This is a genomic window from Companilactobacillus metriopterae (assembly GCF_004117915.1).
In the GTDB taxonomy this organism is placed as follows: Bacteria; Bacillota; Bacilli; order Lactobacillales; family Lactobacillaceae; genus Companilactobacillus; species Companilactobacillus metriopterae.
Genome location: NZ_RSTD01000002.1, coordinates 57,672 through 262,476 on the forward strand (window position 1 = coordinate 57,672; position 204,805 = coordinate 262,476).

Annotated in this window: 217 protein-coding genes, 5 tRNA genes, 2 pseudogenes and 2 other annotated features (1 of these 226 running past the window's edge); of the genes and pseudogenes, 40 read left to right on the forward strand and 184 right to left on the reverse strand. The window is 33.9% G+C overall.

The window, feature by feature from the left end; translation table 11 throughout:
• The 16 genes from EKN01_RS05355 to EKN01_RS05430 all read right to left on the reverse strand — a co-directional run.
• Positions 1–366: the 5' portion of a nucleoside deaminase gene (locus tag EKN01_RS05355; RefSeq protein WP_241685258.1), read on the reverse strand. Its footprint begins 108 nt before the window's first position; only the first 366 of its 474 coding nucleotides appear in the window; it begins with the start codon at positions 364–366; the stop codon falls past the left edge of the window.
• A 3-nt stretch (positions 367–369) separates the two neighbouring features.
• Positions 370–966: a class I SAM-dependent methyltransferase gene (locus EKN01_RS05360; protein WP_129045315.1), complete on the reverse strand. Its 597-nt coding sequence runs from the start codon at positions 964–966 to the stop codon at positions 370–372.
• Positions 967–1,047: 81 nt separating this feature from the next.
• Positions 1,048–1,413 (reverse strand): 50S ribosomal protein L7/L12, encoded by a 366-nt coding sequence (gene rplL, locus EKN01_RS05365; RefSeq protein ID WP_099975143.1) that lies wholly within the window; start codon positions 1,411–1,413, stop codon positions 1,048–1,050.
• Between the two features lie 50 nt (positions 1,414–1,463).
• Positions 1,464–1,967 carry a 50S ribosomal protein L10 gene (rplJ, locus tag EKN01_RS05370; RefSeq protein WP_129045316.1) on the reverse strand — a complete coding sequence of 168 codons (504 nt, stop codon included), beginning with the start codon at positions 1,965–1,967 and terminating at the stop codon, positions 1,464–1,466.
• A gap of 47 nt (positions 1,968–2,014) precedes the next feature.
• Positions 2,015–2,131: a sequence feature (ribosomal protein L10 leader region), on the reverse strand.
• A 28-nt stretch (positions 2,132–2,159) separates the two neighbouring features.
• Positions 2,160–2,840, reverse strand: coding sequence for a 50S ribosomal protein L1 (gene rplA, locus EKN01_RS05375; protein ID WP_099975145.1), 681 nt, complete (start codon positions 2,838–2,840; stop codon positions 2,160–2,162).
• Between the two features lie 95 nt (positions 2,841–2,935).
• Positions 2,936–3,361 carry a 50S ribosomal protein L11 gene (rplK, locus tag EKN01_RS05380; protein WP_099975146.1) on the reverse strand — a complete coding sequence of 142 codons (426 nt, stop codon included), beginning with the start codon at positions 3,359–3,361 and terminating at the stop codon, positions 2,936–2,938.
• 121 nt (positions 3,362–3,482) lie between these two features.
• Complete coding sequence (gene nusG / locus EKN01_RS05385) at positions 3,483–4,022, reverse strand: transcription termination/antitermination protein NusG (protein ID WP_129045317.1); 540 nt, start codon at positions 4,020–4,022, stop codon at positions 3,483–3,485.
• A 103-nt stretch (positions 4,023–4,125) separates the two neighbouring features.
• Entirely contained in the window at positions 4,126–4,311 is a 186-nt protein-coding gene (secE, locus tag EKN01_RS05390) for a preprotein translocase subunit SecE (RefSeq protein WP_099975148.1), read from the reverse strand.
• 11 nt (positions 4,312–4,322) lie between these two features.
• Complete coding sequence (gene rpmG / locus EKN01_RS05395; protein ID WP_099975149.1) at positions 4,323–4,472, reverse strand: 50S ribosomal protein L33; 150 nt, start codon at positions 4,470–4,472, stop codon at positions 4,323–4,325.
• A gap of 78 nt (positions 4,473–4,550) precedes the next feature.
• Complete coding sequence (locus EKN01_RS05400; protein WP_129045318.1) at positions 4,551–5,120, reverse strand: sigma-70 family RNA polymerase sigma factor; 570 nt, start codon at positions 5,118–5,120, stop codon at positions 4,551–4,553.
• Between the two features lie 129 nt (positions 5,121–5,249).
• Entirely contained in the window at positions 5,250–6,011 is a 762-nt protein-coding gene (gene rlmB, locus EKN01_RS05405; protein ID WP_129045319.1) for a 23S rRNA (guanosine(2251)-2'-O)-methyltransferase RlmB, read from the reverse strand.
• Positions 6,001–6,405: a Mini-ribonuclease 3 gene (locus tag EKN01_RS05410; RefSeq protein WP_099975152.1), complete on the reverse strand. Its 405-nt coding sequence runs from the start codon at positions 6,403–6,405 to the stop codon at positions 6,001–6,003. Before EKN01_RS05410 ends, rlmB begins: the two co-directional genes overlap by 11 nt.
• The gene (gene cysS, locus EKN01_RS05415) at positions 6,398–7,801 is read right to left on the reverse strand and encodes a cysteine--tRNA ligase (RefSeq protein WP_129045320.1); all 1,404 of its coding nucleotides are present in this window, start codon (positions 7,799–7,801) and stop codon (positions 6,398–6,400) included. The genes EKN01_RS05410 and cysS overlap by 8 nt, the downstream gene beginning before the upstream one ends.
• A 50-nt stretch (positions 7,802–7,851) precedes the next feature.
• On the reverse strand, positions 7,852–9,348 hold the full coding sequence (gene gltX, locus EKN01_RS05420) for a glutamate--tRNA ligase (protein WP_129045321.1): 1,497 nt from the start codon (positions 9,346–9,348) through the stop codon (positions 7,852–7,854).
• A gap of 75 nt (positions 9,349–9,423) precedes the next feature.
• Positions 9,424–10,794, reverse strand: coding sequence for a DNA repair protein RadA (gene radA, locus EKN01_RS05425; protein WP_129045322.1), 1,371 nt, complete (start codon positions 10,792–10,794; stop codon positions 9,424–9,426).
• Between the two features lie 13 nt (positions 10,795–10,807).
• Complete coding sequence (locus tag EKN01_RS05430; RefSeq protein ID WP_241685259.1) at positions 10,808–11,344, reverse strand: dCTP deaminase/dUTPase family protein; 537 nt, start codon at positions 11,342–11,344, stop codon at positions 10,808–10,810.
• 129 nt (positions 11,345–11,473) lie between these two features.
• On the opposite strand from EKN01_RS05430, the gene EKN01_RS05435 reads away from it, so the two are divergent.
• From EKN01_RS05435 to arsC, 6 genes are all read left to right on the forward strand, one after another.
• Positions 11,474–11,776, forward strand: coding sequence for a GNAT family N-acetyltransferase (locus tag EKN01_RS05435; protein ID WP_099975157.1), 303 nt, complete (start codon positions 11,474–11,476; stop codon positions 11,774–11,776).
• A gap of 2 nt (positions 11,777–11,778) precedes the next feature.
• The gene (rpiA, locus tag EKN01_RS05440; RefSeq protein WP_129045323.1) at positions 11,779–12,468 is read left to right on the forward strand and encodes a ribose-5-phosphate isomerase RpiA; all 690 of its coding nucleotides are present in this window, start codon (positions 11,779–11,781) and stop codon (positions 12,466–12,468) included.
• A 10-nt stretch (positions 12,469–12,478) separates the two neighbouring features.
• A complete protein-coding gene (locus EKN01_RS05445; RefSeq protein WP_129045324.1) occupies positions 12,479–13,822 on the forward strand; it encodes a C1 family peptidase in 1,344 nt (447 codons plus the stop codon).
• Positions 13,823–13,886: 64 nt separating this feature from the next.
• The gene (locus EKN01_RS05450) at positions 13,887–16,286 is read left to right on the forward strand and encodes a Xaa-Pro dipeptidyl-peptidase (RefSeq protein WP_129045325.1); all 2,400 of its coding nucleotides are present in this window, start codon (positions 13,887–13,889) and stop codon (positions 16,284–16,286) included.
• Between the two features lie 110 nt (positions 16,287–16,396).
• Positions 16,397–18,484, forward strand: coding sequence for a KUP/HAK/KT family potassium transporter (locus EKN01_RS05455; RefSeq protein WP_129045326.1), 2,088 nt, complete (start codon positions 16,397–16,399; stop codon positions 18,482–18,484).
• A gap of 97 nt (positions 18,485–18,581) precedes the next feature.
• Complete coding sequence (gene arsC, locus EKN01_RS05460; protein WP_129045327.1) at positions 18,582–18,998, forward strand: arsenate reductase (thioredoxin); 417 nt, start codon at positions 18,582–18,584, stop codon at positions 18,996–18,998.
• A 42-nt stretch (positions 18,999–19,040) separates the two neighbouring features.
• Here the strand turns inward: arsC and EKN01_RS05465 are convergent, their stop codons facing one another.
• From EKN01_RS05465 to rpsL, 46 genes and pseudogenes are all read right to left on the reverse strand, one after another.
• Entirely contained in the window at positions 19,041–20,801 is a 1,761-nt protein-coding gene (locus EKN01_RS05465; RefSeq protein WP_129045328.1) for an ABC transporter ATP-binding protein, read from the reverse strand.
• Between the two features lie 19 nt (positions 20,802–20,820).
• The gene (locus EKN01_RS05470) at positions 20,821–21,456 is read right to left on the reverse strand and encodes a MarR family winged helix-turn-helix transcriptional regulator (RefSeq protein ID WP_129045329.1); all 636 of its coding nucleotides are present in this window, start codon (positions 21,454–21,456) and stop codon (positions 20,821–20,823) included.
• A 99-nt stretch (positions 21,457–21,555) separates the two neighbouring features.
• Positions 21,556–23,115 carry a YfcC family protein gene (locus tag EKN01_RS05475; RefSeq protein ID WP_129045330.1) on the reverse strand — a complete coding sequence of 520 codons (1,560 nt, stop codon included), beginning with the start codon at positions 23,113–23,115 and terminating at the stop codon, positions 21,556–21,558.
• A gap of 103 nt (positions 23,116–23,218) precedes the next feature.
• Positions 23,219–24,307 (reverse strand): lactate oxidase, encoded by a 1,089-nt coding sequence (locus EKN01_RS05480; protein WP_129045331.1) that lies wholly within the window; start codon positions 24,305–24,307, stop codon positions 23,219–23,221.
• Between the two features lie 202 nt (positions 24,308–24,509).
• Positions 24,510–25,277: a hypothetical protein gene (locus tag EKN01_RS05485; protein WP_129045332.1), complete on the reverse strand. Its 768-nt coding sequence runs from the start codon at positions 25,275–25,277 to the stop codon at positions 24,510–24,512.
• Between the two features lie 183 nt (positions 25,278–25,460).
• Positions 25,461–26,285 (reverse strand): DUF8370 family protein, encoded by an 825-nt coding sequence (locus EKN01_RS05490; RefSeq protein ID WP_129045333.1) that lies wholly within the window; start codon positions 26,283–26,285, stop codon positions 25,461–25,463.
• 279 nt (positions 26,286–26,564) lie between these two features.
• Positions 26,565–26,730 (reverse strand): annotated as a pseudogene (gene rpsI, locus EKN01_RS07915) (30S ribosomal protein S9); the annotation flags it as partial.
• 69 nt (positions 26,731–26,799) lie between these two features.
• Positions 26,800–27,648, reverse strand: coding sequence for a hypothetical protein (locus tag EKN01_RS05500; protein WP_164966374.1), 849 nt, complete (start codon positions 27,646–27,648; stop codon positions 26,800–26,802).
• A gap of 170 nt (positions 27,649–27,818) precedes the next feature.
• Complete coding sequence (gene rpsI / locus EKN01_RS05505; protein WP_099975180.1) at positions 27,819–28,211, reverse strand: 30S ribosomal protein S9; 393 nt, start codon at positions 28,209–28,211, stop codon at positions 27,819–27,821.
• A gap of 13 nt (positions 28,212–28,224) precedes the next feature.
• Positions 28,225–28,668, reverse strand: coding sequence for a 50S ribosomal protein L13 (rplM, locus tag EKN01_RS05510; RefSeq protein WP_099975181.1), 444 nt, complete (start codon positions 28,666–28,668; stop codon positions 28,225–28,227).
• Positions 28,669–28,792: 124 nt separating this feature from the next.
• Positions 28,793–29,536, reverse strand: coding sequence for a tRNA pseudouridine(38-40) synthase TruA (gene truA, locus EKN01_RS05515; RefSeq protein WP_129045335.1), 744 nt, complete (start codon positions 29,534–29,536; stop codon positions 28,793–28,795).
• The gene (locus EKN01_RS05520) at positions 29,537–30,337 is read right to left on the reverse strand and encodes an energy-coupling factor transporter transmembrane component T family protein (RefSeq protein ID WP_129045336.1); all 801 of its coding nucleotides are present in this window, start codon (positions 30,335–30,337) and stop codon (positions 29,537–29,539) included.
• Positions 30,327–31,184 (reverse strand): energy-coupling factor transporter ATPase, encoded by an 858-nt coding sequence (locus tag EKN01_RS05525; protein WP_129045337.1) that lies wholly within the window; start codon positions 31,182–31,184, stop codon positions 30,327–30,329. Before EKN01_RS05525 ends, EKN01_RS05520 begins: the two co-directional genes overlap by 11 nt.
• On the reverse strand, positions 31,169–31,978 hold the full coding sequence (locus EKN01_RS05530) for an energy-coupling factor transporter ATPase (protein ID WP_129045338.1): 810 nt from the start codon (positions 31,976–31,978) through the stop codon (positions 31,169–31,171). Before EKN01_RS05530 ends, EKN01_RS05525 begins: the two co-directional genes overlap by 16 nt.
• A 190-nt stretch (positions 31,979–32,168) precedes the next feature.
• On the reverse strand, positions 32,169–32,549 hold the full coding sequence (gene rplQ / locus EKN01_RS05535) for a 50S ribosomal protein L17 (RefSeq protein ID WP_129045339.1): 381 nt from the start codon (positions 32,547–32,549) through the stop codon (positions 32,169–32,171).
• A gap of 27 nt (positions 32,550–32,576) precedes the next feature.
• A complete protein-coding gene (locus EKN01_RS05540; protein ID WP_099975187.1) occupies positions 32,577–33,515 on the reverse strand; it encodes a DNA-directed RNA polymerase subunit alpha in 939 nt (312 codons plus the stop codon).
• Positions 33,516–33,580: 65 nt separating this feature from the next.
• Positions 33,581–33,967 (reverse strand): 30S ribosomal protein S11, encoded by a 387-nt coding sequence (gene rpsK, locus EKN01_RS05545; protein WP_099975188.1) that lies wholly within the window; start codon positions 33,965–33,967, stop codon positions 33,581–33,583.
• A gap of 25 nt (positions 33,968–33,992) precedes the next feature.
• Positions 33,993–34,358 carry a 30S ribosomal protein S13 gene (gene rpsM, locus EKN01_RS05550; RefSeq protein ID WP_099975189.1) on the reverse strand — a complete coding sequence of 122 codons (366 nt, stop codon included), beginning with the start codon at positions 34,356–34,358 and terminating at the stop codon, positions 33,993–33,995.
• A gap of 22 nt (positions 34,359–34,380) precedes the next feature.
• Positions 34,381–34,497, reverse strand: a complete 117-nt coding sequence (gene rpmJ / locus EKN01_RS05555; RefSeq protein ID WP_010018546.1) for a 50S ribosomal protein L36 — start codon at positions 34,495–34,497, stop codon at positions 34,381–34,383.
• A 30-nt stretch (positions 34,498–34,527) separates the two neighbouring features.
• On the reverse strand, positions 34,528–34,746 hold the full coding sequence (infA, locus tag EKN01_RS05560) for a translation initiation factor IF-1 (RefSeq protein ID WP_099975190.1): 219 nt from the start codon (positions 34,744–34,746) through the stop codon (positions 34,528–34,530).
• Between the two features lie 93 nt (positions 34,747–34,839).
• The gene (locus EKN01_RS05565; protein ID WP_129045340.1) at positions 34,840–35,493 is read right to left on the reverse strand and encodes an adenylate kinase; all 654 of its coding nucleotides are present in this window, start codon (positions 35,491–35,493) and stop codon (positions 34,840–34,842) included.
• A gap of 14 nt (positions 35,494–35,507) precedes the next feature.
• The gene (secY, locus tag EKN01_RS05570; protein ID WP_099975192.1) at positions 35,508–36,803 is read right to left on the reverse strand and encodes a preprotein translocase subunit SecY; all 1,296 of its coding nucleotides are present in this window, start codon (positions 36,801–36,803) and stop codon (positions 35,508–35,510) included.
• 1 nt (position 36,804) lies between these two features.
• Complete coding sequence (gene rplO, locus EKN01_RS05575; RefSeq protein ID WP_099975193.1) at positions 36,805–37,245, reverse strand: 50S ribosomal protein L15; 441 nt, start codon at positions 37,243–37,245, stop codon at positions 36,805–36,807.
• A gap of 27 nt (positions 37,246–37,272) precedes the next feature.
• Complete coding sequence (gene rpmD / locus EKN01_RS05580) at positions 37,273–37,458, reverse strand: 50S ribosomal protein L30 (protein WP_099975194.1); 186 nt, start codon at positions 37,456–37,458, stop codon at positions 37,273–37,275.
• A gap of 17 nt (positions 37,459–37,475) precedes the next feature.
• Positions 37,476–37,976: a 30S ribosomal protein S5 gene (rpsE, locus tag EKN01_RS05585; RefSeq protein WP_129045341.1), complete on the reverse strand. Its 501-nt coding sequence runs from the start codon at positions 37,974–37,976 to the stop codon at positions 37,476–37,478.
• Positions 37,977–37,994: 18 nt separating this feature from the next.
• Complete coding sequence (gene rplR / locus EKN01_RS05590) at positions 37,995–38,360, reverse strand: 50S ribosomal protein L18 (protein ID WP_277750447.1); 366 nt, start codon at positions 38,358–38,360, stop codon at positions 37,995–37,997.
• A 21-nt stretch (positions 38,361–38,381) separates the two neighbouring features.
• Positions 38,382–38,912, reverse strand: coding sequence for a 50S ribosomal protein L6 (gene rplF / locus EKN01_RS05595; protein WP_099975197.1), 531 nt, complete (start codon positions 38,910–38,912; stop codon positions 38,382–38,384).
• Positions 38,913–38,941: 29 nt separating this feature from the next.
• Positions 38,942–39,340 (reverse strand): 30S ribosomal protein S8, encoded by a 399-nt coding sequence (gene rpsH / locus EKN01_RS05600; RefSeq protein WP_099975198.1) that lies wholly within the window; start codon positions 39,338–39,340, stop codon positions 38,942–38,944.
• 29 nt (positions 39,341–39,369) lie between these two features.
• Positions 39,370–39,555: a type Z 30S ribosomal protein S14 gene (locus tag EKN01_RS05605; RefSeq protein ID WP_129045342.1), complete on the reverse strand. Its 186-nt coding sequence runs from the start codon at positions 39,553–39,555 to the stop codon at positions 39,370–39,372.
• 17 nt (positions 39,556–39,572) lie between these two features.
• Positions 39,573–40,115, reverse strand: coding sequence for a 50S ribosomal protein L5 (gene rplE / locus EKN01_RS05610; RefSeq protein ID WP_099975200.1), 543 nt, complete (start codon positions 40,113–40,115; stop codon positions 39,573–39,575).
• A gap of 17 nt (positions 40,116–40,132) precedes the next feature.
• Positions 40,133–40,390: a 50S ribosomal protein L24 gene (gene rplX / locus EKN01_RS05615; RefSeq protein WP_099975201.1), complete on the reverse strand. Its 258-nt coding sequence runs from the start codon at positions 40,388–40,390 to the stop codon at positions 40,133–40,135.
• Positions 40,391–40,418: 28 nt separating this feature from the next.
• Positions 40,419–40,787 (reverse strand): 50S ribosomal protein L14, encoded by a 369-nt coding sequence (gene rplN / locus EKN01_RS05620; RefSeq protein WP_099975202.1) that lies wholly within the window; start codon positions 40,785–40,787, stop codon positions 40,419–40,421.
• 32 nt (positions 40,788–40,819) lie between these two features.
• A complete protein-coding gene (rpsQ, locus tag EKN01_RS05625; protein WP_099975203.1) occupies positions 40,820–41,089 on the reverse strand; it encodes a 30S ribosomal protein S17 in 270 nt (89 codons plus the stop codon).
• Positions 41,090–41,112: 23 nt separating this feature from the next.
• Positions 41,113–41,307: a 50S ribosomal protein L29 gene (gene rpmC, locus EKN01_RS05630; RefSeq protein ID WP_099975204.1), complete on the reverse strand. Its 195-nt coding sequence runs from the start codon at positions 41,305–41,307 to the stop codon at positions 41,113–41,115.
• Positions 41,297–41,725 (reverse strand): 50S ribosomal protein L16, encoded by a 429-nt coding sequence (rplP, locus tag EKN01_RS05635; RefSeq protein ID WP_099975205.1) that lies wholly within the window; start codon positions 41,723–41,725, stop codon positions 41,297–41,299. The genes rpmC and rplP overlap by 11 nt, the downstream gene beginning before the upstream one ends.
• A 3-nt stretch (positions 41,726–41,728) precedes the next feature.
• Positions 41,729–42,400 (reverse strand): 30S ribosomal protein S3, encoded by a 672-nt coding sequence (gene rpsC, locus EKN01_RS05640; RefSeq protein ID WP_129045343.1) that lies wholly within the window; start codon positions 42,398–42,400, stop codon positions 41,729–41,731.
• An 18-nt stretch (positions 42,401–42,418) separates the two neighbouring features.
• Complete coding sequence (gene rplV / locus EKN01_RS05645; protein ID WP_099975207.1) at positions 42,419–42,766, reverse strand: 50S ribosomal protein L22; 348 nt, start codon at positions 42,764–42,766, stop codon at positions 42,419–42,421.
• A 19-nt stretch (positions 42,767–42,785) separates the two neighbouring features.
• Positions 42,786–43,061, reverse strand: a complete 276-nt coding sequence (gene rpsS, locus EKN01_RS05650; protein ID WP_099975208.1) for a 30S ribosomal protein S19 — start codon at positions 43,059–43,061, stop codon at positions 42,786–42,788.
• A gap of 35 nt (positions 43,062–43,096) precedes the next feature.
• Positions 43,097–43,930 carry a 50S ribosomal protein L2 gene (rplB, locus tag EKN01_RS05655; RefSeq protein WP_099975209.1) on the reverse strand — a complete coding sequence of 278 codons (834 nt, stop codon included), beginning with the start codon at positions 43,928–43,930 and terminating at the stop codon, positions 43,097–43,099.
• Between the two features lie 19 nt (positions 43,931–43,949).
• A complete protein-coding gene (rplW, locus tag EKN01_RS05660; protein ID WP_099975210.1) occupies positions 43,950–44,237 on the reverse strand; it encodes a 50S ribosomal protein L23 in 288 nt (95 codons plus the stop codon).
• The gene (gene rplD, locus EKN01_RS05665) at positions 44,237–44,860 is read right to left on the reverse strand and encodes a 50S ribosomal protein L4 (RefSeq protein WP_099975211.1); all 624 of its coding nucleotides are present in this window, start codon (positions 44,858–44,860) and stop codon (positions 44,237–44,239) included. Before rplD ends, rplW begins: the two co-directional genes overlap by 1 nt.
• A gap of 18 nt (positions 44,861–44,878) precedes the next feature.
• Positions 44,879–45,517 (reverse strand): 50S ribosomal protein L3, encoded by a 639-nt coding sequence (rplC, locus tag EKN01_RS05670; RefSeq protein WP_099975212.1) that lies wholly within the window; start codon positions 45,515–45,517, stop codon positions 44,879–44,881.
• Positions 45,518–45,554: 37 nt separating this feature from the next.
• A complete protein-coding gene (rpsJ, locus tag EKN01_RS05675; protein ID WP_099975213.1) occupies positions 45,555–45,863 on the reverse strand; it encodes a 30S ribosomal protein S10 in 309 nt (102 codons plus the stop codon).
• 281 nt (positions 45,864–46,144) lie between these two features.
• Positions 46,145–48,244, reverse strand: a complete 2,100-nt coding sequence (gene fusA / locus EKN01_RS05680) for an elongation factor G (RefSeq protein WP_129045344.1) — start codon at positions 48,242–48,244, stop codon at positions 46,145–46,147.
• A 35-nt stretch (positions 48,245–48,279) separates the two neighbouring features.
• Complete coding sequence (rpsG, locus tag EKN01_RS05685; RefSeq protein WP_099975215.1) at positions 48,280–48,750, reverse strand: 30S ribosomal protein S7; 471 nt, start codon at positions 48,748–48,750, stop codon at positions 48,280–48,282.
• Positions 48,751–48,815: 65 nt separating this feature from the next.
• Positions 48,816–49,226, reverse strand: a complete 411-nt coding sequence (rpsL, locus tag EKN01_RS05690) for a 30S ribosomal protein S12 (RefSeq protein ID WP_099975216.1) — start codon at positions 49,224–49,226, stop codon at positions 48,816–48,818.
• 247 nt (positions 49,227–49,473) lie between these two features.
• On the opposite strand from rpsL, the gene EKN01_RS08005 reads away from it, so the two are divergent.
• Complete coding sequence (locus tag EKN01_RS08005) at positions 49,474–50,136, forward strand: prepilin peptidase (protein ID WP_129045345.1); 663 nt, start codon at positions 49,474–49,476, stop codon at positions 50,134–50,136.
• Here the strand turns inward: EKN01_RS08005 and EKN01_RS05700 are convergent.
• Genes EKN01_RS05700 through EKN01_RS05720 form a run of 5 tightly spaced genes read right to left on the reverse strand, consistent with a single transcriptional unit; the run spans position 50,129 to position 55,200 of the window.
• Positions 50,129–50,959 (reverse strand): alpha/beta hydrolase, encoded by an 831-nt coding sequence (locus tag EKN01_RS05700; RefSeq protein ID WP_164966375.1) that lies wholly within the window; start codon positions 50,957–50,959, stop codon positions 50,129–50,131. The genes EKN01_RS08005 and EKN01_RS05700 overlap by 8 nt on opposite strands.
• Positions 50,943–51,575 (reverse strand): SGNH/GDSL hydrolase family protein, encoded by a 633-nt coding sequence (locus tag EKN01_RS05705; RefSeq protein WP_129045347.1) that lies wholly within the window; start codon positions 51,573–51,575, stop codon positions 50,943–50,945. The genes EKN01_RS05700 and EKN01_RS05705 overlap by 17 nt, the downstream gene beginning before the upstream one ends.
• Positions 51,568–52,053: a PTS sugar transporter subunit IIA gene (locus EKN01_RS05710; protein WP_129045348.1), complete on the reverse strand. Its 486-nt coding sequence runs from the start codon at positions 52,051–52,053 to the stop codon at positions 51,568–51,570. Before EKN01_RS05710 ends, EKN01_RS05705 begins: the two co-directional genes overlap by 8 nt.
• Before the next feature lie 17 nt (positions 52,054–52,070).
• Positions 52,071–53,717, reverse strand: coding sequence for an alpha,alpha-phosphotrehalase (locus EKN01_RS05715; protein WP_129045349.1), 1,647 nt, complete (start codon positions 53,715–53,717; stop codon positions 52,071–52,073).
• Positions 53,718–53,727: 10 nt separating this feature from the next.
• Positions 53,728–55,200, reverse strand: a complete 1,473-nt coding sequence (locus tag EKN01_RS05720) for a PTS transporter subunit EIIC (protein ID WP_129045350.1) — start codon at positions 55,198–55,200, stop codon at positions 53,728–53,730.
• A 162-nt stretch (positions 55,201–55,362) separates the two neighbouring features.
• On the opposite strand from EKN01_RS05720, the gene treR reads away from it, so the two are divergent.
• Positions 55,363–56,085 carry a trehalose operon repressor gene (gene treR / locus EKN01_RS05725; RefSeq protein WP_164966376.1) on the forward strand — a complete coding sequence of 241 codons (723 nt, stop codon included), beginning with the start codon at positions 55,363–55,365 and terminating at the stop codon, positions 56,083–56,085.
• Positions 56,086–56,123: 38 nt separating this feature from the next.
• Here the strand turns inward: treR and rpoC are convergent, their stop codons facing one another.
• The 18 genes from rpoC to pth all read right to left on the reverse strand — a co-directional run bounded on the left by rpoC (position 56,124) and on the right by pth (position 80,852).
• Entirely contained in the window at positions 56,124–59,807 is a 3,684-nt protein-coding gene (gene rpoC, locus EKN01_RS05730) for a DNA-directed RNA polymerase subunit beta' (RefSeq protein ID WP_099975223.1), read from the reverse strand.
• Positions 59,808–59,837: 30 nt separating this feature from the next.
• Positions 59,838–63,467, reverse strand: coding sequence for a DNA-directed RNA polymerase subunit beta (gene rpoB / locus EKN01_RS05735; RefSeq protein ID WP_129045352.1), 3,630 nt, complete (start codon positions 63,465–63,467; stop codon positions 59,838–59,840).
• Between the two features lie 250 nt (positions 63,468–63,717).
• Entirely contained in the window at positions 63,718–66,186 is a 2,469-nt protein-coding gene (locus EKN01_RS05740) for an ATP-dependent Clp protease ATP-binding subunit (RefSeq protein ID WP_129045353.1), read from the reverse strand.
• 191 nt (positions 66,187–66,377) lie between these two features.
• Positions 66,378–66,449 (reverse strand) — tRNA-Gly (locus EKN01_RS05745).
• 7 nt (positions 66,450–66,456) lie between these two features.
• A tRNA-Thr gene (locus EKN01_RS05750) sits at positions 66,457–66,529 on the reverse strand.
• Between the two features lie 28 nt (positions 66,530–66,557).
• Positions 66,558–66,640 (reverse strand) — tRNA-Leu (locus EKN01_RS05755).
• A 41-nt stretch (positions 66,641–66,681) separates the two neighbouring features.
• Positions 66,682–66,754 (reverse strand) — tRNA-Val (locus tag EKN01_RS05760).
• 68 nt (positions 66,755–66,822) lie between these two features.
• On the reverse strand, positions 66,823–68,301 hold the full coding sequence (lysS, locus tag EKN01_RS05765; protein WP_129045473.1) for a lysine--tRNA ligase: 1,479 nt from the start codon (positions 68,299–68,301) through the stop codon (positions 66,823–66,825).
• A 49-nt stretch (positions 68,302–68,350) separates the two neighbouring features.
• Complete coding sequence (gene dusB, locus EKN01_RS05770) at positions 68,351–69,355, reverse strand: tRNA dihydrouridine synthase DusB (RefSeq protein ID WP_129045354.1); 1,005 nt, start codon at positions 69,353–69,355, stop codon at positions 68,351–68,353.
• 68 nt (positions 69,356–69,423) lie between these two features.
• Positions 69,424–70,308, reverse strand: a complete 885-nt coding sequence (hslO, locus tag EKN01_RS05775) for an Hsp33 family molecular chaperone HslO (protein ID WP_099975227.1) — start codon at positions 70,306–70,308, stop codon at positions 69,424–69,426.
• A gap of 56 nt (positions 70,309–70,364) precedes the next feature.
• Entirely contained in the window at positions 70,365–72,464 is a 2,100-nt protein-coding gene (gene ftsH / locus EKN01_RS05780) for an ATP-dependent zinc metalloprotease FtsH (protein WP_129045355.1), read from the reverse strand.
• 89 nt (positions 72,465–72,553) lie between these two features.
• Positions 72,554–73,099 carry a hypoxanthine phosphoribosyltransferase gene (gene hpt / locus EKN01_RS05785; protein WP_129045356.1) on the reverse strand — a complete coding sequence of 182 codons (546 nt, stop codon included), beginning with the start codon at positions 73,097–73,099 and terminating at the stop codon, positions 72,554–72,556.
• Positions 73,092–74,435, reverse strand: coding sequence for a tRNA lysidine(34) synthetase TilS (gene tilS / locus EKN01_RS05790; RefSeq protein ID WP_129045357.1), 1,344 nt, complete (start codon positions 74,433–74,435; stop codon positions 73,092–73,094). Before tilS ends, hpt begins: the two co-directional genes overlap by 8 nt.
• A gap of 47 nt (positions 74,436–74,482) precedes the next feature.
• Positions 74,483–74,878, reverse strand: coding sequence for an FtsB family cell division protein (locus tag EKN01_RS05795; RefSeq protein ID WP_099975231.1), 396 nt, complete (start codon positions 74,876–74,878; stop codon positions 74,483–74,485).
• Between the two features lie 84 nt (positions 74,879–74,962).
• Positions 74,963–75,205 carry an RNA-binding S4 domain-containing protein gene (locus EKN01_RS05800; protein WP_099975232.1) on the reverse strand — a complete coding sequence of 81 codons (243 nt, stop codon included), beginning with the start codon at positions 75,203–75,205 and terminating at the stop codon, positions 74,963–74,965.
• Positions 75,206–76,771 (reverse strand): putative polysaccharide biosynthesis protein, encoded by a 1,566-nt coding sequence (locus EKN01_RS05805; RefSeq protein ID WP_129045358.1) that lies wholly within the window; start codon positions 76,769–76,771, stop codon positions 75,206–75,208.
• Positions 76,761–80,282, reverse strand: coding sequence for a transcription-repair coupling factor (gene mfd, locus EKN01_RS05810; RefSeq protein WP_129045359.1), 3,522 nt, complete (start codon positions 80,280–80,282; stop codon positions 76,761–76,763). Before mfd ends, EKN01_RS05805 begins: the two co-directional genes overlap by 11 nt.
• Before the next feature lie 12 nt (positions 80,283–80,294).
• Positions 80,295–80,852 (reverse strand): aminoacyl-tRNA hydrolase, encoded by a 558-nt coding sequence (gene pth, locus EKN01_RS05815; RefSeq protein ID WP_129045360.1) that lies wholly within the window; start codon positions 80,850–80,852, stop codon positions 80,295–80,297.
• Positions 80,853–81,016: 164 nt separating this feature from the next.
• Between pth and EKN01_RS05820 the strand changes: the two genes are divergently transcribed.
• Both EKN01_RS05820 and cbpA read left to right on the forward strand, forming a co-directional pair.
• Entirely contained in the window at positions 81,017–82,003 is a 987-nt protein-coding gene (locus tag EKN01_RS05820) for an L-lactate dehydrogenase (protein ID WP_099975236.1), read from the forward strand.
• Positions 82,004–82,187: 184 nt separating this feature from the next.
• On the forward strand, positions 82,188–82,850 hold the full coding sequence (gene cbpA / locus EKN01_RS05825) for a cyclic di-AMP binding protein CbpA (protein ID WP_129045361.1): 663 nt from the start codon (positions 82,188–82,190) through the stop codon (positions 82,848–82,850).
• A 41-nt stretch (positions 82,851–82,891) separates the two neighbouring features.
• Here the strand turns inward: cbpA and alr are convergent, their stop codons facing one another.
• The 4 genes from alr to EKN01_RS05845 all read right to left on the reverse strand — a co-directional run bounded on the left by alr (position 82,892) and on the right by EKN01_RS05845 (position 87,482).
• Positions 82,892–83,992: an alanine racemase gene (gene alr / locus EKN01_RS05830; protein WP_129045362.1), complete on the reverse strand. Its 1,101-nt coding sequence runs from the start codon at positions 83,990–83,992 to the stop codon at positions 82,892–82,894.
• On the reverse strand, positions 83,985–84,353 hold the full coding sequence (gene acpS, locus EKN01_RS05835; RefSeq protein ID WP_099975240.1) for a holo-ACP synthase: 369 nt from the start codon (positions 84,351–84,353) through the stop codon (positions 83,985–83,987). Before acpS ends, alr begins: the two co-directional genes overlap by 8 nt.
• 103 nt (positions 84,354–84,456) lie before the next feature.
• Positions 84,457–86,046, reverse strand: a complete 1,590-nt coding sequence (cshA, locus tag EKN01_RS05840) for a degradosome RNA helicase CshA (RefSeq protein WP_129045363.1) — start codon at positions 86,044–86,046, stop codon at positions 84,457–84,459.
• Between the two features lie 71 nt (positions 86,047–86,117).
• On the reverse strand, positions 86,118–87,482 hold the full coding sequence (locus tag EKN01_RS05845; RefSeq protein ID WP_129045364.1) for a UDP-N-acetylmuramoyl-tripeptide--D-alanyl-D-alanine ligase: 1,365 nt from the start codon (positions 87,480–87,482) through the stop codon (positions 86,118–86,120).
• Between the two features lie 90 nt (positions 87,483–87,572).
• Between EKN01_RS05845 and EKN01_RS05850 the strand changes: the two genes are divergently transcribed.
• A complete protein-coding gene (locus EKN01_RS05850) occupies positions 87,573–88,784 on the forward strand; it encodes a multidrug efflux MFS transporter (RefSeq protein ID WP_129045365.1) in 1,212 nt (403 codons plus the stop codon).
• 26 nt (positions 88,785–88,810) lie between these two features.
• Here the strand turns inward: EKN01_RS05850 and EKN01_RS05855 are convergent, their stop codons facing one another.
• From EKN01_RS05855 to EKN01_RS05880, 6 genes are all read right to left on the reverse strand, one after another.
• Positions 88,811–89,050 carry a type B 50S ribosomal protein L31 gene (locus EKN01_RS05855; protein ID WP_099975244.1) on the reverse strand — a complete coding sequence of 80 codons (240 nt, stop codon included), beginning with the start codon at positions 89,048–89,050 and terminating at the stop codon, positions 88,811–88,813.
• Between the two features lie 103 nt (positions 89,051–89,153).
• Entirely contained in the window at positions 89,154–90,644 is a 1,491-nt protein-coding gene (gene abc-f, locus EKN01_RS05860) for a ribosomal protection-like ABC-F family protein (protein WP_129045366.1), read from the reverse strand.
• 254 nt (positions 90,645–90,898) lie between these two features.
• Positions 90,899–92,182, reverse strand: a complete 1,284-nt coding sequence (gene murA / locus EKN01_RS05865; RefSeq protein WP_129045367.1) for a UDP-N-acetylglucosamine 1-carboxyvinyltransferase — start codon at positions 92,180–92,182, stop codon at positions 90,899–90,901.
• A gap of 37 nt (positions 92,183–92,219) precedes the next feature.
• Positions 92,220–93,833 carry a CTP synthase gene (gene pyrG / locus EKN01_RS05870; RefSeq protein WP_129045368.1) on the reverse strand — a complete coding sequence of 538 codons (1,614 nt, stop codon included), beginning with the start codon at positions 93,831–93,833 and terminating at the stop codon, positions 92,220–92,222.
• Between the two features lie 155 nt (positions 93,834–93,988).
• Positions 93,989–94,615: a DNA-directed RNA polymerase subunit delta gene (gene rpoE, locus EKN01_RS05875; protein ID WP_338323308.1), complete on the reverse strand. Its 627-nt coding sequence runs from the start codon at positions 94,613–94,615 to the stop codon at positions 93,989–93,991.
• 44 nt (positions 94,616–94,659) lie between these two features.
• Positions 94,660–95,097 (reverse strand): YwiB family protein, encoded by a 438-nt coding sequence (locus EKN01_RS05880; RefSeq protein WP_129045370.1) that lies wholly within the window; start codon positions 95,095–95,097, stop codon positions 94,660–94,662.
• 63 nt (positions 95,098–95,160) lie between these two features.
• Between EKN01_RS05880 and EKN01_RS05885 the strand changes: the two genes are divergently transcribed.
• From EKN01_RS05885 to mscL, 3 genes are all read left to right on the forward strand, one after another.
• Entirely contained in the window at positions 95,161–95,964 is an 804-nt protein-coding gene (locus EKN01_RS05885; RefSeq protein ID WP_129045371.1) for a lipoate--protein ligase family protein, read from the forward strand.
• 2 nt (positions 95,965–95,966) lie between these two features.
• Complete coding sequence (locus tag EKN01_RS05890) at positions 95,967–97,307, forward strand: HD domain-containing protein (RefSeq protein WP_129045372.1); 1,341 nt, start codon at positions 95,967–95,969, stop codon at positions 97,305–97,307.
• 65 nt (positions 97,308–97,372) lie between these two features.
• On the forward strand, positions 97,373–97,771 hold the full coding sequence (gene mscL / locus EKN01_RS05895) for a large conductance mechanosensitive channel protein MscL (RefSeq protein ID WP_129045373.1): 399 nt from the start codon (positions 97,373–97,375) through the stop codon (positions 97,769–97,771).
• Positions 97,772–97,805: 34 nt separating this feature from the next.
• Here the strand turns inward: mscL and EKN01_RS05900 are convergent, their stop codons facing one another.
• The 9 genes from EKN01_RS05900 to EKN01_RS05940 form a co-directional block, all read right to left on the reverse strand.
• Positions 97,806–98,786 (reverse strand): ribose-phosphate diphosphokinase, encoded by a 981-nt coding sequence (locus tag EKN01_RS05900; protein ID WP_099975253.1) that lies wholly within the window; start codon positions 98,784–98,786, stop codon positions 97,806–97,808.
• Between the two features lie 9 nt (positions 98,787–98,795).
• Complete coding sequence (glmU, locus tag EKN01_RS05905) at positions 98,796–100,184, reverse strand: bifunctional UDP-N-acetylglucosamine diphosphorylase/glucosamine-1-phosphate N-acetyltransferase GlmU (protein WP_129045374.1); 1,389 nt, start codon at positions 100,182–100,184, stop codon at positions 98,796–98,798.
• A 77-nt stretch (positions 100,185–100,261) separates the two neighbouring features.
• A complete protein-coding gene (purR, locus tag EKN01_RS05910; protein WP_129045375.1) occupies positions 100,262–101,107 on the reverse strand; it encodes a pur operon repressor in 846 nt (281 codons plus the stop codon).
• 153 nt (positions 101,108–101,260) lie between these two features.
• Positions 101,261–101,533 (reverse strand): Veg family protein, encoded by a 273-nt coding sequence (locus EKN01_RS05915; protein WP_129045376.1) that lies wholly within the window; start codon positions 101,531–101,533, stop codon positions 101,261–101,263.
• Positions 101,534–101,604: 71 nt separating this feature from the next.
• Positions 101,605–102,495, reverse strand: a complete 891-nt coding sequence (gene rsmA, locus EKN01_RS05920; RefSeq protein WP_099975257.1) for a 16S rRNA (adenine(1518)-N(6)/adenine(1519)-N(6))-dimethyltransferase RsmA — start codon at positions 102,493–102,495, stop codon at positions 101,605–101,607.
• On the reverse strand, positions 102,495–103,061 hold the full coding sequence (rnmV, locus tag EKN01_RS05925) for a ribonuclease M5 (RefSeq protein WP_129045377.1): 567 nt from the start codon (positions 103,059–103,061) through the stop codon (positions 102,495–102,497). The genes rsmA and rnmV overlap by 1 nt, the downstream gene beginning before the upstream one ends.
• A gap of 1 nt (position 103,062) precedes the next feature.
• On the reverse strand, positions 103,063–103,827 hold the full coding sequence (locus tag EKN01_RS05930; RefSeq protein ID WP_129045378.1) for a TatD family hydrolase: 765 nt from the start codon (positions 103,825–103,827) through the stop codon (positions 103,063–103,065).
• Positions 103,827–105,839 carry a methionine--tRNA ligase gene (metG, locus tag EKN01_RS05935; RefSeq protein ID WP_129045379.1) on the reverse strand — a complete coding sequence of 671 codons (2,013 nt, stop codon included), beginning with the start codon at positions 105,837–105,839 and terminating at the stop codon, positions 103,827–103,829. Before metG ends, EKN01_RS05930 begins: the two co-directional genes overlap by 1 nt.
• Positions 105,840–105,894: 55 nt before the next feature.
• A complete protein-coding gene (locus tag EKN01_RS05940) occupies positions 105,895–106,842 on the reverse strand; it encodes a hypothetical protein (RefSeq protein WP_241685260.1) in 948 nt (315 codons plus the stop codon).
• Between the two features lie 32 nt (positions 106,843–106,874).
• Here EKN01_RS05940 and EKN01_RS05945 point away from each other — a divergent pair, with 32 nt between their 5' ends.
• A complete protein-coding gene (locus tag EKN01_RS05945) occupies positions 106,875–107,375 on the forward strand; it encodes a YbhB/YbcL family Raf kinase inhibitor-like protein (protein WP_129045381.1) in 501 nt (166 codons plus the stop codon).
• Here the strand turns inward: EKN01_RS05945 and EKN01_RS05950 are convergent.
• The 7 genes from EKN01_RS05950 to trpS all read right to left on the reverse strand — a co-directional run bounded on the left by EKN01_RS05950 (position 107,372) and on the right by trpS (position 113,695).
• Positions 107,372–108,286 (reverse strand): Ppx/GppA phosphatase family protein, encoded by a 915-nt coding sequence (locus EKN01_RS05950; protein ID WP_099975263.1) that lies wholly within the window; start codon positions 108,284–108,286, stop codon positions 107,372–107,374. The genes EKN01_RS05945 and EKN01_RS05950 overlap by 4 nt on opposite strands.
• A 68-nt stretch (positions 108,287–108,354) precedes the next feature.
• Positions 108,355–109,131, reverse strand: a complete 777-nt coding sequence (locus tag EKN01_RS05955) for an ABC transporter permease (protein WP_129045382.1) — start codon at positions 109,129–109,131, stop codon at positions 108,355–108,357.
• Positions 109,124–109,768, reverse strand: a complete 645-nt coding sequence (locus tag EKN01_RS05960; protein ID WP_129045383.1) for an ABC transporter ATP-binding protein — start codon at positions 109,766–109,768, stop codon at positions 109,124–109,126. The genes EKN01_RS05955 and EKN01_RS05960 overlap by 8 nt, the downstream gene beginning before the upstream one ends.
• A gap of 77 nt (positions 109,769–109,845) precedes the next feature.
• The gene (locus EKN01_RS05965; protein ID WP_129045384.1) at positions 109,846–110,574 is read right to left on the reverse strand and encodes a DUF4811 domain-containing protein; all 729 of its coding nucleotides are present in this window, start codon (positions 110,572–110,574) and stop codon (positions 109,846–109,848) included.
• Positions 110,574–112,088, reverse strand: a complete 1,515-nt coding sequence (locus tag EKN01_RS05970; RefSeq protein WP_129045385.1) for an MDR family MFS transporter — start codon at positions 112,086–112,088, stop codon at positions 110,574–110,576. Before EKN01_RS05970 ends, EKN01_RS05965 begins: the two co-directional genes overlap by 1 nt.
• Positions 112,089–112,116: 28 nt before the next feature.
• Positions 112,117–112,560, reverse strand: a complete 444-nt coding sequence (locus EKN01_RS05975; protein WP_129045386.1) for a MarR family winged helix-turn-helix transcriptional regulator — start codon at positions 112,558–112,560, stop codon at positions 112,117–112,119.
• 118 nt (positions 112,561–112,678) lie between these two features.
• On the reverse strand, positions 112,679–113,695 hold the full coding sequence (trpS, locus tag EKN01_RS05980; protein WP_129045387.1) for a tryptophan--tRNA ligase: 1,017 nt from the start codon (positions 113,693–113,695) through the stop codon (positions 112,679–112,681).
• A gap of 286 nt (positions 113,696–113,981) precedes the next feature.
• Between trpS and helD the strand changes: the two genes are divergently transcribed.
• Positions 113,982–116,255, forward strand: a complete 2,274-nt coding sequence (gene helD / locus EKN01_RS05985; protein ID WP_129045388.1) for an RNA polymerase recycling motor HelD — start codon at positions 113,982–113,984, stop codon at positions 116,253–116,255.
• Between the two features lie 13 nt (positions 116,256–116,268).
• On the opposite strand, the gene EKN01_RS05990 is transcribed toward helD, so the two are convergent.
• The 5 genes from EKN01_RS05990 to EKN01_RS06010 form a co-directional block, all read right to left on the reverse strand.
• Positions 116,269–117,240: a sensor histidine kinase gene (locus EKN01_RS05990; RefSeq protein ID WP_129045389.1), complete on the reverse strand. Its 972-nt coding sequence runs from the start codon at positions 117,238–117,240 to the stop codon at positions 116,269–116,271.
• The gene (locus tag EKN01_RS05995) at positions 117,227–117,916 is read right to left on the reverse strand and encodes a response regulator transcription factor (RefSeq protein WP_129045390.1); all 690 of its coding nucleotides are present in this window, start codon (positions 117,914–117,916) and stop codon (positions 117,227–117,229) included. The genes EKN01_RS05990 and EKN01_RS05995 overlap by 14 nt, the downstream gene beginning before the upstream one ends.
• Positions 117,917–117,927: 11 nt before the next feature.
• The gene (locus tag EKN01_RS06000) at positions 117,928–119,883 is read right to left on the reverse strand and encodes an ABC transporter permease (protein WP_129045391.1); all 1,956 of its coding nucleotides are present in this window, start codon (positions 119,881–119,883) and stop codon (positions 117,928–117,930) included.
• Positions 119,884–119,895: 12 nt separating this feature from the next.
• Entirely contained in the window at positions 119,896–120,642 is a 747-nt protein-coding gene (locus EKN01_RS06005; protein ID WP_099975274.1) for an ABC transporter ATP-binding protein, read from the reverse strand.
• Between the two features lie 116 nt (positions 120,643–120,758).
• Positions 120,759–121,424 (reverse strand): CPBP family glutamic-type intramembrane protease, encoded by a 666-nt coding sequence (locus EKN01_RS06010; protein WP_129045392.1) that lies wholly within the window; start codon positions 121,422–121,424, stop codon positions 120,759–120,761.
• Positions 121,425–121,533: 109 nt separating this feature from the next.
• Between EKN01_RS06010 and EKN01_RS06015 the strand changes: the two genes are divergently transcribed.
• Positions 121,534–122,613 carry an acyltransferase gene (locus EKN01_RS06015; protein WP_129045393.1) on the forward strand — a complete coding sequence of 360 codons (1,080 nt, stop codon included), beginning with the start codon at positions 121,534–121,536 and terminating at the stop codon, positions 122,611–122,613.
• A gap of 73 nt (positions 122,614–122,686) precedes the next feature.
• Here EKN01_RS06015 and EKN01_RS06020 read toward each other — a convergent pair whose 3' ends face one another.
• From EKN01_RS06020 to EKN01_RS06065, 10 genes are all read right to left on the reverse strand, one after another.
• Positions 122,687–123,028, reverse strand: coding sequence for a hypothetical protein (locus EKN01_RS06020; protein WP_129045394.1), 342 nt, complete (start codon positions 123,026–123,028; stop codon positions 122,687–122,689).
• 144 nt (positions 123,029–123,172) lie between these two features.
• On the reverse strand, positions 123,173–124,126 hold the full coding sequence (locus EKN01_RS06025) for an ABC transporter substrate-binding protein (RefSeq protein ID WP_164966377.1): 954 nt from the start codon (positions 124,124–124,126) through the stop codon (positions 123,173–123,175).
• 146 nt (positions 124,127–124,272) lie between these two features.
• Positions 124,273–124,929 (reverse strand): ABC-2 transporter permease, encoded by a 657-nt coding sequence (locus EKN01_RS06030; protein WP_129045396.1) that lies wholly within the window; start codon positions 124,927–124,929, stop codon positions 124,273–124,275.
• On the reverse strand, positions 124,929–125,594 hold the full coding sequence (locus EKN01_RS06035) for an ATP-binding cassette domain-containing protein (RefSeq protein ID WP_129045397.1): 666 nt from the start codon (positions 125,592–125,594) through the stop codon (positions 124,929–124,931). Before EKN01_RS06035 ends, EKN01_RS06030 begins: the two co-directional genes overlap by 1 nt.
• Entirely contained in the window at positions 125,591–125,770 is a 180-nt protein-coding gene (locus EKN01_RS06040; protein ID WP_129045398.1) for a hypothetical protein, read from the reverse strand. The genes EKN01_RS06035 and EKN01_RS06040 overlap by 4 nt, the downstream gene beginning before the upstream one ends.
• Before the next feature lie 4 nt (positions 125,771–125,774).
• Positions 125,775–126,257: a stage II sporulation protein M gene (locus EKN01_RS06045; protein WP_129045399.1), complete on the reverse strand. Its 483-nt coding sequence runs from the start codon at positions 126,255–126,257 to the stop codon at positions 125,775–125,777.
• A 76-nt stretch (positions 126,258–126,333) separates the two neighbouring features.
• Positions 126,334–126,618 carry a class IIc cyclic bacteriocin gene (locus tag EKN01_RS06050; protein WP_129045400.1) on the reverse strand — a complete coding sequence of 95 codons (285 nt, stop codon included), beginning with the start codon at positions 126,616–126,618 and terminating at the stop codon, positions 126,334–126,336.
• 233 nt (positions 126,619–126,851) lie between these two features.
• Positions 126,852–127,415 carry a hypothetical protein gene (locus EKN01_RS06055; RefSeq protein WP_129045401.1) on the reverse strand — a complete coding sequence of 188 codons (564 nt, stop codon included), beginning with the start codon at positions 127,413–127,415 and terminating at the stop codon, positions 126,852–126,854.
• A 280-nt stretch (positions 127,416–127,695) separates the two neighbouring features.
• Positions 127,696–127,959 (reverse strand): hypothetical protein, encoded by a 264-nt coding sequence (locus EKN01_RS06060; RefSeq protein WP_129045402.1) that lies wholly within the window; start codon positions 127,957–127,959, stop codon positions 127,696–127,698.
• Between the two features lie 115 nt (positions 127,960–128,074).
• Positions 128,075–128,560 (reverse strand): isochorismatase family protein, encoded by a 486-nt coding sequence (locus tag EKN01_RS06065; RefSeq protein ID WP_241685261.1) that lies wholly within the window; start codon positions 128,558–128,560, stop codon positions 128,075–128,077.
• A 137-nt stretch (positions 128,561–128,697) separates the two neighbouring features.
• On the opposite strand from EKN01_RS06065, the gene EKN01_RS07870 reads away from it, so the two are divergent.
• Positions 128,698–129,339: a sunset domain-containing protein gene (locus tag EKN01_RS07870; RefSeq protein ID WP_129045403.1), complete on the forward strand. Its 642-nt coding sequence runs from the start codon at positions 128,698–128,700 to the stop codon at positions 129,337–129,339.
• A 53-nt stretch (positions 129,340–129,392) separates the two neighbouring features.
• On the opposite strand, the gene EKN01_RS06075 is transcribed toward EKN01_RS07870, so the two are convergent.
• Positions 129,393–129,893 (reverse strand): DoxX family protein, encoded by a 501-nt coding sequence (locus tag EKN01_RS06075; protein WP_129045404.1) that lies wholly within the window; start codon positions 129,891–129,893, stop codon positions 129,393–129,395.
• Between the two features lie 145 nt (positions 129,894–130,038).
• Here EKN01_RS06075 and EKN01_RS06080 point away from each other — a divergent pair, with 145 nt between their 5' ends.
• A complete protein-coding gene (locus EKN01_RS06080) occupies positions 130,039–130,989 on the forward strand; it encodes an Lreu_0056 family protein (protein WP_129045405.1) in 951 nt (316 codons plus the stop codon).
• A gap of 17 nt (positions 130,990–131,006) precedes the next feature.
• Positions 131,007–131,444 carry a hypothetical protein gene (locus EKN01_RS06085; protein WP_129045406.1) on the forward strand — a complete coding sequence of 146 codons (438 nt, stop codon included), beginning with the start codon at positions 131,007–131,009 and terminating at the stop codon, positions 131,442–131,444.
• Between the two features lie 42 nt (positions 131,445–131,486).
• Here the strand turns inward: EKN01_RS06085 and EKN01_RS06090 are convergent, their stop codons facing one another.
• From EKN01_RS06090 to EKN01_RS06105, 4 genes are all read right to left on the reverse strand, one after another.
• Positions 131,487–132,440 carry an alpha/beta hydrolase gene (locus EKN01_RS06090; RefSeq protein WP_129045407.1) on the reverse strand — a complete coding sequence of 318 codons (954 nt, stop codon included), beginning with the start codon at positions 132,438–132,440 and terminating at the stop codon, positions 131,487–131,489.
• Positions 132,441–132,745: 305 nt separating this feature from the next.
• Complete coding sequence (locus EKN01_RS06095) at positions 132,746–133,000, reverse strand: hypothetical protein (RefSeq protein ID WP_129045408.1); 255 nt, start codon at positions 132,998–133,000, stop codon at positions 132,746–132,748.
• A 471-nt stretch (positions 133,001–133,471) separates the two neighbouring features.
• Positions 133,472–133,545, reverse strand: a tRNA-Thr gene (locus EKN01_RS06100).
• A gap of 48 nt (positions 133,546–133,593) precedes the next feature.
• Positions 133,594–134,115: an HdeD family acid-resistance protein gene (locus EKN01_RS06105; protein WP_129045409.1), complete on the reverse strand. Its 522-nt coding sequence runs from the start codon at positions 134,113–134,115 to the stop codon at positions 133,594–133,596.
• Between the two features lie 115 nt (positions 134,116–134,230).
• Here EKN01_RS06105 and EKN01_RS06110 point away from each other — a divergent pair, with 115 nt between their 5' ends.
• Positions 134,231–134,881, forward strand: a complete 651-nt coding sequence (locus EKN01_RS06110; RefSeq protein WP_129045410.1) for a metal-dependent transcriptional regulator — start codon at positions 134,231–134,233, stop codon at positions 134,879–134,881.
• A gap of 36 nt (positions 134,882–134,917) precedes the next feature.
• Here EKN01_RS06110 and EKN01_RS06115 read toward each other — a convergent pair whose 3' ends face one another.
• Positions 134,918–135,682: a DUF975 family protein gene (locus tag EKN01_RS06115; protein ID WP_129045411.1), complete on the reverse strand. Its 765-nt coding sequence runs from the start codon at positions 135,680–135,682 to the stop codon at positions 134,918–134,920.
• Between the two features lie 117 nt (positions 135,683–135,799).
• Positions 135,800–136,020 (forward strand) — a binding site (T-box leader).
• 167 nt (positions 136,021–136,187) lie between these two features.
• On the opposite strand from EKN01_RS06115, the gene EKN01_RS06120 reads away from it, so the two are divergent.
• The 7 genes from EKN01_RS06120 (at position 136,188) to EKN01_RS06150 (ending at position 143,827) form a co-directional block, all read left to right on the forward strand.
• Positions 136,188–136,838: an amino acid ABC transporter permease gene (locus tag EKN01_RS06120; protein ID WP_129045412.1), complete on the forward strand. Its 651-nt coding sequence runs from the start codon at positions 136,188–136,190 to the stop codon at positions 136,836–136,838.
• A gap of 14 nt (positions 136,839–136,852) precedes the next feature.
• Entirely contained in the window at positions 136,853–137,488 is a 636-nt protein-coding gene (locus EKN01_RS06125) for an amino acid ABC transporter ATP-binding protein (RefSeq protein ID WP_129045413.1), read from the forward strand.
• Between the two features lie 15 nt (positions 137,489–137,503).
• Entirely contained in the window at positions 137,504–138,349 is an 846-nt protein-coding gene (locus EKN01_RS06130; RefSeq protein WP_129045414.1) for an amino acid ABC transporter substrate-binding protein, read from the forward strand.
• Positions 138,350–138,650: 301 nt separating this feature from the next.
• Complete coding sequence (locus EKN01_RS06135; RefSeq protein WP_129045415.1) at positions 138,651–139,124, forward strand: nucleoside 2-deoxyribosyltransferase; 474 nt, start codon at positions 138,651–138,653, stop codon at positions 139,122–139,124.
• A 10-nt stretch (positions 139,125–139,134) separates the two neighbouring features.
• On the forward strand, positions 139,135–139,689 hold the full coding sequence (locus EKN01_RS06140) for a TetR/AcrR family transcriptional regulator (RefSeq protein WP_129045416.1): 555 nt from the start codon (positions 139,135–139,137) through the stop codon (positions 139,687–139,689).
• A gap of 141 nt (positions 139,690–139,830) precedes the next feature.
• Positions 139,831–142,554 carry an efflux RND transporter permease subunit gene (locus EKN01_RS06145; RefSeq protein WP_129045417.1) on the forward strand — a complete coding sequence of 908 codons (2,724 nt, stop codon included), beginning with the start codon at positions 139,831–139,833 and terminating at the stop codon, positions 142,552–142,554.
• Positions 142,555–142,651: 97 nt separating this feature from the next.
• Entirely contained in the window at positions 142,652–143,827 is a 1,176-nt protein-coding gene (locus tag EKN01_RS06150; RefSeq protein WP_241685262.1) for an MFS transporter, read from the forward strand.
• 37 nt (positions 143,828–143,864) lie between these two features.
• Here the strand turns inward: EKN01_RS06150 and EKN01_RS06155 are convergent, their stop codons facing one another.
• From EKN01_RS06155 to EKN01_RS06190, 8 genes are all read right to left on the reverse strand, one after another.
• Positions 143,865–145,226, reverse strand: a complete 1,362-nt coding sequence (locus EKN01_RS06155) for an FAD-dependent oxidoreductase (RefSeq protein WP_129045418.1) — start codon at positions 145,224–145,226, stop codon at positions 143,865–143,867.
• 116 nt (positions 145,227–145,342) lie between these two features.
• Entirely contained in the window at positions 145,343–146,599 is a 1,257-nt protein-coding gene (gene dltD, locus EKN01_RS06160) for a D-alanyl-lipoteichoic acid biosynthesis protein DltD (protein WP_129045419.1), read from the reverse strand.
• A gap of 2 nt (positions 146,600–146,601) precedes the next feature.
• Positions 146,602–146,829 carry a D-alanine--poly(phosphoribitol) ligase subunit DltC gene (gene dltC, locus EKN01_RS06165; RefSeq protein WP_099975312.1) on the reverse strand — a complete coding sequence of 76 codons (228 nt, stop codon included), beginning with the start codon at positions 146,827–146,829 and terminating at the stop codon, positions 146,602–146,604.
• 21 nt (positions 146,830–146,850) lie between these two features.
• Positions 146,851–148,062, reverse strand: coding sequence for a D-alanyl-lipoteichoic acid biosynthesis protein DltB (dltB, locus tag EKN01_RS06170; protein WP_129045476.1), 1,212 nt, complete (start codon positions 148,060–148,062; stop codon positions 146,851–146,853).
• The gene (dltA, locus tag EKN01_RS06175) at positions 148,055–149,575 is read right to left on the reverse strand and encodes a D-alanine--poly(phosphoribitol) ligase subunit DltA (protein ID WP_129045420.1); all 1,521 of its coding nucleotides are present in this window, start codon (positions 149,573–149,575) and stop codon (positions 148,055–148,057) included. Before dltA ends, dltB begins: the two co-directional genes overlap by 8 nt.
• Before the next feature lie 22 nt (positions 149,576–149,597).
• The gene (locus EKN01_RS06180; protein ID WP_099973892.1) at positions 149,598–149,747 is read right to left on the reverse strand and encodes a teichoic acid D-Ala incorporation-associated protein DltX; all 150 of its coding nucleotides are present in this window, start codon (positions 149,745–149,747) and stop codon (positions 149,598–149,600) included.
• 166 nt (positions 149,748–149,913) lie between these two features.
• Positions 149,914–151,533, reverse strand: a complete 1,620-nt coding sequence (locus EKN01_RS06185; RefSeq protein WP_129045421.1) for an APC family permease — start codon at positions 151,531–151,533, stop codon at positions 149,914–149,916.
• A gap of 116 nt (positions 151,534–151,649) precedes the next feature.
• Entirely contained in the window at positions 151,650–152,288 is a 639-nt protein-coding gene (locus tag EKN01_RS06190; RefSeq protein WP_099973894.1) for an NAD(P)H-binding protein, read from the reverse strand.
• A gap of 127 nt (positions 152,289–152,415) precedes the next feature.
• On the opposite strand from EKN01_RS06190, the gene EKN01_RS06195 reads away from it, so the two are divergent.
• From EKN01_RS06195 to EKN01_RS06205, 5 genes are all read left to right on the forward strand, one after another.
• Complete coding sequence (locus tag EKN01_RS06195) at positions 152,416–154,005, forward strand: cation:proton antiporter (RefSeq protein WP_129045422.1); 1,590 nt, start codon at positions 152,416–152,418, stop codon at positions 154,003–154,005.
• A 120-nt stretch (positions 154,006–154,125) separates the two neighbouring features.
• Positions 154,126–154,503 (forward strand): hypothetical protein, encoded by a 378-nt coding sequence (locus tag EKN01_RS07875; protein ID WP_206731623.1) that lies wholly within the window; start codon positions 154,126–154,128, stop codon positions 154,501–154,503.
• 2 nt (positions 154,504–154,505) lie between these two features.
• On the forward strand, positions 154,506–155,054 hold the full coding sequence (locus EKN01_RS07880; RefSeq protein ID WP_206731624.1) for an alpha/beta hydrolase family protein: 549 nt from the start codon (positions 154,506–154,508) through the stop codon (positions 155,052–155,054).
• 234 nt (positions 155,055–155,288) lie between these two features.
• The gene (locus tag EKN01_RS07885) at positions 155,289–155,972 is read left to right on the forward strand and encodes a hypothetical protein (RefSeq protein ID WP_206731625.1); all 684 of its coding nucleotides are present in this window, start codon (positions 155,289–155,291) and stop codon (positions 155,970–155,972) included.
• Positions 155,973–156,061: 89 nt separating this feature from the next.
• Complete coding sequence (locus EKN01_RS06205) at positions 156,062–156,649, forward strand: uracil-DNA glycosylase family protein (RefSeq protein WP_129045423.1); 588 nt, start codon at positions 156,062–156,064, stop codon at positions 156,647–156,649.
• Between the two features lie 20 nt (positions 156,650–156,669).
• Here EKN01_RS06205 and EKN01_RS06210 read toward each other — a convergent pair whose 3' ends face one another.
• The 5 genes from EKN01_RS06210 to EKN01_RS06230 form a co-directional block, all read right to left on the reverse strand.
• Complete coding sequence (locus EKN01_RS06210; protein WP_129045424.1) at positions 156,670–157,467, reverse strand: aldo/keto reductase; 798 nt, start codon at positions 157,465–157,467, stop codon at positions 156,670–156,672.
• Positions 157,468–157,546: 79 nt separating this feature from the next.
• A complete protein-coding gene (locus EKN01_RS06215; protein ID WP_129045425.1) occupies positions 157,547–157,960 on the reverse strand; it encodes a phosphate-starvation-inducible PsiE family protein in 414 nt (137 codons plus the stop codon).
• A gap of 99 nt (positions 157,961–158,059) precedes the next feature.
• Complete coding sequence (locus EKN01_RS06220) at positions 158,060–159,013, reverse strand: alcohol dehydrogenase catalytic domain-containing protein (protein WP_129045426.1); 954 nt, start codon at positions 159,011–159,013, stop codon at positions 158,060–158,062.
• Positions 159,014–159,021: 8 nt separating this feature from the next.
• Positions 159,022–160,542 (reverse strand): ABC transporter permease/substrate-binding protein, encoded by a 1,521-nt coding sequence (locus tag EKN01_RS06225; RefSeq protein WP_129045427.1) that lies wholly within the window; start codon positions 160,540–160,542, stop codon positions 159,022–159,024.
• Positions 160,543–161,469, reverse strand: a complete 927-nt coding sequence (locus EKN01_RS06230) for an ABC transporter ATP-binding protein (RefSeq protein ID WP_129045428.1) — start codon at positions 161,467–161,469, stop codon at positions 160,543–160,545. It lies immediately after the preceding gene.
• 190 nt (positions 161,470–161,659) lie between these two features.
• On the opposite strand from EKN01_RS06230, the gene EKN01_RS06235 reads away from it, so the two are divergent.
• Positions 161,660–162,076: an Lrp/AsnC family transcriptional regulator gene (locus EKN01_RS06235; RefSeq protein WP_129045429.1), complete on the forward strand. Its 417-nt coding sequence runs from the start codon at positions 161,660–161,662 to the stop codon at positions 162,074–162,076.
• 39 nt (positions 162,077–162,115) lie between these two features.
• Here EKN01_RS06235 and EKN01_RS06240 read toward each other — a convergent pair whose 3' ends face one another.
• The 8 genes from EKN01_RS06240 to EKN01_RS06275 all read right to left on the reverse strand — a co-directional run bounded on the left by EKN01_RS06240 (position 162,116) and on the right by EKN01_RS06275 (position 169,599).
• Entirely contained in the window at positions 162,116–163,201 is a 1,086-nt protein-coding gene (locus EKN01_RS06240) for a glycosyltransferase (RefSeq protein ID WP_129045430.1), read from the reverse strand.
• A 129-nt stretch (positions 163,202–163,330) separates the two neighbouring features.
• Positions 163,331–164,497, reverse strand: a complete 1,167-nt coding sequence (locus EKN01_RS06245; protein ID WP_338323309.1) for a MalY/PatB family protein — start codon at positions 164,495–164,497, stop codon at positions 163,331–163,333.
• On the reverse strand, positions 164,481–165,341 hold the full coding sequence (locus tag EKN01_RS06250; protein WP_129045431.1) for a DUF3737 family protein: 861 nt from the start codon (positions 165,339–165,341) through the stop codon (positions 164,481–164,483). The genes EKN01_RS06245 and EKN01_RS06250 overlap by 17 nt, the downstream gene beginning before the upstream one ends.
• A 63-nt stretch (positions 165,342–165,404) precedes the next feature.
• Positions 165,405–166,367, reverse strand: coding sequence for an aldo/keto reductase (locus tag EKN01_RS06255; RefSeq protein ID WP_129045432.1), 963 nt, complete (start codon positions 166,365–166,367; stop codon positions 165,405–165,407).
• 2 nt (positions 166,368–166,369) lie between these two features.
• The gene (gene dmpI, locus EKN01_RS06260; RefSeq protein ID WP_129045433.1) at positions 166,370–166,576 is read right to left on the reverse strand and encodes a 4-oxalocrotonate tautomerase DmpI; all 207 of its coding nucleotides are present in this window, start codon (positions 166,574–166,576) and stop codon (positions 166,370–166,372) included.
• A gap of 156 nt (positions 166,577–166,732) precedes the next feature.
• Positions 166,733–167,875 (reverse strand): low temperature requirement protein A, encoded by a 1,143-nt coding sequence (locus EKN01_RS06265; protein WP_129045434.1) that lies wholly within the window; start codon positions 167,873–167,875, stop codon positions 166,733–166,735.
• Between the two features lie 102 nt (positions 167,876–167,977).
• Entirely contained in the window at positions 167,978–168,622 is a 645-nt protein-coding gene (locus EKN01_RS06270) for an SDR family oxidoreductase (RefSeq protein WP_129045435.1), read from the reverse strand.
• 98 nt (positions 168,623–168,720) lie between these two features.
• Entirely contained in the window at positions 168,721–169,599 is an 879-nt protein-coding gene (locus tag EKN01_RS06275; protein WP_129045436.1) for a LysR family transcriptional regulator, read from the reverse strand.
• A gap of 150 nt (positions 169,600–169,749) precedes the next feature.
• Here EKN01_RS06275 and EKN01_RS06280 point away from each other — a divergent pair, with 150 nt between their 5' ends.
• Complete coding sequence (locus EKN01_RS06280; RefSeq protein WP_129045437.1) at positions 169,750–170,289, forward strand: DapH/DapD/GlmU-related protein; 540 nt, start codon at positions 169,750–169,752, stop codon at positions 170,287–170,289.
• Positions 170,290–170,372: 83 nt separating this feature from the next.
• Here EKN01_RS06280 and EKN01_RS06285 read toward each other — a convergent pair.
• The 3 genes and pseudogenes from EKN01_RS06285 to EKN01_RS06295 form a co-directional block, all read right to left on the reverse strand.
• A pseudogene (locus EKN01_RS06285) lies at positions 170,373–171,232 on the reverse strand (GRP family sugar transporter).
• A 6-nt stretch (positions 171,233–171,238) separates the two neighbouring features.
• On the reverse strand, positions 171,239–172,027 hold the full coding sequence (locus EKN01_RS06290; protein WP_129045438.1) for a glucose-1-dehydrogenase: 789 nt from the start codon (positions 172,025–172,027) through the stop codon (positions 171,239–171,241).
• Positions 172,028–172,270: 243 nt separating this feature from the next.
• On the reverse strand, positions 172,271–172,567 hold the full coding sequence (locus tag EKN01_RS06295) for a flavodoxin (RefSeq protein ID WP_129045439.1): 297 nt from the start codon (positions 172,565–172,567) through the stop codon (positions 172,271–172,273).
• Positions 172,568–172,751: 184 nt separating this feature from the next.
• Between EKN01_RS06295 and EKN01_RS06300 the strand changes: the two genes are divergently transcribed.
• Positions 172,752–172,946: a hypothetical protein gene (locus tag EKN01_RS06300; RefSeq protein ID WP_129045440.1), complete on the forward strand. Its 195-nt coding sequence runs from the start codon at positions 172,752–172,754 to the stop codon at positions 172,944–172,946.
• Positions 172,947–172,982: 36 nt separating this feature from the next.
• Here the strand turns inward: EKN01_RS06300 and EKN01_RS06305 are convergent, their stop codons facing one another.
• Together EKN01_RS06305 and EKN01_RS06310 are read right to left on the reverse strand one after the other, a co-directional pair.
• On the reverse strand, positions 172,983–173,630 hold the full coding sequence (locus EKN01_RS06305) for an MFS transporter (protein ID WP_129045441.1): 648 nt from the start codon (positions 173,628–173,630) through the stop codon (positions 172,983–172,985).
• A gap of 36 nt (positions 173,631–173,666) precedes the next feature.
• Positions 173,667–174,164, reverse strand: coding sequence for a hypothetical protein (locus EKN01_RS06310; protein WP_129045442.1), 498 nt, complete (start codon positions 174,162–174,164; stop codon positions 173,667–173,669).
• A 171-nt stretch (positions 174,165–174,335) separates the two neighbouring features.
• Between EKN01_RS06310 and EKN01_RS06315 the strand changes: the two genes are divergently transcribed.
• Positions 174,336–175,253 (forward strand): prenyltransferase, encoded by a 918-nt coding sequence (locus tag EKN01_RS06315; RefSeq protein ID WP_241685263.1) that lies wholly within the window; start codon positions 174,336–174,338, stop codon positions 175,251–175,253.
• A gap of 39 nt (positions 175,254–175,292) precedes the next feature.
• Here the strand turns inward: EKN01_RS06315 and EKN01_RS06320 are convergent, their stop codons facing one another.
• On the reverse strand, positions 175,293–176,021 hold the full coding sequence (locus EKN01_RS06320) for an SDR family oxidoreductase (protein WP_129045443.1): 729 nt from the start codon (positions 176,019–176,021) through the stop codon (positions 175,293–175,295).
• Positions 176,022–176,119: 98 nt separating this feature from the next.
• On the opposite strand from EKN01_RS06320, the gene EKN01_RS06325 reads away from it, so the two are divergent.
• Together EKN01_RS06325 and EKN01_RS06330 are read left to right on the forward strand one after the other, a co-directional pair.
• Positions 176,120–176,461 carry a winged helix-turn-helix transcriptional regulator gene (locus EKN01_RS06325; RefSeq protein WP_129045444.1) on the forward strand — a complete coding sequence of 114 codons (342 nt, stop codon included), beginning with the start codon at positions 176,120–176,122 and terminating at the stop codon, positions 176,459–176,461.
• Positions 176,462–176,476: 15 nt separating this feature from the next.
• Positions 176,477–177,094, forward strand: coding sequence for an NAD(P)-dependent oxidoreductase (locus tag EKN01_RS06330; protein ID WP_129045445.1), 618 nt, complete (start codon positions 176,477–176,479; stop codon positions 177,092–177,094).
• A gap of 41 nt (positions 177,095–177,135) precedes the next feature.
• Here the strand turns inward: EKN01_RS06330 and EKN01_RS06335 are convergent, their stop codons facing one another.
• From EKN01_RS06335 to EKN01_RS06425, 19 genes are all read right to left on the reverse strand, one after another.
• Complete coding sequence (locus EKN01_RS06335; protein WP_129045446.1) at positions 177,136–178,125, reverse strand: carboxylesterase family protein; 990 nt, start codon at positions 178,123–178,125, stop codon at positions 177,136–177,138.
• A 163-nt stretch (positions 178,126–178,288) separates the two neighbouring features.
• Entirely contained in the window at positions 178,289–178,795 is a 507-nt protein-coding gene (locus EKN01_RS06340) for an SLAP domain-containing protein (protein ID WP_129045447.1), read from the reverse strand.
• Between the two features lie 157 nt (positions 178,796–178,952).
• Positions 178,953–179,468: a hypothetical protein gene (locus EKN01_RS06345; protein ID WP_129045448.1), complete on the reverse strand. Its 516-nt coding sequence runs from the start codon at positions 179,466–179,468 to the stop codon at positions 178,953–178,955.
• A 127-nt stretch (positions 179,469–179,595) separates the two neighbouring features.
• A complete protein-coding gene (locus tag EKN01_RS06350) occupies positions 179,596–180,105 on the reverse strand; it encodes an SLAP domain-containing protein (protein WP_129045449.1) in 510 nt (169 codons plus the stop codon).
• Between the two features lie 9 nt (positions 180,106–180,114).
• Complete coding sequence (locus EKN01_RS06355; protein ID WP_129045450.1) at positions 180,115–181,239, reverse strand: glycoside hydrolase family 73 protein; 1,125 nt, start codon at positions 181,237–181,239, stop codon at positions 180,115–180,117.
• 136 nt (positions 181,240–181,375) lie between these two features.
• Entirely contained in the window at positions 181,376–182,065 is a 690-nt protein-coding gene (locus EKN01_RS06360) for a 2,3-diphosphoglycerate-dependent phosphoglycerate mutase (RefSeq protein WP_099973926.1), read from the reverse strand.
• Between the two features lie 93 nt (positions 182,066–182,158).
• A complete protein-coding gene (locus tag EKN01_RS06365) occupies positions 182,159–183,487 on the reverse strand; it encodes a hypothetical protein (protein WP_129045451.1) in 1,329 nt (442 codons plus the stop codon).
• A 59-nt stretch (positions 183,488–183,546) separates the two neighbouring features.
• Positions 183,547–184,596 carry an AI-2E family transporter gene (locus EKN01_RS06370; RefSeq protein WP_129045452.1) on the reverse strand — a complete coding sequence of 350 codons (1,050 nt, stop codon included), beginning with the start codon at positions 184,594–184,596 and terminating at the stop codon, positions 183,547–183,549.
• 57 nt (positions 184,597–184,653) lie between these two features.
• Complete coding sequence (locus EKN01_RS06375) at positions 184,654–186,069, reverse strand: hypothetical protein (protein WP_129045453.1); 1,416 nt, start codon at positions 186,067–186,069, stop codon at positions 184,654–184,656.
• Between the two features lie 115 nt (positions 186,070–186,184).
• Positions 186,185–187,135, reverse strand: a complete 951-nt coding sequence (locus EKN01_RS06380; RefSeq protein WP_129045454.1) for a peptidoglycan recognition protein family protein — start codon at positions 187,133–187,135, stop codon at positions 186,185–186,187.
• Between the two features lie 126 nt (positions 187,136–187,261).
• The gene (locus EKN01_RS06385; protein WP_129045455.1) at positions 187,262–188,233 is read right to left on the reverse strand and encodes a peptidoglycan recognition protein family protein; all 972 of its coding nucleotides are present in this window, start codon (positions 188,231–188,233) and stop codon (positions 187,262–187,264) included.
• A gap of 81 nt (positions 188,234–188,314) precedes the next feature.
• Positions 188,315–188,803, reverse strand: coding sequence for a sigma-70 RNA polymerase sigma factor region 4 domain-containing protein (locus tag EKN01_RS06390; protein WP_129045456.1), 489 nt, complete (start codon positions 188,801–188,803; stop codon positions 188,315–188,317).
• Positions 188,804–188,958: 155 nt separating this feature from the next.
• On the reverse strand, positions 188,959–189,720 hold the full coding sequence (locus EKN01_RS06395; RefSeq protein ID WP_129045457.1) for a hypothetical protein: 762 nt from the start codon (positions 189,718–189,720) through the stop codon (positions 188,959–188,961).
• A 46-nt stretch (positions 189,721–189,766) separates the two neighbouring features.
• Positions 189,767–191,542: a glycoside hydrolase family 73 protein gene (locus EKN01_RS07975; protein ID WP_129045458.1), complete on the reverse strand. Its 1,776-nt coding sequence runs from the start codon at positions 191,540–191,542 to the stop codon at positions 189,767–189,769.
• A gap of 189 nt (positions 191,543–191,731) precedes the next feature.
• On the reverse strand, positions 191,732–191,965 hold the full coding sequence (locus EKN01_RS06405) for a hypothetical protein (RefSeq protein ID WP_099973935.1): 234 nt from the start codon (positions 191,963–191,965) through the stop codon (positions 191,732–191,734).
• Between the two features lie 98 nt (positions 191,966–192,063).
• A complete protein-coding gene (locus EKN01_RS06410) occupies positions 192,064–193,467 on the reverse strand; it encodes a hypothetical protein (RefSeq protein WP_129045459.1) in 1,404 nt (467 codons plus the stop codon).
• Positions 193,468–193,675: 208 nt separating this feature from the next.
• A complete protein-coding gene (locus tag EKN01_RS06415; RefSeq protein ID WP_129045460.1) occupies positions 193,676–195,421 on the reverse strand; it encodes a hypothetical protein in 1,746 nt (581 codons plus the stop codon).
• 406 nt (positions 195,422–195,827) lie between these two features.
• Positions 195,828–196,040 carry a DUF2922 domain-containing protein gene (locus EKN01_RS06420; protein ID WP_129045461.1) on the reverse strand — a complete coding sequence of 71 codons (213 nt, stop codon included), beginning with the start codon at positions 196,038–196,040 and terminating at the stop codon, positions 195,828–195,830.
• 13 nt (positions 196,041–196,053) lie between these two features.
• Positions 196,054–196,251 carry a hypothetical protein gene (locus EKN01_RS06425; protein WP_129045462.1) on the reverse strand — a complete coding sequence of 66 codons (198 nt, stop codon included), beginning with the start codon at positions 196,249–196,251 and terminating at the stop codon, positions 196,054–196,056.
• A 162-nt stretch (positions 196,252–196,413) separates the two neighbouring features.
• Here EKN01_RS06425 and EKN01_RS06430 point away from each other — a divergent pair, with 162 nt between their 5' ends.
• Entirely contained in the window at positions 196,414–197,217 is an 804-nt protein-coding gene (locus tag EKN01_RS06430) for a hypothetical protein (protein WP_129045463.1), read from the forward strand.
• A 46-nt stretch (positions 197,218–197,263) separates the two neighbouring features.
• Here the strand turns inward: EKN01_RS06430 and EKN01_RS06435 are convergent, their stop codons facing one another.
• From EKN01_RS06435 to EKN01_RS06460, 6 genes are all read right to left on the reverse strand, one after another.
• Positions 197,264–198,742 carry a hypothetical protein gene (locus tag EKN01_RS06435; protein ID WP_129045464.1) on the reverse strand — a complete coding sequence of 493 codons (1,479 nt, stop codon included), beginning with the start codon at positions 198,740–198,742 and terminating at the stop codon, positions 197,264–197,266.
• 145 nt (positions 198,743–198,887) lie between these two features.
• Complete coding sequence (locus tag EKN01_RS06440) at positions 198,888–200,015, reverse strand: hypothetical protein (protein ID WP_129045465.1); 1,128 nt, start codon at positions 200,013–200,015, stop codon at positions 198,888–198,890.
• A 5-nt stretch (positions 200,016–200,020) separates the two neighbouring features.
• Complete coding sequence (locus EKN01_RS06445; protein ID WP_129045466.1) at positions 200,021–200,332, reverse strand: hypothetical protein; 312 nt, start codon at positions 200,330–200,332, stop codon at positions 200,021–200,023.
• A 118-nt stretch (positions 200,333–200,450) separates the two neighbouring features.
• On the reverse strand, positions 200,451–202,061 hold the full coding sequence (locus EKN01_RS06450) for a hypothetical protein (RefSeq protein ID WP_129045467.1): 1,611 nt from the start codon (positions 202,059–202,061) through the stop codon (positions 200,451–200,453).
• Between the two features lie 193 nt (positions 202,062–202,254).
• A complete protein-coding gene (locus EKN01_RS06455; protein ID WP_129045468.1) occupies positions 202,255–203,748 on the reverse strand; it encodes an SLAP domain-containing protein in 1,494 nt (497 codons plus the stop codon).
• 394 nt (positions 203,749–204,142) lie between these two features.
• Positions 204,143–204,805 (reverse strand): SLAP domain-containing protein (locus EKN01_RS06460; RefSeq protein ID WP_206731626.1); only part of this gene is annotated, 663 nt, incomplete at its 5' end.

Here is a 204,805-nt window from a genome sequence, read left to right on the forward strand (position 1 = left end):
TAATAAATTATTGATTGTTCCTACTGATCCAGCTTTAGGATCACTTGCACCAAAAACTACATTTGGAATCCTACTATTGATTATAGCTCCAGCACACATTGGACAAGGTTCAAGTGTCACGTACAGAGTTGTATTTTCTAATCGCCAGTTTTTCTTTAACCTACAAGCATTCTCTATCGCAATTAGTTCTGCATGTTTGAGTGCATTTTGAGTTTCTTCTCTTTCGTTGTACCCAGTAGAAATAATCTCTTTACTGTTATTATCTATAATCACACAGCCGATAGGAACTTCTAATTTATCTTTTGCTTTATTTGCCTCATCAATTGCCAATTTCATGAACTGGATATTTTCTAATTCTGAAAACATGATCTATCTCACACTCCTAAGAATGTAGTATCCCTTATCCTTCTTGACAATCTCAACATTTCCATATGTTTCTTTCATCAACTTTTTAGCGGAAGGAGCACCTTGCTTCTTTTGAATAACTATGTACAAATGACCATTTTCTAAAAGATGATCTTTTGCACCAGAAATAATTTCAGAGACTATATTTTTCCCAGCTCTAATAGGTGGATTGGAAACCACAACAGCATAACTGCCAGTTATAGCATCATAGACGCTAGATTCAATGATTTCTATGTTGTTCACTTGGTTATCGTCTGCATTCTTCTGAGCAAGCTCCATAGCCCTTAGATTGACATCTGACATGACTACTTTACGATCAGTCTGATCTTTTGCCAAAGCTAACCCAATAGGTCCATATCCACAACCTACATCCAAGATATCTCCATCTGGCACTTCAGTAAAATCTATAGAATCTATCAATACTCTGGAACCATAATCAACTGTTTGTCGAGAGAATACACCACTATCAGAAGTGAACTTGAAGCTATTGCCTCTCAAATCAAAAGTAAATTCTTTATATTCATGCTCTAAATTGCTATTTTCAAAATATTGATTTGACATCTTGATCTCCCTTAAATAAGTCCCTTAATTATAACATTTAGGCAAAAAAAAAATCCTCTAAAAGAGGATTTTAAAAGGTAATTATTTAAGTGTTACAGTTGCGCCAACTTCTTCAAGCTTAGCTTTCATTTCGTCAGCAGCATCTTTAGCAACGCCTTCTTGGATTACACTAGGTGCACCATCAACAAGGTCTTTAGCGTCTTTTAGACCAAGACCTGTGATTCCACGAACTTCTTTGATAACCTTAACTTTTTCGCCACCTACTTCAGTAAGTTCAACATCAAATTCGTCCTTGTCTGCACCTGCATCAGCAGCAGCAGCACCTGCAGCAACTGGAGCAGCAGCAGTAACGTCAAATTCTTCTTCGATAGCCTTAACTAGATCGTTAAGTTCAAGGATTGTAGCTGTTTTTAAATCTTCGATAATTTTGTTTGTATCTAAAGCCATTATTTTGTCCTCCAAAATATTTAAAGTTTATTTTTTATAATTTTTGTTAATTAAGCAGCTGGTTCGTCGCCTTTTTCTGCAATGGCTTTAACAACCATAGCAAAGTCGCGAACTGGAGCTTGTAGTACAGACGCAAGCATAGACAATAGACCATCTTTGCTTGGTAGTGTTGCAAGAGCTTGAATTTCGTCAAGACCAGCAACTTTACCTTCGATAAGTCCACCCTTGATTTCAAGAGCTTCAACATCGTTGGCATACTTAGCAGATACTTTAGCTGGTGCAACTGCATCTTCTGAAGAAAATGCAATGGCTGTAGGTCCAACAAAGTGTTCTGAAAGACCTTCAATACCAGCTTTTTCAGCTGCTCTTATAAGAATAGTATTCTTTACAACAAGCATTGAAGAATCTGATTCGCGCAATTCAGCACGCATGTTAGTTACTTCTTCTACAGTAAGTCCAAGATAATCAACAATAATTAGTGACTTTGAACTTTTTAAGATTTCTGCAACTTCTTCAACTTGAGCTTGTTTCTTAGAAAGATTTGCTTCATTCATATTCAATTTTACCTCCATTATTATTTAGTCAATTCTACATTAAATGGGCGGAAAAAATAAAATCTCTGTGCCCAAAGACACAGAGATTAACTAATAATCTTCTGGCCTCGGCAGGATATTAAGACATAAGTCACCTGAGTCTTAGGTAGAAATTAACTATATAAATTTAACATTTTTGAAACTGTCCGTCAATTAGAAGTTTAATTTTAGACCAGGTCCAAATGTTGATGTCATTGATACACTTTCAATATATGTACCCTTCAATGAAGCTGGACGTGCTTTAAGCACTGCTTCATAGATAGCTGTGTAGTTTTCTGCTAGTTTAGCAGAATCAAATGAAATCTTACCAATAGGTGCATGAATTAATCCATTAGGATCTACACGGTAAGCAACTTGTCCAGCTTTGATGTCGTTAACAGCTTTTGTAACGTCCATTGTAACTGTACCAGTCTTAGGGTTAGGCATTAGTCCTTTAGGTCCAAGAACACGTCCTAAAGCACCAACTTTGGCCATCATTGGTGGTGTTGCAACAGCAACGTCAAAGTCTAGCCAACCATCTTTGATTCTGTCAACAAGGTCGTCAGAACCAACAACATCAGCACCAGCTGCTTCTGCAGCCTTAGCTTGGTCACCTTCAGCAAAAACAACAACACGAGAAGTTTTACCAGTACCATTTGGTAGTACGATAGCTCCACGAATTTGTTGGTCTGCTTGTTTTGGATCTACATCCAAGTTAATAGCAACTTCGACTGTTGCGTCGAATTTTGCGTAATCTACTTTTTTAAGTAAGTCAATTGCTTCAACAGTATCATAAGTTTTTGCCTTATCTACTTGTTTAAGCGCTTCATTATATTTTTTTCCATGCTTAGCCATGCTAAGTTCCTCCTTGCGTAGTGGTCCATTGGGTTTTACCCCTCCCACTTGTTAAGAATGCTTTCACATACTTTGTATCTGCGATTGTTTAAAGTCTAGCCTTCGACTTCGAAGCCCATACTTCTTGCAGTACCAGCGACCATACTCATAGCAGCTTCAACGCTACCTGCGTTTAGGTCTTTCATTTTGGTTTCGGCAATTTCGCGAACTTGGTCAGAAGTTACAGTAGCAACTTTCTTTGTGTTAGGTTCACCTGAACCACTTTGTACGCCAGCAGCTTTCTTCAATAGAACTGCAGCTGGTGGTGTCTTAGTAATGAAGTCAAATGAACGATCTTCATATACTGAGATAACAACTGGAATTAACATTCCATTTTGGTCTTGTGTACGTGCGTTGAAATCTTTTGTGAATTCAACAATATTAATACCAGCTTGACCTAGAGCTGGACCTACTGGTGGAGCTGGAGTAGCTTGTCCTGCAGGAATTTGTAATTTAACAACGTTAGCAACTTTTTTAGCCACGGTGCATACCTCCTTATTCCGTGATGTGGTTCCGATGAGGATAGAAATTTCCTCTCCCACATGTACAAAAAACATACCTGATAAGTTTATCATGGTATGTTTTTATTATCAATGCTATTTATTATTTTTCTACTGAATCAAAATCAACTTCAGCACTAGTCATACGTCCAAACATATCAACGTCAACTTTTAGCTTGCTGTGTTCTTGATCAACTTCTGTGATTTTACCAGACATGTTAGCAAATGCACCGTCTTTAATTGTGACAGTTTCGCCTTCTTCAAAGTCAGCGTTAGCTACTTTGTTTACGCCTAAGTCATTTAGAATGTGATCTACTTCTTCTGGAAGTAGTGGTGCTGGTTTACTACCTGATCCGTGGCTACCAACAAATCCAGTAACACCCGGTGTATTACGAACAACGAACCATGATTCATCTGACATAACCATTTCAACTAAAACATAACCGGGAAATGTTTTTTTCATTTCTGTTTTTGTTTTACCATTTTTTACTTCTGTCTCTTCCTCTTCAGGAACTGCTGTACGGAAGATGTAATCTTCCATACCCATTGATTGAGCACGAGACTCTAGATTTTCTTTAACTTTGTTTTCATATCCTGAATATGTATGAAGAACATACCAGTTTTTTGAAGCTGCATCTGACATAATTTTCCTCCGAAAAAATCAAAATAAAAAAACTTCGAATATATTCGAAGTTTTCTCGCTTGTTCTTTATAATAGCAAATTTTGCTAATCTTTTCAATTGTAATTATTTACCCATAATTAGGTGTTGAAGTACAAACAATAGTATCCAATCGATAATTGCAAAGAAAATTCCATACATAACAGATGTTGCGATAACTGTTGTTGTATCTCTTCTATTTTCTTTGTATGTTGGCCAAACAACCAACTTCATTTCATCTATTACACTTCCAAAAAACTTAAATAATCTCATGTGATCCTCCACTATCGTGTTTCTTTATGCAAAGTGTGCTTTCCACAATGTTTGCAAAACTTTTTAACTTCTAGCCTAGCAGTTCTATCCTTATTCTCAGTAATGGAATAATTTCTAGAGCCGCAGATGCTACATGCTAAAGCTACTTTTCTAAGTGACATCTTACTCTCCTGTATAGAACTGAAATATATCTTTTATATTGTAATTCGAATCGGCAAAAAAGTCTATCACAATCTTTATTATTTGTTATCAAATATCATATTTTTCAATTTGATTTGGCATCTATTTATTGCTCGGTGCATCTGATCCTCTGTGCAACGTGCCTTTTTACAAGCATCTTCAAAGGAAATATCACCTAGAAGATAGTTGAATGAGATCAATTCCACATCACTTAATTTTTCTAATGCTTTTTCAAACTGAGGTGTAAATCCTCTAGATTCTTCATGCGATACTCTGATAACTGGTGACGGAATATTATCTTCTGTCAGCATATCGTAAGATGATGTACCTTGATTAGCCACTCTCTTGTTAGCATTTTCTTTACGAATCATATCAATAATATGGTGCTTAAACTTCAATTTGAAGAAACTACCGAATTTAGAACCGTTGTCACCATTGAAACTAATGCATGTCTGATGACAAACTATAAAGGCCTCTTGGTACCAATCGTCTTTATCAAAACCATTAATATTATAACTCTGATACAAACTCTCGATCATTGGTTTGTATTTGCAAACCAGTTTTTCTAATGAACCCGAACAATTCCATTTTTTAACTGAATCTATTAAACATAATTCTTCTGTATTCATAAAAGTCCTTCTCTTTTATGAACAACTTATCTAAATTCAATTTATCATAATGAAATTATTATCCCTATCAAAAATCGTATATATAAAAAGATAGATACTATTTTATAGTATCTATCTTTGTAAACAGTTTTATGAATTACGTGAGGCAAACGCCTGATACAACAATACTCCTGTTGCTACTGAGGCATTCAAACTTTGAACATGTCCTACCATTGGAATACTCAAGGTCTGATCTACCTGTTTCAAAACAAGTGGAGAGATACCCTTACCCTCGTTACCAATGATCAGAGCAATGCCACCCTTCGCATTCCATTGACGGTAATTATCGCCTTCCATGGCTGTACCAAAAATCCAAATATTTTTCTTTTTCAAATCATTTATTGTGTTGACTAGATTAGTCACTCTGACAACCGGAACATGCTCAATAGCTCCTGTTGAGGTTTTTGCTACGACAGATGTTAAACCTGAAGAGCGATGTTTAGGAATGATTACCCCATGGACACCAACCGCATCAGCTGTACGCAAGATTGATCCTAAATTATGAGGATCTTCTATCTTATCTAGTATCAAAATAAATGGATCTTCTTTTTTGGATTCAGCTATTTTGAATATATCGTCTAATTCTGCATATTCATACGCCGCAACATAGGCAGCAATCCCTTGATGAATACCATTATCAGTAATCATGTCCAACTTGTTTTTAGGAACTTCTTGGACAATTAATTTACTTCTTTTGGCAAGTGCCTTAACTTCATTGATATTGTCACTAGAGAGATCCTTTTGAACCAATACTTTGTTTACACGTTGACTTGCTGTAGCTGCTTTTAATAACTCTACAACTGCATGATGTCCGAATATTAATTCTGTTTCATTGGTCTCGTTATTGTTCATCTGTTTCCCCTCCTTCAACTTTTTTTATACACCAGTTTGTTAATTCTTTAATACGATCTTTTTGTTCAGTAACATCCAAATACCCATAGACAGCTTCAAAACCCGTAGACATATGATAAGTTACTACACTTGTGTTTTTTGCTTTTGTATATTTTTTAGAATTGCGACCATTTTTATAAACACGCTCTTCTTCCTCGGTTAAAATACCTTCTTCTAACATCAAGTTTATTAATGATGCTTGAGCTTTAGCCGAAACAAAATGAGTAGCTTTCCTCTGCAAATCATTTACTTTTACAAAATTTTGACTAATTAGATACTCTCTAATTAAAACTTCGTAAACCGCGTCACCAAGGTATGCAAGAGTTACGCCATTTAACTGTTTAACATTAACCATCTATTCTCCACCGAGTTCCTTGTGGTGTATCTTCAAGAATTACACCCATATCCTTTAGTTTGTCTCGTAATAAATCACTTGTTGCAAAATCTTTATTTGCACGAGCTTCATCTCTTTGATCTACCATTGTCTGAATATCATCTGACAACGATTCTTCAGAATTTAACTTGATTCCAAAAATATTCATCATTTCTTGCATTAAATTCATTAAGTTTTCAATATCTGTTTTAGAAACTTCTGAGCCATCAAGATAATTATTTGAAATGGATACTAAGTCAAATATTGCTGTCAGAGCATTTTGAACATTAAAATCATCATTCATGGATTCCACGAATTTTGTTTTTACATCAAATAATTGTTGATCCAATTTTGCGGCAATGTCTTGAGATTTATCTAATCTAAACTTCAAATTACTGTATGAAGTCTTGATTTTATCCAAGTTATCACTTGCTTTTTCCAAGTTTGTTTTGGAATATTCCACTGGACGGCGATAATGTGTAGATGATAAGAAGAATCTCAAAACTTGTGGATCCATCTCCTGAACAAGATCATGAACAGTTACAAAGTTTCCTAATGACTTGCTCATTTTTTCGTTATTTTCAACCGTCACAAAACCATTGTGTAGCCAATAATTAACAAATTTTTGTCCTGTTAATGCCTCACTTTGAGCAATTTCATTCTCATGATGTGGAAACTCTAAATCTTGTCCGCCACCATGAATATCAAATGTTTTGCCTAGATATTTAGTAGACATTACTGAACATTCAATATGCCAACCTGGTCTACCATTTCCCCATGGAGATTCCCAACTGACTTCTCCATCTTTGGCACTTTTCCAAAGAGCAAAATCGATAGGATCTTCCTTCTTAGAAAATTCATCAGAAGAAATATGATCACTGGCACCTTGTTCTAATTCATCAATATTTTGATCAGAAAGCTGACCATAATTACTAAATTTTCTAGCACGATAAAAAACATCCCCATCAGAAACGTAGGCGTATTCTTTTTCAATCAATCCTTCAATGAAAGAAATAATATCTCCAATGTGCTCTGTCGCGCGTGGATTCATAGTGGCATGATCAACATTTATTGCGTCAATATCTTCATAAAATGCCTTGATGTATTTATCAGATAATTCTTGTGTAGTTATACCTTCAGAATTAGCAGCATTAATAATTTTGTCATCAACATCTGTAAAATTAGATACAAAGTTTACATCATAACCGATATATTCTAGATATTTTCTGATTGTATCAAAAGAAACTATCGAACGAGCATTTCCAATATGAATATAATTGTAAACTGTTGGTCCACAGACATACATACTGATTTTATTTTCTTCAATACTATGAAATTCTTCTTTTTCACGAGTTAGCGTATTATACATTTTTAGCATATCTTTTACCTATAAAAAAAGGTTTGAGGCAATTACCTCGAACCTTTTTCCTATTTCATTTGTTCAAGAGTCTTTTTAATATTCTTGAGTACTTGTTCTTTTCCAAATAATTCAATAGTTTCTCCAATAGCTGGACCATGCATTGTACGTGTAGCAGCTATTCTGGCAGGCATAAATAATTTACGTCCCTTAACACCAACATCTTCTTTAACAGAATTGATAGCTTTCATGATTTGAGTAGCAGTGAATCGATCTAACTCTTCTAACTTCTTAGCTAAATCTTCAATCACAGCTTTAGCATCATCATTTTGTAATTCAGCTTGTTCATCCTCTGTTAATTGTTCTGGTTGTTCAAAGAAGATATCGGAAAGTTCAACAATCTCTTGTGTGTAAGACATTTGAGGCATGTATAGCTCAACCATATGTCTAATCCATTGAATTGTTTCATTTGAAGGATTCTTTTCAACACGTCCAGCTTCAATAAGGTTTATTAAAACTAAATCAGTAATTTCACTTACGTCAGCAGTTTTAACGTATTGATTATTTACCCATTCTAATTTCTTTTGATCGAATTTAGCAGGTGATTTACTCAAACGTTTTTCATCAAATATCTTAATGAATTGTTTCTTATTGAAAATTTCTTCCTCACCAACTGGTGACCAACCTAGCAATGTAATGAAGTTGAACATTGCTTCTGGTAAGTAGCCTAATGAGCGATATTGTTCAATAAATTGAAGTATTGATTCATCACGTTTACTTAATTTTTTACCTGTTTCTGTGTTGATGATAAGTGTCATGTGTCCAAACTGAGGAGCTTCCCAACCAAGAGCTTCATAAATCATCAATTGTTTTGGTGTATTGGCTACATGATCATCACCACGAAGCACGTGACTGATTTCCATCAAATGATCATCAATTACTACTGCAAAATTATATGTTGGCATGCCGTCACGTTTTTGGATAACCCAATCTCCTCCGATAGTATCACCATCGATTGAAACCTCACCTTTTACGATGTCATCCCATACGTATGTCTTGCCTTCTGGTATGTGAATTCTTACTACAGGTTTGATGCCTGCTTCCTTAGCAGCTGCAATTTTAGCAGCTTTTTCATCTTCAGACATTCCTGCAAATTCATATTCATAATGTGGCATTTCTCCGCGAGATTCTTGATCTTCACGCATTTGAGCTAATTCTTCTTCAGATAGATATGATTCGTATGCTAGACCCTTGTCTAACAACTCTTGAATATATTTCTGGTAGATATCTTTTCTTTCTGATTGACGGTAGGGGCCAAAGTCACCACCCTTATCTGGACCTTCATCCCAATCAACGCCAAGCCACTTTAGATTATCTAGTTGACTCTCTTCTCCACCCTCAACATTACGCTTTGTATCTGTATCTTCGATACGAATAACAAATGTTCCTTTTAGGTGTCTTGCAAACAAGTAGTTAAAAATAGCAGTTCTAGCATTTCCAATATGTAAATGTCCTGTAGGACTTGGAGCATATCTTACTCGAACTTTATTATCTGAATTTGATGCCATTATATTTACCCCTTAATATCTTAAATTACAAACAATTACTGTAAATTATACTATTAATCATTAAATTTTATAGGATTAACCGAAAATTTTATTCATCGCATCTGATATTGTATCAACACCTATAACTTGAATACTATTTTCTGCAGTCCATTTGCCAATATTATTTTTTGGTACAAATATTCTCTTAAAGCCCAATTTTTCAGCTTCTTGAACTCGTTGTTGGATACGATCTACTCGGCGAATCTCTCCAGTTAAACCAACTTCACCAACAAAACAATCGTCTGGTTTAATTCCTTGATTCTTGTAGCTGGAAGCAATAGACATAGCCAATGCCAAGTCAATTGCTGGTTCGTCCAATCTCACACCACCGGTTGATTTTAGATATGCATCTTGATTTTGAAGCATCAAGTTTCCACGTTTTTCCAGAACTGCCATAATAACTGATACTCGATTATGATCTAATCCTGTTGCAGTTCGTTTAGCATTTCCAAAAATAGTTGGAGCAATCAAGGATTGAACTTCAACTAAAATAGGTCTAGTACCTTCCATAGAAACAACAACCGCTGAACCATTAGAATCTTTCAATCGTTCTTCTAAGAATATCTCTGAAGGATTAGATACTTCCTCTAAACCTTCATTTTGCATTTCAAAAATACCTATTTCATTTGTTGAACCAAAACGATTTTTGACTGATCTAAGTATTCTGTAACTATGGTGTGTGTCACCTTCAAAATACAAAACAGTATCAACCATATGCTCTAATACTTTAGGACCAGCGATAGCTCCACCTTTGGTAACGTGACCTACAACAAAAACTGTAATATTTTGTTGTTTAGCAATATTCATCAATTCTGCGGTAACTTCACGAATTTGTGACACTGATCCAACAGCTGATGATATTTCTGGTTCGTCCATAGTTTGAACTGAATCAATGATTAGATAATTGGGCTTGATTTCTTCTATTGTATTTCTAATGTAACTCATGTCAGTTTGAGGATAGATGTATAATTCATCGCCCTCGATACCTAATCTTGTAGCACGCATCTTAATTTGTGATGCACTTTCTTCACCAGATACGTATAATACTTTGCCGCCAGTCTTTTGGAGCTGTCCAGATACCTGCATAAGTAGTGTTGATTTTCCAATACCTGGATCTCCACCGATCAATACCAATGAACCTTGAACCACTCCACCACCTAGAACACGATTAAGCTCAGAGAGCTGTGTCTGTACTCTTGGTTCTTCTTCAAAACTGACATCATGTAGCTTGACAGCTTTTACTGATGTGTCACTTGTTCTTCTACTAGGAGTAGCACTAGAATCTACCGGTCTTTCGACCTCTTCAATCATTTGATTCCAAGCTCCACAATTAGGACATCTTCCCAAATACTTTGGAGAAACATATCCACAATTTTGACAAACAAATTTATTTTTTGCTTTTGCCATTCATTGATCCTTTCTAATTTAAACCGGATGAACCAAAACCACCAGTTCTATCGTCTCCATCATTTAAATCGTTATCTGTTTTTAAATACTTAATAAAAATACCTTGAGCAATACGTTCACCCTTTTTGATTGTTACATCTTTGGGGAAAAAGTTAATCAATTGTACAAAAATTTCACCTTCGTTGGATTCATTATTATAATAATCTGAATCAATCACACCAATACCATTTGGCAAGGATAGTCCTCTTTTCAACGGGTTACTTGAACGACAAGCTAGAATCAAAACTTCGTCTTCTTGCATATAAGATTTTAGTCCCGTGGGTACTAATACTGGTTTGATCGATTTTGCCAAATTATCTTCTTGAATTTCCTTTTTGTTTAAAAGAAGTTTGATGACGTTGAACACACCATTTTTCCAAATAGAAGGAACTACCGTATCTTTAGCACACTCAATATCATAACCAGCAGCATTCTTTGTTTGACGCTTTGGTAAATTTATATTCTGATCTTGAAACTTAGTTACAACTTCAAATCCACGTGTCTTAGACAAAGTACTCACCTCTATATTCATAATATTAAAATAATAGCATATTTAAACAGTTATAAAACTATTACATCCCCTGACTTTATTCTTATAATATTGTAATATATTGATATAAATAAAATATGGAGGTATTTCATGGAATTAAAACAAGATGAACTACGATACTTCTTTGAAGATGATGGTGAATTAATTGGTGAAATTGACTTTACATATGTCAATGATCATACAATTTCTATCAATCATACCGTTGTAGATCCAGCTTATCGTGGACAAGGATTAGCTATGCAATTATTGGATAAAGTTATTCAATTTTCTCGTGAAAATGATTTAAAAATCATTCCTATCTGTCCATTTGCTAAGAGAAAAATAAAAGAAGATCCAGAACTTCATGATGTTTTAACACCTGAATATCTTGAAAATTTGGAGAAGGAGAATTAATTATGAATCAAGATGAACTAAAGAAAGCAGTTGGTATTAAGTCAGTTGATTTCATCGAAAGTGACTCAATCGTCGGACTAGGTACTGGTTCTACTGTTTATTTCATGATTGAAGAACTAGGCCGACGTTATCAAAATGGAGAGATCAAAAATATCGTTGGTGTCTCTACTTCTTCCAGATCTTCAAAACAGGCAAAAGAACTAGGTATTCCTATGAAAGACTTGAACGATGTTGATCACATCGACGTAACTATCGACGGCGCTGATCAAATTGACAAAAACTTTCAAGGTATCAAAGGTGGCGGTGCCGCTCACTTACTAGAAAAAATGGTTGCTACTAACTCAACAAAAAACATCTGGATTGTTGATAAGTCAAAGATGGCAGATGAACTTGGTAGCTTCCCTCTTCCATTGGAAGTTATCCCATTTGGCTTTGAAAAAACTTTCCAAGATCTTGATAAAGAAAAACTAAAACCAAAATTTAGATTAGATGATGATGGCAACAAAGTTTTAACTCACAATAAAAACTACATCATAGATTTATATGTCGGTTCAATTCCACACCCTCATCTATTGGCTGATTGGTTGGATAAACAAGTCGGTATCGTTGCACACGGTCTATTCCTAGACATTGTTAATACTGTAGTAGTTGGTGAAGATGAAGGTCCTAAAGTAATAAATAATATTAGATAAGGAGTCTACTATGACAAAAGAAATAACAAATCAAGAATTAGCTCAATTTGAACAAAATTTTAAAGATACACCTGCATCAAGTGCAATCAAAAATGCTATTGCTACAAATGGTTTGTATAACGCTAGTAGAACAATGAATTCTCAAGTGGAAATGGATCAAACATTTTCAGTAGAAATTGAGACTGGTAAAGTTGCTGATCAAAAACAATCTGGTCTATGCTGGGTCTTTGCAGCACTGAATACAATGAGACACCCACTCCAAGATAAATTCAAAATAAAAGGTTTTGAATTATCACAAGGATATATGATGTTCTGGGATAAATTAGAAAAATCTAACTACTTCCTAGAAAATGCTATCAATACAGCCGCCCTACCTACTGGAGATCGTAAAGTAGACTTCCTAATGGCTACACCTCAACAAGATGGCGGCCAATGGGATATGATCATGGCACTTGTACAAAAATATGGTGTTGTTCCTAAGAGCGTGATGCCTGACACATTCAGTCGTACACAATCTGCACAATTAAACAAAGTTCTTAACGCAAAATTACGTAAAGATGCTATAGTACTTCGTGATTTAGTTGATCAAAACAAATCAGATGACGATATTCAACGTATTAAAAATGAAATGCTTAGTGAAATTTACAAGATTCTTGTTTATTCAGTTGGTGTTCCACCTACAAAATTTGATTGGTCATATCGTGACGATGATAAAAATTTCCACAAAGAAACTCAAATTACACCAAAAGAATTCTTTGATAAATATATCGGCTGGGATTTAGAAAACTATATCTCAACAATCAATGCTCCTACAAAAGACAAACCCTACAATGAAGTTTATACAGTTGAAATGTTAGGAAATGTTGTTGGCGGTCGCGAAGTTCGCCACTTGAACCTTGAAATTGAAGACTTCAAATCACTTGCAGTTAAACAATTACAAGCCGGCGAAGGTGTATGGTTTGGTAGTGATGTTGGACAAAGCTCAAACTCTAAACTAGGTATCATGGATACAAAACTTTATGATCTATCTGGTTTACTAGCTACTGATCTAACATTAACTAAGGCAGAAAGATTAGATTACATCGACAGTATGATGACACATGCTATGGTTATCACAGGTGTTGATCTAGATGACAATGGCAAACCTCTAAAATGGAAAGTTGAAAATTCATGGGGTGAAAAAGTTGGTTCTAAAGGATACTTTGTAATGAGTGATGAATGGTTTGACGAATTCGTTTATCAATTAGTTATCAGTAAAAAATACCTAACTGATACTCAAAAAGAAATCTTTGAAAATGGAGCAAAAAATCCTAAAGTTTTAGCTCCTTGGGATCCAATGGGTGCTTTAGCCTAATAAATATAAAAGCATTTCACTTAGTGGAATGCTTTTTTAGTAGACAATATCAAAGGAGTTCATTATGAAAATAAATCAATTTGCAACCATTCCCACTAATTTTGATCAGCAAGTAAAAGAACTAATCAATATCAGATTTATCGATGAAAATAGTTTGTCAGATAATCCTATCCAGTTATTCAGAAGACTTTTGCAAAAAACTTTTATAAATATGACTGGCGAATCTGATCTGAATGAAAAATTGTCAACATATCAAGCAAATCTAGAATCTGATTTAAAAACCTATCTAGATGAAAATTCAGAATTAGATATCAACGTTTTTTATAATGTTTCGTTGCAGTTATTAGAATTTAATCCTGATGTTGATTTTACATTTAGCAAACCACTGGAGGCTATGAAGACTATTCAACTAAAAATTGTAGATCACCAATCACAATATTTATCTACAAATGAATTAATCAGTGCTTGGTACTGGTTGCTAACTACTCACAATAAGTTTGGACAAATGTTTATTGATAAACTTGCTAGTCAGGGTTACTTTGTTCCGTTTTATAATCTGGACAACTATTTATATTTCAATGGAAAATCTATGCCAGTCTTCGATCCTAACGAAGCAATTCGTGAAATCGTTTATGTGGAATCAAACCAAGACAGTGATCTAGACGGAAAATTAGATTTATTAAAAGTGGAAATTATTCGTCCTAAAACTAGTCAAAAAGTCCCTACCCTATATACAGCTAGCCCATATAATCAGGGAACTAACGACGAAACTGGTGATAAATTGATGCACAACGTTAATATTCCGTTGGCTCACAAAGAACCAACAGAAACCAGCTACGAAGATATTGAATATAAAGTGACAGATGCAAAATTACCAGCTCCTCGTAAAATAAATGGTCAGACTGATATAGCTACTCAAACATTTTCACGTGAAAGTTCTTATACTATGAATGATTATTTCTTAGCACGTGGATTTGCCGTTGCTTACTCTGCCGGAATTGGAACTAAGGATTCTGACGGTTTCAGAACAACAGGAGATAAAGAGGAAACTATATCAACAATTGCTACTATTGAATGGTTAGCGGGTAACCGTGTAGCTTTTACCAATCGAACAGACAATATAGCAATAGAAGCTAATTGGTCAAATCACAAAGTAGCAATGACGGGTAGATCTTATTTGGGTACCTTAGCAACTGCTGCAGCTACTACAGGTGTTGAGGGTCTAGAAACTATCATCTCTGAGGCAGCTATCTCTAGTTGGTATGATTACTATCGTGAAAATGGTCTAGTGATTGCTCCCGGAGGTTTCCCTGGTGAAGATGCTGATGTTTTAGCAGAAGAAACTTTTAGTCGCAGACTACAACCTGGTGACTTCCTTAAAATAAAAAATAATTGGGAAAATCAATTACAAAGTATCACCGATGGACAAGATCGTTTGACTGGAAACTACAATGAATTTTGGGATGCCCGTAACTATCGTAAAGATCTTAAAAATATTAAAGCTGATGTCTTCATGGTGCATGGATTAAATGACTGGAATGTTAAGCCAACACAAGTTGAAAAATTATATCAAGGTTTGAATCAATTAGGAATAAAATCAAAACTTATCCTCCACCAAGGTGAACATATCTACATCAACAACTTTCAATCATTTGATTACACAGATATCATTAACCTTTGGTTGAGCAACAAGCTACTAGAACAACAAAATAATGCTCAAGAAGTTTTACCTCCAGTGATTATTCAAGATAACGTAAAACCTGAAACTTGGAACAAATTTGATAGCTGGGCATCAGATAAAAATGAAATCAAAAATTTCTATTTACAACCTGACAAATTATCAAGTGAAAAAAGTTCAGAAGTTCTAAGTTTTAATGATCAGTTGCCATCTGAAAAATTTGATTTTTATACAAAAAATATAGCAACATGGCAAAATGATTTGATAAATTCAGGCAGCAATTACAATAACCGTCTAGTATTTAAAACAGATCCACTAAAAGAAGATTTGGTTATCGATGGCAACGTTAATATTTCACTTGAAGTATCTTCTAGTGAGAATGTAGGTCTTATTAGTGCACAACTGATGGACTATGGCGAAGCACGCAGGTTAAACATTACTCCGTCATTAATAGCAAAGAATAGGTTATCTGGAGCTTACAATTGGCGTGAGGACGATTTACGTGAATTTACTCTAGGAAAAACCGCAAAATACAAGATGATTACTAAAGGTCACATTAATTTACAAAATCGTAAAAACTCTTTCAAAAATGATGAGCTTAACGCTGGTAAAAGATATCAAATCTCGTTACAATTGCAGCCTACTATGTATAGAATTCCTAAAGGACGACAATTAGGACTTGTTATTTATGCCACAGATTTTGGAATGACTGTTCGTGGAAATCAAGACATTACCTACAGTATCAGTCTAAATAATTCGTCAATATCTATTCCTATTCACAAGTAAATTTTCAAAAAAATAATATATTATCATTAACATTTAATTCACTGGTTACAACGTCATGTATCAAGTGTTATAATCGCAATTGAATTGTTAAAATTGGAGAATTGAAATTAATGGAAACTAATGATTTAAATTTAATTAAAAAGAGTGCTCATTCTCGTATGAGTATAGCGGGATTTTTGATTGCTTTAGGTATTGTTTATGGGGACATTGGTACTTCTCCATTATATGTAATGCATTCACTAATGCTTGGTAATGGTGGCCTTGCCCACATGTCAGACGAGTTTATTTTGGGTAGTGTGTCTTTGATTTTTTGGACAATGACTTTAGTAACTACAGTCAAATACGTTCTTATTGCCCTTCGTGCAGATAACCACGGTGAAGGTGGAATTTTTGCCTTATATACCTTAGTTAGAAAGCGTGCCAGATGGCTAATCATTCCTGCGATGATTGGTGGAGCTACTTTCTTAGCTGATGGTATGATGACACCTGCTGTTACAGTTACCGCAGCTATCGAAGGTCTTAAGGGTATCGCTATCAACAATAAGATCTTTATTCACAATCAAACACAAGTTATCATACTTACTTTGATTATTTTGTCAGTACTATTCTTTATTCAAAAGTTTGGTACTCAATTTATTGGTAAAGCTTTCGGACCTATTATGCTAGTTTGGTTCGGATTCCTTGGTATTGTTGGTATTTATAACATGATGGGTGACTTATCAATTTTGAAGGCATTTAATCCTTATTATGCATTCAAATTATTGGTTGGACCTTACAATATTCGTGGAATATTTATTTTAGGTAGTGTCTTCCTTGCTACAACAGGTGCCGAAGCTCTTTACTCAGACATGGGACATGTTGGTCGACCAAATATCTATACAAGTTGGCCTTTCGTCAAGATTTGTCTATTACTTAGTTATCTTGGACAAGCTGTTTGGTTGATAAAAGCAAATGACAATATAGATTTGATTAACATGGGACCAGCAATGAACCCATTCTATCAATCAATACCAGAACCATTTAGATTGTTTGGAATTATCTTGTCAGCTCTTGCAGCTATTATTGCTTCTCAAGCTTTGATATCAGGTTCATTTACACTTGTATCCGAAGCAACTAGACTAAAGATTTTCCCAAGACTAAAAACTTATTACCCTACTAACTTCAAGGGACAACTATACATCCCTACAGTTAACTCAATTATTTGGATAGTTTGTTTGTTCTTAGTTGTTTACTTCCAGAATTCAGAAAGAATGGCTAACGTTTACGGTCTAGAAATTACTATCACAATGTTAATGACTACGATTCTTCTACAACAGTGGTTGTTAGAAAAGATGAAATCTAGATTGCTACCAAATATTATTGTTTCATTCTTCTTCGTTCTAGAAATAATTTTCTTCATTACAAACAGTGTTAAATTCATCCATGGTGCCTATATCACAATGTTCATCGCTGCTGTACTTATTGCAGTTATGTTCATTTGGAGATTCGGTGATCATATTATGGATGACAATACTTATCGAAGTCACTTCGTTTCGCTACTTGCCTTCAAGAAGCAACTTAATGATTTGAGACATGATGAAAGTTATCCATTGTATGCTTCTAACTTGATATATCTAACAAAAATTAAAGATGGTTACAGAATCAAAAAAGATATAATGTACTCTATTCTTGATAAGCGACCTAAGAAAGCTGGAGTATATTGGTTTGTTACAGTTAACGTTACTGATGAACCTTATACAGCAGCCTATAGTGTTGAAACATTTGGAACAGACTACATGGTCAGTGTTCAATTATATCTAGGATTTAGAGTTGATCAAAAGATCAATGTTTACTTAAGACAGATTGTTAATGACATGATGGCAAATGGTGAAATCAAACCACAGCCACAACAGTACACAACAATCCCAGATCGCAAAGTTGGAGACTTCTCATTCGTTCTAATAAAAGAAGTTCTTTCTCCAGATACAAAGATCAATGCTATCAGTAAGAACATTATTCTTGCTAGATTGAAACTTCAAAAATTCATTACACCAGCTAACTGGTTTGGATTATCATACAGTGATGTGGTTGAAGAGCGTGTTCCATTGATACTAGGTAAAGTATCAAGACACAGATTGCGTCTAGTACGTAAAGACGCAGCTGCTGCTCGTGATATTCAAATTGATCAACAATTAGATGATGACGATGAAGATATTTAATTAAAGCTCATTCAGTTATATTGCTGAATGAGCTTTTTTATATAAAATTTGACAGATTATTTTATATTCTCTATATTGATCTGAAAAGGAGATAATAATGCAAAAAATATACTTTCTATGTACTGGAAACTCCTGCCGAAGCCAAATAGCTGAAGGATATGCTCATCAATTTTTAGACAGTGATAAATTTGAAATCAGAAGTGCTGGAATCGAAAAACATGGTCTAAATCCTAAGGCAGTTCAAGTTATGAAAGAAGATGGTATTGATATTTCTCAACAAACATCTGATCTCATAGATATGGATTACTTTAATAACTCTGATCTAATAGTTACCTTGTGTGGTGATGCAAGAGATAAGTGTCCTAGAATTCCAAACGGTGTGGAAAACATGCACTGGGATTTAATTGATCCTGCAAGAGCTACAGGAACTGATGAAGAAATTCTAAATACATTCAGAGAAGTCCGTGACTCTATTAAAGAAAGTGTGCATGCACTTTCTGAAATTTATAAATAAAAAACATCCTCAATAGTTTTCACTGTTGGGGATGTTTTTTATTTAATTTACTATCTGTTCATGAACATACTCTGCATATAATGCATGGTTAGACATCAATTCACTATGTGTTCCCTTTCCAGTAACTTCACCATTTTCTATGAAGTATATTTGGTCAGCGTCAACAATAGTTGATAATCTATGAGCAATTACAAATGTTGTTCTGCCCTCCATAAGTTGTTCGAGAGCCCTTTGAACTTTCTCTTCTGACTGTGAGTCTAGACTGGCTGTTGCTTCGTCTAACATCAAGATTTTAGGATTACGTAGGAATGCTCTAGCTATAGCAATTCTTTGTTTTTGACCTCCAGACAATTTGACACCTTTTTCACCAATTTCAGTATCCAATTGATCTGGGAATTCTTTAACAAAATTTTCTGCATATGCTAATGACAATCCATGCCACATTTCATCCTCTGTTAATTCTTTATCCAGTCCATATTGTAGATTGTCACGTATTGTTCCCGCAAAAACAGCACTGTCTTGAGAAACAAATCCTATTTGTGAACGCCAGTCATTCAAATCTATTTCTTCAATATTCTGACCATCTACCAACATAGAACCTGATACAGGTTTGTAAAATCTTTCCATGAGTGAAAAGATTGTTGATTTACCGCCACCACTTGGTCCCGCAAAAGCAACGACTGTATTGGGTTTTGCCTCAAAGGAAACATTTTTCAAAATTGGTTTTGATTCATCATAATAAAAATCAATATTGTTAACTTCGATAGTTTTTCCCACAACATCTACTTTTTTATCTGTACCTGTTGGTTCAACTTCTGTTTCTAATATTTGTTCAACACGTTCAGTTGCACCCATAGCTTTTTGAACTTGTGAGAAGAACGTTGCAAAACTAGCAACTGGGGTAATGATATTAAATAGATATAGTAAGAAAGCTACTAATGATCCACTAGTCAATGTACCAGCTTGAACTCTAACAGCTCCGTATCCTAGAATACCTACGAAAACAACTAGCATTAAAGTAGTCATAACGGGTTGCAATGCTGCTTCTACCTTGGCGTCCTTTATACTCAATGAAAAAATCTTTTTAATTAATTGATTACCAGTTTTTACTTCGTGAGTTTCACCATTACTAGATTTGATCAAACGAATTTCTGATAATTTTTCACTAGCTTCAGCGTTAAATTCAGCTGTCCCTGCTTGTAATTGACGTCCTAGTTTAGACATTATACGTCCAATTGGAACCATGATAATTACAACAACAGGCACGATAGAAAACATTATGGCAGCCATTTTCCAATCCATAACGAACAAGATTATAACTGAACCAATTAGTTGAATAGCTCCTGTAATAAAGTTAGGAAATTGAGAACTCACCAAATCCTTGATAACATTGGTGTCATTTACTAGTCGGGAACTTATTTCACCAGATTTATTGTCATCATAATAGCCGACAGGCAACTTCAATAGATGACTCCAGACATTCTCACGCAAGTTCTTTACAGCACTTTCACCTGCATACCTTAAAAAGTAACTACCAAAAGTTCCAAATCCTAATTGGGCAGCAAATGCTACTGCAAGAATCCACAACATACTCATATCAATTTTTGCTAATTGACTAGTATCGACTAAGCCTTTAGTCAATTGTGGAACAATCAAACTGGCAATACTTGTAACCAAACTGAACAACAATCCAATTATGAATATTAATTTCTTAGGACTAGCCTGATTGATTAATTTCATAAAATCTCTAAATTTTATTTTTGAAGAAGCATCTGGGCGCTCTTCAATTCCACGTTGATCCATTTATCCTATTCTCCTAAATCTAGATATTTCTATCGTCCCAAAAATCATTTCGAAAGTCTTTTCTAAAGCCATGTCCTGGACCAAAATTACCCTTGCGCATTTCTTCTCTAAATTTACGCTTGTCATCTCGTGACATTTCATGCCAATCAAATCCGTGATGATGGGCTGTGGTATTTCTAAATTCTTGCATTCGTTGCAAGCGTTCCATAGGATTTACAAATTGATCTGATTGTTTCTTGAATTCATCATCCCAACCATTAGGAATCTTTTCAAGAATATCACTAAACTGTTGTTTTTCTTCATCAGATAATCCTTGGAAAAACATTTCAGATTCTGTTGCTTCTGCTGATAATCCTTTAGCCATTGCTTTGCCTTCATCCGTTAGATAAACATGCTTAATGCGTTTATCTTCTTCAGATTCAGATCGGGTTACTAAATTATTATCTTCCATCTTCTTAAGTAACTCTGCCAAAGAACTCGGTCTAATATCAATTATTTCAGCTAACTGACTTTGAATCAATCCATCTTCTTTACTTAAGATACTTAGGACACGATTTTGACCAGTCATAGGTGGTCTATTCATATACATGTAAGAATGACTTGCAATTCCAATAAATTCTAATTGTTTAATAATCTTATCTGTTAATTCACTCATTATTTTGCCTCCAAAATAAGAAAGTTCGGTACCTAACTTTCTTTATGTAAAAGAATTATAGTTAGGTACCGAACTATTGTCAACAGTTTATTTAATTTTTTATATTAAAACTTCTGCAACTAATATTACTCCACCAAATACCAATACAAACACAACTACTGGCCAAACAAATCTTACCCAGTGGGAGTATTTCATATTTAGCATTTGTAACGTAGCCATAACTAGCCCTGTTGGTGCTAAGAATAGCATTGCATATTGACCGAATTGATAGGCTGATACAACAGCAAATCTTGGTACATTTGCTGTATCTGCAAGTGGTGCAAGGATTGGCATTGATAGTACTGCCAAACCAGAAGACGATGGCACAATAAATCCTAAGATGAAGAATATAAACATCATCAAGATTATGAACACTGGTCCACTAACATTTGTCACCATTTGTGAGAAGAAATGAAGAATAGTGTCAGAAATCAAACCATCATTCAAAATAATATTGATTCCTCTTGCTAATCCGATTATTAGTGATACACCGACCAAACTCGACGCACCATTAACAAAAGCATCTACTACACCTTTTTCACCAATACCGTTTTTACCAGTGGCAGTCAAAAACATGATAATGATGGCAAAAGTTAAGAATGACGATGCCATGGTTGGGAACCACCAACCTTGTGACATAACACCCCAAACCATTATAGGAAAAGTAACTACGAATAGAACTAAAATTAATTTCTTTCTATTTGTAAATATATTCTTTTCTTTATCCTTTTCGTCTGCGACTGACCACATATTGTCAAACTCTTCGTGATCATCATAGGAATAAGAAAATTCTGGATTGTTTTTTACTTTTTTGGAATACCAGTGAAGGTAAATAATTAAACAGATCCCTGCTACTATTAATCCAAAAATCCTAAAATTCAATCCTTGTGTGAAATTAGTACCCGCAGCATTGGACGCAATAACTGCAGAAAACGGATTAATTGTTGAAAATGTTGTACCAACTGAACTAGCTAAGAATATCGCTCCAACTGAGACTATCGAATCATACCCCATCGCTATGAATACCGGTACCAAAATAGGATAGAAAGCCACTGCTTCCTCCTCTATCCCACATAGAGTACCTCCTAGCATCATCAAGATAGTTACTAACATGATCAGCACAAACTCATGACCCTTAGTTTTCTTAGTCAGTGCCATTAAACCAGATTCAAAAGCACCACTGGCTTTAACAACTCCAATCAAACCACCAAGAACCAAAATAAATACCATGATATCTACAGCTTGAATCGTACCATTTACCATGCTGTTAGGAATTGCCTGAATTCCAGCAGGATGTTGTTTCAGACGTTCATAAGTATTTGGCACGGAAACAGCAGAACTAATGCTTCCAGATTTAAATTGTTTGATATCAATTTTTACACCTAATTTGTCTAATTCCTTTTGAGTAGCAGGAACTTTACTAACATCCCCATGTGGATTTACAATTTTTAACTCCGATGAACTAGACTCATAAGATAGTTTTGAATAAGAACCCGAAGGGATTGTCCACGTCGCTATAACCGCCAGTATTGTCAAAATAAATAAAATAACAAAAGCTCCCGGCATTCGGAAAGTTTTTCTCTTTCTTGGTTTATTTCTAACCTCATTTACAGCTTGCATATCTAATCCCCCCAATACTCTGTTTGGTTTAAGTATACAATTCTTGAATATAAAAAAACACCACTGTTATGTGATGTTTTTAACAAATTTCTGTTATTTAATACTAATCCATTAGTTTATTGTTTTTAACGTCTTCAACCGTTTTTGTTCCAGCAAGTTGCATAGTAATAGAAAGTTCCATATTGATATGTTCCATTACATCATATACACCTTGTGAACCACCTAGATTTAAACCATAAATGATTGGACGACCAATAGCAACTAAGTCAGCACCACTAGCAAGAGCTTTGAAAACATGTTCTCCACGTCTGATACCACTATCGAAAATAACTGGTACTCTTTTAGCAACTTTTTCAGCAATAAGTGGAAGAACTTCAAATGAAGCAGGACCACCGTCAAGTTGACGACCACCATGATTTGATACCCAGATTCCATCTGCACCAGCTTGAATGGCTGCTTCAGCGTCATCTGGAGATTGGATTCCCTTAACAATAACTGGTAAGCCACTTAGGTCTTTAATTTTTTGAATATCTTCAGGTACAAAATTTTGTTTAGCAGATGCATAAATTTCTCCGATTCCTTTACCTGTTCCATCAGTTTGACTATATTCAGCCAAATTAGGCATTGGTAGTGGAAATTCGAAATCATTAATTACATCTTCTTCACGATATCCACCTAGTGTTGAATCAACAGTTAGAACAATAGCTTTAACCTTTGCTTCAACAGCTTTTTTGATGATAAATTCATTGAATCCATCATCTTTACTCATATACAATTGGAAAAATTGTGGTGCATCAGGAGCAGCTGCGGCTGCATCCTTGATTAGAGTGTTGGCATAAGTACTGATAGAGAAGATTGAGCCAGCCTTTGCCATACCAATGGCAGTATTAATTTCACCCTTTTCATGCGATAATCCTTGTGCTGCGGAAGGTGCTTGAATGATAGGTGTCTTCAAATCAATATCCCATAATTTAGTACTTAAGTCAGCATGGTCGATTCCTTGCAAAACTCTAGGAACGATCTTTTTAGAATTGAATGAATCAGTATTTTGATCCATTGTCCATTCATCTTCTGAACCACCACGAATGTAACCAAAAGCACCAGGTTCCATTCTATCTTTGACTTCTTTTTCTAATGATTTTAGATTAACAATTTTAATGTGTTCTTCTGCGTTACTTGCTTTATATGACATAATTATATACCCCTTGAATTATTAATGATGAAAGCATTGATCATAATAATTCTATATAATTTTTAAGTCAAATATTTGTTTTGGGGAGTTGATTCTTAAAATATAAGTTGCTTCGTTAGGGTAAAATTATTGCATGATTTATTATAAATTTATTCCAGTCATGAATTTTTCTGCGTTAAAGATTAATTCTGAATTTTACTTTTTAGGGAACTTCTATATAAAAAAACAAATTTAAATGTGACCATTCATTTTTAAGTTTAATATTTTCATATCTATTCTTTACAGTAACAGGCTTCTCTGTTGTATATAGGTTAAGTGTATACTGCACTTTTTTAGGATTATTTTTATATCCAGTAGAGATATAGTTTTGAAAGTTCGGTAAAAGTTCTCCAATTTGATTTGCATTCATAAAAATTGAAATATTTCTATTGTTTATGGTTTGATTAACAACAAACAATTTGTAGTAATATTCATCGTTATCTTTTTTATTAATTTTCTTTTCTCTGTAAATCTGAATTTTACCATACCAAATATTTTTCAATCTAGGGTCAGGTAATTTATATTTTTTTTTCGAATTCTTCAACTCATGGAAAAGATCATTTAATTCAAATAATGTTCCATCTTCTAGTAGCTGTTTTGTGTATCTATTTTTAACAACTTCTACTATTGTTTTTATTTTTTTTTGACGAGTAACAGTTTCCTTATTGGTTTTCTTATCTTTATGATTTCTTTTAGACATGCCTATTTCAGCACTTGCATCATTTTTAGATAAGTTTTCTTTTTCAGTTTTCTCTTCTAAACTATCTTCAAAAAAACTTAATACAGCTTCCCCTGAATTATATATTTTATTTTGATCATGATTTACTATTTCTTGAGATTTTACTTCCTGTTTGATGTTACATGTATGATAATTACCTGGCATATTTTTAAAGTACGATCTAACCTTAGTACTATAAGGCGCAGCTAACATAATCTGACACTTGCATCTTCCACTACCCGATTTATTTGTAGCATTACAAATAAAGTTATGCTGATCGTAACCGCCAATAACCAATTCTTTTGCGTCTTCTGAATTTATATTTTCTCCATATTTAGATTTATTATAATCTTTTGTTGGATGTGCATATTCTAAAGTAATATTTTATATCCGCCTTTACTTAATTTTCTCATCCTGCTGCCTCTTATACGTTTTAATGAATTGCTCAGAAGAATATCTTTTTATATACTCTAAAATAAAATCAGGGTATTCTCTAAGAATATCAACTATATAGTTATTATTTGACCCGTATTTTGCCATAATTTCTTTTAAAAAAATGTCTTGAGTCAAATTTTTTCGTTTACTTTTTTCAGATACATACATTATTTTAAGAATAAAGTTTTTTGTAGAGTATGGTAATTTTTCCAACAATACTTCATTAGGTATTAGCAGCCTATAGTCATCTTCCGTTCCTTCAGTTAGAACAACTGTAATATCATTTGCTAGTACCCAATTATTTAGTTTCCTATCCCAAACTTTAGCAGATAAATTCCGAGTATCTAAATTAAACTCCCTTGCAGCCTTCTCAGTATATTCACTAAGTTCTCGAATACTTAAATTTAAAAGCAGGTCAGTATTTGCATCTTCTCCATACTCCTTAACCAAAGTAACAGTAAAAATATTTCCATATAAAAAATCTTCATAATCAGGTTGACTCTTTAAAATTTCAAAGGGTTCACGAAAATATTCAGATTTCAATCCATGTCCGGAACTGCTTTCATTCGAACCATAACCCAATCTGGGGAAAACCTTTTGTTCATGTGATTTTCTAAATACTTCCACCGCTGAATCTGTATCTAGTTTTGTTACATATCGCATAAACGAATCAAAATTTTTTAAAATCGATTCTCCGTCTATATCCTTGCAACTTGATAATAATGCCAAATCTAAAAAAAGTTTTTCATCCTTTGTCTTATTAAAATGAATCTTATTTTTTTCCAAATAAATTCTCCCTGGCTTTTTGCCTATGTATTCACAAAAAGGATGGGCTTTAAACTTTAATAAAAATACTATTGAATCATCTAAATTGAATGATAGAATAACTAGTGTAAATAAATTTTTTGCCTCTCCTGATCTCATTCTAAGTGAGATCCTTTTTGTGTACCACATTATAACATTTTTAACAATACAATTTAATAAAAAACTTAAAAACTATATATAGTAATAATTTTTTTAATTTTTACTATATGTTAATTTAATACAATTAAAAAACACCCTACCTTAACGGTAGGGTGTTTTTATAAACGAATGATATATATTTGCTTCACGAGATTTCTTAAGATCTAATTTATTAAGTTTCTTTTATAAAGGAATCACCTGTCCATAAACCAGCTGATTTAAGAGCTAATCTAAAGTCAGGATCTACTTCCAGTAGTGCACGAGAGATACATATTTTATTCCTATCTACCACCATTAAATAAAGTATCATATTATTTTTATATATTTATACTCAATATCATTTATATTTCTTCCTTTCAGTGAGAACTCCAAAAACTGTAAATGCAGTTATAATCCAAGCAGCTAATAAAAATGTCTGGTTAAATGCACGTGTTAAATGTGTGTTCTTTAAATTTCTTAAATGTGTAAATAAATCCTTCAATCGTTCTCCAATATCCAGTCTTGAAATACCTTGATTAATATTAGTAAGCGAAGTATTAATTTTTCCTTGCTTTGATAAGGTGGTAGCTAGTTTTTCTTGGGATTTAAACAACTGATTAGGATTTAATCCAAAATCTGTCATCAAATCTGTTAATTTATTACCAAAATCAACTGCATTATTAACCGTCGGATCAGTCCCTGCCTGATAAATCAATAATAATTGTATTAACTGATTGATACTATTTTTTTTCTCTTGCGAATCCGGCATCTCTTCCAACATATATAATTGATGCTGATATTTATTCAAAAGAGCCATTGAATTCGGATTATTTTTTACTAGGCTATATAAAATAGCTATGTTAGCATCATTCATTTCATTTTGAGAAATTGAAATTTGATTTGCCATTCCTGAAATTGTCTCTGGTTTATCTGAAAATTGATTTTGTATATTAGACAATCCATCATGAATTTTTAATAAATTTGTATTTTGTGGCTTTTCTGTTGTATCTGTTTGTATCAATAATTTTTTAACATCACGATTAAGTGATATTTGAAAATTTGGATTATTTTCCATTTTTTTGGAATGCATACTTTTAGCAATACGGTCATTGATTAAATTATTTATATTTTTTGGTAATTTTTTTGAATTTACTTGCTGAACTGACTCATGTTGAATAGTTTCTTTTTCAATATCGATATTGTGCATCATTGTTCCTACTAATAAGGCAATTCCTAGACACGTCCCTAACTGCCTTGAAGCATTAACTAATCCTGAGGCTATTCCAGCTTTATTTTCTGGAATAAACTGAACAGATAAATAACAAAAAAAACACCCTACCTTGACAGTAGAGTGTTTGTATAAACGAATAATATATATTAACGTTTTGAGAATTGTGAAGCTTTACGAGCTTTCTTAAGACCTGGTTTCTTACGTTCCTTCATACGAGGGTCACGTGTCAATAAACCAGCTGATTTAAGAGCTGATCTAAAGTCAGGATCTACTTCTAGTAGTGCACGAGAGATACCATGTCTGATAGCTCCTGCTTGTCCTGAGAATCCACCACCATTAACATTAACTAAAATGTCATAGCTTGATCCTGTTTCTGTTACGTCCAAAGGTTGTTTCATATCAGCAATCAAATTGTCGAAAGGAATATAATCTTTGACGTCGCGGTCATTAATAGTAATTTTACCGTTTCCTGGAACTAGTCTAACACGTGCAACTGAATCTTTGCGACGGCCTGTTCCAGCGTATGCTACTTGTGCCAAATTGTTTTCCTCCTTAGATTAGTTTGTTGATATCCAACATTTCTGGATTTTGTGCTTGGTTGTTGTGTTCTGAACCTGCATATACATGCAATTTCATAATTTGCTTACGACCAAGACTGTTATGTGGAAGCATTCCACGAATTGAATCTTCGATAAACATTTCAGGTTTTGTAGCTAATTTTTCACCAGCTGAAATACTCTTGATTCCACCAGGATGATTTGTATGATGATAATAAATCTTATCCTTAGCTTTTTTACCTGTTAGTTTAATTTTTTCTGCATTGATGATAATAACATTATCACCTGTATCAACGTTTGGTGTGTATGTAGGTTTGTTCTTTCCTCTTAGGATTGAAGCAACTACAGATGATAGTCTACCAAGAACTACATCAGTAGCATCAATAACATACCACTTACGTTCAACTTCACTTGCTTTTGCTAATGGTGTTGTACGCATTACAATTTCCTCCATGATCTTTGTTTGACTACAATAAGTTTCCGGGGCTTATCGTGGGGCAAACAATACCAACGTCCATATTACATGGATTTGACCTTCTAGTCAATGGTATTTGCCTTATTTTTTAATAAAAAACTTCTTTTAAATACAGTCCACTAGCAGGAGCACATCCCCTCGCCTGTTCACGATCTTTAACCTCATACAACCTTAACAAATCATGTACATCTCGGCGTCCATTGCCAATTTCTAGCAGCGTCGCAACTAGTATCCTAACCATGTTATACAAGAATCCATTTCCAGTGAACTCAAATACTAGTTCACTGGATTTTTCATCAAATTTAACTGTTGCTTCATAGATGGTTCTGACCTTATCTTCTATCACACCACCACTAGCTGCAAAACTAGTAAAGTCATGTGTTCCTATCAAATCCTTGATAGCAGTCTCAATTTTCTCTAGCTCAAATGGATATGGATAGTGACCAGTATAGAATCTCTTAAACGGATCAGTATAATGTCCACAATCTACTCGATACTGGTAAGTCTTCTTCTTAACTCCAAATCTTGCATGGAATTCTTCATCGACTATTTCAGATTCTAAGATCAATATATCCAATGGCATTAGAGAATTCATCGCACGCAACATATTCTCCGCAGGAATTTCACCTGGATAATCAAAGTGAATTATCTGACCGAGAGCATGAACTCCTGCATCAGTTCTACCAGAACCAAATATATCAACATGTTGTCCTTTAGTCATTTTTTCTAGCGATTGTTCAATGACTCCCTGCACAGTTCTTAAGTCTGTCTGTCGTTGGAAACCATGAAATCTTGTTCCATCATAAGATATTTTTAATTTATATCTAGTCATCTAATAACTCCTAACTAGTAATAAACATACCGTCAATAAAGCTATTACTAACACTGTATAGTTATCGATTTTTTTCCAGTGAAGTTGACGATACTTTGTTCTACCTTCACCATCTTTGTAACCACGTGACTCCATAGCTATTGCTAAATCGTAAGCAATAGAAAAACTACTTACAAATAGTGGAATCAAAATTGGAACAAATGACTTAATTCTTTTCAAAAGACCACCTTCACCAAAATCGACACCACGAGCTCTCTGAGCGTCCATAATTTTGACAGTTTCATCTATTAGCAATGGAACAAATCTAAGCGCTATGGATAAACTAAGTGCCACCTGAGTGACAGGAAACTTCACATATCTTAATGGTTTCAAAATACTCTCAATTGAATCAGATATTTCAATAGGAGTAGTAGTTAAAGTTAACAGTGTTGAGATAAAAATAATTACAACAAATCTTAATAAGATATATCCTGCAATAACCATACCATCTGTGGACAATTGCAATACTCCAAATTTCCACAGCGGATCTGTAGATGGAGTAAAGAACATCTGTAACAACACCGTGAATACGATTAAGAACAGCATCGGTCTAAGACCCTTTATGAAAAAGCCAATATTAATTTTAGATAAATACACACTAAATAAAACAAACGCGAGCAATAAAGCATAACTTGCAACGTTATTTGCTAAAAAAACGATACCTATAAAATAAAATGTAATTAAAAATTTACCACGAGGATCTAATCGATAAATAATCGAATCCCCAGGTAAATATCTTCCGAAAATTAATTTATCCATTATTCTCCAATTGCTCTTTAATCATATTTGAAAGTTCATCTATAGTAATTGGTAATTGATCAAATACATACTTTTTCTCTGCTAACTTTTTAGCAAAATTGGCACTTTGAGGTAAACTTACAATCCCACTATCTACCAATTCTTTATTGTTGAAAATTTCTTTAGGCGTACCTTGTCCAACTAACTTAGAATTTTGCATAACATAAGTATACTCGGCATAGTCAGCAACGTCATCCATATTGTGTGTGACCAAAATAATTGTTTTACCCTGTTTATTCAACTTCTTAAATAAATCCATAATTTCAATTCTTCCCACTGGATCTAAGCCTGCTGTTGGCTCATCTAAGATGATTGTTTCAGGATTACTGGCAAGTACACCAGCAATCGCTACACGGCGCATCTGCCCACCAGAAAGATCAAATGGAGACTGTTGTAGATAACTCTCTTCAATTCCTACCAATTTGAGTGCATCTTTTGCAGATTCTCGTGCCTCTTCTTCAGTCGCACCAAAATTCATAGGGCCGAACATAATATCCTTTTCCACAGTTTCCTCAAATAATTGACTCTCAGGAAATTGAAAAACCATGCCGATTTTTTGGCGCAAAGGTTTTAGGTTTTTATTATTGGTCTTGGAATCAATTTCTCGATCTCCAATTTTAATAGTTCCCGAAGTAGGTTTAAGGAGTGCATTGATATGTTTTACTAGTGTTGATTTTCCACTACCAGTTTTTCCTATCAATGCTGTAAAGGATTTGTCTTTTATAGTGAGAGAGACACCATCTAATCCCAACCCTGCATCAGGATTTTGTGACTCATAAGAGTGAGATACATTATTTAGTTTAATTTCCATAATTTACTAATAAGTTCCTCCTCATCTTGATATTCAGGATCAAAATTCAATTTCTCTTTTAACAATGTAGTAAAAGGCTTATCCAGCCCATATTGTTTAAGATCATCCATTACAAATAATTGTGCTGGAGTAAGATCTTCTACTAAGTGACCGTTTTTCATAATAACAACCCTCTGCGATAAAGCAGTTTCCTGAATATCATGAGTGATAGAAATAATAGTCATTCCTTTATTTTGCCAAAGATCCTTCACCAAACTAAGTACTGTCTCGCGTCCTTCAGGATCCAACATACTAGTAGATTCATCTAAAATAATAATTTCTGGATTTACAGCTAACACCCCTGCAATTGCTACTCTCTGTTTTTGACCACCAGATAATGATTGGGGATCTCTATTTTTAAAATCTTGCATATCGACAAGTTTCAATGCTTGATCGACTTCTCTTACCATCTGATCTCTTTCAATTCCTTGATTTTCTAATCCAAAAGCAACATCATCTTCAACAGTTGCTCCCACGAATTGATGGTCAGGATTTTGAAATACAATTCCAATTTTTTCTCTTATATCCCAAAGACTTTCTTCAGTCAACTTTTGACCAGCAACAGATATTGTTCCAGAACTGGCTTCTAACAACCCATCTATCAATCTAGTAAGAGTAGATTTTCCACTTCCGTTTTTCCCGACAATAGATATCCACTCACCCTTATTAATTTCTAAACTAACATTATCAACAGCTGGTGATTCGCTTTCTGGATAGGTATAACTTAAATTTTCTATAGAAATAATATTAGCCATAATCTGTTGCTCCTCAAAAGTTATTACACTATATAATAACTAAAACTTTAATTTTGGGCAAAAAAAAATCATTCGATATATTAGTGTCCCTTTCTCAAGAGATCTCAGAGATAGACTTAGCTAACATATAGCCAACATCTTAACACTCACTAATATATCAGAATGACTGATTTTTAATGAAACTTATTTATTAAACTAATTCAATAATAACCATTGGTGCTGCGTCTCCACGACGAGGTGCAGTCTTCATAATGCGTGTGTAACCACCATTACGTTCTGCATAACGAGGTGCAACATCACTGAATAGTTTTTGTAATGCAGATTGTACTACAACTGAATCGCCATCTTCAACAATGTTAGCAACTTCGTTTCTAACATATGTAGCAGCTTGACGACGAGCATGAAGATCTCCACGTTTACCAAGAGTAATCATTTTCTCAGTAGTACGTCTGATTTCTTTTGCACGTGTTTCAGTAGTAACAATGCGTTCATTAATAATTAAATCAGTAGTTAAATCACGTAACATAGCTTTTCTTTGAGAGCTGTTACGTCCTAATTTACGGTAACCCATGTTTTTACCTCCTGTTGGAATAAGTTATTAATCTTCTTGTTTCAATGATAATCCAAGATCAGCTAGCTTTTCACGAACTTCGACAAGTGATTTACGGCCTAGATTACGTACGCGCATCATGTCTGCTTCAGATTTCTCTGTAAGTTCTTGCACAGTATTAATTCCTGCACGTTTTAGACAATTATATGAACGAACTGAAAGGTCAAGTTCTTCAATTGTCATTTCTAGCTTCTTCTCTTTTTGAGTTTCCTCTTTTTCAATCATCATATCAGCAGATTTAGCTTCTTCTGTAAGATTTACAAAACTAGTTAGATGTTCTGTAAGGATCTTTGCAGATAAACTAATAGCTTCTCTAGGGCCAATTGAACCATTAGTCCAGATATCGATTGTAAGTTTATCGAAGTCGTTTCTCTTACCCACACGAGTATTTTCAACTTGGTAGTTTACTTTATCTACCGGAGTGAAAATTGAGTCAACTGGTAGTACACCAATAGGTGAACTTTCAGATTTATTTTGTTCTGCAGGATTATATCCACGACCATTTTTAACTGATATTTGCATGTTGAAGTGTCCACCATCAGCCACTGTACAAATATATTGTTCAGGGTCAAGGATTTCCAAATCAGCGTCTGCTTTAATATCTTTTGCAGTAACTACAGCTGGACCAACTACATCGATTTCAGCTTTTATGTCATCTTCAGCAAATGACTTCAAGTCTAATTTTTTTATGTTAAGCACAATTTGTGTAACATCTTCAATTACACCTTCAACTGCTGAAAATTCATGTAGTACACCATCAATTTGAATATCTGACACCGCTGTACCTGGAAGAGATGTTAATAGAACACGACGTAATGAATTACCTAGTGTTGTACCATAACCTCTTTCTAGCGGTTCGATAATATATTTACCGAAGTCTTTAGATTCTTCAACTGCGGTAATTGTTGGTTTTTCAAATTCGATCATACGGTTATTTCCCCTTTCAAAACGAACTGTGCGTAGTAAATTTCATACGGGTATAAAAAACCATTCTATACACGACGACGCTTTGGAGGACGAGATCCGTTATGTGGAACTGGAGTCACATCACGAATAGCTGTAATTTCCAAACCTGTTGCTTGTAATGAACGGATTGCAGCTTCACGACCTGAACCAGGTCCTTTTACTGAAACTTCAACAGTCTTCATACCATGTTCCATTGCATCCTTAGCAGCTGCTTCACCAGCCATTTGTGCGGCAAATGGTGTTGATTTACGGCTACCTTTGAATCCAAGAGCACCAGCTGATGACCATGAAATAGCGTTTCCGTTAACATCTGTGATCATAACTAAAGTGTTATTAAATGTTGAGTGAATGTGGGCAACACCAGATTCGATATGTTTCTTAACACGGCGTTTGCGACCTTTATTTTGTGCCATGAATTAACCTCCTATCGTATTCTTATTACTTCTTCTTACCAGCAATTGCAACTTTTTTACCCTTACGAGTTCTTGCATTGTTCTTGGTATTTTGACCTCTAACTGGCAAACCACGTCTATGTCTCATTCCACGGTATGAACCAATTTCTTGAAGTCTCTTAATATCCATACTTACTTCACGACGCAAGTCACCTTCAACACGAATTGAATCGACTTGTGAACGAATAGCATCTTCTTGTTCAGGAGTTAAATCTCTTGTACGAATATCTTCTGAAACATTAGCTGCACTAAGTACTTTACGAGCAGTTGTATCACCAATACCAAAAATGTATGTAAGTGCAACAACTATTCTCTTATCACGAGGTAAATCTATACCTGCTATACGAGCCATTGAACACTACCTCCTATTAAAATTATCCTTGTCTTTGTTTGTGCTTTGGATCTGCAGAACAAATAACCATAACGCGTCCACGTCTCTTGATTACTTTGCAGTGCTCACACATAGGTTTAACGGATGGTCTTACTTTCATGTCGGAACCTCCATTCCATTAAATTACTTTTTATCTATATCTATATGTAATTCTTCCCTTGGTTAAATCATAAGGGGATAATTCCACGGTAACTTTATCACCAGGTAAGATTTTAATATAGTGCATACGAATCTTACCTGAAACATGAGCAAGAATTGTTGCTCCATTTTCAAGTTCTACCTTAAACATTGCGTTAGGCATTGTTTCTGAAATTGTACCTTCTACTTCAATGACATCTTCTTTTGCCAAAGATTTGACCTCCATCGGGATGAAATTCATCACCATATCGCAAAATTATATAATATTTCTCTGATATTGTAAACAAATCCAAATCAGTAACTATTATAGATTTTGTAATATTGATTTAACTTTGCTATAAACTTCATCAATTTCTTGTTCACCATCGACTTTATATAGAAGACCTAAGTCACTATAAAAATCGATTAATGGTGTATTCATTTCGATGTTAACTTTCAATCTGTTTTTAACAGTTTCTGGTTTATCATCTTCACGTTGATAGAAATCGTGAGATCCACAGACATCACAAGTACCTTCAACCTTAGTTGGTTTAAACATCTTATGATAAGTTGTTCCACAATTTGAACAAATATATCTTCCAGATAATCTTTCAACTAGTACTTCAGGTTTAACATCAATTAATATTACACCATCGATTGGCTTGTTTACATTCTTTGCAATTGTCTGTAAAGCTTCAGCCTGCGCAATAGTTCTTGGAAAACCATCTAGCATATATCCATTCTTTTGAACGTCATCTTTTGCTAGTCGTTCTTGAACAACAGCTTCAGTGACTTCATCAGGAACTAGTTCACCTTTATCAATAAAACTTTTGGCGTTTAGTCCAACTTCTGTCTTTTCAGACATTGCTTGTCTAAACATATCACCTGTTGAGATGTGAATAACACTAAAATCTTCAACGATTCTTTCAGCTTGTGTACCTTTACCGGCACCGGGTAACCCCATCAATACAATATTCATGGTTTAATCTCCCATTATCTAATGAAGCCAACGTATTCACGTTTCTTCAATAATCCTTTTAGTTGACGGTCCATTTCTAGAGTAACACCAACAACGATTAGTAAACTTGTACCACCTAATCCGATAGATTGAGGTAGTGAGAATAATTTAGTTGCTAATAATGGAATAAGAGCAACAATACCTAAGAATACTGAACCGACTGTTGAGAGTCTCATTAGAACACCGTTCATAAAACTAATAGTTTCATTACCAGGCCATATACCAGGGATATATGCCCCTTGCTTTTGCAAGTTTTCTGAAAGTTTTTCAGGGTTAACTTGAACAAAAGCGTAAAAGAATGTAAATAGAACAATTAACAATGTATAAATTGCAATACCTGTATATGTAGTCAAACTAAAAATTTCTGCTAATACTTTATACCATGTTTCTGTACCATGTGAGTTTTGGAACGCCATCAAAATTGTTTGAGGTGTAACAATAAACGAACTGGCAAAGATAACAGGAATAACACCAGCAACGTTAACTTTCAATGGTAGGAAACTTTCGCTACCACTTCCAGCTGCACGTCTTGTGTATTGAATCGGAATTCTTCTACTTGCTTGTTGTACATAAGTAACGAATTGAATTACAAGTAATATAACAATTACAAGAAGGATCATCCAACCAATATTTTTAGCTAAATCTGATTGATTAGCTTGTCCAATATATGTTTGATACAAGCCTTGAATTTGGTTTGGAAGTCTTGAAATGATACCAGCAAAGATAATTACTGAGACACCATTACCAAGACCCTTATCAGTAATTTGTTCACCGATCCAAGTTAGAAGCATTGTACCACCAGTAAGAATAATACTGATAGAAACATAAGCAGAGACATTTGGTGATTTAACTAGACCTAAACCACTAAGTTGGTTAAATCCAGCTGTAATACCGATGGCTTGAACAAGTCCTAACACAATTGTTAGATAACGAGTTACTTGATTAAGTTTTCTACGTCCTACTTCACCTTGTTTACTCCACTCTACAAACTTAGGAACAATGTCCATTTGTAAAAGCTGAACAACAATCTGTGCAGTAATGAATGGTGAAACACCCATAGAAAAGATTGAGTAACTTGCAAGTCCACCACCGGTAACAGTATCAAGAAATGATACCAACCCAGTGTTAGCAACACTTGATAAAGCTGAGGCATTAATACCAGGCACTGTAATTTGTGTACCTAATCTATAAATAACTAGTAGCATTAAAGTAAAAAGCATCTTTGATCGAATTTCTTTTACTTTGAATGCCTCTCTAAGAGTTTTAAACATATTAGATAACCTCTACAGTTCCACCAGCAGCTTCGATTGCTTTTGTAGCAGCATCAGAGCTCTTAGCAACTTTAACAGTTAGCTTAGCTTTAACTTCGCCGTTAGCAAGTAATTTTACACCGTTTAGTTCTTTCTTAATGATGCCTGCTTCTTTTAATGTTTGTACATTAATTTCAGAGCCATCTTTAAAAGTACTTAAATCACTTAGATTTACAATTGCGTATTCCTTGCGGTTAATGTTATTAAATCCGCGTTTTGGCATACGACGGAACAATGGCATTTGTCCACCTTCAAAACCTATACGTGTTTTACCACCAGATCTTGCTAGTTGACCTTTTTGACCACGACCAGCAGTCTTACCTGTACCACTTGAAGTTCCACGTCCTAGACGTTTTCTCGAATGTCTTGAACCTGCGGTTGGTTTAAGTTCATGAAGTTCCATTGATTGCACCTCCTAATCTTTTAAATATTAATCTTTTACTTCTTCAACGCTCACTAAATGAGCAATTTTCAATACAGCACCGCGTGTTGCTGGATCATCCGGCTTAACAACTGAACTATTAACTCTTCCAAGTCCTAGTTCTTTAACAATTTTACGTTGAGCAGGAAGGCGGTGAGCTGCACTTCTGATAAGAGTAACTTTAAGTTTAGCCATTATTACACACCTTTCTTCTAGTTAAGCAAGTTTTCAGCTGGGATTCCACGCATTTCAGAAACACTTTCAGCTGTTTTTAGATTCTTTAATCCATCGATTGTAGCACGGATAACGTTGATTGGTGTATTTCTTCCAAGTGATTTACTTGTAATATCACCAACACCAGCTAATTCTAATACGGCACGAACTGAACCACCAGCGGCAATTCCTGAACCTTCGATAGCAGGTTTAAGTAGGATGTTACCAGCACCATATTTACCGATAATTTCATGCGGAATAGTTGAACCAACCATTGGTACTTCGATTAGGTTCTTCTTAGCATCTTCAACCGCTTTACGAATAGCTTCAGGAACTTCTTGAGCTTTACCAGTTCCGAAACCTACGTGACCATTTTTATCACCAACAATTACAATTGCAGCGAAACGTAGACGACGTCCACCTTTAACAACTTTTGTAACACGGTTGATAGAAACAACGCGATCTTCTAATTCGAATTGATTTGGATCGATATAAGTCATATGTTTGGTTTCCTCCTTTTAGAATTTTAGTCCGTTTTCACGAGCTGCTTCGGCAAGACTTTGTACACGACCATGATAAATGTATCCACCACGATCAAAGACTACGTCTTCAACTTTTGCTGCTTTGGCTCTTTGGGCAACTAATGCACCAACAGCCGCTGCTTGTTCAACTTTTGAACTGTCTTTAACTTCTTTATCAAGAGTTGAGGCACTTGCTAGCGTTACACCCTTTACGTCATCAATTACTTGAGCGTAAATGTTTTTATTAGAACGGAATACGTTTAAGCGTGGGCGCTCAGCAGTACCAGAGATTTTTCCACGTACACGTCTTTGACGTTTTTGACGTGCTTTGTTCTTGTCTGGTTTTGTGATCACAATTTTCACCTCATAAATTTTTTACTTTAATTATTTACCAGTTTTACCTTCTTTACGACGTACATATTCGTCAACATAACGAATACCTTTACCTTTATAAGGTTCTGGTGGACGTACATCGCGGATAACAGCAGCAAATTGACCAACAAGTTGCTTACTGATTCCTGAGATAGTTAATTCTGTAGTTGATGGAGCTTCGATTGATACACCTTCTGGTGCGTCCATGTCAACAGGGTGTGAGTAACCAACGTTAAGTGTTAGAGTGTTACCTTTAACTTGTGCACGGTAACCAACACCACGTAGTTCAAGTTTCTTTTCGAAACCTTCTGTTACACCAACAACCATGTTATTTAAGTTAGCACGCATTGTTCCGTGCATAGCTTTGTCATTGTCACTTTCACGTTCAAATTTAGCTTCGTTACCTTCGATAACTAACTTAATCTTATCGCTAAAAGTTCTTGTTAATTCACCCTTTGGGCCTTTAACAGTAATATCGTTATCTTTTTGTGTAATTTCTACTCCTGCTGGAATTTCAATCACTTTATAACCAATACGACTCATTTGTGCACCTCCTTATTCTTTTAAATTAATTACCAGATGTATGCTAGTACTTCGCCACCTACGTGTTGAGCACGAGCTTCTTTGTCTGTAATTACACCTTTTGAAGTTGATAGAAGAGCGATACCTAATCCATTAAGAACCTTAGGTACATTGTCAGAGTCAACATAGCTACGTAGACCTGGTTTTGAAATACGTTTCAAACCAGAAATAACACGTTGTTGATCTCTTCCGTACTTCATGTAAATACGGATTACGCCTTGTTTGTTATCTTCAATAACTTCGTAATCTTTGATAAATCCTTCGTTCTTTAAGATTTCTGAAATGCTTTTTTTCATGTTTGATGCAGGCACTTCTAGAGAATCATGTCTTACCATATTTGCATTACGAATACGTGTTAAGTAATCTGCAATAGGATCAGTCATTACCATTTATTTTACCTCCTTAAAGTTGTTATATTTTACCAACTAGCTTTCTTCATGCCAGGGATTTGACCTTTGTGAGCCAATTCGCGAAGGCAAACACGGCAAAGTTTGAACTTACGATATACAGAATGTGGACGACCACAACGTTCGCATCTTGTGTATTCTTGTGATGAGAATTTTGCTGGTCTATGATTCCGTACTACTTGTGATGTCTTAGCCAATGAATTGTCCTCCTAATTTATTTTGTAAATGGCATTCCGAATTGTGACAATAGTTCACGAGATTCTTCATCTGTGTTTGCTGTTGTAACAATAACGATATCCAAGCCACGAATTTTGTTTACTTTATCGTAATCAATTTCTGGGAAAACCAATTGTTCTTTGATACCTAATGTATAGTTACCACGTCCATCAAATGAGCGAGTACCAACACCACGGAAATCACGAACACGAGGCAATGCAACATTGATTAGTTTGTCAAGAAAATCATACATACGGTCACCACGTAGGGTAACTTTAGCACCGATTGACATTCCTTCACGAAGTCTAAATCCAGCGATTGATTTCTTAGCTTTTGTAATTAATGGTTTTTGACCAGAAATTAGTCCTAATTCTTCAACGGCTTCGTCTAAATTCTTTGAGTTAGAAATAGCATCACCAACACCCATGTTTAGAACGATTTTTTCGATCTTAGGTGTTTGCATAACTGATGTATAGTTGAATTTTTCTACCAATGCTGGTGTGATTTCATCTACATATCTTGTTTTTAGTGCGTTAACCATTTAGTTTTCTCCTTTCACTATTTATCTTCTGTTTCTTTAGTTGCAGCTTTTGCTGAACCTTTAACTACTTTTACATTTGTTGCTGAAATTGGCATTTCAACATCAATGATTCCGCCTTGAGGCTGTGTGTTACTTGGCTTTGAGTGTTTTTTAACGATATTCATACCCGCAACAATAACTTGGTTTGTACTTGGCATAGCTTTTTTAACTAAACCTTGTTTACCCTTGTCATCACCGGCTAGGATTTGAACATTGTCTCCAGTTTTTACGAACACTATTCAGCACCTCCTGATTTGTTAGGTTTTATAGTACTTCTGGTGCTAGAGATACGATCTTCATAAAATCACTATCACGTAGCTCACGAGCAACTGGTCCAAAGATACGAGTTCCTCTAGGTGTTTTATCAGCATTGATAATTACCGCAGCATTTTCGTCAAATCTGATGTATGAACCATCTGGACGATGTGCTCCTGAAACTGTTCTTACGATAACAGCTTTTACAACATCACCTTTTTTAACAACGCCACCGGGTGTTGCTTGTTTGACAGTAGCAACGATAATGTCACCGATATTAGCTGTCTTGCGACCTGAACCACCAAGAACTTTAATTGTTAGAATTTCACGAGCTCCAGAGTTATCTGCAACTTTTAAACGACTTTCTTGTTGAATCACTTGTTGGTCCTCCTCTCATCGATAATTAATTTTTAGATAATAACTGCTTTTTCGACGATTTCTAATAAACGGAAGCGCTTTGTCTTAGACAAAGGTCGAGTTTCCATGATACGGACAATATCGCCAATCTTAGCTTCGTTGTTAGTATCTTGAACGTAGTACTTTTTAGAATATCTTACACGTTTTCCATAAACTGGGTGTTTCTTATATGTCTCAACAACTACTACAATTGTTTGATCCATTTTATCTGAAACAACACGGCCTTGATATACTTTACGACGGTTACGAGTTTCTTCGCTCAACTTGATATCTCCCTTCACGTTTATTATTTTTCGTTATTCATTTGAATTTGAACTGTTTTTAATCTTGCGATGTTCTTACGAACTGTTCTTAGGCGAGCAGTATTTTCCAATTGGCCAGTAGCTTGTTGGAAACGTAAGTTAAACAATTCTTCTTTATATGTATTAACTTTGTCTTGTAGTTCAGTAGCAGTTAGCTTTGTCATTTCATTAGCCTTCATTATCGCCACCTACCTCACGTTTAACAATTTTTGTTTTAACTGGTAACTTGTGTGCTGCAAGTCTTAGTGCTTCACGAGCGACTTCTTCAGGAACACCAGCTACTTCAAACATTACTTTTTCGCGTTTAACTGGGGCTACCCAACCTGCAGGAGCACCTTTACCGTTACCCATACGAACACCTACACCTTTTGCAGTGTATGATTTATGAGGGAAGATTTTAATCCAAACCTTACCACCACGCTTCATGTAACGAGTCATAGCAACACGAGCTGCTTCGATTTGTCTATTTGAGATCCAGCTTGATGTTGTTGCTTTCAAACCAAATTCTCCAAAATCAACATTCTTTCCACCTTTAGCTTCTCCGCGCATCTTTCCACGGAATTCACGACGGTGTTTTACACGTTTTGGTACTAGCATAGATTATTCTCCTTTCCCTTCAGTTTTAGCATCATTTGCAACTGGTTTAGCAGGTAGAACTTCTCCACGATAAATCCATGTTTTAACACCGATATTACCGTAAGTTGTAACTGCTTCAACCCATGCATAATCGATATCTGCTCTAAGAGTGTGCAAAGGAACAGTTCCTTCTGTATGCCATTCTTTACGAGCCATATCTGCACCGTTTAGACGACCAGATAGTTGAACTTTAACACCTTTAGCACCAGCTCTTCTTGAACGAGTAACTGCTTGGCGTTGTGCACGTCTAAAAGCAATACGAGCTTCTAGTTGACGAGCAATACTTTCACCTACTAGTTTTGCATCTAAATCAGGTTTCTTAATTTCAATAATGTTAATATGAATATTTCTATTAACAAGTTTATTCAGTTCATTACGTAATTTTTCAACTTCAGAACCACCTTTACCGATAACCAATCCAGGTTTTGCGGTATGAATTGAAACTGTAACGTTCTTTGCAGTACGTTCAATTTCGATTCTTGATACAGAAGCACTTGAAAGTTTGTCTTCAATATACTTACGGATCTTAAGGTCTTCATGTAAAAATGTTGAAAAATCTTTTTCTGCGTACCATTTTGAATCCCAATCGCGGATAACTCCGACACGGAATCCAATTGGATTAATTTTTTGACCCACTCAAATTACCTCCAATACTTATTTTTCTTTTACTACTACTGTAATATGACTAGTTCTTTTGTTAATTGGTGATGCTGAACCCTTAGCACGAGGACGGAAACGTTTTAGAGTTGGTCCTTCGTCTACGAAAGCTTCACTAACGTATAGGTTTTGAGCATCTAAATCAAAGTTATGTTCTGCGTTTGCAATAGCAGATTTAAGAGCTTTGGCAACAATTGGAGAGCCTGCTCTAGGTGTGAATTGCAAAATTGCAAGTGCTTCGGCTGCATTTCTGCCTCTGACTAAGTCAATGACCATACGAGCCTTGCGAGGTGCAATACGAACATTTTTTACAACTGCAGTTGCTGATGTAATTTGTTCTGCCATAATTTAGTCTCCCTTCTTATTACTTAGTTTTCTTATCGTCTCCGCCATGACCACGGAAAGTACGTGTTGGTACGAATTCGCCCAACTTGTGTCCAACCATATCTTCTTGAATATAAACTGGAACATGTTTACGTCCGTCATGAACAGCGATTGTATATCCTACGAATGTAGGGAAGATTGTTGAACGTCTTGACCAAGTTTTGATAACTGATTTATTTTCAGTATCTGCTTGTGCTTCAATCTTTTTTAGAAGATGTGCGTCAGCAAATGGTCCCTTTTTTAAACTACGACTCATCTTATGTTCTCCTTCTTATTATTTTTAATAAATAATTACTTACCTTTTCTGTGACGAACGATAAGTTTTTCAGATTTGGCATGTGATGAACGAGTCTTCTTACCAAGAGTTTTCTTACCCCATGGAGACATTGGTGATGGGTGTCCGATAGGAGCTTTACCTTCACCACCACCGTGTGGGTGATCGTTAGGGTTCATAACTGATCCACGAACTGTAGGTCTAATACCTAACCAACGTTTACGTCCAGCTTTACCAATCTTGATTAGATCATGTTGTTCATTACCGATAGCACCAACAGTAGCACGACATGTTGAAAGAATCATACGTACTTCACCTGATGGAAGACGTAGCAATGAATACTTACCGTCTCTACCAAGTAGTTGAATTGATGTACCAGCAGAACGTCCAAGTTGTCCACCTTTACCAGGTTTCATTTCAACATTATGGATAACTGTACCAACTGGAATGTTTTCTAGTGGTAATGCATTACCAGGTTTGATATCTGCACCAACACCTGATTCAACAGTTTGTCCTACTTCTAGACCTTTAGGTGCTAGGATGTATGCTTTAACACCATCAGTATAGTGTAGCAATGCAATATTTGCTGTACGATTTGGATCGTATTCAATAGCTTTAACTAAAGCTTTAACACCATCTTTATTACGTTTAAAATCGATTACACGATATTTTTGTTTGTGACCACCACCACGGTGACGAACAGTAATATGACCGTATGAGTTACGACCAGCTGTATGGCTTTGTGATTCTAATAATGTTTTTTCAGGAGTAGTTTTTGTAATCTCTGAAAAATCAGAACCTGTCATATTACGACGACCATTTGTGGTTGGTTTATACTTGATAATCGCCATTTATGTGATCCTCCTTAATTTATTCTTCGTCGAAAATCTTAATTTCGTCTGAATCTTCTGTAAGAGTAATAATTGCTTTACGGCGTTTGTTAGTTAATCCAACATAACGACCAACACGTTTCTTCTTACCAGCAATATTCATGATATTTACTTTTTTAACTTGAACACCGAATACTTCTTCAATTGCTTGTCTTACAAGCACTTTGTTGGCATCAACAGCAACTTCGAAAGTATATTTCTTGTCTGCCATTGCGTCCATTGAACTTTCAGTGATTACAGGGCGAATAATTACGTCTCTTGCGTTCATTATCCAAGTACCTCCTCAATCTTAGAAAGTGCTGCTTGAGTTACAACAAGTGTTTTTGCATTGATAACATCTAGTGGATTAACACCTTCTGGTGAGATCACTTGAACGTTTTCAATATTTCTTGCTGATAAAGCAACGTTATCATTTCCATCTTCTATAACTACAAGTACTTTTTTACCAACACCTACTTTTTCAAGAAGTTGTTTGAATGATTTTGTACTTGGTTTGTCGTAAGAAATTGAATCAATAACAACTAGGTTATTATCAGCTGCTTTTTGTGAAAGAACTGACTTCAATGCTAAACGACTAACTTTCTTTGGAATGTGGTATGCGTATGATCTTGGTGTAGGACCAAATACCACTCCACCACCAACCCATTGTGGTGATCTGATAGAACCTTGACGAGCACGACCTGTACCCTTTTGACGCCATGGTTTTCTACCACCACCACGAACAGCTGAACGGTTCTTAACTGCATGTGTTCCTTGACGTAATGCTGCACGTTGCATGATAACTGCATCTGTAACAACACTGTTATTTGGTTCAATACCAAAAACTGCGTCATTTACTTCAACTTCAGCGCCTTTAGCACCGCTGTCTTTGTAAGCTGTGACTTTAGTCATAACTAATGTCCTCCCTTCCTATTTTTCTTTTTTAACTTTAATTGTTGATTGAATTTTAACTAGTGACTTGTTTGCACCAGGCACATTACCCTTGATCATAATAGCATTGCGTTCTGCATCAACTTTTACAACTGTAAGGTTTTGTGTAGTAATACGATCGTTACCCATACGTCCAGGTAATGCTTTACCTTTGAATACACGGTTGATAACAGCACCCATTGAACCGGGTCTTCTGTGATATCTTGAACCGTGAGTTTCAGGTCCACGTGATTGACCATGTCTCTTAATGTTACCTTGGAAACCATGTCCCTTACTTGTTCCTGTTACATCTACGATGTCGCCTTCGTTAAAGATATCTACTTTAACTTCGCCACCCATTTCGTAGTCTCCCATTTCTACATCGCGGAACTCGCGAATGTAGTGCTTAGGAGTTGTATTTGCTTTCTCAGCATGACCTTTGGCAGGTTTGTTTGTTAGAACTTCACGACGGTCTTCCAAACCAAGTTGTACGGCTTCGTAACCATCATTTTCAACTGTTTTCAGTTGCATAACAACATTAGGTGTTACTTCAACAACTGTTACGGGAACTAGTTCGCCGTTGTCAGTGAAAATTTGTGTCATTCCGACTTTTTTACCAAGAATTCCTTTTCTGGCCATGTTTGCACCTCCAATAATTTTTTTAAATATTTATTTATTACAATTTAATTTCGATGTCCACACCAGATGGTAGATCTAACTTCATCAATGAATCAACTGTCTTAGGTGATGGATCAACGATGTCGATAAGTCTCTTATGTGTACGCATTTCGAATTGTTCTCTAGAATCTTTATGCTTATGTGGTGAACTCAACACTGTATATAGTGAACGTTCTGTTGGCAATGGAATTGGACCTGAAATTTTTGCTCCAGTTCTCTTTGCTGTTTCCACAATCTTGTCAGCTGATTGATCTAAGATACGATGTTCGTAAGCTTTCAAGCGAATGCGAATTTTTTGACTTGCCATGGGGTTACCTCCTTTTTGTCTCTTTCAAGATGACCGGCTCAATGAAAATATCCGTCACGCTCTGCCGTGGCAAAGCGGCCGGGCGTGTCGCAACCTCTCATTTCGTTGCCGTCGGTATTATTTTAATACCAAAAGCGCGTACTTCTCCCTGAGAAATAACACTCCTATCATATTACCCGAATTCAGCTTTCATATCAAGGCTTTTTTATACTTTTATCTATTATAATTTTGAAAGCAAAAAAACAGACAACTCTTTAAAGTTGTCTGTTTTAATTCAAAAATTAATCTTCAACTGGCTTTCCACCATTTTTAGCAATAATTTCTTCTTGAATACCCTTAGGTACTTTTTCGTAGTGATCAAATGTCATTGTAAATGTACCACGTCCTTGTGTTGCTGAACGAAGTGTTGTTGCATATCCAAACATTTCTGATAGAGGAACATATGCGTTAACAACTTGTGCATTACCACGAGCTTCCATTCCATCAACACGTCCACGACGAGCATTGATTTGTCCCATAACATCACCAAGGTAATCTTCTGGAGCAACAACTTCAACCTTCATGATAGGTTCAAGAATAACAGCACCAGCACTCTTAGCGGCATTACGTAGAGACATTGAAGCAGCAATCTTAAAGGCTGATTCATTAGAATCGACATCATGGTATGAACCATCATATAGTTTTGCCTTAACATCAATCAATGGATATCCAGCAAGAACACCATTTTCCATTGCTTCTTCTAGTCCTTGTTCAACTGAAGGAATGTATTCACGAGGAACTACACCACCGACGATAGCGTCTTCGAATTCGAATCCTTTACCCTCTTCATTAGGAGTAAATTCAACCCAAACGTCACCATATTGACCTTTACCACCAGATTGACGAACGAACTTACCTTGAGCTTGTGTTGACTTAGTGAATGTTTCACGGTAAGCAACTTGTGGTTCACCAACTTTAGCTGAAACTTTAAATTCACGTTTCATACGGTCAACCATGATATCCAAGTGAAGTTCTCCCATTCCTGAGATCAATGTTTCACCTGTTTCAGGGTTTGTTTCTGCTTGGAAAGTAGGATCTTCTTCAGATAGTTTTTGGATAGCTTCATCCATCTTGTTTCTATCTTCTTTAGATTCTGGTTCAACAGAAACTTGGATAACTGGTTCTGGAATATCAAGTGATTCAAGAATAAGTGGGTGATCAGGATCTGTTAGAGAATCACCTGTTGTTGTATTCTTAAGTCCGATAACAGCAGCAATATCACCAGAGAAAACTTCAGGAATTTCATTACGGTGATTAGAGTGCATTTGTAGCAAACGTCCAACACGTTCACGTTTGTCTTTTGTTGAGTTCAATACGTATGAACCTGATTCTAGAACACCTCTATATACACGGATGTATGTTAGACGTCCAACGAATGGATCTGTTGCAATCTTAAATGCTAGACCAGCAAATGGTTTGCTATCGTCCGCTTTGATTTCAATTTCACTATCGTCTTTAGGATCAGTAGCGTTGTAAGGTTTAACATCTAATGGAGATGGTAGGTAATCTACAACGGCATCCATTAACATTTGAACACCTTTGTTTTTGAAGGCTGAACCAGCAAGAACTGGGAAGAACTTCAAATCGATTGTTGATTGACGAATAGCAGCTTTGATTTCATCATTGCTTACTTCTTCACCATCAAGATATTTATCCATGATTGCATCATCAACTTCAGCAAGTGCTTCAATAAGTTCTACACGCTTAGCTTGAGCTTCTTCACGGTATTCTTCTGGAACATCAACTGTATCCCATTTTGAACCTAATTCGTCTTCATCGTAAATATCAGCTTTCATTTCGATAAGGTCAATAACACCTTCGAAATTGTCTTCTGCACCAATAGGCATTTGGATAGCATGGGCGTTAGCTTGTAGACGATCGTGTAATGTACTTACAGAGAAGTCAAAGTCAGCACCAATTTTATCCATCTTGTTTACGAATACGATACGAGGAACTGAGTATGTTGTAGCTTGACGCCAAACATTTTCAGTTTGTGGTTCAACACCTGATTGTGCATCAAGAACTGTGATAGCACCATCAAGAACACGAAGTGAACGTTCAACTTCAATAGTGAAATCCACGTGTCCTGGTGTATCAATAATATTGATACGGTGATCTTTCCATTCAGCTGTTGTAGCAGCTGATGTGATTGTAATACCACGTTCTTGTTCTTGTTCCATCCAGTCCATTTGTGAAGCACCATCATGTGTTTCACCGATTTTGTGGATTTTACCAGTATAGTACAAGATACGTTCTGTAGTTGTTGTTTTACCAGCATCAATATGAGCCATGATACCGATATTACGAGTTTCTTCTAATGGAAATTCACGTTTGTTAGCCATTAAAAATGTTCTCCTTTGATTTTTCTATCTATTGATTACCAGCGATAGTGAGCGAAAGCACGGTTGGCATCAGCCATCTTATGTGTATCTTCACGTTTCTTAACAGCTGCACCAGTGTTTTGAGCAGCTTCCATGATTTCGTTAGCTAGTCTTTGATCCATTGTGTGTTCACCACGCATACGTGAGTAACTTACGATCCAACGTAAACCTAGTGTTGTACGACGATCTGGACGAACTTCGATAGGAATTTGGTAGTTAGAACCACCGATACGGCGAGCTTTAACTTCAAGAACAGGCATAACGTTGTTCATTGCTTCTTCAAAGACTTCAATAGGTTCGTTTCCTGTTTGTTCTCTAATAATGTCAAAGGCACTATATAGAATTGTTGAGGCAGTACCTCTTTTACCGTCATACATTAAGTGGTTAATTAGACGAGTAACGATTTTTGAGTTGTAAATTGGATCAGGCAAAACTTCGCGTTTTGGAGCTGGACCTTTTCTAGGCATATTTATTTCCTCCGTAGATATTGTGACTATATGTCATGTTTATTTTATATATTAATTTATTAAGATTATTTAGGTCTCTTTGTACCATATTTTGAACGGCTCTTCATACGGCCATCAACACCGGCTGTATCTAAAGCACCACGGACAACGTGATAACGAACACCGGGTAGATCTTTTACACGACCACCACGAACAAGAACAACACTATGTTCTTGTAGATTATGTCCTTCACCAGGAATATATGCAGTAACTTCGATAAGGTTTGACAATCTAACACGGGCATACTTACGTAGGGCAGAGTTAGGTTTCTTAGGTGTCATAGTACCAACACGAGTAGCAACACCACGTTTTTGAGGTGCTGGATTGTTAGTTGTTTCTTTCTTCATACTGTTGTATCCAAAGTTCAAGGCAGGAGCATTTGATTTTGATGTCAAGCTCTTACGACCTTTACGAACTAATTGATTAATTGTAGGCATTCAAGGTTCCTCCTGATTATTTAAGTACACACATCCAGGTGGTTCATTTTTTCGGAAAAATAATAAACCACTAAATGTGGTGTACACATTGGCTTGTATTTAATAACAAATAATCTTGCTGCTAATAAAAGCACGTCCTTAAGCATATCATCCTAAAAATCTATTGTCAATCAAGTTTCCAACAATTCCGATAGGAAATTTTTGTCCATTGATTATCGTAATATAAATTAGGAGGTACTTTATTTATATGATACTTTTTTTATTTTATGTGATTATCTTTTTTCTTGGTGCATGCTGTGCTTCTTTTTTAGCTGTCATCGCACAAGATTTTCCAAATGTAAATTTAACTCGTCGCTCATCTTGCTCTAATTGTAATAAAAATTTGTCAATATTAGATTTAATTCCCGTTTTCAGCTATCTATTTCTATTGGGGAAATGTTCAAAATGTAAAGTAAGAATTCCATATAACACTATTATAGGTGAAATATTTAGTGGTGTATTCCTTTTTATTATATTTTACAAACACATGGATACTTTGATGTACATCCCTATTCTTCTAACACTTATTTTGCTATCTTATTCTGACTTTTTCTACAAACACATCTACACAATTTACTATTTAGGATTTATTCCAGCATTATTTTCAAATAATCATAAATATATGTTGGATTGTATTTTGGTTTATATTTTTCTTCTATTGTTCAGTATTATATCTAATGGCTTAGGTCTGGGAGATGTAGAATTGTGTGCAATATTAACTTTATTCTTTGGATACAGAATTTGTTTATTCATTTTATTAATTAGTTGTGTTTTGTGTATACTAATTTTTTTGACAAATAAAAAAAGATCATTTGGATTTATCCCCTATATAACACTGGCAAGCGGAATCATCCTAATAATCTTTATTTAAGTACTCCAATAATATTCAACCAATCAACAGATAAATCTACCCATTTAGCTACGTGAGTATTTCCGTAATTACCTGCTTTAACATTAATTGTGGATCTATCTGCTAGAGACATTCCATGTTCTCCAATACCAAATGCATGAACCTCATAAGGTATTGCGTTTTTATCAAGTTCATCCACATAAACAAGAGTATTCTTAGCAGGAACTAAACTATCTGTCATAGTTGTCCACAAATATGTAGGTTTTGAGTTACTATTGATATTTTTTTGAGCTTGATAGAATTTTTCTGTTGGGTCTATTTTTTTTGCCAAATTTTCATCATTAGGCCAACCAAGTCCCATATCAACAACAGGATATGACAACATTATACCTGCTGGTTCTAGTTTAAGTTCTTGATCAAAAATTACTTCACGTAAATTTTTGTCCATCATATATGAATTAAAGTTGGCAACAACGTGACCTCCTGCAGAAAATCCTAACAATACAACCTTAGATACATCAATGTTCTTTTCTTCTGCATGATCATATAACCAGTTTAATGTGACAGCTAATTCTTGCATTGCTAAAGGATATGTAGAATTTTCATCATCGGTCAGTTGATAATTGAATACCAACGAATGCATTCCCTCAGCTGCGTATCGCATAGCTACGGGTTGTGATTCAAAATCTGATAAATAAGTAAATCCACCACCAGGGCATATTATGACCAATGGTTTCTTACTTAAATTAACTTCTTCAAGAGCATCATTATCCGCATCATCCAGCCAATAACCATCTATTTCAAATTGTGTATTTTGATAGTTTAAATCAATTTTTTCTTTCATTTTCGACCACCCCATTTTTAAATTGCATAACCACGTTCAAATAATTCAATATCTCTCCATAAATGAATCTCTGTCCTTTATCATTCGGATGTAAGCTATCATCAGATAAACTACTATCATTACCACCGAAATCAATTTTGTCGTACAGGCTCAAGTGGTTTATATGGAATCCACATGTCATCTTGTGTATAGCTTTTTCATAGTCAATTTGATGAAGTCCAAATGAATTAACTTCTTCAAAAAAATCATTACCTATTTTAGCATGTGATATAAACAAAACATTTTCAGGATTAAGTCGATTTACGCTTTGAAACAATTGATAAAGAGCACCATAAAATGTCTGGTTATTGCTATCTCCATATTTACCTAATGGTTGATCGCGTCCAAAATCATTTACTCCACCATATATTGTTAATAGTTTTGGTGAAACTTGTAATTCATCTAAACGACTTTGGAAAGGATCATATAAATTACCTATAGTAGAACCTGACACACCTAAATTTAGGAATTCATCAAATGAGTAATACTCATTTAAATAGTCCATATATCTTTTAGTTGCATAACTATTACTAGAATCTGTAATACTATCACCCAGAGCAACATATGTACTATTCATCTTCTGAAACAGTTATAGTACCTATTTCATCACCTGCCGATAGTTCTTTTAGTGAATCATTTACAAGCAAATCCATTCCTGGTAAAACTACTATAACTTCAGTACTTTTGCCCATTTCTTTAACTTTTTCAATATCCATCTTCATAATTGGTTGACCAATATTTACTTTAGTATTTTCTTGTATCAGTTGTTCGAAGGGTTTACCTTCTAATTCAACAGTATCAACTCCAAGATGGACCAAAATTTCAGGACCTAAATCGCTTTTTATTGAAATGGCATGTTTAGTTGGAAAAATACTAGTTACTTTACCTTTGACTGGGCTCAAAATCTCTTCACTGCTTGGTAAAACAGCAAATCCCTCACCCATTGCTCCGGATGCAAAAACATTGTCCGAAATATCTTTTAATTCTATATAAGTTCCAGAAACGGGGGAAACTATTGGTAATACTTTTTCTTTCTTCTTCAATAATTTAAGCATATTACTTCCTCCAACAATTAATCTTGGAATAAAACAGCTTCATAAGGTCTTAATTTTAATTCGCCATTTTCCAAAATTGTTTCTTTATAATTTGAAAATTTAACTGTTCCCAAATCATCAATTTTGTATACGATATCTTTATCACTAAAATTAGCAATGACAGATATATGATGACCATTTAACTCTCGTTTGAAATAAAAAATATCAGGGTTATTCTCATCCAATAATTGATAATTTCCATCTATCAAAATTGGCTCATTTCGACGAAATTCTATTAATTTCTTATAAAAACTCAAAACTCCATCTTTTTTTGCTATTTCTGATTCTACAGTTTGAGTATCTTTATTTATTGCTTTCAACCATGGACTTCCTGTAGTAAATCCGTAATTCTTTTGACTGTCCCATTGCATTGGTAATCTTGAATTTTCTCGTGACTTCTGTTGCAAAATTTCAATTGCCTCTTGAACAGAACTACCTTTTTCTACCAATTCATGATATGCATTGATTGATTCTGGATCATTATACTGACTGATATCTGTGAAGTAAGCATTCTTCATGGCTATTTCTTCACCTTGATAAACATATGGAGTACCTTGAAGTCCAAATTCAACTAAAGCCAATAGTTTTGCTGATTCTTCTCGATATTTATTATCATCTAAAAATCTTGAAATTGCTCTAGGCTGGTCATGGTTTCCCCAGAATAATGCGTTCCAGCCACCACCATTTTGCATGCCTATTTGCCAATCAGAAATAACTTTTTTAAGATCAACCAATTTATACCCAGACTTAACCCATTTAGCTCCATTGGGGTAATCAACTTTCACATGGTGAAATGTAAACGCCATAGTTAATTCTTCTCGATCAGGATTTGTGAACTTTATAGCCTCATCAATGGGTGTAGATGATAATTCTCCAACAGTAAGCATCGAATGCTTTCCAAATACTTCCTCATACATTTCATGTATATATTCATGTACATGTGGACCATTGGTATAAAATTTTCTACCATCATCCATTGAAGTTTCTAGAGTATCATCAGGCATCTCTAACGGTTTAGAGATATTGTTTATAACGTCCAATCTAAAACCAGCAATACCTTTGTCAGCCCACCACTTCATCATTTCCATAATTGAGGCTTTCATTTTAGGATTACGCCAATTCAAATCTGGTTGTGTTCGATCATACAAATGTAGGTAGTATTGATTCAATTTTTCATCGTATTCCCAAGCACTACCACCAAACTTAGATTTCCAATTGTTTGGCTCATGACCATCAACTGGATCTTTCCAAATATAATAATCATGATAAGGATTATCTTTTGAGTCACGACTCATCTTAAACCATTCGTGCTGATCAGAAGTATGGTTAACAACCAAATCCATAATAATCTTCATTCCGCGGTTTCGTGTACCATCTAATAATTGTTCAAAATCATCCATCGTACCAAACTCTGGATTTATTTCGTAGTAGTCAGCAATATCATACCCATTGTCACGACCCGGTGATTTATAGACTGGGTTTAGCCATAAAACCTCAGCTCCCAAATCTTTAAGATAGTCTAAACGACTAATTATTCCTTGAATATCTCCTACCCCATCACCATTACTATCTTGAAATGAACGTGGATAAATTTGATAAACAGTTGCTTTTTTCCAATCTTTCACAAGTGTTACCTCACTTTTTGCTACCTGGCAATGTAGGTTGTTTCATAGCTTCTCCAGGTTTCATTGAGTTCTTATATCCCCAAACATATGCAACTACGAAAGCTACAACAGTTGAAGCAATAGATGCTGCTAGATAAATGTAGAAGTTAGTTAAATCTCCAGGTTTGTTTGGATCGATAAATGCTGCAAATCCAATCCATGAACCAGCAAATCCAAAGTTATTTCCATGGAATAAACCTGTTATGAATCCACCAACAGCTGATCCGATCAAACCTGAAATGAATACTCGACGATATTTTAGGTTAACACCATAAATTGCTGGTTCTGTAACTCCACAGAATGCTGAAATTGCTGCACCAAAACCTAATTCTTTTAGATCAGTTTTCTTTGTCTTAATAGCAACAGCTAGAACTGCGGCACCTTGAGAAATCATTGTACTACTAATAATAGCGTTCAAATAACTGTGTCCTGATGTTGCCAAATCGTTAGCAACAAGAGGAATAATTCCCCAGTGAAGTCCGAAAATTACCATTACTTGATATAGTCCTCCGATTAGTAATCCAGAAGCCCATCCACTTGTAAGTAGTAACCATTGTAAGAAAGCAGCAATACCTTTTGAGATATTAACAATTGCTGGACCTGTTACGTACAATGTCACAATACTTGCAATAGCAATAACAATTAGCGGTGTAAATATAATTTGTAAATATCCTGGTAACCAACTCTTTACCCATTTGTTAAGTTCTCTAACCATCCATGCTGCTAAAATCATTGGGAAAATTGAGTAACTGTAGTTAACCATTGGGAAGTTTACACTACCAATAGCACCTAATGATTTACCAGCTAAAGCTACAAGTGTTGGATGAACAAGTACTGCACCAACAACTGCAGTTAATATTGGGTCAGCTTTTAATTTCAAAGCTGCTGTGTAACCAACTAGTACAGGTAGGAAGAAGAAGGTCGCGTCCCCTATTGCATTAAGTAATATATAAGTTGTACTCTTAGTACTTAGTAAACCTCCTAATTGAGGCATAACTAGAATCGCAAGAATACCTTTCAAGATACCACTGGCAGCCAATGGTCCAATCAAAGGACTCATTGATCCGGTCAAAACACCGATAAATGTATTAACACCGGATTTAGTTAGTTGCCAAAGATTTCTCTTACCTTTATTTTCGTTATCAGATGTATCTGTATCAGTTGTTGCACCATCATCACCAGCAAAACCTGCTCCAAGTTTTGCAATTACCGCATCGTATACCGCAGTAACTTGATCACCGATAACAACTTGATATTGTCCTGATGCTTTTTGAACATCGATAACACCATTTAGATTTCTAATCTCATCTGTTTGTGCGATGCTCTCATCTTTCAAATAAAAGCGAAGACGAGTGATACAATGTATCAAACTCTTTATGTTTTCCTTGCCGCCAACTAAAGATATTATGTTGTCTGCAAGTTCAGAATAATCTTTCTTAGCCATATCCGTTCCCTCCAATTAAAGCGTTTTCATTTCAAGACCCAGTGTACTACCTGTACGTATAGGTGTCAAATGTTTTCATTTATTTTTCTATAATATTTAGAAAATAAATTGTTGTATGTTTATATAAATTTGCATAGTATTATATATATGGAGGTGTTGAGCATGGTAGCTACAAATAAATACGAATATGTTACACACGAGTTAGCTAAAAAAATTGCTTCCGGATTTTATCCTCCAGATACTTTTCTTCCTAGTGAGAAATCATTACAAGAAGAATACCAAGTCTCACGAGATACTATCCGTAAGGCATTGAACACCTTACAGGCACAGAGCATGATTTTAAAAATCAATGGTCGCGGTTCCTTGGTACTGGTAAACGATCAATTCTCTGTACCAGTTTCTAAACTAATCAGTTTGAAAGAAAATTTTGAACTTCATGATATTAATTACGAATCTAAAGTTCTTAAACTGGAAGATATGGACTTGCCTACAAATCATTTCAATACCGATTTTCATTTTGAAAAAGTTCCTGTAACCCATGTTGAGCGTTTAAGAATTATCGATGGCAAACCAGCTATAATCGATAATAATTACGTTCTAAAGTCAACGGTTCCAGAAATTCCTATGGAAGTGGCAGAAAATTCACTATTTGAGTATTTTGAAAATACCTTAAAATTGTCCATTGGTTTTGCTGCTAGAACAATGCGTGTAGAAAAAGCTACACCAGAGCAATCAAAGACATTAAAGATACCTGTTAATGAACCCTTAGTTTCTATTAGATCATTAACAAGATTAAAAGATACTAGAGTACTAGAATTAACCGAATCGTTCCATATTGCTAGTCAATTTAAATTCTTTGAATATGCTACAAGAACTTCGCTATAACAAAAAAAGAGCCCACCTTTCGGTGAGCTCTTTTTTTATTACAATGTATTTCCATTATCTGATGATAGTGAACTAGATTCTTCAGCTTTCATTTGAGCTTCAATATCTGAAATTGTAAATGCTCCGTTTAAAGAGTTATCTGCCATAGGACCAGTTTTCTTTGGTTCCATGTGGTTATACTTAGCCATACCTGTACCAGCAGGAATAAGTTTACCAATAATAACATTTTCTTTAAGACCAAGAAGTGGATCAACCTTACCTCTGATAGATGCATCAGTAAGAACACGAGTTGTTTCTTGGAAGGAAGCAGCTGACAAGAAACTATTTGTTTCAAGAGATGCTTTAGTGATACCAAGAAGAACAGGACGTCCTGTAGCAGGAATACCACCCTTGATTAGAGTTTCACGGTTATGATCTGTAAATTGAGAAATATCCATCAATTCACCAGGTAACACATCTGTATCACCAGGATCAAGAATTCTAATCTTTCTAAGCATTTGACGTACCATAACCTCGAAATGCTTATCAGAAATATCAACACCTTGCATACGATAAACTTTTTGAATTTCGCTTAACATATAATTTTCTGTTGTAAGAACATTAGTAATCTTAATCAATTCCTTAGGATCAATTGAACCTTGTGTTAATTTAGCACCACGTTCAATAATATCTCCTTCAGCAACAGCAACACTTGATGTATAAGGAACACTATATGTTCTTGTATCAATGTCACCTTCGACTGTGATTTCTTTTGTATGTTCAGCAGGATTTTCGTTGATGGCAGTAATAGTACCATCTACTTCTGAAATTACAGCAAGACCCTTAGGATTTCTTGCTTCAACAATTTCTTGGATACGAGGAAGTCCTTGAGTGATATCATCACCACCGGCAACCCCACCAGTATGGAAGTTACGCATAGTTAGTTGAGTACCTGGTTCACCGATTGATTGAGCAGCAACAGTACCGACTGCTTCACCAATTTCAACTTCTTCACCAGTAGCCAAGTTACGTCCGTAACACTTGTTACATACACCATGACGTGTATCACATGTAAATGCAGAACGTATTGTAACTTCTTCCACACCAGCATCAACAATTTGTTGTGCCATTGCTTCATCCATCATGACATCGCGAGGAACAATAACCTCTCCTGTCTTAGGATCAAGAACAGATTTCTTAGTATAACGTCCTACAAGACGATCGTATAGAGGTTCAACTAAATCAGTACCATCATAGATTGTCTTAACAAGTAATCCACGGTCAGTACCACAGTCTTCTTCACGAACGATAACATCTTGGGCAACGTCAACAAGACGACGTGTCAAGTAACCTGAGTTAGCTGTCTTAAGGGCAGTATCAGTCATACCTTTACGAGCACCGTGGGTAGACATGAACATTTCCAAGACAGACAAACCTTCACGGAAGTTTGAAATAACTGGAATTTCCATCATACCACCATTAGGCGCAGCCATAAGTCCACGCATACCGGCTAGTTGAGTAAAGTTTGAGATATTACCACGAGCACCTGAATCACTCATCATTGAAATTGGGTTTGTAGAATCAAATGAGTCAATCAATTTTTGTTGAATATCATCTTTTGTATCATTCCAAACTGCAATAACACGTTCATGACGTTCTTGATCAGTGATCAATCCACGACGGAATTGTTTTGAAATTGCTGCAACTTGTTTATGAGCATTTTCAATAATTTCTGGTTTTTCTTCAAGGTTAGGAACATCTGTAACACCAACTGTTAAACCAGAAATTGTACAGATTGTGTATCCTAATTCTTTCATGTCATCAAGAAGTGATGATGTTCTTTGAACTTTGTATACTTTGAATATTTGAGCAATAACATCACTTAAATATCCACTCTTAAGAGGTTCAACTAAATCATTTTCTTCAAGTTTGTCATGAATATTTTCTCCACAATCAAGGAAGAATTTATCAGGAACACCGTTTATTAAGTTGTCATCAGTAGGTTCATTCAAATATGGGAAATCTTCTGGAAGAATCTCATTAAATAGAACTTTACCAACACTAGTTAACATAACTTTATCGCGTTGTTCTGATGTAAATGGTTTCTTAGGCATTGATGAAACTGAAAGTCCAATTCTTGTATGGTAATGTACATCACCATTTAACAATGCAGTATGAACTTCGTTTGCATCCTTGAAAATCTTACCTTCACCGGTCATATTTCTTGTTTCGATTGTTAGGTAGTAGTTACCTAAAACAACGTCTTGAGATGGTGTAACGATAGGCTTACCATCTTTAGGAGCAAGAATATGGTGAGCAGCAAGCATAAGCATTCTTGCTTCAGCTTGTGCTTCATCTGATAGCGGAACGTGAACAGCCATTTGATCTCCATCAAAATCGGCATTGTAAGCTTCACATGCTAATGGATGAAGTCTGATTGACTTACCTTCAACTAGAACTGGTTCGAAAGCTTGAATACCAAGTCTATGCAATGTAGGGGCACGGTTCAATAGAACCGGACGTTCCTTAATTACATATTCTAGTACATCCCAAATGTCATCATCTTGACGATCAATTTTTCTTCTAGCGTTCTTTACGTTTGAAGAAATTTCACGTTTAACAAGTTCATGCATAACAAATGGTTTGAATAATTCAAGTGCCATTTCACGAGGAAGTCCACATTGATAGAACTTCAATGTAGGTCCAACATCAATAACTGAACGACCTGAATAATCAACACGCTTACCAAGTAAGTTTTGACGGAAACGTCCTTGCTTACCTTTAAGCATATGTGAAAGTGATTTAAGTGGACGGTTACCTGGTCCTGTGACCGGACGACCACGACGACCATTATCAATCAAGGCATCTACGGCTTCTTGAAGCATACGTTTTTCATTTTGAACAATGATATTAGGCGCATGTAAATCTAGAAGTCTCTTCAAACGGTTATTACGGTTAATAACACGACGATAAAGATCATTTAGATCAGATGTGGCAAAACGACCACCTTCAAGTTGAACCATCGGACGTAAGTCAGGTGGTATAACAGGAATTGCTTCCATTACCATCCATTCAGGCTTGTTACCTGATTTTTGGAAGGCACTAAGAATATCTAGTCTTCTAATCGCACGAGTACGTTTTTGTCCTTGTGCAGATTTTAGAACTTTACGTAATTCTGTAATTTCAGCATCAATATCTACAAGACTTAATAAGTCACGGATACCTTCAGCACCCATTTCAGCAACGAAATCGTTTCCGAATTCTTCACGTTTGTTACGATATTCTGATTCTGTAAGTAATTGTCCACGTTCTAGATCAGAATTTGCAGGATCAATAACTACGTATGATGCAAAATAAATAACTTCTTCAAGATTTCTTGGAGAAATATCTAGTACAAGACCCATTCTTGATGGGATTCCCTTGAAATACCAGATATGTGTAACTGGTGCTGCTAATTCGATATGTGCCATACGTTCACGACGTACTTTTGAACGAGTAACTTCGACACCACAACGATCACAGACGATGCCCTTATAACGAATACGTTTGTATTTACCACAGGCACATTCCCAGTCTTTAGTAGGTCCGAATATTCTTTCGTCAAACAGACCATCTTTTTCTGGCTTTAAAGTACGGTAATTAATTGTTTCTGGTTTTTTAACTTCACCATAAGACCAACTACGGATCTTATCTGAAGATGCTAAACCAATTTGCATACTTTCAAATTTATTAACGTCTATCAAAAGGTAACCTCCTAAGCTTGATGAATTCTATTAGTTTTCTGATTGTGTGTTTTGAGATGTATCTGCTTCGGAAGTAAAGTCAGGAGTTGAGTTTGCAATCTCCATCTTCTTAGCTTCTTCTTCAGCACGTTTTTGTTCTTGTTCTTTAGCAAATTTAGATAGTGCGTCGATACTAATTGTATCTTCATCATCATCCATATCACGTAATTCAATTTCATTTGATCTTGAATCTAGAACTTTCATATCAAGACCTAATGCTTGAAGTTCTTTAACAAGAACACGGAATGATTCCGGAACACCTGGCTTAGGAATACTTTCACCCTTGATGATAGCTTCATATGTTGATACACGTCCTACAATATCATCTGACTTGTATGTCAAAATTTCTTGAAGTGTGTAAGCAGCACCATAAGCTTCTAGGGCCCAAACTTCCATTTCACCAAATCTCTGTCCACCAAATTGAGCTTTACCACCAAGTGGTTGTTGAGTAACAAGTGAGTAAGGTCCGATTGATCTAGCATGAAGCTTATCATCAACCATGTGAGCTAATTTCATGTAGTACATAACACCGACAGCTACACGGTTCTTGAATGGTTCACCAGTACGTCCATCATAAAGGATTGACTTACCATCTGAATCCATATCAGCTTCTTTAACAATGTCCCATAATTCGTCATTTGTAACACCATCAAAAACAGGTGATGCAACATGAATGCCAAGTTTTCTGGCAGCCATACCTAAGTGAAGATCAAGAACTTGTCCAATGTTCATACGAGAAGGAACACCCATGGGATTAAGTAAAATATCAACTGGTGTTCCATCAGGCATGAATGGCATGTCTTCTTGTGGCACAACGATTGAAACAGTACCCTTGTTACCATGACGACCAGCCATCTTATCTCCAACTTGGATCTTACGTTTTTGAGCGATGTATACACGAACCATCATGTTTACACCAGGATCTAGTTCATCACCGGCTTCACGTGTGAAGACCTTAACGTCTTGCACAATTCCACCACCACCGTGAGGAACACGTAATGATGTATCACGAACTTCACGAGCTTTTTCACCAAAGATAGCATGCAATAGACGTTCTTCGGCTGATAGTTCAGTCACACCCTTAGGAGTAACTTTACCAACCAAGATATCACCATCATAAACTTCAGCACCAACACGGATAACACCGAATTCATCCAAATCTTTAAGTGATTCTTCACCAACATTAGGAATTTCGCGTGTGATTTCCTCAGGTCCAAGTTTTGTATCACGTGCTTCTGATTCAAATTCTTCAATGTGAATTGAAGTATATGCATCTTCACGAACTAGTTTTTCTGAAAGAACAATAGCATCTTCATAGTTGTACATATTCCATGTCATGAAGGCAATCAACGGATTTTGACCAAGAGCCAATTCTCCATTTTCCATAGCAGGACCGTCAGCAATTATATCGCCAGCTTTAACAACTTCGTCTTTACGAACAATAGGTCTTTGGTTGTAACTCTTACCATTATTTGAACGACGGAATTTTGTTACTTCATATTCTTCAGTTGTACCATCGTCATCACGTTTAATCTTAATAACTTTAGCATCAACATATTCAACGACACCATCTACCTTAGATAGAAGTGCTGCCCCTGAATCATGCGCAGCAATATATTCCATACTTGTACCAACAAGAGGTGCATGTGGATCAACCAATGGAACGGCTTGACGTTGCATGTTAGCACCCATTAGGGCACGGTTAGAATCATCATTTTCCAAGAAAGGAATACATGCTGTAGCAACAGAGACAACTTGTCTAGGTGAAACGTCCATGTAATCGACTTTATCTACTGTTGTTTCGATATTGTCATCTTGGTGACGAGCAAGAACTGTTGGATCAACAAATGATCCATCTTCATTTAGAAGAGTATTAGCTTGAGCTACGACGTAATTATCTTCTTCGTCAGCTGTTAGATAATCGATCTTATCTGTAACTTTGTGAGTATCCCAAGATACACGACGATATGGTGTCTCAACAAAACCATATTTGTTGATAATAGCGTAACTAGCAAGGTTATTAATCAAACCGATATTAGGTCCTTCGGGTGTTTCGATAGGACACATACGACCGTAGTGAGTATAGTGAACGTCACGAACTTCATATCCGGCACGATCACGAGTCAATCCACCAGGTCCAAGTGCAGATAGACGACGCTTGTGTTCTAGTTCTCCAAGTGGATTTGTTTGATCCATGAATTGTGATAATTGTGATGAACCAAAGAATTCCTTAATTGAAGCAACAACTGGTCTAATATTGATAAGTTGTTGTGGTGTAACTGTTGCAGTATCTTGAATTGACATTCTTTCACGTACAACACGTTCCATTCTTGAAAGACCAATTCTAAATTGGTTTTGTAGTAATTCACCAACAGAACGGATACGACGGTTACCCAAGTGATCAATATCATCAGTAGATCCGATATCTTCTTTTAGGTTAAGGAAGTAGTTGATTGAAGCAAGAATATCAGCAGTAGTGATAGTTCTTACTTGTTCATCAATATGTCCATTACCAATCATAGTAACAACTTTTTCGTTATCAACTTTTGAATAAACTTGAATTGATTGAATTGTTACAGGTTCTGTTAGAACACCCTCTTCAGAAGGTGTTAATGTTGTTGTCTTGAAATCATCACGATCTAAATATGAGCCTAATTTGTTCATAGCTTCGCGATCTAGCACTGTATCCTTATCAAGGATAACTTCACCTGTATCAGGATCAGCAAGAGTTTCAGCCAATACTTGGTTGAATAGTCTTGTCTTTAGGCTAAGTTTTTTATTGATTTTGTAACGACCAACGTTTGCAAGGTCATATCTTCTAGCATCAAAGAAACGAGCATAAAGAAGTGATCTTGAACTATCAGCAGTTTTGGGTTCACCGGGACGTAGTCGTTCGTAGATATCCTTCAAGGCTTCTTCAACACGAGAATCAGATGTGTCTTTATGAACATCCTTATCAAGAGTTAAGTCCAAAGTATCATTTTGACCAAAAATATCTAGAATTTCATCGTCTCCACCAAATCCAAGAGCACGGACTAATTCTGAAATAGGTAATTTTCTAGTTCTATCAATACGAACATATCCAATACCTTTGGCATCTGTTTCATATTCTAACCAAGCACCACGGTTAGGGATTACAGTTGTACCATAGTTAATACGACCATTTTTGTCAGTGTCTTCATTGTAGTAAACACCTGGTGATCTAACTAATTGAGAAACAATAACACGTTCAGCACCATTGATAATAAATGTACCTTGTGGTGTCATGATTGGGAAATCACCAAAGAACACGTCTTGAGTCTTAATTTCACCAGTTTCATGGTTAGTTAACTTCAAAGTTACGTGTAGCGGAGCTGAGTAATTAGCATCATGTTGTCTTGCTTCATCAACTGTATATTTAGGTTCTAGTAGTTTGTAATCAACATACTCTAATGAAAGAGTGCCTGCAAAATCATCAATAGGCATAATGTCATCAAACATTTCCTTTAGTCCTTCATCCAAGAACCAATTGTAAGAATTTGTTTGAATGTCTATCAAGTTAGGAAGTGATAACACTTCTTTGATCTTTGCATAGCTACGACGAGTACGGTGTGCACCGTAATTTACGTTATGATATGTCAAATCGTTCACCTCAACATTTAGATTGTTAAAAAGTTAAATAGAAATATTACAATTTGGTTACAAAACATAAGAAAACGCTTAATTTTCCTAATTTTAGGCAAAAAAAAACCAAAAATAGACCTAAATCTACTTTTGCTTTTCTTATTTTTGGTAACCACGGACAATATTTCGTAGTTAACTCATTTAACTTTAAAACTTAAAATCTATAATACTCTGATATATACTCAAAGTCAACATCAGTAGCTCAACGTTAATGAACTTCTGTTTTTTCTTTTCCAACAACTGATATTTTAATCTTACCTTTTGTTGAACCAACTTTAATTGTATCTCCAGGTTTTGCTTGATTAGTTAATAATAATTCACTAACTGGATCTTCTATCTCTCTTTGGATAGTTCTTCTCATTGGACGTGCGCCATATTCTGGTTCATAGCCATCCTTTGATAGATCCGCATATGCAGAAGAAGAAATTTCCAATTTAATTGAAAGATCTGCAAGTCTTTGTTTAACACTAGTACTCATAATCTTAGCAATTTCTTTCAACTGATCTTGTGTTAGTGATTTGAAGATAATTGTTTCATCAATACGATTCAAAAATTCAGGTCTAAAGAATCTCTTCAACTCTGCGTTAATACGTGATTGCATTTCTGCATAATCAGTTTTAGCATCTTTAGCACCAAATCCAACAGACTTATCTTCTTCCAATTGACGAGCACCTAAGTTGGAAGTCATGATGATAATTGAATTTCTAAAATCAACTTTTCTTCCCTTAGAGTCTGTCAGTACTCCATCATCTAGAACTTGTAGTAAGACATTGAAGACATCTGGATGAGCTTTTTCTACTTCATCCAATAGAATTACAGAATAAGGATTATTCTTAATTTTTTCTGTTAATTGTCCACCTTCATCGTAGCCAATATAGCCTGGAGCAGAACCAATCAATTTAGAAGTACTTACAGAATCCATATATTCTGACATATCAATTCTGACCATATTGTCTTCTGATCCAAACATCAATTCAGCAATAGATTTAGCTAATTCAGTCTTACCAACACCTGTAGGTCCTAAGAATAGGAATGATCCTATCGGACGACTTGGATCTTTCAATCCACTTCTTGCTCTTCTAATTGAACGAGAAATAGCATTAATAGCGTCATCTTGTCCAACAACTCTCTTATGTAAATCTTTTTCTAAATTAAGAAGACGATCGCTTTCTTTTTTAGTAATTTGATTTACAGGAACGCCTGTCCACTGTGAAATAACAGAAGCAATATCATCACCAGTTACCACCGGTTTCTTTGTAGCTTTAGTTGTCTTAGAAGCACTTAAACTATCTATACGTTTTTGCAAATCTTGTTCATCTTCACGTATTTTTGCTGCTTCTTGGAAATCTTGCTCTGATATAGCATGATTTTTATTGTTAATAAGCGATGATAGCTCTTCATTAAGTTCATCTAATTTAGACATAGATGAAGTGTTTTCTATCTTAACTTTTGCTGATGCTTCGTCAATTAAGTCGATTGCTTTATCTGGCAAGAAACGATTGGTCAAATAACGATCTGACATGGTAACTGCAGCATCTAATGCATCATCGGAAATTGATAGTCCATGATGTTGTTCATAGCGTGGACGTAAACCATCTAAAATCTGTCTAGTCTCTTGAGTTGATGGTTCTTCTATCATTACTCTGGCAAATCTACGTTCAAGTGCAGCGTCTTTTTCAATATACTTTTGATATTCATCAAGAGTTGTAGCACCAATCATTTGCAACTCACCACGAGCCAATGCTGGTTTTAGGATGTTAGAAGCATCAATAGCACCTTCTGCACCACCAGCACCAATCAAAGTATGTAATTCATCAATAAATAAAATAACATTTTGATCTTGATAAATTTCTTCGATAACTTTCTTCAAACGGTCTTCAAACTCACCACGGTACTTAGTTCCCGCAACAAGTGAACCCATATCAAGCATCATGATTCGCTTATTCTGTAGATCTTGCGGAACTTCTTTAGATACAATAGCCTGTGCTAATCCTTCAGCAATAGCTGTTTTACCAACACCAGGTTCACCAACTAAAACAGGGTTGTTCTTTGTACGTCGGCTTAAAATCTGAATAGTACGTTCAACTTCTTTGTGACGACCAATTACAGGATCCACTAAGTTTTCTCTAGCAGATTCTGTGATATCCCTTGCCAAAGAATCAAGAGTTGGTGTTCCTTCTGAAGTCTTCTTCTTGGCAGCAAGTGCCATGTTACGACGGTTTGTCTTGCCGTTTAGTCCCATCTTATTAAGAAGTAATTCTTTAGTCTTAGTCAAACTTAGTCCAAGGTTACTCAAAATACGATTTGCCAGATTGTTAGAATCATCTAAGATAGCCATCAAAATATGTTCTGAACCAACACGGTTAGAATTATATTGTCCTGATAATTCTTCTGCCATAGTCAAAATCTTTTGACCCTTTGGAGAATATGGTAAATAAATATTCTGTGGTGCACTTAATGAAGTATCTCCATATCCTGTTAGATGTTCGATTTCTTCCTCAACATCTTTTGTACTAATTGATAAATCTCTTAACGTAATTCCGGCAATACCATCATTCTCCATAGTCAATCCAAGTAAAATATGTTCTGAACCAACCGCATTATGATGGAAAGACTTTGCCTGATCTTGAGCGAGAATTAATGCATTTTTTGCGCTCTCTGTAAAAGCCTTTTCCATTGAGAACACCTCATTTCATTCATGTATGTCTTGCTAGTATAAAACTGTTTTCAAAAATTGCAAGTCATTAATCTATACTAATTATTATACCGCACTGAAGTTAATAAGATCTTTACTTAGCTCATTGCATTTGTATAATAATTCATCAAAAAAAGAACAACCAGTATATACTGGTTGTTCTTTTTCAATGAAGCGGAAGACGAGATTCGAACTCGCGACCCCCACCATGGCAAGGTGATGTTCTACCACTGAACTACTTCCGCAAATGAATGCCGACTAGAGGATTCGAACCTCCGACCCCCTGTTTACAAGACAGGTGCTCTGCCAACTGAGCTAAGTCGGCTTAACACTAATTAGTTTAACGTTAAGAATACGGGTGAAAGGACTTGAACCTTCACGTCCACTGGACACTAGAACCTAAATCTAGCGCGTCTGCCAATTCCGCCACACCCGCAAAACCATAAATAATATAACCATCGGTAGAAAAACTACCAATGGAGGATACAGGGATCGAACCTGTGACCTCCTGCTTGTAAGGCAGATGCTCTCCCAGCTGAGCTAATCCTCCATGTTTGAAACAACTATATTATTATACCCAAGGCAAATAAAAAAAGTCAACGTTTCCGTTGACTTTTTTTATTTTTCTTCGTCTACTCTCATTGTTGGGAATAGTAAAACATCACGAATTGATGGTGCATCGGTTAGTAACATAACTAAACGATCAATTCCGATACCTAAACCACCGGTTGGTGGCATACCGTATTCTAGTGATTCTACGAAATCTTCATCAATAGTTTCAGCTTCATCATTACCAGCATTGCGTTCTTTCAATTGTTCTTCAAAACGTTGACGTTGGTCGATAGGATCATTCAATTCAGTAAAGGCATTACCATATTCATGTCCTAAGATAAATAACTCAAAACGATCTGTGAATCTTTCGTCTTCTTTATTTTTCTTAGCTAAAGGTGATACTTCTACCGGATGTCCATAAATAAATGTTGGTTCTTTGATCGTATCTTCTACAAATTCTTCAAAGAATTCGTTAATGATATGACCTACTCCCCAATATTCTTCGTACTTAACATTTTTTTCATCAGCAAGTTTACGTGCATCTTCAATAGACATTTCTTGCCAGAAGTCTACACCAGCTTTTTCTTTAATAGCATCAACCATGTGTACACGCTTGAAAGGTTTCTCTAAATCTACTTCTTGTTCTTGATAAGTAAACTTTTGAGTTCCCAATGCTTTTTGTGCAGCATATCTGAAGATGCCTTCAGTTTCATCCATAACATCATTGAAATCAAAGTAAGCAGCATATGTTTCCAATGTTGTAAATTCAGGGTTATGTTGAGTATCTAAACCTTCGTTACGGAAAACACGACCTATTTCATAAACACGTTCAAAGCCACCTACAATCAAACGTTTTAAGTGAAGTTCTAGCGCTATTCTCAAATACATGTCAGCATCTAATGCATTGTGGTGAGTAATAAATGGTCTTGCAGAAGCTCCACCAGCTTGAGCGTTAAGAACAGGTGTTTCTACTTCAAGAAAATCATTTGAATCTAGATATTCACGGACAGCTGAAATAATTTTAGAACGCTTGTGGAAACGATCATAACTATCTTCGTTGGCAATCAAATCAAGATATCTTTGACGATATTTTTGCTCGATATTTGTCAAACCATGGAATTTATCTGGTAATGGTCTAAGAGCTTTTGACAACATAGTTACTTTAGTAGCTTTGACAGTCAATTCACCCATATCAGTTTTCATGATGACACCTTCAATACCCAGGTGATCACCAATATCAGCACGTTTAAAGATGTGGTAATTTTCTTCGCCGACTTCATCTTTACGAACATAAATTTGAATTCTGCCTGTACGATCCCTTATATCAGCGAACCCTACTTTTCCCTTACCACGTTTTGTCATGATACGCCCAGCTATGACAGCATGTGTTTCTTGTTCATCTAAAACTTCTTTTGTCTCATCTTCATACTTGTCATGAATATCTTGAGCAAGTTCTGTTCTTACAAATCTTGAACCGTATGGATCAATTCCTGCATCATATAATTCAGCAAGTTTTTCACGTCTAACCTTTAATTGGTCGTTCATTTGAGTACCATTTGGATTATTCTTTCCCACTTGTTTCACCCCTTATTAATTATGAAATTTTAGCAGTCTTAGCTTCTCTTTTTTCTGATTGTTCAACGAATGAATCTAGTAAATCAAATACTTCTTTCATTGTATCAACTTTCATCACTTCTGCACGTGTTCTAACAGCATGAGGAATACCTTTTAGATAGTAAGCAGCTTGTTGACGGAATTCTGGAACTCCGATTTCTTCACCCTTTAAGTCTACTAGGCGTTCAAGTTGAACTTTGGCAATATCAATTTTTTCGCGAGTTGTTGGATCTGGCACTAAAATACCTGTTTCAATATATTGTTGCATTGCGTTTAGTTTCCATAGGTTACCTAAAACTGCACGACCAACCATTACAGCATCAGCGCCGACAACGTCCAACATATATTTAGCATCTTGAGGTGTCTTAACATCACCATTTCCCATAAATGGAATGGTTAGTTTTTCAGCAACATCATGCAAAATATCCCAGTTAGCTTTACCAGAATAAAATTGTTCACGAGTACGACCATGCATAGCAATTGCTGCAGCTCCACCTTCTTGGGCAGCCAAAGCATTTTCAACAGCATAAATGTGATCGTCATCCCAACCAGTACGCATCTTAATTGTCAGAGGTTTATCAATTGCTGAACTAACAGTTTTAACAACATCATAAACTTGATCAGGATCCAACAACCATTTTGAACCGGCATCTGATTTGATTATCTTTTTAACTGGGCAACCCATGTTGATATCAATAATATCTGCAGCAGTATTTTCAGCAACATACTGAGCTGCTTCTGCAAGTGATTCTTTGCTACCACCAAATATTTGGATACTTACTGGGTGTTCTTTAGGATCAACAAATAACATATTCAAAGTTTTATCATTTCGATAATGAATACCTTGATCACTGATCATTTCACAGACAACCATGCCCGCACCAAATTCACGAGCTGTCATTCTAAATGATGAGTTAGTTATTCCTGCCATAGGTGCTACAACTACTTGATTGGGAATTGTAACGTCTCCAATTTTCCATTCCATAATATCTACCTCAGTACTTAATAAATTACATCAAATCATCATAGCAAATTTTTGCAAATCTTTCCAGATTAACTATTTTTTTCTTGCAAGATGTTTTCCAAATCTTCTTTGCTAAATTGATATTTTTCAGAACAAAAATGACAAACTGCCTCTGCTCCACCGTCTTCATCAATCATTGCTTGGATTTCGTCATCTGACAATGTTGCTAGAGATTTTGCAAATTTTTCTTTAGAACAATCACAGACAAATTTTACAGGAATAGTTTCTAACACTTTCATTTCAATACCATTCATCAATTTTTCTAGAATTTGTTCATTAGTTAACCCTTCGTTGAAAAGTCTTGAGATGTGAGTCATTTCAGACAAGTTCTTTTCAATATGTTCAATATCTTCATCAGTTGCATCTGGCAATGTCTGAATCAAAAATCCACCAGCTGCACCAACTGTTTCATTGGGTTGAACAAATACTGACACTCCAACAGCTGAAGGTATTTGTTCTGACTTAGCCATATAATAGGCAAAATCATCCCCGACTTCTCCGGAAACTATAGGTACTTGACCAGTAAACGGTTCCTTCAAATGCAAATCTTTGGTAATACTTAGTGTTCCAGAATCACCAACTGCACCTCTAACGTCTATATGTTGATTGTCATTTAACGGCAAACTCACATGTGGATTTTGGATATATCCACGAACATTTCCATAAGCATTTGCATCAACAATTACAGCTCCTGCGGGTCCATTACCGATTAATCTTGTTGTTATAAGTTCATCTTGTTTCAATGTTGATGTCGCTACCAAAATAGAACCGATCATAGTTCTACCTAATGCAGCAGTAGAGTTACTCCATGTATCGTGTCGTCTTTGTGCTTCCGAAACAGTGTTCTTAGCATTTACAACATAAACTCTAAATTTTCCATCTGTAGAAACAGCTTTAATCATATTGTCTGCCATATATTTACTCCTTAAAATCAAGAAAAGCGACTCTCACGAGTCGCCTTCCTGAATTATTATTTATCATCTGATGAAGAATCATCTTTTTCTGATGGGAAAGTTGTATTATCAATTTTCTTTTCAGTATTTTCTTCAACTTCTTCAGATTTTTGTTTTTCAGCATCTTTAGCTTCAACAGCTTGTTTAGCTTGTTCGAAAGTACCAGCCTTTTCACTTGGGTAAGCTGAAGCTGTTGCACTTTCAGGCATCTTACCATCGTTGAATAGACTAAGTATTTCTTTTTCATCAAGTGTTTCATATTTCAATAATGCTTCAGCAATCAATTTATGCTTGTCACGATTATCTTCAATAATTTGATGAGCTTGTTCATGTGCTTCATCAATTAAACGTTTAACTTCTCCGTCAATAGATGTAGCAGTATCTTGCGAATAAGAAGGAACTGAACGATATCCACCAGAGAATGGTTGACCGTCTTTTTCTAGTTGTACAGTACCTAGTTTTTCAGTCATACCATATTCTGTAACCATTGTTCTTGCAATTTGTGTTGCTTGCTCGAAATCGTTTGAGGCACCTGATGATTGTGAGTTGAAGACAATTTCTTCAGCTGTACGTCCACCAAGTAGCCCTGCCATTTGTTCAGTCAATTCTTTTTTAGTTATTAAGTTTTGATCGTCTTTAGGAAGCATAATTGCGTATCCACCAGCACGTCCACGAGGTACAATTGTAACTTTTCTAACGACACGTGAATCACTAAGTACAAGACCGATAATAGCATGTCCTGCTTCGTGATAAGCAACCATGTTACGTTCTTTATCAGAGATAACTCGATTCTTCTTAGCTGGACCAGCAATTACACGATCTTCAGCTTCATCAATATCTGTTGAATCAATCTTCTTCTTACCACGACGAGCAGCAACAAGAGCAGCTTCGTTAAGCAAGTTTTCTAGATCGGCACCAACAAATCCTGGTGTTTGTTGAGCAACCACTTTTAGATCAACATCATCTGTAAATGGTTTGTTCTTAGAGTGAACGTCAAGAATAGCTTCACGTCCCTTAACATCTGGGCGACCAACAAGGATCTTACGGTCAAAACGACCCGGACGTAGTAAAGCAGGATCCAGAACATCAGAACGGTTAGTAGCTGCCATAACGATGACACCTTCATTACCAGTAAATCCGTCCATTTCAATTAGCAATTGGTTAAGTGTTTGTTCACGTTCATCATTTCCACCACCAGTACCAGAACCACGTTGTCTACCAACGGCATCAATTTCATCAATGAAAATGATTGCTGGAGCGTCTTTCTTAGCAGTTTCGAACAAATCACGTACACGACTAGCACCGACACCGACGAACATTTCAACGAAGTCAGAACCAGAAATTGAGTAGAATGGCACACTAGCTTCACCGGCAACGGCCTTAGCTAGCAATGTTTTACCAGTACCAGGAGGTCCCTCAAGTAATACACCTGAAGGTATTCTGGCACCCAGTGCCACAAACTTACGAGGATCTTTTAAGAATTCAACAACTTCAACAAGTTCTTGTTTCTCTTCCTCTGCACCAGCAACATCAGAGAATCTGATCTTGTTCTTCTTAGGATCTTCTGGCTTAACTTTTGAACGACCAAAGTTCATCATTCTGTTAGCTCCGCCTTGGCCACCTTGACCACCACGTCCCATCATTGAACTAAAGATAAAGAAAATGACAAGTAATGGTAAACCGATCACTAGAATGGAATAAATCCATTGTCCAGATGATGATTCTTGTTTAGTTGTAGCTTTAACATTGTTATCTTTTGCAGCACTACTAATACTTGCTAGAGTACTGTTGTTTGGTAATACAGTTGTAGTAAAATTCTTGGCTTCACTACTCTTAGAATTTGAGCTTCCAAATAGTGAAACAGAATTAGACGATGATTTTGTTTTTTGAGCTGTCTTATACTCACCACTCACAGAGTAGACACTTCCACCTGGTTGGATTGTATAATTTTTTATTTTTCCATCTTTCAACTGGCTAATAAATTGATCTTGAGACAAAGTCTTAGTTGTGGTGTTAGATTGTCCACCTACGAACCAACTACCCGCTAATACAAGAACAACAACAAGTAAAAGATAAAACAGACTATTACTAAAAAGTCTATTTCGATTATTTTTCATATATGTTTACTTTCCTCCTGAATTTAACGAAAATTATTGTAACATTTAATTAATAATATATGTACATAAATTAGACTAATATCATTAAATTATTTCGTATTATATACTTCTGGCTTTAAAATACCAACATAAGGTAAATTACGATATTTTTCATCATAGTCCATACCATAGCCTACTACAAATTCATCTGGAATTTGAATGCCTGTGTAATCAACTTTAATAGATTTAACACGTCTATCAGGTTTATCTAGGAAAGATACAATCTTTATTGACTTTGCCTGACGCGCGTTCAAAAGATCCAATAATGAATCTAATGTGATACCTGTATCAATGATATCTTCGACGATGACAACATCTCGTCCCTTGATTGAAGTATCCAAATCTTTGATGATTTTCACTTCACCTGTAGAAACAGTATTTTCGCCACCATAACTTGAAACATCCATAAAATCATATTCCAGTGAAATATCAACATTCTTTATTAAATCCATCATGAACATAGCTGCACCACGTAAAATACAGACAAATAGTGGATTTTTACCTTCATAATCTTTTGATAACTGAGCACCTAATTTTTTGTTAGTTTCTAAAATTTGCTCTGGAGTTACTAGAATTTCTTTAATATCGTTATTCATAAGAATCCTCTTCAAATTTGACTTTCCAAAAATAATTTCCGTTATTTAAATAATCCCTTAAACGGTAGTTTTTTTCAACCCATACAACCTGATTATTAATACTCAAAACAAGTAATTTATCTCGCTGTTCTTTTGGAACTTTTTTGTCGATTAATCTTCGACTTAACTTTTGATGATGCCCATTTTGTATTAAAAGAAGATCTCCATTTATCCTATTTCTCAGCTCAATTAAAGGATCTGAATTATCTGTAGAAAAATCAGCATCTTCTTCAAGGCAACTTTCAATTAGTATTTTTTTATTTTCAATTTTTACTATTTCATTAATTGATATATTTTTTGTGAATTGATTCTTCTTTTTACTCTGAAAATTAATTGAAAATTTATCATAAGACTTAAGGAATACATATCCCTTATCCAAGTCTACTTTAAGGTTCGGTCTATCAGATTTAATGATGGAAGTTATCATATCGATTTGTCGATTACTAACCTTTATTGCGGTCAGATTTTTTGTGAAAAATCTTCCCCAAAATAGTGAAATCTGTTCATCATTTAAATCAAGCACTGGAGATACTAAACCAATAATATTATCAGATGATACCTGTAAATTCATTTTTTGTTCTAATTGGTCAAAGTACCTGTTCCCTAACTGGAGCAGGCCTTTCAATTGTTTATCGAATAATTCAAAATGTTCTAGATACTGACCATTCTCCTCTTCAAATAATGGCAGAACACTGTTTCTTATCCGATTTCTCATTGTTATATCTTCAGAATTTGTTTCATCCTCAACAAAATCTATTTCTTCCTGATAGGCAATTTCTTTGATATCTTGTTTTGAAAAATTCAACAGTGGTCGAACAATTTGAAATTCTTTAAAGGGTCTTCTTACTTTGAGGCTAGAAATTTCATATAAATTACCTGAACGAATCATCTTCATCAAAATATTTTCAGCAATATCATTTTGATGATGTGCCGTTAGAAGAGTATCAAAATTCTCCGTAGACATCACATTGTAAAAATAGTTATAGCGATATTCCCTGGCCTGCACTTCCATACCTTTAGAAATATCTCCTTGATGAACCCAAATTGATGAGTAAAAAATTATTCCTTTATCTTTACAATATTTTTGGACAAAATCTGTATCAAATTTACTTTGTTCACGCAAATCATGATCTACATTAATAACTGCAAAATCAGATTTATCACAGATTTCTTCAATAGTTTTCAGCAAAACCATTGAATCTACTCCACCGGAAACCGCGACTAGTATTCGATTGGCTGAAAATTTATTTAATTGTTTTTTTATATCATGTACCATTTCCAGCAAGCTAATCGCCATTATTTTTCTCCATTGTAATTAAATAAGGTTGAGACTAAGTCTCAACCTTATTTATCAATATTTGATGTTGCATCTTCAGGTAAATTATAAACTAGTTCACCATCTTTTGTGTACATATACTTATCTCGAATATATTTTTCTAGATAACTTTTGTTGTTTAATTGTTTGACTTCAATCTTTAAATCTTTATTTGTTTCTCTTTGACTTCTCAAATTATCACTAGTTTTTGAGATGCTTTCATTTGTCTTTGTGTATGTTGCATGTGAGGAGATAATTTGTGAACCAAAATAAAGGCAAATAATTGCAAAGACTATACCTATTACAATTAATCGTCTTTTGTGGACACTTCTAACATATGATTGTCGATCTGATATTTGCTTATTTACCTGTGATTTAGCACTAATCACAGAAAAAGCTGAACCTTTTATTCTTCGAACTTCCATAGATTTTCCCCTTGATCTTATGTATCGAGTATATCAAGTTTTTAAATTTATGGACAAAATTTTAATACAATATTAAGAAAATCTTTAAACAATTTCCTCAAACATATCTGCTGACTCATTCTTCTTAGTTGTTTCTTTTATATCCAAAACTTTTATTTTCATAGTCTTCTCACCAAATTGAAGTTCCATGATATCGCCTATAGCAACAGAAGTTGAAGATTTGGCTGGTCGTCCGTTTATCAATACGCGACCGTTATCTGCAAATTCTTTTGCTACAGTTCTACGCTTTATAATTCTACTTATCTTTAAAAATTTATCTAATCTCATTTATTTATCCTCAATTTTCATAATTCTGGTGATAAATTTACCTTTAGGCAAAATTTGCCATTCATTTACATCTAAAACTTTCCAATACTTAGTTATAACAAAATATAGTATTACTCCTACAGGAATTGAAACTATGCATATTAAAATCCCAGACAATCTTGTTAAATCTAGTAATTTCATCATTACTAAGGAAATTATTTCAACAAAAATTCCCATAATCAATGATGTTACAAATACTTTGGAAATAAATTTAATACTCAACAAACTATTTGTCGTAGTCTTTTGATAACTAATAAATATCCAGATTAATAATATTAGCTCACTAGCAACCGTAGAAATCGCAGCTCCTATTATTCCAAAACGGGATACTAGGAATATATTAAGTCCTATTTTAATGAAAATAGAAACTCCAAATGCTGATAGCTTACTGAGATTTTGTGATTTATCTTCACTAGAAATAACAACTATCAGATTGATCAAAGATATTAATATAATAGACAGTAAATATACCCCTATCGTGATAGATCCTCTGCTATCTTTGAACAACATTGTATTAATAACTGGCATCAATGCTAATAAACCAGCTGTTTCAGCAAATGATAACCAGATACAAACACGTACCATTCTGGAAATGATCTGGCGATTATTATTTGATCTTCTTAACTGGGGCATGATACTTGAAACAAATGATAATGATATAACAATACCTAATTGTAAAATTGGTTGTGCTCGATCAAAAATACCCTTCTGTACTTCAGCATCATACAAAGAAAATCCAAACAATTTCAATTGATGAATCATTGTGAAGGTGTCAATTAACTGATAAAAAATCGTAATTCCTGTAAAAGTTACAATTAAAACAATTTCAAAAACTAGACCTTTGCTGATTACTAAAGGTTTAGTTTTTTTGGTTTCTTCTTCATTTTTGATACGAGAAAAGTATATATAAGTTATTAACAGAATGAAAATAGAAGCAATCCCACCAAAAAATGCACCTGAATTTGCTAATGTTCCCATTTGATAAAGATTAATAGTTCCTTTACCAAATATAATTGCACTGACAATTATTATGAATACTCGTACTATCTGTTCAATAACTTGAGAAATTGCACTTGGTTGCATCAGTAAATCTGATTGGAAATATGCTCTTAAATTACTTTCTAATGGAACCAACAAGAAAGCCAAACTAACTATCTTTACTTCATTTGTTAGACCTATATCACCCATCAATAAAGATATTTGATCTGAAAAAACAACTAAAATAGCTGTGATAAAAACCGAAATTATCGTCAATATCCAGAAAAGTCTAAAAAATAATCTTCTCTTGGATCTTTCATCATCCTGATCAGCGTAAACTTTGGACAATACTACTGGCAATCCAGTCAGTGAAAGAACAGTAAATATTCCATATATTGGATAAACCTGTTGATATATAAAATATCCTTGATCACCAACAATATTTTGTAGAGGAATTCGATAAACTGCACTCAAAAATTCTGATACAAATGAAGCAATAGCTAGTATCCAAGCACCTTTGACAGCTCGGTTGCTATAATTATTTTCCATTTTTAGGCTTATCCTCTTTTAATTTATCGAAAACTTCTGCCATTTTTTGAGTAAAATTAACCAATTGTTCAACCCAATTGTCGACTGAAGATGTATCTAACATAATTTTAAATTCATCATTGCTATTATTGACAGTTGCTTTCATCTCAGTATTACCCAACAATCTAAATACCAAATCACCTGTTAGATAATTGTTGGCATTCTTAGCAAACTTAATAGTAACGATATTATCCTTCATCATTGAATTTTGAACCAATGATTCATCTAAATAAGCCTTTATTAGACTGACTTGAAGTAAATTATCAACTTCTTTAGGGTATTCGCCAAAACGATCAATTAATTCAGAACGTACTTCTTGGTAATTTTCTTCTGAATCTATCTGACGTATACGTTTATATAGTTCAACTTTTTGATTTTGGTCTTCAATATAATCACTTGGAATATAAGCTTCTAGTTGAAGATTAACTTCTGAATTTGTTTTTTCAGTCTTAGTTTGACCACGCTTCTTGGCAACTGCCTCATTTAACATTTGAGTATACAAATCAAAACCAACTGAATCAATAAATCCATGTTGTTGTTTACCTAATAGATTACCAGCACCACGAATTGATAGATCTCGCATAGCAATCTTAAACCCTGATCCTAACTCTGTAAAATTCTTGATGGCTTCTAGTCTTTGTTCACCAACCTCAGTTAGAACTTTATTACGTTTATACATTAGATAGGCATACGCTACACGACTAGAACGACCTACACGGCCTCTTATTTGATACAACTGTGATAACCCATATTGATCAGCATTTTCTACAATTAGAGTATTGGCATTAGGCATATCAACACCTGTTTCAATAATTGTGGTAGTGACTAAGACATCATATTCTCCTGCCAAAAAATCAGCTATGACACCTTCCATTTGTGTCTCTGTCATTCTTCCATGAGCTATAGCTATCCTTGCTTCTGGAACAAATGTCTGAATCTCGCCAGCAACTCGATCCATGTCTTCCACACGATTATGTAGATAAAATACCTGTCCACCACGCTCCATTTCCCGACGAATAGAACTAGCTACAACTTCAAAATTTTGTTCCATTACAAAAGTTTGAACAGGATATCTATTACTTGGTGCTGTCTCAATAACTGATAAATCACGTACACCTAACATAGACATGTTCAATGTTCGAGGAATTGGTGTGGCTGTCAAAGTTAGAACGTCAACATTTGCTTTTAATTGCTTGATTTTTTCCTTGTGCTTAACTCCAAAACGTTGCTCTTCATCAATAATTAATAAACCAATATCTTTGAATTCTATATCATCCGATAACAGACGATGTGTTCCAACTACGATATCTATTTCACCATTTTTTAATTTTTCAGTGGTTTCTTTGACTTGTTTGCGGGATTGAAATCTTGATAGAACACCAATATTTATTGGGAATCCTGCAAATCTTTCACGCATATTGTCGTAATGTTGCTGTACCAATAAGGTTGTTGGTGCTAAGAAAACTACCTGTTTACCATTTTCGGCGGCTTTAAAGGCTGCACGAAAAGCAACTTCGGTTTTACCAAATCCAACATCCCCTATTAATAAACGATCCATTGGATGTGGTTTTTCCATATCATGTTTAATTTCGTCAATTGATCTCAGTTGATCAGGCGTCTCTGGATAAGGAAAGGCGTCATCAAACTGATTTTGCAGTTCATCATCCTTTGGGAATGGATATCCAACTTCAGATTCACGTTGTGCATATAGTTCAATCAAATCATCAGCGATATCTTCAATATTTGATTGAACTTTACTTTTAGTCTTACTCCATTCCTTACCACCAAGTTTATTAACTTTAGGTGTTTTACCTTCTGCAGAAACATACTTTTGAACAAGATCTAATTGTGATACAGGAATGAATAATCTTCCGTCATCTTTATACTCGATAGTAATGTAATCTTGATGTTTACCATCTACTTCCATGGTCTGCATTCCGGTAAATTTACCAATACCATGGTTAACGTGAACTACATAATCACCAGGTTTTAACTCATTGTAACTTTTTAGTCTTTCTGCGTTAGCTAAAGTCTGATGACGACGGCGTTTAACTTTTTTGTTGAATAGTTCTTTCTCAGTAATTACAGCCAATTTATTTTGAGGTAATTCAAAACCTTCACCAAACGGATTTTCAATTACTTGTGTTCGACCATCAATAATTTTTTCTGAACTTGTAACAACAGCACTAATTTCAAAATCTTCCAAAGTTCTCATTATTGAATCAATACGTTTTTTGTCATTCAAAATAATCAATACCGTATATGCTTGCTTTTGCCAGCGATCTATTTCAGATTTTAGCAATGGCATTTGACCGAAAAATTGCTGCATACTTCTAACCGAAACATTTTCCAATTGATCAAGTCGAATACGCCCCATTCCTTGTTGGAATGCGGATAGATAAATTTGGGCACTTTTATTATTTGGATAAATATCCATAAATTTTTGACGAATATTTTGATTAGGTAAAATTTTACCGTATTCTAATTGGCTAGCTAAATAAGATTGATTATCAGAGTAGTTATTATTTGATTGCTCAACTAAACGATTGTATTCATCAAAAATAACAATGTCATCTTCAGACATGTAGTCTAACAAACTTGTTTTAGTTGTATCTAAATAATCAACAATTCTACTCAAATTATCAGGTCTATTACCTTGAGATAATTCTGACAACAAAGCTCCAAAACTATTCTCTAGATTTTCTTTTACGATCTTATCGTCTATCTCTATTTGACTGTCATAGTCTTCTTGTAGCTTTGCTGCAGCTGCTGATAGTTGCTCCGATGTAAAAATCCGATCCACAGCTGGTAAAATTTCTACGGATTTTAATCCATCAATACTACGCTGACTTTCTGTATCAAAGGTACGTATATTTTCCAGTTGATCTCCAAAAAAGTCCATTCTAATCGGATCATCCATATTTAGTGGATAGATATCAATAATATCCCCTCTAATAGAAAAATCACCTGGTTTGGCTACGAGTTTTTCTTTTATATAACCCATCTGAACAAATATTTTATTAAGTTCTTCTAAGTTATAATCTTCATCTAAAACTAAATTTATCCTAGATTTCTCATACAATTCTTTTGGTGAAAGAATATACTCCAATCCAGAAATAGACGTCACCAATATCCCAGCTTTTTCGCTAGTAATAAAATCTAGTGCGTCAATTCTTTGAGCTAATTCATCAGGTGAACTAGTTGCTAGTTCTGATGAAACCGCCTCTTCAACTGGGAAAATATGTGTATCAATATCATCTACCAAATTTAATTCATCGAACAATTTATTAGCGTGAAAATTCGTATTTTCAACCAGTAGGATTTTTTTATTTGTTCTCTTAAATGAATCCAACACAAATAGGGAAATCGTTGATCCAACCAACCCTGTCAATAAGTTCTTAGTTCCAGGTTTGACTTGATCAATAAATTTCCCAAGGTCTAATTTATTTGAGATGTAATCAGTTAATTCCACAATATACCTCTATTAGTTATATTTGTTCATTAACTGGTCGACACTTTCTCCGTCTATCCAATCTTTAACTGCATTGACTGCATTGTCAATTCCTGACAGTGCCACAGGTTCTTCATCCTTAGAGAATGGTGTTAGAACCCAGTTAACTACAGATTGGCGTTGTGGGTGTTGAATACCAACTTTTACTCTAGCAAAATCTTGAGTTCCTAGAGAAGAGATGATGCTTTTAATCCCATTGTGTCCACCAGCTGAACCTTTTTGTCTTATTCTTATTTTTCCGATAGGAATATCCATATCGTCTTGTATAACCATAATTTCTGAAGCTTCGACCTGAAAATACCCCATCAACATACGGACAGCTCGACCTGATTCATTCATGAATGTAAGTGGTTTAACAAGAAAAACAGTTTCTCCATTTACTTTGAATTTAACAAATTCTGCTTGGAAGTCTGTTTTGGTTCTTGTTTCACCATAATCTTCAATTAATTGATCAATCGCCATAAACCCCATATTGTGTTTTGTACGATCATATTTTTTACCGGGATTTCCTAATCCAACAACAAATTTCATTGCTCTACCTCATTTCGAAGTTCCATTATAACACTACACGCTTACAATATCTTTATAAGAAAAGTGAATTATAAATGTAATTTTTATGTAAATGCTGTTATTTTTAGAAAGTTATTTGTATAATTAAATTGAACTAATTTAATTTTGAAAGGACATTTTTAAATATGACAACTCCAACAAACGAAAAAAACCACCAAAAAGTACTTCTAGTTGGTGATGGTGCCGTTGGTTCTACATTTGCTTACGCAATGACACTTCAAGGTATCGCTCAAGAATTTGTAATTTGCGATATTGCTAAAGAAAAAACTGAAGGTGACGCATTGGATATTGCCGATGCACTACCATTCTCTGCCGCACCTAAAACAATCTACTCAGGTGACTACTCAGACGCTAAAGACGCTGATCTAGTTGTTATCACTGCTGGTGCTCCACAAAAACCAGGTGAAACAAGACTTGACCTTGTTAACAAGAACCTAAACATTTTGAAATCAATCGTTGATCCTATCGTTGAATCAGGATTCAATGGTATCTTCCTTGTAGCTGCTAACCCAGTTGATATTCTTACATATGCAACATGGAAACTATCTGGTTTCCCTAAGGAACGTGTTATTGGTTCAGGTACATCACTTGATACAGCACGTCTACGCAAATTTGTTGGTGAAGAACTAAACGTTGACCCAAGATCAGTACATGGTTACATTCTTGGTGAACACGGTGATTCAGAATTTGCTGCATGGTCTCACTTAACAATCGGTGGAATCTCAATGCACGAATGGATGGAAAAACATCCAGAAATCACTCAAGCTAAACTTGATGAAATTTATGACAATGTTGTTAACGCTGCTTACAACATTATCAACCGTAAAGGTGCTACATTCTACGGTATCGGTACAGCTCTAGCAAGAATTTCTAAAGCACTTCTTGGTGACGAAAATACAGTTCTACCATTATCTGTTTACATGACAGGTGAATATGGTGTAAACGATGTATTTATCGGTTCTCCAGCTATCGTTAACCGTAAAGGTCTACGCGATATTCTTGAAATTCCTCTTACAGATACTGAAAGTGCACAAATGAAGAAATCTGCTGATGAACTTAAAAAAGTTATCGAAGATGGATTTGCTGCAACAGGAATTGAAGCTCGCCAATAATTCATCATTTTAAAAAGTCTATTCTCCAACAGGAGATGGGCTTTTTATTTTGCCCAAAATTAACATTCAAATCCCCTTACGATAGTATTTAGATGCCTTAAAATTATCATTAAATTAAGAATCTTTTAATTTTTAAGATTTTAATGTATTATTGTAATTAATAATAATTGACCGGAGGAATATCATGCTAGTTAAATCTTTAGTTCAAACAAAGGATCATCTAACTACAGTACAAGAAACTGTTACCTTAGAAGAAGCATTAAAAATACTTGAAGACTCAGGTTTCCGTTGTGTGCCTATTGTTGATGAAACAGGTAAAATATTTAGGGGAAATATTTACAAAATGCACATTTATCGTCACAAATCTCGTGGTGGCGATATGACTCAACCCGTAACTTCCCTACTAAAAAATGCCACAAAAACTATCAGTGTGGACTCACCTTTCTTTAAAGTATTTTTCAACATCAAAGATTTACCTTATATTGCAGTTCTAGATGAAAATAATAATTTCTACGGTATTTTAACTCACTCACGTTTATTGAGTATGTTGTCTGATGCATGGAAAATGGATATCAGTAGCTACGTTCTAACAGTTAGTTCTCCAGGAGAACACGGTGATCTGGAAAAAATGTCAAAGATTATTTCTAAGCATTCTTCTATTACGGCATGTATTACTTTAGATAGTAAAAATAATGAGGTAGTTCGTAGAACTCTATTCTCTCTTCCTTCAGATACTGATATAGAAACATTGAAAGTAGTAATTAACAAACTAGAGAAAAAAGGTTTTGTTGTGTCAGAAATTGATGATATTCATTCTGGAAAAATTTTAAATAAAGCCAAATTATAAAAAAAAGATCTAATTAGAAAAAATTCTAATTAGGTCTTTTTTTATTTATAGATTCTAGGTAAATGTTCAGCCAAACTACATAAAATTTCATAGTTTATTGTTCCAGAATATGCGGCTGCATCTGTTGCAGTGATAGTTTCATTTCCATCAGTACCTATTAAGGTAACCTTGCTGCCAACTGGCACTTCATGTGGTAGTTTAATCATAAATTGATTCATGCAGATACGACCAACGATTGGACATCTTTGACCATCAACTAACACATCAAATCCAGACATTCTACGCAACCATCCATCAGAGTACCCCATAGAAACTGTACCAATCCATTCTTCCTCGGAAGTAGTATATGTTGCTCCATAACCGATTTTTTCGCCTGCTGGAACACTCTTAACAAATGCCAATGAAGAATATAACGATAGAGCTGGTTTTTGCTTATACGGCAATTCTGTGATATCTGTTCCTGATGGATTTAGTCCATACAATCCAATACCAAAACGAACCATATTTATTCCAATATCTTTGTGCCACAAAGCTGTTGCTGAGTTAGCACAATGAATATATTTAAAGTCTATTGGTAAATTGCTAATCATTTCATTGAATCTTTTGCGTTGAATTTGAAAATAGCTGTCATCTGGACTATCTGCCGTTGAAAAGTGTGTGTAAATACCTTCTGCTGTGAACTTGTTAGTGTTATTTTCAATGAATTCACATGCCTTCAGCAAATCAGATTTCTTTCGAAATCCTATACGGCCCATGCCACTATCAATGCTTAAATGTATTTTTAAATTATTTACCTCAGCCTTTTCTAGCCATGGTAAATCACCAACTGTTAATGAGATATCGTTATCTGCTGCAAATTGTGCATATTGATATGGTGTAATACCCAATACTAAAACTGGTGCACTTATCCCAGCCTCTCTTAATTTCGCAGCTTCATTCAGTGTTGCAACGCAGAGTCCATTAACACCATGTTCAAGTACTAACTTAGCGACTTCCACCATACCATGTCCATAAGCATTAGCCTTAACAACAGCAAAAACTGTTGCATCTTCAGGTAATATCTTCATTTGGTTTTGTAAATTATCTATCAAGTTATCTTTATTAACTTCAATATAAGACGGCATGTAATCTAATTTATTCATTGTTGTTAGACTCCTCTAGAATAACTTCAGTGATTACTAATTCATCAGTATCAGAAATTGAAACATGGATTGGTCCATCATATATATCAGTTTTTATATATGGTTGACCTGATTCATAATTTAATATGCTTAAATCATGGAATCCTACTTTACCCAAACCGGTTCCCATTGCTTTAGAAAATGATTCCTTAACTGAAAAACGTCCCGTTAAAAAAGTCATCTTTGCTTTTAAAGTATTACGTTGATAGAAAAGTTCTTTTTCTTCTTCAGTTAATACCTTTTCTATGAAATTAGGATGTTTTGTATAAATATCCGTCACACGACCTATTTCAGCAATATCAATTCCTAATCCTTTAATCATATTAATTATCTCCATTTTTTCTATAAAAAAAGGCACAGTAATTAGATTAATTACCCTACCTTTTAAATAATATTATAACATTTTAGTTGTTTTTATAGCTTAATTAGATACTTGTTCTAATCTTGAATGACTTCTTAGAAGAAGACTTTCTATTAGATGAGTTAGCCTTATTTCCTGGATTAGTTCTACTCTTTGAGTGAGTATCTTTTCTACTAGTACCATTACGGCTGCCTGAGCTATCACGATCTCTATCGCGGTAACTACGTCTTTGGCCTCCACGACTACTGCCACCATGTCCATTACGAGAACGGTTGCCTGAATGACCACCACCGCCTCTTCTGTTACCGCCTCTAGATGAACCACCATCACGAGAAGGAAGTGGTCTTTCTGGTGTGATATTAACAGGAACACTGTGTTCATCCTTAACAGCTGAGTTCAAATAAATTTGAACCAATTGTTCTGGTGTGTATTTCTTTAATAATTCTTCAGCTGGTTCTTTGAAACGATCCAAACCTTTGCCGTGTGCAAGAGTACTCTGTATTTCCTCTTCAACAGCTTCCATTTGACCTTTTACCAATTGATCATCAGTAGGAGGTGCAAGTGGTGTCATGCGTTTTTTAGTTAACTTTTCAATTGCTCTCAAGTAACTAGTTTCGTTTGGTGCAACAAATGTAACTGAAACACCTGACTTACCAGCACGTCCAGTACGTCCAATTCTGTGGACATAACTATCTTGATCTTGAGGAATATCATAGTTATAAACATGAGTAACACCTGAAACATCGATACCACGAGCAGCAACATCAGTAGCTACTAGATATTCAAGCTTTCCAGATTTGAATTTCTTCAATACACTAGAACGCTTATCTTGGGACATATCTCCGTGGATACCTTCAGCTTTGAAACCACGAGCTTGTAATCCGCGAATTAATTCGTCAACACGTCTCTTTGTACGTCCAAAAATAATACCAAGATCTGGTTGTTGAACTTGCATAATACGTGTCATCATATTGAATTTTGTAAATTCTTTTGAATTAACATAATATTGTTCAATGTTGTCAGCTGTTAGTTCTTTTGATTTGATTTGAACAACTTTTGGATCTGTCATGAATTTCTTAGTGATATTCATGATTGGTTTTGGCATTGTTGCTGAAAATAGTAGTGTTTGGTGTTCATTAGGAACATTTGAAAGAATACTTTCGATATCTTCAATGAATCCCATGTCTAACATTTCATCAGCTTCATCTAAAACAATTGTTTTTACATTTCCCAATTTGACTGTTTTACGATTTATATGGTCAAGTAAACGACCAGGTGTTCCTACAACAATTTGTGGGTGGTTTTTTAAACCATTAATTTGTCTTCTAATATCAGCTCCACCGAAAACGGCTTGAACTTTGGCGTGCTTGTCACGACCTAATTTTGCAAGTTCTTCTTGAGTTTGAATTGCCAACTCTCTAGTTGGTGAAATGATCAAAGCTTGAACTGCTGGGTCTTTAGTATCAATACTATTTAAAATTGGTAAACCAAACGCAGCAGTTTTACCTGTACCTGTTTGCGCTTGTCCAATTACGTCTTCACCTGTTAATACAAGTGGAATTGTTTCTGCTTGGATTGGTGTAGCTTCTACATATCCAACTTTTTCTACCGCACTAATTAAAGTGGGGTCTAAACCTAATTCATTAAATTTCACAAATTTCCTCCGAGTCTACGCCTTTTTTGGCATAAAAAACTAATTTACCATTTATTAGTAATAATCTCAACTTAAACCAAGTCTTTTAAAACATTTTCCAAATGAATTCCGTGACTAGCTTTTAATAAGATTGTGTCTGTTGGTTCTAATTCTTGCTTCAAATCACTGACAAGATTATCTAGTTGATCTTTATCATATAATTTCAAATCTTCAGATGAATACTTATCAGTTAACTTGTTATTCAATTGCTGCATGTCAGTTCCCACTAGATAGACTTTGTCAAAGTCATCAGGATCAATATGGTCTGCCAATGATGCATGTAACTCAGCAGATAAATCGCCAAGTTCAAGCATATCTCCTAATACAATAATCTTTCTTCCTGCTGTTTTAATGGTCTTTAGATTGTCTAAAACTTCAATTACAGCAGTAGGATTGGAATTGTATACATCACTTAAAATGTCAGCTCCGTTACTTGCTTTTAACCATTCTGTACGATTTTCAGTAACGTTTAATTCTTTCAAAGATTTAGCCATTTGATCAGGTCTAGTATGGAAAATTTTACCAATCATCAAAGCTGCTAAAGCATTTCTAACATTATATTCGCCCATCATCGGAATAGTAAATTTCTCATCTGTCCAAAGGTTTGTTTTAAATTCAGTATAGTCCTTACCTGAAACAACTTCTGTTGCATAAATACTATTCTCTGTACCCATACCAAAAGTAAGTTGTTCTTGCTCAATATTTTCAGCCTTTTGAACTAACAATGGTTCATCTCCATCATAAATGAAACGACCATCTTCTCTAAGGTGACTAGTAATTTCCATCTTAGCATCAGCGATCTTATCTCTGGTCTGGAAAAACTCTATATGTGCTTCACCAATCATGGTAATAACTGAAAAGTCAGGATTTGCAATTGTACTCAAATCCTCTATTTGACCTGGTCGATCCATTCCCATTTCAAGAACTAAAACTTCTGTATTAACTGGCATATTCAAAATGGTAAAAGGAACACCAATTTCATTGTTAAAATTCTTGGGAGTTTTTGCAACATTATTATTTATTGAAAGCACATTGGCAATCATATCTTTGGTTGTTGTCTTACCATTACTACCTGTAACTGCAACAACTTTAGGATTTACCTTAGAAAGATAATACTTTGCGATAGCTTCAAAAGCATCACTAGTATTCTTAACCTCCAAAAGTGGGATAGAGACATCTGGAATTTCATGATCTCTTTGCCAAATAGAAGCAACAGCACCATTGTTAATAGCACTATCTATAAAATCATGTCCATCACGTTGATCAATTAGTGGAATGAACAAATCCCCATCTTTTGCCTCACGACTATCAAAACATACACCTGTAATAGATATATCTTTGATATTTTCTGCTTCAATATTGAGTGCAGAATACACTTCTTTAAGTCTCATTTTCATAATAAAATTTCCCCAAATCAAAAATTATTAATATCGATAAATCTTAAGAGTATACTAGTTAGAGTTAGAAAGGATTTGAACTATATCATCATGAAAGAAAAACAAAATAATTATTGGAAAAAAAATCTAACCGTACTCTGGTTTAGTACCTTTATATCTGGTATTGGATTTAGCATGATAACACCCTTCATGCCATTATACATCAATACTTTAGGCAATTTCACTAAGAGTCAACTGGTTACTTGGAATGGTCTGATTTTTTCTGCTACATTCCTAGTTATGGCATTCATTTCTCCCCTTTGGGGAAAAATTGCTGACCGCCGCGGTAGAAAGTTAATGTTAATTCGTGCATCACTAGGTATGGCTATCGTCATCACACTACAAGCATTTGTAGTTGCACCATGGCAGTTACTTGTACTTAGACTGTTACAAGGTGTCTTTTCAGGATTTATCAGTAATGCCAATACGCTTATAGCATCTACCGCTCCTAGATCACAAAGTGGTCGAGCTCTAGGAACTCTAAACACCGGTGTTATGTCTGGAACACTATTAGGACCCCTAGTAGGTGGAGCTATAGCACAATACTTTGGATACAGAGTGCCATTCTTAATAACAGGTACTCTATTATTTATAGCATTCATCCTAGTTGTAACCTTCATACAAGAAGATTTTCATCCAATTGCCAAGGAAGACGAAGAATCCACAAAGGAAATCTTCCACCATTTGAAACATCCAAAGATAATTTTCGCATTATTTGTTACTACTTTTATTATCTATGCTTCCAATACTTCTATTAACCCATTTGTCAGTCTGTACACAAAACAACTTATGAATGGAAGTAGTAATGTAACACTGGTAGCCGGATTGGTGGCTGCTATGCCTGGTATTGCAAATGTTATTGCTGCTCCCAGGTTTGGAGCACTAGGAGATCGAATAGGTACCGAAAAAATATTAATCGGTGGTTTATTCTTTGCTTTCCTAGTTTACATTCCCCAAGCGTTTGTTACAAATATTTGGCAACTGGCTGGTCTAAGATTCCTTGTCGGAATTTCAGATGCCTGTCTTGCTCCACAAGTTCAAACCATGTTGGCTAAAAATACTAGTCATAAATACACTGGTAGAATATTTGGTTATAATCAATCATTCCAATCAATGGGAAATGTTGCAGGACCTCTATTGGGTTCTTCCATAGCAGGTTTTTATAACTACTCTGCAGTATTTTTATTCACTAGTTCTTTGGCACTGATAAACTTCATCTGGGTATTTTCCAATTTAAAAGTTAAAAATAAAAGCCACCTGTAAAAAGGTGGCTTTTTTTAATACTTGTCTTATAGTCCGTATTTCTTGTTGAAACGATCGATACGACCATCTGCTTGAGCAAACTTTTGTTTACCTGTGTAGAATGGATGTGAATCTGATGAAATTTCAATACGTACTAGTGGATAATCGTTACCTTCAAAGTCAGTTGTTTCATTTGATTGAACTGTAGAACCAGCTAAGAATTTCTTACCTGTAGTTGAATCCATGAAAACTACTTGATGGTATTCTGGGTGAATTCCGTCTTTCATTTATATGCGCTCCTTTTGCCCTAAATCATTTGCTGAAATAGAGATTATTTACTAACGATTAATAATATTATCATGAATTAGCGTTACATTCAATACAATTATGCTATCCCAAAACGATTTTTTTATTAGATATTTCATTTATGAAATCTAAATCATGATCTATAACAATCATTGTAGGTTTTTGATTTTTAATCATTTTTATAATTTGTTCTCTGGTAATTATATCTAAATAATTAAGTGGCTCATCCCACAAGTAAACATTTGATTCTTCTGAAAAACTAACTGCTAACTTAATTTTTTGTTGTTGGCCTAAACTCATTTGGGATATTGGCATTGGAAAAGATTCTCTCTCAAACCCCATTTTTCGCAAATTTGAATAAATTAATTGAACATCTACATTCTTTATTTCAGCTAATTTTTCTATATTTCCAGTAAATTTTTGCAATTGTTCTAGATAAGAAATTTTTAAATGAGGTTTGATTTTTATTTCCCCATGTACTTCAAACGGCTGAGAAATACCCATTATCTGTCTAAAAATAGTTGTCTTTCCAATTCCATTTCTACCAACTAAAGAAATTATATCATCGTTATTTAAATCAAATGATGTTTCTGGTGTGCTTATTTTATTGGTTTTTAAAATCAAATTTTGAACATGGATCAAGCTCTTATCTTGGGCAAATTTTTTAAAATTCATGGACAGCGAACTTTCCACGTCAATATTTTTCAACAATTCTCTAGATTCTTCTAGTGACTTGTTAGATCTATCTTCTAAAAGTTTTGATTTTTTCATCATTTTAGCTGACTTATGTCCAATAAAGCCCTTATCTAGATTGTCTTTTTGTCCCTTAGTTTTATTTTTCTGTTTCTCTGATTTACCTGCCCATTCTTTTCTCTTCGTTGCTATTTTATTTAAATTCTTAATTTCACTTGTTAGATGTTTCTTTTGCTCTATTTCTAAGCTATCTTGTGAATTCTTTTTTGTTTCCCAAGTATCATAATTCCCCTTGATAGTATCAATATCAGCTTTATTTATTGATATAACATGATCAATTACTTCGTTTAAAAAATATTTATCATGACTGACCACTATAAAGCCTTTTTTATTTTTTAAATATTCAGAGACAATTTGTCGTCCCTGAATATCTAAATGATTAGTTGGTTCATCGATCAGTTGAAATCCTCTTTCATCAACAAACAAAATTGCAAGCAAGACTTTTGTTTGTTCTCCTGGGCTAAGAGTATCAAACTGTCTTTCTAAAACATCATCGCTTAAATGCAATTTCTCAAATTCAATTTCTATTTTCCACATATCGTAAATATTGATCCCTGATAAATTGGTAACAATATCCGAAACTAATCTTGATGGATCCTCTACATTTTGTGGATACATATAAAATTTCATGTCTGTATTAACGGAGTTATCTGAAGGTAAATCACCAGACAAAATTTTTAGTAATGTTGTTTTCCCACGACCATTTCTTCCAACTAATCCTAATTTCCAAGTTTCATCAATATTTAAATTAACATTTTGGAATAGATAATCTGACATTTGAGTATATCGAAAGTTTAAATTATTTATGTTTATTGTTCCCATTTGCGCACCTCTTCGTTTGAGGTGTAGTGATTTACATTTACTCGGGCAAATAAAAAAGAACGCTTAAATAGCGTCCTATGGTGTTTATCTACAGCACAGGATGTTTGACACTATTGAGTTAAATTAAGCAAAAGTAAAAAACTACACACGTTATTTATGTATAATCTTGTATATTCTGCTTAATTTCTCAATAGCGACACATCCTCTCTTGTTTTTATTTTTTATAATTTATCATGTGACCAAAACATTGTCAATTAAATTTCAAATCTAAATTCGTCATCACCGATCAATTGAACATCTGCTTGTAAACAATGTAATTTCCACACAACTTGATCGTATCCTCGTAGAATATTTTCAGCATTATTAATAACTGTTTGTCCTTCGGCTAACAAACCGGCAATCATCAAGCAGGCACCAGCACGAATCTCTTCCGCTGAAACTGTAGCACCCTTAAGTGGTTTTCCACCTTTAATAAAAATAAGATCATTTTCACTTCTGATATCTGCACCCATTTTTACTAATTCAGGGATATGTTTGATTCGCTTAGGATAGATAGTATCAACAATCATCCCTTCACCTTCTGCAGACATTAACAATGGTGTTATCGGCTGTTGTAAGTCTGTCGCAAATCCAGGATATGGCATTGTCTTAACATTTATTGGCTTGATATTCTTAGTTTCACCTACATAAATACTATCTTCGTCGATTTGAAGATCAACGCCCATTTCAATTAATTTTGCAATGAAAGCATCCAAATGTTCACTGATAATATTGTTGACTCTTATTCCACCACCATTTGCAGCAGCCAAACTCAAGTAAGTTCCTGCTTCAATTCTATCTGGAATGATTGTATGAGAATTCTTAGATTTCAAGCTATCAACACCCTCAATTCTAATTGTCTCTGTTCCAGCGCCACGTATAGTAGCTCCCATATTATTCAGGAATGTTGCTAAGTCGATAATTTCAGGTTCTTTAGCAGCATTTTCAATTACTGTTGTTCCCTTAGCTTTTACAGCAGCCAAAATAATATTAATAGTGGCACCTACTGATACCATATCTAAAAATATCTTGGCACCAGTAAGTCCTTCCTCTGGAGAAGTTATGATAATTTGACCTTTTCTATTTTCAACAGTTGCACCCAAGGCTTCAAATCCCTTGATATGTTGATCAATTGGTCTAGGTCCAATATCATCCCCACCGGGGAACCCAACTATAGCTTTACCAAATTTTCCAAGCATGGCACCCATAAAGTAATAAGAAGCTCGAAGAGAACTTACCTTACCACTTGGTAGCTCAGCAAATTTAATATTTGTTGTATCAATATGCAACACATCATTCTTCATACTAGATTTTACATTCATATCCTTAAGGATAGAACATAGGTTATTCACATCTCTAATTTGAGGAACTGAATCAAGTGTTACAGGAGTTTCAGAAAGTATTGCTGCCGGAATAATAGCAACAGTACTATTCTTTGCTCCACCAATAGTCACTTCACCAGAAAGTTTTTTTCCACCATTAATTATTAGTTTTTGCATCTTTAATATCCTTAAAGTATTTATTGACTGCTAAGATCTAGATTGAATCTTCTTCTAGACCTGAAGCTGCACCGATAAATGCTTTGAATAGTCCTTCTGGTCTTGTAGGTCTTGATAAAAATTCAGGATGATATTGAGCAGCAACGTGAAATTTGTTTTCTGTTACTTCAACAATTTCAACTAAACGATTATCAGGAGAAACACCAGAAAATGTAAGTCCTAACTCTTCAAATTGTTTACGGTATTCATTATTAAATTCATATCTATGTCTATGACGTTCTTGAATAACTGATTGTCTGTCATATGATTCATATGCTTTAGAACCTTCTTTTAGCTTACATGGGTAAGCACCAAGTCTCAATGTTCCACCGATGTCTTCAACATCTTTTTTGTCAGCCATGATATCAATAATTTTATTTGGAGCTTTGTCATCAACTTCACCAGTTGTAGCGTCTTGGATTCCAGCTACATTTCTAGCAAATTCGATACTTGCCATTTGCATTCCTAAACAGATACCTAGGAATGGCACATCATTTTCACGTGCATATTTGATAGTTGTAATCATACCTTCCAGACCACGACTACCAAAACCACCAGGAACAATTATACCATCTGAATCCTTCAAATATTCAGCAACATTGTCTTCATTGATCAAATCCGCAGAGATCTTTTCAATTTCAATATCAGTATTATATGTGTAACCAGCTGCACGTAATGCTTCTGTAACTGAGATATAGGCATCTTGTAGTTTTGTATATTTACCAACAAGAGTAATTTTTGTCTTATGTTTCAAGTTTCTAACTCGATCAACAAGTTTATTCCAATCTGTCATATCTGCAGGTTTTGTGTCTATACCCAAATATTTACATACAATTTCATCAAATTTTTGTTCTTGAAGATTCAATGGAATTGAATACAATGAGTCAGCGTCTCTTGATTCAATAACTGCTTCTGGATCTACATCACAAAATGATGCAATCTTATTTTTCATATCTTGTGGCATTTCTTGTTCTGTACGAACTACCAAGATATTTGGTTGAATACCGATACTTCTTAATTCTTTAACTGAGTGTTGCGTAGGTTTTGTCTTCATCTCACCTGCTGCCTTTAGATATGGCACCAGTGAAGTATGGATATAAGTTACATTTTCAGCTCCAACATCTGCTTTCATTTGGCGCAAAGCTTCTAAATATGGAGTTGATTCAATATCCCCAACTGTTCCACCAACTTCAGTAATGATTACATCTGAATCAGTTGTTGTAGCAGCGCGCATGATTTTTTGTTTTATCATGTCTGTAATATGTGGAATTACTTGTACTGTAGCACCGTTGTATTCTCCACGGCGTTCTTTTCTGATAACTTCTGAATAAATCTTACCAGTAGTAACATTTGAATATTTATTCAAATCATTATCGATAAATCTCTCGTAGTGTCCTAAATCTAAATCTGTTTCAGTTCCGTCATTTGTAACGTAAACTTCACCGTGTTGATAAGGACTCATAGTTCCTGGATCAACGTTGATATATGGATCAAATTTTTGGATTGTAACTTTCAATCCGCGATTCTTCAATAGTCGTCCTAGTGATGCGGCAACTATACCTTTTCCTAATGATGAAACAACTCCACCTGTAACGAAAATATACTTTGTCATATCTGTTCCTCCACATATTTTTGGTAGGGATTTACACTCAAAAAATATAAAAAGGTCCCCTATTCAATATTGAACAGGGAACCTTTAATTAGCCTTTGTAATAGAGCCCAAACAATATAATACGATTATATGAGTCCTACGTCAAACCTTTTATTTTATAAATCTTCGTCGTCGTCTGAATTGTCGTCATCGTCTTCTTCATCAAGATCGATGTCTTCTTCATCCTCGTCGAATTCTGTTAGTTGACCTTCGATACCATCTTCTAGGCTATCGTCTTTTTCATCTTCATCATCAACGTCATCTACTGCTGTAATATCAGCATTTGTAAATTTAGATAGATCAGGACCATTGTCTACAACACCAGATACTGCAACTTCGTCATCTCCGTCGCCCAGTTCTGAATCATCTTCAAATGATACAACATCATCTAAGTCATCACTCAAGAAGGCGTTAACCTTAGATGCAGACTTGTGAGCACTTTCAGCACCACTATCTTCTGGATGGTTAACTTCTTCATCAATAGAATCAAATGGATACCACTTGCGCAATCCCCAAACATTCTCACCTAAAGATAGAAAACTACCATCATTATTTAGATCAGTATAAAATTGTGGTAATGCTTCTTTAATTTGGTCGTCAGATCTACCAAGATATGTTTGAATTTCATTGATCATATCAGAAAAGTTCATTACTTTTTTATTGTTATTTTCAAGAAGTTCAAGTGCCACCTCAATTAGAGATAGTTCTTCTTTTCTTTGATTTTTGAATTTTTCGAATTCCAAAAGGTACACGTCCTTTCACAAGCGTCTAGTTATTATGATATCAGCTAAGCATTAAAAATCAATCTAAATTTGTAATTACCTATAACATTTTCCCCAATTATTAAGTCATAGTCAACCTTTACATTTCCAGCTAGTGGTTCTGTTGAAAATTCTACACTTAAATTTTTAGTAAATGTTCTCATTGGCATCAATCCGTATTCAGTTTGTACCTGACCCGAATTGTAATCTCCATGTGTAAAATATAGATTAGTACTCAATTTAGTTGAGCTAGCAACACGGCGAACCAGCACATCACCATCTTCAGTAATCTTCACTGTGATTAGTGCTTCTTCACTATCATCTAATTTTTCACTAAACCGAAGATAAAAAGACTTACCAACCTGCGAAAATTTTCCCGGTTCAATTATGGTAGTTCGACTGATTTCGTCTTCTTGCTGCATATCGATATTAAGTTCTACTGATACATCTGTATTATTTTCCAAAAATAAGACCTCGAAATGATAAAATTATATATATTAAAATAATTTACTAAAGAAGAAAACTCAATGAATGATACCATTTTATTATACAATCAAAAACAAAAAACATCCAAATACTCATCTTTTGCAAACACTGAAGCAATTTTAAAGTATACTTCTGAAACGAAAAAGGCTGTAATTCACTTTTGGACGACTGAACCAACAGTGATTCTTGGAATGCAGGATCTAAGACTATCAAATCTATCTAAAGGATTAATCTATTTAAAAGAACAACAATTCGATTATTTTGTCAGAAATTCTGGCGGTCTTGGAGTTGTTTCAGACGATGGAGTTCTAAACTTTACTATCTGCCTACCGTCCAAAGATCAACTTTCAATTGATGCTGCCTACGAACTGATGTACAAAATTATCAGAGAAACTTTTAATGAAAACATTGTAGCTGGAGAAATAGAAAATTCTTATTGCCCTGGTACTTATGATTTGAGTATTAATGGCAAAAAAATCGCCGGCTTATCTCAACGTCGTGTTGGAGAATCAGTTGCTATCATGGCTTACATCAGTATTTGTGGTGATCAAAAATTGAGATCCAATTTGATGCAAAATTTTTATCAATTAAGCAATGTACCTATCAACGAAAAAATCAAGTTTCCTGTAATTGATCCAGAATGTATGGAAAATTTAGATAGCTTTGATGAGCCAAATTTAAATATTGATTTAGCAAAACAGAAAATTATTGATAGAATAGCTTTAGATTACAATATTGATTACGATAATTTTGAGACTATAAAAGATAGTGATACCTATATTAAAAATTTTAAAAACTCAATTGAACGAATTGAACAAAAAAATCTCCAACTACCAGAGGTATAAAAATGGCCTACGAAATAGAAATGTTGCCAAAAGAAAAAGTATTCCTAGATCCTGTTCACAACTATATTCATATTCAACATAAGGTTATTCTGGATCTTATAAATAGTAAAGAATTTCAACGTCTTCGTCGTGTTAAACAATTGGGGACTACTTCGTTTACATTTCATGGCGCAGAACATTCCAGATTTACACATAGTATTGGTGTCTACGATATTACACGTCAAATATGTGATAACTTCCAAAGAAATTACCCATCTAAAAATGAAAATGATGGTTTGTGGAACGATGATGAAAGAATAGTAGCACTTTGTGCTGCTCTACTTCATGACGTCGGACATGGGCCTTACTCACATACCTTCGAACATATTTTTGATACTGATCATGAAAAATGGACACAAGAAATCATTACTTCTGATAAAACAGAAATTAATCAAATTTTAAAAAAAGTTTCTCCAGATCTACCAGATAAAGTAGCTAGTGTTATCGCCAAAACTTACCCTAATCCTCAAGTTGTTCAGATGATTTCTAGCCAAATAGACGCCGATCGCATGGACTATTTACTGAGAGATGCTTACTTCACTGGTACTGAATATGGAATGTTTGACCTCAAAAGAATCTTGCGAATGATGCGACCATACTCGCAGGGTATTGTCTTTGATGCCAGCGGTATGCACGCCGTGGAAGACTATCTAATTTGTAGATATCAAATGTATCAACAAGTATATTTCCATCCTGTTTCTAGGGGTATGGAAGTCGTTTTAACTAAATTACTAAAACGTGCTAAAGACCTATTTGATACTAATCAATTAGAAAAATTTGAACTATCGAATTTTCTTATGCCATTCTTCCGCAATGATGTTGATATCGATGATTATCTTCGTTTAGATGACGGAATACTCAATACTTATTTCTCAATCTGGCAAGATTCTCCTGATGCTATCTTGAGAGATTTATCTAGTCGATTTTTAAATCGGAAGCCATTCAAATCTGTTGAATATAGTAGTGATACTGAACATCTTCTTCCTACTCTAGCTAATATTGTGGAAAATGCTGGTTTTGAAAAGAATTACTACACTTCAACAAATACGAATTTTGACTTACCATATGATATTTATGATCCTAAGAAACAAAAAAATCGTACTCAAATTGAACTAGTTCAAGCAGATGGAACATTCATTGAGTTATCTACCGTTAGCCCCTTGGTAGAGGCACTTTCAGGTAGATTCACGGGAGATGAAAGATTCTATTTCCCTAAATCTATGCTGAAAAATCAGACAAATGATATTTTTAATGATGCATATCTTGAATTTCAATCGCATATTCGTAATAACAAAATTATATAGATTCAACAATCTTTCACAATTTTGTAGTAAAGTAATTAATATTATATTTTCAAAGGAGATATTAAATGTTACAAGAATTTAGAGAATTTATTTCTCGTGGTAGTACTGTTGACCTGGCAGTCGGTGTTATTATTGGTGCTGCTTTCAATAAACTAGTGGCTTCACTATCCACTTCAATTATTAACCCTTTACTTGGTATCTTCATCGGACAAATTAACTTGTCAGCTATGCAATTCCAAATACTAGGTGCAACATTCTTAGTCGGTGATTTGATTAATGCAATAATTGAATTTTTGATTACTATGTTCGTAATATTCATGATCATGAGACTTATGAATCAATTACGACGTGACGGTTCTAAAAGTAAGTTTGAACAAAGCCAAAACCAAAGTCCAGAACTTCAAACACTTACACAAATTAGAAACCTATTGCAACAACAAAACGATCAAAGAAATAGATATTAAAAAAAAGGAAATCATATATATGATTTCCTTTTTTTTAATTGTTTGAACTGTTAAATCTTGTGTTGAACAATGGGCTGACTGGTTCATTGTCATGAATACGATTAATAGCTTCACCAATAAGTGGTCCAACAGAAACTTGAACTAACTTATCAATCTTCTTGTCTTCTGATAAGTTTATTGAATCAGTAACAATCAATTCTTTAATTGGAGATGCAGCTAATCTCTCGACAGCTGGTCCTGAAAGTATAGGATGTGTACAACATACATATACTTCTGTTGCACCTGCATCAATAATTGCTTGTGATGCTAACGTAATTGTACCAGCTGTATCGATCATATCATCGATAATAATAGCTCTTTTACCCTTAACATTACCGATAATATTCATGATTTCAGCCACATTTGCTTTTGGACGTCTTTTATCGATAATGGCAATAGGTGTCTTCAAAAATTCAGCTAATTTTCTAGCTCTTGTAACACCACCATGATCTGGAGAAACAACAACAGCATTTTCTTCCAGATGATTACTCAAGAAATAGTCAGCTAGCAATGGTGCACCCATCAAGTGATCGACAGGAATATCGAAGAATCCTTGAATTTGTGCAGCATGCAAATCAAGCGCTAGGACACGATTTACACCAGCTCTTTGTAGCATATTTGCAACTAGTTTGGCTGTAATAGGTTCACGAGATCTTGCTTTACGATCTTGACGAGCATAGCCGTAATAAGGAATAACAACATTAATAGTGCTTGCTGAAGCTCTCTTAAGAGCATCAACCATAATTAATAATTCCATCAAATTATCATTAACTGGTGCGCTGGTAGATTGTACCAAGAAAATTTCAGCGCCACGGATACTTTCTTCAATGTTAATTTGAATTTCACCGTCACTAAAACGAGTAACAGAAGATTTTCCTAGTGGAATACCTACTGTTTCGGCAATTTTTTCAGCTAATGGTTTATTAGAATTTAGTGCAAAAATTTTAATTGGTCTATCGCTGTTATTATCAGACATTTTCTTCTCCTAATTCCAATCTTCACTTTTAGATACTGGAAGTCTATCCCAGAAGTCTTCTTTATTTGTTTGTCTTTCTCTAGCAATTGCTAAAGAATGGAAAGGCACATCATTAGTGATAGTAGATCCTGCTGCAATAAATGAATGATCTGAAACATTAACTGGTGAAACAATATTAGAATTGCTTCCAATAAATGAATGATCACCGATATTACTGTGGTGCTTACCCACTCCGTCGTAATTAACAAAAACAACACCACATCCAACATTGATGTCAGTACCTAAGGTAGCATCACCAACATAAGTTAGGTGACCTATTTTAGTTCTATCACCAATTTCAGCATTTTTAATTTCACAGAAATTACCCACGTGTACATCTTCGCCAAGAACCGCATTAGGACGTAGGTGTGAGTTAGGACCAACATTACTACCATTGTGCATAACTGCATCTTCAATTGTTGAACTAATGACTTGAACATTATCTTCAATAACTGAATTTTCAATTCTTGATCCTGAGCCAATCAAACAATCTGAACCAATGGTTGTATTCCCAAAAATCTTTGATCCTGGTTCAATAACTGTATCATTACCGATTTTTACTCCAAAATCAATATATGTGCTTTCAGGATCAACAATTGTTACACCCTCTCGCATGTGATCTTCATTGATACGTTTGCGCATCAATTTTTCTGCATTGGAAAGTGCAATACGATCATTCACGCCCAATGACTCACTCAAGTCATCCATTTGGTAAGCAGCAATTTTTTTGCCTTGTTCTCTTAAAATGGATACTACATCTGGTAAGTAATATTCACCTTGAGCATTATCATTTTTCACATTTTTTAAGTTATCAAATAGTAACTTATTGTCAAAACAATAAACACCAGTATTTATTTCTTGAATATCTTGTTGTTCAGGTGTTGCATCTTTTTGCTCAACAACAGCTTGAACATCATTATTTTTATCTCTGATAATTCTTCCATAGCCAAATGGATTATCAGCATGAGCAGTCAATATTGTAACTGCCGCTTTTTGTTCTTCATGGTAGTTGAATAGATCTTCAAAAGTTTCTGCTGTGAATAATGGTGTATCACCATTAACAATCAGAGTCATTCCTTCTTTTGAACCTAATTCATCTTCAGCTTGTTGAACAGCATGCGCAGTTCCTAATTGTTCAGACTGTAGCGCATACTTAGTTCTATCACCTAGTAGATCTTGCACTTTTTCAGCACCGTGACCAATAACTGTTTCAATTACTTCAGGATTGATTTCTTCTACCTGAGTAACAACATGATCAACCATTGCTTTACCAGCGACTGGATGCAGTACTTTGTAAAGTTTTGATTTCATTCTTGTACCTTTACCGGCGGCAAGAATAATTACATATCGATTTGACATCAAAAAAGACTCCCTTTCGGTCACACTATTTACATTATATATAATAGCATTTTTTAGGGAGTCTACTCAATTGAGTTTTATTCAAAATAGTTAAAATTTGTATTTTCTATGAAGTTTCCTTCATCAATTGAAACTGACTTTTTATTTGGATCAATTTCATTTACCTTGAACATTGATGTAATGGAATTTTCGGAGATATTGTTACTTGTTGTAGAATTTTCGACAAATACTGTTGCTCCAATGTAATTAGCATCAAATTCTTCAATCAAACTCTTCATACCAATGATAGTTCCGCCGCCCTTCATGAAATCATCCACAACTAAAACATTGGATCCTGCCTTTAAAGAACGTTTGGATAATTCCATCTTTTGAATACGGTCACTAGATCCTGAAGCATAATTGACACTAATAGTTGAACCTTCAGTGATTTTGGAATCACGTCGAACAATGACAAATGGTAAGTTAAGATAATTAGCAACGCTTTGAGCAATAGGAATACCCTTTGTGGCAACCGTCATAACAACATCAATAGAACTATCTGCATACTGCGTGGCTATCATCCTACCTATTGTTTTTAAAATTTCGGGATTGGTAAGTAAATCGGATAGATATAAATATCCTCCTGGCAATATACGATCAATTTGAGCAATTTCATTTTTTATATCGTTCAAAAATTTTTGGGACTCATCTTTTGATATACCTGGAGTGTACAGAACTCCTCCACCTGCGCCGGGTAAAGTTTCCAACATCCCTATACCTCTCATCATAAATGTTCGGCGAATAATACCAATATCTTCGGAAATTGAAGACTTAGCCGAATCATATCTTTCCACAAAATTTGATAGTGAAATCAAGGTATTAGGACGTTCCAATAGATAAAAAGTCATATCAATTAAACGTTCGCTTCTTCGTATTTTAGACATTTTTTCCCCTTAAAATTAAATATATACAATAAATTACCGTAAAAACTTAATTTTATAATGTCCCAATGTAAATTAAATAGCAAGTATTTTTGCGGAATCTTATCTAATTTTGAATAATAAAAAACATCTACCCTCAAGGTAGATGTTTTTTTATTATTCTGCTTCAGCTACTTCTGCATCGACCACTTCGTCACCTTCGAATGTAATATCGATAGATTTTGTAAGTAAGTCTGCGTAACTGTATGAAACTCTTTCAAATGAGTTTTCGTCTTGATCAAGGTTAACAACAAAAACTGAATGGAATGTTTCAGCTAAAGTACCCTTACGACGAACAACCTTCTTGCGTCCGGCTTGCGCCACCACTGTAAGGTTTTCCCCGATATGTTCATCAAGATGTGTCTTAATTGTTTGTAAAGATGTTGGCATAATGTCATTACCCCCTAGAGTACTAAGCATAACATAGTATCACAACGTTTACAATAATGTAACAAAAATCTCTATTTTTTAAATAATCTTTTAATTTCTGTTGCTAATTGTTTAAATTGTTCAATTGAAACTTGTTCTCCACGGGCATTTTCTGGAATATTACAGATTTCAAATGCCTCTTTAATTTTTTCACGACTATCATCATTACGACCCAGCCAGTTTAATAAATTGTTTGTTAAACTTTTACGCTTCTGTGCAAATGAAGACCGTACTAGTTTATCAAAAAATACAGGGTCTTCAATATCTATCTGATCTTCTGGCAGTCTCTCTAAAACAACAACAGCAGAATCAACCTTTGGACGAGGAATAAATGATTTACCACCAACAATTCTTTCTATACGAGCATTCATTTTTGTCTGAACACCAATTGTTAATGAGCCATAGTCCCTTGTTCCAGGTTTTGCAGTGATTCTCTCGGCAACTTCTTTTTGCATCATCAACACTAACGATTTAAATGAATACTGACTATTAATCAAATTAAGCATGATTGGTGTAGTGATGTAATAAGGCAAATTAGCAACTACTTTAATGGTCGTATTTTCTAACCCATGATCTTTAACAAACTGATCTAAGTTTACTTTTAAAATATCATCATGAATAATTTCAATATTGTCATAGTCACTCAATGTATCGTGCAAGATTGGAATCAAACTATCATCAATTTCAAAAGCATATACCTGCTTAGAGACCTCTGCTAACTTTTCAGTTAGAGCACCAATACCTGGGCCAATTTCAATAGCTACTTCATCAAGATTTAGTTGACTTGCATCTACAATATCATCTAGAACTTTAGGATTAGTCAAAAAGTTTTGACCTAAGCTCTTCTTAGCACGCAGCTTGTACTTGCGTAAAATTTCATTCGTTTTAATTGGATCAGAAATACTTAATTTATTTCGTGGCATCATTTTCCCTTTTTAAAGTTATTTATGGTATCTACTAACAGTCTTTTATCAACTTGAAACATATTCAATCGATTTCTAAACTGTTTGGCATTTGTTGAGCCAATATTTAGCTTATCTCCGACATAATTGCGGAGATTTTGAGAATCTTTGTCACCAGACAATCCTAAATCTGACATATCAACAATTGTATATGGTTCAAAATCATCATTTGATATCTCATAGACATTTTCCAAGGCTAATTCAATATCATGATTACTTGCATGCTCAATACCTAAGCTATTGTGATTGCTAGTTTTGGGAGCTGCTGAAGCTCTCGTTAAAAATGCTTGTTTCGCATCTGGCACTTCTTTCATCAAAAGAGTACGCAACCTATTGCCATTAAAATCAGGGTCGGTGAAGATAATGACTCCTCTGGTTTTTTGAGCTAACTTTATTTGCTGAATGGTGCGATCATCTAATGCTGACCCCACTGTCTCAATGGTATCTACATCCCCTAAACAGTCTTTGAGACGATTAGTATCTGACTTTCCTTCAACTACAATAATTTCTTTTATCTTTTTTACCATACTATCTTATCTTGTATACCTTATGAGCGTTGTTATATGTTGCCTGTGCTACTTCTGTTGGACCAATATCTTTATATCCAGCAATAGCTTCTACAACGTAGCGAGTATACGCTGGTTCGTTTTGACGTCCACGATATGGTTCTGGTGATAGATATGGTGCATCCGTTTCAACAAGCATTCTACCTAGAGGAGTATTCTTAACTGACTCATGTACTTCTTTTGTATTTTTGAAAGTAGAAACTCCACTATAAGAAATCCACAATCCTAAATCTAAGAATTTATTCAGCCAGTCAACATCCCCATTGAAACTATGCAAAATAATATCCATACCTGAAATATTTTCGTTACTTAAAATTTCATACATATCATCAAATGCATCACGGCAATGGATACTTACCGTCATATCATACTGACGAGCTACAGATAATTGCTTAATGAAAACTTCTTTTTGAATTTCATGATTGGGATTTTCTGGCCAATGATAATCCAATCCAATTTCACCAATACCTACAACCTCAGGAAGCTTGATTTGGTTAATCAACTGATCTTCATTATATTTGTCAGCAAATTCTGGATGCCAACCAATGACTGCATATAATTGCTTATAATTTTGAGCTAGGCGAATTGCTTCGATATTGAATTCTTCATTAGAACCAATAATTGTCATTTCATCTACATCTAATTCTGCTGCACGAGAAATATATTCTTTTGCCTTACCTGCAAAAGCTTCATCATTTAAATGTGTATGAGTATCAAAAATTTTCATTAGCCTATAACTGCTCCATTTTGGTGAGAATCATCAACGATTGCAAGCTTGACTTCATCTCCTAGTTCTGATGAAAGTAACATTCCATTACTCCACTCTCCGACCATCTTACGTGGTTTCAAGTTAACTACTGCAAGAATTTTCTTACCGATTAATTCTTTATAATCTGGATAGAATTTGTGCATACCTGAAAGAATTTGGCGATCAACTCCTGAACCATCATCTAATCTAAATTGAAGCAATTTGTCAGATTTTTCAACAGGTTTTACATCTAAAACTTCAGTAACTATGATTTTTACTTTAGCAAAATCATCAAATTCGATTTCTTTAGGGAATTCGTCATCAGTTTCTTCTTGCTTAGACTTATTTTGGGCAGACTTACTTAGCTTACCAGCACCATTTTTAGCTTTTTCTTCTGCCATTTTTTCCTTGATATAGTTAACTTCCTCTTCAGTATCAAGTCTTGGGAAAATAGGTTCTGGTTTAGAAGTTACTGTCTTACCAACAACTGTATCTCCAAATTCAAAACTATTATCAGAGTCAATTGATAATCCTAATTGCTCAAATATTTTTGCAGGTGCTTGTGTCATTACAGGTGCAATTAATAAAGCAACTAAACGTAAAGTTTCTGCTAGATGGCCTAGAACAGATTGTAGTTCTTCTTTCTTAGATTCATCTTTTGCTAAAACCCAAGGTTGTGTCTCATCAATATATTTATTTGCACGACTAATTAAACTCCAGACACTTGCTAGTGCATCTGGAAATTGGAATTTATCCATTTGATCACGATAAGTAGTTATTGTTTCTGCATACTTGTCTTCTAAGGACTTATCGTATTCTGAAATTGTTTTTACTGATAGAATTTTTCCATCATCGTATTTATTAATCATTGAAACCGTACGATTTAGAAGATTTCCCAAATCATTTGCCAAATCATAATTGACTTTATCAACGAAATCTTCTGGTGTGAACATTCCATCATTACCAAATGGCATTGCGCGCATTAAGTAATATCTAAGTGCATCTAATCCATAACGTTCAACTAGCATTTCAGGGTAAACAACATTCCCCTTAGATTTAGACATTTTACCGTCTTTCATCAATAACCATCCATGACCAAAGATTTGCTTTGGAAGTGGTAAGTCAAGAGCCATAAGAATTATTGGCCAATAAATAGTATGGAAACGCACAATTTCTTTACCTACAAAATGAACATCGGCAGGCCAATATTTATTGAACAATGTTTCATCATCACTACCGTATCCCAGGGCAGTAATATAGTTCATCAAGGCATCAATCCAAACGTAAACAACATGTTTGGGATCACTCTTTATAGGAATTCCCCAATCAAAAGAAGTTCTAGAAATAGCAAGATCTTCTAGACCAGGTTTGATGAAATTGTTAATCATCTCATTTTTACGTATTTCTGGTTGAATGAAAGTTGGATTGTCTTCGTAATATTTCAATAAACGATCAGCGTATTTGCTCATCTTGAAGAAATATGATGGTTCACTAACTAGTTCAACTTCATGACCTGACGGAGCTTTACCACCGATTACCTTGCCGTTTTCATCACGATATACTTCTTCAAGTTGTGATTCAGTAAAATATTCTTCGTCATCAACTGAATACCAACCAAAGTATTCTCCAAGATAGATATCACCTTGATCAATCAATTGCTCAACTATTTTTTGCATAGCATCAACGTGATATTGATCTGTTGTACGGATAAATTTGTCATTTGAGATTTCCAAAAGTTTCCATAGATCTTTAATTTGAGTAGCCATCATATCTACATATTCTTTAGGCTTCATGTTTAACTTTTCAGCCTTTTCTTCAATCTTCAATCCATGTTCATCAGTACCAGTCAAAAAGAATACGTCATATCCTTCTTGGCGTTTGTAACGTGCTAATGTATCTGCAGCGATAGTTGTATAAGAATTACCAATCGTTAATCTTCCAGATGGATAATAGATTGGTGTTGTTACGTAAAATGTATTTTTTTCAGACATTTAGCTTGCCTCCATTGGGGTTTAAATCGTTATTTAGTATAGCATAATCACCGGTCTATCTTATAAGATAATCAATTCCGTTACCTTCAAAAACATCTTTAACTGTACGACTATAATAAACTTGATAGAATTCAGGTTTTACTAGTTTTGGATCAATATTTAGAGTAGCTACAGACTGTTCATCTTTTGTTCCTATCAAGACAAAACCATCTTTTCCAGTAGCTCTATTTTTAAATACGGAATGCTTTATTTGATAATTTTGGTTCAAATTTAACCTTAACTGACGTTCTGAAACAATCGGAGTAATATTCAAAAAATCATGGTAATTCATACCTTCATAGCCAGCATTAGTAATGTAATTATCATACATATCTAATGTATTAATTAATGTTCTACGAAACTCGGTAGGCTTAGATAAATCACTAGATTCTATTTCCTTCAGCATTTCGGCAACAATACCATAGACCTCTGGCATATCCTGTTTCCACTGCTCGTCACGGCTATGTTGAGAAAAAATCATGCCATCTAACATAATCAAAATTTGATAAAAGTGTAAATTATTCTCATCTAAATCAACATTAGGATGTAGTGCTTTCTCAATCCCCTGTAGATATAGATCTTTTATTTCGTCAGTTAATGTACCATCTTCCAATTGATCTTGGATAACTTGGACATGTTCCAAACTTTCAAAAATCGAGTTTGCTGTTGATAATATACGTCCGTCCAGTCCTTGATTACCGCTTGTTACAGCATTACTAACTGAAGGTTCATCAGATATTTCCAACATTATATGATGTAGCTCATGTGAAAGAACGAACTCAAAGTATTTTTCATTTTTAACAGTTATGTTAATTTCAGAATCTGTAGTTTGATGAATTGCTTGATCCAATGTGATAAATTCAAATTCTTGAAAATCATTTGATATATTTATTTTTTTATTAGATTGTTGTTCAATCGCTTCGATTTGATCTAAAATATTCTTAGATAGGTTTTTGTTATTCATCTTTATACCTCAATTTTAAAGGAGTCTTTATTATGAAAGTAAACGTCCCATTGGAAAATGGTTACTTACCTGATTTATATGGAAAATACAGTTCAAAAATGAAAAACGAGAAACCCGTAGTAAGTTTCCCGATTGAATTTCTCGATATTCCTGAAAACACTCAAAGTGTCGCTTTAGTTTTCTCTGATCCTGATTCAATTCCAGTCTGTGGATTCGAATGGATTCATTGGACCGTTGCTAATTTAGATCCTAATATTTCTTCGTTAAAAGAAAATGCTAGCCAAGAAGATTCATCTCTTATCCAAGGAAAGAACAGTTCTGCTTCTCCGTTAATTTCTAACGGTGATGAACCATTCACAGAAGGATACAACGGTCCTATGCCACCTGATAAGGATCACAACTATGTACTAAAAGTTTATGCTTTAGATGAAAAGCTTGATATAAAACAAGGTTTTTGGCTAAACAAACTTATAAACAAATCTCGTGATCATATCATAGATTCTTCTGAATTAGTTTTATTGAGTAGAGCCTAATTCTTATTATTCTTTTGGAAATAATTAAAAACATATCCTTCGCGAACACCGAAATTAGAAAATCTGATTTCTTTCGCGGGGGATTTTTTTAGTATTTCAGAAATAATTAACATACCACCCAAAATGACCTCATAACGTCCATCGCTCAATTCGCGAATATGGCTACGTTCATCCTCAGAGATATGCAGAAATCTATTAAATAAGTCATTTATTTGTTGCTCAGTAATTATAGAGTTATGCAGGCTTTTTTTCTTCTTACCTTCTCTATTTAAAATACTTGCAACAGCACGCATAGTACCACCTAAACCAATAAAATTATTTGAATTTACCATCCAAGAAAATTCACTGATTCTATCTGCTATGTCTTTTTTCGCCTTATCTAGATCCTTATTAGATATTGGATCATGGCTCAAATACATATCTGAGATCGAGATTGCACCAATCGGGATACTTACTGCATGCTTTAATTGGTTTTTTACAGACAAACTAATCTCGGTACTTCCACCACCAACATCGACAATCAAAGCATCACTATTGCGCATGGTACTTCGTACAGCAACGTAATCGTAATATGCTTCTTCTTTTTCATCAATAATTGATAGTTGGAGACCTGTTTCTTTTTGAACAGCATAAACAAGCTGTTCTTGATTTTTTGCAAGTCTCACAGCTGCAGTGGCTATCAGGCTTGTCTTATCTACATCAAAATTTCTAATTCTATACTGAAATTGTTTCAGAACATCTACAGTCTCTGCAATTTGATCATTCGTTAATAATCTACTCTGTGCAATTGATTTCCCCAATCGAACAGGTTCACGCCATCGATCCAAAGTCTTGAATCGATTTTTTTTAGAAGACTTGTATACTGATGTTCTGATAGAGTTAGATCCAATTTCGATTACCGCTAACTTCATATAATCACATCCTATTAATTACATTATATAAAAAAAATGGTCTACTGAGTAGACCATTTAGTAAATAATCAAGACAGTAGATCCATTTTTAGTTGTTTTTTCTTATTAAAGAACTCTTTGTAGGCGAGATAGCATGACACTATTGATCCAATACTTGTAGCAGACAATAACATGAAAGTTACCATAATCTGATATTTGATGGCTTTTTCTGGATCAACTCCAGCAAATATCAAGCCTGACATCATTCCTGGTAAACTTACCAATCCCAAAGTTTTGATTGAATCAATTGTTGGTTGCATACCACTCTTGATACTTCCTCTTAAAATATCCAGTGATGCTAATTTAACATCTGCACCTAGAGCAAGTTTTTCCAAAACATGTTGTTGGTGGTCTGTAAATGTTTGCTTCATATTTCTAAAACTCAAACCAATTGCCACCATTGTGTTACTTGCAATCATTCCTGTTACAGTAACTACTTGTTGGGGAATAAATTGAATAGATCCTGTCCAAATTAATGTACCTAGGGTTACCGAGGTACTTACAAAAATTGCTAACAATGAATACTCAAATGCGTGAGGGATACCATTTCCTCTTTTTCCTGCATTATATGACGCATTCAAAATGATAATCACAAAAAACGCTAAGGTTAACCAAAGGTTATTTACCTTTATGATGTGTTTTAAAACATAACCAACAACGGATAGTTGAATTATTGCGCGCACAACGCCAATAATAATATCTTTATCAATTCCCAACTTTTCTTTGTATCCAATCACCAAAGCAACTATGACCAGGACAAATCCTAGTGCTAATGTCGAATTAGATACTGATAGTGTGTCATGCATTTTCTATCTTACCTCCCACAATATTTATAATTTTTTTAGCTTCCTCAATTTCAGATTCATCATGAGTAATTTGTAAAACAGTGACTTTATAATCCTTATTAAATTGATTGATTAAGTTATGAACAATTTGCTTATTATCTGTATCAAGTCCTGCCGTTACTTCATCCAAGATAATTACTTCCGGAGTAAATAAAAGATTTCTTAGTAGTGCAACACGCTGACGTTCACCACCAGAAACTTCAGTTACACTTTTTTCTAAATATGACTCATCTAAATTAACTAATTTGAGATAATCAATTATTTTTTCAGTGTCTACTTTTTCATTTCTCAATTCAAAAGGAAACTCTAAGTTGTCTCTGACAGTTTTGCCAAATAAATTAGGTTGTTGAAAAGCATATGAAACCTTCTTACGATATTCCGTAGGATCGTAATCATCCATATTTTTTCCTTCAAAAATAATTTCCCCTGATGTAGGAGAAATCATATCTGAAATTAATTTCATTAGAGTACTTTTACCACTTCCAGAAGGACCTATGAATGTCAGATAATCACCTTTAGATATTTTTAAACTTACATTGTCGATAATAGTGTTGCTATCTACCTGATAAACCAAGTTATTTATTTCAATGATATTCAAAATATTTCCCTCCAATTTATAATTATTTTACACTACAAAAAAATAAACCCCTAGCCATTTAGGCTAAGGGTTTATTTTTATTTACTTCTAATTGTTTTTAGTGCTTGTTTTAAAGCTGAGGCTTGATATTGTGCTTGAGCATCTGAGATAACCTGCTTTTGTTGATCAGGTGTCATAGATGGATTAGCTTGCATAGCCTTTGCTAATGCGGCTTTAACATATGCCTCACCTTGTTCTTTGCTTTGAGCTTGAACTTCTTTACTTCCCATCATCTTTTGAAGCTGTTTTGCTTCATCTGTGGACATAGTTGCCCAAGATTTATCGATATAGAAAGTATTTGTTTGTTTAACGAATTCATTGTCGTTATTGGCAATTCCGAATAGTAATTTGTAGAAATCATTTTTATAAACCCAGTGTGTTGTCTTTTTAGTCAACTTAGGATTTTCATAAGTACCATATTTAACTTTGTTAGTTACGTTAACGTCTACTTTAGTATGAGATGTGTCTTTAGAATGTTTATCCTTACTTGTTTTATAGACGTAAACATTTTCTTTACCACTAGTACCAACTTGTTTGTAAATCAAAACATTCATACCTGATTGAACTGGATGAATATCTTCAGTAGTACTTGTAGTTTTTTGTTCCATACCAAAATGGCTATATTCATTAGCAACCAGCAATGAAAGTGATCCAATTAGAACAAGAATAAATAAACTAGCAACTGAATAACCAACTTTTTTATTCTTTACATAAACTGCAAAATAATATGATATTAAAACACTGGCAAGTATTATAACCAAAACCATTACATATCACCTGCCATTTCTTCTTTATTTAAATCTTTTACATTTACATCTTGAGTAGAAACATTTTTTAAATCTTTGTTTCTCTTAATCATAAATGAAATTAGTAATCCAATAACACAGAATAGAATTGCCACAGCAAATGCTGCGTGATAACCACTTAAAGTTGCATCGAAGAATTTATCCTTATATTGTAATGGATTTGCTTTAAGAATTGATTTTGCTGGAGATTGATTACTTGTTACGTTTGTTAGAACACTGACCAAGATAGCAGTTCCCATTGAACTAAATACTTGTCGAACAGTATTATTAACAGCAGTACCATGAGACATCAATTCTACTGGTAAAGCGTTCATACCTTCTGTAGTTGTAGGCATCATTACCATTGAAATACCAAACATACGAATCATATATAGGAAGATAATATCCACAACAGGTGTGTTCTTAGTTAAGAATAAGAAAGGTATTGTACCAACAGTTAAGAAGAACATACCCATTCTCGCAAGATCTTTAGCACCATACTTATCAAATGCACGTCCTGTAATTGGACTCATGATACCAATCATCAAAGCACCTGGTAATAGAGTAAGTCCTGAATGGAAAGCAGACATCCCTCTAACAATTTGTAAGTAAAGTGGAAGAATCATTTCTACCCCAACCATCGCCATATTGGTAACTGATGATAGAGCAGCAGCGATAGCAAATCTTCTTTCCTTGAAAACACGTAATTCCAAGAATGGATTATCCATTCTCAATTGACGAATTCCAAATATAACAATCAGAATTACACCAACAGCAATCCCTGTGATAACGACTGATGAACCCCAACCTTTATCACCAACAGATGAGAATCCATATAGCAATGATCCAAATCCTGCTGAAGATAGAATTAGTGAAAGAATATCTAATTTTGATTTGCGTAAAGTAATAACTGGGCGCATTAAGAAAATAGCACCAATTAATACCAAAACAACGATAGGAATAATCATACCGAACAATACACGCCATTGATAAGTATCAATGATCCAACCTGAAAGTGTAGGTCCAATAGCTGGAGCCAATCCAATAACTAGACCACCCAATCCCATGGCAGAACCACGTTGACTTGCTGGGAATATTGAAAGCATTGTAATTTGCATAAGTGGCATTGTAATACCAACACCGACCGCTTGAATTAATCTACCTGCTAAGATTGTTCCAAAGTTTGGAGCTACAAAACATGCAATTGTACCAATTAAGAAAATTGTCATTGCTGTAATGTATAGTTTTTTCGAACTAATATTTGAACTTAACCAGCCAGTAACCGGAATCATAACCCCGTTGACCATTAGGAATCCTGTAGTCAACCATTGTACTGACGATGTTGTTACGTCAAACTCTTTCATCAATGTAGGGAATGCAGTTGTTAACAAAGTACTATTTAAAACTGTACAGAATGTACCGATAAGTAAAATTAGAACCATCAAGGTTCTATTGTATGACTTACCATTTATATCAACGTTTTCGTTGCTAGCCATTGTGTTGCCTTCTTTCTATATTTGTAAATTACTTATCATCGGAGAATTTATTAAAATCAAAATTGTTATAAACTTTAGCAAGAATTTTTTCCAATTGATCAGATTCTTCTTCAGTAATATTTTTGTAAATCATCTCATTAATTTCACTCAGTGAAGAATTAATTTCGTTTACAAAATCTTCTCCCGAATCAGTTATACTAACAATTTTTTTTCTTCGATTATTTGGATCTACAGCTCTAGAAACATATTTAAGATGTTCTAGTTTCTTCATAGATCTAGCGACCGATGCGCGATCAAGCATAGTTGTTTCCACAAGTTGATCTTGACCATAGCCAGGATGCTTACTTAAAATCTGCATGATACCTGCATCTACAGCATTAAGATCAGTATCCTTCAAAAAATTATTAACAACTCGTTTTTTTAATAACATGAATCTCATGGTAAAACCAAATAAAGTATAATCGTCTCTCATAATTCTCCTTCATAAGTTGATATGTAATTTGGCATAAAAAATATGCTATACCCAACTGTTGAAAAAATCAATAGTTAAATACAGCATATTTTTTAAGAAAACGTTTTATATTTTGAAATTATTTAAAATAGTTAATTCCGATAGCATCTCGAACTTCTTGTAAAGTTTGATTTGCAACGTCATTAGCTCTTTGACTACCTTGTTTTAGTATTTCGTATACAGCTGGGATATCTTTTGCATATTCTTCACGTCTTTCACGAATTGGTGTCAAAACTTCTTGAAGAACTTCATTTAGATATCTCTTAACCTTAACATCTCCCAAACCACCGGCTTGATATTGAGCCTTTAACTCAGCAATTTTTTCAGTATCAGTACCGAAAGCATCAAGATATGTAAATACCGTGTTACCTTCTATTTGACCAGGATCTTCCACACGAATATGGTTTGGATCTGTGTACATTGACATAACTTTCTTGGTAACTTCTTCTTCTGAGTCTGATAGATAAATACAGTTACCAAGTGATTTACTCATCTTGGCATTGCCATCAATACCTGGTAATCTTCCTTGTCCTTTAGGAGGGAATACTCCTTCTGGTTCAACCAGAGCATCAGTTTCATAAATACGATTAAATGATCGAACGATTTCACGAGTTTGTTCCAACATAGGTTCTTGATCATCGCCAACTGGTACAGTATCAGCTTTGAAAGCAGTAATATCAGCTGCTTGAGAAACTGGATATGTTAAGAATCCTGCAGGAATACTTTGACCAAATTCTTTTTGCTTAATTTCACTCTTAACAGTAGGATTTCTTTCAAGTCTTGCAAGTGAAACAAGATCCAAATAATACATAGTCAATTCATTCAACGCACTAATTTGTGATTGCACAAGAATAGTAGATTTTGCTGGATCAATTCCCACAGCTAGATAATCTAGTGCAACTTCAATCAATGAATTACGGATTTTTTCAGGATTGCGGGCATTATCTGTCAATGCTTGCATATCAGCAATCATAATATAAACATCATAGTTTCCTTCGTTTTGAAGTTTAACTCTGTTTTTTAGTGATCCTAGATAATGTCCAATATGTAACTTTCCAGTTGGTCTGTCACCTGTCAAAATTATTTTTTTAGCCATATTTTCCTCCTAATTATTAAAACAAAAAACGCCCTATTGAAATATTCAATAGGACGCTTGCACGTGGTACCACCTTAATTGTAAATGCGTTGCATTTACCACTCAATAGTTATAAGGTTACTACCCATACCCATTTCCTAAAACAAGGTTGGTAACTTTCTCAGCCAAGAAGCTACTCTCTCAATTCAACTACTTGAATTAGTACTTAAAAATGCTATGCTTTAATATACTTAATTTCTTTAAATATTAATGTACCAGACATATTTTGTCAACGGAAGGAGCAATCATGGCAGAGTTTGAAACAAAAAAAGAGGAACAAAAACGAATCCTTGAGATTGCTCAAATAATTGATGAGCAAATCGTCAATACCGAAGAAAACATTGAAGCTGCTCATCAAGAAACCAGTAAGATCGAAAGAAATTACGGCGAAAATACTAGTGTTAATACATTAGAAATTGATGACCAGATGGAAACTAATGCCAGTGTCCAACAACAAAAACAACTAGTTTACATGGCAGTTGAAAATGAAAATATTCTTCAATCTAATCTAACAAAACTACACAATTTGGTAGGTTCTCCCTATTTTGGAAGAATCGATATCATCGAAGATGGTGAAAAAGATACACTTTATATTGGGACATCTACATTGCAAGATGAAAATGGTGATTTCTTAATTTACGATTGGCGCGCCCCTGTTTCTGGTATCTACTACAACGGTACTCTGGGACACGTAAAATATCCCACACCTAATGGACAGGCAGACGTTGAATTAACTAAAAAGAGACAATTTCAAATAGTTAAAAATGAGCTCCTCAATATGTTTGATACAAACGAAACCGTTGGAGACGAAATACTTCAGTCTGTTCTTGACGAATACAGTGATGAATATTTAAAAAATATCGTAGCAACAATTCAGCAAGAACAGAATACAATTATTCGCGATACTTCATCTGACGTATTGCTAGTGCAAGGAGTTGCCGGTAGTGGTAAGACTTCGGCTATTCTACAACGAGTAGCCTATCTCTTGTACCATAGTCGTGAGACCATGCAGGCTGACAACATTATTTTATTTTCTCCTAATAAACTCTTTAGTAACTATATTTCTGAGGTATTGCCTAGTTTGGGTGAAAGAAATATGCGACAAGTTACACTAGGAGAATTCATCTCACTACGTCTGCAAGGTGTCCATGTTGAGACACTATTTGAACGTTATGAAAAAGACGAGCAAAACTTACCACAATCAACGATAGACATGCGAGTACTAAAAGAAAGTTCAGACTTTTTGGCTACTTTAGATGATATAGAAAAACAGAATAAAGATCATACTTTAGCTTTTGATAATGTGATTTTTGAAGGAAAACCATTTTTTACTGCCGAAGAAATATCAGCTATCTATGACAAGCAGAATAAAGCCTACAGTGTCGCCGATAGATTTTTGAAAACCAAGAATACTCTCATCAAGATGTTACAAAGAAAAATACATCTTGATCGTGATCTTGATTGGGTACAACAAGAAATCGACAATCTTTCTGATGAAGATTTCCAACAGATTATTACTGATAATAAAATCGAAGAATCCAACAATCAAAGATCCATTATTGCAGAAATATTTTTGAAAGATCGTTACGCACCAATCTACAACGCCATTATTAATAATTATTTCTTAAATCCTTATCGTGAATATATTTATCTACTAAACAATTATCAACAAGACATCATTGATGACTCAATTTGGGAAACAATGATAGAGTCCATCGATGACAACATTGAGTCACACCAAATAACACTTAGTGATTCGATCGCAATTCTTTATTTACGAGACTCAATTACAAGTGGTGGTATCAATCAAGGAATTCAACATATCTTCATTGACGAGGTACAAGACTATACTTCTGCACAACTAAAATACATTCAACACGCATTCCCTAACGCTAAACTCACGTTACTTGGTGATAAAGCACAGGATGTTTTGACTAGTACTTATAAGCATAGTGATATCGTGGAATCTGTGAATCATCTATTTGAGAATAAAAAAATAACTACAATCACCCTTAACCAAAGCTATCGTTCAACTAAAGAAATCACTGATTTTGCAAAAGATATTTTGACTGATGGCACTGAAATCCGTTCTTTCTCTAGAAGTGGCGAATTACCGGAAACATTAGAACTAGACAAGAATAACTACTACTCAGAATTAAAATCTAGTGCTCGTGAACTAGTAAAAAAATATGGAACAGTTGCTATAATCACAAAGAATCAAGCACAAGCAGAACAAGTCTTTGTCCATTTTAGTGATGAAACAGCCATTTCGTTGATCGATTCAGATATTAGAACTCTAAAAAAAGGTATCTTAATCCTGCCTGTTTACCTTGCTAAAGGGTTGGAGTTTGATGCTGTTCTTGTTCACGATGCATCACAAGATAACTATCCTGATGATCGATCTCGCGATGTTTTGTATACAATTTGTAGCCGAGCCATGCACTACTTAAAAGTTTTGTCTAACGGTCAAATGACTAAACTAATTAATAATAAAGAAAATAAAAAAAGTGTCTCACAATAAAGTGAGGCACTTTTTATTTATACTCAATAACAAACTTGGAACCAGAATCTTTTTTAGAATCTACTTTTATTTCTAGGGATAGCATCTCTGCAATCTGATTAGCTAAATACAATCCTAATCCTGATGAATTCATATTTTGACGACCATTTTTACCGGTAAATCCATTTTCAAAAATACGTTTGATATCTCCAGAATCTATTCCGATACCACTGTCTTCAATAACAATAAATCTTTCTTTAGACTCAGAATAAATTTTTATGGTTCCATCTTTGGGAGTATATTTGTTGGCATTGATTATTATTTGCTCCATCAAAATTTCTAACCATTTTTTATCAGTAACAATGATGGGCAAATCATGATTGTATATCAAATGTTGATTCTTATTAACGAAATCCCAAGCATTACGCTTCAAAGTTTCATCAATCAATTCATTTAAATCAACTCGCTCAATCAACAAATCATTGTTACCTTCTGATAGAGAAATATATCCTAAAATAGCTGTTAGATTTTGTTGAATTTGTAGTACTTTATTTTTAGCTACTAAAATATCTTTATCAGTAGGATTGTCATCAAGAATTAGCTGCAGCCCGGTGATAGGTATTTTTATATTATGGGTCCACATTGATAAAGAGTCTTGAAACTCTTGACGTTGACTATTAATTTTATCAATTCTTGCTTGTTCTGAATTTACAGTCTTATTGAGTATATTCTGATATTCTTTTTCTACCTCTGAAGTTGCTATTGGGAGAACAACATCTTTTCGGTAGTCATTTATTTTTGATAACTTTTGAATCTTAATTATAGTGAGAATATAATTTGTGACTATTGCAATAACAAAAATTACCGTTATAACGCTCACTATATCTCTGCGGTGATCAGTAGAAATTCCGTACAAGTATAGTGATAAATCTGTCAGCGATATGAAAATTACATACCAAAACAATTGATTCTTGATAATGTTGAAAGTTTTCTTAATTGTTTTCATAGGAATCCGTTAGACGGTATCCTTTCCCACGAACCGTTTCAATGTAATTTGAAAGTTGAATAGTGTCTAATTTTTTACGCAATCTAGTCATTGTCACTTGTAAAGTATTCTCATCAATAAAGTTTGAGTTGTTCCATAAAGCACTGATGATATCTTGTTTTGTGACCAAATTATTCTGATTTTCAAACAGTTGCTTCAAGATAACTTGTTCATTACCACTAATATCAAGAGATTGATCATCATAGATAATTTGAGAATCGATTAAATTTATTTGATAATTTTTAAAAGACAAAACACTATGAGTTTTATCAAAATTATATGTTCGGCGTAACCATGATTGAATTTTAGCGATCAATACATCCATGCTAAAAGGCTTGACTATAAAGTCATCTGCTCCAGCTTCTATAGCTTTGATTGTATTCATTTTTTCTTCGGCACTTGATAGAAAAACGATTGGAATTTTTGTAAATTCACGAATCTTTCGTGTCCAAAAATAACCGTCTTCTACTGGGAGAAAAATATCCATGACAATCAAGTCAGGTTTATAATCTTCAATTTCAGTAATTATATTATTGAAATCTTTGATATAAGTCGCTGAAATACCAGACTTTTCCAGATTTTGCTTAACCTTTTGAGCAATCGTAATATCATCTTCAACAATGGTTACCCTATTCAATTAATCTTACCTTACCCTTCTCTACGGTCGTTAAGTTTATTATTCTTAATTAAGGAGAAGTAAACTCTACCCGTTAAGAAACTCAGTACAGCATATACAACCGCGAATACTAATAGTGTAATAAGAGTAACTTCAATAAACAAGTGCGGATTTGCTGGAGTTATATATTGCAACAATCGATTCAACAACGTAAAGGCAAACAATAAATTAACAGCCGAGAAGATCAGAGGTGCTGCCGAAGTCCAGTTGACCTGACGTTGAACAATCTTTTTGACTTGACTTACTCCCATACCAATCTCGTTCATAACAATGTAATCATCACGATCACTCAGACCTTCTGCTAATTGACGGTAATACATAACCAAGGCAGTTATTAGCATGAATACTATTGCTAGTAAGCCACCCAAGAATAGAAATCCACCCATTACGATGTTAAGTGCCACATACTCATTATGTGCAAAACTAACAAAACCATTACCTGCTGCATGACTAGCTGAATCATCCATAAAATTTTGGAACTGTTTTTTAGAACCTGTATCTTTAATATTGAAGCCATCGTATACAAATGTATCTTTATCTTTGAAATATTTCTTTTCTTCTTTGCTGTTCATAACTAAATAGATATTTGTCTTACCTGGTTGAGAGTTAGCTAAGAAGTTGTTATCTTTTATCTGTTTTTCTACAGTCCATTCGTTATTCTTTAATTTAAATTTTTTATCCAAAACTTCATCATTATTTCTTGTATAATAATAAACTTTATTGCTAGATAATTTTAAATTGGTTCCATTATCTTTGTTGTAATTATCAATATTAATTATATTAAATTGGTAAAGATCAGATGCCGCAGGATTAGAAATTTCTTTAAAGTTATTTTCATCCTTTTTAGCAGATATAGATGCATCTATACTCAAACGAGCATGGTCTTTTAATTTGATATCATGTTTTTTTGCACTAGATTCTACATAACCTGAAAGATTCTCTTTTTTGCTTTCTCGGTCAGAATGTACCATGACCTCTCTAGGATAAGCTTCCTCCAAAATTTGATTTCTACCCGCAAACAAACATGCAGTTACAGAAACAGTAACTAAGGTAGCCGTACATAATAAACATATTGTTGCCAATGAAACTGAACTACGACGTAATCTATGAGTTAATCCTGATATCATGACAAAATTTTTTATTTTGTAGTAACTCTTTCTTCCTTTGAGGAATTTTAGAACTACAATGCTACCAAATGAAAATGTCATGAATATTCCAACTATTACTAATCCAACTGCTAACAAGAATACTGGCAACATTTTTTGTGGATTTTTAGTCATAAGTGCAAGAATATATCCTGTAAATAAAATAATAAAACTGATAATTCCACGAATCCAAGGAATTTTTTTGATATTTTCTGTTTTACTTGTACTGTTAAAGAATTCTTGTAAGTTTAATCGATATATCTTAATAGAGTTTCTCAAAATAATAAATAAATAGATGATTGCAAAAATTGCAATTATTTCTAGAATAGCTTTAAAACTCAATCTATAATTCATCTTCATATCTATGCTCATCATTTTGAATAAAAGCATACTAGATAATTTAGAAAAACCTATTCCAAGGAAGATACCTACGACCTGAGTAGCTATGTAAGTTAAGATTTCTTCAATTGTGATAACACCAGTAATTTGTCGTTTGTTCATCCCCAACATGGAATAGAGTGAAAGTTCTCTATTTCTACTTTGAGATAAATAATTATCTGCATAAAACATAAATACTACTGTGATAGCTAAAATAATTCCAAAACTATATTTCAAAAATATAGTAACTACATCTGCGGATACGATATTTTTGAAACTATTACTTTCTATCATATTCAATAAAATAAAGTTAAAAGCTGTAAGTAAACTCCCTGCTATGAAAAAGGGAATTATCATATTTTTGTTAGCTTTAATATTGTTACGTGCTATTTTACTTAAAAACATAATTTCATCCCCCTATTCGTTTAGCAAAGTCGATGCTTCAACTATTTTTGTATAAAATTCTTCGTTACTCATATCACCACGATAAATCTGATTAAATATTGTTCCGTCTTTTATGAACAATACTCGGTTTGAATGACTCGCAGCGATAGCACTGTGTGTCACCATCAAAATTGTCTGACCACTGTTATTAAAATCTTGCAAAATATCCAATAATTTTTCAGAAGTACTAGAATCTAACGCGCCAGTAGGTTCATCAGCTAAAATTAATTCAGGGCTATTTATCAATGCTCTAGCAGCTGCCACACGTTGTTGTTGACCACCAGATAATTGATATGGATATTTTTCTAACAAATCTTCTAGTCCTAGTTTTCTAGATAGATCGTTTAATTTTGCTGTGTAATCTTCCACATTTTTCTTAGCCAATACGATTGGCAATAAAATATTGTCTCTACAAGTGAATATATTTAGTAAATTGAATTTTTGGAAAATAAATCCCAAATTGTCTCTACGAAAATCTGCACTTTGGCTGTCATTCATCTGATCAACAGATTGATCACCCAATTGAATACTTCCCTTTGTAGGTTTGTCCAGGGTTGCTAGTAAGTTCAACAATGTTGTTTTACCTGAACCTGATTCCCCCATAATTGAAATATATTCACCTTCTTCAACGGTGAAATTAATATTTTTTAAAACATAAGAACTTTGATTTTCAACTTTTCCGTAAGTCTTACTTACAGATTTGATTTCTAATTTTGACATTTTTGTCTCCCCTTCTTTTGTTATTCGATAAATTCAGTATATAATCTGATTCATAAAATAAACACTTACACTTGTGTAAGAAAAAAAAGCTATTGGATATTTTATCCAATAGCTTTTTAAATAATTATCGTTCCAATTGTTGAGCTTACCATTGCCACAAGCAATGCCATCTTGAAATCTTTTGTGTACAGATAAGTCAGTGCATAACACCAACCCAGAGCCATCATCATAAAGAATTGTAATTGTGATCCTGGCAAACTAATCAAGCCAGCTACAACCCCACTTATTATTAATCCTGCAATAGCAGCAAATGCATTGTTGCTGCGGAAGAAATAATTAAAAAAGAAACCTGTCTGTGTTAGTTGTTGAATTACAGTAACAATAAAAATATTAACTATAAGTGAGAATATAAATACTTTTTGATCAGGACTAGCTGTGTCATCATTTACAAACATTGGTAGTTTACCTGTAACTTGTAAAAATGAGATAGAGATACGCATCGCACATACTAGGATGATCATCAATATTATGAATCCAAAGTTATTAGATAGTGATTCTACAAATTTTGGAGGATTGTCAGCAAATTCTCTATTTTCATGGTTATATCTCTTAATCATCAAGTATAGGAACGCTGCACCTATCAGTATAGTAAATATAGCCACCGGAATATTTAGTCCCTTGGCAGTAGCTGAAAAGTTCTTCAGTCCCAAAATTGCTACAGAAAACAATAACCAAACTATATAAGAAACTATATTTGATCGAAATGATCCTTCTTCACGCATATCAATTCATCCTTCAAATTTTTTATCTTATCAATTATATCATAAGGAAACTCTTCATTTTCACAATGATTTCATCTATTATTATAAATAATAGTTACTGGAGGAGAATATGGAAGAAAAACAATCACGAATTTTTTATCTAGATTTTATTAGGGTTATTGCTATTTTACTTGTTGTATTTATCCACGTTTCAGCAATAGATACCGTTCAAAATATTGGAAGCCACACTTGGGTTACTATTAAGTTGCTAAACTATTTTGCACACATAAGCGTCCCACTTTTCTTCATGATATCTGGTGCCCTTTTATTGAACAGTAAACGCACACTGTCACTTAGCTATACTTGGAAAAAAAGAATTCCACATATTTTAATACCATTCCTTGTATGGTCCTTGGCGTCGCCTATAATCGGAGGAATCCATGCTAAAGATCTAAACTGGAGTATAGTCTGGGATTCATTTCGATTAGTCTTTGGTCATCCCACACAAATTACCTATTGGTTTATGTATCCATTAATTGGAATTTATATTTTATCCCCAGTTATCAAAGCACTAGTTGACAATACTGACAAAAAAATGCTGAACTATATTCTAATAGTTTGGTTTATTACAAACTCAGTCTTACCAACAATGTTTGCCCTACTTCCTAAACAATATCGCCATTTAATTGAAGTATATCCTGCTGCTAATTTCTTCTTAATCGGAGGATATGTCGGTTACTTTATTTTAGGATATTACCTAACAAAAATTGATCTTAATCGATTTAATAACTGGATTTTATTTATAGTAGGAATATTGTTTGTTCTAATCGGTTGTTATACAGAGTATAAAAATCCAAAACTACTAGATATATACAATGCCAGTTATGTAACTGAAATGTTTATTCCTCTAATGTCAGTTCCATTTTTCATGTTACTGCAAAAATGGGGAAACAGAATTGATTCTGATGGCGTTAAAAATGTCTTCGCAAGACTTTCACCATTAGTATTTGGTGTATATCTTATTCACAACCTGATTATTTTATATATTGAACCAGTTATGATGGCTTCAGTTACAGGTTTGATAGGAACATTTAGTAGATATATTGTTGTATTAGCTATTTCAATTATTAGTATTTGGGTATTAAGTTACATCCCTATCATCAATTACTTATTCACAGGAGTTACCAGATATACAAAAAAAGCCAAGTAGATAATTAAATATAAAAAGACTGACCTCAATTAAGGTCAGTCTTTTTTATACACATTAGATCCCCACTATTTAATTATTTAGACATAACATAAAATCTAGTAACAGATTGTTCGGGTACAAATACATTCGTACTAACCTCGTAATATACCTTACCATCTGTCAAATTAACTAATGCTCGGTCAGTAAACCAAGGTGTATGTTCATCAAGATGCAGTGGTTTGTTAGGAATAATCATATCATTTGTAGCATCATCAATTGTATAACAATCTTGTCCTCCATTAGGAGTCACCATCACAGAATAATCCGTGTAGACCTCAGCATAGTGTTGTGATACAGTTTCAGCACTTGCCACATTTATACTGCTCAAAAAAGCAACAATAATTGTAGCAATTAATAATAACATTCTTTTTTTCATATATATCCCCTCCTATCGTTTAAGATATCACGCATAATCTAAAAATCAATATTTTTATTAAAAATAATCTACATTATAGATAAAAAATTATAAATTAAAAAGCTCATCCGTTATAAACAAATGGATGAGCTTTTTTAATTGATTTTATTTTGTTATATTGGCAAGTTTAGCAAATTCTTTTTTGAATTCAGCAGGTTTTGTATTAACTTTTGCTGATTTAGCATATTTCATAACACGGTCATAGTCAGATTTTTTAACTTTCTTTGCCTTGCTTAGATCTATATCTAAATCATTCATCTTAACAGCAGCTTCTCTAGTAGCACCTTGTTCTACTAATACTTGATCAGCTGTAGTGAATCCACCCTTGTTAAAAGCCTTGATACCATCATTGTAAACGTTGATAAACATATTAACATTTGAGATATCGGTTGATAATGAATCTTTTGACATGATAATTACATTGTCATTTGATTTATTGATGTTTTGTTTCTTAAGAACCTTTGCACCATTTTTTTCAGCATTTGTGATGAACGGATCACCAACTACAATTGCATCAACTTTTTTAGACTTCAATTGAGACACACGATCAGATGGATCAGCTATTTCTTTGATCTTAACATCAGAAAGTTTCAAATTGTTATCTTCTAAAACAGTTTTCAAATAATATTTAGAAGCATCATTCTTTTCAACGGCAATTGTCTTGCCCTTCAAAGAATCTACTTTTTTGTACTTCTTGTTTGCAACTAGTCCTAGGTATCCACTAGATTGTCCAACAATCTTATATGAGCTAGTTGATTTTGTAATGGCTGCATAATTTACTAAATCCGTAAATGCACCTGTTATTTCACCAGCTTTAAGCGCATCATTCAATTCTTTAGTTGAATTGTATGTTTTTACATCGATTGAAGCATTATTATTTTTGTCCAGATTGTATTGTTTTGCAACAAGCAATGGGACAGCAGATGTACCCTTAACAGCACCTATAGTAATAGTATTAACTTCATCGTCAGCCTTAACTGTAGATGTAGCACCAGCAAATGCTGAAATTACAATAATCGCTGTAAACAAGAGTGCAGTGAACTTTTTGAATCTTGACATCATAAGCCTCCTAATTGTATTTACAGGGTTTATCCTAACATTTTGAAAAATAAAAAGGAATAATAAAGTTCAATCAGAACAAATTTATAATGAATATAAAAAACCTCATATTTATGGGGTTTTTTATATTCATTGTAAATACTTTTTTAAAAATTATTTAAAGATCTTTTCTTAGCAAAAAAAACACTCATAAAGAACGATATTGTTCCTAAGACAATAAACAAAGAAATAATTATGAGAAGCATCAAAATATTATTTGATAAAATAGCGGAAAATAAATTATTCATCCAATTTGGAATCTTTAGAAATTTAAAAAGTACAAACACAATTCCAAATATTCCTATCATTATTATTTGAACATTATTTAATCCTACTAAATAAATCAATGGAGTAAATATTATTACTACAGTGCTAAATAATAATAAAATTACAAGCATTAAAAAATTTATAAAATGTAGTGATTCGACATTGAACAATAAATATTCGGATATATTTAATAAATAAACAAATAATACTGATAATAACATTATAGAAATAAGAAAGATGTATCTCGCTGAAACTAATATTAAATTTGAAATTTTAGAAGAATATGTAAATAGCTCCCATTGCTCAGTATCCTCATCATAAGAACTGAATGATAAACTAAATACCAGTAATCCAATTAAAATATTTAATATATTCGATCCATTTTTTCCTAACAGTAAATTCAAAACTAATAGTATACCTATTGGTAGAATTACTTTTAAACTTGTAATACTTTTTTTAAAAACTATGAAGTCTTTTAAAATCAGTCCATTTATCATCACATAAACTCCAATACATCATCTTTTTGATAATTTTTTATATCTTTTGACGAAATATTCTTCACTATTTCTCCATCACGAATAACAATTATTTCATCAGATATTTCTTCAATATCTTCTAAAACATGTGATGTTATTAACATTGACTTTTCTGGTTCTAGTTTAATATTAGATTTTAATTTTTTTAAAATTAACTTTCTAGAGACTGCGTCAATACCATTCATTGCTTCATCAAATATGATTAATTTTGAATTTCTACTTAAAGCAATAGATATGTTTAACTTTGCTTTCATACCTGTTGAAAGCTCACCAATATTTCTTTTAATTGGCAATTCAAACTCATCAAGTAAGTTAAAGTATTTATTGGTATCCCAATCCCTTATTAATTTTTTGCACACTTTATCGATATCTTTAGAATTAAATGTATTAGGAAAAGAAGTTATATGAGATATATAAGAAATTCCAGAATCAGATTTAGTATATATAACATCATCAGAATTTATATTCGATTTTCTTATTATTTCTTTTATCAGGGTAGATTTGCCAGCCCCATTTTTTCCTATTAATCCGTATATTTTTCCTGCAGATATACTAAAAGATATATTCTTTAATGAAAAATTTTTATTTTTAGTATTTAATTCTTTTACAACTAGAATGTCTTTCATTTTTTTTCTCTACTTCTATAGTAATTTGTCACTAGCGCATAAACTCCTACGGAAACAAGGAGCAATGGTGTCATTTGTGCCAGATATTTACTATCAGTAATAAGAAAATATACTTCTACTAATGCTAATATCAATAATATAATTCTACAAATTATATCTATAATTTTTTTATTCATTTTTCTACCCTCTCGATAAATAAAAATTAACAATTACTGGTGTGACCAAAACTTCTATTATTGCAGCAATAAAAATAATTACATATGATTCTATATAATTTCTTTTAGGAACAATAACCTCTCTACTCTTATTTACAAAATAACTAGTCATAAAAAAACCTAAAAATTCAAAAACTCCATGGGGTAACGTGAATATTAATGATAAAAATATGTTATTTATAAAACCCATGCTAATTCCTAAGATAAGACCATTAAGTGCAAAAAAAGAAATACTTAAATATCTTCCTAATATAATTGAAAGTAACAAAACAATGAAACATGCTGAGTTATTAACAATAATATGTAAAAATCCGTAAAATAAGTTGCTATCAGAAGCATGCCATTCAATAATACTTTTTTTGAAAAAATTTGTTACTATATAACCAATAAATATGGTTACAAAAAAGGAAAATAGCTCTTTATTTATGTATCTATACTTATATCTCATAATTAAGTAACCAAAAAGTACGTATCAAGAATACTAAAATTCTTATATACGTACCTTCCTAATTTATTTGTAAAATCTAGGCAGCCATTCCGCCCATTGTTGCAAGTACAGCCATAGCCCACGCTGGCAAAGCTACTCCAGTAACAGCTACAATTGCTGATGCTACACCAGAACCACCTTCTGCGTAGTGAAGAATCTTAGTAATTGTTCCCTTACTAAAATGATACCCAAATTGATTCATTACCCATTCAATATTGGATCTAAAAGCTAACATAAGTAGAAACATTGCAACATATGCCAAAACTATATAAACAAGTTTCTTGTCAACTTTACCTTTAGATAACATCCCCATGTTTTTCATAATATGAAACCTCCTGTATTTAATTGTGTGATCTCGATCACAATTAAATAATAACACCTATATATTTCACAATAGAAATAATTATAAACGTAGCGTTTCCGTATTTAAACGTAATTAAACCCAAAATTAATCATAATATAATACTATAAAATTAATAAGTAAGTTGTTTTTATAATATTTTATAAAAATATTAATTTTTCACAATCTCTATATTTTATAATAAAATAATCTCATTATAAAATGGCAGTTACTTGCGCGTCATCCATGCAAATCCATTTGTTTGGTGCAATTCTTTGATAGTTATGGTAATCCAGCAATCCAGCACTTGAAACAGAATAATGCATATCTACTTTCCATGAAGAATAAGCAGGAACTACTTCTGAAGTTTTTTCACCGTAATCATTATATACAAGGGCATCTAAATATTTTACAGTTACAACTTTAGCATTAACATTATCATAATTATCAATTTGTGGAGTTAAATGATAATTCTTACTTTGAAAAATGTAGGTTTCATCAGTTGATTTTACCCATTCATTAGTAGCTACTCTTAAGTATCCTTCATTTGCGGATCCATCATAAGCATATTGGTCACTATACCAACTATAGTATGCTCCTAGCCGTCCGTTGGTTTCTGTAAAACTGCCATCATCATTTTTTGAATACAATTTTGTCTGACTTTTTACACAAACAATTCCTTCTTGAGCCTCAGTAAAATTAGCTGCCTTAGCAGTATTTATTCCAAAAAAAGGAATAAATGAAAGTAAAACTAAAATAGAAATAAATATTTTCTTCATACCATTCTCCCTAATAAAATATAGTTACAAATTTCGCAATATCAACATTTAGTAAAAAATGCAAGATAAAAAGCCTCACTTAATTTGCGTGAGGACTTTCTATTTATTAGATAGATATTCGTATAAATCCATACCTACAAACACTGTTCCTAGTATAGTTATTATATTAAACACTAGCGAGTACCACTCCTCCGGAAATGGATTAACTAAAAATAGTTTTATCATACTTTCTATGATTATCCAGATAATTGCTAATAGAAACCATTGTTTGAAACTTTTGCTAATCATTTGTAAACCTACCTAGAAAAAATTTCAGAATGCTTCTTACGATAATTGTTATGAATTCAAAAAAATTATGACCAAATCCGAATGGACCTTCAATCTTATCCTTGGTCTTATAATATGAATCCCACATCTCTAACAATTTATCAGCATTCTTAAATAGATACAAAATTAATAATAGTCCAATAAAAACTAGTATTGCTATTGTATGAATCCACTGACTCTGGGCATCTACATATACTATTCCTAAATTTTCTATCATATTATTCACCTTGTGCCCATTATAATTTATAAATTACAACAAAAAAACCACTACCTATAATCAACAAAGTAGTGGTTCTTCTTATAATAACAACTCATCGAAATTAAATTACGTATTACTTTACACTTGCGAACATGTTTCCCCAAATTAATTCATGATGTTCAATTACTTTTTTAGCTTCAAGGAGATCATTTCCAAATGTTGTATGGTAACCAGACTGAATAGACATGTTGTAACCTAAGTAATGTCCTGTTCTGATTGCAGTGTCAACACAGTATTCAGTTTGTAGACCACAGACCTCGATATCAGTTATTTTTTGATGTTTTAGAAATGAATCTAGACCTGTTTCATAGAAAGAATTACTGTGGTTTTTCAAAATAACTCGATCATCTTCAAGACGATTTAGGTTTTTTACCAATTCTCCTTCAAATGTATCAAATTTAAGGAAGTCGTCAACATGCTTCATAAAAACAATTAAATCGTTATTATCTCTATATGTATCTATCTTTTTGTTTATTTTTTCCAAAACTGTTTCAAAATCATATGAAGAACTTAGACCGTTTTGCATATCAAGTACAAGCAATGCTTTTTTAGTTTCCAATATATAGTCTCCCCTTAAAAATTATATTTCTATGTATACCATATTTTTTAATTATTTGCACAGCTGATTCAAATCAATAAAAATTAAATAAGCTAAATTCCGTAATATTATAGATACCGTTATTTGGAGGTTAATTGATGAAAAAGAATAACGATGAAATTTGGTTTTTACTTTTAATATTTGGTGCACTCGTGGTATTGGTAATATTCTTTTGGTACATATTCTTAGTAGCAGGACTTGTATGGGCAGGAATATGGCTACACAAAAACAAATTCAAAAATGACAAACAGAAGAAAAAAGCTACATGGATTTCTATAGGGGTACTATCTTTGATAATCTTATCAATTGGTATTGGTCCTCATATTAAACAAGAATATAAAGTTAGTGAGCCAAACACTACTGTACATAAAGAAAAATCGAAAGATTCAAAGAGTAATACTAAGAAAGATAACGAAGTTAAGAAGAAAAAATCAGAAAGCAAAAAAGAAGAAAAAACAAATAATGCTCAAGATAATAGTACCGATACAGAAACTAGCGAAGATAGCTCTAGTGACAATAACGAATATACTCAATCGGCATCACCAGCGCCTACAGATACATCCGAACAACAAAGTCAAAGTAGTTCTTACACTACCCAAGGATCTATTATTGGTAATGCCAACAGTCGTATATATCATGTACCCGGACAGGCAGGGTATCACATAAATCCAAGCAATGCCGTATATTTCCAAACTGAACAAGAAGCACAAGCCAGTGGTTACAGACGCGCCCTTCGTTAAATAAAGAAGTTTTATAACTAAAAATCCCCTACTCATTTGAGTAAGGGGATTTTTTATTGAACACTATGTTTCAAAAATGGAATTTTTTCTCTTAGATAAGGTATAATCCATCTGTCTAATCCAATTTTTCCAGCATTAAATCCTGCTGCCAAAATAATGAACTCGATTAAAATAAATGTTGGATTAACCGAAACTGAACCTGAAAGTAAATATGTGAAGTTCATAAGCATACCGAAAAATGCGGCAGCTGTTGTTAAACAACCAAAAATTAATCCTAATCCTACTAATAGTTCTCCCCATGAAACCATGAAGCCCATAGCATTGGCATGTGGCATGAAGAAATTTTTAATCATATCATTAAACCAAGGATACACTGTATCACCTGTTGGTCCTACTACAGGATGACTCAATGTTCCCATGAACATCCCTTTTGGATTGAAATTTCCAGAAGCTATTTTGCTGTAACCAGACATGGTCCACATAACTCCTAAATAAATTCTTAATACTGCTAAAATACCTGATGCAACTCGATTAGTGCGTAAAAATTTTATCATTTAAAAATCCTCCAAATGATATTAAAACATTTGTACATTTTTTTATGCAAATTATCTTTCTCGGAAAATATAAATTAGTTTGTTTTGATTATATTATTAATCTATATTACAATTAAAAAGGAAATTATACTTAAAAGGGGATAAAATGAAAAACAAACGATTTTATTTAGTACTAGTTTCATTTCTAGCTATAGTTTTAATTACGGGGTGTGGTAACAACAGTCAAAAAAGTTCTAAAGCTGAACCGTCTAAAACTGAGACCACAAAGAAAGTAACTAAACCAAAAAAAGCAACTACACCATGGGACAACCAAAAGGATCAAAAATTAGAAAACTTTATCAATGGTTGGGCTCCAAAAATGAATCAATCTTACACCAAATACGATGGAAAAAATCCTTTAAAAACATCTGTTGGAGATCAATATCCAGATGATTTTAATAGAATATCGATTAATGGTAATAAATACTCTATAGGTTGGAGTCCTAAAGGTAACGGTAATTACGAATATAACGTAGTTGCCATTTATAATCATGACGGTACAGAGCCACCAGCACCAAACAGAATCACCTATTTATTTACCTTCCATAATGGAAAACCAGTTGTATTAGTCAGTGAATCACGCGACGGAGATCCTAGATTTGCCGAAACACAAAATAACGAAATAAAAAATAGTTTCGCACAAATTGCCGATGGAAAGAATTCTGATCAATCAGCAAATACAACACAATTCAATTCAACTACTGATAATTCTGGAATAGAAACCAGAGATCTAAAGCAGATTGGTGTTATGGTACGTCAATTACTTATGCCAGGTGATGATCTTGCTAAGGAGACACTTTTAGGAATTTCCTATTATAATGGAAAATACTTTATAGGTACTGGAACATCTGTCTCAACTGTTGGTTATGTGGTAAATGGCGACACGGTTTTATGCTATAAAAAAGATGCAAGTACTGGTAAACCAACTTTTCAACAAGAATACGTTGAAAGTTCAATCAGTCTAAAGGAATTAGAAACTAGATTCTACTCAACTCCAGCTCAGAAACAATTAGTTCAATCAGTAGCAAATCGCATGCCAGATATAGAATCAGAATAATATTTAAGGGGATTTTTATGAAAATAAATGGGAATTTTACTATCAGCAAAAAAGTTTTAATATCAACAATATCTGTAATTACAGTTCTTATAATTATCGGAGCATTTTTCGTTAACTCTACAAAATTCAGAGATATGTCTACTTCAAATGATGCCAAGGCTAGTGAATTTGTGGGTTGGGCAAATAGTGCTAACATACCTTTTTCGACAACATCATCGTTATCTGGAGATAGATTCATTATTACTCCACAAAACAAAGATATATTAGATAATGTTTTGGACCTATTCAAAGATCCTGAAGCTAATTCACAGGAAAATGAACAAGCCAAGAATGCAGTTATTTGGTTATCAAAAAAAGTTGCTGACGAATGGGGCGACAAGTACTATGTTGTCATGACTCCTTATGAAGACCAGCGTCAGGTACTTTACCAAGCCAGAGACGGCAAATTATTTTAAATTAAAAACCTCCACTCAAATTGAGTAGAGGTTTTTTTAATATTATTTATTATTTCTCTTATTAATCCATTTAGTAGAAACGTCCATTGCTGCACGTGTTGCTTTAGTTTGATCAAGAGAGTTAATCATAACAAAATCGTGAATCATACCTTGGAAGCGTATTTGTGTTACTTCAACACCTGCTTCTCTTAGATTTCGAGCGTATTGTTCACCTTCATCACGTAAAACATCTGCTTCTCCGTTTAGTATCATTGCTGCTGGAAGATTTGTTAATTGTTCTTTAGTTGCTCTAAGTGGAGAAGCTGTTATCTCAGCACGTTCTTTTTCATCAGTCGTATATTTATCCCAGAACCATTGCATTCCTTCACGAGTTAAGTAATAGTGTTCTGAAAATTCTTTATACGATTCTGTATCAAAATTAGCATCTGTAACAGGATAGTACAATAGTTGTTGTTTAATTTCAGGACCCTTACGTTCTTTTGCCATAAGTGTCATAACTGTTGCCATATTTCCTCCGACACTATCACCAGATACGGTAAGCTTTTCAGCATCAATATTTAATTCCTTAGCATTATCAACAGTCCAATTAAGTACTGCATAATTTTGTTCAATTGCTGTTGGATATTTGGCTTCCGGAGACAATGAGTATTCTGGGAAAATTACTACTGAGTTTGTTCTTACTGCCAATTCTCTGGCTAATTTGTCATGGGTATGAGCATCTCCGAATACCCAACCAGCACCATGAATATAGAATATTACTGGTAATTTTTCATAATTGGATTCAGGTCTAATAATTCTTACATTAATTTCTCCCCAATCACCAGTATCAACAGGGATGTCTTTGATATCGACATTTTCTTTATGGACAGGACTATTTTGTAAGTCGTCCAATGCTTTTCTACCCTCTTCTACTGGTAGCTCATAGATACGTGGATGCGGATCTGTCGCCTCACATACATCTAAAGCTTCTTTTTCTAGAGAAATTCTTTCAACCATAGTTAACGCTTCCTTTACCAATTTTTTAGTACTCTAATATTTTTATTCTTTTTTATTAGAATTACAATTATTTGGCTCACAGCATTAAAAAAACCTCTCCCAACTAAGGTTGAGGTTTCTTATTTTGTAATAATTTAAGTATGTAATGAACTAAATAGTAAATTGCCCACGCTAATATTCCCATAATTACGATCCAAATTATATATGAATATAAATGATTAATATGTTACATGTTTTTAAATGAATCGTAGAAATAAGTTGTTATAACTCCAACTATTATTGCTGATATAACGTTTATAATCTGTTCAGTTTTTATCATCAATCCCCCCAATATCATCTTTCCTTCTCAAAGAGAAATAAACTCCCAACACGATTTGAGACATCATTGTTAAAAACCATACCAATAATAGCGTAGTGCCAATGACAGCATAAGCACCATTATTATTAAACTTAAATACAATCATACAGATAACTGCCAAAGTAATAGTAGTCCACTCTACAATATTCAATGAAATGCTATTTGTTTTGTTTACTATTTCTCTATCCGACTTCTCTTTCAAAATATCACCCCCAAAAAACTAATTGATGTTTGAAATGAAAATTAAATTATGTATTGTATAGAGATTTTTCACTTAAAAAATTTCCTATAATTCCTTGAGTCTTATAAGATGTATAGTATCATTGTTTAACATTTCACAATTGAATTAAATATAAACGTTGCGATTTTAAACATAGACGTATTTATCTCAAGAAAATATCACATTTTAATTGTAAGTGATTAAAATTTGGTCATTTATTCCAACTAAATAGTTTAAATATTTACTTTTCACAAACTAATAGCATTCAAATATCAAATTCCCGATATAAGACCAATCACAATAATCAGTACCATTAACATAATCTTCTCTTCTTTGAATAAAATTTTTGTATATCTTAAAAGGATTTTTCATTTTGTTGAGGTCCTGTCTAAATATAAAAGAAAAGAGCCTCAATCCTTAATTCCAGGATTGAGGCTCTTCACAAAATATGAAAGCCATCTATCGGACTTGAACCGACGACCCCCACCTTACCATGGTGATGCTCTACCTAGCTGAGCTAAGATGGCATAATTCCTGTATATTTTACCAGAATTATACTATCTATTCAGCTATTTTTAGAATGCTTTTGCAATTTCCATAATACCAGTTGTAATGAAGAAGAATGCTAACAACCAGATAATTACTGATGCAGCTAGTAGTGGTTCGAATAACAGAATAATAGCTACAATAAAGTTTAGAATTGCCAAGATAACAATTAACCAGTAGTAACCCTTACCAAAGTTTGCATAAAATCTAGATGTCATTATTTGGAAAATAGAATCCATGAAGAACAAGATAGCGAACAAGTAAACCATAACCACTTGAGCAAAGTTATTGTTAACAATCAGTACAATTCCAAGAATAATATAAATTATTCCCATAATTGTTACTCCACCCGCACCAATACCTAGATATTTGGTTTCTTGATTACTAAACCATAGTTGGAAAATACCTCTAATTAAAATAAATATACCAAAAATATAAGCAACTGATGATAAAGATTTCAATGGATATGACATAACCACATATCCGACATACAATGATAGAATTCCGACTATTAATGATAGCCAGTCAAATCCTCTTCTTGCATTTTTCATAATATTATCCCCTTTATAAATTAATCTTTAAACTTATTTTACTCTACTTGAATAGAAAATGCGCTATAATTATTATAGCTAATAAAAAAATTAGGTAACACGAAAGGAACAAATTTTGTCACCTAACAAAGAAAACTATCTAAAAACTATTTACGAATTAACTTATGATTTCAAAAAAATAACGAATAAAAAAATATCTGAATTGATGAATGTCTCTGCTCCTTCGGTCACTGAGATGCTTAATTCACTGGTCAATGAAGGATATGTAACACATTCACCTTATAATCAAATAATGTTGACTGACAAAGGTATCGAAGTTTCTGAAAAACTTGTCCGTAATCACCGTCTATGGGAAGTTTTCTTGTACAAGAACCTTAAGTACCCTATTGACAGCATACATAATCACGCTGATTCTCTGGAACATGCTTCCAACAATGATTTACTAGACCACTTGAATGAATATTTGAATTTCCCACAACGATGCCCTCATGGCGGAATCATCCCCGGCAATGGCCAAGGTGAGACTGATACAGATGATATGTTGTTGAGCGATGCTCAACCTGACGACGTTGTGCAAATTGTTCGTATATCAGATAACTTTGACTTCTTACAATACTTTAGTAGTATCAATATTTCACTAGACGATACGGTCAAAATTATTCGCCATGAACAATTCGATAATTCTCTGGTTATAGAAAAAGAAGATAAGACTCAATTAACAATAAGTCCTAAGGCAATTGATTACATATTTGTTGAAAAAAGATAACAAAAAAAGACACCTATACTTATAGGTGTCTTTTTATTATTGATTATCTGCTAATGTTTGATAGAACTTAGCAAAAGTCAATTGTTCAAATGGATGTAACCAGATTGACAATATCTCGTAGGTAAAGAAATTAATGATTTCTAATATCAAAAATTCCAACAGTAACACGAAGAATGCACCTTTGTTACCACGCATCAATATTGCGCTTTTACGATATGTAGCAAATATTCTACCTTGTCCAGCATCTACATCATCTTTGTAGATATACATATTTTGAGAATAGATTAGCATCAAAATAACACCAGGAATGATAAACAACCAAAGTCCTATCTGGAAGATAATAATATTCATAATCAACAAAATAATTGTTCTAAAGAAATACTTTGTAGAAAATACCGAAAATGCAGCCATAGGGCTAAGATGCAATTCTGAATTACGAAATTTATTAACCAAGCTATAGCCGATACCAACACTGATTAGACATAGTATCAAAAATAATAGATACATAACTGTCGTTGATAGATTATCTAGCTTGATAGTGTAATTATTGACAGAATCTGGATTGTTAGAAATATCTCTCAAGATGTGTTCCATTCTTGCAGTAGCAGCCTGTGGATCTGTCGTACTGATATTCAAGTTATTCATCCATGCATAATAGATTTTTAAAATAAAGTATAATCCTAAAAATCTTAATAAAATGGGAATAAAATTAAGTGAAATATTCTCCACTAAATTTGATCTAAATTCTTTGTGAGAAGCTCTTCGAACTTCTCGCAGAGAAATCTTATTTACATTTATCATAATAAGTATCAACTCCTTAGTAAAACATTATAACAAAGGTTAATCTTAATAAAACATGTAATTAGTATTGACATATGATTAAATTGAAAGTAACATTGTGACTACATTTAAACGAGTACAAAAACGTAGACAGAAAATTAGTAAACTTCTTTAGTTCAGAGAGCTGACGGTGGTGCAAGTCGGTCTAACAGTTTATGAAACACATCTGTAAGTTGATGATCTGAATTCAGTAGGATCTTTCCGGTAGTTCCGTTATAACTCAAGTTATTTAACTTGTTGAGCCTGTTATTGTGAGATATCAGGGAACATGAGGTGGAACCACGCTTTGCGTCCTCTTAGTCATTTTGACTAAGGGGATTTTTTTATTCTCATTTATTCAACAATTTGAATAACTTCTTGAGGTTGATACTGTGAAGTATCAGCAATCATGAGGTGGAACCACGCTTTGCGTCCTCTGGCATTATTTGCTAGAGGACTTTTTTTGTACATTTTAGGAGGGATATTTATGAACTATATTTTTGAAATATTACCATCATTACTGAGTGGAACAGTTATGACACTGAAGGTATTCTTTTGGACACTCATCATCTCACTGCCTTTAGGTATATTAGTTTCTGTTGGAAGAAGTTCAGGTATTAAAATCATTCAATGGATCCTTAGCTTTTATATCTGGGTTATGCGTGGTACTCCGCTACTATTACAATTGATTTTTGTATTTTATGGATTACCCAACTTACCATTTTTCCCTATAGTTTTTGAACGATATGATGCTGCTTTATTTGCATTTATCATTAACTACACTGCTTATTTTGCAGAAATCTTCCGTGGTGGATTCGGTAGTATCAAAAAAGGACAATTCGAAGGTGCTAAGGTGCTGGGTCTTAATTATTTCCAAACTTTAAGAAAAATAATTATTCCCCAAGTATTAAAAATTGTTCTTCCTTCTATTGGTAATGAAGTAATTAATTTAATAAAAGATTCCTCACTTGTATATGTAATTGGTCTTGGTGATGTACTGCGTGCCGGCAATATAGCAAGTTCACGAGATGTAACACTTGTGCCTTTAATCTTGGTTGGAGTGATTTACTTACTACTTACATTAGTTTGTACATGGGTACTCAAAATTTTGGAAAAACACTACAGTTATTATGATTAGGATAGGAGAAATATATGTTAGAGCTTAAAAATATTACTAAAAGCTACAATAATAAAACCATTTTAAATAATCTAAATTTAAAAGTTGAAGATGATTCTATTTTAAGTATTGTAGGTCCTTCTGGAGCTGGTAAAACTACCCTACTTCGTTGTATTGCAGGACTAGAAAATATTGATTCTGGTACTTTTTTAATCGATGGAAAACCTTTTGATCCTACTAAAGACAAGGATGTCCAACCAATAGTGGGTGTGGTTTTTCAAGATTTCAATTTATTTCCTCACTTATCTGTAATTGAAAATGTAGCTCTTGCTCCTCAAATGGTACTAAAACAAAGTAAAAAAGATGCAATTGAAAAAGCTGCTGAATTATTAACATACTTCGATTTAATCGATAACAAAGATCAATATCCTTCAGAATTATCTGGTGGTCAAAAACAACGTGTAGCTATAGCGAGAGCACTAGCAATGCAACCAAAAATACTTTGCTATGATGAACCTACTAGTGCATTGGATCCTAGTTTGAGGGATGTTGTGGGAAATTATATTTTGAAAACTAAAAATACTGGCGTAATTCAAATTATTATTACTCATGATCCAGCATTTGCAGAAAAAATTTCTGATCAAATTTTAAAAGTCCAACCTATTAAATAACTAAGGGGAATCATTATGAAGAAAAAAATATTTGTCTGCATCATAACTATGCTTCTAATTTTTCCTATTTTAACTAGTTGTGCTAACTCTAAACCATCAATTGCAAAACAAGCTGATACTGTTGATACTTGGTCCATTATCCAAAAAAGAAAACGAGTGATAATCGGACTAGATGATACTTTTGTACCTATGGGATTCCGTCAAAAAGATGGCAATTTAGTAGGTTATGACATTGATTTGGCTAAAGCAGTCTTCAAACAGTACGGTATTGAAGTTGATTTTCAGCCTATCGACTGGAATATGAAAGAAACAGAGTTACGAAATCGAACCATCGATCTGATATGGAACGGATACACTATTACTCCAGAAAGATCTGAACAACTTGCCTTCTCTGACCCTTACCTTGCAAATAAACAAGTTTTGGTTACAAAAAAATCTGAGAATATAAATCAATTCTCAGATATGAATAATAAAATATTAGGTATACAAACTGGTTCTTCAGGAGCAAGTTTACTAGATGCAAATCCACAAAAACTTAAAAAATACATCAAAAACCAATCCCCTGTTTTATACGATTCTTTTAACAATGCCTTCATGGATCTAGATGCAAACCGTATTCAAGGACTTTTGATTGATAGTGTCTATGCAAATTACTACATTAATCATGAAAAAAATCCTGATTCATACGAATTAACATCTGGAGGATTTACTGGCGAAGACTTTGCTGTAGGTATGCGCAAAGGTGATAAAACAATGCAAAATAAAATAAATACAGCTTTCAAAAAACTTAAGAAAAACGGTACTCTAGATAAAATAAATAATAAATGGTTTGGAAATTCAGATAATTCAATGATCAAATAAAAAAGAGTAGCCAAATGGCTACTCTTTTTCTATACAAGTAATAATAAGAATGCTAAAAATATTCCAAAAAATGATACGTAATTTATATTGTTCCGTAGCTTGCTAATGATTGTCATAGGCGGGGGCTCCTAGCTGTTGTTTATTTTCAATATTATTTATAACACCTATATACAACTTTTAAAACAGTTTTTAAAAATTGTAGCTAAAGTTATATCTTTATGTAAAACAACCGTAATATAACTTTTACATTAAGACCATTTTTACAGGTATAATATAGGTGACAAACTAAAGGAGATCAATCATGACTACAAAGAAAAGAATTTATCTAGCCGGTCCTTTTTTTGATAAAGATCAAGTTAAGCGTTTGGATAATATTCAACAACTACTAGAACAGAATCCTACAGTTGATAAAGTTTTCAGACCAGCCAGTTTAGACTATACTTCTGCAGAATTCGGATCCTTTGAATGGCAAACAGCAATTTTCAAACATGACATCAATAATATCAATTCCTCTGATATTGTAGTAGCTATGGTTGATTACAAAACTGAAGCCAATGAATTTGAACCTGACTCAGGTACCATGTTTGAGTGTGGGTACGCATTTGCGAATAACGTTCCGGTTATCGGTGTTAGATATAAATCAGATCTACCTCTAAATCTTATGTTAGCTGGATCATTCACCGCTTTTTTCAACGGGATGGACAGCATTGAACAAATTAAAGATTATAACTTTGAAACACTGATGACAAGGTACGAAGATATCGATGTATTTTAGGAGATAGTCAATGTCACAAGTAACCGAAAGAACCAAAAGAAACATCATTACATCTATGATTTCTCTTCTAGGAAAGAAATCATTTGATAAAATCACTGTAAAAGATATTTGTGATGAGGCTTTGATCAATCACAGTACTTTTTATCGCTATTACACTGATAAGTTCCAGCTTCTTAGAGCAGTCTTTTCCTATTTATTGGAGGATCTATTTAATGACCCTAACCAATCAGAATCTGTGACAATCCTATCTCAAGTTACTGAATTTATAGAGAAAAACAATAATTTCATGCGTAATATTTCTCCACAATATCAGACCAAAGCTAATCTTTATCCAGAATTTAGATCAGTTTTGAGGGATATTGTTGCTAAAAAATACCATGAATTTCCAAATACTAAAGATCCACTTATCAAGATGATTGTGGACTCACCATATCCAGAACTGACAATTAGTTTTGTTGTGGGTGGTATTTTGGGACTGATTGAGTATTTAGAAGATAATGACTTCAAAATACCTAAGAGAAACTTTACGGATTTTGCAGAAAATTTCTTAAATTTACCAAAATAAATAAGACAAAAAGCGCCACTTATCTCTTTTTGAGATAAGTGGCGCTTTTTGTTTCTAGAGTGTCTTTTAATTATGTTTATACTAGATACTGTTATACTTTTAGTATGAAATTTATATCATTTTAAGGGAAGGGTTTATATTATGGAAAAGTTTTTTACATTCCTAAGCAATAGTATTCATAAGCACGCAAAATTATGGATTTCCATTATTGCTGTAGTTACAATTTTATTGGCTTTCGGTTTACCAAAAGTTCAAATGAAATTTAGTAATGACGTTTTCGTTGACACTAACTCAAAAGAATTTAAAGACACAGATACTTACCAAAAGAACTTTGGTGGTGATGCTGTCTACGTTATGGTTAGTGGTAAGCAAAACGATATTATCTCAAAATCTAACATGAAGAAACTTGCTACTTTAGATAAGAAAATTAGCAAGATGGACAATGTTCGTGGAACAACATCAGTTGTTAACTTGATGAATGACGAATTGTCATCATTGAGCAAGAATCCTACTGGTGTAAGTAGCAATTCTGCACTTCAAGTTACTCCACAAATGCAACAAGATTTGATGGCTTCATTGTCTGCTAAGCAACAAACACAGTTGCTAAGTTCAGTTCAAAGTTCTCTTACAACTGAACAAACTGCTCAAGTTCAGACATATGTAACATCAATTCTTACTGATCAACAGAAGCAAGAAGCAGCTCAAGCTCAACAAGCAGCAACTGCACAAATTGCTGCCCTACCTGCTGAACAACAACAGGCTGCTGCTGCTCAGGCTACACAACAACAACAAACTGCACTTATGGGTATGTTGACAGATGAACAACAACAACAAGTTCAAACTTATACACTAAGTCTATTGAACGATACACAAAAAGCAGCAATGGCTCAATCATTGCTACCAATGGTTCCAAAAGTACAAAACATGTCTAACGCACTACTTAAAGACATCCTTCTAAGTAATAACGGAAAAGTTCCTTCAGCTCTTGATCAATTGCTTCCTAAGAATGGTAAACATACCATCATGATGATCAATACTAAAGATACAACTGATATGGACTCTAACGTTAAACTTCTAAAAGATGTTCAAAAAGCAGTTAAAGATACTAAATTCTCTGGCAATGTAAAAGTACGTATTGCTGGTACACCTGCTGTTATTGGACAAGTTAAGAATCTAGTTATCAAAGATATGACAATCATGGTTGTACTAGCTGTTATTATCATGATTATCATTCTTGCATTGATCTTCCCTGTAAGAAGAAGATTATTCCCACTACTATTTGTTTTAATTGGTCTTCTATGGACATTCGGTTTGATGGGTTGGTTCAACCTTCCTATTACACTTGCCACAATGGCAACACTACCTATCATCATCGGTCTTGGTACTGACTTTGGTGTTCAATTCCAAAACCGTTATGAAGAAGAATATCGCAACTCAGAAAATCCAGAATTATCTGTTAAGAAATCAATTCTTAAGATGGGACCTGCCGTAGGTATTGCTCTTATCGTTATGATTTTCAGTTTCTTAACAATGTTCCTATCTAAAGCACCTATGATGCAACAATTCGGTGTTACTCTTGCTATCGGTGTTCTATCATCATATATCGTTGAATTCTTCATGATGTTCTCAACATTCACACTTGTTGATTCATCAGAAAAAGCTCAAGCTAAATTCAAACAAAAGAATGCCGCAAGAAAAGAAAAGAATAACGGAAATACACAAACAGCATTGTCACGTGGTCTTACAAGATATGCTAAGTTCATAACTAAGCATGCTGCATGGGTATTCATTATCGCAGTTGTTCTTGGAGCATTAGGTTTCGCTGTTGAAAGAAATATTGACACTGAAACTGATATCTTGAAGTTCATTCCTCAAGATATGACAACTCTAAAAGATACTAAGTATCTTCAAAAACAAGTTGGTTCAACAGTCTACATTAACTACCTAGTTAAGACAGATAATGCAAAAGACAAATCAACTATGAAGAAGATTGATAAGCTAGCTAACAAAGAAAAAGACAAGTATAAAGACGTTACTGGTGTAACAAGTCTTCCTTCAACATATAAGCAACTTGGTGGTTCATTAGATGCTTCACAATCAGTTATTAATTCTGGTGTTAAATCTATTCCAACATCACTAAAAGATTCTGTTGTTACTAAGAATGCTAAGTACACAACAATTCAATTTAGAATTAACCAAAATCTAAGTTCTAAAGATCAACAAAAACTTATGGACAAGATTTCTAACGATATTGGTGGTAAGAAAGATGGAATGACAATTTCTGCCGCTGGTCCACAAGTTATGATGCTTATCGGTATCAGTAATGTTACTGCTAACCATACATTGATCATGATTGCCGGTCTATTGATTATATTCTTGGTACTTCTACTTGTATATCGTCACTTCAGACTTGCAATTTACCCAGTGCTACCTATCCTAGTTGTTCTTGGTTTATCACCACTAACACTATGGTTAATGCACACATCATACAACCCTGTTACAATCGCACTAAGTTCATTAGTTCTTGGTATTGGTACAGAGTTTACAATTCTAATTCTCGAGCGTTATCAAGAAGAGCGTGAGAAGAATGTCACTCGTCATACAGCTATCATCGATGCTGTATCACATGTTGGACAAGCTATAACAGTTTCAGGTTTAACTGTTATGGGTGGATTCTCAGCAATTATGTTTGCTAGTTTCCCAATCCTTAGATCATTCGGTCTTATCACAGTTCTTGATACTGGTTACTCACTAATCAGTGCTCTAACAGTTCTTCCAGCAATTATCTACTTATTCAGAAACAGATCTGAAGATAAGAAAGCTGTTGAAGAAGAAAAAGAGTTGGACGAAAGTTCAAATAACTAATAACTAAAAGACATGAGATATAATCTCATGTCTTTTTTTATTATTCACAATCTGGTATAGTATTGTAGTTAGTCTTATCAAGAAAGGAGAGAATATTGTGAAAAATAATACATCAACAAAATGGTTTATCATAAGTATGATGCTCATTTCAGCAAACTTGAGATTACCAATTACTATGATGCCTCCACTGATAAATAGTATTGTTAAAGATGTCGGTATGCCGCAATCTATGCTTGGCGTCCTGACAGCAATTCCACTACTGACTTTTGCAGCATTCTCTCCTATCATAGTAAAAATAGCCAAAAAATTAGGAAACGAACTTACTATATTTTTGCTATTTACATTCCTTGTAATCGGAAGTTATGTCAGAGTTATTCCCTCAACTGCCGCACTGTTGATTGGTACATTTTTAGTTGGTGTTGGTATTGACAGTGGAAATGTTTTGATGCCTGCCGTTATAAGAGATCGTATGCCTTTGAAGATGAATGTCGGTACTAGTTTGTATACTCTATCTATGCTCCTAGTAGGTGCCATTGGTACAATAACCGCTGGATTTCTTATTAGTCATACTAGCCTAAAGATAACTATCTCAGTCCTATCTTCAATCAGTATCATCGCCCTTATATTCTGGATCCCTAACTTGAAACATAATGAGATTGCTCATACCAATGGTGATGTTCTTAAAACATACAAAAGTGTCTGGAAACAAAATCTAGGTTGGTTGATTACTTTCTTCTTTGGACTTCAGTCTTTGATTTATTATTCAATAATTACATGGATTCCGTCACTATTAATCTCTCATGGTATACCCACAGTTACAGCTAGCAACTTACTGACAATATTGCAATTAACAACTCTACCATTTGCTTTCATCGTTCCTGCTATGGCTGCAAACGATAATTCAATGAAATACTTAAATATTATGTTAGTTCTTGGATATATATTTGCTCCACTTGGATTTTTAATCAATACTAGTAACATTCCTTTGGTGTTAATATTTGTTCTCTTGACAGGTGTTGGTGCAGGTATTGCATTCAATCTATCAATTGTCTTCTTCGCAAAAAAGACTACCAACCCTTACCAGACTGCTGAAATTTCTGGTATGGCACAATCCATTGGATTTGTGCTAGCAGCGATAGGACCAATTCTTTCTGGATATGTTCAACAACGTTTTCAAACTTGGTCAGCAATGATTATATTATTCGCTATTGTTGCAACCATATTAGCCTCTATCAGTTTTATTATCAGTCACAAAGATAATATTAAAGAATAAAAAAAGCTACTAATCAAATTGATTAGTAGCTTTTTTATTAGAATTTATATTGATTTAATGCACTCTGAGCAGCTAAGTTTAGCAAACTCCATTGTCTGTCGAAACCTGGTTGGAAGAAGAAATCAGCTTCTGCTAATTGTTCTAGTGTCATCTTCTGTTGAACAGCCAACGCGATAGTATTTCCTTGAGCTGTAATATCATATTTTGACATTACGGCTCCTCCAAGGATAACGTGAGATTTTTCATCATAAGTTAGTTGAACAAATACTTCAGGATTATCACTTTCAGGTATATAGCTTGGACGTAAACTATCTTTAAAGAAAGAAGACTTAGCGTTTATTCCAGATCTTGTCGCTGACATCTGGTTCAAACCAGATGTTGCAAAATGATAATCGAATAAACTCAAAGCAGATGAACCTACAACTCCTGTGAATGCTTCCGAGTGTTTGTCCTCAAAAATATGTTTTGCAACATAGCGTGCTTCTCGTCTTGCCACGGTTGCTAATGCAATTGGAATATTCTTCTGTGCAGGTATTGAATATGCCAGAGTAGCATCTCCTACTGCATAGACATCTTGATCATTGGTTTGCAAATACTCATTTGTCTTAATAAATCCATGATCATCAAGGTCAATTGTTCCCTTAAGCCATTCAGTGTTAGGTTTGATACCTGTAGCCTGGATTACTACATCCGCATCAAATGTACCTTTATCTGTCTTAACGCTACTTACTTTTTGATCACCTAAAAATTCTTCAACTTTAGAACCTAAAACAACATTGACACCTTTATCAGTTAATTCCTTTGATAAAATATCTGTCATTTCTGAGTTTAAATAAGTACCTAATGGACGATCAATCGTATCAATAACTGTAACGTTCTTTCCTGCTTTGATACTTGCTTCTACTGCTTCAATTCCAATATATCCGGAACCGATCACAACTATATTTTTCACTTGAGAATCTTCAAGCTTACTTTTAATTTTTGTTGCCCAATCGTAACCTCTCATCAAGAAAACATTTTCCAATTCTTTTCCTGGTATAGGTAACTCATTAGGTGTTACACCTGAACTAAGAATTAGCTTATCATAGCTTACTGTTTCAGTATGACCATCACTTTCAACATCTATAGTTTTTTCATCTAAATTAATTGATTTGACCAGGTGATTATTGGAAATAGTTACGCCTTGTTCCTCAAATTCTTCTGGTCTAAAGTTACGAACATCATTAACATCAGTAACCTTGTTTTCAAGATATAATTCCATTCCACAAGACATAAATGAAACAAAGTCTCCAGCTTCATATAAAGTTATATCTAGATTTTTGTAAGTATCTAATAACTCAATTATAGACTGATGTCCTCCATGAGAAGCACCAACAATGACTACTTTTTCTTTATTCATATGTAACCCTCCTGTTTTATTTACTATACCTACATTATAATCATTATCATTTAGAAATCAATATCATATGATAATCAATTCAACAAAAAAGACTAAACCTATGAGGTTTAGTCTTTTTAAAAATCAATATTATTAGCCCAACTCTTATCTAAGAATTTTTCATTCATATGATATCGAGTCTTATTAGGATCTGCTTTTTTGTCTTTATAGAAACCTTTTAACTTATCATCTACCATCAACCATCCACGCCAACCGATGTGGATAGTATCTTCAGATATATAATTAGGATTTTCAACATTTGTTAAATCAACAATATTATCAAATCCCTGTGATTTCAATTGATATGTTACTTTAGCATCAAATTCATTCAAAACCATTGGTGACATTCCAGTGTACTTCATCCATTTTCTATTTACTGGCTGAATTACAAACATAACCTGTGTATGATTTCTATCAAACATGTATAGCAATGCTTGGAAGTCATTGTACTCTGGTGAATGTAGATAATCGATGTGATTATCGAAGTTCTTATATTTGGATATACGTTTTTTCAAACGCTTTTCAAAGAATTTATTACCTATTTGAAGATCATTATTCTTTGATTTATCCATGGCCATATTTGTGGCAAGATCATTTAATTCATCATAATTGTAATTATCTGGAAGTTTTTTAGCTTCTTTATCTATCAAGCCTTGATTATTCTGTATACCGATACTACCAAATAGTTTATCCTGATTAGTCAATCCCGGTTCTGAAATGTTTTTCAGATAGAATCTTTGATTAGAGGTGATCTGTTTGCCATCTGCTATTCTTCTCAAAGATTCCTTTTTAACATAATTTACCGTTGGATTTAATTCCAAAATTCTATTGGCAATATATTCATTTAATTTCTTATCACCAGTATTTGACTCAAGAATAAATTTATCTACTTGTAGTGGTGAAAAGTAATAATCGAATCCTGCTGCACTAACTCCCGACTGACTGAACCATTGAGGTGAAATAATAAATACTGCCTTATTATTCTTAGTCATTTGCATAGAATTGACATTCAATGCTTGACTCAATGATGCTGTACCAGGGTTACCTTGTAGGAATGGCTGATTATTCCAATGATACTTTTGTGCAACAACAGAAGGGTGGAACGGATCCATTCTAGAAAGCTCTGATGACCCGATAATCGGTATATAGTTTTCATTCTTAGCATAATTCTTCATTATGTCACCCTTTAATACTCTGGCGTCCAATGAAGTTGAAGCTTTTTTCACACTTGTAGGATTAGCTGTTCGATAATTAATTGGTGTTAAAAATAAAACTATAACTGCCAGTCCAGCAATTAAAACTGGACCTAAAATATAAAATAGTTTTTTCCACATAACTAGTTTTCCAATAGTTTTACTTGTTCTGCTATTTTATTTACAGTTGACCATTCAGAACGGTCAAATTCTGATACTGGCACTTGAATACCAAAAGTATCTTGTAGTGTAACCAATACTTCAACAGTAGCCATTGAATCTAGAATTCCATCTGCAAATAAATCTGTATCTCCACCAATATTATCTAAACCTGATACATCTTCAACTATACTCAATATCTTTTGTGTCATTTCATCCATAATAATTTTCTCCTATTTTACAAACCATAATGTATTTAAAAATCCTGAAAAAATCAAGAAACTAAAGCAAACTACATTAAAAGTAATAAATATTGCCAAATACTTGGTAAATCTATTGCTTGGTAATGATTTATGTCTCTTTTTAAATCTCAACCATGCATCATTTATTATCATAGCAGATGCGTGGAAAATACCATAAACTATATAATACCAAGTTAGTCCATGCCAAAATCCCATGATTAGGAACAATGTAACATAACCTATATTGGCTATAGTTACTCTACTTTTAATCCACTTTTTCTTCATAAATAGAAACATCAGTCTCATATATATGAAATCTCTGAACCAGAAAGATAGTGTCATATGCCATCTGTTCCAGAAATCCTTGATATTAACAGATTTGAAAGGTTGATTAAAGTTTGCTGGTGTCTTTACACCCATGAAATTACTAATTGCGATTGCAAAAAGTGAGTATCCTGCAAAATCAAAGAATAGATACATACTGTACACATACATATAAGGCAGAATTGCCCAAGACAATCCTAAGAAATTAGTATGTCTGTAAGACATTGCTAATGCTGCAACCTGCGGTAACATGAGCGTTCCAAAGAAATATCCCAGTATAAATTTATATAAAAACCCCTGCATAATTTTGTTAATTCCACTTTGGAATAACTTTAAATATTCTTCTCTTTCAGGAACTTTGTCATAATCTTTCTCAAATCTTGGAAAACGATCAATTGGACCTGAAGAAATTGTTGGGAAAAATAGTATAAATCTAAAAAATTGCCAAGAAGTTATTTCTTTGATAGCTCCATCTCTGGATTCCATGATTAGCTCGACTACCTTGAAAGTTAGGTAACTAATTCCTAAGAATCCAAATAAAGAAAGTTTCACACTATGTGCAACTGGACTCACTTTTACTATGACCAGTGGAATTATTGCTAAAACAACTGCCCAAAAGAAAATCCAAAAATTATTATGATTCTCTCGATACCTGCGATAACCAAAAACAACAATAAATTCATATATTATAAATGCAACTAGAGAAATACCTTGTATAGCATTGTCTCCAAAGAAGGTAATAATCAATATTCCTAAAGTAGCTATAGTTTCATAAACTTTGAATCGTCTACCATTGAACAATCCTATAATTATAGGTAAAAGTAAAATCAGTAAATATATAAAATACGACGGGCTAGTATACGGAGTTATATTATGCATTGACCGTACCAATCAAAGCCTTTCTATCAATTTTGCCATTACTTGTAATAGGTAAACTGTCTACAAATCTAAATACATTAGGAATCATATAATCCATCGTTGTTTTCTTAAGATCTTCTTTTAATTTTAGTGATAGTTCTTCAGCATCTTGTTCTTGCATATCTGACTCTAGAACTACATATGCTATCAATTTTTTAACCTTGTGGTCAGAGTCGTATAGTGGAACTGTACTTGATTGTTTAACTTCTACCAAGTTACCTAACAAAGCATCTATTTCTTCTAGTTCAATACGATATCCATGCATCTTAACTTGGAAGTCTGTCCTACCTCGATAGAACAACAAACCATCAGAATCTCTAGCAATCATGTCACCAGTATGGTAGAAAGTCTCACCTGAAATGTTCTCAAAGGCTTTCTCTGTTTGCACAGGATTATTAATATAGCCTTTAGAAACATCTGGACCATTAACTAAAAGTTCTCCGACTTCTAAGCCGTTATCATCGGATTGTGAATCTTGAATCTTATAATCCATATTGTCTTTTAAATATCCGATTGGCAATCGATCGTAATTCTCTAGAACTTCTGGAGTAATTTCGATAGAAGTAATTGCTACTGTATTTTCTGTAGGACCGTATGTATTATACAATTTTGCATTAGGGAACTTATTCAAAACCTTTTTAGCTGCTGCGTGAGTTAATTCTTCACCACAGAAGATAAATTTTTGAAGATTTGGCATTGATTCTCCCTTGAAATCAGGGAATAAGCAACATAGTTCAAAAAATGAAGGTGTAGAAACCCACACATTGAATTCTGAATTTTTCAGTGACTCTTGTAATTTTGCAAAATTACCAGTCACTGATTTATCCAAGATTTCCAATGTAGCACCGTTTGTAAGTGCAGGATAGATACTAAATACTGATAGATCGAATGAAAATGGTGCCTGTAACATCACATTATCATCTTCATGATACTGGAATTCTTGATTAACCCAATCTACAAAATCTATTAGGTTAAGTGTGCTAATCTGGACTCCCTTAGGAGTTCCTGTTGTTCCTGATGTGAAGATAATATAGAAGTTTTCATCATCTGCAACACTATGATCTTCTGTATAAGTTGAATCATCAGAACTGAAAATATCATTTAATTTTTTCTTATCAATAACTGGAGTTTCAACATCAAATTCAGTTAAGTCACTCCAATTTAAAATTAGTGCTGGTTTTGCTACGTTATTTATTTGTTGAATACGTGATGGATCAGATGATTCATCCACTGGTATATATGCATGACCAGATTTGATAGCTCCTAAAAATATCGCAAGCATCTCAAACTGTTGTCCACCAAAAACAATAATCGGTTGATTGTTATCAGGTAGTTCACTATCTAAAAAATTTGCTACTTTATTTGAATAATCTGATAAATCTTGATATGTCTTTGTTTCTGAACCATTCTTATATGCTAATTGTGTAGGATTTTTTTGGGTAACATTATTAATTCTTTCAATAATTTTATTCATATCAGGTACTTCCCCTTTTATTTTAAAATTCGTTGTAAATGAATTTGCTACTTCCTGCACCGTTGTAGCCGTATATATACAATATAATTACAAATATAATGAAAAAGACGACTGTTTTTAAAACGAAAATAGAACTTGGCCTTTTAAAAAAGTTAATGATTTTATTTTTCATAACTACACCTTTCTCTTATACACATACATCTAAATTACTCTCTTTTTTAAACTTTCTCAATAATTATTTTAACCCCACCTAACAATATTGGGTATTAGATTGCTCATAATAAAAATTTATTAATTTATTGCTCTAAAAAGACCAACAAATTAATGTCGGTCTTTCTTTATTCAGCTAAATTATATTCTCTACGTCCAAATAACATGACTAATACAATACTTGCAATAGCAACTATCAGGATATATAAAATCTTATTAGCAATATGTGTACCACCTAGATAAAGGATTAAAACTAATCCTATAATTATGGTACTTAAAATTCCTGTCCATTGAACTCTAGTAAAGGCAGCACCTGTAGTACTACGTTCTTCTCTACTTGTAATGTATGGCATGACTGCTCCTAGTCCAATTAATACTACTATCGCAATGATATTAATAATTAATTCATACCACCAAGTGCTTGATGCAAACTTAACATCTTGTGGTCCAAATCCAAATACCGTTGCCACTGCTGTAATAATAAAACACCACCATCCAAATGCTAGAGCTAACTTATCATTCTTTATAAAGACATAATCTGATGGATATTTATCACTATTCATGCGAATTTTAATGAAAGCAAAGAACACCCAACATGTTACACCGGGGGAAATGATACCGTTTAAGTTCAATAACCAATTAAAGATATCATTCATATCTGGTAAAAATATACCCAGTAACATGATGAAAGCACTCAAACCAACAGTTAACAGATACCCATTGATTGGAAGCCCTGAAGCGTTTTTCTTTCTCAAAACTTTTGGCATGTATCTTGCGCCAGTATCTGAAATTAGCATGCGAGTCATAGCTTCTAACAGAACTGCTAGTAGTGCGGCAAGATAAAATACTTCTGTCCAAGCAAAGATATACATTAAAGTATTACCCATATTAAAGGATTTACCTAGTGCTTGGAACGCATAATATGATCCATTCATCTTCAAATCGTGAGGTAAGTTATATGCATTGAAGAAAACCCCTAAAGCTAATGAACCAAATATTGTTAGAAATGCTGTCATAACTGCCAGCATAATCATTGCCTTAGGAAAATCACTTTGGGGCTTCTTCATTCTAGAAACAAAAGGTGCAATTAATTCTGAACCATTAACGGCATAAATTAAAAGACCAATGGTTGTTAGATAATGCAAATCAAATTTAGGAATTAAAGTTTTATACGTAAACGGTTGAGTGGCAATATGGCCACCTCTCATTAATGAAGCTGCTGTCATCAATACGAATAGAACGGTCATCCCAAACATCGCTACACCACCAATAGTACCAAGTATTTCAAGTGAGTGCTTAAAGCGAGATTGTACAAAAATGAAAATTCCAAAAACGACAAATGTAAGCAATGCAAACATGCTATTAGACATGTTGTCTTGCATAGATGCATTACCCTGGATAGCCCACCCAAGACCAACCACAACAGAATTAGCTGTATCAACAACATAAGGAATGGATGCTGCCCAATAAGTCCATGCAGTGAAATATCCTAAAAATTCACCATTTGTACCACGAACCCATGAAGATAGTCCCCCACCTTCATTACTGAAGGCAGATCCAAGTTGCCCAACCATCAGTGCATACGGAACAACGTATAGGAATAACATCAATATCCATGAAGTTACAACTCCTAAACCTTGTCCTTGTAAGTTATAAATTAAGTCATCGAAACCGATAACTGTAACAAAGCACATCATTGCCAAGACTGGCCAGCTAATAAAACTGCTTTTTTGATCGAAATTTTCCATTTTTTCATACCTGTGTATATAAAATTAACAACGGTTATTAATTTTACACTAATTTTTAATTAGTTTTGATACTTTTTTGAAAAAAATAAAAAAACAACCAATTTAATGGTTGTTTTTTAGATAGATTTTATAGCTGAATTGATATCTACATCACCCGAATGCATTGATATAACCTTTTTCACAGTATTATCATTTTCCAAAATAGCTGCTAATACACTTGCAACATCTGGAATAGGATTAGGTCCACCAACTTGATCATTCAATTGAACTTTACCTGTGGCAGCCTCTTCAGTCAGTGTTCCTGGTTGAAGAATAGTATAGTCAAGATTTGTATTATCTATTAGCCACTTATCTGAATAAAATTTAGAAACATTATAATCCATAATGGCTGCTAGTGATGGATTCTCTGACCATTTTTCTTGATCCATTGAGAATAATGAGCTCAACTGAATATAACGTTTAATTCCTTTATTTTCAGTAGCTTGCATTAATTTTACGGCACCATTTAAATCTGTTTGTAGAAGATCTTTGCCACGAGAACCTGCAACAAATATTACTGCTTCAGAATCTGCTAGCACTTCTTGTATATTTTCTACAGAATCATGGAAATCCAAATATACTGGTTTAATGTTTTGTGTTTCTTCTATCTTTTGATAACCTCTTGCTGCGGCATATACAAAATGACCGTTACTAACAAGATCACTTACCAAATTTTCTCCAACTCTACCTGTAGCTCCTGCAACGAATACTTTCATAATTAACACCAACTTTTTTTATTATTAAAAATATAGTTCAGTATAACACTAATAATCTAGTTTATACTTTATTTAAACAGTCATTTATTTGTTATAATTAAACTTGCTATTCTAGGGGAGGAAAATTATGGAAGCATCAACATTTAATACTTTAGGCACTTTATTTATTGCGTTTTTAATTGTCGGTATTGGAAACATTTTATCTTCAATATTTTCCAAAGTTTCAAGTTCCTACTTCAATCTTGTTTTGGGAGCCTTAGTAACCTTAATTCCTGCCTTTAATAACTTCATACCAAAGTTTGACAGTGAACTCTTCTTGCTCATGATTATTTCACCATTGCTGTTTTTTGAGAGCAACAATACTGATAATCGAATTGTATCAGGAAGCATACCCTCTATAATTGGAACTACAGTTTTCATGGCTGTAATTATTTGTTTAGTAACACCCATGACTTTAATATTCTCAATGTCTATCTCATTTCCACTAGCTTTTATACTTACTGCTATTAATACACCTACTGATGCCACTGCTCTTGATTCTGCTCTAGGTAATACAAAGTTAAACAGCAAGATACATAATACTTTGAAGACAGAATCATTATTCAATGATGCAACAGGTATCGTTCTTTTATCAGCCGGAACTATCTGGTACAAAACTGGTCACTATTCTTTAACAAATAGTCTCGAGAGTTTCCTAATTAGTTCTATAGGGGCTATCATTGTAGGTTCAATTATCGCACTTATGTTTACCCTAATCAGACAATGGCTAATTAAATCTTCATTTAATGTTATTTCTACACAGATTACCTTATTTTTATCTACACCATTCATAGTTTTTTGGACAGCAGAACATTTTCACTTTTCTGGAATAATTGCTGTCGTGGTTGCAGGTTTAGTAAGTAACAGTGAAGTAGGAAAATCTAGATTTGTAGTACCTCATGGTGTCCATGCAAATATTCAGGTTTCATCGTATATTGCTGAATTATTTAATGGCTCTGTGTTCTTCTTCTTAGGTATTAATATCTGTCGTATATTAATTGAAAGCCATGTTTATCTGCTAAATCACTTAGATTGGTTATGGGCTGGTATCATTGTTTACGTTGTTTCTGCATTAGTTAGATTTGTATACTACCTATTCATAAACAAAAAACCGAAAGACAGCTTTATTTTTGCAATTGGTGGAGTCCATGGTGCAGTTACACTTGCCTTAGCATTGTCAATTGCTGACAGTGTCAGAGGAACTCATTTTTCAAATATCATCCTTGCAACAACTGTTGTTATTCTGCTAAGTATGATTATCCCTTCAGTTGTATTGCCTATTATTATTCCAGATAGAGTAGATACCATTGATGATAAACTAATTCAAAAATGTAAAACTGAGATGGTACAAATCGGTATCGAAAGAATCAATGAAATGGACGAACTAAGTAAAAAAGTAAAAAACGAAGTTATTTACAAATTACAAGATCAAGATAAAACTAACACATTTACTGATTTTATAACTAAATCAATGTTCCGACGTGGCTTAACTGAAGATGAGGATCTTTATCAAGAAAGAAGAGCAATAATGTATGCTCTAGACTCTGAAAGAGCCTATATCTACAAGCAAGTTTCTGATGGAACTCTTGATTCAAAAACTGGTTATGAAATTACCAGTGATATTTTATTATCAGAAACATTAATAATTGATAGTCGAAATAACCTAGACTTACGATAAAAAAATCTTGCCTAGTATTCCACTTTGGAATACTAGGCTTTTGTTATTCCAAATTTGAATATTTTTTATGGCATTAATAATTTATAATCAATCTATATTCAAATATGGAGGGAATTTTTAATGAAGAAATATAAATTAAAAGCAATTTTAGCAACATCTATTCTTTTAATTAGTTCTTTAGTACCTGCTACAATTGGCACAGTTCAAACAGTTAATGCTGAAAAAAGTGCTGTCAAAACTATCAAAAAGAGCAGTGTGAAAAATCCAAAGGGAGTATCATCTCTAAAAATTGATAATTCCAAATGGAACTACAACTCTGATGATGATGTGTATTGGCAAGTAGGCATCAACTATTCTACAAAACCTGCTGATACTAAATATGAATCAATGGGTATCTACGTTCCTGGTAAATATATGACTGCCAAGAAAAACAGTGATGGTACTACATATACTGCCAAAGCTAGCACAAGTAAGAAAGTAAATGGTTATACTTCATAATTATGCCAGTTGAAACACCTGGTTACGCAGCATTTGAAGCACCTACAGGATATGCTGATGGTGTTGGTAAGTATGCCAAAAAAGGTATCATTTATGCTATAGCTGGTGCACGTGGTAAGGAAGGAATGATGGGTGGATCTTCTTCATCTGACTCCTCAGAAATCACAAGTGGGGCAGCTCCTTATGCTGTAACCGATCTAAAAGCTGCTATTAGATACATGCGTTATAACAAGAAAAATCTTGCCGGAGACACAAACAAAATAATCACATTTGGTATGTCCGGTGGTGGTGCTCAAAGTGCTCTAATGGGTGCCACAGGTGATAGTAATCTATACTACCCATACCTACAATCAATTGGTGCTGCTATGAAAGATAGCGATGGTAAATATATCAGTGATGCAACCTATGGTTCTATGGCATGGTGTCCTATCACTAGTTTGGATGAAGCCGATGAAGCATACGAGTGGAATATGGGTCAATTCTCAGATTCTGATACTCGTGCTGATGGTACATTCACTAAAGAATTATCAAATGATATGGCAAAACAATAATATGCACAATATCTAAACAAACTTAAACTTAAAGATGAAAATGGTAAGACACTTAAACTAGAAAAGTCTAAATCTGGTATTTATACATCAGGTAGCTACAATAACTACATCAAGAAAGTTATCGAAACATCTCTAAATAATTTCCTTAAAGATACAAAATTCCCTTACACTGTTAATAACAGTCAACAAGCTGGTGGTAACTTCCCTACAGGAGCTGATACTTCAGCAAGTGGTATGGGTGGCGGAATGCCAGGTGGTGGTATGCCAGGATCAGACTCATCAGATGCCGCAACATATAAATCAGCAAGTGACTATATCAAGTCATTGAATGAAAATGGTACATGGGTTAAATATAACAAGAAGACAAACAAAGCAACAATAACAAGCGTCAAAGCATTTGTACAAAACATGAAACAACCTACAAAGGGTGTTCCAGCCTTTGATAGTCTAGATCTTAAAGATGAAACAGAAGTATTTGCATATAACAATGAAACGCCATCTCATTTTGATACAGTAGTTGCTAACTTACTAAAGAAAAATGAAGATAAATACTCTAAATTATCTGACTGGAATTCTGATTACGTTAAATCATACGGCGAAATTAATGATAATCTAGATGCTGTCGGTAGCAACGTAAGTCACAGAATGGATATGTACAACCCTATGTACTACTTGAACGACTACTATGATGGTTACGGTACTTCTAAAGTTGCCAAATACTGGAGAATCAGAACTGGTATTAACCAAGGAGATACAGCATTAACAGTTGAATCTAACCTTTCTCTAGCTCTTCAAGCAAACAAAAACGTTAAAGACGTTGATTTTGCAACAGTATGGGGACTAAAACATACTACTGCTGAAAGAACTGGATCAAGTGAAAACAACTTAATTAAATGGGTAGTTAAAATAACTAAATAATATAAAAAGGCAAACAAATCTTGTTTGTCTTTTTTTGTGCAATTATTGTATATTAAACATAATTAAACTTATAAATTAAGGATACAATCATGAATGAAGAAGAGATATTCAATCAGATAAAAAATGATCCTGAAAACAAAGAATATACATCAATCGGCTGGAATCCACTATTTGCTGCTCCTCCTACAGCTGAGATTCTTATTGTAGGTCAAGCACCTAGCAAAAAAGTTCAAGAATCTAATATCATGTGGAACGATAAAAGCGGTGACCGACTAAGGGATTGGATGGGGATTGATCGTAATATATTTTATGATTCAAAAAAAATAGCTATTATCCCAATGGACTTTTACTATCCAGGCAAAGGAAAGAGTGGAGATTTGCCACCAAGAAAAGATATTGCTGAAAAATGGCACCCGAAACTATTAGATAGCATGCCTAATATTCAATTGACTATACTAATTGGTATGTACGCTCAGAAGTACTACTTAAACCTACAAAACAGCGATAAAATTACTGATATTGTTAAAAACTATCAGAATTATCTACCCGAATATTTCCCAATAGTTCACCCTTCTCCACGAAACAATATTTGGTTGGCTAAAAATGAATGGTTTGAGGAAGAAGTAATTCCGGCACTTCAACAAAATGTAAAAAACATAATAAAAAGATCCCACTAATTATTAGTGGGATCTTTTTATTATAACCAGCCAAATAATGAAACATCTTTATCTAGTTGTTTTATCTCGTTCATATCTTCATCAGTTAATGAAAAATCAAAAATATCTATATTTTCAATCATACGATCTTCATGCGTAGTCTTTGGAATTGCAATGATTTCTCTTTGAATCAATGATCTAAGCATAATTTGTGCAACTGACTTTTGATACTTATCAGAAAGATTCTTCAAAGTACTATTATTCATAACATTGGCAGGATTGGCTGTAAGTGGTGACCATGCTTCTAATTTGGTATCAAATTTTGAGATGGAATCTTGAATTTCAAATTGTTGTCGAAAGACATGTGTTTCATTTTGGTCAACCGCTGGCATTATATGAGCGTTGTTAACAATATTGTCGAATTCTTTTCCATAAAAATTACTCAAACCTATTGATCGAACTTTACCCGATTCAACAGCTTCCTCCATTGCTTTCCACATACCCAAATAATCAGAACCTGGCCAGTGAATCAAAAGTAGATCGATATAGTCCTGATTCAATGCTCTTAATGATTTATCAATTGAATCTTTGGTTTCATTGTATCCACCGTTTGGTGCTAACTTAGTAGTCAAAAAGATTTCTGACCTAGGAACACCACTATTATTAATCGCCTTACCCACACCTTCTTCATTTCTATAATATTGTGCAGTATCAATTAATCGATATCCATTTTTCAAGGCTTGTGAAACTAATTCTTCTGTTCTGACTGGATCAACTTTGTAAACACCATATCCTAAAATAGGCATATTATATCCAGAGTTTAATTTTGTATATTCCATATTAATATCTCCATTGATTTTAAATTCAATGATGATTGTACTACTTATAGTTAACTTTAAATCAAGTATTTTGTAAAAATTACTCCAAATCTTTTCCTCTATTGATAAGTGTTAATCCCACCAATAATAAGAATATCGATGATGATATCAATAAGATATCCATCGCACTATCATGGAGTGTCAATAAGGTTCTTAAAAGAGCTGTAACACCCAAATATATAAAGAATCTCAAAGGTGTATGACCCTTTTCTTTTATAAAAACTATTACCAATGATAGAAATTCTAGAAATAGGAAGAACGTCAACAAATTGTCTACAATCTCATAAAAAGTGGTGCTAGATTCAGTTGCAAGAGTCATAACAAAAAGCGAGTACAATTCCTTGAATAGAAAGAAAATTAGCAACAAGCCTAGCAATGTTACAGCAACAGTAGAAACAATACTATAGAAGTTTGGCATATTTTCTGTAAAAAATCTTTTTACTTTATCAAACATAAATACCACCTATTGAAATAGATTTAATAGATAATATTATATTCATTTACGTAAGTTTAATAAACAAAATAATCTGGATACAACGACTATTATTCAAATTCAGTTTTTATTCATTACGATTACTTTGCCAAATCCGTTGCTACTTTCCAAATATCTATGAGCATCAGCTATTTCATCCAAGCTATATATTTTAGCTGGTTTTACTTCGACAGAATTATCTTCAATATAATCAATCATTTCTAAAATTCGGTTGTAGTCTACATCCCCAGAATGAATAGCTGTCAAATAACTACCATTAGGAATATCTCCAACAGGCTCGAATCCTTCTAGATCCCATTTACCACCCAATAATCCAGTGTCACAAACAATTCCATTTTTTATATGTTCAAATGTATCTTTGAGAGTTGTAGGTCCGACTAATTCCAATGATTTATCAAAGATTTCTGTTGTTTGTAGGACACTATCTTTATCTTCAACCACATCGTCGTAACCTAATTCGATTAACTTATCTCTTTTTGAGAGACTACGCACAGAAGCAACAACCCTTTGAGATTTATTTTTAGCTTTTATCAATCTGAGAAAAGCCACGCCCACACCACTAGCACCAGATCTTACTAAGATAGTGTCATCATCTTTGACCTGTAGTGCCTTCAACGATTCAAAGGCTGTGTAATATGTTTCGGGAATAGCTGCCAAGTCTTCCCAAGAAAGTTCTGTCTTCACCGGATAAATTTGTTCATTTGGTAGCAATACATACTCGGCATATGATCCGTCGAATGCACGTCCCATCTCACCCATTATAGATATTATTTTCTCACCTTTTGAAAATTTATCTGATGTACTTTCTTCAATAATTCCGACACATTCTATCCCTAAAATACGTGGAAATTTCACTGAAGGAGATAGACCATCACGTGTGAAAATTTCGGAATGATTTATTCCAAATCCCTTAATCTTAACCAATGACCAGCCTGGTTTTACTTTAGGAATGGGTACTTCTGTTATTTTAAGAACTTCTGGTCCACCTGCTTCGAATACTTTAACAGCTTTCATATTATCACCTATTTTATAAGATTTTGTTTCTTCAAAAATTCTCTAGCTACTGTAGATGCTTTTTTGTGTTTAACTTGAACTTCATAATTCATTTCTTGCATCTGCTCATCAGTAATTTTACCTGAAATTTTTTCAATAGATTTCACTACCTCAGGATGCTTTTTAGCAAATTCATCTTTCATCAATGCTGATCCTTGATAAGGTGGGAAGAACTTTTTATCATCTTTCAAGACAACTAAATTGTAATGCTTTATTTCAGGATCAGTTGTATATCCGTCAACTAAATCAACTTTTCCTTCAACTAATGCTTTATAGCGAATACTACTATCCATAGTATTAACATTCAAATCCAGTCCATAGTCTTTGTTTAAACCTTTGTAACCATCATTTTGTTGAGCAAAATCACTATCAAAGCCAGCTCTAGCTTTTTCAGATAAATTAGCTAAATCTGAAATAGTCTTAAGATTATTTTGTTTGGCAAAATCTTTGTTTACAACTAGTGCATAGCCATCTTGAAATTCCATTGGTTTCATATAATTCATCTGATAATTTTTGCTTAATCCGTCATGTGCTTCTTCATAAACCTGCTTAGGATTATTGTCAGTTTTAGAATTTGTTTTCAAAATATTCTGTAATACAGTTCCTGTAAATTCTGGATAAATATCTATCTGACCAGACTTCAAGGCACTGAAAACAAATGACGTAGCACCAAAGTTAGGTTTAATTGTCACTTTATATTTTGGATTATCTTCTAATATAAGATCTTTGTAGATATTCATTAAAATCTCAGGTTCAGGTCCTAACTTTCCTGCAATAGTAATCTCAGTGTTTTTACTGCTAATGTAAGAATTAAATCCTATACTTCCAGTAATGATTGCCAACAATGCAACAATTATTATCAGAGCATTCCTTAACCTTATATTACCCAAAATTCTAATTAAACCACTTACGACTAATGCCAATAAAGCCGACAATCCAGCACCTATAATCAATAGAGAATTATTATTTGTCTGAATTCCTAATATAATATATGATCCTAAGCCACCAGCTCCGATTAATGCAGCAAGTGTAGCAGTTCCTATAATCATTACAAGTGCAACTCTTATACCTGAAATTATCATTGGATATGCCAATGGCAACTCTATCCTGAAAAGTCTCTTTCTTCGAGATAAACCAAAAGCAACCCCTGCCTCTTTCAAAGCCGGATCAATTCCATCAAAACCCATGTAAGTATTTTGAAAAATGGGCATAATAGCATAGACTACCAGCGCTATAACTGCTGGAGTAGTACCTATTCCTACTAATGGAATTAACAATCCTAGCAACGCCAATGATGGTATTGTTTGAAATATACTTGCTATTTGTAGCGCAACCTCAGCCGATTTAGGTCTATCTTTTAATAAAATTGCCAAAGGTATAGCAATTGCAGCCGCAATAATTAATGCGATTAACGATATTTCTAAATGTTGCCACAATGCATTCAATATATTCGATCGATCATTTACAATTGTTGAAATTAAATCATTCATCTAGTCCACCACCATTGCTATAAATTTAATAAGTTCTTGTGATGAAATAGCTTGATCTGTCCCTTTTACGTGGACTATGCCTTCAACCAGTAACTTTTCAGATAACTCAGGCAGAGTATCAGTAGGATTAACTTCCGTTTTGATTGATTCATTACCTATTGAATGAGAATAATTTATCGAAACAATATCCGCCACAATAGAGTTCAGATGTTCCCCAGCAAAGAAGTCACGTACAAAATCATTTGCAGGGTGGTTTAGAATATTTTCTCTTGAATCAATTTGTTGAATTTTTCCATCTTTCATCAATGCTATTTGTGTCCCTAACTTCAATGCTTCTTTCATATCATGAGTAACAAATACAATTGTAGAATTACTTTGTTTTTTAATTTCTAATACCAAGTCTTGCAACTGTACCCTGGTGACTGGATCTAATGCTGAAAATGGCTCATCCATCAGAATAACATCTGGTTTTGTAGCTAAAGCACGTACGATTCCAACCCTTTGTTGTTGTCCACCAGACAATTCATCTGGATAACGATTGGCGTATTTTTCAGGTGACATATTCACAAGTTCTAACAATTCATAGGCAATTTTTTGACGTTCTTCTTTGGAGACTTTTTGGGCTTCTAATTGAATGCCAATATTTTCTTCAACTGTTAAATTTGGGAAAAGTGCAATATTTTGCAAAACGTATCCCATTTTTAAGCGCATATCTGTAATGTTGTGATCGTTTAGCTCAACACCGTTTACTTCCACTGTTCCAGACATGGGTTTTATTAATCGATTGATCATCTTAAGAGTAGTAGTCTTACCGCTACCACTGGGTCCAACCATGACAAATAAGTTGTTATCATAAATATCAAGATTCAAATCAGAGATAATTTCTTTATCTCCGTATCCAGAAGTTACATGTTTGAATGAAATCATAAAAATTCCCCTTCATTTCATATCCGTACTTTTATTAGTGCTGATTATACAATCAGTATCATTAATATACAGGTTATATAGTAAGATATATTTTAATACTGTCCTATTACTTATAATATAGTTATTATTAAGAATACCAACAATTATACTTAATATAATTAGGACATAAGTTCAAAAATGGAGAATCATTATGGTTGATAACGTTGATATTGAGATTTTAAAAATACTAAATAGAAATTCCCGAGTAACTCTTAAAGAGTTGGGAGATCAAGTCCACATGAGTTCACCTGCACTAGCTGAACGAATCAGAAAACTGGAAGATCAAAATGTTATAAAAAAATACAGTATCGAAGTGAATCCAGAAAAATTAGGATTCGTTCGTCCTGTTTTTATTAACGTTCAAATAACTAACCCTAATCATGAAAAATATCTAGACTTTGTAGCTGAAAACAGAAACTTTATGCTACATCATTATCGTACTACTGGAAATAGTAACTATTTGATTGAGGGAGCGTTCCAGAGTACTGAAGAATTGGACAATTTTTTATCAAAATTAAGTAATTTTGCTACCTATGATGTAACTGACGTCGTACATTTTTTCTTTTAAAAATTTACAAAAAAATAGCAGAAGCAATTATTGCTTCTGCTATTTATATAGTTTTTCCCATTCTTCAATGATTCTGTCAGTTTTAAAATCATTTATTCTAGTAATTGATTTGTCAGAATAATATTCTCTTAAAGAAATATCATCGATCAATTTTTGAATAAATATTATTAGTTCGTCAACGTTACCCTGTTCAATAATTTTACCGTACTTGTCATCTCCAATGAACTCTTCTGATCCTGAATTATCCATTGCAACAATTGGCAATCCGTATGACATCGCCTCGCCAATAACCAAGGGCATCCCTTCCCATCTGGAAGTAGATACAAAAATAGATGAGTTTTTGTAATGTTCATTTAGTTCCTCATCCTTTAACGCACCTTGATAAATAATCTTGTCTTCAACGCCTAACTCATCTATCAGATTATAAAATGTATTCATATCTTTTTCAGGTCCACTACCAGCGATAGAAATCTTCCATCCTTCTGGCAAGGATTGAGCTAACTCCAAAAGATAATCAATACCCTTATGTTGAATTGCAATTCTTCCTGTAAATGAAATTATTGGAACTGATAAATCAGAATATTCATTTGAATGAATAGTTATAGGATTATAAATTTTTAGAGTATTTTTATTTATCTTAGAGTAATTCTTCAAATCATAATCTGTCAAAGTGACTACATAATCAGAACATTTGAGTCCTTCTACAAACTCGTTTTTCATATCTTTATAATATTGAGTCATATAGACATCATAATTATTGTGCATCCATGATATTACCTTAATACCTTGAACTTCTTTTTTTATAAAAGGTGCAAAACTTGCAAGCAAGCCACCAGGCAAAATTACCACATCAATTTTATTTTCTTTCAAATAATCTATTAGATCCTTGATCTGTTGCTTATAGTCATGATATGGATTATTACCAAAATAATTAAGAATACCAGAAGTTATGGGGGTTTTTGCGGTTACCAAGGGTGCCGTCAACTTATAGTAGGACTTATCGGAGGCTAGAGAATAGAAGGTAATTTCGTTACCGTTATGACCATTCAAAGAATTGCCCAGAACAGTACTCGCTCTCTTTACTCCGTCCATTACAATATTTTCTAGTGCTATTAAAATTTTCATGACAAACACCTCTTTCATAACCTCTTTAACTAAATTATGTGTGTTTGCCAAAATAAACTAAAGAAATTGAACTATAGCATAATGTCAAAAATATTGCCTTATGAATTAATCTTTTATATATAAAAGAATTTAATTAGATTTAACAAATTTTATAAATCTATCTACACCATCTTCAATACGACTTAAACTAGTGGCAAAATTCCATCTAACAAATGATCCAGAATTTCCACCGTACATACTACCTGGGTTTAGATACAAACCTGTTGTTGATCTTAATTCATCACAGTACAACTTAGAATCATTAGTAATTTGAGATAGATCTATCCAAAGAAGATATGTCCCTTCTTCATCAATTATTTTGACTTCAGGTATTTCCATATTCAAACGGTCAATTATATATCTTTTATTTCGGTGTAAATAATGTCTTAATTTATCTACCCAAACTGAACCATCATAAGTGTATGCAGCTTCTAGGGCTTGTATTGCGAAAGTATTAGGTTCTGCAATTTCATCTCTATTTAATCCACTTCTGACTCTTTCGCGAAGCTTATCATTAGGAATAACAACCGCAGATGTCTGTAATCCTGCAATATTAAAAGTTTTTGTAGGAGATATACACATAATTAATTTATCCGAAATTTCTGACGAAATACTGATAAATGGATTATATGTAATACCTAGTGCAGTCACATCAGCATGAATTTCATCGCTCAATAAAATAACGTCATGTTTAATACATAGTTCACCTATTTTTTTCAAAGTATCTCTATCCCAAACTTTTCCAATAGGATTATGAGGATTACAAAATATCATCATACTTGTTTCTGGAAGTGATAACTTGGATTCCAAATCTGTGAAATCAATTGAATATTTCCCATCATTATAAATCATCTGACTATCTAAAATTTTTCTTCCATTGTTTGAAATAGAATTATAAAAAATATTGTACACAGGTGATAAAACAACGACTGCGTCATTTATATCAGTAACTTTGCGAATAATTGAAGAAATAGACGGAATTACTCCTGTTGAAAACATAATCCAAGAACTTTCCAACTTGGTATTGTATCGATTTAACCACCAATTAATAATTGATTCGTTAAACGAGCTAGGAATAGTATTGTACCCAAAAGTAGGTTGTTCAATTCTTTTTTTCATAACATCAACAATCCCTGGATAAACTTCAAAATCCATGTCCGCTACCCACATAGGCAACTCATTTTTAGAAATGTTCCATTTTTCTGAATTAGTGTTACTTCTATCTATTTCTTTATCAAAGTTATACTGCATCATCATTCACCTGTTTTTTATTTAAAATAGTTTTTCCATGATCTATTTCTGAATCATCTTCAATGATTGAACCTATATTTGGTGCAGAAATCTTACCACCTAGTGGATTCTTAATACTATCAATTGTAGTAGTTGAATCTATATCAACCGTCGAATATTCAAAAGCTAGGTCAGTATTTATTATACGACAATCAACTGTTTTAACATTTTCCATATAACAAAATCCCTGTTCACTTTCTATCACACAGTTTACAAATGTTATATTCTTAGAATTCCAACCTAAATATTGACCAACAATCACAGAATCCTTAATCAGAACGTTATCACAGTTCCAAAATGCATCCTTTGTGATAATTTTTGAATTAGATATTTCAATATTTTCAGCACCATCGAAAGCATAATTACCTACAATGTTTACATTTTTCATCTTAATATTTTGGCTATTCATGGCAAAATAATCAGCATTACTAGCTGAAACATCAGTTAATTCGATATCTTTACAATTCCACAAAGTCTCTTCAGCATTTGAAATCTGCACATTATTCAGCTTTATTAAATTAGATCTTCGAAAAGTTTTTGGCGAATCGATGGTACTGTTACTAATATTAATGTTATTGGTATACCAAATACCCGAACGTGCATCAGATAACATACTAATATTATCTGCCTCTATATCTTTGGAGTACCAAAGTGGATACTTCCAACGAAATATATCTTCACTAAGTTTAATATTTTTACTCTCTTTTAAAGGTGATTCTCCATTTTGAAAAACAGATCTACTAATTGAAGTGTTCTTTTGTTTGAATAATGCTCTTTCACCTGTGAGTATTTCTTGTTCAATTTGTTGCAATATTATAAATCCTCCAAAATATATAAAAAAGCAATCTCAAAAGAGATTGTTAAATTAGTAATACTATTTCATTGTTTTTTCCCATTCACGAACTGTTTTAACTTTTGTTTCGTCTGCCAATGTTTCCATAGATTTGATTTCATCATCTGACAACTTAAGTTGCGCAGATTTTGCAGCATCTTCAACATGGCTTATTTTTGTTACACCAACAATAGGAGTAGTTCCCTTGGCGATTGCCCAAGCTGTTCCTATTTGAGCTACACTTGCGTTATGATTGTCTGCTATTTCTTTCATGAAATTAACAAGTTTTTCTAATTGTGGTAATGAATCGTTATAAACTTTTCCACGATCGCTACCTTCGGGGAAAGGATGATTTGTATCATATTTACCAGACAATGCACCTTGTTCTAGAACCATATATGAAAAGAATGTAATATCATTTTCCTTACAATAATCTAAAATTCCTGAACTTTCTGATGATCTGTTCAAAAGACTAAAGTGATTTTGAACTGCTGAAACCTTTAGCCCTTCTTTTTGAAGAATACTATTAGCAAGTTTCAATTCTTCTAAATCATGATTTGAAACACCAATGTATTTAATTTTTCCAGATTTCGCTAATGGGATAATTTTGTTTGTCCATTTTTCTACATCTGCAGGATTATGAATCCAATAGATATCAAAGTAATCAGAGTTCAATCTTTTGGCACTAGCTTCAAAATTTTCCTCCATTGTATTTGGAGAATCTGTTGCAAGTTGTGGTGTGAATTTGGTAGAAATAATAACCTTATCTCTTCCAGCATCTTTGATAAACTCACCAAGAATTTCTTCAGACGAACCCATTCCATAAGCTGCAGCTGTATCCCATAGATTTAGCCCTAATTCTAGTGCTTTATCAAAAACAGGTTTAAGATCTTCTTTTGTTAGACTGTGTCCAAAAACTTGATCTCCACCAGCCATTCCACTTCCCCATGCCCAAGCACCTAGAGCCATTTTAGGCATTTTCAAATCATCTTGCATTGTTGTCATTATTATTTATCCTCGTTATTGTTATTTTCTGTTTCACTTAAAAGTTTTCCGCCAACTCCAATATTATCTAGATTGTTTTCTTTAATGAATACATAAAACATTTCCTTAGGAATTCCAGTTACACGAGCGGCTGTATCTGTAAATTCTTGTACTAATTGCTTCTTTTGATCTTTTGTTACATCTTTAATTTCAAAATTAATTACTGGCATTCTAAAAATCTCCTTTGATCTATGAATGAACTCATTATATTTCTGACACAATCATTTGTTAAATGCTTATATAAAATATCTAAGTATACAAAAAATGAATAACAAAAAGATCCTGCTATATCAACGATAGCAGGATCTTTTTTATTCTCTATTAAACTAAATTTGTAAAATCCAAGCGCGAATTCCAGTAGCTATTAATACAATATCAATAATTAACATACCAACATAAATTGGTAGCAATCCAGAAAGAACTATCATCAAAATTGCCCCTATCGACCAAATAAAATCATTTTTCTTAATTGGATCTGTATTAAATATATTCCAACCAGTCATGACGATCATATCTATGAGAATTGCAACTGTCACCAAAATGAATAAATAAAAATATATTTTTTCGTTTTCTTCTAAAATAGATAATACTAAAAATGATTCTAGTACCAAGCATGCAATCAAAAATCTATGTAACCCTCTAAATATTGATATCGGTAAGTAACTTTTTGCTTGAATTTCACGTTCATCCATCAAAGTATAATAAACGAACCACATACCAATTACACTCATGAACACAATTATAAATTCTAGATAACTCATAACTCCACTCTTGTGTTCCATAAAAAATTCAATTATGCCAGCAAGTGATTCACCCAAGACTATCATCGTAAATAGACCAAAACGCTCCATAATAGCAGACGTCACTTCAAATTTCATTTTTCGAATATTAAACTCTTTGTTAAAGTTTTTATTTTCCAGAGTAATTGTGCTCAAGAAAACTAGTAAGCAAGCTAAAATTATTGCTCTCTGAATATTGATATTTCCTACAAAAATACTACCTACAAAGAAAACTTCAGCAATAGAATAACTAATCAAATATGGTCTAGTTGTTGTCGCATGTAGAGGATCAAAGATCATAGTTTGGAGATATAGATACATATAGATTAATTGATTCACCGTATAGGCTAATATAAATCCCGTATAATGCCCTTCAAAAAACTGTGTAGTAAAAGTAGCAGTAATACCTATTGCTACAATCTGTAACAGGGCAAAGATAGTATTTCTCAAACTAGCCTCACCATGTAAATCAAAATATAATACCATGTTCATCCATGTATTGAAGAAGAATAAAAATAGTACCCAAAAAGAAATCACACCATATAAATTAAAGTGCTCAGTAAGATTTTCTACGAATCCGTGAATTATCACAACATAAACTAAGTCAGAAAAAAGCTCGAGCCATGATATTTTTCTATTTTCAATAATATTACTTAAATTTCTAGGTCGTCCCCACCAATTATTGTTCATATTAAATCCTCTTTTTCTTATACAATTTTTATTTTCTAACAAAATAAAAAAATTAACAAGACTGAACTAAAAAAAGTGTAATCATATATGATTACACTTTTTTTATCTGTACCATTCAGGCATATCGCCATCAGTATTAGGTTTATTAATACCTATACTTTGATTTTCATAATCTGCTGGACTTTCAATTATCTTAATTACCAAATCGGCGATACTTCTTCTTGAAACTTCTGTTCCTTTTAAAGGTTCACCTTTTTGAGTAGTTTCATAATCAATTTCATCTTTATCACTCATCCAAGATGGTCTAATCATTGTATATACAAGACCAGAATCTTCAATTAATTTTGCTGATTCTCTGAAACCAGGTAAATAAGCTGCTATCATTTTTTCATTCCATTCACCAAATTTACCCGGAACTTCATGATATGTTCCCAATGAACTTATAAAAATCAAACGACTAAGGTTAGAATCTTTCATTGCTTGAATAATAACTTTAGATTGTTCTGCCAGATCGACTCCACCAACGTTTGAATAAACGATATCAACATCTTTCATAGATTCTTTAAGAAGGCTCATGTCTGTTACATCACCGTCAATCAATTCAACACGGTCATTGAAACGGTATTTATCAAGTCTAGAACTATTTCTCAAAAAAAGTTTTAGTTCATTATTTGTTTCTGATAATAATCTTTCTGTAACTAATTGTGCAGTTTTTCCATATGCACCTATAATTAAAATTTTTGTCATATTATGATACCTCCAATAATCCTAATTATATGTACGATACTTTTAAAAGTGAAATACTTAAAATTTATAACTAGATATTACTAATTGTAATAATGGAATTATTCATTAATTTTTATATTTAATTCATCTAAAAATTTGGATGCCGCCTTTGATAATTGTTTGTCGCGCTTCCATATCAAACTCACACCCTCTTCTTGAAATGGTATTATCGGTTTGAAAACCAGTGAGCTCGTATCTATATTTTCAGACAACCCATCAATTCCAAATATATATCCTAACCCTTCTTTTGCAAGTAAGCCTGCATTGTATATCAAATTATATGTTGCTACAATATTTAGTTTTTCAACATCAATTCCTGCCCAATTACTCATAGAATTTTTCATATCTACTTGAGCTGAAATAATCAATGGTAGGTTCAACAGATCCTTAGATTCAATAAAATCTTTTTTAGTCAACGGATCATCTTTACGCATAATAAGTCCCCATCGATTAGCTCCAGGTAAATGAATACTATTATATTTGTCTTTGGAACTTCGATTAAAAATAACTCCAAAATCAATAGTTCCTGTATCCATTTTTTGTTTAACTTCCTCTGCATTACCACTACTTAAATGAAAGGTAAGATCAGGATATTCTTGTCTCATTTCCGTGATAACTCGGGCAATTAAAGTCATAATATTAGTTTCAGCGGCACCAATATATATGTCTCCTGATATCCCATCATTTTTACTTATATTTGCCTCTGTTTGATCAGCTAAGCTCACAATTTCTTTTGCACGGTCTCTCAGGTAAATTCCCTCATCTGTAAGAGTCGTCTGACGATTACTTCTAAGAAATAATTCAACACCTAGTTCGTCTTCCAAATTTTTCAACTGTCTAGACAACGTGGGTTGGGATAAATGTAGTAAATCAGCTGCAGCAGAAATATTTTCCTCATTAGCTACTGCTAAAAAGTATCTTAAAACCCTTATTTCCATATCCTTATCTCCTAAATTTTCGACTTAGTATCTATAGTATAAATTTCAGATCCAAGTATGTCTATTGGTTATGAATATCTATTACAAATACATATTAGACATACTGTTATTTTAATAATACGATGTAGTTATCGAAAGGAATAAAATAATATGTCAGAATATAAAAAAATACCCTATATGTCACACACTGATGAACATCTTTTATCAGTTGTAAAAAGAAATACTCCTAAAATATTCGAGATGAATCACAGTTTTCATACAGACAATGAGATGAGAACTATATTTGGTGATATCATAGGACAACATATTGATCAGAGTGTCACTATTAATCAGCCTATCAACACTGACTATGGTAATAATATAACTTTAGGTAAAAACATTTTTATCAACCGCGATGTTTTTCTAGTGGATTTAGGTGGTATAACTATTGAAGATGATGTTTTAATCGGACCAAGAGTTACCTTGATTACTGTAAACCATCTTGAAGAGCCTACAAAACGTAGAGATCTCTCATTAGATCCCATCACTATAAAAAAAGGTGCTTGGATTGGTGCTAATGCCACAATTTTGCCTGGTGTTACTGTGGGTAAAAATTCTATTGTTGCAGCTAGTGCAACAGTCACAAAAGATGTACCAGATAATACAATAGTTGGTGGAATACCTGCCAAAGTAATTAGGCATATACATTAGATAAAATTTGATTCCATTTATTGCAACATTTAAAATTACCAAAAATAAAAAAAACAATCTCAAAGAGATTGTTTTTTTTATTCTTATAATGTAGCAGTCATTACGCTTCCAGCTACAATTAAAACTAATCCTATTATTGTAAATAGTAATTCTCTTCTTGATTTCTTCTCACGTAATATCAAAAGTCCACCAAGTGTGGAGATAACTACTGCAAATTGTGAAATGATATACGCCTTAGCTACCCCATTCAATTTAGCTGATAAAATATAAGCAAATGCTGATACTGCAAATATTATTCCTACACTAACATCTTTCCAGCTTTACAATTGATTGAATGATAGTGATATTTTCTTAGTTGCAATCAAATAAATAACTGCTCCCAAAAACACACCTAACATTTGTGGAAAGAAGATTGCCGTTCCTGATGCATTAACTGCCTTAGGAATGGCACTATATACCCAATAACCGATCGAAGTAAATAATAACAATGCGATACTACTTATATCTACACCACCATTATTATCTGAACCTTTATCTGTAACAACTGTCAATAGAACACCAACTAGTAGTATCGCCAATGCTATAAATCCTACTATTTTAGCTATAGAACTTGACCATTCTCCAAATATCAAAACTCCAATTAAAGATGTCCCAATTAATTGAAATCCTGTAGAGATAGTCTTTGTTCTTGAAACAGACATTCGATCATACGAAATATATTGACAATTTGTCCTAATACCAAGAATCCAACTGATAATAAAATAAGTAAAAATACACCTAATGAAACCGATGGATGTGTAAAAACTTCTACTAAGATGCCAACGATTATGGCACCTATTCCTGTACCTAGAATCTCGTTGTTAGTTCCACTACCAACTTTTTCCAATATTAGTGGTTGGACACCCCAACCTATCGCTGGTACTAAAGCTAATAAAATATTCATTTAATTTTATCCTCTTCCGCCTTGGAATGCAGGATATAGTGTCATACCACCATCTACAAACAATGTAATTCCTGTAACATAACTTGATTCATCTGAAGCTAACCAAGCTGCAACAGAAGCTACTTCTTCAGGATCACCAATACGTTGCATTGGTACCATACTTGTTGTAGTTGCTAATTGTTCTGGATCTGCAAATTTTTCAGCATTGATTGGTGTGTTAATAGCACCTGGTCCGATGTTATTTACTCGAATATTGCGTGCGGCATATTCCATAGCAACAGTTTCTGTAAATAATTTAACTCCACCTTTACTTGCAGCATAGTGTGCAAATGTTGGCCAAGGAATTTGTTCATGAACTGATGACATGTTAATGATATTACCTTTTTTGTCATTCTTAACGAAATAATCTAGTGCTGCTTTAGTTCCTAAGAAAACACCTGTTAGGTTAACATCAATAACTCTTTGCCAATCTTTCAAAGGTAGTTCATGAGTTTCATGACGATTTTCCATACCGGCATTGTTAATCCAGATATCAAATCCTCCAAAATTATCAATAGCAGCGTCAACTAATTGTTGTACTCCTTCTTCGGAAGAAACATCTGCTTGAATAGCTACACCTTTTCCACCATTCTTTTCAATTAGTGCTACAGCTTCCTCGGCACCCTTTGCATCTGAATGATAATTTACAACTACATTCATATTTTCTTTTCCAAATCGTTCTGATATAGCTGTTCCTATTCCTTTTGAACCACCAGTTATAACTGCAGTTCTTCCTTTTAATTCTGAATATACCATTATTTTTCCCTCTTCTAATTTTATTTAAAATAATTAAATACTTATACTTCTGTTTCAACAGTCATTATAGTCTTATCTATAACAATTGATATACTCAAGACAATTATACAATCAACATGAATGATTTCAATTTTTTTATTATTACTTCTTGTTTTCTAAAAAATAAAAAAAATTAAATAAAAATACTCAAATACTGTTTTTTTATTTTAAAGCGTTGTATTCAAGTATTCTCATAATTACCTTCTAATTTTTGAAAATTGCCTTTAAATTTCGATCACTTATGGGAGCTCTATAGATACCAAGATAGTTGGCATTAGCCTCAGTTACTAATTTTTTAAAAGTTGGTGCAACTTCTTCTGCCGAAGTACTCATACTTGTTATAAAACCCAAAATATTTTTATCAGATAAATCAGATTTCTCAAATAAAGTATGGATAATCATCGGTGGCATTGCCCACCATGCTGGAAAACCAACATATATTCGGTCATACTCTGTAAAATCTGGTAACTGTTTAATATCAGGATGAATATTATTATTCATCTGATCCTCCGCGTATTAACTGTATTCCCACCTGCAATGATGATTTCAATTTTAATCGCAAGTTGTGTTATATCAATAGATGCCCAATTAGCAAAATAAAATTCAAATATCATAAAAATAATAGTATTAATTATAATAATTTTGTATTATATTATTCATAGGTTAATATTTTAGGGGAAGTACTATGACAAAATTTTATTATAAATACATTATCTATATTCTACTTGCTCTATTTTGTTTGCTAGTTAGTTCACACCCTTTGAGAACTCTATTTTGGATTGCTATTCTTATCATTGCTATAGTTTCAGCAATATTCGATATTTTGGATCACAATCAGTCGAAGTCTTCCATAGAACAACATCAACATAGACATCAATAAAAAAAGCTATCTCAAAAGAGATAGCTTTTTTATTGATCAATTTTTGATATTAGGTTTCACTGTTTTTTGAAAAGTATTACGCCACAAAATAAAGAATACTACAGCGATACAAATACTAAATATCCCATAGTATATAATCAATTGATCATAACCTCTTTTTTCAAATACCCAACTACTTATAGGTGTTCCTGCAGAATCCCCAAACATCAGCGAAGTTTGCGATACAGCTACTATCATCGGTTTAGGGATATGCAAATTTTGAATCAAATCGTATTCATACACATCTTTCAGCTGAAAATATGCTGGATATAGCAGTGAAAACATAACAATTGTTATGAGATATTTGTAAATATCTGAAAACCCGGTTGAAATTATAAAGATAACTCCCAACAGTAATGCAAAAAATGATAGAAAATACACCGAATTACTAGTTATTCTTTCTCTAGTCATCCACAATGACCCCAGAACTGTCAGTACTCCACAGATTGTTGTATAGATACTTACCAACCCTAGCTGAGGAACCACATTTTTAATAAATGCTGGTATTAAAGGGTCATAAAGTGAAACCAGAAATCCTAGTAATAGTGAAGAAATTGCCACTTTAATAAGAACACTATCTTTTGAAAAAATCTTAAACTTTGTATTTGATTCAAATGTTACTGATACTCCTTGTGGCCAAAACATTAACAAACCCATCAAACACGCTAGTATAATGATGAATTATCTAAGATCTATTCCTATATGTGATAAGTACGTTATCAAGCTACCTGAAATAGCAACTCCCACTAATGTAGTTATTTGAACAATAGTATGTCTAGAACTAATAATTTTGTGTTCATTAGCTGAATAATTTGATGCCCACTCAATCAGTGAAAGTCTTATATATACCAATATAGTGGTAGCTCCAAAGCCACCAATTAAACCAGAAATTATACTGATTACTGATGAATTAGCAAAGATACGAAGATACATGGCAAATCCATATAGTAGAAATGCCACTTTGATTATTATATTGGAGGACACTTTACGGATATAAACAAATAATGCTTGAGTCAATGCTCCCGAGATAGCCATAGCTGCATATGAGTAACCATAGTTTATCAGTTGGTGTTCACCTTGATAGTACATAATTTGGGCAAAAGATGCTACGGACATTAATGTTCCAAAGAGAACATAGAATATATAATACTGGTACAAATTAAATTTTGAATTATTCACAATCATCCCCCAATTCCCCAAGTTCAAATGATTGTTAACACATTAATTTATACACAGATTAAAACACTGAGTTTAAATGTCAATAAAAATCTATTAAATCAACTCAAATAACTACCTACTCTAAGCATTTTGTATTATTGTTAAATATAAACAATTATAGGAGGTTATATTTTGAAAGAGAAAATTTTGGGGTTTTTAACTCTTGTTCAAATTTATTCAGTGGTAACTTCAGTGATGCCTTTTCTATTAGGTGCATTGTTCGTTGCTACTTACTATCAAATGTTTAATTGGGGATACAGTATATTATTGTTAGTCGCTGAAGTCTTCTTCCACTTGGCTGTGAATACTCACAATCAATATGTAGATTACTTTCATTTTAAGAGTGATCCAAAATTGTTTGCCAACAGCTACAATAACACTCTAGTGCGCCACAACATCACACCTAGATTTGCAATAATTACTGCTTATACATTGGCGGGTATTTCAGGAATTATTGGAATTTACTTAACTGTCAAAACTGGCTGGTTCTTATTATTGATCGGAGTTTTGAGTTTTATTGTTGGATATTTTTATTCTGGTGGTAAGCATTCGATATCATACACACCATTCGGTGAATTTGCTTCTGGTATCACTATGGGATACTTTATTACGTTAATTACTGTATATATTAATATTGCTAATACACCACAGTTTGAAAATATTTTTTGGTTAAAAACACTTTTGATCTCATTAATTTCTATTTTTGCTATTAGCAACGTTATGCTTGCTAATAACATAGCTGATTTAGATGAGGATTTAAAAATTAACCGTAAAACAATAGTTGCTTATATTGGTGTTAAAAATTCAATGATTCTTTGGGTTGCTAGCTATGTCTTGGGTTACTTAGCAATTGTTGCCTCAATTATCTTAGGTTATTTACCATGGTACTGTTTGATATTCCTAGTTTTAACATTCCCAATGGTTTACAAAAAAACTATGGAATTTGTTAATAAACCTGATAAGGCTACTACTTTTGTTAATTCGATTATGAATGCACAAATTTTATTACTGGCTGTCATGATTGGCTGTGTCATTGATTTATTCATATAGTTTAAAACAAAAAAACCACTACTTAGTAGTGGTTTTTTATTATGCATCTTGGCGAGTTGCGGCAATATCTACTTCACGGATATTAACTTCTTGAGGCATATCGTACATAAATTTAACAGTTTCAGCAACATGTTTGGGATCAAGTGTGATACCACCCATTGTTTTCTTCCAAGCTTCGTAATCTGATAGCGCTGATTCACTAGTAACGTGAGTCAACAATTCAGTTTCAGCAGCACCTGGCGCAACCATCATGATACGTACATTCTTAGGTGCACTTTCTTCACGAATAGTTTCTGACAATCCATGTACACCAAACTTAGATGCTACATAGGCAGCGTGGTTAGTAAATGTCTTCTTACCAGCGATTGATGAAACATTCAAAATAGTTCCATGTTCACGTTCAATCATGTCGTTAAGAACGATTTGTGTACCATTTAGAACACCCATGACATTAGTATCAAGCATTGTTTGCCATTCCTTTGGACTTTGATTTTGAACATTACCTAGTAACATCAAACCAGCATTGTTAATCAACAAATCAGTTTTTCCATACTTATCTTCAGCTTTACGAATAGCTGTTTCAAATTGATCATAATCAGTAACATCAACTGAATCAATCATTACATTATCCATACCTTTTGCAACTTCTTCTAACTTTTCAGTGCGACGTCCTAGTAATAGCAATGGAAATCCACCCGCATTAAAAATTTTAGCCATTTCAGCTCCGAAACCTGAACTAGCACCTGTAATTACTACTAAATTCTTCATATTTATATCCTCATAATTGTAAAAAGATTTTTCAAACGAATTACAGTATAATATCAACTATTGTTAACAACAAGTACGCACATTGAGGTAACCAGCAAATGGCACAATATTTGAATGAGTTCGATGCAACGATGCACCTGATACAGGGTAAATGGAAAATCATGATTATGTATGAATTATCCGAATCAGGTTCTAGAAGATTTGGTCAGCTAATGAGCCATATTCAAGATGTTTCTCACAAGACATTGACTAATCAATTACGAGAACTAGAGCGAGATCAGCTAATTACAAGACATGATTTAACCACAGCCGAACCACATGTAGAGTATCAACTAACTGGTAGAGGTGAATCCATTATCCCTGTTTTAGATGCCATCTGTGAGTGGGGCGATACTCATATAGATCCAGCACTTATGGAAAGAAATCTATGTGATGAATAAAAGAAGGTAGTTTAAATGAAAATACTAGTAACAGAAGCCAATAGAAAAATGGGTCAAGAAATTATAAAAGAGGCTTTATCTAGATCAATAGAGGTTGTAGGTGTTGCTCTCCACCCCGAAAAATTCACAAATGAAATTGAATTCATTGAAAAAGATATTGTTAATCTAACATTGGAAGATATAGAATCTTTTGATGTAGTTATAAATGCTGTTCACTTCCCTAAAGATGCCCAGCAGCACATTGAAAATACTAAACATTTGATAAACTTGTTGGAACAAACTCAAACACGCCTGATAGAGATTGCTTCCCCTACAAATCTTTATCAAGATTCAACCAGAAAAAAGCAAGTAGCAGATAGACTGTTGTTTAAATTTAGCAACATAACTAAGTCAGAAATAGAATCATTTCAACTTCTACTTAACTCTTATAACTTTGATTGGCTATATATAGCACTTTACAGTACCTTGGATTCGCCACTAGTAGATTCCATCGGAAAATATGTAATTGGCTCTGACTATGTTCCCAAAAATCATTTTGCCATTTCATTTGAAGACACTGCGATTATGATTGTAGATCAAATTAACAATCCATCTACTAACAAATCAGTAATTTCAGTTTGGGGAGTAGAATAATAAAAACCACTATCTTAATAGATAGTGGTTTTTTTATTTAATTATTTTGATTGATTGTACAACCAGTCACGTACTGCAGGAATTGTGTAGCCATAATCAAACGAAGCCATGTGCTCCATTCCCTTATCTGAATTCTCTAAAACAGTTCCTGATTTCCAAGTAATCATGTTTATGTTTTTATTTTTATCTAGTAATTTATTTACTTCAGTATTTTTCTTCTTAGCAGACCAAGTTGCATCCATAGTTGTAGATGTGTAACTTGTCTTGTCTTTCTTAAGCATAGCTTGAAGATTTGTTTGTCCTTTTGAAGCACTTGAATCTCCACCAGCTACAATATAGAAGAATTTTTGATTCTTAAGTGGTTCTAGCTGACTAACATCCCATTGACTTGATACATACAATGTAGCAGCAAATTTATCTGGATAATGTGAGTTCAAGTAGAATGATGTCATTCCACCCATTGATTGACCAGTTAGGTATAGTCTGTCTTTATCAACTGAATATTTCTTTTGAAGTGATGATAGTAAATTCATATATGCTTTTACTTGATCTTCAACAACAGATGAACCAGATTGACCAAATCCACCTTCGATAGTACTTGTCTTGAATGTAGGTACTAAAACAAAACTAGGATGTTTCTTTTGTTCTGCCTTAGTTGCCCAGATGACACCACCATAACCTTGTGTAAGTGATGACTCAACACTTTGTCCAGTTACAGAATCATCATGGATGAATGTTAACAATGGATAATCTTTGTTCTTATCGTAATTTTCTGGAACGTATAAGTTATAAGGTAATTCCACTCCTGTTTTAGGATCCTTATATGTTGCTTGAATAAACTTAGATTGTGTTTCTTTCAATACATTTTTTAGAGAAGGATCAGTAGTTGGATCATTTGTATCTGTTTTCTTAAAACTTTCAGTGGTACTTGTAGAACTAGATTTCTTCGATGAACCTGAATTAGAGCTACATGCACCTAATACAACAGTCATAACCATAAGCATAGCTGCTAGAAGTCGTAATTTTTTCAAAAGTAGACACTTCCTTTTCTTTTTTATGTTATAAATTATAGCAAGTTTATAACATAAATAGTATCATTTTTTTACTATTTTATTTTGATTATCTGAATTAAAAAGAAATAAATTATAAAATAAAAAAACACTATCTCATCAGGATAGTGTTTTTTTATTTTATTTAATTAAGTGTTGTTGCATCGACAGATCTTACATATTCATTAGTTGCTACTCTCAAATAGCAATTACTCTTATGAAATCCATATGCACCAATTATTCTATCTGAATGCCAAAGTGTATTAGGTGCTAACATACGATTCTTAATCTCTTTGCCATCATAAGTATACAGTTGTGCAGGACCGTTAGATGTTATCTTTATAGTCTTGTTAGTAGCTATATAAGGGTACGTATCATCTGCCAAAATATACTCATTATTTGCTATTTGGAAATAATACTGATTTGCAATCATTACACCAGGTGATGGTGCTATCCAATCAGAATTTAACTTGATATTATTATCTGTTATCTTAGTTCCGGATTTATTTACTAATGTCGGATCTGAAACAGTTACCCTTACTGCAGACTGATTAATCGAATATGATCCCGCCTGTGCTCTAGAAGGAAATAAGAATACAGAAATTAATGTTATTAAAATTATACTTACTAATGATATTTTTCTTTTTGTCATTTAATTAGTCCCCCACTCCAAACTGTGTATAGTCTTCTGGCATATATTCATCAGTAGCTATCTTATCCATTTGTTCATCATTTGTTTTGTCAACAACAGCGGTTTTCCAAATCGTACCTGATTTTAAAACCAGATTACTTATCAGAAAGATAATAATCTAATTAATTACTAACGTAGCATCACTAAATTTCACGAATTCGTTAGTTGCTACTCTTAAGAAATAAGTGTTACCATCTGCTGTCTGGCTCTCCATTATTCTGTCTGAGTACCAGTGAGTATTAGGTGCTAACATACGATTTTTCACAAGTTGACCATCATAAGTATATAATTTTGCGGGAACATCAGTCGTTACTTTTATAATTTCATTTGTTGCCACATAAGGATATACATCATCCGCCAAGATGTATTCGTCACTAGCTATTTGAAAATATTTTTGTCCTAATATATCTATTCCATATTGAGGTGCTGCCCAATCTGAATCAAGCTGAATATTATTATCTACTATATTGTTACCAGATTTATTTACCAAAATGGGATCCGGAACAGTTACCTGAACTGCAGAATACTCTTCTGGATAAGGTACAGAAGCTGCTTGTGCCTTAACAGGTAATGAAAATACTGCTATTAAAGCTAATAGAACTAAACCTATTACTAATGATATTTTTCTTTTCATGCTCTCTTCTCACCTCCACAACTAAAACACTAATCTATTTTTAAAAGGAGAGCATTTGATTAAGCTTAGTCCAGAAATTTATTTATATAGAAAATAAAAACACTGCCTAGAAGGTAGTGTTTTAAAACTAAAATAATGCATCACTGAATCTAACAAATTCATTTGTGGCAACTCTAAGATAGAATCCACTACCATCCAATTTATTAGTTCCAATCGTTCTATCCGAATACCAACTAGTATTAGGAGCTAACATACGATTTTTAATAGGTTTCAAATCATAAGTGTATAGTTGAGCCGGAACTTTAGAAGTAACTGTAATAATTTCACTAGTTGCCACGTAATGATAGACATCATCTGACAAAATATACTCATCTTTAGCTATTTGATAATAATTTTTATTGGATATACTTATTGTTCCCAAATAAGGTGTTGCCCAATCTGAATCAAGTGTAATATTCTTATCTACTACGCTGGTTCCTGTATTATTTACCAAAATTGGATTGGGAACAGTTACCTGAACTGCAGAATGTTCTACTGAATATGGTAAAGAATCCGCTTTTGTATTAATAGAAAATGTAAATAAGCACAGTATTGCTATCACAGTAATACTTAATATTAATGTTATCTTTCTTTTCATTTTAATCACCTAATTTCCATTACCAAATTGTGTGTATTCTTTTGGTATATATTCATCTGATGCAATCCTATACATGACTTGACCATTAATCAATGCTGCACCATCTGTCTTCCACGTTGTACCTGTCTTAAGTACTGAATTGCTTCCAGGAATTGAACTACCGTCTAATCTATATCCTAAAACACCATAATTTGGTTGATAGTTTACAACAACAACACCATTATTATATTCTGTTGTATCACTAACAGGGATATATTCATTAGTTGCAACTTCATACATTTCCTGACCATTTATAACCTGACTACCACTTGTTTTCCAGCTAGTACCGTTTTTAAATACTTGATTACTTCCAGAAACATATTCACCTGATGAATTATAAGCATTGACTCCATAATTTGGAACATAATTTATAGTTATAACAGACATATCAACTGCATTTTCTGGGAAATCACCACCATTAAATGCCTCTTGATCCCATTTAGTCAAATTATATTCTTCAATTGTTGCCTGTAAAGCATATGCATAATTTGATGCTGTGGCATAACCGTCAGCTTGAACATCATCTGTTGCAGAAATATAATTTCTATTACCTACTAAATTACGATATCTATATGATGTTCCTAGCAACCTATTATGTTGCTCTATGCTGTCAGCATAACTACTAGCATTCGCAAAATCTTGATTTTCATGAACTAAATGACCATTTATATTTTCAGTTGTTGGAGCAGACTGACCATTTCCTTTTATACCAAATATATTATATCCTGACACAGGATCAGCCCCAAAATTTGATTCCAATGCAGCCTGTGCGCCTGTGAGTGATGGAAGTATACCATATTCCTTCCAACCTTCTATTGCACCTGCCTTAATCTCCGACAAAAAATTTTCTTTCTGTGTATCAGACATTCTTAAACTGATTTCTCTCAAAAAACCTGATATAGAATATCCTACAGGATAATATCCAGGTCCTATGCTTGGATTCTTTTCTAGAGTAACTCCGTTTTTATTATTGGCTGGTTGTTGATTACTATCACTAGTACTTGCATTTACCACCTCTGGCGAAGCTGCAGCAGCAATTGGCATACAAAGCAGCATTAATGTGGACATTATATTTAAAATCTTTCTATTTTTCATAATCTCTTATCCCTCCCTACAACTAAAAGCATAGTTCGTTTTGATAGAAAGATAATGTTAATACCCTTAACACAAAATTTTATTTATATATAAAATAAAAAACACTACCTTGAAGGTAGTGTTTTATTAATTATAATTAGTTTAATTTCTTCTTGCTTACAACTTTTAGTTTGTCGTCTAAATCATAAACTACTGGTTCACCAGTTGCCATTTCAACGTCCATGATATCTTCATCAGAGATGTTTTCGATATATTTTGTTAGGGCACGTAGTGAGTTACCGTGAGCAGCGATGATAACGTTCTTGCCATCTAATAGTTTAGGAGCAATTTCGTCTTCCCAGAAAGGAATTACACGTTCTAGTGTAACTTTAAGGTTTTCACCACCTGGAATTGCACGAGGGTCAAGATCAGCGTAACGACGGTCGTTAGCTGCTGAACCTGCATCAGATGCATCCAATAGTGGAGGAAGTGTATCGTATGAACGTCTCCAGATGTGAACTTGTTCATCACCGTATTTTTCAGCTGTTTCAGCTTTGTTCATTCCTTGAAGTGCACCATAGTGACGTTCGTTAAGTCTCCATGATTTAACTTCTGGAACAAATAATTGATCACTACCTTCTAGTGCGTAGTGAAGTGTCTTGATGGCACGAGTAAGAACTGATGTATAGGCTTGATCGAATTCAATACCTTCTTCTTTAAGAAGTCTACCAGCATTTTGAGCTTGCTTAACTCCTTCTTCACTAAGGTTTACATCAACCCATCCAGTAAATTTATTTTCCAAATTCCATTCACTTTGTCCGTGACGAATGAAAACTAGTTTAGACATATTCAAATTCCTCTTTTCATTTCTTATAACACCTGTACATTTTACACGATTCTGCCCACAAAAAAAAGTAGTCATAGACTACTTTTCCTGTAATTAATTCTCTATATCTGATTCTTCGTATTCACGAATAGTTGTTATATCAATACGTTGTTTTGATTTTTGGTTGATATATTCATTTACTTTGTCGCTTCCTGCAACGATTGCAGTAATTTTATCAGCATCGTTAATGATTCGTTCGACTTTTTCAGTGAACTTATTAACTGACATGACAACTGGAATAATTTCAAATCCGTAATTTCTCAATTTCAACAATTCATTATAATAAACTGAACTAACTGGAACAAAGATTGAGACTGGAATGCCTTTGAAGACTTTGTTTGCCAACCACCAAGAAACCAGAGCTTCTTCACTACTGAATTCTTCTAGTAGAACATTGCCTGATGTAAATAATTGAATATTTAAGCCATCTTCATCAAAACTCTTGATTAATACCAGTGTGCCATCTTGACGATAATAGTTTTCGCGGACTAGTTTCTTTTCGTCCTTCTTATCGAAAAATTGTGTATATGATAGTACTTCACGATTATCAAAATAATCTATACTTACAACTTTTTCATTGCGGAAATGTTTGATAACAGATATTTGTTGATTTTCATTGCGAGAAATTTCCATGACTATCTTGTTATTATCATCGAATACTTGGTCAAGTTCAGGACTGACTGTTTCAACATAATATGTATCCTCAAAGGGAACATTCACTCCTGCAACATTTTCATAGATATCACGTTCTTGCAAATCATCGTAAACATTTTCTAAAAATGAATCTTGTAAGAAATAACCTTGTGCTTGATAAGATTGCCATTTTTCTTCTAATTCATTGTCATATTGTGCTGTTATAAAGTTGGGCATCACTCCATTAAGTGATAGTAGTTCTGTCAGTTGTGACCAAATTTGAGTATTATCTTTTGTCGGTGTAACTGGCAATTTATCGATAAATGTATAGTAGCTACGACTACCATCTATGAATAATTCGTTTGCCATCTTGTCACTACCAAACCAGCGGCGAAGAGATGCATTGATTGTTTCAATACGTTTTTCAGCTTCACGACGTTGATCTTCATGAGTATTATCGGCATTTTTCAAAACATGATTGCAAAAACTACGGTCAAATAACAGCTCATGTCTCAATTGAGATTTGGTATTTTTAGTTTGCTCAATCAATGATTCTAAATCACTTTCAGTTAATTCCCATTGAACATCATTTTGTAAGGGATTATCTTGAGGAATGTAGTAAGAATCTTGCGATTGTTGATCTTGATTTTCTCTAGGTAAATCCCTAGCAGAATCAAATTCTTCAGGGAAACCTGGATTGTTATCTTGTTGCCCATACATCATAGGGTCTTGGTTATCATTAAAAGTCATAACGCACATCTCCATTCAAGAGGTATATATTTATCATAAATTATAGACCACTATACTCATTATGAGTCAGATGGTAATTCAGACTTAGGTTTTTCTTTACCTTTTCCAATGGAGTGAACTCCCAATATATCCAAGAAGAAGATAAAAATTGGAATTCCAATAATAAGTCCCCATGTACCAATCAACATTTCTGAAACAATCAAAATAACAAAAGTTAGGAATATTGGTAAATGAGTCATACTAGACATAAATTGAGGATTCAAGAAATACGTTTCGATTGAGTGAATGACTGCAACCATGATCAAAATATAGATGACGTATCTCAATCCACCGACTGTGTATCCGACAAAACTAAGCGGAACTAGTGAACTGATCACTCCAGCAACTGGAATAAGTGAAAGTATGAAAACCATAAATGCTAGAGCTACTAGGCCAGGCATCTTCATAACTGCCAAAGTTATAGTAGTCAAAACAGTGTTTACAATTGCTATAAAAATTTGTGCTTCGATGACAACACCAAATGTGTTTACAAATTTTTTACCAAAGAAGTTTAAATCTTTGAAAACCCAATCAAAATTACTTGTCAAAAAACGTCGACCGAATGCATTCATTTGATCTAGTTGGGAGGTATAGAAGAAACTCAATAAGAATGATAGTGCAATATTCAGACCAACTGCACCTACAGTTGAAATATAATTGATTACTTGTGTTAGTCCGGATTTAATCTGATTGTCCAAATTAATCTGTTTAATATAAGAATAGACAAATTGATAGTATTGATTAGAGCTCAACTCTTTACTCTGATAGAACTTAGTCAATGAATTAATCATTTTCATAGTTTGATTAGCAAGCATTGGCACATAATTGGTAACCGCAAAGACCAGCAGACCAATGATAACCAGGTACACCGGCGTTATAATCCAGATCGGTTTAATGTTAATATATTTTTGAACAAATCTTACTAGTTGAACTGATAAAAATGTAAAAGTGAATGTTAGGAGGAATAAACTCATCATCCCTCTCATCAAATAAAAAAATATTATTACTATTGCTAGCAAAACAAAGCGACGTAGACGTCGATTTTCAACGAATCGTTCGTACGATAACATGGCGTTCTCCTATTGATATTTATTAGTTTTAATAATAACAGTAATCAGACAAATTGCCTAACCAATAGTTGATTTTAGAGCAGGAACTTTTAATTTTACATCGTTCACTTGTTTCCAAGTTACCGTTGTCAAATCCTTGTCCGGTTGATTCAAGATAAATAATTTGTTTTCCAATTCACCAAATATCAAGAAATTACCCAGATTTGTTGATATAGCAGCACTCTTTTGCCCATCTTGAGAAGGAGAAACCATGAATACATATTGCATAGTTGGTTGTTGACTACCATCTTTTCCTGTGCCGATATATTCATCTGGCGCAAGATCAGAACCGAATTGATCACCAAAGTTAACTCCATAACTACCAATTTTTTTATTGTTATTTTCAGCAATAGCTCCTGCTAATTGCATCAAGTCAGCATTTGAAGTAAGTGGATTAGCCTTGTAATCTTTGTAGTAATCAGACGTTTGAGTAATTGCATCAGCAATCTGCACTTGTTCTGTATCTGATGATACCAATGGAATTGCATTATTATCTGAAGATGTGATTGGTTCGAAATCGTCAGCGAACAAGTTCAATCCATCATCGGTAATTTCAACTCTAGTTTTAGATCTATTTATTTGGTTAGCTTTTTTAGAATTAGTCTTCAAATTCATTCCTGATGGTAACAATCTATCGACGTTTTGACCGCGGAAATAATAAGAAATAGTTAGTTGATTCATAGGTACTAAATAATATTTGCCATACAGCGATTTGACCTGACCAGTTTCAACCACAGTAGAAACGATATAGGGATTATCTTTTTCTTCTGTTTTTTCTTGTGGTGCATGTTCAGTGATAGTCATCTGGTAAGTGCCATTTGATTTGATTTCTAGATTAGCTAATGATCTATGTAGGTCAATAAGTGTTGAGAAATCAAATTTTCCAATCAGTCTTTCATCTTTGATAGCTTTGGCACCTTTATTTACATTTATCAAGTGATTAGCCATATCATCTACATTGATTTTTTGACCAGAATCTTTTTTATCTTCTGTTGTATCATCTGAAGATGTTTTTTTTTCATTCTTAGAAATATAGGCTAGTTTGTATGTTTCCCCACCTGATTGAATTTGGTATCCCACCATATGTTTTCCATATATATTTTCAGAATAAGATTTCAGAATTTTAAAGTTTAGCGGTGAATCTTTTGTAGCGATGGATAGGGTCTTCTTGTCTCTAGCAATTTTGTAGGTAGGATTTTTGTTATCGCTATCCAGTCGTCTAACACCTATTGATTCACCTATATTATTGACATCCCTAACTGATACTCTATTATCCTTTGTGAATTTCAGTGAAACCACATCGGAACTGCCTTCATCTTGATACATGTACCAAGTATTATTAGACTCTGTCAAATCTTGCAAATCACTCTTACCACAAGCTGATAATAGTAACAGCAAACAAAATGCTGCTATAACTAACACTCTTTTTTTCATTAATCCATTCCCTTTTCCCTAAAAAAACTCGTTACTTTTATTATACCTAATAATAAAATATATTTGATTTCAGAATAGAATAAAAGACCTACCAAATGGTAGGTCTTTTTATTTGTTATTGAGCTGTAAATGTTGCGTATGTATCAATAACCCATTCTTTAGTTGATACACGATAGTAAGTGTGACCGTTGTAAACTCTACTTTGATCTGTATACCATGGTGTATTGTTTGCTAAAGCACGGTTAGAGTTTGAAGGTTGACCAGCATCATTGAACACTGAAATAGGAACAATTGAACCATTAGGATTCTTCACTTGAACAACACCTTCACCCTTGTTGTCACCATTGATAGTTGTACCACCACCGTTGTTACCGGTTGATGTACCGCCCTTTAGGTTGTTGTAGTAAGTACCTACAAGATCATAGAATTGATCCATACTGTAACCCCATTTTGAGAAGTAACCAACAGGATCAGTGTGATCTGTATCACCAAAGTTTTTACTTACATCATTATGTGACATAACAGTAGTACCCGGTGTGAATGGCAATCCATATTGAACTAGTTTTGAAGCAGTGTAGTAAGCGTCATTGGCAACTGAACGTGCGAATGCATCAGTAGTACTTACTTCACATAGCTCGATTTGGATATATCTAGCATTAGCTGTAGGGCCAGCTCCCCAGACACCATAATCAGTATTGTGGATATTCAAAGTTTCTTTGTCATCTACGAAAGCATGAACATAAGTACTGATATTCATCCATTCTCTATTGAAGTAAGTAGCTTCGTTTCTAGCTGTAGCTCCTGGTGTAGCTGTTTCGTGGATAACAACACCTTCAGGTTTACCAATACCGTTACGATAACCAAACATTCTTGTAAATGTTCCTTCTTCGTTAGTGATACCTAACGGTTGAATATTGTTATTAGTTATATATGTGTTGATTGCTGATGTTGCAGCTTGTACTTCTTGCACACTTTGTGTAGAAACTGAATTGTAAGTAGCAAATCCAAAAGTTGCAATTGCTGTTGCGGCAGCAATTTCTGCAATAAATTTCTTATGTCTGAACATAGTATTTTTCTCCCAAAAAATTAATTTGTAACCCTTAATAGTGAATTATAAGATCATTTCTGATAATAATCGATTATTTAAAACTAAAAGCCCCCACGAAATTTTTGTGAGAGCCTATATTTATATCTAGTTAGCTGTGAATGTTGCGTATGTATCTTCTACATATTCTTTTGTTGATACACGATAGTATGTGTGACCACCGTATGTCTTAGTTTGATCTGTATACCATGGTGTATTGTTTGCTAGAGCACGGTTTGAATTAACAGGTTTACCAGCTGCATTAAATTGTACAATTGGTACACTTGAGTTAGTTGAATTTGATACGTTTACCACACCGTCACCCTTGGCATTGCCATTAGGAGAAGTTGTAGAACCACCACCAGCAGTAGTGCTACCTGTACCACTATCAACGGCATTACCGTTCTTCATATTGTTGTAATATGTAGAAACTAGAGCGTTGAATTGTTCCATGTCATAGCCCCATGTATCGAAGTATGTATCTGGGTCAACATGGTTTGTTTCATGGAACATATCTCCTGTTTGCTTATGAGAAACAACAGTAGTACCTGGTTCAAATGGTAATCCATATTGAAGTAGCTTAGCTGCTGTATAGTAAGCTTGGTTGGAAACTGAACGTGCAAAGGCGTCAGCGGTCTTAACTTCACACAACTCTACTTGAATATATCTTGAGTTAGCTGTAGGACCAGCTCCCCAGACACCATAGTCAGTGCTGTGAATATTCAAGATTTCCTTGTCATCTACGAAAGCATGAACATAAGTATTCAACTTTCCCCAATCTCTATTAAATAGAGTAACTTCGTTTCTAGCTGTAGCGCCTGGCGTAGCTGTTTCGTGAATAACTACTCCCTCAGGTTTGCCGACACCATGACGATAAGCAAAGAAATTTGAAAATGTTCCTTGTTCGTATGTAATTGATGCAGGTTTGATATTGTTATCTACTATATATTGGTTAATCCAAGAATCAGCCTTAACTTCTACTGCAGCATTTGGTGAAACTTGATTGTATGTAACCAAGCCAAATGTTGCTAAAGCAGCTGCCGTAGCTATTCTTGCTATAAATTTTTTATGCAAAAACATTAATATTACCTTCCCTTTTCTTAACTCAATAAGTATAACAAGTTTTTTGATGAAAATATCCTTAGTAACAGAACTGTAAAACTATGTAACACATTGATAATCTTTTATAATTTTTTGACGTAATTTATCTCGATGATATCTCAAATTTCTATCACTACATTTTAATATTTTTGCCAATTCTGTGAGTGATTTACCGTTATAGAAACATTCCGTCAGGATTATTGTTTCTATCTTTGTCAGATCCAGACTTGTGAAGTCTAGTTCTAAATTATCAATTTCAGTGCTCTGTTCTATCTCTAGTCCTAACTCATGATTGTCCTCGAATCGTTGGTTTTGTCGCATCAGATCTAGTATTCTCCAACGTAATTTCTGATAAACATAGACATTGAATTTTTCTAGATTATCATTTCTTTTACAGTAATCTACATATGCGCGAGCATATATTATAAATCCCTCTTGTAAGTAATCTTGATAACTAGGATTATTTTGCCAAATTCCTAATTTTTTCAAAACACCGTGAATTAGTTTTTCATCTTGTATAGCTAATTCAAATCCTTCTTCTAAATTCATTTCAGTACCTCACCAATTACTCACAAGCGCTTGTGGCAATTAATAAAGTATCGAAAAACTATCTGTAATAATAATCGACAAAGCTAAGATTATAAGTTGATCTATCAACAAACTAATCTAAACATTTCAACTTAATATAGCTCTACCTGACAGGATTAGAAGATATGCTTTAACATATTAATTCGTTGTTTATAACTTGTAATCAAATCTCTTTGACCAATTTCCCCATGAACCATCGAGTACAACATAGAGTCTTTGACAAAGTCAATCACAGGATTGAGATCTGATCTGACATTGTCCCTACTGCTGTGCCTCAGGCAATTACACAGATGATACTTCTGCAACATCCCTGTATCTTCAGATGGTTTCAGTTCATAATTCATAGTATCGACTAATCTTCTAATCGCAATATAAAATATCTCACTCAAGAAGCAACAATCATGCAATCGATCATTTAAGTTACCTTTTGGAAATTCGATTGTCACCTTTCCTTGTGATGTTTCAAATATCCCCTGTTGTTCATATTGATTAAAATCTTCCACATGATGTACTCCTATCCAGTCAGTACTGCCATGACTAGTACCTCGCATCGGCATGTAGGCATAATTACCATGTACTAACGGGATAAGTTGCTTTATTTCAAAATAATTAGCTAGAATCTTCGATAGTAAAATTCCCAGTCGATTGTACTTGTGAAACTCATTTATAACCTGTCTACTATTTTGACTAACAAAGAATACTCCCTTACTTTTGTGCAAAATTATCGATTTGCCATAAGACAATTTTTCTTTAGAAACATCTAATACCGCTACGACATCAGGATCGACTTCAAAGTCTTCGCTGATATAGAGTAATCGCAATCCCTCCCCTAACAAGTACTTTTTACTAACTAGTACATCCTTAAACTGATATAACAAATTTGTCCTCCGCGCAAAAAAAAGACGCCTATTGGCGTCTTTTATATTAATTTGCTGTGTAAATACAATATTTTCCATTTACCCAACCGCCTGGTACTTCATACCATGTTTGACCATCAACAATTTGCATTGAAGTGACGTCCCATGTTGTACCGTCTGACAATCTATTACCAGTAAATTGGTTATTAACTGCAGGTGAGTTATAAACGTTAACTGCATAACCTGGAATATAATTGATTTTAACAGAACCACTTACAGTCTTCACGTAATTAGTTCCCTTAACTTGGACATTGTCTGCACTTACCCATTGGTTACTTGCAACACGATACCATACTGAACCATCAGCATGTGTTGACTTCTTGTCAATCTTCCAATCAGTTTTGTTAGCAAGACTAACTTGCAATAACTTGTGATTGTCATCGTATAATTTTGCACTTGGTGATGCTGTTACAGTAACAACATCTGGATAAGAAACAATTGTATCTTCTCCTTCATTGGCTGATGATTGTGTAGATCCAGCTTCTGAATTCAAGGTTACATCGTCAGCAAGGATATAAGCATTCTTACCAACCATGTAGAATTTATTGCCATCTTCATCAAGAACATAAGCAGTAGTTACCCAGTCTGATTGATAAGGTAGTACTCGACTTGTAGTTGAAGATAAATCTGGTGAACTATATACAGTAGCACCACGAACAGATGAAATCTTAGCAATATCACTGATTTTTTCAGGTGCTTGTGTAGCTGATGAAGTTGAAGAATTCAACTTCACATCTGATGCTTTAACATATTCGTGTGTTGATACTTGATAGTAAACAGAACCATCAGAAGTTACAACTTTTGATGCTACTTTCCATGGAGTACCATATCCTAGAGCTCTATTAGATGATTGGTTAGGATAAGCATCGATGTATAGATGTGCTGTGTTCTTGTTGACTACTACAGCTACATCATCCATAGGTGTTTGTGTACCATTAACAACAGCTGATGAACCAGAGTTTGTATCTCCACCAGTTGAGCCACCATTGTTGTTTCCAGTGGATGTATTAGTATCATACTGAGTTAAATTATATGTTTCTATAACGTTGTTCAAACTTTGAGCATATGTTGGAGAGGTTGCGTACTTACCTTGAAGCGCTTGTGTAGCATCCTTGTAAGTTGCAGCATTTTCTTTCCATGCACCAGAGTAGTATGTTGAATCCCATGAAACACCATTACGGATCTTATTACCATTGTCACCAAATGATTCTGTCCATGAAGGATATTTTCTAAAGTTAGCACTTATATAGTAATATCCTTGTTCTTGGCTCCATTCACCTGTTTGGATAGTGTAGTAATTACCGTTGTAATCACCTTTCATACCAAATAGGTTATGCGCTTCGGTAGCCAATAATGATTGACCCCAAGAAGATTCCAAGATAGCTTGTGCCAACATTACTGATGCATATATATTGTATTTAGCAGCCATTTGTTGTGCTAGAGGGACTGCAGTTGCCAAGAATGCTTGTTGTTCTTGCGGTGTTGCTGCTTTGGTTGCGGCAGCTTGTGTAACTGCTTCAACAGCACTTCTACCCATAGATGCAGCTAGACTAGCATCTCCTGCGTTAGCTGCAGATGCCTCTTCAGGTGTAGTAACAGGTGCACCTGTTTCATCCATAACAGATGCAACTGATGTATCCTTACCTGTAGATGATTGTGATGGTGATTGACTATCTGTGTCGTTTGATGTGTCAGATGCTCGAACTGCTTGTGTAGCTGTTGATGCTCCAACAGAAGTGATCAATCCAGCTAGTGCAGTGGAAGCAAGCCATTTCTTTTTCATTGCGATTTCCCCGTGATTTTTGTTATTAAGTTAAATTTTTCTCTAATGATAACAGTACTATGATTTTGTCATCTCTTCAATATATTAGGTCAAACTGTAATACTTTTTAAACAAATAACATAAAAAAATTTAATAATTTTGAAACATATTTAAAAAAGCCTAATTCTCTGGACGAGAATAAGACTTTTTTTATCTCTCGATATAATCTACATAATCAGCTTCAATCCATTCGCCATCAGATGCGATGCGGTAGAAGACTTTGCCGTCTTCTCCAACCCCCTTAGCGTCTGTATACCAAGCTGTTTGACCTTTTACAAATTTGTCTTGTAACATTTTGCGATTTGTTTCGAATGTGTCAAATAAGAATACGACATATCTGTCGTCCTGATTTACTTTAACAATTCCGTTAACATCTGTAATCATGTTAGTACCACCTTTTGATTGCTTATGTTGTATTATACAACATTTGGGTATAAAAAAAACTCGCCGAAGCGAGTCTTAATTTTACTTTAAACTTTTAATTATTTAAAGTTAACACCTTGTCCAGCCATTACCCATTCAGTAGTTGATACACGGTAGTAAACTACACCGTTAGCATCAGTACCTGTTTGGTCAGTAGCCCATGATGTTCCACCAGCAACATATCTAGATGATGTCTTACCATCTTGTTGATATAATGCGTAAACAAATCCTGGTGTGTCAAGTGAAACCACATGTGTACCTGTTAGATTTTGGATATTTGAGATACCAGTACCTGGAGTTGTTGTGCTGTCTTTGTATGTAACGTCAGATGCGTTGATCCATTCGCTAGTAGCAACACGGTATTGTTTTTCACCAGCAGCGTTTGTACGTACTGAGTTTGTTTTCCATGATGTTCCACCAGCTAAAGCACGGTTAGCAACCTCTTTGTTATCATCATTCTTAAGTGTGTATACATCTTTTGAACCAGTTGTAACTACACCATTAAGATCTGAGTATGTCCAACCATCAGTTGGAGGTGTAACTTCATCAGCAACATTGATTGCACGAATAACTTTCATTGCGCCATCTGTAATAGTGATATCACTTGCGTCGATGCTTTCACCATTAACTGTCATTGTGTAACCTTTTGTACCAGCAGCAAATTTATTTAAATAATCTGTGAAATCAGCATTTGATGAAGTAACGTTAATTACTTGATAATATGTTTTGTCTGCAGTTGTAAATTTACTTGCAGTGTATTCATTAGATGGGTTTTCTTTAATAGCAGCATTCTTTGTTGTATAAATTTTTCCTGGTTGTGCAGTTACACCAGAGATTGTCTTATCATTCTTATTTGTAACTTTCAAATCTGTAGATGTTGAAAGTTTAACATCAGATGTATTTGATTTTGTTAAAACATCAATTGAATCATCATAATCAACATTTGAAGTTTTCATTGTTGTTGTTGATGTAGATGTTTTAGAATATGTAATCTCTTTTGATGAAGGTAATGTTGCTGGATTGCCAGCATCATTTGTATATGAATAAGATAATGTATATGTAAATCCTTCACCAGCATCTTTTATTTTTAAATCATCAAGAGTTGATGCTCCAGAAACTTTAACGGTAACTTGTAAATTTTTTGTTGAGTCTCCAAGAATGTCCAAGTCCGCCTTTGAAGGTTGCGCATTATTTAGATATAGTTGTGTTGCCTCAAAATTTTTAAAACTCATTGTTGCTGATCCATTAGCATATGTTGGTAAATCTGTTGCTAGAACAGGTAAAGTGTCTACTTTTCTACTTGTCAAACTGCCATTATAGTTGTTAACAGATGTTGATAACTGAGTATTAGTAGCAGCTTGAACTGTTGTAGTTGTAAAGTTTGATGCGATTGGTGTTGCGATAGGAGCAACTGTTAGAAGTGCTGCAGCTGCGATTCCTGCGTATTTAATTGATTTCTTCATGTATATCCTCCGATTGAAACATTAATTTGTTTGTAATCATGTGAACGTGGTATTTCTCTCGACCACAAAACAAGTATATGAGATTGATAAATTTTAATCAATATCCTAGATATTAATTTATAATTTCTTAATTATTTCATTTATATTACAAAAAAAGACCGGCATTAAGCCGATCTCTTTTTTGTGAACTATTTATTTAAATTGTTGATTATTTGAATGATACTCCTGTACCTTCCATCAACCATTCTGTTGTTGATACACGATAGTAAACATGTCCTTCAGCGTCTTTAGCTGTTTTATCTGTTAACCAATCGGTACCACCAGCTAATGCTCTACCAGCTTTTGATCCATCTGCTTGGAATAATGGATATACAAATCCTGGTGTAGAGATACTTACAACGTGTCTACCTTGCAAATCTTGAATATCTGTCAAGGCAGATGAACTTGTAGCGCTAGAATCAGAGAATGTTACACTAGCGGCATCGATCCATTCACCTGTGGCAACACGATATTGAACAGAACCGTCAGATGCTGTACGTTGTTGATCTGTTAGCCATGCTGTATTTGCTGCAAGAGCTTGGTTCTTAATGATGTTACCTTTGTCATCTACTAATGTGTAATATTGTTGGTCAGATTTTGTTGTTACGACACCTTTAATATCTTTTACTTGATAATCTTGAGCGCCAGATACAACAATCTTACGTACAAATGTTACTGTACCATCTTTTAGAGATACGTCTAGCAATTGACCAGCATCGACACCGTTAACTGTCAATGATAGTTTTGATGGATCCTTCTCGTATGCTGCTAAGAATTTACCAGCTTCACTATCTGTGTCAAATGATGCTGTGATAGGTTGATAGTATACTGCGTCTGCTTTTGTAAACAAACCACCGGCGATACCATCAGCGTCAGCTGCGACACCTGTAGATCCGTCATTTGCTACAGCAGCTTTATATGAAGTATAAAGCTTATCTGAAGGAGTTACTTCCTTAGGAATAACTGCAGCACCTTTTTGATCAATAAACTTCAAGTCAGAAGTAATTGACAAGTTAGCATTAACAACACTAGAGTTTACTGCTACATTAAGTGGTGATGAGAATGTAACTGCCAATTTACTGATTGATTCGTCTGTAACAGATTGTGGTTGAACACTAATTTGTTGAGACTTTGTAATAGGTTGTTTGTCTGAACCTGCTGATTTGAATGAAACTGTAAATGTTACACCTTTACCATTTGGATCAGACAAAATCTTATTAACGTCACTTGCTGATAATACACCTGAGCCAATTGATTTATCATTAGCAACGGCTGTGATGTGCAATACTGCACCTTCAGAGTCAAGTCTTGCTGGTAAATCCTTATCAGTAGATGTATATGCTACTAAGAATGGATAACCTGACAAGAAATCTGCTGCTTTGACATCAACATCAGCACCATATTTATCAGTTGGAATTTGTGGACCTTTTGCTGGGTCATATGTAGCACCTTGTGCTAATTGTTTCATAAATGCGTCAGCATCAGCTTGTGCTTGTTGTGCTGAAGGTACTGTGGCTGTTTGTGAGCCAGATCCTTCAGTTGATCCTGAACCTGTGCTACTACCGTCGCCAGCATCTGCACCTGGTTCTGTAACTGGTTCATCAAATGTTGTTACACCAGAGTAGGCTGGAATTGGTTGTGCTGAGCCACCAGGCATTTCACTTGCTAAACCTGGTGCTTTAGGTCCTGAAACTGTTCCTAGCGGAGCTTTAGCTTCTGGAGCAGATGCTTGTGGTGCTTGATAAGGTACTTGGTCTGGTTGTGCCAAACCACCGGGCATTTCACTACCTGCACCTGGTGCTTTAGGTCCAGATACTGTACCTACCGGATCAGAGGCTGCCTGTACTGAAGCCACTGGAGCAATTGCTAGCAAGACAGCGGCTGTGATTCCTGCATATTTAATACTTGTTTTCATAAGATATCCTCCCAAGGGATTAAAAATTAGTGATTCTTTTTAGTTACCAATAAATTATGACTTCCCATTCATATTTCAATTTTTAATCCAGCTATATATTTTCTTGTGGACTAATCTCATCCACTGACTAAAGTATATGTGCCCATAATTGGAACAACAATTTACTTGCACACGATTTGCCTTGCCAAAATCTTTACGAATAATACGTTTGATATTTTTATTTACTATTTTTATTAAATACTCATAAAATTTGACATCGTAATATTTTCAATTTCTTACTCCGATAAGACATATAATAAAATTTGTAGCAAAAAGCCACAGATCAGGAAAATTGATCTGTGACTTTTATTTATATTTGTGATAACAAAAATATATATCCTTTAATATCTTCAAGTAATAATATTTACTAGAAAATAACCTTTTCAACACGTTCGATATACTTTGCAGAAGCTGCTTCTTGATAAAGTTTAATATCATCTTTTTCAAACAATTTACTAGCTGATATCTTACTCATAGCATCTTTGACAGTCTGTGCATCTAGGTCATCCTTAACATAATTCAGAACTAGATTCTTACTTTTACCTTCGGCTGTTTTAAAACTCAATTGTAATTTTTTCATTTAGATTCCCCCATTAGACGTTTTCGTGTTTAACAATTTGTGATGACAATAGCTGATCCCCATCAGACAACATAACTATGGCATCTGAAAGTAGTTGAATTTGTTCCTTAGATGGTTCTTGAATGATGTTGTTAAATCTCTTAACAGCAGTTCCTCCAGAATACGCATCGTTTTTTAGCGTTAAATTAATTAATGTTTTTTCCCAAGACATATTTATTTCCCCTATACTTTTTATTTGTAAGTACTATAAATTGGCCAATTAAGTTGCTTACAATATTAATAACGTTTAACACGTTAGTAATCGGAAATTAATTTTTGATTTTTTTGCAACATGTTATAATGGGGTTTATAAGATTATCAATGGAGGTATTCAATGAAAAAATCTATTCTTATTCTTACTACTTTAGGTGCTGTGGTACTTATGCTTGCAGGCTGCAGCAGTTCCAATAGTAGTGGAGATTCCAGCGTATACAACTCAGCTATGGCTAATGGTGACAACGCCGTAAACGATCAAAATTATTCAGAAGCTTACGCTTATTACAAATCAGCTAATGAAGCTAAGAATGATGATAAGTCTAAGGCATCTGAGAATCAGGCTAAGAACCTTGTATCTGCTCAAAAACAAATGAACAGTCACAAGTTTGGTAAAGCCAAGACAACATTGAACAAAGTTAAAGATGAATCAAATGGTAATTCTACTATGAAATCTAATGCTAAGGATTTGATCAGTGATATCAAGAATATCAAGTCAGATCGTAGCGACTACTCAAAGAATGTTAAAAATGCAAAAACATTCTTTGAATCTGGTAATACAGAATCAGCTATTGCTCTTCTAAAAGAAGTTCTAAATGCTGAAAACATCAGAAATGCTTACTACTCTGATATCTATAAGGATGCAGTTGACCTATTGTTAGATCACACAGGTTCAACTACAACATCGTCTAGCTCAAGTAGTAGTTCTTCATCAGATACAGGTAATGCTGCTAATGGTGATTTTGATGTAGTAGATAGAGGAAACATCTCTGCTTCCGATATTGAAAAAGCAAGACAACAACTTAGAGATCAAGGTGTTAAGAATGTTGATGCTTGGAGTGACAACGACATAGTTATCGCTATCAAGAACGCTGCCGCTGATGGTCGTTCAACTATCAAAGAAAGTGACATCAAACAAAGATAATACAAAATAAAAAACCTCAATCATATGATTGAGGTTTTTTTATTTGTTATTTAAAGCTAACTCCATTGTCAACTTTTACAAATTCGTTAGCAGATACTCTATAGAAGACATTTCCATTAGCGTCTACCATTCTTTCATTAGTTAACCATGATGAACCACCAGCTAGGTATCTATCAGTTGCTTTACCATTTATATCAAACAATCTGTAAACTGTACCCGGTGTGTCGAAGCTAACAACATGTGCTGTGTCATATTTGTGTGTTGAAGTAAGTGCTGTGTTTGCAGAAGCAGTTGCGCCATCTACATAAGTAATACCAGCAGCATCGATCCATTCGTTTGTAGCTACACGGTATTGAGTAACACCTGACTTGTTAGTACGAACAGCATTTGTCTTCCATGCTGACTTACCAGTTAAAGCACGATCTTTAACAAATTCGTTCTTGTCATTAGTTAATGTGTAGAATGGATTTTCTTTTGTTGTAACAACACCAGTAACATCCTTTGTTTTCCATAGATTGTCTTGAACATCAACTGCAGGTGTGTTGTTAGTGTAAACCCTTCTTACAACAGTAAATTCGTTTTTACTGTAGTTTGCATAGTAATCCTCTGCAAATTTGTCACCACTAAGTCTCTCTCCATTTACAACAATAGTGTAGCTCGGAGAATTATCTTCTAAATGGTCGAATAATGCATTTAAATTGGCATTTGAGGATTTAACTGTTAGTGCTTGATAGTATGTAGCATTTGCTTTTTCAAATGTACCTGAAGCTGGTGCATAAAGTTTAGAACCACCATTATCTTTAATAGCAGCATTTTCAGACGTGTATACACGTCCAGGTGCTACCGAGTAGCCATCTAATTGTTTGTCATCATTTTGATCGGTCATGAATAAGTCAATTGACTTAGGATCTGATAAATCTGAAATTTTTGACTTTAGATTAACTTTAACTTGTCTAGAATACTTAACATTAGCTGAAGTTACGTCACTATCAGTAACCGATTTTGAATATTTTGAATAAACTAATGTTTTGTCTGTTGGATTATAAGGTTTGTTTGTAGTTCCGTAAGTGTAACCATTTACAACAATCTTATATCCTATTTTTTCGTTATTAATAGCTAAAAGATCAGACCACTTTGTTACTTCAGTACCATCTAGTTTTTCCAAAGTTAACTGTAATTGAACATGAGAATCACTATCTGAAAGGACGCTATGTGATACATTTGATTGACCTGAGTTTGCCTGAAATCTACTATACTCAACATTTGTATTTATAGTGTTAGTTGCAGTGTCCCCAGAAAAAATCTCTGTTAAATCTGCAGTATTATTCCACTTTGTTGATGTTATACCGTAAATACTTGTCAATTTGTTATTGAATTTATCAATAGCTTTTTCCATATCGCTGTCACTGTGTGTTGCAGCCAAAGATGTTTGAGCTCTATAAGTTGCAATTGATGGTGCAATTACTGGACTTGCGACAAGTATTGTAGCCGATAGCAATACTGCCATTTTTAAACTTTTTTTCATAATATTCTCCCCTATTTGTAATATATGAATATACAAATTAATTATAGTTGAGCTTTGAATTCAAAACAATCTATTTTCTTAAAAAATTCTTAACATTTATAGTAAACAACAAAAAAAGACTATGATTTCATAGTCTTTTTTCTATCTATTCGAAATGTACGCCGTTTCCTGCTAGAATCCATTCTGTTGTTGATACTCGATAGTATGTATTTCCTGCACTATCTTTTCCAACTTTGTCAGTTGCCCATGCTGTTCCACCAGCAACACTTCTTGTTGAAGCTACTCCATCGATAGTAAACAATGGATAGACAAATCCTGGTGTATCTACAGTTACGACATGAATTCTTGGTAGATCTGTGATTTCATTTATAGCTGTTGACTGCTTGCCTTCAGAGAATGTGATATCTTTAGCATCAATCCACTCATTTGTAGCAACACGATATTGTTTGTCACCTTTAGAATTTTCTCTCACTGTATCAGTAATCCATGATGTGTTTCCACCTAATGCGCGGTTGGCTACTGGTTTGTTTTCTCCATTAACAAGTGTGTAGTAATCTTTGTTACCAGTAGTTACAATTCCTGAAACTGAACTTTCTTTCCAGGCTGAATCTGTTGTTTCTGGTTCTTCTGGATCTGTAGTATCAGGAGTTGTTGCATCTACAACTGATATTTTTCTTACGAAATGCATTTCATTTTCTGCGATACTTGCGATTTTATCACTGGCTGTCACAGAGAAACCTTCTTCGTTTAGCAATACTCTCTTAATAAGTGACTTAACTTTGTCGTCATTTACACTTACTGTAACATTTTGATAATAAGTAGCATTGTTTTTAGTAAACTTAGAAAATTTACCTACTGGGCTAGTAAGTATACCTCTACCAGTATTTTTGACTGCTTCTGCTTCAGTTGAGTAAATCTTACCCATATCTACTTTGGCATTAGTTGCTAGTCCTTTTTTATTTAAGACAACTTTTAAATCTGATTTTTTAGGATCCATTACGCTCTTGATTGATGATCCCACTCCTACCTTTACAGGAGAAGTATAGCTAACGTTCATTTCTTTGAAATCTGTAGCTGCTACTTCTGGTAGTGTTGAATATTTCAATTCAGCAGATTTAGCAATTGACTTACCGTTTGAATATAAGAAATTAATTGTGATGTAAAAACCTTGTTTTGCTTTATCGATGTTTTTAATATCATCTAGGTTAACAACTTTTTTAGTTTTGTCGATACTTCTAACTGATAGCTGAACTTTTACATTTTTTTGATCCAAAAATTTTACAGAAGCTGTTTCTGATAACTATCAATCAATCCAGATTTTAATAATCCATGCAATTCTGGAACTTTCTTCAATCCGTATTGACTGGCTAGTTTGGCATTAACTTTACCTATTTCTGTAGGTAAATCTTTTTTGTCGTCATGTCCCCATGTAGGTATTAAAGAATAACTATCTATTGTTTCATTATTAACTTCTGTAGTTTCTGATGTAGGTTCTTCCACATCAGCTTTGACGTTAAGTACTGGTAGTGTGGCTGATACTGATGTCAACACTACGGCTGACAATAGTGTATATCTAATACTTCTCTTCATAATTAAAAAATTGTCCCTAAAATATATTTCACTTTATTTATGTGAACTTTTTAAAATTACGAAGAATGTCTTATTTTTTTTGTGAAATAAAAAAAGACTGCATAAGCAGTCTTTTTAATTATTTAAATGTTACTCCATTACCAGCCATGACCCATTCATTTGTAGATACACGGTAGTATGTATTTCCAGCTGCATCTTTACCTGTCTTATCAGTAACCCATGATGTTCCACCGGCTACATATCTCGTTGATGCTCCACCATCTGTTTTGTATAGAGCATATACAAATCCTGGTGTTGCTAGATCAACAACGTGTGAACCTGATAGATCAGTGATACTTGTGATTGCTGAACCTGATGTTGATGAACCATCTGAAAATGTTACAGATGATGCGTCAATCCATTCGTTAGTAGCAACACGATATTGTTTTTGACCTGCAGCGTTTGTACGAACAGTGTCAGTTCTCCATGATGAGTTACCTGATAGAGCACGGTTAGCAACAGCAGCGCCATTGTCATTTACAAGTGTGTAAGTAGCATTGCTTCCTGTTGTAACAGTACCTGAAATTGATGTTGTGTTCCATGCTGTAGATGGAGCAGCAACAGTAACAGCTCTAACAAGTCTGAATGTTACAGATTTTGATTTAAGATTAATATTTAAGTTGTCAGCATCTGCTTCAGAACCATTTACCATCAATGCGTAATCTTCGTCACCGTCAGAAACTTTAGTCATAAGATTGATCATTGCTTGACTTGTAGATGTTACATTAATTGTTTGGTAGTAAGTTGTTCCTACTGTGTCCAATGTAGAAGAAGTTACTTCTTTTGAACTTGTACCATTGTAGGCAGCTTTTTCAGTTGTGTATAACTTACCTGTTGTGTTTGTAACATTTGATACTGTATTTCCATTGTCATCAGCAATATATAGATCTGTAGCGATGCCTTGTAATGAAGCATTAGTTGTACCAGCTGCTACAGAATATGGTGATGTGAATCTAGCATTTAGAGATTCGTTGTCATCTGTATCAATTTGTGATGAAGGTGAGTAAACTAGATCTTCATCTCTTGTAAATAATTCTTCTCCGCCAGACTTATTAACAGAATAGGTTATAGACATCTTGTATCCTTTTTTATAATCCGCTGCTTTTGCAGATGAAGATAGCGGATTATCTTTTAAATCTGTAAGATGTATCTTCATATTTATTTTGTCTAAATCGTCACCCTTAAGTATGCTGTTAATCAAATCTAGTAACGCATTACTTGATGAAGTTGATCCTGTAGAAGGTGCAGTTTGTAACTTACCTACTGAAGTTTTGTAGAAAGTTTGGGCAGTCATTGTTGCGTCACCCTTGTCATCAGTTTTCAATCCAGATATTGCGGGAACAGATGTAAGATTATATTGATTTACTAATGATCCATCAATAGCCATAGCTAAAGTATATTCTTCTGAATCTTTATCACCTAATCCTAATTGATCCTTGATCTTGTCAATAATCGTATCAAAGCCACTTGTAAGTGATTCTGTCACAGCTGTATCAGTACCTGATTCATTAGTAGTAGCTGGTTCTGTATTTGCAGTATCTTGTGTTGGTGTTGTATCTGTATTTTTTGTTGATGTTGTTACAGATGAGATTGCGTCTTTTGCTACATCAGCTTGTGCGACTGTTGTTAAAATTGGTGTTGAAATTAGCACTGTTGCTGCTAATGTTGAAGCCAAAATTGTTTTCTTCATGTTTTTAATCTCCCTAATTATAGGTATATTATTTTACCTTACAAGCTAAATTATAGTAATAATCATCACAGCATACAATATATATTTAAAAATGATAATTAATTTTAATATAAATGAAATTTCCTTCCTATTATAAAAATAAAAAACTACTAAAGAATATTCTTTAGTAGTTTTTGTGTATCTATATAATTAATTATTTAAAAGTAACGCCATTTCCAGCCATTACCCATTCTGTTGTAGATACACGGTAATATGTGTTACCTTCTGCATCTTTAGCAGTCTTATCTGTAAGCCATGATGTGCCACCAGCAACATTACGTCCAGCTTGCTTGCCTTCTGCATTGTATAGTGGGTAAACAAATCCTGGTGTTGATAGATCAACAACGTGCTTGCCTGAAAGATCAGTAATATCTGTTAATGCTGCACCTGTTGAAGGTGTTGTTGATGTTCCACGAAGTGTTACATCTTCAGCCTTAACATATTCACCTGTAGCAACACGATAATATACTTGACCAGTTGCGTTGTTTACGCGTTTTGTATCTGTCTTCCAACCTGTACCTTGAGATAGAGCACGGTTAGCAATTTGCTTGCCATTTACATCGTATACGTGAGTAACAATTGTATCATTTGATAGGTTAACAACTGGTGTGTCAACGATATCATCGATCTTTGTTTCTGTATAGTTATCCAATGTAACATTGATCTTACGAGTAACTGTCAATGTGTTATTGATCTTGTCCCATACTCTGTTCAAGATATTTCCTGAATATTTTTGACCGTTAACTGTAATTTGATCCATGTTGTTCAACAATGCTGAGTATTCTGTTCTATTGAACTTGATTGTCATTTTTTGTGTAACAACACCGGCTGTTGTAAGTGATGAAGCACCTAGAGTTGTACCTAGAATATCAGTACCTTTGAAGAATGTTGAAGTAACATCTTGAGGTGTAACTGTTTCACCCAAGTTATTCTTGATTGTTAGTGGGAACTTACCATTTGTATAGAAATCAGATTTTGATTCACCAACAAATCCATCAACTGGTGTAGCGTAATTAATGTTTAGTGCGTGTGATACTTGAGTAACACTTGTTGTCTTTGCAGTAACTGTCTTATCTAGTTTCTTACCTGCAAGACTGTATGGTGTAAGTGATCTTACAATTTGTTCATTTGACCATAGTGCGTGATCTTTGATTGTTTGCATTGCAAAACCAACGATACGGTATTGGACTGAACCACCGTTTTGACCAGCAGCACGCATTTGACCGATCCATTCTGAAGTAGACATTCCTACTGGAGGAACAACTAGGAATACGATTTCGTTCAATCCTAGAGTAACATCACCATCATTTGAAAGTGATTGGAATTGAGGATGTACTGGAGCAAGGATATCTAGGATATCAACTCCTGCTGTAAGTCCTGTTCCTGTGAATGAGTATGTGAATCTATTGTTTGTCATAGCAGCTGTACTTACAGCACTCTTCAAGAAGTCAGCTCTTGATGAGTTATTGTAATCTCTAAAAGTAGCATCGAATGTATTGTAAGCATCTAGCTCTGTGGCTGGATCCATAGTAGCTTTGGCTGTTTGAGATGCTGATGGTAATTCAACTCCCATCATTGGTGTTGCTAGTGGAGCAACTGCTAGCAATGTAGCTGCAGCAATTCCTGCGTATTGTATAGATTTTTTCATTATAGAAAAATCCCCCTAAAAATTATATATTCTAAAAATTATCCAACTAGAAATTGAACAATTTTCATATCCCATATATTACATAAGAATATATACTTTGAAAAGGTTTAGAAAATAAAATAATATTTTTATTAAAATAAGAATTTTCTATAATTTTATCTGAAATTCTAAAAAATCATTGAATTATTATCGGATTATTCCAATAAATTGATAAATAATAATAAAACGAAATATTTTATTCACAAGAATTAAAAAATCAATTAATAAACCCGAAAATTAAGACAATTTGATAAAAAGAGTATAATTAATAATTTCTATATATATTATTTAAGAACTAAATTTATTTAGACAATAAAAAAAGACCGCCAAAGGCGATCTTTTTTATTAAAACGAATTAGCTAAAGTTAACACCGTTTCCAGCCATTACCCATTCGTCTGTAGCAACACGGTAGTATGTGTTACCTTCTGCATCTTTAGCAGTCTTATCTGTAATCCATGATGTTCCACCAGCAACGTTACGTCCAGCTTGTGAACCTGCTGCTGTGTATAGTGGATATACAAATCCTGGTGTGTCTAGTGATACTGTGTGTGAACCTGTTAAGTCAGTAATATCTGTTAATTCTGAACCTGTTGAAGGTGTTGTTGTTGATGTTCCACGAAGTGTTACATCTTCAGCCTTAACATATTCACCTGTAGCAACACGGTAGTATACTTGACCAGTTGCGTTGTTTACACGTTTTGTATCTGTCTTCCAACCAGTACCTTGTGCCAATGCACGGTTAGCAATTTGGTTACCGTTAGCATCGTATACGTGAGTAACGATTGTGTCGTTTGATAGGTTAACGATTGGTGTATCAACAACATCATCGATAGCTGTATCTGTGTAGTTGTCAGTTGTTACGTTGATTTGACGTGTAACTGTAACTGTGTTGTTTACTTTGTCCCAAACTTTTGTCAATAGTCCACCTGAGAAGTTTTGACCATTGATTGTGATTTGATCCATGTCGTTCAATAGTGCTGAGTATTCGTTACGGTTGAACTTGATTGTCATCTTTTG

Coding starts and splice junctions, on each gene's coding strand:
- EKN01_RS05540 (WP_099975187.1), bottom strand. CDS start 33,515: ATGATCGAATTTGAAAAACCAACAATTACCGCAGTTGAAGAATCTAAA.
- rplW (WP_099975210.1), bottom strand. CDS start 44,237: ATGAACGCAAGAGACGTAATTATTCGCCCTGTAATCACTGAAAGTTCA.
- EKN01_RS06010 (WP_129045392.1), bottom strand. CDS start 121,424: ATGCGTGAAGAAGGATCATTTCGATCAAATATAGTTTCTTATATAGTT.
- EKN01_RS05850 (WP_129045365.1), top strand. CDS start 87,573: ATGAAAGAAAAACAAAATAATTATTGGAAAAAAAATCTAACCGTACTC.
- EKN01_RS05525 (WP_129045337.1), bottom strand. CDS start 31,184: ATGGAAATTAAACTAAATAATGTATCTCACTCTTATGAGTCACAAAAT.
- EKN01_RS06055 (WP_129045401.1), bottom strand. CDS start 127,415: ATGAAGAAAATATTTATTTCTATTTTAGTTTTACTTTCATTTATTCCT.
- EKN01_RS06085 (WP_129045406.1), top strand. CDS start 131,007: ATGAAAATAAATGGGAATTTTACTATCAGCAAAAAAGTTTTAATATCA.
- EKN01_RS06280 (WP_129045437.1), top strand. CDS start 169,750: ATGTCAGAATATAAAAAAATACCCTATATGTCACACACTGATGAACAT.
- EKN01_RS06295 (WP_129045439.1), bottom strand. CDS start 172,567: ATGAATAATAATATTCATCCTGATATTAAACAGTTACCAGATTTTACA.
- EKN01_RS06415 (WP_129045460.1), bottom strand. CDS start 195,421: ATGAAAACAAGTATTAAATATGCAGGAATCACAGCCGCTGTCTTGCTA.
- EKN01_RS06230 (WP_129045428.1), bottom strand. CDS start 161,469: ATGATTTCATTCAAACATGTAACTTCTGGATACGGAGATAAAGAAATT.
- EKN01_RS05795 (WP_099975231.1), bottom strand. CDS start 74,878: ATGGAAGTTCGAAGAATAAAAGGTTCAGCTTTTTCTGTGATTAGTGCT.
- EKN01_RS06145 (WP_129045417.1), top strand. CDS start 139,831: ATGGAAAAGTTTTTTACATTCCTAAGCAATAGTATTCATAAGCACGCA.
- rplD (WP_099975211.1), bottom strand. CDS start 44,860: ATGACTAAAGTCACAGCTTACAAAGACAGCGGTGCTAAAGGCGCTGAA.
- EKN01_RS06185 (WP_129045421.1), bottom strand. CDS start 151,533: ATGGAAAATTTCGATCAAAAAAGCAGTTTTATTAGCTGGCCAGTCTTG.
- hpt (WP_129045356.1), bottom strand. CDS start 73,099: ATGAATAACGATATTAAAGAAATTCTAGTAACTCCAGAGCAAATTTTA.
- EKN01_RS05475 (WP_129045330.1), bottom strand. CDS start 23,115: ATGCAAGCTGTAAATGAGGTTAGAAATAAACCAAGAAAGAGAAAAACT.
- EKN01_RS08005 (WP_129045345.1), top strand. CDS start 49,474: ATGATACTTTTTTTATTTTATGTGATTATCTTTTTTCTTGGTGCATGC.
- EKN01_RS06300 (WP_129045440.1), top strand. CDS start 172,752: ATGACAAAATTTTATTATAAATACATTATCTATATTCTACTTGCTCTA.
- rpsL (WP_099975216.1), bottom strand. CDS start 49,226: ATGCCTACAATTAATCAATTAGTTCGTAAAGGTCGTAAGAGCTTGACA.
- rplC (WP_099975212.1), bottom strand. CDS start 45,517: ATGGCCAGAAAAGGAATTCTTGGTAAAAAAGTCGGAATGACACAAATT.
- rnmV (WP_129045377.1), bottom strand. CDS start 103,061: ATGGTAAAAAAGATAAAAGAAATTATTGTAGTTGAAGGAAAGTCAGAT.
- EKN01_RS06375 (WP_129045453.1), bottom strand. CDS start 186,069: ATGAAAAAAAGAGTGTTAGTTATAGCAGCATTTTGTTTGCTGTTACTA.
- rpmC (WP_099975204.1), bottom strand. CDS start 41,307: ATGAAGGCTAATGAAATGACAAAGCTAACTGCTACTGAACTACAAGAC.
- dltA (WP_129045420.1), bottom strand. CDS start 149,575: ATGAATAAAATTATTGAAAGAATTAATAATGTTACCCAAAAAAATCCT.
- EKN01_RS05565 (WP_129045340.1), bottom strand. CDS start 35,493: ATGAATATTGTATTGATGGGGTTACCCGGTGCCGGTAAAGGTACACAA.
- EKN01_RS06140 (WP_129045416.1), top strand. CDS start 139,135: ATGTCACAAGTAACCGAAAGAACCAAAAGAAACATCATTACATCTATG.
- EKN01_RS06190 (WP_099973894.1), bottom strand. CDS start 152,288: ATGAAAGTATTCGTTGCAGGAGCTACAGGTAGAGTTGGAGAAAATTTG.
- EKN01_RS06215 (WP_129045425.1), bottom strand. CDS start 157,960: ATGTTTGATAAAGTAAAAAGATTTTTTACAGAAAATATGCCAAACTTC.
- EKN01_RS06360 (WP_099973926.1), bottom strand. CDS start 182,065: ATGTCTAAACTAGTTTTCATTCGTCACGGACAAAGTGAATGGAATTTG.
- EKN01_RS06350 (WP_129045449.1), bottom strand. CDS start 180,105: ATGAAAAGAAAGATAACATTAATATTAAGTATTACTGTGATAGCAATA.
- mscL (WP_129045373.1), top strand. CDS start 97,373: ATGTTACAAGAATTTAGAGAATTTATTTCTCGTGGTAGTACTGTTGAC.
- EKN01_RS06390 (WP_129045456.1), bottom strand. CDS start 188,803: ATGAATTTAGAAGAAGGATTTGAATTAGCTATACAAGATGAAAAACTA.
- EKN01_RS06120 (WP_129045412.1), top strand. CDS start 136,188: ATGAACTATATTTTTGAAATATTACCATCATTACTGAGTGGAACAGTT.
- alr (WP_129045362.1), bottom strand. CDS start 83,992: ATGAATAAATTAGATTACATGCCGTCTTATATTGAAGTTAATAAAGAT.
- EKN01_RS06255 (WP_129045432.1), bottom strand. CDS start 166,367: ATGACAACAATGCAAGATGATTTGAAAATGCCTAAAATGGCTCTAGGT.
- EKN01_RS05940 (WP_241685260.1), bottom strand. CDS start 106,842: ATGAATAACAAAAACCTATCTAAGAATATTTTAGATCAAATCGAAGCG.
- truA (WP_129045335.1), bottom strand. CDS start 29,536: ATGACTAGATATAAATTAAAAATATCTTATGATGGAACAAGATTTCAT.
- EKN01_RS06220 (WP_129045426.1), bottom strand. CDS start 159,013: ATGAAAGCTGTTAAAGTATTCGAAGCAGGTGGACCAGAAGTTCTTAAA.
- EKN01_RS06045 (WP_129045399.1), bottom strand. CDS start 126,257: ATGAGATATAAGTATAGATACATAAATAAAGAGCTATTTTCCTTTTTT.
- rplF (WP_099975197.1), bottom strand. CDS start 38,912: ATGAGTCGTATTGGTTATAAAGTGATTGAAATTCCAGCAGGAGTAGAA.
- dusB (WP_129045354.1), bottom strand. CDS start 69,355: ATGGAATGGAAAATTGGAGACGTTACAATTCCCAATCAAGTAGTTGTA.
- EKN01_RS05970 (WP_129045385.1), bottom strand. CDS start 112,088: ATGGCTAGCAACGAAAACGTTGATATAAATGGTAAGTCATACAATAGA.
- EKN01_RS05410 (WP_099975152.1), bottom strand. CDS start 6,405: ATGGTTAATGTTAAACAGTTAAATGGCGTAACTCTTGCATACCTTGGT.
- EKN01_RS05800 (WP_099975232.1), bottom strand. CDS start 75,205: ATGAGATTAGATAAATTTTTAAAGATAAGTAGAATTATAAAGCGTAGA.
- EKN01_RS05720 (WP_129045350.1), bottom strand. CDS start 55,200: ATGGCTAAGAAAGATTATTCTGAACTTGCAGACAACATAATATCTTTA.
- acpS (WP_099975240.1), bottom strand. CDS start 84,353: ATGATTAAAGGATTAGGAATTGATATTGCTGAAATAGGTCGTGTGACG.
- EKN01_RS06210 (WP_129045424.1), bottom strand. CDS start 157,467: ATGGAATATACAAAATTAAACTCTGGATATAATATGCCTATTTTAGGA.
- EKN01_RS06355 (WP_129045450.1), bottom strand. CDS start 181,239: ATGAAAAATAGAAAGATTTTAAATATAATGTCCACATTAATGCTGCTT.
- EKN01_RS06370 (WP_129045452.1), bottom strand. CDS start 184,596: ATGTTATCGTACGAACGATTCGTTGAAAATCGACGTCTACGTCGCTTT.
- EKN01_RS06195 (WP_129045422.1), top strand. CDS start 152,416: ATGGAAGCATCAACATTTAATACTTTAGGCACTTTATTTATTGCGTTT.
- fusA (WP_129045344.1), bottom strand. CDS start 48,244: ATGGCTAACAAACGTGAATTTCCATTAGAAGAAACTCGTAATATCGGT.
- purR (WP_129045375.1), bottom strand. CDS start 101,107: ATGTCTAAAATACGAAGAAGCGAACGTTTAATTGATATGACTTTTTAT.
- helD (WP_129045388.1), top strand. CDS start 113,982: ATGGCAGAGTTTGAAACAAAAAAAGAGGAACAAAAACGAATCCTTGAG.
- EKN01_RS06450 (WP_129045467.1), bottom strand. CDS start 202,061: ATGAAGAAAACAATTTTGGCTTCAACATTAGCAGCAACAGTGCTAATT.
- EKN01_RS06305 (WP_129045441.1), bottom strand. CDS start 173,630: ATGTTTTGGCCACAAGGAGTATCAGTAACATTTGAATCAAATACAAAG.
- EKN01_RS06155 (WP_129045418.1), bottom strand. CDS start 145,226: ATGAATAAAGAAAAAGTAGTCATTGTTGGTGCTTCTCATGGAGGACAT.
- dltB (WP_129045476.1), bottom strand. CDS start 148,062: ATGCATAATATAACTCCGTATACTAGCCCGTCGTATTTTATATATTTA.
- EKN01_RS05480 (WP_129045331.1), bottom strand. CDS start 24,307: ATGTCATATAAAGCAAGTAACGCAGAAGAACACATTAAAATTGTTAAT.
- EKN01_RS06290 (WP_129045438.1), bottom strand. CDS start 172,027: ATGGTATATTCAGAATTAAAAGGAAGAACTGCAGTTATAACTGGTGGT.
- rplE (WP_099975200.1), bottom strand. CDS start 40,115: ATGGTTAACGCACTAAAAACAAGATATGTAGATGAAATCACACCAGCA.
- EKN01_RS06090 (WP_129045407.1), bottom strand. CDS start 132,440: ATGGTTGAAAGAATTTCTCTAGAAAAAGAAGCTTTAGATGTATGTGAG.
- rpsE (WP_129045341.1), bottom strand. CDS start 37,976: ATGACTTATATCGATCCAAATCAATTCGAATTAGAAGATCGCGTTGTT.
- EKN01_RS06380 (WP_129045454.1), bottom strand. CDS start 187,135: ATGTTCAGACATAAGAAATTTATTGCAGAAATTGCTGCCGCAACAGCA.
- rplV (WP_099975207.1), bottom strand. CDS start 42,766: ATGGCAGAACAAATTACATCAGCAACTGCAGTTGTAAAAAATGTTCGT.
- EKN01_RS06115 (WP_129045411.1), bottom strand. CDS start 135,682: ATGATAAATGTAAATAAGATTTCTCTGCGAGAAGTTCGAAGAGCTTCT.
- EKN01_RS06050 (WP_129045400.1), bottom strand. CDS start 126,618: ATGAAAAACATGGGGATGTTATCTAAAGGTAAAGTTGACAAGAAACTT.
- metG (WP_129045379.1), bottom strand. CDS start 105,839: ATGTCTGAAAAAAATACATTTTACGTAACAACACCAATCTATTATCCA.
- EKN01_RS05445 (WP_129045324.1), top strand. CDS start 12,479: ATGACAAAAGAAATAACAAATCAAGAATTAGCTCAATTTGAACAAAAT.
- murA (WP_129045367.1), bottom strand. CDS start 92,182: ATGCAAAAACTAATAATTAATGGTGGAAAAAAACTTTCTGGTGAAGTG.
- EKN01_RS05805 (WP_129045358.1), bottom strand. CDS start 76,771: ATGGAAAATAATTATAGCAACCGAGCTGTCAAAGGTGCTTGGATACTA.
- EKN01_RS05990 (WP_129045389.1), bottom strand. CDS start 117,240: ATGAAAACAATTAAGAAAACTTTCAACATTATCAAGAATCAATTGTTT.
- rplL (WP_099975143.1), bottom strand. CDS start 1,413: ATGGCTTTAGATACAAACAAAATTATCGAAGATTTAAAAACAGCTACA.
- EKN01_RS06060 (WP_129045402.1), bottom strand. CDS start 127,959: ATGATAGAAAATTTAGGAATAGTATATGTAGATGCCCAGAGTCAGTGG.
- rpsK (WP_099975188.1), bottom strand. CDS start 33,967: ATGGCACAAAATAAAGGTCGCAAACGCCGTGTTAAGAAACATATCGAA.
- EKN01_RS06245 (WP_338323309.1), bottom strand. CDS start 164,497: ATGATGATGCAGTATAACTTTGATAAAGAAATAGATAGAAGTAACACT.
- EKN01_RS05705 (WP_129045347.1), bottom strand. CDS start 51,575: ATGAATAGTACATATGTTGCTCTGGGTGATAGTATTACAGATTCTAGT.
- dltC (WP_099975312.1), bottom strand. CDS start 146,829: ATGACACAAAAGATATTGAGTATAGTTGAAGATGTATCAGGTTTAGAT.
- rplM (WP_099975181.1), bottom strand. CDS start 28,668: ATGCGTACAACACCATTAGCAAAAGCAAGTGAAGTTGAACGTAAGTGG.
- rpmJ (WP_010018546.1), bottom strand. CDS start 34,497: ATGAAAGTAAGACCATCCGTTAAACCTATGTGTGAGCACTGCAAAGTA.
- cbpA (WP_129045361.1), top strand. CDS start 82,188: ATGCTAGTTAAATCTTTAGTTCAAACAAAGGATCATCTAACTACAGTA.
- rpsS (WP_099975208.1), bottom strand. CDS start 43,061: ATGAGTCGTAGTTTAAAAAAGGGACCATTTGCTGACGCACATCTTCTA.
- EKN01_RS05400 (WP_129045318.1), bottom strand. CDS start 5,120: ATGAATACAGAAGAATTATGTTTAATAGATTCAGTTAAAAAATGGAAT.
- rpmD (WP_099975194.1), bottom strand. CDS start 37,458: ATGGCTAAACTTAAAGTTACTCTTATCAGAAGTGCAGCTCACCGCCTT.
- EKN01_RS05360 (WP_129045315.1), bottom strand. CDS start 966: ATGTCAAATCAATATTTTGAAAATAGCAATTTAGAGCATGAATATAAA.
- EKN01_RS07870 (WP_129045403.1), top strand. CDS start 128,698: ATGAAAAAGAATAACGATGAAATTTGGTTTTTACTTTTAATATTTGGT.
- ftsH (WP_129045355.1), bottom strand. CDS start 72,464: ATGAAAAATAATCGAAATAGACTTTTTAGTAATAGTCTGTTTTATCTT.
- EKN01_RS05885 (WP_129045371.1), top strand. CDS start 95,161: ATGAATGATACCATTTTATTATACAATCAAAAACAAAAAACATCCAAA.
- EKN01_RS06365 (WP_129045451.1), bottom strand. CDS start 183,487: ATGACTTTTAATGATAACCAAGACCCTATGATGTATGGGCAACAAGAT.
- EKN01_RS06205 (WP_129045423.1), top strand. CDS start 156,062: ATGAATGAAGAAGAGATATTCAATCAGATAAAAAATGATCCTGAAAAC.
- EKN01_RS06445 (WP_129045466.1), bottom strand. CDS start 200,332: ATGAAGAGAAGTATTAGATATACACTATTGTCAGCCGTAGTGTTGACA.
- EKN01_RS06180 (WP_099973892.1), bottom strand. CDS start 149,747: ATGAAAAATAAAATCATTAACTTTTTTAAAAGGCCAAGTTCTATTTTC.
- EKN01_RS06275 (WP_129045436.1), bottom strand. CDS start 169,599: ATGGAAATAAGGGTTTTAAGATACTTTTTAGCAGTAGCTAATGAGGAA.
- EKN01_RS06240 (WP_129045430.1), bottom strand. CDS start 163,201: ATGAAAATTTTAATAGCACTAGAAAATATTGTAATGGACGGAGTAAAG.
- EKN01_RS06020 (WP_129045394.1), bottom strand. CDS start 123,028: ATGAAAAAAAGAATGTTATTATTAATTGCTACAATTATTGTTGCTTTT.
- EKN01_RS07880 (WP_206731624.1), top strand. CDS start 154,506: ATGCCAGTTGAAACACCTGGTTACGCAGCATTTGAAGCACCTACAGGA.
- EKN01_RS05530 (WP_129045338.1), bottom strand. CDS start 31,978: ATGGCTAATATTATTTCTATAGAAAATTTAAGTTATACCTATCCAGAA.
- cysS (WP_129045320.1), bottom strand. CDS start 7,801: ATGCTAAAAATGTATAATACGCTAACTCGTGAAAAAGAAGAATTTCAT.
- EKN01_RS06080 (WP_129045405.1), top strand. CDS start 130,039: ATGAAAAACAAACGATTTTATTTAGTACTAGTTTCATTTCTAGCTATA.
- EKN01_RS06225 (WP_129045427.1), bottom strand. CDS start 160,542: ATGAATGATTTAATTTCAACAATTGTAAATGATCGATCGAATATATTG.
- secY (WP_099975192.1), bottom strand. CDS start 36,803: ATGTTTAAAACTCTTAGAGAGGCATTCAAAGTAAAAGAAATTCGATCA.
- EKN01_RS05435 (WP_099975157.1), top strand. CDS start 11,474: ATGGAATTAAAACAAGATGAACTACGATACTTCTTTGAAGATGATGGT.
- EKN01_RS06325 (WP_129045444.1), top strand. CDS start 176,120: ATGGCACAATATTTGAATGAGTTCGATGCAACGATGCACCTGATACAG.
- EKN01_RS06455 (WP_129045468.1), bottom strand. CDS start 203,748: ATGAAAAAATCTATACAATACGCAGGAATTGCTGCAGCTACATTGCTA.
- EKN01_RS06105 (WP_129045409.1), bottom strand. CDS start 134,115: ATGAAAAATGCAAGAAGAGGATTTGACTGGCTATCATTAATAGTCGGA.
- lysS (WP_129045473.1), bottom strand. CDS start 68,301: ATGAACGACCAATTAAAGGTTAGACGTGAAAAACTTGCTGAATTATAT.
- rpsH (WP_099975198.1), bottom strand. CDS start 39,340: ATGGTAATGACTGATCCTATTGCAGATTACTTAACACGTATTCGTAAT.
- abc-f (WP_129045366.1), bottom strand. CDS start 90,644: ATGGGAACAATAAACATAAATAATTTAAACTTTCGATATACTCAAATG.
- rpmG (WP_099975149.1), bottom strand. CDS start 4,472: ATGTCACTTAGAAAAGTAGCTTTAGCATGTAGCATCTGCGGCTCTAGA.
- EKN01_RS05890 (WP_129045372.1), top strand. CDS start 95,967: ATGGCCTACGAAATAGAAATGTTGCCAAAAGAAAAAGTATTCCTAGAT.
- rpsM (WP_099975189.1), bottom strand. CDS start 34,358: ATGGCTCGTATAGCAGGTATAGATTTACCTCGTGATAAGAGAATAGTT.
- EKN01_RS07975 (WP_129045458.1), bottom strand. CDS start 191,542: ATGAAAAAGAAATGGCTTGCTTCCACTGCACTAGCTGGATTGATCACT.
- EKN01_RS05950 (WP_099975263.1), bottom strand. CDS start 108,286: ATGAAGTTAGCGGTAATCGAAATTGGATCTAACTCTATCAGAACATCA.
- EKN01_RS05470 (WP_129045329.1), bottom strand. CDS start 21,456: ATGAGTGAATTAACAGATAAGATTATTAAACAATTAGAATTTATTGGA.
- EKN01_RS06130 (WP_129045414.1), top strand. CDS start 137,504: ATGAAGAAAAAAATATTTGTCTGCATCATAACTATGCTTCTAATTTTT.
- dltD (WP_129045419.1), bottom strand. CDS start 146,599: ATGTGGAAAAAACTATTTTATATTTTAGGTCCAGTTTTAATTGCTGGA.
- EKN01_RS07885 (WP_206731625.1), top strand. CDS start 155,289: ATGGGTGGCGGAATGCCAGGTGGTGGTATGCCAGGATCAGACTCATCA.
- EKN01_RS06015 (WP_129045393.1), top strand. CDS start 121,534: ATGGAAGAAAAACAATCACGAATTTTTTATCTAGATTTTATTAGGGTT.
- nusG (WP_129045317.1), bottom strand. CDS start 4,022: ATGTCAGATGCAGCTTCAAAAAACTGGTATGTTCTTCATACATATTCA.
- rpiA (WP_129045323.1), top strand. CDS start 11,779: ATGAATCAAGATGAACTAAAGAAAGCAGTTGGTATTAAGTCAGTTGAT.
- EKN01_RS06125 (WP_129045413.1), top strand. CDS start 136,853: ATGTTAGAGCTTAAAAATATTACTAAAAGCTACAATAATAAAACCATT.
- EKN01_RS05700 (WP_164966375.1), bottom strand. CDS start 50,959: ATGAAAGAAAAAATTGATTTAAACTATCAAAATACACAATTTGAAATA.
- EKN01_RS05915 (WP_129045376.1), bottom strand. CDS start 101,533: ATGCCAACATCTTTACAAACAATTAAGACACATCTTGATGAACATATC.
- trpS (WP_129045387.1), bottom strand. CDS start 113,695: ATGGCTAAAAAAATAATTTTGACAGGTGACAGACCAACTGGAAAGTTA.
- rpsJ (WP_099975213.1), bottom strand. CDS start 45,863: ATGGCAAGTCAAAAAATTCGCATTCGCTTGAAAGCTTACGAACATCGT.
- EKN01_RS05740 (WP_129045353.1), bottom strand. CDS start 66,186: ATGGAAAAGGCTTTTACAGAGAGCGCAAAAAATGCATTAATTCTCGCT.
- gltX (WP_129045321.1), bottom strand. CDS start 9,348: ATGGCATCAAATTCAGATAATAAAGTTCGAGTAAGATATGCTCCAAGT.
- EKN01_RS06425 (WP_129045462.1), bottom strand. CDS start 196,251: ATGTCTTGGGAAAAAACATTAATTAATTTAACGCTAAAAAACGATGCG.
- EKN01_RS05930 (WP_129045378.1), bottom strand. CDS start 103,827: ATGAAAATTTTTGATACTCATACACATTTAAATGATGAAGCTTTTGCA.
- rplJ (WP_129045316.1), bottom strand. CDS start 1,967: ATGAATGAAGCAAATCTTTCTAAGAAACAAGCTCAAGTTGAAGAAGTT.
- EKN01_RS06320 (WP_129045443.1), bottom strand. CDS start 176,021: ATGAAGAATTTAGTAGTAATTACAGGTGCTAGTTCAGGTTTCGGAGCT.
- rplQ (WP_129045339.1), bottom strand. CDS start 32,549: ATGGGTTACCGTAAATTAGGACGTAACAGCTCTCAAAGAAAAGCTATG.
- EKN01_RS06135 (WP_129045415.1), top strand. CDS start 138,651: ATGACTACAAAGAAAAGAATTTATCTAGCCGGTCCTTTTTTTGATAAA.
- EKN01_RS05955 (WP_129045382.1), bottom strand. CDS start 109,131: ATGCATGACACACTATCAGTATCTAATTCGACATTAGCACTAGGATTT.
- EKN01_RS06430 (WP_129045463.1), top strand. CDS start 196,414: ATGAAAAAATCTATTCTTATTCTTACTACTTTAGGTGCTGTGGTACTT.
- EKN01_RS06420 (WP_129045461.1), bottom strand. CDS start 196,040: ATGAAAAAATTACAATTGAGTTTTAAAACAGCCGAAGGTAAAAGTAAG.
- hslO (WP_099975227.1), bottom strand. CDS start 70,308: ATGGCAGACAATATGATTAAAGCTGTTTCTACAGATGGAAAATTTAGA.
- arsC (WP_129045327.1), top strand. CDS start 18,582: ATGCAAAAAATATACTTTCTATGTACTGGAAACTCCTGCCGAAGCCAA.
- rplB (WP_099975209.1), bottom strand. CDS start 43,930: ATGGCGATTATCAAGTATAAACCAACCACAAATGGTCGTCGTAATATG.
- EKN01_RS05965 (WP_129045384.1), bottom strand. CDS start 110,574: ATGGTTTTGGTTATAATACTTGCCAGTGTTTTAATATCATATTATTTT.
- treR (WP_164966376.1), top strand. CDS start 55,363: ATGGTAGCTACAAATAAATACGAATATGTTACACACGAGTTAGCTAAA.
- EKN01_RS05450 (WP_129045325.1), top strand. CDS start 13,887: ATGAAAATAAATCAATTTGCAACCATTCCCACTAATTTTGATCAGCAA.
- EKN01_RS06235 (WP_129045429.1), top strand. CDS start 161,660: ATGGTTGATAACGTTGATATTGAGATTTTAAAAATACTAAATAGAAAT.
- EKN01_RS06330 (WP_129045445.1), top strand. CDS start 176,477: ATGAAAATACTAGTAACAGAAGCCAATAGAAAAATGGGTCAAGAAATT.
- rsmA (WP_099975257.1), bottom strand. CDS start 102,495: ATGCCACGAAATAAATTAAGTATTTCTGATCCAATTAAAACGAATGAA.
- EKN01_RS06030 (WP_129045396.1), bottom strand. CDS start 124,929: ATGATAAATGGACTGATTTTAAAAGACTTCATAGTTTTTAAAAAAAGT.
- EKN01_RS06405 (WP_099973935.1), bottom strand. CDS start 191,965: ATGATTACAGATGTTAACGGAATTGTTAAAGTAAATCAGGACGACAGA.
- EKN01_RS05945 (WP_129045381.1), top strand. CDS start 106,875: ATGAAAGTAAACGTCCCATTGGAAAATGGTTACTTACCTGATTTATAT.
- EKN01_RS06270 (WP_129045435.1), bottom strand. CDS start 168,622: ATGACAAAAATTTTAATTATAGGTGCATATGGAAAAACTGCACAATTA.
- EKN01_RS05500 (WP_164966374.1), bottom strand. CDS start 27,648: ATGCACAATATCGATATTGAAAAAGAAACTATTCAACATGAGTCAGTT.
- EKN01_RS06345 (WP_129045448.1), bottom strand. CDS start 179,468: ATGAAAAGAAAAATATCATTAGTAATAGGTTTAGTTCTATTAGCTTTA.
- EKN01_RS05975 (WP_129045386.1), bottom strand. CDS start 112,560: ATGAGAGACGATTATACTTTATTTGGTTTTACCATGAGATTCATGTTA.
- tilS (WP_129045357.1), bottom strand. CDS start 74,435: ATGGCGATTAGCTTGCTGGAAATGGTACATGATATAAAAAAACAATTA.
- EKN01_RS05485 (WP_129045332.1), bottom strand. CDS start 25,277: ATGTTAGCTGCGCCTTATAGTACTAAGGTTAGATCGTACTTTAAAAAT.
- dmpI (WP_129045433.1), bottom strand. CDS start 166,576: ATGCCAGTAATTAATTTTGAAATTAAAGATGTAACAAAAGATCAAAAG.
- EKN01_RS05820 (WP_099975236.1), top strand. CDS start 81,017: ATGACAACTCCAACAAACGAAAAAAACCACCAAAAAGTACTTCTAGTT.
- EKN01_RS06075 (WP_129045404.1), bottom strand. CDS start 129,893: ATGATAAAATTTTTACGCACTAATCGAGTTGCATCAGGTATTTTAGCA.
- radA (WP_129045322.1), bottom strand. CDS start 10,794: ATGGCAAAAGCAAAAAATAAATTTGTTTGTCAAAATTGTGGATATGTT.
- EKN01_RS06035 (WP_129045397.1), bottom strand. CDS start 125,594: ATGAAAGACATTCTAGTTGTAAAAGAATTAAATACTAAAAATAAAAAT.
- EKN01_RS06265 (WP_129045434.1), bottom strand. CDS start 167,875: ATGAACAATAATTGGTGGGGACGACCTAGAAATTTAAGTAATATTATT.
- EKN01_RS05465 (WP_129045328.1), bottom strand. CDS start 20,801: ATGGATCAACGTGGAATTGAAGAGCGCCCAGATGCTTCTTCAAAAATA.
- EKN01_RS06340 (WP_129045447.1), bottom strand. CDS start 178,795: ATGACAAAAAGAAAAATATCATTAGTAAGTATAATTTTAATAACATTA.
- rplA (WP_099975145.1), bottom strand. CDS start 2,840: ATGGCTAAGCATGGAAAAAAATATAATGAAGCGCTTAAACAAGTAGAT.
- rlmB (WP_129045319.1), bottom strand. CDS start 6,011: ATGAACAATAACGAGACCAATGAAACAGAATTAATATTCGGACATCAT.
- EKN01_RS05455 (WP_129045326.1), top strand. CDS start 16,397: ATGGAAACTAATGATTTAAATTTAATTAAAAAGAGTGCTCATTCTCGT.
- rplO (WP_099975193.1), bottom strand. CDS start 37,245: ATGGAACTTCATGAACTTAAACCAACCGCAGGTTCAAGACATTCGAGA.
- pth (WP_129045360.1), bottom strand. CDS start 80,852: ATGAAATTTGTTGTTGGATTAGGAAATCCCGGTAAAAAATATGATCGT.
- rplP (WP_099975205.1), bottom strand. CDS start 41,725: ATGCTAGTACCAAAACGTGTAAAACACCGTCGTGAATTCCGTGGAAAG.
- secE (WP_099975148.1), bottom strand. CDS start 4,311: ATGAGATTATTTAAGTTTTTTGGAAGTGTAATAGATGAAATGAAGTTG.
- EKN01_RS06040 (WP_129045398.1), bottom strand. CDS start 125,770: ATGAATAAAAAAATTATAGATATAATTTGTAGAATTATATTATTGATA.
- pyrG (WP_129045368.1), bottom strand. CDS start 93,833: ATGACAAAGTATATTTTCGTTACAGGTGGAGTTGTTTCATCATTAGGA.
- EKN01_RS06000 (WP_129045391.1), bottom strand. CDS start 119,883: ATGTTTTTAAGTAAAATAGCACGTAACAATATTAAAGCTAACAAAAAT.
- EKN01_RS06005 (WP_099975274.1), bottom strand. CDS start 120,642: ATGTCAAAATTAGAAATCAAATCTGTAAGTAAGACTTACGGAAAAGTT.
- EKN01_RS05710 (WP_129045348.1), bottom strand. CDS start 52,053: ATGCTTAAATTATTGAAGAAGAAAGAAAAAGTATTACCAATAGTTTCC.
- EKN01_RS05845 (WP_129045364.1), bottom strand. CDS start 87,482: ATGAAAATGAGACTTAAAGAAGTGTATTCTGCACTCAATATTGAAGCA.
- EKN01_RS05900 (WP_099975253.1), bottom strand. CDS start 98,786: ATGTCTGATAATAACAGCGATAGACCAATTAAAATTTTTGCACTAAAT.
- EKN01_RS07875 (WP_206731623.1), top strand. CDS start 154,126: ATGAAGAAATATAAATTAAAAGCAATTTTAGCAACATCTATTCTTTTA.
- glmU (WP_129045374.1), bottom strand. CDS start 100,184: ATGTCAAATCGATATGTAATTATTCTTGCCGCCGGTAAAGGTACAAGA.
- rpsG (WP_099975215.1), bottom strand. CDS start 48,750: ATGCCTAGAAAAGGTCCAGCTCCAAAACGCGAAGTTTTGCCTGATCCA.
- EKN01_RS06025 (WP_164966377.1), bottom strand. CDS start 124,126: ATGTCAAGATTCAAAAAGTTCACTGCACTCTTGTTTACAGCGATTATT.
- EKN01_RS06435 (WP_129045464.1), bottom strand. CDS start 198,742: ATGAAAAAAAGTTTAAAAATGGCAGTATTGCTATCGGCTACAATACTT.
- EKN01_RS05855 (WP_099975244.1), bottom strand. CDS start 89,050: ATGAAAGACGGAATTCACCCAGAATACCATCAAGTAGTTTTCATGGAT.
- EKN01_RS06410 (WP_129045459.1), bottom strand. CDS start 193,467: ATGAAGAAATCAATTAAATACGCAGGAATCGCAGCTGCAGCACTTCTA.
- EKN01_RS06385 (WP_129045455.1), bottom strand. CDS start 188,233: ATGTTTTTGCATAAAAAATTTATAGCAAGAATAGCTACGGCAGCTGCT.